General features: G+C 68.7%; 214 protein-coding genes, 6 tRNA genes, 2 rRNA genes and 17 pseudogenes (2 of these 239 cut by a window edge). 149 read left to right on the forward strand and 90 right to left on the reverse strand.

The annotated features are described in order from the left end of the window. The 4 genes from LRS10_RS14385 to LRS10_RS14400 all read left to right on the forward strand — a co-directional run. Positions 1 to 1,979, forward strand: a 23S ribosomal RNA gene (locus LRS10_RS14385); it begins 808 nt to the left of the window's first position. A gap of 71 nt (positions 1,980 to 2,050) precedes the next feature. Then, positions 2,051 to 2,165: ribosomal RNA gene (gene rrf, locus LRS10_RS14390) — 5S ribosomal RNA — on the forward strand. A 60-nt stretch (positions 2,166 to 2,225) separates the two neighbouring features. Beyond that, positions 2,226 to 2,302 (forward strand) — tRNA-Met (locus LRS10_RS14395). A 110-nt stretch (positions 2,303 to 2,412) separates the two neighbouring features. Next, complete coding sequence (locus tag LRS10_RS14400; RefSeq protein ID WP_257837872.1) at positions 2,413 to 3,444, forward strand: amidohydrolase; 1,032 nt, start codon at positions 2,413 to 2,415, stop codon at positions 3,442 to 3,444. 6 nt (positions 3,445 to 3,450) lie between these two features. On the opposite strand, the gene LRS10_RS14405 is transcribed toward LRS10_RS14400, so the two are convergent. Beyond that, complete coding sequence (locus LRS10_RS14405; RefSeq protein ID WP_257837873.1) at positions 3,451 to 3,729, reverse strand: hypothetical protein; 279 nt, start codon at positions 3,727 to 3,729, stop codon at positions 3,451 to 3,453. A gap of 227 nt (positions 3,730 to 3,956) precedes the next feature. On the opposite strand from LRS10_RS14405, the gene LRS10_RS14410 reads away from it, so the two are divergent. The 3 genes from LRS10_RS14410 to LRS10_RS14420 are packed head-to-tail and all read left to right on the forward strand — an operon-like array spanning position 3,957 to position 6,768. Then, positions 3,957 to 5,792: a transglycosylase domain-containing protein gene (locus LRS10_RS14410; protein ID WP_257837874.1), complete on the forward strand. Its 1,836-nt coding sequence runs from the start codon at positions 3,957 to 3,959 to the stop codon at positions 5,790 to 5,792. 17 nt (positions 5,793 to 5,809) lie between these two features. Beyond that, positions 5,810 to 6,232 carry a hypothetical protein gene (locus LRS10_RS14415; protein WP_257837875.1) on the forward strand — a complete coding sequence of 141 codons (423 nt, stop codon included), beginning with the start codon at positions 5,810 to 5,812 and terminating at the stop codon, positions 6,230 to 6,232. A gap of 44 nt (positions 6,233 to 6,276) precedes the next feature. After that, complete coding sequence (locus LRS10_RS14420; protein ID WP_257837876.1) at positions 6,277 to 6,768, forward strand: hypothetical protein; 492 nt, start codon at positions 6,277 to 6,279, stop codon at positions 6,766 to 6,768. Here LRS10_RS14420 and LRS10_RS14425 read toward each other — a convergent pair. Then, positions 6,765 to 7,529, reverse strand: a complete 765-nt coding sequence (locus tag LRS10_RS14425) for an SDR family NAD(P)-dependent oxidoreductase (protein WP_257837877.1) — start codon at positions 7,527 to 7,529, stop codon at positions 6,765 to 6,767. The genes LRS10_RS14420 and LRS10_RS14425 overlap by 4 nt on opposite strands. Beyond that, positions 7,526 to 8,257, reverse strand: a complete 732-nt coding sequence (locus LRS10_RS14430; RefSeq protein ID WP_257837878.1) for an SDR family NAD(P)-dependent oxidoreductase — start codon at positions 8,255 to 8,257, stop codon at positions 7,526 to 7,528. Before LRS10_RS14430 ends, LRS10_RS14425 begins: the two co-directional genes overlap by 4 nt. A 141-nt stretch (positions 8,258 to 8,398) precedes the next feature. Here LRS10_RS14430 and LRS10_RS14435 point away from each other — a divergent pair, with 141 nt between their 5' ends. The 7 genes from LRS10_RS14435 (at position 8,399) to LRS10_RS14465 (ending at position 15,326) form a co-directional block, all read left to right on the forward strand. After that, a complete protein-coding gene (locus tag LRS10_RS14435) occupies positions 8,399 to 9,364 on the forward strand; it encodes an alpha/beta fold hydrolase (RefSeq protein WP_257837879.1) in 966 nt (321 codons plus the stop codon). 5 nt (positions 9,365 to 9,369) lie between these two features. Beyond that, positions 9,370 to 10,179: an enoyl-CoA hydratase/isomerase family protein gene (locus tag LRS10_RS14440; protein ID WP_257837880.1), complete on the forward strand. Its 810-nt coding sequence runs from the start codon at positions 9,370 to 9,372 to the stop codon at positions 10,177 to 10,179. Positions 10,180 to 10,181: 2 nt separating this feature from the next. Further along, complete coding sequence (locus tag LRS10_RS14445; protein WP_257837881.1) at positions 10,182 to 10,829, forward strand: glutathione S-transferase family protein; 648 nt, start codon at positions 10,182 to 10,184, stop codon at positions 10,827 to 10,829. Further along, positions 10,826 to 11,617, forward strand: a complete 792-nt coding sequence (locus LRS10_RS14450; protein WP_257837882.1) for a glutathione S-transferase family protein — start codon at positions 10,826 to 10,828, stop codon at positions 11,615 to 11,617. Before LRS10_RS14445 ends, LRS10_RS14450 begins: the two co-directional genes overlap by 4 nt. Before the next feature lie 101 nt (positions 11,618 to 11,718). Next, on the forward strand, positions 11,719 to 13,566 hold the full coding sequence (locus tag LRS10_RS14455; protein WP_257837883.1) for an AMP-binding protein: 1,848 nt from the start codon (positions 11,719 to 11,721) through the stop codon (positions 13,564 to 13,566). Positions 13,567 to 13,568: 2 nt separating this feature from the next. Continuing rightward, the gene (locus LRS10_RS14460) at positions 13,569 to 14,474 is read left to right on the forward strand and encodes a glutathione S-transferase family protein (protein WP_257837884.1); all 906 of its coding nucleotides are present in this window, start codon (positions 13,569 to 13,571) and stop codon (positions 14,472 to 14,474) included. A 12-nt stretch (positions 14,475 to 14,486) separates the two neighbouring features. Then, on the forward strand, positions 14,487 to 15,326 hold the full coding sequence (locus tag LRS10_RS14465) for a crotonase/enoyl-CoA hydratase family protein (protein WP_257837885.1): 840 nt from the start codon (positions 14,487 to 14,489) through the stop codon (positions 15,324 to 15,326). Positions 15,327 to 15,377: 51 nt separating this feature from the next. On the opposite strand, the gene LRS10_RS14470 is transcribed toward LRS10_RS14465, so the two are convergent. After that, positions 15,378 to 15,653, reverse strand: coding sequence for a hypothetical protein (locus tag LRS10_RS14470; RefSeq protein WP_257837886.1), 276 nt, complete (start codon positions 15,651 to 15,653; stop codon positions 15,378 to 15,380). A gap of 181 nt (positions 15,654 to 15,834) precedes the next feature. Next, entirely contained in the window at positions 15,835 to 16,575 is a 741-nt protein-coding gene (locus LRS10_RS14475) for an SDR family oxidoreductase (RefSeq protein WP_257837887.1), read from the reverse strand. Between the two features lie 69 nt (positions 16,576 to 16,644). Between LRS10_RS14475 and LRS10_RS14480 the strand changes: the two genes are divergently transcribed. Next, positions 16,645 to 18,648 carry a TonB-dependent receptor gene (locus LRS10_RS14480; RefSeq protein WP_257837888.1) on the forward strand — a complete coding sequence of 668 codons (2,004 nt, stop codon included), beginning with the start codon at positions 16,645 to 16,647 and terminating at the stop codon, positions 18,646 to 18,648. Here LRS10_RS14480 and LRS10_RS14485 read toward each other — a convergent pair. After that, a complete protein-coding gene (locus tag LRS10_RS14485) occupies positions 18,645 to 19,856 on the reverse strand; it encodes an LLM class flavin-dependent oxidoreductase (protein ID WP_257837889.1) in 1,212 nt (403 codons plus the stop codon). The genes LRS10_RS14480 and LRS10_RS14485 overlap by 4 nt on opposite strands. 104 nt (positions 19,857 to 19,960) lie before the next feature. Then, on the reverse strand, positions 19,961 to 21,052 hold the full coding sequence (locus LRS10_RS14490) for a DNA topoisomerase IB (RefSeq protein ID WP_308237960.1): 1,092 nt from the start codon (positions 21,050 to 21,052) through the stop codon (positions 19,961 to 19,963). Positions 21,053 to 21,123: 71 nt separating this feature from the next. Between LRS10_RS14490 and rlmJ the strand changes: the two genes are divergently transcribed. The 6 genes from rlmJ to LRS10_RS14520 all read left to right on the forward strand — a co-directional run bounded on the left by rlmJ (position 21,124) and on the right by LRS10_RS14520 (position 26,516). Beyond that, on the forward strand, positions 21,124 to 21,945 hold the full coding sequence (rlmJ, locus tag LRS10_RS14495; RefSeq protein WP_257837890.1) for a 23S rRNA (adenine(2030)-N(6))-methyltransferase RlmJ: 822 nt from the start codon (positions 21,124 to 21,126) through the stop codon (positions 21,943 to 21,945). A gap of 62 nt (positions 21,946 to 22,007) precedes the next feature. After that, on the forward strand, positions 22,008 to 22,460 hold the full coding sequence (locus tag LRS10_RS14500; protein WP_257837891.1) for a hypothetical protein: 453 nt from the start codon (positions 22,008 to 22,010) through the stop codon (positions 22,458 to 22,460). 40 nt (positions 22,461 to 22,500) lie between these two features. Next, positions 22,501 to 23,061, forward strand: a complete 561-nt coding sequence (locus LRS10_RS14505) for a sugar transferase (RefSeq protein ID WP_257839177.1) — start codon at positions 22,501 to 22,503, stop codon at positions 23,059 to 23,061. A 60-nt stretch (positions 23,062 to 23,121) separates the two neighbouring features. After that, positions 23,122 to 25,266: an AsmA family protein gene (locus LRS10_RS14510; RefSeq protein ID WP_257837892.1), complete on the forward strand. Its 2,145-nt coding sequence runs from the start codon at positions 23,122 to 23,124 to the stop codon at positions 25,264 to 25,266. A gap of 66 nt (positions 25,267 to 25,332) precedes the next feature. Continuing rightward, positions 25,333 to 25,842, forward strand: a complete 510-nt coding sequence (locus LRS10_RS14515) for a cytochrome c (protein ID WP_257837893.1) — start codon at positions 25,333 to 25,335, stop codon at positions 25,840 to 25,842. Positions 25,843 to 26,081: 239 nt separating this feature from the next. Then, positions 26,082 to 26,516: a cytochrome b/b6 domain-containing protein gene (locus LRS10_RS14520; protein WP_257837894.1), complete on the forward strand. Its 435-nt coding sequence runs from the start codon at positions 26,082 to 26,084 to the stop codon at positions 26,514 to 26,516. Here the strand turns inward: LRS10_RS14520 and LRS10_RS14525 are convergent. Further along, positions 26,513 to 26,854, reverse strand: a complete 342-nt coding sequence (locus LRS10_RS14525) for a hypothetical protein (protein ID WP_257837895.1) — start codon at positions 26,852 to 26,854, stop codon at positions 26,513 to 26,515. The two genes, LRS10_RS14520 and LRS10_RS14525, sit on opposite strands and share 4 nt — an antisense overlap. A gap of 943 nt (positions 26,855 to 27,797) precedes the next feature. Here LRS10_RS14525 and LRS10_RS14530 point away from each other — a divergent pair. Continuing rightward, positions 27,798 to 28,939, forward strand: a pseudogene (locus LRS10_RS14530) (L-lactate dehydrogenase). On the opposite strand, the gene LRS10_RS14535 reads toward LRS10_RS14530, so the two are convergent. Further along, complete coding sequence (locus LRS10_RS14535) at positions 28,936 to 29,958, reverse strand: acyltransferase (protein ID WP_257837896.1); 1,023 nt, start codon at positions 29,956 to 29,958, stop codon at positions 28,936 to 28,938. The pseudogene LRS10_RS14530 and the gene LRS10_RS14535 overlap by 4 nt on opposite strands. 154 nt (positions 29,959 to 30,112) lie before the next feature. Here LRS10_RS14535 and LRS10_RS14540 point away from each other — a divergent pair, with 154 nt between their 5' ends. The 3 genes from LRS10_RS14540 to LRS10_RS14550 all read left to right on the forward strand — a co-directional run bounded on the left by LRS10_RS14540 (position 30,113) and on the right by LRS10_RS14550 (position 33,621). Further along, positions 30,113 to 31,297, forward strand: a complete 1,185-nt coding sequence (locus LRS10_RS14540) for a glycosyl transferase family 1 (protein ID WP_257837897.1) — start codon at positions 30,113 to 30,115, stop codon at positions 31,295 to 31,297. 177 nt (positions 31,298 to 31,474) lie between these two features. Continuing rightward, positions 31,475 to 32,668 carry a glycosyltransferase family 2 protein gene (locus LRS10_RS14545; protein ID WP_257837898.1) on the forward strand — a complete coding sequence of 398 codons (1,194 nt, stop codon included), beginning with the start codon at positions 31,475 to 31,477 and terminating at the stop codon, positions 32,666 to 32,668. Continuing rightward, positions 32,665 to 33,621 carry a glycosyltransferase family 2 protein gene (locus LRS10_RS14550; protein ID WP_257837899.1) on the forward strand — a complete coding sequence of 319 codons (957 nt, stop codon included), beginning with the start codon at positions 32,665 to 32,667 and terminating at the stop codon, positions 33,619 to 33,621. The genes LRS10_RS14545 and LRS10_RS14550 overlap by 4 nt, the downstream gene beginning before the upstream one ends. 10 nt (positions 33,622 to 33,631) lie before the next feature. Here the strand turns inward: LRS10_RS14550 and LRS10_RS14555 are convergent, their stop codons facing one another. The 7 genes from LRS10_RS14555 to LRS10_RS14585 all read right to left on the reverse strand — a co-directional run bounded on the left by LRS10_RS14555 (position 33,632) and on the right by LRS10_RS14585 (position 41,722). After that, positions 33,632 to 35,125 carry a lipopolysaccharide biosynthesis protein gene (locus LRS10_RS14555; protein WP_257837900.1) on the reverse strand — a complete coding sequence of 498 codons (1,494 nt, stop codon included), beginning with the start codon at positions 35,123 to 35,125 and terminating at the stop codon, positions 33,632 to 33,634. Positions 35,126 to 35,167: 42 nt separating this feature from the next. After that, on the reverse strand, positions 35,168 to 36,064 hold the full coding sequence (locus tag LRS10_RS14560; protein WP_257837901.1) for an O-antigen ligase: 897 nt from the start codon (positions 36,062 to 36,064) through the stop codon (positions 35,168 to 35,170). Further along, positions 36,015 to 36,680 (reverse strand): hypothetical protein, encoded by a 666-nt coding sequence (locus LRS10_RS14565; RefSeq protein WP_257837902.1) that lies wholly within the window; start codon positions 36,678 to 36,680, stop codon positions 36,015 to 36,017. The genes LRS10_RS14560 and LRS10_RS14565 overlap by 50 nt, the downstream gene beginning before the upstream one ends. Beyond that, complete coding sequence (locus LRS10_RS14570) at positions 36,677 to 37,594, reverse strand: glycoside hydrolase family 16 protein (protein ID WP_257837903.1); 918 nt, start codon at positions 37,592 to 37,594, stop codon at positions 36,677 to 36,679. Before LRS10_RS14570 ends, LRS10_RS14565 begins: the two co-directional genes overlap by 4 nt. Before the next feature lie 14 nt (positions 37,595 to 37,608). Continuing rightward, complete coding sequence (locus tag LRS10_RS14575) at positions 37,609 to 39,888, reverse strand: AAA family ATPase (RefSeq protein WP_257837904.1); 2,280 nt, start codon at positions 39,886 to 39,888, stop codon at positions 37,609 to 37,611. Positions 39,889 to 40,019: 131 nt separating this feature from the next. Then, complete coding sequence (locus tag LRS10_RS14580; protein ID WP_257837905.1) at positions 40,020 to 40,694, reverse strand: polysaccharide biosynthesis/export family protein; 675 nt, start codon at positions 40,692 to 40,694, stop codon at positions 40,020 to 40,022. 128 nt (positions 40,695 to 40,822) lie between these two features. Continuing rightward, complete coding sequence (locus tag LRS10_RS14585; RefSeq protein ID WP_257837906.1) at positions 40,823 to 41,722, reverse strand: glycosyltransferase family 2 protein; 900 nt, start codon at positions 41,720 to 41,722, stop codon at positions 40,823 to 40,825. 165 nt (positions 41,723 to 41,887) lie between these two features. On the opposite strand from LRS10_RS14585, the gene LRS10_RS14590 reads away from it, so the two are divergent. Next, positions 41,888 to 42,079, forward strand: a complete 192-nt coding sequence (locus tag LRS10_RS14590) for a hypothetical protein (protein WP_257837907.1) — start codon at positions 41,888 to 41,890, stop codon at positions 42,077 to 42,079. Here LRS10_RS14590 and LRS10_RS14595 read toward each other — a convergent pair. Continuing rightward, positions 42,076 to 42,231, reverse strand: coding sequence for a hypothetical protein (locus tag LRS10_RS14595; protein WP_257837908.1), 156 nt, complete (start codon positions 42,229 to 42,231; stop codon positions 42,076 to 42,078). The two genes, LRS10_RS14590 and LRS10_RS14595, sit on opposite strands and share 4 nt — an antisense overlap. A gap of 213 nt (positions 42,232 to 42,444) precedes the next feature. Here LRS10_RS14595 and LRS10_RS14600 point away from each other — a divergent pair, with 213 nt between their 5' ends. Next, a complete protein-coding gene (locus tag LRS10_RS14600) occupies positions 42,445 to 43,116 on the forward strand; it encodes a sugar transferase (protein ID WP_257837909.1) in 672 nt (223 codons plus the stop codon). Positions 43,117 to 43,125: 9 nt separating this feature from the next. Next, positions 43,126 to 43,839, forward strand: coding sequence for a phosphatase PAP2 family protein (locus LRS10_RS14605; RefSeq protein WP_257837910.1), 714 nt, complete (start codon positions 43,126 to 43,128; stop codon positions 43,837 to 43,839). Here the strand turns inward: LRS10_RS14605 and LRS10_RS14610 are convergent. Both LRS10_RS14610 and LRS10_RS14615 read right to left on the reverse strand, forming a co-directional pair. Continuing rightward, entirely contained in the window at positions 43,836 to 44,060 is a 225-nt protein-coding gene (locus LRS10_RS14610) for an amidase family protein (protein ID WP_257837911.1), read from the reverse strand. The genes LRS10_RS14605 and LRS10_RS14610 overlap by 4 nt on opposite strands. Beyond that, positions 44,036 to 45,124, reverse strand: coding sequence for an amidase (locus LRS10_RS14615; protein ID WP_257837912.1), 1,089 nt, complete (start codon positions 45,122 to 45,124; stop codon positions 44,036 to 44,038). The genes LRS10_RS14610 and LRS10_RS14615 overlap by 25 nt, the downstream gene beginning before the upstream one ends. Positions 45,125 to 45,200: 76 nt before the next feature. On the opposite strand from LRS10_RS14615, the gene ppc reads away from it, so the two are divergent. Together ppc and LRS10_RS14625 are read left to right on the forward strand one after the other, a co-directional pair. Continuing rightward, on the forward strand, positions 45,201 to 47,897 hold the full coding sequence (ppc, locus tag LRS10_RS14620; protein ID WP_257837913.1) for a phosphoenolpyruvate carboxylase: 2,697 nt from the start codon (positions 45,201 to 45,203) through the stop codon (positions 47,895 to 47,897). Further along, positions 47,897 to 49,303: an AMP-binding protein gene (locus LRS10_RS14625; RefSeq protein WP_257837914.1), complete on the forward strand. Its 1,407-nt coding sequence runs from the start codon at positions 47,897 to 47,899 to the stop codon at positions 49,301 to 49,303. Before ppc ends, LRS10_RS14625 begins: the two co-directional genes overlap by 1 nt. On the opposite strand, the gene LRS10_RS14630 is transcribed toward LRS10_RS14625, so the two are convergent. Beyond that, positions 49,279 to 50,040, reverse strand: a complete 762-nt coding sequence (locus LRS10_RS14630) for a Crp/Fnr family transcriptional regulator (RefSeq protein WP_257837915.1) — start codon at positions 50,038 to 50,040, stop codon at positions 49,279 to 49,281. The two genes, LRS10_RS14625 and LRS10_RS14630, sit on opposite strands and share 25 nt — an antisense overlap. Before the next feature lie 340 nt (positions 50,041 to 50,380). Here LRS10_RS14630 and LRS10_RS14635 point away from each other — a divergent pair, with 340 nt between their 5' ends. Together LRS10_RS14635 and LRS10_RS14640 are read left to right on the forward strand one after the other, a co-directional pair. Then, positions 50,381 to 50,584 carry a hypothetical protein gene (locus tag LRS10_RS14635; RefSeq protein WP_257837916.1) on the forward strand — a complete coding sequence of 68 codons (204 nt, stop codon included), beginning with the start codon at positions 50,381 to 50,383 and terminating at the stop codon, positions 50,582 to 50,584. Between the two features lie 58 nt (positions 50,585 to 50,642). Then, the gene (locus LRS10_RS14640; RefSeq protein ID WP_257837917.1) at positions 50,643 to 51,413 is read left to right on the forward strand and encodes an SDR family NAD(P)-dependent oxidoreductase; all 771 of its coding nucleotides are present in this window, start codon (positions 50,643 to 50,645) and stop codon (positions 51,411 to 51,413) included. Here the strand turns inward: LRS10_RS14640 and LRS10_RS14645 are convergent. Then, positions 51,410 to 52,267, reverse strand: coding sequence for a pirin family protein (locus LRS10_RS14645; protein WP_257837918.1), 858 nt, complete (start codon positions 52,265 to 52,267; stop codon positions 51,410 to 51,412). The genes LRS10_RS14640 and LRS10_RS14645 overlap by 4 nt on opposite strands. A gap of 77 nt (positions 52,268 to 52,344) precedes the next feature. Here LRS10_RS14645 and LRS10_RS14650 point away from each other — a divergent pair, with 77 nt between their 5' ends. After that, complete coding sequence (locus tag LRS10_RS14650; RefSeq protein WP_257837919.1) at positions 52,345 to 53,163, forward strand: acyl-CoA thioesterase II; 819 nt, start codon at positions 52,345 to 52,347, stop codon at positions 53,161 to 53,163. Between the two features lie 6 nt (positions 53,164 to 53,169). Here LRS10_RS14650 and LRS10_RS14655 read toward each other — a convergent pair whose 3' ends face one another. Then, entirely contained in the window at positions 53,170 to 53,604 is a 435-nt protein-coding gene (locus LRS10_RS14655; RefSeq protein WP_257837920.1) for a nuclear transport factor 2 family protein, read from the reverse strand. Between the two features lie 152 nt (positions 53,605 to 53,756). On the opposite strand from LRS10_RS14655, the gene LRS10_RS14660 reads away from it, so the two are divergent. The 3 genes from LRS10_RS14660 (at position 53,757) to LRS10_RS14670 (ending at position 59,132) form a co-directional block, all read left to right on the forward strand. Continuing rightward, positions 53,757 to 55,781 (forward strand): M13 family metallopeptidase, encoded by a 2,025-nt coding sequence (locus LRS10_RS14660; RefSeq protein ID WP_257837921.1) that lies wholly within the window; start codon positions 53,757 to 53,759, stop codon positions 55,779 to 55,781. 157 nt (positions 55,782 to 55,938) lie between these two features. After that, a complete protein-coding gene (locus LRS10_RS14665) occupies positions 55,939 to 56,667 on the forward strand; it encodes an RNA methyltransferase (RefSeq protein ID WP_257837922.1) in 729 nt (242 codons plus the stop codon). A 65-nt stretch (positions 56,668 to 56,732) separates the two neighbouring features. Further along, a complete protein-coding gene (locus LRS10_RS14670; protein ID WP_257837923.1) occupies positions 56,733 to 59,132 on the forward strand; it encodes an ATP-binding protein in 2,400 nt (799 codons plus the stop codon). 88 nt (positions 59,133 to 59,220) lie between these two features. Here LRS10_RS14670 and LRS10_RS14675 read toward each other — a convergent pair whose 3' ends face one another. Further along, positions 59,221 to 60,027, reverse strand: coding sequence for a class III extradiol ring-cleavage dioxygenase (locus tag LRS10_RS14675; RefSeq protein ID WP_257837924.1), 807 nt, complete (start codon positions 60,025 to 60,027; stop codon positions 59,221 to 59,223). A 5-nt stretch (positions 60,028 to 60,032) separates the two neighbouring features. Beyond that, entirely contained in the window at positions 60,033 to 60,614 is a 582-nt protein-coding gene (locus LRS10_RS14680) for an NADPH-dependent FMN reductase (protein ID WP_257837925.1), read from the reverse strand. 136 nt (positions 60,615 to 60,750) lie between these two features. Here LRS10_RS14680 and LRS10_RS14685 point away from each other — a divergent pair, with 136 nt between their 5' ends. Next, positions 60,751 to 61,692 (forward strand): LysR family transcriptional regulator, encoded by a 942-nt coding sequence (locus LRS10_RS14685; protein WP_257837926.1) that lies wholly within the window; start codon positions 60,751 to 60,753, stop codon positions 61,690 to 61,692. On the opposite strand, the gene LRS10_RS14690 is transcribed toward LRS10_RS14685, so the two are convergent. The 4 genes from LRS10_RS14690 to LRS10_RS14705 form a co-directional block, all read right to left on the reverse strand. Next, positions 61,689 to 62,519, reverse strand: a complete 831-nt coding sequence (locus tag LRS10_RS14690; protein ID WP_257837927.1) for a DUF6644 family protein — start codon at positions 62,517 to 62,519, stop codon at positions 61,689 to 61,691. The genes LRS10_RS14685 and LRS10_RS14690 overlap by 4 nt on opposite strands. Next, positions 62,516 to 63,166, reverse strand: a complete 651-nt coding sequence (locus tag LRS10_RS14695; RefSeq protein ID WP_257837928.1) for a DUF6644 family protein — start codon at positions 63,164 to 63,166, stop codon at positions 62,516 to 62,518. The genes LRS10_RS14690 and LRS10_RS14695 overlap by 4 nt, the downstream gene beginning before the upstream one ends. A gap of 127 nt (positions 63,167 to 63,293) precedes the next feature. Next, a complete protein-coding gene (locus LRS10_RS14700) occupies positions 63,294 to 63,833 on the reverse strand; it encodes a CinA family protein (protein WP_257837929.1) in 540 nt (179 codons plus the stop codon). A gap of 4 nt (positions 63,834 to 63,837) precedes the next feature. Further along, positions 63,838 to 64,389, reverse strand: coding sequence for a hemerythrin domain-containing protein (locus LRS10_RS14705; protein ID WP_257837930.1), 552 nt, complete (start codon positions 64,387 to 64,389; stop codon positions 63,838 to 63,840). A 114-nt stretch (positions 64,390 to 64,503) separates the two neighbouring features. Between LRS10_RS14705 and LRS10_RS14710 the strand changes: the two genes are divergently transcribed. Together LRS10_RS14710 and LRS10_RS14715 are read left to right on the forward strand one after the other, a co-directional pair. After that, complete coding sequence (locus LRS10_RS14710) at positions 64,504 to 65,499, forward strand: FAD-binding oxidoreductase (RefSeq protein WP_257837931.1); 996 nt, start codon at positions 64,504 to 64,506, stop codon at positions 65,497 to 65,499. Positions 65,500 to 65,518: 19 nt separating this feature from the next. Next, a pseudogene (locus LRS10_RS14715) lies at positions 65,519 to 66,689 on the forward strand (acyl-CoA dehydrogenase family protein). Here LRS10_RS14715 and LRS10_RS14720 read toward each other — a convergent pair. Beyond that, the gene (locus LRS10_RS14720) at positions 66,686 to 67,012 is read right to left on the reverse strand and encodes an energy transducer TonB (protein ID WP_257837933.1); all 327 of its coding nucleotides are present in this window, start codon (positions 67,010 to 67,012) and stop codon (positions 66,686 to 66,688) included. The pseudogene LRS10_RS14715 and the gene LRS10_RS14720 sit on opposite strands and share 4 nt — an antisense overlap. Positions 67,013 to 67,498: 486 nt before the next feature. Between LRS10_RS14720 and LRS10_RS14725 the strand changes: the two genes are divergently transcribed. The 4 genes and pseudogenes from LRS10_RS14725 to LRS10_RS14740 all read left to right on the forward strand — a co-directional run bounded on the left by LRS10_RS14725 (position 67,499) and on the right by LRS10_RS14740 (position 71,450). Then, complete coding sequence (locus LRS10_RS14725) at positions 67,499 to 68,323, forward strand: transglycosylase SLT domain-containing protein (RefSeq protein ID WP_257837934.1); 825 nt, start codon at positions 67,499 to 67,501, stop codon at positions 68,321 to 68,323. Positions 68,324 to 68,393: 70 nt separating this feature from the next. Further along, positions 68,394 to 69,032 (forward strand): annotated as a pseudogene (locus tag LRS10_RS14730) (histidine phosphatase family protein); the annotation flags it as partial. A 121-nt stretch (positions 69,033 to 69,153) separates the two neighbouring features. Then, on the forward strand, positions 69,154 to 70,041 hold the full coding sequence (locus LRS10_RS14735; RefSeq protein ID WP_257837935.1) for an NAD(P)H-hydrate dehydratase: 888 nt from the start codon (positions 69,154 to 69,156) through the stop codon (positions 70,039 to 70,041). A gap of 68 nt (positions 70,042 to 70,109) precedes the next feature. After that, positions 70,110 to 71,450, forward strand: coding sequence for an MFS transporter (locus tag LRS10_RS14740; protein ID WP_257837936.1), 1,341 nt, complete (start codon positions 70,110 to 70,112; stop codon positions 71,448 to 71,450). 4 nt (positions 71,451 to 71,454) lie between these two features. On the opposite strand, the gene LRS10_RS14745 is transcribed toward LRS10_RS14740, so the two are convergent. Together LRS10_RS14745 and LRS10_RS14750 are read right to left on the reverse strand one after the other, a co-directional pair. Beyond that, complete coding sequence (locus LRS10_RS14745) at positions 71,455 to 72,654, reverse strand: CaiB/BaiF CoA-transferase family protein (protein ID WP_257837937.1); 1,200 nt, start codon at positions 72,652 to 72,654, stop codon at positions 71,455 to 71,457. Between the two features lie 48 nt (positions 72,655 to 72,702). Further along, positions 72,703 to 74,451: a hybrid sensor histidine kinase/response regulator gene (locus tag LRS10_RS14750; protein WP_257837938.1), complete on the reverse strand. Its 1,749-nt coding sequence runs from the start codon at positions 74,449 to 74,451 to the stop codon at positions 72,703 to 72,705. 173 nt (positions 74,452 to 74,624) lie between these two features. On the opposite strand from LRS10_RS14750, the gene LRS10_RS14755 reads away from it, so the two are divergent. Further along, a complete protein-coding gene (locus LRS10_RS14755; RefSeq protein ID WP_257837939.1) occupies positions 74,625 to 75,764 on the forward strand; it encodes a DUF2336 domain-containing protein in 1,140 nt (379 codons plus the stop codon). Positions 75,765 to 76,260: 496 nt separating this feature from the next. Then, positions 76,261 to 76,605 carry a hypothetical protein gene (locus LRS10_RS24500; protein ID WP_308237961.1) on the forward strand — a complete coding sequence of 115 codons (345 nt, stop codon included), beginning with the start codon at positions 76,261 to 76,263 and terminating at the stop codon, positions 76,603 to 76,605. On the opposite strand, the gene LRS10_RS14765 is transcribed toward LRS10_RS24500, so the two are convergent. The 3 genes from LRS10_RS14765 to LRS10_RS14775 form a co-directional block, all read right to left on the reverse strand. Then, complete coding sequence (locus LRS10_RS14765) at positions 76,602 to 77,087, reverse strand: Hpt domain-containing protein (protein WP_257837940.1); 486 nt, start codon at positions 77,085 to 77,087, stop codon at positions 76,602 to 76,604. The genes LRS10_RS24500 and LRS10_RS14765 overlap by 4 nt on opposite strands. A gap of 80 nt (positions 77,088 to 77,167) precedes the next feature. Continuing rightward, positions 77,168 to 77,950: an NAD kinase gene (locus LRS10_RS14770; protein WP_257837941.1), complete on the reverse strand. Its 783-nt coding sequence runs from the start codon at positions 77,948 to 77,950 to the stop codon at positions 77,168 to 77,170. Between the two features lie 69 nt (positions 77,951 to 78,019). After that, a complete protein-coding gene (locus tag LRS10_RS14775) occupies positions 78,020 to 79,141 on the reverse strand; it encodes a DUF2336 domain-containing protein (RefSeq protein WP_257837942.1) in 1,122 nt (373 codons plus the stop codon). A gap of 128 nt (positions 79,142 to 79,269) precedes the next feature. Between LRS10_RS14775 and glpK the strand changes: the two are divergent. The 5 genes and pseudogenes from glpK (at position 79,270) to LRS10_RS14805 (ending at position 86,622) form a co-directional block, all read left to right on the forward strand. Then, positions 79,270 to 80,767, forward strand: a pseudogene (gene glpK / locus LRS10_RS25200) (glycerol kinase GlpK). A 65-nt stretch (positions 80,768 to 80,832) separates the two neighbouring features. Next, a pseudogene (locus LRS10_RS14790) lies at positions 80,833 to 81,604 on the forward strand (class II aldolase/adducin family protein). 82 nt (positions 81,605 to 81,686) lie between these two features. Then, entirely contained in the window at positions 81,687 to 82,037 is a 351-nt protein-coding gene (locus LRS10_RS14795) for a hypothetical protein (RefSeq protein WP_257837944.1), read from the forward strand. A 117-nt stretch (positions 82,038 to 82,154) separates the two neighbouring features. Next, the gene (locus tag LRS10_RS14800) at positions 82,155 to 83,384 is read left to right on the forward strand and encodes an efflux RND transporter periplasmic adaptor subunit (RefSeq protein ID WP_257837945.1); all 1,230 of its coding nucleotides are present in this window, start codon (positions 82,155 to 82,157) and stop codon (positions 83,382 to 83,384) included. Continuing rightward, a pseudogene (locus tag LRS10_RS14805) lies at positions 83,384 to 86,622 on the forward strand (efflux RND transporter permease subunit). The gene LRS10_RS14800 and the pseudogene LRS10_RS14805 overlap by 1 nt, the downstream one beginning before the upstream one ends. Before the next feature lie 210 nt (positions 86,623 to 86,832). On the opposite strand, the gene LRS10_RS14810 reads toward LRS10_RS14805, so the two are convergent. Both LRS10_RS14810 and LRS10_RS14815 read right to left on the reverse strand, forming a co-directional pair. Continuing rightward, positions 86,833 to 87,210, reverse strand: coding sequence for a cytochrome c family protein (locus LRS10_RS14810; RefSeq protein WP_308237962.1), 378 nt, complete (start codon positions 87,208 to 87,210; stop codon positions 86,833 to 86,835). A 184-nt stretch (positions 87,211 to 87,394) separates the two neighbouring features. After that, the gene (locus LRS10_RS14815) at positions 87,395 to 87,847 is read right to left on the reverse strand and encodes a YaiI/YqxD family protein (protein ID WP_257837946.1); all 453 of its coding nucleotides are present in this window, start codon (positions 87,845 to 87,847) and stop codon (positions 87,395 to 87,397) included. A gap of 76 nt (positions 87,848 to 87,923) precedes the next feature. On the opposite strand from LRS10_RS14815, the gene LRS10_RS14820 reads away from it, so the two are divergent. The 3 genes from LRS10_RS14820 to LRS10_RS14830 all read left to right on the forward strand — a co-directional run bounded on the left by LRS10_RS14820 (position 87,924) and on the right by LRS10_RS14830 (position 90,023). Further along, on the forward strand, positions 87,924 to 88,223 hold the full coding sequence (locus LRS10_RS14820; RefSeq protein WP_257837947.1) for a hypothetical protein: 300 nt from the start codon (positions 87,924 to 87,926) through the stop codon (positions 88,221 to 88,223). Between the two features lie 70 nt (positions 88,224 to 88,293). Beyond that, a complete protein-coding gene (locus LRS10_RS14825; RefSeq protein ID WP_257837948.1) occupies positions 88,294 to 88,728 on the forward strand; it encodes a DUF2231 domain-containing protein in 435 nt (144 codons plus the stop codon). Continuing rightward, on the forward strand, positions 88,728 to 90,023 hold the full coding sequence (locus LRS10_RS14830) for a sorbosone dehydrogenase family protein (RefSeq protein ID WP_257837949.1): 1,296 nt from the start codon (positions 88,728 to 88,730) through the stop codon (positions 90,021 to 90,023). Before LRS10_RS14825 ends, LRS10_RS14830 begins: the two co-directional genes overlap by 1 nt. On the opposite strand, the gene LRS10_RS14835 is transcribed toward LRS10_RS14830, so the two are convergent. The 6 genes from LRS10_RS14835 to LRS10_RS14860 are packed head-to-tail and all read right to left on the reverse strand — an operon-like array spanning position 90,020 to position 94,186. Continuing rightward, positions 90,020 to 90,325 carry a hypothetical protein gene (locus LRS10_RS14835; protein ID WP_257837950.1) on the reverse strand — a complete coding sequence of 102 codons (306 nt, stop codon included), beginning with the start codon at positions 90,323 to 90,325 and terminating at the stop codon, positions 90,020 to 90,022. The two genes, LRS10_RS14830 and LRS10_RS14835, sit on opposite strands and share 4 nt — an antisense overlap. A gap of 2 nt (positions 90,326 to 90,327) precedes the next feature. Further along, positions 90,328 to 90,633, reverse strand: coding sequence for a hypothetical protein (locus LRS10_RS14840; protein WP_257837951.1), 306 nt, complete (start codon positions 90,631 to 90,633; stop codon positions 90,328 to 90,330). Between the two features lie 19 nt (positions 90,634 to 90,652). Then, on the reverse strand, positions 90,653 to 92,380 hold the full coding sequence (locus tag LRS10_RS14845; protein ID WP_257837952.1) for a cbb3-type cytochrome c oxidase subunit I: 1,728 nt from the start codon (positions 92,378 to 92,380) through the stop codon (positions 90,653 to 90,655). After that, entirely contained in the window at positions 92,365 to 92,865 is a 501-nt protein-coding gene (locus LRS10_RS14850) for a cbb3-type cytochrome c oxidase subunit I (RefSeq protein ID WP_257837953.1), read from the reverse strand. The genes LRS10_RS14845 and LRS10_RS14850 overlap by 16 nt, the downstream gene beginning before the upstream one ends. Beyond that, positions 92,862 to 93,809 carry a cytochrome c oxidase subunit II gene (gene coxB, locus LRS10_RS14855; RefSeq protein WP_257837954.1) on the reverse strand — a complete coding sequence of 316 codons (948 nt, stop codon included), beginning with the start codon at positions 93,807 to 93,809 and terminating at the stop codon, positions 92,862 to 92,864. Before coxB ends, LRS10_RS14850 begins: the two co-directional genes overlap by 4 nt. Further along, positions 93,806 to 94,186: a cytochrome c family protein gene (locus LRS10_RS14860; protein WP_257837955.1), complete on the reverse strand. Its 381-nt coding sequence runs from the start codon at positions 94,184 to 94,186 to the stop codon at positions 93,806 to 93,808. The genes coxB and LRS10_RS14860 overlap by 4 nt, the downstream gene beginning before the upstream one ends. Positions 94,187 to 94,380: 194 nt before the next feature. Between LRS10_RS14860 and LRS10_RS14865 the strand changes: the two genes are divergently transcribed. Further along, positions 94,381 to 94,908: a c-type cytochrome gene (locus LRS10_RS14865; RefSeq protein ID WP_257839178.1), complete on the forward strand. Its 528-nt coding sequence runs from the start codon at positions 94,381 to 94,383 to the stop codon at positions 94,906 to 94,908. Here the strand turns inward: LRS10_RS14865 and LRS10_RS14870 are convergent. Both LRS10_RS14870 and LRS10_RS14875 read right to left on the reverse strand, forming a co-directional pair. Next, complete coding sequence (locus LRS10_RS14870) at positions 94,905 to 95,537, reverse strand: cytochrome b (protein ID WP_257837956.1); 633 nt, start codon at positions 95,535 to 95,537, stop codon at positions 94,905 to 94,907. The genes LRS10_RS14865 and LRS10_RS14870 overlap by 4 nt on opposite strands. After that, positions 95,534 to 96,244: a cytochrome c oxidase assembly protein gene (locus LRS10_RS14875; protein WP_257837957.1), complete on the reverse strand. Its 711-nt coding sequence runs from the start codon at positions 96,242 to 96,244 to the stop codon at positions 95,534 to 95,536. Before LRS10_RS14875 ends, LRS10_RS14870 begins: the two co-directional genes overlap by 4 nt. Before the next feature lie 248 nt (positions 96,245 to 96,492). Between LRS10_RS14875 and LRS10_RS14880 the strand changes: the two genes are divergently transcribed. Both LRS10_RS14880 and LRS10_RS14885 read left to right on the forward strand, forming a co-directional pair. Continuing rightward, positions 96,493 to 96,568, forward strand: a tRNA-Thr gene (locus LRS10_RS14880). 60 nt (positions 96,569 to 96,628) lie between these two features. Beyond that, positions 96,629 to 98,032 (forward strand): amidase, encoded by a 1,404-nt coding sequence (locus LRS10_RS14885; RefSeq protein ID WP_257837958.1) that lies wholly within the window; start codon positions 96,629 to 96,631, stop codon positions 98,030 to 98,032. Here the strand turns inward: LRS10_RS14885 and LRS10_RS14890 are convergent. From LRS10_RS14890 to LRS10_RS14905, 4 genes are read right to left on the reverse strand one after another with little or no spacing between them, the layout of a single operon-like run. Beyond that, the gene (locus LRS10_RS14890; RefSeq protein ID WP_257837959.1) at positions 98,029 to 98,805 is read right to left on the reverse strand and encodes an ABC transporter permease; all 777 of its coding nucleotides are present in this window, start codon (positions 98,803 to 98,805) and stop codon (positions 98,029 to 98,031) included. The two genes, LRS10_RS14885 and LRS10_RS14890, sit on opposite strands and share 4 nt — an antisense overlap. After that, positions 98,802 to 99,674, reverse strand: coding sequence for an ABC transporter permease (locus LRS10_RS14895; protein ID WP_257837960.1), 873 nt, complete (start codon positions 99,672 to 99,674; stop codon positions 98,802 to 98,804). Before LRS10_RS14895 ends, LRS10_RS14890 begins: the two co-directional genes overlap by 4 nt. Further along, positions 99,671 to 100,672 carry an ABC transporter ATP-binding protein gene (locus tag LRS10_RS14900; protein WP_257837961.1) on the reverse strand — a complete coding sequence of 334 codons (1,002 nt, stop codon included), beginning with the start codon at positions 100,670 to 100,672 and terminating at the stop codon, positions 99,671 to 99,673. The genes LRS10_RS14895 and LRS10_RS14900 overlap by 4 nt, the downstream gene beginning before the upstream one ends. Beyond that, the gene (locus LRS10_RS14905; protein ID WP_257837962.1) at positions 100,645 to 101,733 is read right to left on the reverse strand and encodes a polyamine ABC transporter substrate-binding protein; all 1,089 of its coding nucleotides are present in this window, start codon (positions 101,731 to 101,733) and stop codon (positions 100,645 to 100,647) included. Before LRS10_RS14905 ends, LRS10_RS14900 begins: the two co-directional genes overlap by 28 nt. A 79-nt stretch (positions 101,734 to 101,812) precedes the next feature. On the opposite strand from LRS10_RS14905, the gene LRS10_RS14910 reads away from it, so the two are divergent. Continuing rightward, positions 101,813 to 102,172, forward strand: a complete 360-nt coding sequence (locus LRS10_RS14910; protein ID WP_257837963.1) for a DMT family protein — start codon at positions 101,813 to 101,815, stop codon at positions 102,170 to 102,172. On the opposite strand, the gene LRS10_RS14915 is transcribed toward LRS10_RS14910, so the two are convergent. Beyond that, positions 102,169 to 102,639, reverse strand: a complete 471-nt coding sequence (locus LRS10_RS14915; protein WP_257837964.1) for a hypothetical protein — start codon at positions 102,637 to 102,639, stop codon at positions 102,169 to 102,171. The genes LRS10_RS14910 and LRS10_RS14915 overlap by 4 nt on opposite strands. A 213-nt stretch (positions 102,640 to 102,852) precedes the next feature. Between LRS10_RS14915 and metG the strand changes: the two genes are divergently transcribed. Further along, positions 102,853 to 104,562 carry a methionine--tRNA ligase gene (gene metG, locus LRS10_RS14920; RefSeq protein ID WP_257837965.1) on the forward strand — a complete coding sequence of 570 codons (1,710 nt, stop codon included), beginning with the start codon at positions 102,853 to 102,855 and terminating at the stop codon, positions 104,560 to 104,562. A gap of 39 nt (positions 104,563 to 104,601) precedes the next feature. On the opposite strand, the gene LRS10_RS14925 is transcribed toward metG, so the two are convergent. Both LRS10_RS14925 and rlmB read right to left on the reverse strand, forming a co-directional pair. Next, positions 104,602 to 105,315, reverse strand: coding sequence for a TerC family protein (locus LRS10_RS14925; protein WP_257837966.1), 714 nt, complete (start codon positions 105,313 to 105,315; stop codon positions 104,602 to 104,604). 38 nt (positions 105,316 to 105,353) lie between these two features. Continuing rightward, the gene (gene rlmB, locus LRS10_RS14930) at positions 105,354 to 106,175 is read right to left on the reverse strand and encodes a 23S rRNA (guanosine(2251)-2'-O)-methyltransferase RlmB (RefSeq protein WP_257837967.1); all 822 of its coding nucleotides are present in this window, start codon (positions 106,173 to 106,175) and stop codon (positions 105,354 to 105,356) included. Between the two features lie 135 nt (positions 106,176 to 106,310). Between rlmB and LRS10_RS14935 the strand changes: the two genes are divergently transcribed. The 4 genes from LRS10_RS14935 (at position 106,311) to LRS10_RS14950 (ending at position 108,751) form a co-directional block, all read left to right on the forward strand. Further along, positions 106,311 to 106,396: transfer RNA gene (locus tag LRS10_RS14935), tRNA-Tyr, on the forward strand. 54 nt (positions 106,397 to 106,450) lie between these two features. Continuing rightward, positions 106,451 to 106,524, forward strand: a tRNA-Gly gene (locus LRS10_RS14940). 40 nt (positions 106,525 to 106,564) lie between these two features. Further along, complete coding sequence (gene tuf / locus LRS10_RS14945; RefSeq protein ID WP_257837968.1) at positions 106,565 to 107,755, forward strand: elongation factor Tu; 1,191 nt, start codon at positions 106,565 to 106,567, stop codon at positions 107,753 to 107,755. Positions 107,756 to 107,911: 156 nt separating this feature from the next. Continuing rightward, positions 107,912 to 108,751, forward strand: a complete 840-nt coding sequence (locus LRS10_RS14950) for a DUF2807 domain-containing protein (RefSeq protein WP_257837969.1) — start codon at positions 107,912 to 107,914, stop codon at positions 108,749 to 108,751. On the opposite strand, the gene LRS10_RS14955 is transcribed toward LRS10_RS14950, so the two are convergent. Next, positions 108,748 to 108,981, reverse strand: a complete 234-nt coding sequence (locus LRS10_RS14955) for a hypothetical protein (RefSeq protein WP_257837970.1) — start codon at positions 108,979 to 108,981, stop codon at positions 108,748 to 108,750. The two genes, LRS10_RS14950 and LRS10_RS14955, sit on opposite strands and share 4 nt — an antisense overlap. Positions 108,982 to 109,156: 175 nt before the next feature. Here LRS10_RS14955 and LRS10_RS14960 point away from each other — a divergent pair. The 13 genes from LRS10_RS14960 to LRS10_RS15020 all read left to right on the forward strand — a co-directional run bounded on the left by LRS10_RS14960 (position 109,157) and on the right by LRS10_RS15020 (position 124,579). Beyond that, positions 109,157 to 109,232: transfer RNA gene (locus LRS10_RS14960), tRNA-Trp, on the forward strand. Positions 109,233 to 109,299: 67 nt separating this feature from the next. Next, positions 109,300 to 109,602 carry a preprotein translocase subunit SecE gene (gene secE, locus LRS10_RS14965; protein ID WP_257837971.1) on the forward strand — a complete coding sequence of 101 codons (303 nt, stop codon included), beginning with the start codon at positions 109,300 to 109,302 and terminating at the stop codon, positions 109,600 to 109,602. A 7-nt stretch (positions 109,603 to 109,609) separates the two neighbouring features. Then, positions 109,610 to 110,179: a transcription termination/antitermination protein NusG gene (gene nusG, locus LRS10_RS14970; RefSeq protein ID WP_257837972.1), complete on the forward strand. Its 570-nt coding sequence runs from the start codon at positions 109,610 to 109,612 to the stop codon at positions 110,177 to 110,179. A gap of 181 nt (positions 110,180 to 110,360) precedes the next feature. After that, positions 110,361 to 110,792: a 50S ribosomal protein L11 gene (gene rplK, locus LRS10_RS14975; RefSeq protein ID WP_257837973.1), complete on the forward strand. Its 432-nt coding sequence runs from the start codon at positions 110,361 to 110,363 to the stop codon at positions 110,790 to 110,792. Positions 110,793 to 110,796: 4 nt separating this feature from the next. Then, a complete protein-coding gene (gene rplA, locus LRS10_RS14980; protein ID WP_257837974.1) occupies positions 110,797 to 111,486 on the forward strand; it encodes a 50S ribosomal protein L1 in 690 nt (229 codons plus the stop codon). 113 nt (positions 111,487 to 111,599) lie between these two features. Beyond that, positions 111,600 to 112,046: a hypothetical protein gene (locus LRS10_RS14985; protein ID WP_257837975.1), complete on the forward strand. Its 447-nt coding sequence runs from the start codon at positions 111,600 to 111,602 to the stop codon at positions 112,044 to 112,046. A gap of 292 nt (positions 112,047 to 112,338) precedes the next feature. Next, complete coding sequence (rplJ, locus tag LRS10_RS14990; RefSeq protein ID WP_257837976.1) at positions 112,339 to 112,854, forward strand: 50S ribosomal protein L10; 516 nt, start codon at positions 112,339 to 112,341, stop codon at positions 112,852 to 112,854. 46 nt (positions 112,855 to 112,900) lie between these two features. After that, the gene (gene rplL, locus LRS10_RS14995; RefSeq protein ID WP_257837977.1) at positions 112,901 to 113,290 is read left to right on the forward strand and encodes a 50S ribosomal protein L7/L12; all 390 of its coding nucleotides are present in this window, start codon (positions 112,901 to 112,903) and stop codon (positions 113,288 to 113,290) included. A gap of 84 nt (positions 113,291 to 113,374) precedes the next feature. After that, entirely contained in the window at positions 113,375 to 114,454 is a 1,080-nt protein-coding gene (locus LRS10_RS15000; protein ID WP_257837978.1) for an AraC family transcriptional regulator, read from the forward strand. 90 nt (positions 114,455 to 114,544) lie between these two features. Then, on the forward strand, positions 114,545 to 115,345 hold the full coding sequence (locus tag LRS10_RS15005; RefSeq protein WP_257837979.1) for a sterol desaturase family protein: 801 nt from the start codon (positions 114,545 to 114,547) through the stop codon (positions 115,343 to 115,345). A gap of 413 nt (positions 115,346 to 115,758) precedes the next feature. Continuing rightward, positions 115,759 to 119,829 (forward strand): DNA-directed RNA polymerase subunit beta, encoded by a 4,071-nt coding sequence (gene rpoB, locus LRS10_RS15010; RefSeq protein WP_257837980.1) that lies wholly within the window; start codon positions 115,759 to 115,761, stop codon positions 119,827 to 119,829. A 104-nt stretch (positions 119,830 to 119,933) separates the two neighbouring features. Then, positions 119,934 to 124,124: a DNA-directed RNA polymerase subunit beta' gene (gene rpoC / locus LRS10_RS15015; RefSeq protein ID WP_257837981.1), complete on the forward strand. Its 4,191-nt coding sequence runs from the start codon at positions 119,934 to 119,936 to the stop codon at positions 124,122 to 124,124. A gap of 125 nt (positions 124,125 to 124,249) precedes the next feature. Next, complete coding sequence (locus LRS10_RS15020; RefSeq protein ID WP_257837982.1) at positions 124,250 to 124,579, forward strand: zf-TFIIB domain-containing protein; 330 nt, start codon at positions 124,250 to 124,252, stop codon at positions 124,577 to 124,579. Between the two features lie 11 nt (positions 124,580 to 124,590). Here the strand turns inward: LRS10_RS15020 and LRS10_RS15025 are convergent, their stop codons facing one another. After that, on the reverse strand, positions 124,591 to 125,241 hold the full coding sequence (locus LRS10_RS15025) for a hypothetical protein (RefSeq protein ID WP_257837983.1): 651 nt from the start codon (positions 125,239 to 125,241) through the stop codon (positions 124,591 to 124,593). Positions 125,242 to 125,417: 176 nt separating this feature from the next. Between LRS10_RS15025 and LRS10_RS15030 the strand changes: the two genes are divergently transcribed. The 49 genes and pseudogenes from LRS10_RS15030 (at position 125,418) to LRS10_RS15270 (ending at position 160,821) form a co-directional block, all read left to right on the forward strand. Next, complete coding sequence (locus LRS10_RS15030; protein ID WP_257837984.1) at positions 125,418 to 127,397, forward strand: S9 family peptidase; 1,980 nt, start codon at positions 125,418 to 125,420, stop codon at positions 127,395 to 127,397. 229 nt (positions 127,398 to 127,626) lie between these two features. After that, the gene (rpsL, locus tag LRS10_RS15035) at positions 127,627 to 127,998 is read left to right on the forward strand and encodes a 30S ribosomal protein S12 (RefSeq protein WP_257837985.1); all 372 of its coding nucleotides are present in this window, start codon (positions 127,627 to 127,629) and stop codon (positions 127,996 to 127,998) included. An 11-nt stretch (positions 127,999 to 128,009) separates the two neighbouring features. Beyond that, positions 128,010 to 128,483 carry a 30S ribosomal protein S7 gene (rpsG, locus tag LRS10_RS15040; protein WP_257837986.1) on the forward strand — a complete coding sequence of 158 codons (474 nt, stop codon included), beginning with the start codon at positions 128,010 to 128,012 and terminating at the stop codon, positions 128,481 to 128,483. A gap of 101 nt (positions 128,484 to 128,584) precedes the next feature. Continuing rightward, complete coding sequence (gene fusA, locus LRS10_RS15045; protein WP_257837987.1) at positions 128,585 to 130,663, forward strand: elongation factor G; 2,079 nt, start codon at positions 128,585 to 128,587, stop codon at positions 130,661 to 130,663. A 48-nt stretch (positions 130,664 to 130,711) separates the two neighbouring features. Further along, complete coding sequence (tuf, locus tag LRS10_RS15050; protein ID WP_257837968.1) at positions 130,712 to 131,902, forward strand: elongation factor Tu; 1,191 nt, start codon at positions 130,712 to 130,714, stop codon at positions 131,900 to 131,902. A gap of 144 nt (positions 131,903 to 132,046) precedes the next feature. After that, entirely contained in the window at positions 132,047 to 132,877 is an 831-nt protein-coding gene (locus LRS10_RS15055) for a DUF2807 domain-containing protein (RefSeq protein WP_257837988.1), read from the forward strand. A 316-nt stretch (positions 132,878 to 133,193) separates the two neighbouring features. After that, positions 133,194 to 133,502: a 30S ribosomal protein S10 gene (rpsJ, locus tag LRS10_RS15060; RefSeq protein ID WP_012521787.1), complete on the forward strand. Its 309-nt coding sequence runs from the start codon at positions 133,194 to 133,196 to the stop codon at positions 133,500 to 133,502. A gap of 13 nt (positions 133,503 to 133,515) precedes the next feature. Continuing rightward, positions 133,516 to 134,295 (forward strand): 50S ribosomal protein L3, encoded by a 780-nt coding sequence (gene rplC / locus LRS10_RS15065; RefSeq protein WP_257837989.1) that lies wholly within the window; start codon positions 133,516 to 133,518, stop codon positions 134,293 to 134,295. Beyond that, positions 134,295 to 134,933 (forward strand): 50S ribosomal protein L4, encoded by a 639-nt coding sequence (rplD, locus tag LRS10_RS15070; protein WP_257837990.1) that lies wholly within the window; start codon positions 134,295 to 134,297, stop codon positions 134,931 to 134,933. Before rplC ends, rplD begins: the two co-directional genes overlap by 1 nt. Next, positions 134,933 to 135,235, forward strand: a complete 303-nt coding sequence (locus LRS10_RS15075; RefSeq protein WP_257837991.1) for a 50S ribosomal protein L23 — start codon at positions 134,933 to 134,935, stop codon at positions 135,233 to 135,235. Before rplD ends, LRS10_RS15075 begins: the two co-directional genes overlap by 1 nt. Before the next feature lie 4 nt (positions 135,236 to 135,239). Continuing rightward, positions 135,240 to 136,076 (forward strand): 50S ribosomal protein L2, encoded by an 837-nt coding sequence (gene rplB, locus LRS10_RS15080; protein ID WP_257837992.1) that lies wholly within the window; start codon positions 135,240 to 135,242, stop codon positions 136,074 to 136,076. A gap of 3 nt (positions 136,077 to 136,079) precedes the next feature. Continuing rightward, the gene (gene rpsS / locus LRS10_RS15085) at positions 136,080 to 136,358 is read left to right on the forward strand and encodes a 30S ribosomal protein S19 (RefSeq protein WP_257837993.1); all 279 of its coding nucleotides are present in this window, start codon (positions 136,080 to 136,082) and stop codon (positions 136,356 to 136,358) included. Between the two features lies 1 nt (position 136,359). Beyond that, positions 136,360 to 136,740: a 50S ribosomal protein L22 gene (gene rplV / locus LRS10_RS15090; RefSeq protein WP_257837994.1), complete on the forward strand. Its 381-nt coding sequence runs from the start codon at positions 136,360 to 136,362 to the stop codon at positions 136,738 to 136,740. Continuing rightward, positions 136,740 to 137,498 (forward strand): 30S ribosomal protein S3, encoded by a 759-nt coding sequence (rpsC, locus tag LRS10_RS15095; RefSeq protein ID WP_257837995.1) that lies wholly within the window; start codon positions 136,740 to 136,742, stop codon positions 137,496 to 137,498. Before rplV ends, rpsC begins: the two co-directional genes overlap by 1 nt. A gap of 11 nt (positions 137,499 to 137,509) precedes the next feature. Continuing rightward, a complete protein-coding gene (gene rplP, locus LRS10_RS15100; RefSeq protein ID WP_012521795.1) occupies positions 137,510 to 137,938 on the forward strand; it encodes a 50S ribosomal protein L16 in 429 nt (142 codons plus the stop codon). Beyond that, on the forward strand, positions 137,938 to 138,132 hold the full coding sequence (gene rpmC, locus LRS10_RS15105; protein WP_257837996.1) for a 50S ribosomal protein L29: 195 nt from the start codon (positions 137,938 to 137,940) through the stop codon (positions 138,130 to 138,132). Before rplP ends, rpmC begins: the two co-directional genes overlap by 1 nt. A gap of 14 nt (positions 138,133 to 138,146) precedes the next feature. After that, positions 138,147 to 138,395: a 30S ribosomal protein S17 gene (gene rpsQ / locus LRS10_RS15110; RefSeq protein ID WP_012521797.1), complete on the forward strand. Its 249-nt coding sequence runs from the start codon at positions 138,147 to 138,149 to the stop codon at positions 138,393 to 138,395. 12 nt (positions 138,396 to 138,407) lie between these two features. Continuing rightward, entirely contained in the window at positions 138,408 to 138,776 is a 369-nt protein-coding gene (gene rplN, locus LRS10_RS15115; protein WP_257837997.1) for a 50S ribosomal protein L14, read from the forward strand. After that, positions 138,776 to 139,090, forward strand: a complete 315-nt coding sequence (gene rplX, locus LRS10_RS15120; RefSeq protein WP_257837998.1) for a 50S ribosomal protein L24 — start codon at positions 138,776 to 138,778, stop codon at positions 139,088 to 139,090. The genes rplN and rplX overlap by 1 nt, the downstream gene beginning before the upstream one ends. Beyond that, positions 139,083 to 139,652: a 50S ribosomal protein L5 gene (gene rplE, locus LRS10_RS15125; protein ID WP_257837999.1), complete on the forward strand. Its 570-nt coding sequence runs from the start codon at positions 139,083 to 139,085 to the stop codon at positions 139,650 to 139,652. The genes rplX and rplE overlap by 8 nt, the downstream gene beginning before the upstream one ends. Positions 139,653 to 139,656: 4 nt before the next feature. Next, the gene (rpsN, locus tag LRS10_RS15130) at positions 139,657 to 139,962 is read left to right on the forward strand and encodes a 30S ribosomal protein S14 (protein WP_257838000.1); all 306 of its coding nucleotides are present in this window, start codon (positions 139,657 to 139,659) and stop codon (positions 139,960 to 139,962) included. Positions 139,963 to 139,974: 12 nt separating this feature from the next. Beyond that, positions 139,975 to 140,370: a 30S ribosomal protein S8 gene (gene rpsH, locus LRS10_RS15135; protein WP_257838001.1), complete on the forward strand. Its 396-nt coding sequence runs from the start codon at positions 139,975 to 139,977 to the stop codon at positions 140,368 to 140,370. A 1-nt stretch (position 140,371) separates the two neighbouring features. Further along, complete coding sequence (gene rplF / locus LRS10_RS15140; RefSeq protein ID WP_257838002.1) at positions 140,372 to 140,905, forward strand: 50S ribosomal protein L6; 534 nt, start codon at positions 140,372 to 140,374, stop codon at positions 140,903 to 140,905. A 3-nt stretch (positions 140,906 to 140,908) separates the two neighbouring features. Continuing rightward, positions 140,909 to 141,265 carry a 50S ribosomal protein L18 gene (rplR, locus tag LRS10_RS15145; RefSeq protein ID WP_257838003.1) on the forward strand — a complete coding sequence of 119 codons (357 nt, stop codon included), beginning with the start codon at positions 140,909 to 140,911 and terminating at the stop codon, positions 141,263 to 141,265. A gap of 9 nt (positions 141,266 to 141,274) precedes the next feature. Continuing rightward, a complete protein-coding gene (rpsE, locus tag LRS10_RS15150; protein WP_257838004.1) occupies positions 141,275 to 141,865 on the forward strand; it encodes a 30S ribosomal protein S5 in 591 nt (196 codons plus the stop codon). A gap of 3 nt (positions 141,866 to 141,868) precedes the next feature. Then, entirely contained in the window at positions 141,869 to 142,045 is a 177-nt protein-coding gene (rpmD, locus tag LRS10_RS15155) for a 50S ribosomal protein L30 (protein ID WP_257838005.1), read from the forward strand. 132 nt (positions 142,046 to 142,177) lie between these two features. Beyond that, positions 142,178 to 142,673: pseudogene (gene rplO, locus LRS10_RS15160) on the forward strand (50S ribosomal protein L15). 82 nt (positions 142,674 to 142,755) lie between these two features. Beyond that, the gene (gene secY / locus LRS10_RS15165) at positions 142,756 to 144,105 is read left to right on the forward strand and encodes a preprotein translocase subunit SecY (protein ID WP_257838006.1); all 1,350 of its coding nucleotides are present in this window, start codon (positions 142,756 to 142,758) and stop codon (positions 144,103 to 144,105) included. Positions 144,106 to 144,169: 64 nt separating this feature from the next. After that, positions 144,170 to 144,736, forward strand: a complete 567-nt coding sequence (locus LRS10_RS15170) for an adenylate kinase (protein ID WP_257838007.1) — start codon at positions 144,170 to 144,172, stop codon at positions 144,734 to 144,736. Positions 144,737 to 145,055: 319 nt separating this feature from the next. After that, positions 145,056 to 145,424 (forward strand): 30S ribosomal protein S13, encoded by a 369-nt coding sequence (rpsM, locus tag LRS10_RS15175; protein ID WP_257838008.1) that lies wholly within the window; start codon positions 145,056 to 145,058, stop codon positions 145,422 to 145,424. A gap of 15 nt (positions 145,425 to 145,439) precedes the next feature. Continuing rightward, complete coding sequence (gene rpsK / locus LRS10_RS15180) at positions 145,440 to 145,829, forward strand: 30S ribosomal protein S11 (protein ID WP_012521811.1); 390 nt, start codon at positions 145,440 to 145,442, stop codon at positions 145,827 to 145,829. A gap of 73 nt (positions 145,830 to 145,902) precedes the next feature. Further along, complete coding sequence (locus LRS10_RS15185; protein ID WP_257838009.1) at positions 145,903 to 146,919, forward strand: DNA-directed RNA polymerase subunit alpha; 1,017 nt, start codon at positions 145,903 to 145,905, stop codon at positions 146,917 to 146,919. A gap of 167 nt (positions 146,920 to 147,086) precedes the next feature. Then, positions 147,087 to 147,500 (forward strand): 50S ribosomal protein L17, encoded by a 414-nt coding sequence (gene rplQ, locus LRS10_RS15190; RefSeq protein WP_257838010.1) that lies wholly within the window; start codon positions 147,087 to 147,089, stop codon positions 147,498 to 147,500. A gap of 116 nt (positions 147,501 to 147,616) precedes the next feature. Next, positions 147,617 to 148,069, forward strand: coding sequence for a glyoxalase/bleomycin resistance/extradiol dioxygenase family protein (locus tag LRS10_RS15195; RefSeq protein WP_257838011.1), 453 nt, complete (start codon positions 147,617 to 147,619; stop codon positions 148,067 to 148,069). Further along, the gene (locus LRS10_RS15200; RefSeq protein ID WP_257839179.1) at positions 148,066 to 148,392 is read left to right on the forward strand and encodes a helix-turn-helix transcriptional regulator; all 327 of its coding nucleotides are present in this window, start codon (positions 148,066 to 148,068) and stop codon (positions 148,390 to 148,392) included. The genes LRS10_RS15195 and LRS10_RS15200 overlap by 4 nt, the downstream gene beginning before the upstream one ends. Continuing rightward, positions 148,389 to 148,856 (forward strand): SRPBCC domain-containing protein, encoded by a 468-nt coding sequence (locus tag LRS10_RS15205; RefSeq protein ID WP_257838012.1) that lies wholly within the window; start codon positions 148,389 to 148,391, stop codon positions 148,854 to 148,856. Before LRS10_RS15200 ends, LRS10_RS15205 begins: the two co-directional genes overlap by 4 nt. 52 nt (positions 148,857 to 148,908) lie before the next feature. Continuing rightward, the gene (locus tag LRS10_RS15210) at positions 148,909 to 150,150 is read left to right on the forward strand and encodes a TCR/Tet family MFS transporter (RefSeq protein ID WP_257838013.1); all 1,242 of its coding nucleotides are present in this window, start codon (positions 148,909 to 148,911) and stop codon (positions 150,148 to 150,150) included. A gap of 68 nt (positions 150,151 to 150,218) precedes the next feature. Beyond that, positions 150,219 to 151,613, forward strand: a pseudogene (locus LRS10_RS15215) (Do family serine endopeptidase). Between the two features lie 24 nt (positions 151,614 to 151,637). Then, positions 151,638 to 152,951: a replication-associated recombination protein A gene (locus tag LRS10_RS15220; protein ID WP_257838014.1), complete on the forward strand. Its 1,314-nt coding sequence runs from the start codon at positions 151,638 to 151,640 to the stop codon at positions 152,949 to 152,951. Between the two features lie 67 nt (positions 152,952 to 153,018). Further along, the gene (locus LRS10_RS15225; RefSeq protein ID WP_257838015.1) at positions 153,019 to 153,471 is read left to right on the forward strand and encodes a hypothetical protein; all 453 of its coding nucleotides are present in this window, start codon (positions 153,019 to 153,021) and stop codon (positions 153,469 to 153,471) included. A gap of 8 nt (positions 153,472 to 153,479) precedes the next feature. Beyond that, complete coding sequence (locus LRS10_RS15230) at positions 153,480 to 154,211, forward strand: RluA family pseudouridine synthase (RefSeq protein ID WP_257838016.1); 732 nt, start codon at positions 153,480 to 153,482, stop codon at positions 154,209 to 154,211. Positions 154,212 to 154,297: 86 nt separating this feature from the next. Continuing rightward, positions 154,298 to 154,822 carry a hypothetical protein gene (locus LRS10_RS15235; protein ID WP_257838017.1) on the forward strand — a complete coding sequence of 175 codons (525 nt, stop codon included), beginning with the start codon at positions 154,298 to 154,300 and terminating at the stop codon, positions 154,820 to 154,822. 6 nt (positions 154,823 to 154,828) lie between these two features. Then, on the forward strand, positions 154,829 to 155,209 hold the full coding sequence (gene crcB / locus LRS10_RS15240) for a fluoride efflux transporter CrcB (protein ID WP_257838018.1): 381 nt from the start codon (positions 154,829 to 154,831) through the stop codon (positions 155,207 to 155,209). Then, positions 155,206 to 156,183, forward strand: a complete 978-nt coding sequence (locus LRS10_RS15245) for an RluA family pseudouridine synthase (protein ID WP_257838019.1) — start codon at positions 155,206 to 155,208, stop codon at positions 156,181 to 156,183. The genes crcB and LRS10_RS15245 overlap by 4 nt, the downstream gene beginning before the upstream one ends. Positions 156,184 to 156,209: 26 nt before the next feature. After that, entirely contained in the window at positions 156,210 to 156,935 is a 726-nt protein-coding gene (locus tag LRS10_RS15250) for an ATP12 family protein (protein ID WP_308237965.1), read from the forward strand. Positions 156,936 to 157,022: 87 nt separating this feature from the next. Next, on the forward strand, positions 157,023 to 157,754 hold the full coding sequence (locus LRS10_RS15255) for a hypothetical protein (RefSeq protein ID WP_257838020.1): 732 nt from the start codon (positions 157,023 to 157,025) through the stop codon (positions 157,752 to 157,754). Between the two features lie 86 nt (positions 157,755 to 157,840). Next, entirely contained in the window at positions 157,841 to 159,373 is a 1,533-nt protein-coding gene (locus LRS10_RS15260) for an acyl-CoA carboxylase subunit beta (RefSeq protein ID WP_257838021.1), read from the forward strand. A gap of 97 nt (positions 159,374 to 159,470) precedes the next feature. After that, on the forward strand, positions 159,471 to 159,947 hold the full coding sequence (locus LRS10_RS15265) for a hypothetical protein (protein ID WP_257838022.1): 477 nt from the start codon (positions 159,471 to 159,473) through the stop codon (positions 159,945 to 159,947). Further along, the gene (locus LRS10_RS15270; RefSeq protein WP_257838023.1) at positions 159,859 to 160,821 is read left to right on the forward strand and encodes a BON domain-containing protein; all 963 of its coding nucleotides are present in this window, start codon (positions 159,859 to 159,861) and stop codon (positions 160,819 to 160,821) included. Before LRS10_RS15265 ends, LRS10_RS15270 begins: the two co-directional genes overlap by 89 nt. Before the next feature lie 5 nt (positions 160,822 to 160,826). Here the strand turns inward: LRS10_RS15270 and LRS10_RS15275 are convergent, their stop codons facing one another. The 3 genes and pseudogenes from LRS10_RS15275 to msrB form a co-directional block, all read right to left on the reverse strand. Next, on the reverse strand, positions 160,827 to 161,624 hold the full coding sequence (locus LRS10_RS15275) for a phytanoyl-CoA dioxygenase family protein (protein ID WP_257838024.1): 798 nt from the start codon (positions 161,622 to 161,624) through the stop codon (positions 160,827 to 160,829). 91 nt (positions 161,625 to 161,715) lie between these two features. Then, a complete protein-coding gene (locus tag LRS10_RS15280) occupies positions 161,716 to 162,588 on the reverse strand; it encodes an aminoglycoside phosphotransferase family protein (protein WP_257838025.1) in 873 nt (290 codons plus the stop codon). 24 nt (positions 162,589 to 162,612) lie between these two features. Next, positions 162,613 to 163,111: pseudogene (gene msrB, locus LRS10_RS15285) on the reverse strand (peptide-methionine (R)-S-oxide reductase MsrB). Positions 163,112 to 163,209: 98 nt separating this feature from the next. Here msrB and LRS10_RS15290 point away from each other — a divergent pair. Both LRS10_RS15290 and LRS10_RS15295 read left to right on the forward strand, forming a co-directional pair. Next, positions 163,210 to 165,184 (forward strand): annotated as a pseudogene (locus tag LRS10_RS15290) (acetyl-CoA carboxylase biotin carboxylase subunit). Positions 165,185 to 165,207: 23 nt separating this feature from the next. After that, on the forward strand, positions 165,208 to 165,618 hold the full coding sequence (locus LRS10_RS15295) for a DUF805 domain-containing protein (RefSeq protein WP_257838026.1): 411 nt from the start codon (positions 165,208 to 165,210) through the stop codon (positions 165,616 to 165,618). On the opposite strand, the pseudogene lipB reads toward LRS10_RS15295, so the two are convergent. Further along, positions 165,615 to 166,332, reverse strand: a pseudogene (gene lipB, locus LRS10_RS15300) (lipoyl(octanoyl) transferase LipB). The gene LRS10_RS15295 and the pseudogene lipB overlap by 4 nt on opposite strands. 11 nt (positions 166,333 to 166,343) lie before the next feature. On the opposite strand from lipB, the gene LRS10_RS15305 reads away from it, so the two are divergent. The 6 genes and pseudogenes from LRS10_RS15305 (at position 166,344) to LRS10_RS15330 (ending at position 171,333) form a co-directional block, all read left to right on the forward strand. Then, complete coding sequence (locus LRS10_RS15305; RefSeq protein WP_257838027.1) at positions 166,344 to 166,652, forward strand: FliM/FliN family flagellar motor switch protein; 309 nt, start codon at positions 166,344 to 166,346, stop codon at positions 166,650 to 166,652. A gap of 64 nt (positions 166,653 to 166,716) precedes the next feature. After that, positions 166,717 to 166,801 (forward strand) — tRNA-Leu (locus LRS10_RS15310). A 166-nt stretch (positions 166,802 to 166,967) separates the two neighbouring features. Further along, a complete protein-coding gene (gene mgtE, locus LRS10_RS15315) occupies positions 166,968 to 168,398 on the forward strand; it encodes a magnesium transporter (protein WP_257838028.1) in 1,431 nt (476 codons plus the stop codon). 73 nt (positions 168,399 to 168,471) lie between these two features. Next, on the forward strand, positions 168,472 to 169,731 hold the full coding sequence (locus LRS10_RS15320; RefSeq protein WP_257838029.1) for a lysozyme: 1,260 nt from the start codon (positions 168,472 to 168,474) through the stop codon (positions 169,729 to 169,731). 39 nt (positions 169,732 to 169,770) lie between these two features. Continuing rightward, positions 169,771 to 170,938: pseudogene (locus LRS10_RS15325) on the forward strand (isovaleryl-CoA dehydrogenase). Continuing rightward, positions 170,935 to 171,333 (forward strand): DUF3574 domain-containing protein, encoded by a 399-nt coding sequence (locus tag LRS10_RS15330; RefSeq protein ID WP_257838030.1) that lies wholly within the window; start codon positions 170,935 to 170,937, stop codon positions 171,331 to 171,333. The pseudogene LRS10_RS15325 and the gene LRS10_RS15330 overlap by 4 nt, the downstream one beginning before the upstream one ends. On the opposite strand, the gene LRS10_RS15335 is transcribed toward LRS10_RS15330, so the two are convergent. From LRS10_RS15335 to LRS10_RS15350, 4 genes and pseudogenes are all read right to left on the reverse strand, one after another. After that, entirely contained in the window at positions 171,334 to 172,125 is a 792-nt protein-coding gene (locus LRS10_RS15335) for a thioesterase family protein (RefSeq protein WP_257838031.1), read from the reverse strand. After that, positions 172,122 to 172,933, reverse strand: a pseudogene (locus tag LRS10_RS15340) (helix-turn-helix domain-containing protein). The gene LRS10_RS15335 and the pseudogene LRS10_RS15340 overlap by 4 nt, the downstream one beginning before the upstream one ends. Then, positions 172,930 to 173,196, reverse strand: coding sequence for a hypothetical protein (locus tag LRS10_RS15345; protein WP_257838032.1), 267 nt, complete (start codon positions 173,194 to 173,196; stop codon positions 172,930 to 172,932). Before LRS10_RS15345 ends, LRS10_RS15340 begins: the two are co-directional and overlap by 4 nt. Next, entirely contained in the window at positions 173,189 to 173,482 is a 294-nt protein-coding gene (locus LRS10_RS15350; RefSeq protein ID WP_257838033.1) for a hypothetical protein, read from the reverse strand. The genes LRS10_RS15345 and LRS10_RS15350 overlap by 8 nt, the downstream gene beginning before the upstream one ends. Before the next feature lie 327 nt (positions 173,483 to 173,809). Here LRS10_RS15350 and LRS10_RS15355 point away from each other — a divergent pair, with 327 nt between their 5' ends. After that, positions 173,810 to 174,259, forward strand: coding sequence for a glutathione S-transferase N-terminal domain-containing protein (locus LRS10_RS15355; protein WP_257838034.1), 450 nt, complete (start codon positions 173,810 to 173,812; stop codon positions 174,257 to 174,259). After that, on the forward strand, positions 174,231 to 174,533 hold the full coding sequence (locus tag LRS10_RS15360; RefSeq protein WP_257838035.1) for a glutathione binding-like protein: 303 nt from the start codon (positions 174,231 to 174,233) through the stop codon (positions 174,531 to 174,533). The genes LRS10_RS15355 and LRS10_RS15360 overlap by 29 nt, the downstream gene beginning before the upstream one ends. On the opposite strand, the gene LRS10_RS15365 is transcribed toward LRS10_RS15360, so the two are convergent. The 3 genes from LRS10_RS15365 to LRS10_RS15375 all read right to left on the reverse strand — a co-directional run bounded on the left by LRS10_RS15365 (position 174,530) and on the right by LRS10_RS15375 (position 177,705). Then, positions 174,530 to 175,072: a helix-turn-helix domain-containing protein gene (locus tag LRS10_RS15365; RefSeq protein ID WP_257838036.1), complete on the reverse strand. Its 543-nt coding sequence runs from the start codon at positions 175,070 to 175,072 to the stop codon at positions 174,530 to 174,532. The genes LRS10_RS15360 and LRS10_RS15365 overlap by 4 nt on opposite strands. Positions 175,073 to 175,582: 510 nt before the next feature. Further along, a complete protein-coding gene (locus LRS10_RS15370) occupies positions 175,583 to 176,491 on the reverse strand; it encodes an SDR family NAD(P)-dependent oxidoreductase (RefSeq protein ID WP_257838037.1) in 909 nt (302 codons plus the stop codon). Positions 176,492 to 176,529: 38 nt separating this feature from the next. Next, complete coding sequence (locus tag LRS10_RS15375; RefSeq protein WP_257838038.1) at positions 176,530 to 177,705, reverse strand: CaiB/BaiF CoA-transferase family protein; 1,176 nt, start codon at positions 177,703 to 177,705, stop codon at positions 176,530 to 176,532. A gap of 53 nt (positions 177,706 to 177,758) precedes the next feature. On the opposite strand from LRS10_RS15375, the gene LRS10_RS15380 reads away from it, so the two are divergent. From LRS10_RS15380 to LRS10_RS15395, 4 genes are read left to right on the forward strand one after another with little or no spacing between them, the layout of a single operon-like run. After that, on the forward strand, positions 177,759 to 178,910 hold the full coding sequence (locus tag LRS10_RS15380; RefSeq protein WP_257838039.1) for an acyl-CoA dehydrogenase family protein: 1,152 nt from the start codon (positions 177,759 to 177,761) through the stop codon (positions 178,908 to 178,910). Positions 178,911 to 178,914: 4 nt separating this feature from the next. Then, entirely contained in the window at positions 178,915 to 179,589 is a 675-nt protein-coding gene (locus tag LRS10_RS15385; protein ID WP_257838040.1) for an acyl-CoA dehydrogenase family protein, read from the forward strand. 15 nt (positions 179,590 to 179,604) lie between these two features. Continuing rightward, positions 179,605 to 181,077 carry a hydroxymethylglutaryl-CoA synthase family protein gene (locus tag LRS10_RS15390; protein ID WP_257838041.1) on the forward strand — a complete coding sequence of 491 codons (1,473 nt, stop codon included), beginning with the start codon at positions 179,605 to 179,607 and terminating at the stop codon, positions 181,075 to 181,077. An 11-nt stretch (positions 181,078 to 181,088) separates the two neighbouring features. Beyond that, positions 181,089 to 182,294, forward strand: coding sequence for an acetyl-CoA acetyltransferase (locus tag LRS10_RS15395; RefSeq protein ID WP_257838042.1), 1,206 nt, complete (start codon positions 181,089 to 181,091; stop codon positions 182,292 to 182,294). A 4-nt stretch (positions 182,295 to 182,298) separates the two neighbouring features. On the opposite strand, the gene LRS10_RS15400 is transcribed toward LRS10_RS15395, so the two are convergent. The 3 genes from LRS10_RS15400 to LRS10_RS15410 all read right to left on the reverse strand — a co-directional run bounded on the left by LRS10_RS15400 (position 182,299) and on the right by LRS10_RS15410 (position 187,731). Further along, positions 182,299 to 184,479: a DEAD/DEAH box helicase gene (locus tag LRS10_RS15400; protein WP_257838043.1), complete on the reverse strand. Its 2,181-nt coding sequence runs from the start codon at positions 184,477 to 184,479 to the stop codon at positions 182,299 to 182,301. 22 nt (positions 184,480 to 184,501) lie between these two features. Then, positions 184,502 to 185,638, reverse strand: coding sequence for a hypothetical protein (locus tag LRS10_RS15405; RefSeq protein ID WP_257838044.1), 1,137 nt, complete (start codon positions 185,636 to 185,638; stop codon positions 184,502 to 184,504). Positions 185,639 to 185,931: 293 nt separating this feature from the next. Further along, on the reverse strand, positions 185,932 to 187,731 hold the full coding sequence (locus tag LRS10_RS15410; protein ID WP_257838045.1) for a patatin-like phospholipase family protein: 1,800 nt from the start codon (positions 187,729 to 187,731) through the stop codon (positions 185,932 to 185,934). A 117-nt stretch (positions 187,732 to 187,848) separates the two neighbouring features. On the opposite strand from LRS10_RS15410, the gene LRS10_RS15415 reads away from it, so the two are divergent. Then, a complete protein-coding gene (locus LRS10_RS15415; protein ID WP_257838046.1) occupies positions 187,849 to 188,259 on the forward strand; it encodes a DUF1489 family protein in 411 nt (136 codons plus the stop codon). 120 nt (positions 188,260 to 188,379) lie between these two features. Here the strand turns inward: LRS10_RS15415 and LRS10_RS15420 are convergent, their stop codons facing one another. The 4 genes and pseudogenes from LRS10_RS15420 to panC all read right to left on the reverse strand — a co-directional run bounded on the left by LRS10_RS15420 (position 188,380) and on the right by panC (position 194,818). Further along, a complete protein-coding gene (locus tag LRS10_RS15420) occupies positions 188,380 to 191,139 on the reverse strand; it encodes a family 16 glycosylhydrolase (protein ID WP_257838047.1) in 2,760 nt (919 codons plus the stop codon). 540 nt (positions 191,140 to 191,679) lie between these two features. Further along, complete coding sequence (locus LRS10_RS15425; RefSeq protein WP_257838048.1) at positions 191,680 to 192,429, reverse strand: calcium-binding protein; 750 nt, start codon at positions 192,427 to 192,429, stop codon at positions 191,680 to 191,682. A gap of 85 nt (positions 192,430 to 192,514) precedes the next feature. Continuing rightward, a pseudogene (locus LRS10_RS15430) lies at positions 192,515 to 193,831 on the reverse strand (family 16 glycosylhydrolase); the annotation flags it as partial. A gap of 138 nt (positions 193,832 to 193,969) precedes the next feature. Then, the gene (gene panC, locus LRS10_RS15435) at positions 193,970 to 194,818 is read right to left on the reverse strand and encodes a pantoate--beta-alanine ligase (protein WP_257838049.1); all 849 of its coding nucleotides are present in this window, start codon (positions 194,816 to 194,818) and stop codon (positions 193,970 to 193,972) included. Between the two features lie 118 nt (positions 194,819 to 194,936). Between panC and LRS10_RS15440 the strand changes: the two genes are divergently transcribed. Then, positions 194,937 to 195,770: a division plane positioning ATPase MipZ gene (locus tag LRS10_RS15440; protein WP_257838050.1), complete on the forward strand. Its 834-nt coding sequence runs from the start codon at positions 194,937 to 194,939 to the stop codon at positions 195,768 to 195,770. A gap of 21 nt (positions 195,771 to 195,791) precedes the next feature. Beyond that, positions 195,792 to 196,211: a DnaJ domain-containing protein gene (locus LRS10_RS15445; protein WP_257838051.1), complete on the forward strand. Its 420-nt coding sequence runs from the start codon at positions 195,792 to 195,794 to the stop codon at positions 196,209 to 196,211. A gap of 60 nt (positions 196,212 to 196,271) precedes the next feature. Here LRS10_RS15445 and LRS10_RS15450 read toward each other — a convergent pair whose 3' ends face one another. Then, positions 196,272 to 197,330 (reverse strand): D-alanyl-D-alanine carboxypeptidase, encoded by a 1,059-nt coding sequence (locus LRS10_RS15450; protein ID WP_257838052.1) that lies wholly within the window; start codon positions 197,328 to 197,330, stop codon positions 196,272 to 196,274. Continuing rightward, positions 197,275 to 197,550 (reverse strand): hypothetical protein, encoded by a 276-nt coding sequence (locus tag LRS10_RS15455; protein WP_257838053.1) that lies wholly within the window; start codon positions 197,548 to 197,550, stop codon positions 197,275 to 197,277. The genes LRS10_RS15450 and LRS10_RS15455 overlap by 56 nt, the downstream gene beginning before the upstream one ends. 253 nt (positions 197,551 to 197,803) lie before the next feature. Between LRS10_RS15455 and LRS10_RS15460 the strand changes: the two genes are divergently transcribed. From LRS10_RS15460 to LRS10_RS15475, 4 genes are all read left to right on the forward strand, one after another. Beyond that, on the forward strand, positions 197,804 to 198,238 hold the full coding sequence (locus LRS10_RS15460) for a phasin family protein (RefSeq protein WP_257838054.1): 435 nt from the start codon (positions 197,804 to 197,806) through the stop codon (positions 198,236 to 198,238). Positions 198,239 to 198,326: 88 nt separating this feature from the next. Further along, positions 198,327 to 198,788 (forward strand): RidA family protein, encoded by a 462-nt coding sequence (locus LRS10_RS15465; protein WP_257838055.1) that lies wholly within the window; start codon positions 198,327 to 198,329, stop codon positions 198,786 to 198,788. After that, positions 198,785 to 199,531, forward strand: coding sequence for a glycerophosphodiester phosphodiesterase (locus LRS10_RS15470; protein WP_257838056.1), 747 nt, complete (start codon positions 198,785 to 198,787; stop codon positions 199,529 to 199,531). Before LRS10_RS15465 ends, LRS10_RS15470 begins: the two co-directional genes overlap by 4 nt. Then, complete coding sequence (locus LRS10_RS15475) at positions 199,528 to 200,688, forward strand: GNAT family N-acetyltransferase (protein WP_257838057.1); 1,161 nt, start codon at positions 199,528 to 199,530, stop codon at positions 200,686 to 200,688. The genes LRS10_RS15470 and LRS10_RS15475 overlap by 4 nt, the downstream gene beginning before the upstream one ends. Here the strand turns inward: LRS10_RS15475 and LRS10_RS15480 are convergent. Continuing rightward, positions 200,685 to 201,260 (reverse strand): DUF4287 domain-containing protein, encoded by a 576-nt coding sequence (locus tag LRS10_RS15480; protein WP_257838058.1) that lies wholly within the window; start codon positions 201,258 to 201,260, stop codon positions 200,685 to 200,687. The genes LRS10_RS15475 and LRS10_RS15480 overlap by 4 nt on opposite strands. 71 nt (positions 201,261 to 201,331) lie before the next feature. Between LRS10_RS15480 and LRS10_RS15485 the strand changes: the two genes are divergently transcribed. Then, positions 201,332 to 201,769 (forward strand): HIT family protein, encoded by a 438-nt coding sequence (locus LRS10_RS15485; protein WP_257838059.1) that lies wholly within the window; start codon positions 201,332 to 201,334, stop codon positions 201,767 to 201,769. Between the two features lie 57 nt (positions 201,770 to 201,826). Here LRS10_RS15485 and clpA read toward each other — a convergent pair whose 3' ends face one another. From clpA to LRS10_RS15515, 6 genes and pseudogenes are all read right to left on the reverse strand, one after another. Continuing rightward, a complete protein-coding gene (gene clpA, locus LRS10_RS15490) occupies positions 201,827 to 204,142 on the reverse strand; it encodes an ATP-dependent Clp protease ATP-binding subunit ClpA (protein WP_257838060.1) in 2,316 nt (771 codons plus the stop codon). Positions 204,143 to 204,148: 6 nt separating this feature from the next. After that, positions 204,149 to 204,478, reverse strand: a complete 330-nt coding sequence (gene clpS, locus LRS10_RS15495; RefSeq protein ID WP_257838061.1) for an ATP-dependent Clp protease adapter ClpS — start codon at positions 204,476 to 204,478, stop codon at positions 204,149 to 204,151. Positions 204,479 to 204,621: 143 nt separating this feature from the next. Next, positions 204,622 to 205,893, reverse strand: a complete 1,272-nt coding sequence (locus tag LRS10_RS15500; RefSeq protein ID WP_257838062.1) for a DNA polymerase IV — start codon at positions 205,891 to 205,893, stop codon at positions 204,622 to 204,624. Further along, a pseudogene (locus tag LRS10_RS15505) lies at positions 205,890 to 206,748 on the reverse strand (ROK family protein). Before LRS10_RS15505 ends, LRS10_RS15500 begins: the two are co-directional and overlap by 4 nt. Positions 206,749 to 206,773: 25 nt before the next feature. After that, positions 206,774 to 207,232 carry a hypothetical protein gene (locus LRS10_RS15510; RefSeq protein WP_257838063.1) on the reverse strand — a complete coding sequence of 153 codons (459 nt, stop codon included), beginning with the start codon at positions 207,230 to 207,232 and terminating at the stop codon, positions 206,774 to 206,776. Positions 207,233 to 207,236: 4 nt separating this feature from the next. Next, complete coding sequence (locus LRS10_RS15515; protein WP_308237966.1) at positions 207,237 to 207,893, reverse strand: hypothetical protein; 657 nt, start codon at positions 207,891 to 207,893, stop codon at positions 207,237 to 207,239. A 112-nt stretch (positions 207,894 to 208,005) separates the two neighbouring features. Between LRS10_RS15515 and LRS10_RS15520 the strand changes: the two genes are divergently transcribed. Continuing rightward, complete coding sequence (locus LRS10_RS15520; protein WP_257838064.1) at positions 208,006 to 208,371, forward strand: response regulator; 366 nt, start codon at positions 208,006 to 208,008, stop codon at positions 208,369 to 208,371. A gap of 5 nt (positions 208,372 to 208,376) precedes the next feature. Beyond that, a complete protein-coding gene (locus LRS10_RS15525) occupies positions 208,377 to 209,741 on the forward strand; it encodes a PleD family two-component system response regulator (RefSeq protein WP_257838065.1) in 1,365 nt (454 codons plus the stop codon). A 69-nt stretch (positions 209,742 to 209,810) separates the two neighbouring features. On the opposite strand, the gene rpmG is transcribed toward LRS10_RS15525, so the two are convergent. From rpmG to LRS10_RS15575, 10 genes and pseudogenes are all read right to left on the reverse strand, one after another. Then, positions 209,811 to 209,978, reverse strand: coding sequence for a 50S ribosomal protein L33 (rpmG, locus tag LRS10_RS15530; RefSeq protein ID WP_257838066.1), 168 nt, complete (start codon positions 209,976 to 209,978; stop codon positions 209,811 to 209,813). 89 nt (positions 209,979 to 210,067) lie between these two features. Further along, complete coding sequence (locus LRS10_RS15535; RefSeq protein ID WP_257838067.1) at positions 210,068 to 210,496, reverse strand: hypothetical protein; 429 nt, start codon at positions 210,494 to 210,496, stop codon at positions 210,068 to 210,070. 52 nt (positions 210,497 to 210,548) lie between these two features. Next, the gene (locus tag LRS10_RS15540; RefSeq protein ID WP_257838068.1) at positions 210,549 to 210,761 is read right to left on the reverse strand and encodes an NIPSNAP family protein; all 213 of its coding nucleotides are present in this window, start codon (positions 210,759 to 210,761) and stop codon (positions 210,549 to 210,551) included. A 65-nt stretch (positions 210,762 to 210,826) separates the two neighbouring features. Next, the gene (locus LRS10_RS15545) at positions 210,827 to 211,543 is read right to left on the reverse strand and encodes an NUDIX domain-containing protein (protein WP_257838069.1); all 717 of its coding nucleotides are present in this window, start codon (positions 211,541 to 211,543) and stop codon (positions 210,827 to 210,829) included. Between the two features lie 61 nt (positions 211,544 to 211,604). After that, positions 211,605 to 213,947, reverse strand: coding sequence for a ribonuclease R (gene rnr / locus LRS10_RS15550; RefSeq protein WP_257838070.1), 2,343 nt, complete (start codon positions 213,945 to 213,947; stop codon positions 211,605 to 211,607). A gap of 45 nt (positions 213,948 to 213,992) precedes the next feature. Further along, a pseudogene (gene topA, locus LRS10_RS15555) lies at positions 213,993 to 216,567 on the reverse strand (type I DNA topoisomerase). Positions 216,568 to 216,668: 101 nt separating this feature from the next. Then, positions 216,669 to 217,763: a DNA-processing protein DprA gene (gene dprA / locus LRS10_RS15560; RefSeq protein WP_257838071.1), complete on the reverse strand. Its 1,095-nt coding sequence runs from the start codon at positions 217,761 to 217,763 to the stop codon at positions 216,669 to 216,671. Continuing rightward, entirely contained in the window at positions 217,760 to 218,413 is a 654-nt protein-coding gene (plsY, locus tag LRS10_RS15565) for a glycerol-3-phosphate 1-O-acyltransferase PlsY (protein WP_257838072.1), read from the reverse strand. Before plsY ends, dprA begins: the two co-directional genes overlap by 4 nt. A 92-nt stretch (positions 218,414 to 218,505) precedes the next feature. After that, complete coding sequence (gene pyrC / locus LRS10_RS15570) at positions 218,506 to 219,801, reverse strand: dihydroorotase (RefSeq protein ID WP_257838073.1); 1,296 nt, start codon at positions 219,799 to 219,801, stop codon at positions 218,506 to 218,508. Beyond that, positions 219,798 to 220,779 (reverse strand): annotated as a pseudogene (locus LRS10_RS15575) (aspartate carbamoyltransferase catalytic subunit). Before LRS10_RS15575 ends, pyrC begins: the two are co-directional and overlap by 4 nt. A gap of 104 nt (positions 220,780 to 220,883) precedes the next feature. On the opposite strand from LRS10_RS15575, the gene LRS10_RS15580 reads away from it, so the two are divergent. Then, positions 220,884 to 221,159, forward strand: partial view of a DUF1993 domain-containing protein gene (locus LRS10_RS15580; protein WP_257838074.1) — the 5' portion only. Its footprint extends 231 nt past the window's final position; only the first 276 of its 507 coding nucleotides appear in the window; it begins with the start codon at positions 220,884 to 220,886; the stop codon falls past the right edge of the window.

Here is a 221,159-nt window from a genome sequence, read left to right on the forward strand (position 1 = left end):
GGATAGGGGTGAAAGGCCAATCAAACCTGGACATAGCTGGTTCTCCGCGAAATCTATTTAGGTAGAGCGTCAGACGAATTCCTTGGGGGGTAGAGCACTGGATGGATGCGGGCGGCGCGAGCTGTACCAATTCTAACCAAACTCCGAATACCCAAGAGAACTATCTGGCAGACACACGGCGGGTGCTAACGTCCGTCGTGAAAAGGGAAACAACCCTAACCATCATCTAAGGCCCCCAAGTACTGGCTAAGTGGGAAACGATGTGGGATTGCTTTGACAACCAGGATGTTGGCTTAGAAGCAGCCATCATTTAAAGAAAGCGTAACAGCTCACTGGTCAAGCGATCCTGCGCGGAAAATGTAACGGGGCTCAAGCCAGTCGCCGAAGGTATGGGTGTGCGCAAGCACGCGGTAGCGGAGCGTTCCGTAAGCCTGTGAAGGTCGGTCGTGAGGCCGGCTGGAGGTATCGGAAGTGAGAATGCTGACATGAGTAGCGACAAAGAGTGTGAGAGACACTCTCGCCGAAAGTCCAAGGGTTCCTGCGTAAAGTTAATCTGCGCAGGGTTAGCCGGCCCCTAAGGCGAGGCCGAAAGGCGTAGTCGATGGGAACCAGGTAAATATTCCTGGGCCAGTTGGAAGTGACGAATGACGTAAATTGTCAGGGCTTATTGGATTGCTCCTGGCAGTGAAGTTGTTCCTGGAAATAACTCCAACAGAGACCGTACCCGAAACCGACACAGGTGGACAGGTAGAGCATACCAAGGCGCTTGAGAGAACTATGCTGAAGGAACTCGGCAAATTGCACGCGTAACTTCGGGATAAGCGTGACTCACCTTGCGCAAGCAAGACTGAGTGGCACAGGCCAGGGGGTAGCGACTGTTTATCAAAAACACAGGGCTCTGCGAAACCGTAAGGTGACGTATAGGGTCTGACGCCTGCCCGGTGCCGGAAGGTTAAAAGGAGGGGTGCAAGCTCCGAATTGAAGCCCCGGTAAACGGCGGCCGTAACTATAACGGTCCTAAGGTAGCGAAATTCCTTGTCGGGTAAGTTCCGACCTGCACGAATGGCGTAACGACTTCCCCACTGTCTCCAGCATAGGCTCAGCGAAATTGAATTCCCCGTGAAGATGCGGGGTTCCCGCGGTTAGACGGAAAGACCCTATGAACCTTTACTGCAGCTTCGCTTTGGCGTTAGCGGCAACATGTGTAGGATAGGTGGGAGGCTATGAAACCGGGGCGCCAGCTCTGGTGGAGCCAACCTTGAAATACCACCCTTGTTGCCGCTGACGTCTAACCGAGGTCCGTTATCCGGATCCGGGACATAGCGTGGCGGGCAGTTTGACTGGGGCGGTCGCCTCCCAAAGTGTAACGGAGGCGCGCGATGGTGGGCTCAGAGCGGTCGGAAATCGCTCGTCGAGTGCAATGGCATAAGCCCGCCTGACTGCGAGACTGACAAGTCGAGCAGAGACGAAAGTCGGCCATAGTGATCCGGTGGTTCTGTATGGAAGGGCCATCGCTCAACGGATAAAAGGTACTCTAGGGATAACAGGCTGATTTTGCCCAAGCGTCCACAGCGACGGCAAAGTTTGGCACCTCGATGTCGGCTCATCACATCCTGGGGCTGGAGCAGGTCCCAAGGGTTCGGCTGTTCGCCGATTAAAGTGGTACGTGAGCTGGGTTCAGAACGTCGTGAGACAGTTTGGTCCCTATCTGCCGTGGGTGTACGAAGCTTGAGAGGATCTGTCCCTAGTACGAGAGGACCGGGATGGACACACCTCTGGTGGACCTGTCGTGGCGCCAGCCGCGCAGCAGGGTAGCTAAGTGTGGAATAGATAACCGCTGAAAGCATCTAAGCGGGAAACTAACCTCAAAACAAGGCTTCGCCGAGAGCCGTGGTAGACCACCACGTTGATAGGCCAGGTGTGGAAGTGCGGCGACGCATGGAGCTTACTGGTACTAATCGCTCGATCGGCTTGATCGTTCTTATCAAAACTCATGAGAGCTTCGTCTTTGCTCTGCAGATGTCATCTCGAAAAACATCCGTTTCGTTGACCTGGTGGTTATGCCGAGAGGTCCCCACCCGATCCCATTCCGAACTCGGTCGTTAAGCCTCTCTGGGCCAATGGTACTTCGTCTTAAGGCGCGGGAGAGTAGGTCGCCGCCAGGTCTACAAAACGGATGCAGTCCAAGAACCCTTCAATCCACATCCACAAAACGCCCTCTTCGCCGCGGGGTGGAGCAGCCCGGTAGCTCGTCAGGCTCATAACCTGAAGGTCACAGGTTCAAATCCTGTCCCCGCACCCAAGTTTCGAGAACGCCGCCCCCAACCGGGCGGCGTTTTTGTTTGGCGGAACGCCCGTGGTTGACCCGGCGACCCGCCCTCGTAGCCTGTGGGCCACGAGGAGGTGCGACACATGCCCGAAGCGATCCTTGATCCGGCGTTGCCGATCGTCGATCCGCACCATCATCTCTGGGACAGGCGCTCGGCGCCGGCCGCCCCCGGGCCTGAGCACCCCTTCCTGACCGCCATCGCGCGGGCCAGGCGCTACCTGCTGGACGACCTGCTGGCCGACATCGGCGGCGGCCACAACGTCATCGCCACCGTGTTCGTGGAGTGCCGCGCCTTCTATCGCGCCGACGGGCCCGAGCCGCTGAGGCCGGTGGGCGAGACCGAGTTCGTGAACGGCGTCGCCGCGATGAGCGCCAGCGGCGCCTATGGGCCGGTCCGCGCCTGCGCCGGCATCGTCGGCCACGCGGACCTGTTGCTCGGCGATGCGGTGGCGCCTGTCCTCGAAGCGCACATCCTGGCCGGGGGCGGTCGCTTCCGTGGCATCCGCAATTCCGCCTCCCAGGACGATGATCCCGGGGTGCTGGGACCGCTCAACCGCGTCGCGGCCGGCCTCTACCATCGCCCGGACTTCCGGGAGGGCTTCGCCAGGCTCGCGCCGCTCGGCCTGTCGTTCGACGCGTGGCTGCTGGAGCCACAGCTCCCGGACGTCATCGCCCTGGCCCGCGCCTTTCCAGACACCACGATCGTGCTCGACCACGTGGGCACGCCGCTCGGCCGCGGCCGCTACTCAGGGCGCCGCGAGGAGCGCTTCCCAGTGTGGCGCGACAACATCCGCGAACTCGCCAGGTCGCCCAATGTCCACGTGAAGCTGGGCGGCCTGGCCATGGCCTTCTGCAATTTCCCATCGTTCCTGGCCGAGCCGCGGGCCTCCTCCGAGCAGCTGGCGGCGGAATGGCGCCCCTATGTCGAAACCTGCATCGAGGCCTTCGGCGCCGATCGTTGCATGTTCGAGTCCAACTTCCCCGTCGACATGGGCTCGTGCGACTACACGACCCTCTGGAACGCCTTCAAACGGCTGGCGGCCGGCGCATCGGCGGAGGAAAAGGCGGGCCTGTTCGCCGGAGTCGCCAAGCGCGTCTACCGGCTGGAGATCTGAGCGGGCTCAGCCGCGGACGGGATGCTCGGCCTGAAAGCGCGCCTCGGCGCGCAGCAGTTCGAGAACCTCCATCAGCTCCAGCAGCGCAACAGGGTCCGAGGCGAGCGGATGCTCGCTGGCGGCGAGCATCTCCACCACGTCGCCGCACAGATCACGCAGCCGGCGCTCGCGCGCCAGGCGACGGGTGCGGGCGGCGGCGCGGCGGATCTCTTCGGGCGCCGCCGAAATCGAGGCCGGGTCGTTCCGACGCCGCCAAGCCCGCAGGTCCACCACTTCGTCCGTCATCGGGATTCGCGCGCTAGTCGATGAATTCTCAACAGATGTGGCGAGTCGCATCCGGCCGTCCTGCCCGCGGGGCGCGCCAATTACCCATTCCGGGTCAAGCGGCTGTTTGCGGCTGCGGGTCACAGGCCGCCGGATTACGGCGAATTATCTTGGCCGTGGGACGTCGCCGCGACAGAAGGGCGTGGTGCGGCGCTGGGGGGCGTTGCTATCTCGGAGCTTAAGCCCACGTGATCGGCCTTGCCCTTCTGGCTCCCATCGGCGCCGCCAACCTGGTCCTGGCCCAGGCGCCCGAGCTTCCGCGCCTGCCGGAAATCAAGCGAGATCCCCAGGTGACCTACGTCGATCGTTCGGGCGCCGTGATCGGAGTTCGCGGCGGCCGCTACGCCCCGCCGGTGGACCTCGCCAAGGTTCCGGCCTATGTGCCCGCCGCCTTCGTCGCCATCGAAGACCGGCGCTTCTACGAACACAACGGGGTCGACGCCCGCGGCATCGCCCGTGCGGTGGCGGTGGCCATCGACAAGGGCCGCGCGACGCAGGGCGCATCGACCATCACCCAGCAGCTCGCGCGGAACCTGTTCTTGAGTCAGGACCGGACGCTCGAGCGCAAGGCGACCGAGATCGCCTACGCGCTGCAGCTGGAGCGGACCTATTCGAAGAAGCAGATCCTCGCCCTCTACCTGAGCCGGGTCTACTACGGCTCGGGCGCCTACGGCCTCGAGGCCGCTGCGCAACGGTACTTCAACAAGCCTGCGTCGCGCCTCACGCTCCGTGAAGCCGCGATCCTCGCCGGGGTCCTGAAGTCGCCCACGAACTACAATCCGGCCGAGGCGACCGACGCCGCGCTCGCCCGGTCGAAGCTGGTTCTGGACGCCATGGTCGAAACCGGCGCCATCTCTCCGGCGCAGCGCGCCAAGGCTCTCGCCGAGACCCCGCGCATCTGGAAGACCGCGCCGAACGCGGCGGCCCAGTACTTCATCGACTGGATCGACGACCAGGTTGCGCCCGTGGCTGGCAAGGTGCGGCAGGACGTGGTTGTCGAGACCACCCTCGACATGCCGATGGAGCAGGCGGCCTTCGACGCCGCCCGCAGCACGGTCGCGCGCCATAAGGCCGCGCGAGCCGAGCAGGCCGCCGTCGTGGCCGTGGACGGCGCCGGCCGCGTCCGGGTCATGGTGGGCGGCACGGACTACGTCCGCGCGCCCTACAATCGCGCCGCCAGCGCCAAGCGCCAGGCGGGCTCGGCATGGAAACCGTTCGTCTATCTCACGGCCCTGGAGCAGGGGCGCTTGCCGGATTCGCCGGTGATGGACGAGCCGGTGACGATCGCCGGCTGGACCCCTGCCAACTACACGGAGACCTTCCTGGGACCGCTCACGCTGGAGCAGGCGCTGGCCCAGTCGGTCAACACTGTCGCCGCCCGGCTCGCCGACGAGGCAGGACGGCCCAATGTGGCCCTGACGGCGCGGCGCGTCGGCATCGTCTCCACGGTCAACACCGACCCGGCCATGGCGCTCGGCACCACCCTGGTGACGCCGCTGGAGATGACCCAGGCCTACGCCGCCTTCGCCAATGGCGGCAACCGCGTGCAGGCCTACGGGATCGAGCGGATCCGCACCCGCGCCGGCGTGACGCTGTTTCAGAAGACGCCGCCGACGCCGAGCCCGGCGATCGCCAATCCGCCGCTCAGCGACCTCAACCGCATGCTCCGCACCGCCGTCACCGCCGGGACCGGGAAGGGCGCCGCGATCCCGGGGTATGACCTCGCAGGCAAGACCGGCACGACCTCCGACTACAGGGACGCCTGGTTCTGCGGCTACACCGGCGGCTTCGCGTCCTGCGCCTGGATGGGCCGCGACGACAATTCGCCCATGGGGCGGATCGCCGGCGGCGGCGCGCCGGCCGAGCTCTGGCGCACCTTCATGGCCGGCGCCCTCAAGCGCGTGCCCAGGCAGCAAATTCCGCCCGGCCCTCCCGTGACGCCGCCGCCTGCGCCGCCCTGGGAGCCCGACCTGACGCCGGTCGCCGCGCCCGGGGCCTTGCCTGCTGCCTCGGCGCCCGGGTAAGCCTGGGCCCGGGAGGCATGGCCGGCATGCGCATGACGTGGATTGCAGGCGGTATCGTCGCCTTGGCTCTCGCCGGCTCGGTGCAGGCTCAGTCGAGCGTCGCCGACCTCATGAAGCACGAGGTGAACCCCGCGGCCCTGGCGTTCTGGGCGGCTGGGAACGATGCGCCTGAGAAGGAGACGCCGCGCGCCGCCACCGCTCGTTGGCGGGCTGCGGCGGACGCGGTGGCGACGCTGAAAGCGGAGGGCGCACGGATGCAGGCTCCGCCCTATGCGATCTCCCCGGAATGGTCGCGCTTCGCGAAGCTGATGGCCGAAACGGCGGCGTCGGCCGAGCCGGCGATCCGGGCCCGCGACACCGAGGCGGCGTTCGAGGCCGGCGGGCGCCTCTACGAGTCCTGCAACGGCTGCCACAAGGCCTACGCGCCACCCCGCAGCTGAGGCGGCGCCACACGAGCGCCGCGATGGTGCGAGAATCCGGCGGCATGCGTAGCCTGCTCCTCGCCGCCGCCGCGGCTGTCGCCCTCTCTGCCGCGACGCCGGCCTTCGCCTTGGGCGACCCACAGAGCGAAGCCCGTTCGGCCCTCGGCGCCTGCATCTCGGCGATCGCCGATGACGCCCCGGTGCCGGATCAGATCAAGGGCGACTTCGTCGAGATCCGCCGCGAGCGCGAACCCGAAACCTGCACGGTCACGGTCACGGGCGGCGAACCGGCGGCCGTCCGCGCCAGCGTCCTGGACGGACTCGCCAAGCGGAAGGAGCGTTTCGCCCCGGCGAAGACCCGCTGGGACGCCGGCGCCTTCGCCAGCCGCGAAGCCTTCTGCAACATGCCGGCCGGCCGCGCCTTCAACGTCATCGTCTCGACGGCCAAGCCGGGCGAGCCCCTGGTCCTGACCGCGACCGTGCTGGAGACGCAGGAACGCGACACCCGCTGCGACCGCGACGCCGGCCTGCAGAAGCCGGCCCCCGGCAGCTAGGCGTTGCGCGCCATCAGACCGCCGTCGACGGGTATGGTCGCGCCGGTGATGTACGACGCCGCCGGCAGACAGAGGCTGAGCGTCATGTGCGCTACTTCTTCGGGACGGCCGTAGCGGCGCAGCGCCGTTCGCCGCCTGGCGAAGGTCTGCCGGTCATCCTCCGACAACCCCGCGGTCATGCCGGTCAGGATCGGGCCCGGGCAGATGCAGTTCACCGTGACGCCCTCGGGCCCTAGCTCCACCGCCAGCGCGCGGGTGAGGCCGGTGACGCCCGCCTTGGCGGCCGCATAGGGGCTGTCGCGGGACGTCGCCCCCAGGGCCTCCGTGGAGGCGATGTTGACGATCCGGGCGCTCTCGGACCGGCGCAGGTAGGGCAGGGCGGCGCGCACCAGCCGCTGCTGGGCGGTGAGCAGGATCGCCATCGCCCGATGCCACACCTCGTCGTAGTCGTCGGCGGCGATCGGCGAGAAGGCCGAGATGCCTGCGTTGTTCACCAGGATGTCGATCCCGCCGAAGTGCGCCGCCACGGCGTCGGTGACGTGGCGGATCGCTTCGGGATCAGACACATCCAGCGGCCAGGCCCGGGCGCTGCCGCCCGCGGCGCGAAGCGTTTCCGCGACGGCCTCGGCGCCGGGGCCCGAGACGTCGGTGACGGCGACATGCGCCCCCTCGGCGGCGAACACTTCGGCGGTAGCCTTGCCCATGCCTGAGGCCGCGCCGGTGATGAAAGCCACGAGGCCGCTGACGGATCGACTGCTCACAGCGAAAGGCCTCCATCGACGATCAGTGTCTGCCCGACCACATAGCCGGCCAGCGGCGAGGCGAGCAGCAGGGCCGCGCCAGCCATGTCCTGCGGCGTGCCCATCCGGCCGAGCGGGATGGAGCGCAGGGCCCCGGCCAGCCGATCGGGATGTTCGGTTGTGACCTTGGTCAGTTTGGTGTCCACCAGGCCGGGCGCCAGGCCCACGACGCGGATGCCCTCCGGCGCCCACGCCTCGCCGAGCGTCTTGGTCAGGCTGACCGCCCCGGCCTTCGAGGCGGCGTACGCCGGGTTGCCACGGTTGGACGTGAAGCCCGAGACAGAGCTGACGATGATGATCACACCCTTCCGCCTGGCCAGCGTGCTGCGGAATTTCCGGGCGCAGTCCATGAGGCTGTCCAGGTTCACCGCCATCACCCGATCCCAACCCTCAGGCTCGAACTCGCCGCGGCGGTAGACGACCGTTCCCTGGCAAAGCACCAGCACGTCGAGCGGATCGATGGCCGGCGCGGCGTCGATCAGCGCCCGGTCGCCCACATCCGCCCCAGCGTACTCCAGGTCGGCAAGATCAGAGCCTTCCTGGCCCGCGTAGTCCGCCGCGCTGGGCTTCGTGCCCCAGACGTGGACCTTGGCGCCGCGGCCCCGGAAGCCGTGGGCGATCCCGTTGCCGATGCCGCTGGAGCCGCCCACCACCAGCACGGTCTTGCCGCTGAAATCGAGGTCGTTCACCGCCTCGTCCTCCCGTTTTCCGCATGCTTGCACGCGGGGACCGGCGGTCAATGCTGACGCCCCGTCAGTCTTGCCAGCCGCGGATCGGCGGGGAAGCATGGTGTCCGAAGATCCCTTGGAAAGGGACCAGAGGAAACGCCCATGCCCGAGTTCCGCACGGTGGACGCCGGCGAGGTCCGCATCCGCGCCGCCGTGGAGGGTGAGGGGCCGCTCGTCCTGATGGTGCATGGCTTCCCGGAGAGCTGGTTCTCGTGGCGCCACCAGATGGGGCCGATCGCCGAGGCCGGCTTCACAGCCGCCGCCATCGATGTGCGCGGCTACGGCGGGTCGGACAAGCCGCAGGCGGTCGAAGCCTACGCGATGGAACGCCTGACCGCGGACGTGGCAGGTGTCGCCGAGGCGCTGGCGCCCGGCCAGCCAGCCATACTCATCGGACACGACTGGGGCGCCCCGATCGTCTGGAACACGGCGCTGACGCGGCCGAAGGCGGTGCGGGCCGTCGCCGGCCTGTCCGTGCCCTTCCTCGGCGTGCCCACGCGGCCCTTTACGGAGGTCTTCGACGCGCTGTTCACCCGGCGCGGGCGCTTCTTCTACCAGGCCTGGTTCCAGAACGTCGGGCCGCCGGAGGCGGAGGCAGAGGCCGACGTGCGCGGCTTCCTGCGCAAATTCTACTATGCCATCTCGGGCGACGCCCCGCCGGGCGCCTGGCCCATGAAGCCGGCTGGCGCGACGTTGCTGGAGGGCCTGATCGATCCGGACCCGTTCCCGTCCTGGCTGACCGAGAACGAGCTCGACTACTACGTGTCGGAGTTCCGCGAGTCCGGCTTCCGCGGGCCGATCAGCCGCTATCGCAACCATGAACGCGATTTCGAATGGCTGCAGGGCTTCATGGACAGGGTGATCGAGCAGCCGTCGCTGTTCATTGGCGGCACGAAGGACCCGGCCAGCACCGCCTTCGGCGGCGTATCGGACCCGGTCGAGGCGATGCGCCCGTTCGCCCCCAACCTCACCGCCGGCCACATGCTGGAAGGCTGCGGTCACTGGACCCAGCAGGAGCGGCCCGACGAGGTCACCAATATCCTCATCCCCTGGCTGAAAGGGCTCTAAAGACCATGGCCGATCTCGAGCTCCGCCAGGACGGCGACGTCATCTGGGCGACGATGAACCGGCCCGAACGGCTGAACGCGCTGTCGCGCAACCTGGTCACCGAGTTGAGGGACTTCTTCGTCGGCCTCTACTGGCGGCGCGACGTTCGTGTGGTGGTGCTGGAGGGGGCCGGCGACGCCTTCTGCGCCGGCCTCGACCTGAAGGAGCGCAGCGAGCCGACCGAGGGCTCGGACGGGCGCCGCTCCATCGGCGCGGGCCTGACCCGCCAGCGCGAGATCAGCGAGATCGTCATCGCCATGCGCCGCTGTCCCCAGCCGATCATCGCCTGCGTCGACGGCGCGGCGGCCGGCGGCGGCTTTGCGCTGGCGTTGGCCTCCGACGTTCGGATCGTGACGCCGCGGGCACGGATGAACGCGGCCTTCATCCGCATCGGCCTGTCGGCCTGCGACATCGGCGTCAGCTATTTCCTGCCGCGCATGGTCGGCAGTTCGGTCGCTGCGGAATACATGCTGACCGGCCGCTTCATCGACGCCGAGCGCGCCCGCGAACTGGGCCTCGTCAGCCGGATCGTGCCTAAGGACCAGCTGAAGGCCGAGGCCCAGGCCTTCGTCGACGACATGCTGCACGCCACCCCGCTTGGGCTGCGCCTGACGAAGGAGGCTTTGAACCACGCCATCGACGCGGGCGGGCTGGAAGCCGCCATCGCCATGGAGGACCGCAACCAGATCCTGGCCAGCGCCGACGGCGACTTCGGCGAGGGCGTCCAGGCCTTCCTCGAAAAGCGGAAGCCGAACTATACGCGCCGGGAAGGCTGAGCATGATCGAACTGTGGCATTGCCCGGACGCACGGTCCTTCCGCCCGCTCTGGGCGCTGGAAGAGCTGGGCTTGAAGTACGAGCTCCACGTCCTGCCGTTTCCGCCCCGGGTGAGAGCGCCGGAGTATCTGGCGATCAATCCGCTGGGGACCATCCCGGCGCTGAAGGACGGCGAGACCTTCATGAGCGAGTCCGCCGCCATCGTGCAGTACCTGGCGACGCGCTACGGCCCCAAAGAAGGCTTGGGCGACCTAGCCATCGCGGTGGACGATCCCGCCTACGGCGCCTGGCTGAACTGGCTGCACTTCGGAGAGGCGACCCTGACCTTTCCGCAGACGATCGTGCTGCGCTACTCGACCTTCGAGAAGGGGCGCGCCGATACCGCCGCCGAAGACTACGCCAAGTGGTTCCTGAGCCGGCTACGGCACGTGGATCGGGCGCTGGCCAACGCGGACTGGCTCTGCGCGGGCCGCTTCACCGCCGCCGACATCTCGGTGGGCTATGCCCTACTGCTGGCCAACCACCTGAAGCTTTCCGAGCACTTCACGCCGGCCGTCGCGGCGTACTGGGAGCGTCTGAGGTCGCGCCCGGGCTTCCAGGCGGCCAAGCGGGCGCAGAAGATCGAACTCTCCGAGGCGCTGTCGTCATGATCCGGCTCTTCGACCACCCGTTCTCGCCTTACGCCCAGAAGGTGAAGATCAGCCTCCGCGAGAAGGGTCTGGCGTTCGAGGCGGTGCTCCCCGGCGGCCTGGGCGCGGGCGGCGCGGCCGGCGAGTTCGTGGAGGCCAATCCACGCGCCGAGGTGCCGGCCCTGATCGACCGCGACGTCCGGATCTTCGACAGCACGATCATCCTGGAATACCTGGAGGACGCCTATCCGAACCCCACCATGCTGCCCGCCGCGCCCGCCGAACGGGCCCGGGTGCGAATGCTGGAGGAGGTGATGGACACCCATTTCGAGGCGATCAACTGGGGCCTTTCCGAGCTCAAGTGGTTCAAGCGCGCCGAGGGCGAGGCGGGCCTGGCGCTGGAGCGCCGCGCCAAGGCCCAGACCGAAGGCTTCTTCGCCTGGCTGGAGCGCCAGCTGGGCGGTCGCCAGTGGTTCAACGGCGAGACCTTCGGCTGGGGCGACCTTTGCGTGGCGCCTTACGTCAACGGTTCGGTCGGCCACGGCAATCCGCCGCCGGCGGGATCGGATCTCGCCGACTGGCTGGCCCGCGCCAACGCCCGGCCGTCGGTGTCCAAGACCCTGAAGGAGGCCGCCGCCATGGCCCAGGTCGCCGGCATGGCCGAGGTCGCAGAGCTGGTCGCCGAGGGCCTGTTCAAGCGCGAGTACCGCGATCATCGGCTGGAGTGGATGATCAAGTCCGGCGGCGTCGACGTGGTGCTGAACGGCCTGGAGCGGGACAACATCCGCTTCTCACCCGACTTCCACTGAAGACCGAGCCGTTCCCCAACGGAAGCTTACGTGGGGGCGCGCTTGCCCGTCGTCGCAATCGGCCTAGGGTTTCCGCCAAACAGAACACGACGGAGGAAGCCATGAGCCCAGCGGACGACGCGGGTGCGGCCGTGCAGGCGCTGCCGCCCTTCAAGCCGCTGCCGCAGAAGGCGCCGGACATCACGGTCGAGCGTCGCGACGACGGCTCGTACATCATCCGGTCCAACCACCAGCCGGGCGACGGCCCACGCTCGATCGCCCACCTGCTGGCGGAGCGGGCCGCGCAGCATCCCGACCGGCCGTTCATCCTCCAGCGGGCGCCGAACCATGGCCCGTGGGCCGGCGTCACCTATGGCGAGGCCAAGCGTGCGGCGGACGGCATCGCCCAATGGCTGCTGGATCAGGGGCTGACCGGCGCCGACAGCGTCATGGTGCTGTCGTCCAACTCGGTGGAGCACGCCCTCGTCATGCTGGGCTGCTACACGGCCGGCGTCCCCGTCGCGCCGATCAGCCCGGCCTACAGCCTGATGTCGACGGACCATGCCAAGCTCAAGCACTGCGCGGGCGTGGTGAAGCCGAGGGCGGTGTTCGCCCAGTCGAGCGAGATGTTCGCCCGCGCCTTCGAGACCCTGCGCGGGCTCGATCCGGACCTGGTGTTCGTGTCCGTCGACGGCGGCCACGGAACCATCCCGCTCTCCGAACTCACCGCAACGCAGCCGGGCCCCGCTGTGGAGGCCGCCCGCGAGCGGCTGAACCATGCGACCGTGGCGAAGTACCTCTTCACGTCCGGCTCGACCGGCATGCCCAAGGGCGTGCCGCAGACGCACGGCATGTTCGCGGGCGTGATCGCCGGCGGCGAGGGCCTGCGCACCGAGCCGCAGGACGCCGACAATCCGCCCCAGGCGCTGGACTGGATGCCCTGGAGCCACATCTCGGCCGGCAACATCGCCTTCAACGGCAACCTCTGGTCCGGCGGCACCCTGCACCTGGACGAAGGCAAACCGATCCCCGGCCTGTTCGAGACCACCATCAAGAACCTGTACGAGGTCTCGCCCATCGTGTTCGGCTCCGCGCCGGTGGCCTTCGGCATGCTGGCCGAGGCGATGGAGCGCGACCCCGAGTTGCGCCGCAGCTTCTTCAAGAACCTGCGCTACATGGGTTACGGCGGCGCGACGCTGTCGAACGACCTCTACGACCGGCTGCAGAAGCTGGCGATCGCCGAGACCGGCATGCGGATCCCCATCACCACCATGTACGGAGCGACCGAGACGCAGGGGATCACGGTGGTCCACTGGGTGACGGAGCGCGTGGGGCTCATCGGCCTACCGCTGCCGGGCATTACCCTGAAGCTTGCGCCGAACGGCTCCAAGCTCGAGGTTCGGGTGAAGGGCCCCACCGTCACCAGCGGCTACCACAACGATCCCGAAAAGACCGCGGCGGCCTTCGACGAGGAGGGCTTCTACAAGCTCGGCGACGCCTGCCGCTTCGTCGACCCCGACGACCCCGCCAAGGGCCTCGTCTTCGACGGCCGGGTCACCGAGGATTTCAAGCTCGACAGCGGGACCTGGGTGTCGGTCGGCACGCTCCGGCCCGACCTCGTGGCGGCCTGCAGCCCCTATGTTTTCGACATGGTGCTGACGGGACAGGACAAGCCGTTCATCGGCGCGCTGGTGTGGCCGTCGCCGGCTGCGCTTGCCGGCCTGGGCGACGATCCGCTGGCCAAGCTGACGGAGCTGCTGAAGACCCGCTTCGCCGAGTTCAACGCCGCCGCCGGCGGCTCGTCGCGGCGGATCGGCCGCTTCATCCTGCTGACCGAGCCCCCGTCCATCGACGGCGGAGAGATCACCGACAAGGGCTATGTGAACCAGCGCGCCACGCTGGAGCGCCGCCACACCCTGGCCGAGGCCGTCTACGCGAATCCGCCAGGCCCGGGCGTCGTCACGGTCTGACGATGTCCGAGATCATCCTGCACCACTACGACACCTCGCCCTTCTCGGAGAAGGTGCGGGTGATGCTGGGGATCAAAGGCCTGGCCTGGCGCTCGGTGATCCAGCCGGTGATCATGCCCAAGCCCGAGCTGGTCCCGCTGACCGGCGGCTACCGCCGCATCCCGGTGATGCAGATCGGCGCCGACGTCTATTGCGACAGCCAGGTGATCCTGGCCGAGATCGAGGCGCGGCATCCTGATCCGCCGGTGGTGCGCGGCGCCGACTGGGCGGTGAATCTATGGGCCGATCGGCAGTGGTTCCAGGCGACGGTGGCGTGCGTGTTTTCCGAGCTTGGCGACGCCGTGCCCAAGGCGTTCATCGAGGACCGGGAGAAGCTGTCCGGTCGACCGTTCGACATCGCCGGCATGAAGGCTGCGGCTCCGTCTGCGCGCGCCCAGTGGCGGGCTTTCGCCGGCTGGGCCGACGATGGCCTCGCCGGCGGCGACTTCCTGGGCGGAGCCACGCCCTCGCTGGCGGACGTGGCGGCCTATATGAACGTCTGGTGGTTGTCCGGTTCGGCGCCCGTCGTGGCTGCGGCCCTGATGGCGGGCTACGAGCGGGCGAAAGCCTGGCGCGCCCGGATCGCCGCGGTCGGCCATGGGCGGCGAAGCGACATGTCTGCGGAAGAGGCGCTGCTCGTCGCCCGCCACGGCATGACGGATGCGCCCCCCGAGAGCGAGGACGATCCGTCCGGCCTCAAGCCCGGCGACGACGTGATCGTCCACGCCGACGATTATGGCCGCGATCCGATCGCGGGCCGCCTGGTCGCCCTCAATCGCAGCCGCGCCGTGATCGCCCGCGCAGGCGGCGGCTTGGACCAGCTGCACGTGCATTTCCCCCGCGCCGGCTATGTCGTGTCGCGGGCCTGAACGGAGGTTTCGATGAACGATCGTGTGACAGTGGACATCCAGGGCGGCGTCGCCGACGTGCGCCTGGTCCGGACCGACAAGATGAACGCCTTGGATACGGCGATGTTCGCGGCTCTCGTCGAGACGGGGGAGCGGCTGAAGACCGAGCCCGGCGTCCGGGCGGTCGTGCTGTCGGGCGACGGCAAGGCGTTCTGCGCAGGGCTCGACATGGGCAACTTCCAGTCGATGGCCTCGGGCGAGCGCAAGGGCGGGCAGGGGACGGCCGGAGAACTCCTGGCGGCCAAGCGCACGCCGGGCGGCTCGAACAACGCCCAGCACGCCTGCATGGTCTGGCGCGAGATTCCGGTGCCGGTGATCGCCGCGGTGCACGGGGTGGCCTTCGGCGGCGGCTGCCAACTCGCACTGGGGGCCGACATCCGCTACATCGCGCCCGACGCCCGCATGTCCGTCATGGAGATCAAATGGGGCCTGGTCCCCGACATGGCGGGCCTGGTCCTGATGAAGGGCCTGGTGCGGGACGACGTCGCCCGCGAACTCACCTATTCGGGCCGGATTGTCACAGGTCAGGAAGCCGTGGACGTGGGTCTGGCGACCCGTGTGGTCGCCGATCCTCGCGCCGAGGCCCTGGCCTTCGCCCGCGAGGTGGCGGCCAAGAACCCGCACGCGATCCAGGCCGACAAGCGCCTGCTGAACCTGATGGGCGTGGGCGACCAGCACGAGGTGCTGCTGGAAGAAAGCCGCGAACAGACGGCGCTGATCGGCTCGCCGAACCAGGTCGAGGCGGTGATGGCCAACCTGCAGAAGCGCGCCCCGAATTTCACCGATGTGACGCCGGTCAAGGTCGAGGCGTAGAGAGACCGCGGGCGGAGGCTCTGCCGTCCGCCCGCAGCGCCCCTCTAAGGCTTAGCGGGCCGCCAGGCGGGTCGGCAGCGTCGCCAGGGCCGGATCGCCGCTCTGGGCGACCGCGTGCTCGACAGTGGCCTTCATGCAGGAGGCCATCATCTCGCGCGGGAAGCTCGCGCCAACGGTGGCGCGGGCGCAGACCGATTTGGCGGCCTTCACGATGTCCTTCTGGACCTGTTCCGAGCTCTTGCCGGCCGTAGCGACACGCATCGACTGGGCGCTGGCAGGGGCCGCGATGAGGGCTGCAACGGCGGCGACGGTGAGAATGCGGATCATGGGTTCGTTCCGGGATCAGGGTTTGCGACAACCCCTTTCCGGCGTTCCTCGCGAGGCGGGGCCGGCGACTTAAGCCCGGCTCGATCACACCTGCGCTGCTATCGATTCCCCAACTTCCCGGGTGACGCAAGTGCGATGCTGCAATGCAACATGGTTATCTGAGGCGCTGCCCGCACTTGCATCAGCCGCGACCGATATAGGGCATTCTCGTCGCCATGACGGTCATGAACTGGACGTTCGCCTCGAGCGGCAGGCCGGCCATGTACAGCACCGCGTCGGCGACGTGCCTGACGTCGAGGTAGGGCTCAGGGCGCACCGAGCCGTCGGCCTGCAACGCGCCTTGTGCCATCGTCCGCGTCATCGGAGTCTCCGCGTTGCCGATGTCGATCTGGCCGCAGGCGATCCCGTAGGCGCGACCGTCCAGCGACGTGGAGCGGGTAAGCCCGGTCATCGCGCTCTTGGTGGCGCTGTAGGCGATGCTCAACGGTCGCGGCGCATGGGCGGCGATCGAGCCGTTGTTGATGATCCGGCCGCCGCGAGGGTCCTGGTCCTTCATCAGCCGGAACGCCGCCCGGGTGCAGAGGAAGGCGCCGGTCAGGTTCGCGTCGACCACCCGTTTCCAGTCGGACAGCGCGTGATCCTCGATCGGCACGGGACGCGCGCCGGAGCCCGCATTGTTGAAGACGAGGTCCAGCCGCCCGAACCGGTCCTTGGTCGCGGCGAACAGGGCGTCGACCGACCCCTCGTCGGCCACGTCGGTCGGCACGACCAGCGCAGCGGTTTCCGAAAGGCTCGCCGTCTCCTCAAGGGCCTCCCGCCGACGGCCGGCAAGCGCCACCTGCCAGCCGGCTTCCAGTAGCGCCAGGGACACAGCCCGCCCGATACCGCTGCCCGCGCCGGTGACAATCGCGACCTTCGCCATTGCACTCTCCATCTGGTGTCACTAGCCCACATATCAACCGATACCGGCATACCGGAAATACGAGGAAACATGGCTGAGCTGCCGCCCCCCGCGAACCAGGTCGAAGTCGTGGTTGTCCATCCGCCCCGGCTCGCGCCGCTGGGCGGCGACGCCGCCTTCAGCGCCGTCCAGATCGGTCCCGAGACTCTGAAGCTGGAAACGCGGCTGGACGAGGCGCTGAAGACGGCGCCGGGTGTTTCGCTCTTCCGCCGCACCGGCAGCGGCGCGGCCAATCCGACAACACAGGGGCTCTCGCTTCGCGCCATCGCGCCGTCGGGCGCCGGCCGGGCGCTGGTGACCCTCGACGGCGCGCCGCAGAACGATCCGTTCGGCGGCTGGGTGATCTGGAGCGCCTTGCCTCCGGAAGGCTTGGACGGCGCCACGGTGGTGCGCGGCGCCGGCGCGGGCCCGTACGGCGCCGGGGCCCTGACCGGCGTCGTCGCCCTGCAGGAGCGGGGCGCGCAGGACGGCCTCGCCGCGTTCGACCTCTCGGCCGGGCAGCGAGACAGCTATCGGGCGGCGGTCGCGGGCGGCACGGAGAGCCTGCTGCTGACGGCGGCCCACTCCAAGACCGACGGCTACTACGCCGTCCGCGGCCCCCGCCGCGGGGCGGCCGACGAGCGCCTGTCGCTGGAGGACGTGTCCGGCGCAATCCGGGCGCAGCACGACTTCGGCGGCGTCGAGGCCGCGGCGCGGGTCTCCGCCTTCCGCGAGATCCGCGGCGCGGGGCTCGTCGGCGCGCGCTCCGTGGCGTCCGGCCAGTCGGCAAGCCTGACCCTCGCCCGTCCGGCCGACGAAGGCGTCGGCGGATGGCGGCTGCAGGGCTGGGTGCGCGAGAGCGACCTGAAGAACAGCTCGGCGGCGGTCGCCGCAGGCCGCACCGGCACGACGCCCGCCAACGACCAGTACAAGACGCCGGCCACGGGCTACGGCCTCAACGCGGCGGTGCAGGGCCGGATGGAGGCCATCAACTGGGAGCTCGGCGCCGACGCCCGCTGGACCGATGGCAGGGTGCGCGAGCGGTTCCGTTTCATGAACGGAGCCTTCACCCGCGACCGCGAGGCGGGCGGCGAGACCTTCGTGGCCGGCGCCTACCTCGAAGGCGCCTACGACCAGGGGCCATGGATCGTCACCGGCGGCGTCCGTATCGATCGCTCGAAGTCGAGCGACGCCATCCGGCGCGAAACCGACACCGCCACCGGCGCCGTCACGCTCGACGAGCGTCCGGCGGGCTCGTCCGAAACAACCCCGACGGCGCGGTTGGGCGTTCGCTATGGCCTCGCCGACGGCCGCAATCTGCGAGGGGCCGCCTACGCCGCCTTCCGTCCGCCGACGCTCAACGAGCTGCACCGGCCGTTCCGGGTGGGCAACGACATCACCGAGGCCAATCCGGCGCTTCAGCCCGAGACCCTGCAGGGCGTGGAATTCGGCGTCGGCGCCGACGCGGGCGCGGTGGCATGGGGCGCGACCCTGTTCTGGAACCGGATCAGGGACCCGATCGCCAACGTCACCATCGGCATCGGGCCGGGGACCTTCCCGACCGCCGGCTTCGTGCCCGCCGGCGGCGTGCTGCGCCAGCGGCAGAACGCCGGGGAGATCGAGGCCTGGGGCGTCGAGGGCGAAGCGTCCGGCGCCGTTGATCAGACGCTGTTCTGGCGCGCTGCCTTCGCCTTCACGGATGCCGAGGTCGACGGCGGCTCGTCCGCTCCGCAGCTCACAGGGCTCAGGCCCGCCCAGACGCCGAAGTGGACCGTAACGACGGGCGCCAACTGGCGGCCGCTCCAGCCGCTGACGCTCTCGGCCGATCTCCGCTACGAGACCATGCGGTGGGAGGACGACCTCAACACCCGCCGGCTCGCGGCCGGCGTTCAGCTCGACGCGCGTGCGGCATGGCGGGTCGGTTCGAGGACCGAGCTCTACCTCACCGCCGAGAACCTGACGAACGAGCCCCTCGAGGTGGGCGAGACCGCCGACGGCGTCGAAAGCTACGCCGCTCCGCGCACGTTCCGTATCGGCGTGTCGATCCGGCGCTAGTCCTTCGCGCGAGGCTGAGCGCCCGCCAGCATCGCAGCGAACTCGGGCCGGATGTCACCCGTGCCTTTCTCGGCGGCGTGAGCGGCGATGCGGGCGCCGATCGCCGCCATGGTCTGGCCGGTGAACTCGGCCTTGTTGGCGCCGACCCATGACATCGAGGCCTGACGGTTCTCGTTGAGCTGCTGGAAGGCCGGGAAGACGTAGCGCGCGATCAGCTCGTAGGAGCGCTTCTTGGCTTCCCACGGGGCCCAGTTGTGATCCATCAGCAGGAAGGCGCCGAAGCCGCCGCTCTCGTCGACCAGCTGCTGGACGCGCGCCACCGCGTCGTCGGGCGTGCCGATCACCGCCAGCCCGCTGTCGACCATCGCCTTCACCGGGTCGGGCCCTTCCGGGACGATTGGCAGGTTGGCGATCTCCCTGAAGTAGTAGATCCACTTCTCCAGCCCGAACGAAGCCTCGGCCATCGCCTGCTCCCGGGTCGGCGCGATGTGCATGGGACCGACCAGGCGCCACCCGCTGCGGTCCATTGTCTTGCCGTGCTCCTCGGCCTGCTGGCAGGCGATGTTCCAGTTCGAGGCGAGCGCGTTGAAGCCCGCCTGGCTGGTCGCGCCGATCGACAGCAGGCTGAGGCCATGCCGGCCGGCCGCCCGGGCGCCGGTCGGCGAGACCTGGCTGGCGACGGCGATCTCCACGGAAGGCCGCGAGTAGGGCGTCATCTGCAGACGCGCCTGCCACAGCTCGAACCAGTCCGCCTTGTGGCTGACCTCCTCGCCGCGCAGCAGGGGGACAAGCACCTCCAGCGCTTCGTCCATCCGGTCGCGCTGCTTGGCTGGGGGGATGCCCATCATGAAGGCGTCCGAAACCAGCGCTCCCGGACCGACGCCGAACATCACCCGCCCGCGGGTCATGTGGTCCAGCTGGTTGATGCGGTCGGCCAGCATCAGCGGATGGTGGTAGGGCAGGGACGAGACGCCCGTGCCCAGGCGGATGTGCCGGGTCCGCTGAGCCGCGGCGGCGATGAACAGCTCGGGGCTCGCGATCAGCTCGTAGCCCGCGGAGTGGTGCTCGCCGATCCACGCCTCGTCATAGCCCAACCGGTCCATGTGCTCGACGAGCTCGAAATCCCGCTCCAGCGCCAGCGTCGGGTTCTCGTCGACGGGGTGAAACGGGGCGATGAAGGCGCCGAAGCGCAGCCGCGGGCCGAACATTGTGGCTTCCTCCCGATGCCAGCGCGTTTCCCCCGCGCCTTGTGGAAGGAAGATAACGACGGTCTCTGCGGCCGCGCCAGCGTGTCGCCACGTCAGGCTCGAGGTCAGGCCTTCCGGGCCATCTCCTTAGCGGCGGCCGCCTTCTTGCCCTCGTCGTCGTCGCGCGCCGCCTCCAGGAACTTCAGGACCGCGAGCTCGAAGGCGCGCTCGTCGCCCGACGCCTTCACGTCCAGGCCGCCGGCCTCGTAGGCCTGCAGCACGGCGGGGTGAATGTAGGCGCTGCGGGCGACCGCGGCGGTGTTGCCGAGCACGCCCGCCACCGCCTTCACGCAGGTGACGACGTTGCGCTTGGCCTCCGTGGCGCTGGCGCACGCGGGTGTCAGCATCAGCGCCTTGGCCGCCATCACGGTCCCGGCCCAGGTTCGGAAGTCCTTGGCCGAGAAGTCCTCGCCCAGGGCGTCGCGCAGATAGGCGTTCACGTCGGAGCTTTCGACCGCGCACTGTGTCCCGTCATCGTCGACGTACTGGAACAGGCGTTGGCCCGGCAGGTCCTGGCAGGCCTTGATGATGCGCGCCAGGCGGCGATCCGCCAGGCCCGTCTCGTGCATCTTGCCGCTCTTGCCGCGGAACTGGAACTTGGCGCCGCCGCGGCCCACCTTCACGTGCCGGTTGCGCAGCGTCGTCAGGCCGAAGCTCTTGTTGGTCTTGGCGTACTCCTCGTTGCCGACGCGGATCAGCGTGCGCTCCATCACCGCGATGACGGCGGCGAGCACCTTCTCCCGCGGCAGGCCCGGCCGCTTCAGATCCTCCTCCACGCGCCGGCGCAGCTTGGGCAGGGCGCGGCCGAACGCGATGACCCGGTCGTACTTGTGGCTGTCGCGCACCTCGCGCCAGCGCTCGTGATAGCGATACTGCTTGCGGCCCTTCACATCGCGGCCGATCGCCTGGATGTGGCCGTTGGCGCGCGGGCAGATCCAGACGTCAGTCCAGGCCGGCGGGATCGCCAGCTTGCGGATCCGGTCGAGGGCCTTCTCCTCGGTGACGGGCGAGCCGTCCGGCTTGAAGTAATTGAAGCCGCTGGCGCGCGCGGGCTTGCGCGTGATGCCCGGGTCGTCGTCGCTGACGTAGCGAAGTCCGGCCTCCTCCAGCTGTTCGGCGGCCTCGACGGGAATCTCGCTGGGCATGTCCTTGGCCATCCGGCCCCTCCACGGGTGCGGCGGCAACGTGATATGCGCGGTCGAGGTTCCTCTCGCGGAAAGCCCATGTCTTGAACTACCGCCACGCCTTCCATGCCGGGAACTTCGCGGACCTGGTCAAGCACGCCGCGCTGCTGCGCGTGATGGCGGCGCTTGGGTCCGGACCGCTGACGGTGATCGACACCCATGCCGGCCGTGGGCTCTACGACCTGGCCGGTCCGGAGGCGCGCAAGTCGGGGGAGGCCGAGGCCGGGATCGTCCGGCTGATGTCGGCGAAAGACGCGCCCGAGGCGTTCGGCCCCTTGCTGCGCGCGGTCGCGGGGCTGAACGCGAGTGGCCCGGTCCGTCGCTATCCGGGGTCGCCCTGGCTGATCGCCGAGCATCTTCCGCCGGGCTCCCGCTACCTGGCCTGCGAGCTCCGCAAGGAGGAGCACGACGCGCTGCGCAGCGCGCTGAAGAGCCGAACGGGCGTCGAGACCTTGAACGCCGACGGCTATCGCGCCGCCGTCGAGCGTTGCCCGCCGAAGGGCCGGGTGCTGCTGCTGATCGATCCGCCGTTCGAGAAGGCTGACGACTACGTGCGGATCGTGGAAACTCTGGAAGCCGCCCGGGCGCGCAACCGGGATGTTCAGGCCCTGGTCTGGCTGCCTCTGAAGGACCTGGAGACCTTCGACGCCTTCCTCCGCGACCTCGAGGACGCCGTCGACGCGCCGATGCTCGTCGCCGAGACGCGCGTGAAGCCCCTGACGGACCCCATGAAGATGAACGGTTGCGCGCTGGTCCTGTTGAACAGCCCCGACATTTCGGCCGATCTTGCCGCGATCAGCGACTGGGTCGCCCAGGAATTGGGCGAGGAGGGCGCCTCGCGTCTCTATCCGCTGGCGTCATCGTAACTTCGCACCCGTCACGGCGTCCGAGTGCTATGCTGCGCTGCAGCAACGCTTGGAGGCCCGCCATGTCCTCGCTTTCCGATGCCCGAGAACTTCCAAGACCCGTCGGCGCCGAACTGCTGATCGGCGTCGCCTCGCCGCTCTGGGGCTACTTTTCCGGGATCGCCGTCACCGGCGTCGCCTGGTGGTGGATGACCAGGCTCGCCCCCCAGAACCTGGAAGCCCTGTTCGCCAGCGCCACCCCCGCGCTGCCGGCCGTCGGTCAGATGGAAGCCGCCGTCGAAATCGCCGTGGAGGTGGTCGGCGGCGAGGCGGCGCCGGTCTCGCCGGTTCTCGAACTCGCCGACGTGGCGGTCGCAAGCGACGCGCCGGTCCACCATCAGGCGCTGCTCGACGCCTCGGTCGCCGCCGGCGAAGAGGCGCCAGGGACGACGCTGACCGAGCCTCCGCCCGCGGAGCTTCCGCCGTCGGGCCCCAAGGCCCGGAAGATGTCCGCGCCCCCGGTCGCCGACGCCTGACTTGGCGGGACGCCCCGGCGCGCCGTAAGACGGAGCCGTGCTGAAGCGCGCCGTCGACATCGCAGCCTCGCTGACCGGCCTCATCGTGCTCTTGCCGGTGCTGGCGGGGCTGGCGCTCGCCGTTCGGCTGGACAGCCCCGGTCCGGCCATCCACTGGTCGCGCCGCGTCGGACGCCACAACCGCATCTTTCGCATGCCGAAGTTCCGCACCATGCGGACCGACACGCCGGACGTGGCCACCCATCTGCTGTCCGACCCCGAGCGCTGGGTCACGCCCCTGGGGCGCTTCCTCCGCCGCACCAGCCTGGACGAACTACCCCAGCTCTGGAGCGTGCTGACCGGGGAAATGAGCCTGGTGGGGCCGCGCCCGGCGCTGTTCAATCAGGACGACCTCGTGGCGCTGCGCACCGCAGTCGGCGTCGACGCCCTGCGTCCCGGCGTCACCGGATGGGCGCAGATCAACGGCCGCGACGAGTTGCCAATCCCCGAGAAGGTGCGCCTGGATCGCGAGTACCTTGAGCGCAGATCGCTGGCCTTCGACCTGCGGATCCTTTTGGGCACCGCGCGTTCGGCAATCTCGGGGCGCGGCGTAAGCCACTAGGTTTTCTAGGGAACTCGACCGTGCCGGCCGCGCGTTTCGGCAGGTCCGGAGAGTTTCCCCTTGAGCAACGACGCCTTCCAGAATCCGCAGCCCGGCCGGCGCCGCAAGCCGCAGCGCCCGCCGCAGAGCGAGCCGGGCCGCCGCCGGCCGCTCCAGCGCGCCGAGGCCTGGGCCAAGGATCGCTGGGACAGGCTGAGCCACGCAAAGCTGCCCAAGCCGGTCATCAAGAAGCCCAGCAACAAGACGCTGAAGTGGACGGCGGGCATCCTGGCCGTGGTGGCCATCGCCGTCGCGATCCTCATCGCCATCTGGGACTGGAACTGGTTCCGCGGCCCCCTGGCGCGCTTCGCTTCGGCCCGAATGCACCGCGAGGTGACCATCGCCGGCGACCTGAACGTCAACCTGTGGTCATGGCAGCCCAGCGCCACCGTCGACGGGGTGCGGATCGCCAACACGTCCTGGGCCGGGCGCGAGCCCATGGGCGAATTCGACCGCATCACGGTCAAGATCCGCCTGATCCCGCTGCTGTGGGGCGACGTCGACCTGCGCCTGCTGCGCTTCGACCGCCCGAACCTGCGCCTCTACGCCGACGCCCAGGGGCGCAAGAACTGGGACTTCTCGGGCGGCCGCGAGCGCCAGGAGCCCATGCGGCTGCCGCCCATCCGCAGCTTCATCATCAACGACGGCAAGCTCGCCTATTCGGACGTGAAGCGGGAGCTCCGCTTCAACGCCACCATGAACGCGCAGGAGAACCTGGGCGAGGCGAACCGCGGCTTCGAGCTGATCGGGCAGGGGACCATCAACCGCGCGCCGTTCCGCATGGAGATCACGGGCGGCCCATTGCTGAACATCGACCGCAATAAGCCCTATCCGTTCAACGCCGAGATCACCGCCGGCCAGACCTACATCACCGCCGTCGGCAACGTGCCCAAGCCGTTCGACCTCGGCCAATTCACGACCCAGCTGAACGCGCGGGGCCCCGACCTGGCGGACCTCTATCCGCTGACCGGCGTCGCCCTGCCCAATACGCCGCCGTATCGGCTGCGGGGCCGGCTGTCGCGCGACGAACTGATCTGGCGGATCGACAACCTCGGCGGCCGCGTGGGGGACAGCGATCTTTCGGGAGACATCAAGGTCGAGACCGGCCGAGTGCGGCCGATGCTGACCGCCGACCTGCGCTCCAACAGCCTCGACTTCGACGACCTGGGAGCCCTGTTCGGCGGCGCGCCGGCGACGGGCCCTGGCGAGACGGCCTCGGCGCAGCAGGTGGCGGTGGCCCGCACGCTGGTCGCCCAGCAGCGACTGTTCCCGGACTCCACGCTCGACGTCAGCCGCATCCGCGCCCTCGATGCCGATGTGCGTTATCGCGCCGAAGCCATCCGCGACGCGCCGGTCAGCCTGCGCTCGGGCTCGGTGCGGGTGAAGCTCGACAACGGCCTCCTTCGCGCCGATCCGCTGCGCCTCGACCTGCCTCAGGGCCGGGTGACAGGCTTTGTGGCGCTGAACGCCCGCAAGGCCACCCCTGTCACCGAGCTCGACCTTCGGCTGACCAACGCCCGCATAGAGGAGCTCATCCCGGTGACCGTCGGCGGCGGCCAGCCGCTGACCGGCGCGCTCGCCGGCCGTGCGCGGCTGACGGGCGAGGGCGACAGCATCCACAAGGCCTTCGCCACGTCCGACGGCGAGGTGATGGTGGTCGCACCCGGTGGCGAAATCCGCGAGGCCTTCGCCGAACTGATGGGCGTGAACGTCGTGAAGGGCCTGGGCCTGCTGTTCAAGAAGGACATGAGCACGGTGCCGCTGCGCTGCGGCGTGGCGCACTTCCAGACCCGCGACGGCGTCATGACGGCCAACAACATCGTCATCGACACCGGTCCGGTGCTGATCACCGGCCAGGGACAGGTGAACCTCGACACCGAGCGCATGGCCTTCAAGGTGCGCGGCCACAACAAGAAGTTCCGTCTGGTCCGCGTGCTGCTGCCGGTGAAGGCCGAGGGGCCGATCCGCGCGCCAAAGCTGGGGGTCGAGCCCGGCGCGGCCATCGGCCAGGGCGCCGCGGCGATCGGTCTGGGGGCGCTGGTGAACCCGCTCGCCGCCCTGCTGCCGTTCGTGGACCCCGGCCTCGCCAAGGACGCCAACTGCGGCGCGCTGCTCGCCGACGCGGCCCGCGAGGGGGCCCCTGTGGCACAGACCGCCAAGCGCTGAGGCGTTGACGGCTGAGCCAAGGCCCCGGCAATCTCCGCCAACCTCATGGCAGGAAGGCGTGGACGCATGGCGTTGGGCATCAACAAGGGGGCGGTCCTGGCGATCGCCCTCGGTATGGGCGGCGCGACAGCCGCGGCGGGCGTCGCGCTTGCGCACAATGAGCCGATGCCCAAGGGGCCGCTCAGCCCGGCGGCCAAGGCCGCCCACCAGCGCCACGCCAACTTCGAGAAGCTCGGCGCGGCGTTCAAGGCGCTGAACGACGAGCTCCGCAAGTCCGACCCCAATGTCGGCACGGTGCAGGCCCAGACGAAGACCATGGCCACCCTGTCCAACGCTCTTCCGACGTGGTTCCCGCGCGGCAGCGGCGTCGAGGCGCGGCCGAAGAGCGAAGCCAAGGCGAACATCTGGACCGACGCGGCGGGTTTCAGCGCCAAGGCTTCGGCGGCACAGGTCCAGGTCTCGCGCCTGAACCAGGCGGCGCTGAGCGGCAACATGGACGCCGTGAAGGCCCAGGTGCGGCCCACCGGAGCGGCCTGCAAGGCCTGTCACGACGTCTATCGCCAGCAGAAGGACTGACCGGGTGTCAGGGCAGGCCAGTGTGCGCGCCCGGCTCTGGGACGCGCCGGTCCGCTTCGTCCACTGGGCGCTCGTGGTGCTGGTGGCGTTCTCCTGGTGGGCCTCGGAGGATCATCTGAACTGGCACCGCTGGAGCGGCTACGCGATCCTGGGGCTCGTCGCCTTCCGGATCCTGTGGGGGTTCGCGGGCAGCGGCGCCCGCGCGCTTCTCGAGCTTCGTGAAGGGGCCGGGGAAGGTGATGGCCTACGCTCGCAGCCTGCCCGAACGGGCGCCGTCGAACGTCGCGGGTCACAACCCGCTGGGCGGCTGGAGCGTCGTGGCCCTGCTGCTGGTGCTGGCCGCCCAGGTCGCGACGGGCCTGTTCGTCGTGGATGTCGACGGCCTGGACGGCGGACCGCTCAGCCACCTCGTCAGCTTCGAGGCGGGGCGGACGCTCGCCGAGGTCCACGAGCTGATCTTCCGCGTGCTGCAGGCGCTTATCGTCCTGCATGTCGCGGCGGTGCTGTTCTACCTGCTCTACAAGCGCACCAACCTGATCGCGCCGATGATCACGGGGCGCCGCAGCTTCCCCGAGGATCCGGGCCTGGCCGGCGCGCCCGTGTGGCGGCTTCTGGTCTGTATCGCGCTCGCGGCCGCGCTGGCTTTCGCCGTCTCGAAAGCGTTCTGGACCTAACCGCGCGTGGCCGCGTCGCGGAGGCAGCCGAGCCAGGCTTCTTCGCGGGCCTTCTCGGCCTGCCGCAGCTTGTCCTCGGCCTCGCGCACCGCGGCGTCGTGCTTGCGCCATTCGCCGACGGCCTCCTCGCGCGCAGCGCGGGCGGCTTCCATGGTGGGGTAGCGTGCGAGGACGGCGCGGGTGGAATAGCTCACCGGCGGTCCGACGGTCTCGCGGTCGGGATAGAAGCCCGTGATCGAGTCGCCGGTCTCGCTCTCCACATGGAAGACGTCCGCCCAGCCGGCGTGATGGCGCATCAGGGCCCAGGGACGCTCAATGGGACGCTCAATCTCGCTCACCGACTTCTCCTCAAGAATCTGTAGTTCGAGGGACGAGCTTAGCCTTAGCGCCATCCCCTCCAGGCTCCAACGCCGCAGCGCGGAATAGGCTTCCATTCCGCCGCGTCCTCGTGGGAAAGCCACGCCCCTGCATTGCACCATTTCGAACGAGCCCGATTTGTCCAAGATCACGATCGGCCGCCAATTCTGCGGCCCCCCGAACTCCGGCAACGGCGGCTACGTCTGCGGCCTGCTGGCGGAGGGGCTGGACGGCCCCGTCACCGCCGTTCTCCGCGCGCCGATCCCCCTCGACGTGGAACTCGACCTCGAGGACCAGGAGGGTGCGCATGTGTTGCTCGGGGAGGCTGGCCCCATCGGCAGCGCCGGGGCGGCCAAGATGGCGCTGCCCGACCCACCGCCCGCGCCCAGCCTGGAGTCGGCCCGCGCGGCCGCCGCGCGACATGTCGGCCTGACGAACCGCGTCCATCCGATCTGCTTCACCTGCGGCACGGCGCGGGAGGAGGGCGACGGCCTCCGCGTCTTCCCCGGCCAGGTGGAGGGCGCAGAGCCCGGCCTCGTCGCCTGTGTCTGGCGCGCGCACGAAAACTTCGCCCGCGCCGACGGGACCATCGCTCCCGAGGTCGTGTGGGCCGCCATCGACTGTCCGGGCTACTTCGCCTGGGTCGAGAAGGAGGGCCGGCACGGCGCCCTGCTGGGGACCATGACCGGGGGAGGTGGTCCGCGCCCCGAAGGCCGGCGAGGAGTGCATCCTGGTCGCTTGGCCGCTGTCGAAGGAAGGCCGCAAGGAGTTCGCGGGCGTGGCGCTCTATTCCGCCGCCGGCGAACTGCTTGCCCGGGCCCATCAGGTCTGGATCGTCATCGGGCCGCCGCCAGGCGGCTGAGTTTCCCCGCGCTTGCGCCCGCGGGACTGAGCCGCCACCCTCCGCCGCCGGAGGGGACATCCATGCGCGCTGCCTCGGTTTCGGACTTTCGCGAACTGGCGCGCCGGCGCCTGCCGAAGATCTTTTTCGAGTACATCGACGGCGGCAGCTACGCCGAGGTGACGCTCGCCCGGAACGTCCGCGACCTCGAGGAGATCGCTCTCCGCCAGCGGGTCATGGTCGACATGACGCAGCTGTCCATGAAGGTCGAGACGCTGGGCCAGACTCTCGCGATGCCCGTGGGCCTGGCGCCCGTCGGGATGGCAGGCATGTACGGCCGTCGCGGCGAGGCCCAGGCGGCGCGCGCCGCCGCGTCCGCCGGCGTCCCCTTCACGCTGTCCACCGTCGGCGTCTGCTCGGTGGAGGAGGTGGCCCGGACGGGCACGCCGCCCTGGTTCCAGCTCTACATGCTGAAGGACCGCGGATACATGCGCGAGCTGTTGGCCCGCGCCAAGGCGCTGGGTTGCCCGGTCTTGGTGTTCACGGTGGACCTGCCGACGCCGGGGCCCGCTATCGCGACGTGCGATCCGGTTTCACCGGCGCCTCCCGGATGGAGGCGGCCCTGGCCCAGGCCTGGGACGGCGTCACCCACCCCGCCTGGACCTGGGACGTCTTCGTCCACGGCCGGCCCCATACCCTGGGCTCGGTGGCCGCCGCGGTCACCGAAAGCCGGCGTGTCACCGACTTCCTGTCGTGGATCGCCCGCAACTTCGATCGCTCCGTGACCTGGAAGGACCTCGACTGGGTGCGCGAGACCTGGGACGGCCCCATCGTCGTCAAGGGTGTGCTGGATCCCGCCGACGCCCGGGATGCCGTGAAGGCGGGGGGCGCAGGGCCTGGTGGTCTCCAACCACGGGGGCCGACAGCTCGGCGGCGTCCGCTCCTCGATCTCGGCCCTGCCGCCGATCGCCGACGCGGTCGGCGATGATCTGGAGGTCTATATGGACGGCGGCGTCCGGTCGGGCCTCGACGTACTCAAAGCCCTGGCCCTGGGAGCGAAGGCCTGCTTCGTCGGCCGCGCCTGGGCGTATGCGCTGGCGCCGGCGGCGAGGCTGAGGTCCGCAAGATGCTGGACATCCTGCGTTCGGAGCTGGCGGTGGCCATGATCCTCACCGGCTGCACCGACGTGCGCATGGCCGGCCGCGACCTCCTCGACCTCGACTAGGAGCTCGGGGCGGCCGCGACGCCGCTGGGCCGATGGGCGCCCAATCCGGTGCGGAACAGCCTCATCATCGGCTTCTCGGCGAGGTGGTAAACCACGACCCCCGCGACGACGCCGGCGACTAGGCTCGTGGCGAAAACCAGCGCGGGCGACGCGAGGCCCAGGGCTCCGAGCATCCGGACAGTGGCCGAGATCGCCAGGCCGTGGAACAGATAAAGGGAGTAGGAGGCGTCGCCCACCACCCTAAGCGGCCAGAGGTCGGGCACCCGCCCGTGCCGCTCGACCGTCACCGCGCCGGCGACCAGCAACAGCGCCGGCGCCCCCACCAGAGGACCCGGCCGTTCGCGACGTCGATCCCGGCCAGCGTCACCGCGGCGAAACCCGCCAATCCGAGCGCCGCCAGCAGCCATCCGATGCGCGCGCTCGGCAGCCGGTTCTCGGACCACAGCTTGCCCAGCCACACGCCCGCGCCGAATTCCAGGAGGATCGGGTCGGTGTAGGTGGCGATCAGCGGGTTCTCGGCATCCAGCAACGGCCGGATCGCCACCAGCAGCACGAGCGCCGCCGTGACGATCCAGACCCGCAGGCGCGCCGGCGCCAAAGAGCCCGCCCGCGAACAGCAGGTAGAAGAACATCTCGTAGTTCAGCGTCCACCCGGGGACGATCAGCGGAGCGATCAGGCCGCCGGCGTCGTGGTACGGCACGAAGAACAGGGATTTGAGCAGGGCCTCGAAGGAGACCTGCAGGTTCGGGAATGAGCCCGGGATCGCCAGGGCCACGCCCACCACCAGCAGGGTGGCGGCCCAGTAGAGCGGCACGATCCGCTGGACCCGGCGCATCAGGAAGTCGCCGGGGCTCGGCGTCTTGCGGCAGGTCACCACCCACATGATGAAGCCGGAGATGACGAAAAAGACGTCGACCCCCGCCGCACCCACGCCGAAATGGCCGCCGGCCCTCTCGGCGGCGTGGAAGACCAGTACCGCGAAGGCGGCGATCCCCCGCAGATATTGTATCGAGCGCACCTCTCCGGGCGCGCGCGGCGTTTGCGTCTCCGAGATCGCCCCTGCCGTCATATGAACTCGAACCCCTCCGCACGCGTAACTGCGCCATGGTTCCAAACGGCCGCTCGCGCGTTTGGTTCGCGACCTCATGCTTCAGCTTTCAGGGGGCGCGTTCGTGAAGCTGGCCTACTTCGTCCACGACCTGTCGGATCCCGCCGTCGCGCGGCGGTTGCGCATGCTGAAGGCCGGCGGCGCGCAGCCGGTGGTGCTGGGCTTCTGCCGGGCCGAGACGGCGCCTGAGACCCTTGAGGGCTGCGTGACGGTCAACCTGGGCCGCACGTACGACGCCCGCCTCGGCCACCGTGCGAAGCTGACGGCGCTGACGGCGCTCAGGGCGAGGCGCTTCAAGACGCTGATCGCCGACGCCGAGGTGGTGATGGCCCGCCAGCTCGAGATGCTGGCCATCGCCGACGCCGCACGCCTGCTCTGCGGCCTGAGGTCGAGGCTCGTGTACGAGGCGCTCGATATCCACCGGATGATGGTTCAGGACACCGTCAAGGGTCTCGCCATGCGCAGCGTCGAGAAGGCGCTCCTGCGGCGGGCAGACCTCCTGATCGTCAGCTCTCCCGCCTTCGTGGAGTCCTACTTCAAGCCGATCCAGGGCTTGGGCGACGACGTGCATACGCCGCTGATGCTGGTGGAGAACAAGGTGCTGGAACTCGCCGCCGGACCGCCTCCCGCGCCGCCTCCGCCGGCCGGCCCTCCGTGGCGCGTCGGCTGGATGGGGGCCATCCGCTGCCGCAGAAGCCTCGACATCCTGACGGCGCTCGCGACACGGCGGCCGGACCTCGTGGAGGTCCGGATCCACGGCCGCCCGGCCCATGTGGAATTCGACGACTTCGACGCCCAGATCGCGGCCGCGCCGAACGTCGCCTTCCACGGCCCGTACACGGCGGCCGACCTGCCCAGGCTTTATGGCGACGTCCATTTCTGCTGGGCGATCGATTTCATGGAGGAAGGCCTCAACTCGTCCTGGCTGCTGCCCAACCGGCTCTACGAGAGCGGCCGCTACGGCTGCATCCCGGTGGCGCTCCGCGACGTGCAGACCGGGCGCTACCTGGAGCAGCACGGCTTCGGCGTGCGGCTGGCGAAGGCGGAGGATCTGGAGACGTTCCTGGAAGGCCTGACGTCGCAGCGCTACGCGGAACTGCGCGCCGAACTCGCGGGCCAGCCGCGGGACGCCTTCGTGGCCGACGAGGCGGCCTGCCGACATCTGGTCGAAGGGCTGAGAAAGCCCGATGGCGGTCTTGGTTCCTACGGCCAAGGCTCGGAATCGGCCTCGCGGAAAATCGCAGCTTAAGCTTGGAAAACCTCAGGAATCCGTCGGAACGGAATCTTAAACTTACGGTTTAAGGCGGGTCCGTCGCCCAAGCTTCCGTGGCGCGACGGCGCTGGTCGAACCGCTCGGACGCGTGATCCAAGATGCAGTATCCCAAGCCCAATACCGAGCTTAATTCGGAAACGGGCCGCACCCGCCATGGCGATGACGTCAGCCCGCGCTGGGCCGAGCCGCGCTCGTTCGCGCCGCTCCGGGGCCGCGCGAAGGGGGCTGGGCGAGGTCGAGGCCCGCTGGCCGCAGGCCTGGAACGCCATCGCGCCTAAGGACCTGATCCGGACGCCCGCCAACTGGCCGGCCGCCGACGCGGCGACCGAGAACCGCGTGGTCATCGTCATCCCCTGCCTCAACGAAGCCAAGGCGATCGCCACGGTGATCGATCGGATCCTTGACGACCCGGGCCTCGTCGATCCCCTGTTGCTGGTGGCCGACGGCGGCTCCACCGACGGCACGCGCGATATCGTCAGCGAGATCGCGGCCCGGGACCCGCGGGTCCGGCTGGTGCACAATCCCGCGAGGCTGCAGAGCGCCGGCATCAACCTCGCCACGAGCCTGCTCGACGATCGGCGACCCTGGATGGTGCGCGTGGATGCCCATGCCGACTACCCGCCGAACTATGTCTCGACCCTGATCGCCGAGGCGAGGGCCACCGGCGCGACGTCGGTGGTGGTCTCGATGGACACCAAGGGCGAGGGCGTGTTCCAGCGCGCCACCGCTGCGGCCCAGAACTCGGTGCTCGGCACCGGCGGCTCCGCCCACCGCCTCGCCGGCGAGGGCAGGTGGGTCGACCATGGCCACCACGCGCTGTTCCGGCTGGACGCCTTCGAGGCGGTCGGCGGCTACGACGAGAGCTTCAGCCACAACGAGGATGCCGAGCTCGACCTGCGCCTGACCCGCGAGGGCGGCCGCATCTGGCTCACCGACAAGGTTCGCATCGGCTACCATCCGCGCTCCACGCCCCAGGCGCTGTGGAAGCAGTACTTCAGCTACGGCAAGGGCCGCGCGCGCACCGTGCTGAAGCACTTCACGCCGCTGAAGGTGCGCCAGGCGCTGCCGTTGGCGGTCGCCCCCGCCGTCGCGTCGCTGCTCGCAGCGCCCCTGTTCTGGCCGCTGGCGATCCCGGCGCTGACGTGGATGCTGGCGACCCTGACGTTTGGGCTGCTGCTCGCCGTCAAGCACCGCAGTCCGGCGATCGCCCTCTCAGGGCCTGCCGCGATGATCATGCACCTCTCCTGGTCGGCCGGCTTCTGGTGGCAGCTCGTCAGCGACAGGCCGAAACCGGAGCCGCTGGAAATCCACCCGCCGCTGCTGCGCAGTGCGACGGTGACGTCATGACCGAAGGCGCAGCGCCGCTCGTCTCGGTCATCACCGCCAACTACAATGGCGCGAAGCATCTCGCGCCCGCCATCCGCTCGGTCCTGCGCCAGACGCTGGGCGACCTCGAGCTGATCATCGCCGACGATTGCTCCACCGACGACAGCCTGTCGGTGATCGCCGCCGAGGCCGCCGGCGACCCGCGAGTCCGGGTCCTGGAGGCTCGGGCGAACGCCGGGCCCGGCGCGGCCCGCAATCGCGCGCTGAAGGCGGCCCGCGGCCGCTACGTCGCGGTGTTCGATTCCGACGACCTCATGGCGCCCGACCGGCTGGAGAAGCTGGTAGCCCGCGCCCGTGTGGACCACGCCGACATCGTCGTGGACAACCTGCTGGTCTTCCAGGACGACGGCTCAGCGCCGTGGCGAGCCTTCCTGTGTCAGAAGGCCTGGAGCCACCCGCGCTGGATCACGCTCGCCGACTACATCGAAGCCGGCCGCATGTATTCCCGGCAACCGGGGCTTGGCTACCTGAAGCCCCTGTTCTCGGCCGAGGTCCTGAAGAACGACCGCTACAGGGAAGACCTGCGGATCGGCGAGGACTACGACCTCGTCCTGCGGCTGTTGGCGAAGGGCGCGCGCATGCGCTTCCTTCCCGACGCCCTCTATCGCTACCGCAAGCACGGCGCGTCGATCTCGCACGTCATGCGCCGCGAGCACATCGAGCAGATGCTGGCCGCCGACGCCGCGCTGCAGATCGAGAAGCGCGCCGAGTGCGAGGCCGTCCGCCGCGCCCAGGAGCGCCGCCGCCGCTCGCTGGAGACGGCGCTGGTCTATGACCGGGTGATCTGCGCGCTGAAGGCCCGGCAGGTGGGCGAGGCGCTGGGCGCCTGCGCCACGCAGCCTGCGGTGTGGCCGTTGCTCACCATGCCGGTGACCGCCCGGCTGAAGCGGCTCGCGGCCCGCGCCACCGCCTGACCGAGTTCCGCTAGACGGCTTCCGTCGCCGGCGCCTTGCCGTGCGCGCGGGCGAACACCTTGGCGTCCGCCAGCAGCTGCCGACGAGCCAGCGCCAGCATCACCCCGCCATAGACCGTACCGCCCAGAGCGATGGTCGCCGCCAGCCGGCCCAGCGAGGGCAGGGCGGCCAGCATGGGTTGGGCGGCCCAGATCGCGCCGGCCATGGCGGTCACGCCCACGGCGGCGGGCAGAAACGCGGACGCGAGCCGGAGCCGCGGGACCTTCAGGTCGCGGGCCAGCACTTCCAGATAGGCCAGCATCACCAGCAGCACCGCCGTTCCGATGGCGGCCGAAGCGGTCTCGACGCCGAAGCGGGAGAAGACTGCGATGGTGGTGATCGTCGTGGCGCCCGCCAGCATGGTCATGCGCAGCTGAAGGTGCGAGCGGCCGAGGCCCATCAGGATGGCGCCCATCACCAGGCAGTGGGCGAAGCCGAAGCCCGCGGCGGACAGGCGTGTCATGACCGGGGCGGCGGCGTGCCACTTGTCGCCCAGCACCAGGGCGACGGCGACCGGCGCGATGATCGCCAGGCCGACGAAGGTGGGCGCCAGGACGGAGGAGGCCAGCCTCAGGGCCGAGACGGCGAGATCGGCCGCCTGGCCGCGCGCACCGTCATGCGCCGCCCGGGCCACCGCGGTGAAGACATAGAGATAGAGCGGTCCGGAGATGATCAGATCCGGCACCCGGACGATCTGGTAGGCCATGGCGTAGAAGCCCAGCGCGGTCGCGCCCAGCACCCCGCCGACGATCATGTTGTCGGCGTTGCGCGACACGAAGTCCGACAGGTTCGAGCCGATCGAATGCAGGCCGAAGCGGACTAGGTCCTTCACCTCCGAGGGACGGAAGTAGGCGCGTATCTTCGGCCGCGCATTGAGGTTCACCCAGGTGAACTTGCAGGCCCACAGGGTCAGTTGCTGGAACACCAGGCTCCAGGCGCCGGCCCCATTCAGGGCGGCCGTGAGCGCGACCGCCGCCGAGGCGGCCGTGGCGATGAAGTCGCCGCCGGCGAAAACCCCGAAGCGGCCCTCCCGGATCACCCGGGCGTTGGCCACGGCGGTCAGGCCGCTCATCACCAGGATAGGCGACAGGGCCATGATCAGCCACGGCAGGCGCGGCTGATCCAGCACCAGCGCCAGCGGCCAGGCGCCGAGGCAGGCGAAGGCGGAGAGCGCCAGGCCAAGGCCGCCGGCCAGCCAGAAGACCGTCGACTCCAGTTCCGCCGTCACGTCCTGCCGCCGCGCCAAGGCCTGGCTCATGCCCGCGTCGGCCAGCATGTTGCAGAACAGGATGAACGGCACGGCCAGGGCGACGAGGCCGTACTCCGAGGGGCCGACCAGCCGCGCCAGGATCGGCAGCATCGCCAGCTGCACGCCCATCCGCAGGAAGTTGGACCCGCTGAGCGCCAGCGCCCCCAGCGCGGCCGGATCGAACCGGCGCCGCGCGCGCACCCCCGCCAAGGTCATCGGCCGGGGCTGCGCAGCCGGCGGGAGATGGGCTGCGGCCGCTCATGGGCCCAGCCGGCCGCCGAATAGTCGACGCGGGCCAGCCGCACCACATTGCTCGGCACGTAGGCATGGGCCTGCCGCGGGAGCCTCACCCGGCCGAAGCCGGGCGCCGAGGGCGGCGAAGGCCAGCACGGTCGAGAAGTAGAAGGGCGCGACGCCGATGGTCTCGATCGGCGTCCGGGCCAGCATGTAGAGCAGCAGGCTGATCCAGCAGACGAGGGCGATGGAGGGCCGCTCGACGAACCGTTTCACGAGGAAGATGACGCCGATCAGGGCGACGATGGCGAACAGGATGAGGCCGACCCAGCCCACCGTCACGAGCAGCTCGACGGCCGTGTTGTGGAAGGTGAAACCGCCGCGCTCGTCGATGCCGAAGTAGCGCCACAGGCCCTCCGCATCCATGTTCCCCTGCTGCCAGAAGGCGTAGTAGCCACGTCCCAGCGCCGGCTTTTCCTGGATCAGGTCGGCGGCGCGGTACCAGAGGTAGGTCCGGCCCGTCAGCGTCGGGTCCTTGTCGAAGATCTGGGCGCCCATCTGGATCATCGTTTCCGCCAGCCAGCGGGACGAGAGGCCTGCCGCCAGGATGCAGAGCGCAACGGCGCCGGTCAGCCAGCCGCGAACGGCCTTGCCGACCGCCAGCAGGGGCGCCAGCGCCAGCAGGGCGCCCACGCCCATGGCCATGCCCAGCAGAGCGCCCGCAGAGCGCGCAGCGGCGACCACATAGAGGTCCAGCAGCATGGCCACGCCCGCTAAGCCGAGCCAGATGAGGTTGCGCTGCTTGATGGCGAGCAGCGCGACCGCGACCGACACGATCATTCCGGCCGAGGCGATGTCGCCCAGCAGGTTCTTAGAGCCCGAGAGCCCCGAGAACGCGTAGCCGCCGGCGCCTGACGCCAACCGCCACCGAGCCGCCGAAGGCGATCGAGGCCGCGACATAGGTGAAGAAGGCCAGGGCGAGCCCCTTCAGCACGGCGCCTTGGCTGCGCGCCGACGACAGCAGGAGCCCCGCCAGCACCGTCAGGCCCAACATGATCGACAGCTTGAAGGTCTCCTTCGGCGCCTCCGACCAGACGACGGAGAACAGCGCGAAGGCGGGCGCGAGGAACAGGAAGGCCCGCGGCAGCATGGTCCGGAACAGCCGCTCGCGCCGCACCCAGGCATAGGCTGGGATGATCGCCACCAGCATGGCGGCGCCCAGCGTCTGCAGCTGGGCGATGAACAGCAGCGGCAGGAACATGGCGAAGGCGAAGGCGCCGTCGGCGTCGACCGTCAGCGAACCTAGTCGCCAGCCGATCGCCGGCTGCTGCGACGCCTCCATTCGCTGCTCGACGAGCCGCTCGTCCACGAGCCGCAGCACGCGGGCGTCGGCCTGCTCGCGCCGGCTCGGACCGGTCTGCGCCTCGTCGCCGCCGCGCAGCCGGCGCGGCCGGATGGACTCGCTCCCGCCGGCGTCGCGCAGGCGCCCCGTGGGATTGTGCCGGCGGCCGTGGCCGAAGTCCCAGGTGGTGCTCATGGGGCGAACCTGTAGGCGCGGATGTAGTCGATCGTGAGCTTGGCGGGCAGGGGCGTGGATGCGTCGGGCGCGCCCGCCCAGTCGCCGCCGGATGCAATATTGGCCAGCATGTACATGGGCTTGTGCATGTCGCCCGGCGTCTTCTCCCGCCGCACCTGGCGGCCGTCGATGAACCAGGTGACGTGCTCGCGGTCCCAGGCCACCGCATAGGTGTGGAAGTCGTCCGGCGTGACCCGGAACTCCTGGCCTTCGATCTTGGCGGCGTTCGAGTGGTAGGTGGCGTAGACCTTCGAGGGGTCGCCAACGCTCTCCATCACGTCGATCTCGGGCGGCCAGGACAGGTCCTTGGGCAGCAGCCAGAAGGCCGGCCAGACGCCCTTGCCGCGCGGCAGCTTGGCCCGCATCTCGAAGTAGCCGTAGGTCTGCGAGAAGCTGGGCTCGGTGGTGATCAGGCCCGAGACGTATTCGAAGCCGCCCAGCGCGTCGGCGTGTTGCTTAGGCGCGCGGTCGAAGATGATCTCCAGGTGACCTTTCTGGACGCGGAACGGATCGAGCCCCAGCGGGCGGTCCCCACGCCGGCGCTCATGGCCCTCGTCGTCGCCGTGGCGCCCCGGATGGCCGCGCATGTCGGGGTCGACATAGAGCTGCACCTCCTTGTTCCACTTCAGCGTCCGCAGATTGAAGTCGTCGCCGTGGTCGTCCCGCCCATCGCGGAACGTCGTGCGCCAGACGCCCTGGCCGCCGCGCCAGGGACGGAAGCTGTCGAACTCGTCCTGGAAGACCAGCTCGAGGCGGCGCCCGTCGGGCGCCTGCTTCAATGGGCCGGACTCCGCCGCCGCCTGCTGGCAGGCCGCCGTCGCGAGGACGGCGGCCACCAGGGCGGTGAGACGTGCGCCTGCAAGAGTCATCTGCATCGCCCCCGCCAGGCTCACGCCGCGGCGATGTAGTAGTTCTTGAAGTAGCCGTAGTAGTCGCTGGAGTCGCCGTAGCCGTAGCGCGCCTGGCCCTTGACGTTGACCTTGGTCAGCAGGGCGCCGGCGACGTTGGCCCCGCACTCCTGCAGGATGTCGATCGCCGACTGGGCGGCCCGCAGCGGGGTCTTGTTCCACTGCACCAGGTACAGGACCCGGTCGGCCTTCGCGGCCAGGATCCGCGCGTCGGCGACGCCGAGGATCGGCGGGGCGTCGAGGATCACGTAGTCGAACCGTTCCGCCAGATCCTTTAGCACCTCGTCCGTCTTGGGGTTCGAGAACAGGTCGTAGGGGATCGACTTGCCGGCGGCCGGCAGGATGAACATGTTGCTCTTCGGGTCGTGCACCAGGGCCTCCGAGAGAGGCACGTCGTCCTGCACCACCTCGACCAGTCCCACTTCCTTCGGGCCGGCCAGCTTGGTGGCGCCCCGCTGGCGCAGGTCGCAGTCGACCAGCACGACGCTGGAGCCGGACAGCGCCAGGGTGCGGGCCAGGCAGAACGAGGTCAGGCTCTTGCCCTCCCGCGGAACCGCCGAGGTGATGGCGATCAGCTTGGAGTCGTCGCCGCGGCTCGACACCATCAGGAAGGCGCGCAGGTTGCGGAACGCCTCGGCGAAGCCCGAGAACGGGTGGCTGACCAGGTACTCGGCCGGTTGCGCCTGGGGCCCGCGCAGGCCCTTCGGCTTGATCGAGCGGAAGTCGGGCAGCACGCCGGCGAAGGCAACGCCCAGTTCGCGTTCCACGTCGACCCGCGAGCGCAGGTGCTTGTCCCAGAACTCGGCCATCAGCATGGCGGCGGCCGCGGCGATGAGGCCGGCGAGCACGGCGAGCGCCGCACCCAGCTTCATGTTCGGCGACGAGGGCTGGGTCGGGATGGCGGCTGGCGAATTCACCCGCGCATCAGCCTGTTGCAGCGAGCCGGCGGCGGCCACTTCCTTGGCGCGCTGGAGGTAGGCCTCGTAGATCGCCTTGGCGGCGTCGGCGCGCTGCTGCAGCGGCAGCAGGCCAACCATCGCCGAGTTGTTCTGCGCGATGCCGCCTTGGGCTGCGCCACGGCTGCCCGAGAGCGACCCCACCCGGCCGGCGGCGGCCTGGGCGTCGGCGCGCAGGCTCGACATGATGCGGTTGATCTCGGCCTGGATCTGGGCGCGGATGTCCCGCAGCTGGCTCTCGGTGCGCTTCACCTCCGGATACTCGTCGGTGAAGTCGGTGCGGAGCTGGGCCAGCTTGACCGACAGCTCGGCCTCGCGCTTGCGCATCTCCTTGATGGTCTCGGAGCCAAGGGCGGCGCCCACGTCAGAACCCATGTTCCCGTTGCGCAGCTGGGCCTGAGCGGCGGCCACGCGCGCGGCCTTCTCGGCGGCCTCGGCGCGGGCGATCGCCAGCTGCTGGTTGAGCACCGACACTTCCTGCTCGGCCATGGTCTGGCCTTCGGTCGAGAACAGGCCGTTGGCGTTCTTGTACTGCTGGACGCGCGCCTCGGCCTGCTCGGCCTCACGCCGCATCTGCTCCAGGCTCTTGCCCAGTTCGCTGTTGGCGCGGGTCACGGCGGCGATCTTGTCGTCGAGCTGGCGGTCCATGTAGGTCGCCATGATCGCATTGGTGATGCGGGCCGACTTCTGCGGCGAGGTGGAGCTCGAGCCCACCTGGACCACATAGGTCAGGCCGGCGCGGCGAACCCAGGTGCGGTTCTTCAGCGTCTCGGCGACCTGCGAGACCAACTGCGGGCTCGGGTTCGCGATCGGCGGCTTCGCCGGGGTCATGCCGAACATGCCCGGCCCCTGGCGCGGGTTGTACTCGGGATCGTTGTACAGCTTCTCGCGGCGGACGACGTCTTCGTACAGGGCCTGGGAGCGCAGGATTTCGACCTGGGTGTCGACGGCGCTGGTGTCCGGCGGCAAGCCGGCCGACTGGCGCTCGGTGCTGGTCAGCTGTGCGGTCTTGGGGTCGATCACCACCGAGCCTACCGCGGAGTAGGTGGGGGTCTTCAGGGCGAACGCGCCCAGCACGAGCAGGAAGACCAGGCCGGCGACTCCGAGGCCCAGCTTCGCCCGCTGCAGCAGGATGCCGAAGAGCTGGCGGAGGTGCATCCGCTCCGGCTCGATTGGCCGGAAGGCGGGCGCCGGATGCGCCGGCAGCTCGTGCGTGACGGGAATGAGCGTGTTCATGAGGCGACCTGCGTTCGGGCTCTTGTCGGGATGGGTCGCCGGGCCGGGAAAGCTCAGCGGCGGGGCCACGCGCGGCCCATCCGTGTCGGAAAACTAGCGGTGCTGATAACCCCGACTTTCGCAGCCGGTTCCGTGGGTTGCGGCCGCCAGGGCGGGGGTTTCGGCCGGTGTGTCCTGAAGGCTCATCCGGGTGCGCCGGATCACCAGGCCAGCAGGCCCAGGATCGGGAAGACGCCCTGGAAGTTCTGGATGAACTTGCTGCCGCCGGAGGTGTCCACGACGACGATGTCGTTGCCGTAGATCTGCGGATCGTCGGTCTTGCCGGTGCGGATGTCGTTCAGGTTGAACGTGGCCGCGTGGCGCTTGCCGCCCACTTGCCGGAAGACGGCCACCTTCTTCACATTGGCCAGCTTCTGGTCGGGGCCGCCGCCCAGCGAGATCGCCTGCAGCAGCGTGGTCGGACCTGACAGCGGATAGACGCCGGGCTTGTTGACCGCGCCGTCGATCGTGACGCGCTGGCTCTGCGCGTTCTTGACCGTGACGATGACCTGCGGGTCCTTCATGTACTTGGCCTTCAGCGCCTTCTCGACGTCCTCCGAGAATTCGCCCGGGGTGCGGCCGCCGGCGTGCATGGAGCCCACCAGCGGCAGGCTGACGTTGCCGCCGTTGTCGACCTGCACCTCGCGTTTCAGGTCGTCGATGCCGAAGACGTTCACCTCCAGCACGTCCTGGGCGCCGATGCGGTAGTCGGCGGCGGCCGGCGCGATGAGCGCAGCCGAGTCGGGGGCGGGCAGGGTAGCGTTTTTGCCGGCAAGCGCCGGGCTCGCCGCCACGAGGAACGCGGCTGCGGCGATCGAAAGCAGATGCCTGCGCATGGTTTGGCTCCGAGAAAAAGAAATCGCGACCAGACGATTTGGATCGGCGGGCCACGCCTATCCGGGGCCATCAACACCCGGGCCGCCCGGGCCGTTCCCGCGCCGCGGCGCCGATTTGCGGTTGCGCCTCAATAAAGTTCGAGTTCGCGCCAGCCGGCGAGGCGGGCCACCACCCCGGCATGCAGCGCCCCGCGTACGAGCCAGCGGCCGCGACGCGCCGGCGAGAAGGCGGTGACGGCGGCGCCTGCGAGGCAGACCCCGCCCTTGGCCGTCGCCAGAATTGTCTGGGTCAGCCGCCCTGCGCCTCGCGCGGCGCTGGCCTTCAGGCGCGAGCCGTGCGTCTGACCGGTGCGGAAACTGCGCTTCAGAAGCCACCGCAGCGACGCCCGTTGCGGCGGGACGGGCTCGTGGGCCAGGGCCTCGGGGGCGTAGCCGATCGTGCCCCCGGCGTCCGTCAGGCGATAGAAGAAGTCGTCGTCCTCTCCGCCCTGGCGGCCGAGCGCCAGGTCGAACCTGAGACCCAGGCCTTCGATCGTCCGCCGCCGGATCATCACATTGCCGGCGTAGCCCTTGAGGATGCGCCCGCCGACCCGCACCGGGCCGGTCGAATGGAAGTCGCCGGCCGCGATCCAGCCTGGCGTCTCCTGGCCATAGACCGCCTTCACCGGCCCGAGCACCGCGTCCCAGCCGCCGGCCTGAATCTCCGCCAGCAACGCCGCCAGCCATCCGGGCGCGGCCGTCTCGTCGTCGTCCAGGAAGGCGAGGAACTCGCCCCGCGCGGCGTCCAGACAGGCGTTGCGCGCCAGCGAGATGTTGCGAGCGGGCGCGTGAACATAGGTCACGTCCAACAGGTGCGTCTCGGCCGCCGCCAGGACGCGCGTCCGAGCCTCTGGCGTCTCGTCGTTGTCGGCCACCACGACCCGCATCCGAATCCCGTCAGGCAGCGTCTGACGGGCCAGCGAAGCCAGCGTCTCGGCGATCGCCGGGCGGCGGTAGGTGCAGACGCAGACGTCCACATCGATGGTCATGGGGGCCCCGGGCTAAGCTTCGCCGCCGAAATGCCGGGGCGGCGCGAGGGTTCCGTGCTCCGGGCGCAGATCACGTTTTCGCAATCGCGAGATCGAGCGGGGGCATTGCGGCAACCCGAGCGCCGGCTGCGTGTTCTGGACCGGTCAGCCGGAGGAGGACGGGGAATGCACGAGCCGCGATCGTTCGCCTATTCGCTCAGCCAGTGCGAGAGCGGCTGGAACTGGAGCGTCTACGACGAGGATGGCGAGACGGTCGCCCGAGGCGCCGACGCCAGCCGCGCCGCCGCCCAGGCCGCCGTCGACAGCATGCTGAGAGGCGGCGCGTCTTTGGAGATGGCCGCCCGGACGGCCGCCTAGCGCCGTGTCGTCCGCGCTCGGACGCGCACCGCCTGCGCCTGGCGGGCCCGGACCTTCGACCACATCACAATGGAGAGCCCGGCGGCGAGCGGCCAGGCCATGGCGCCAAGCGCCAGGGCGATGTCGACGGTCGTCGCGGCGGTCGTCTGCATGGAAGTTCCGTCCCTTGTCCGCATCGACGGAACCTCAGACCGTCGGCGCGCACAATCGCGCTTTACGCCGCATGCGACGCGACGTGGATACAACAGTCGGTGATCACGGCGCCCGACCGACGATTGATTGGGAACCTCTGGCGACGACGGACGGTTTCTCGGCCTGTTTTTGGCGAGGAGTGGCTTCGCCGAACTGCTTCCGATCTGGGTCACATGTCTGAAGTCCTTTACGCCAGCGCGGCGGCGGCGCGTCCGCGCACACGTTCCCTGAACTGGGATCAATCGATCACCGACGTCATGAACTTCACGATCGCCTTGGCGGCGCTGATCTTCCTCGCCCCGCTGATGATCGTGGTGGCCTTCCTGGTCTACGCCCAGGACGGGGGCCCGGCGCTCTTCGGGCACAAGCGGCTTGGCCGCGACGGCCGGCACTTCAAGTGCCTCAAGTTCCGCTCCATGGCGGTCGACGCCGAGCAGCGTCTGGCCGACCTGCTGGCGCGCGATCCCGCCGCGCGCGCCGAGTGGGAGAAGGATCACAAGCTGCGCAACGACCCCCGCGTGACCAGGCTGGGCGCCTTCCTGCGCAAGTCGAGCATCGACGAGCTGCCGCAGCTGTTCAACGTTCTCCGCGGCGAGATGAGCCTCGTCGGGCCGCGGCCGATCGTCGACGCCGAGGCGCCAAAGTACGGGCGGCGGTTCCGCCAGTACTGCTCCGTCAAGCCCGGCATCACCGGGCTGTGGCAGGTCAGCGGCCGCAACGACACCAGCTATCGCGCCCGGGTCGCCATGGACTGCGTCTACGCCGCGCGTCGCAACGCCGTGATGGACTTCAAGATCATGGTGGCTACGGTTCCGGCGGTGCTTCTCAGCCGCGGTTCGTACTAGAAAGGCCGCATGCCGGTACGCGACGCCAAGGCGGCTGCGGCCGCCTTCTGGCGGCTCCTGAGACGCTTCGAATCCCGCGCGCTGCTCTTCGTCCTCGCGGCGGCGGGCGCGGTCTGGGCCTTCTTCTCCATCGCCGAGGAGGTGGCTGAGGGCGAGACCCACGCGGTCGACGAGCGGATCGTCCTCTTCTTCCGCAACCCCGCCGATCTCAACGATCCCATCGGGCCGGGCGGCTTCGAGGAAGCCGTGCGGGACGTGACCGCCCTCGGGGGCTTCACGCTCGTGACCCTGGCCACCGTGGTCGGCGTTCTCGCCTTCGCCTTTCGCGGCCGCATCCGCCACGCGGCCGTTCTTCTGGGCGCGGTGCTCCTGGCGCTGATTTCCAGCGAAGGGATGAAGGCGCTCTACGGCCGGCCGCGGCCGGACCTCGTGCCCCACGGTTCGAATGTCTATTCGGCCAGCTTCCCCAGCGGCCACTCCACGTTGTCGGCGGCGACCTTCCTCACCCTCGCCATGCTGATCTCCAGCCTGGAGGCGCGGCGTCGGATGAAGGCGCTGGTCTATGCGCTGGCCTTGCTGCTGCTGGCGACCGTCGGCCTCAGTCGCGTGTACCTCGGCGTGCACTGGCCCAGCGACGTCCTGGCAGGTTGGTGCCTGGGCGCTGCCTGGGCGTTCGTGGCCTGGGTCGTGCTGCGCGCCGTCGGCGGCCGCACGCGCGGCTAGCCGAAGGCGGACAGGTCCGGCGTTCGCCCGTTCCAGCCCGAGATCTTCTCGAACGCGGCGCCCAGGCTCACCACAGCCGCCTCGTCGGATGGCCGTCCCAGCACCTGCAGGCCCGCCGGCAGGCCGTGGTGCGTCAGACCGCAGGGTACGCTGATCCCCGGCAGGTCGAGGTAGTTCGCCGCCCGGGTCAGCCGGCTTAGCGGCGAGACGGTCTCGTCCACCGCCTCGATCGGGGGGCGGCGATCGGGCAGGTGGGCGAGAGCAGGCCGTCATAGGGGGCCAGCCAGGCTTGGAAGGCGGCCTGGTCCTCGGCGCGCCGACGGTGCGCCTCCTCCAGCCGTGCGTCGGTGATACCGCGTCCGGCCTCGAAGCGCCGCACGATCCACGGATCCATCACCTCGGCCAGGTGGGTGATGCGCGGGCCCCAGATGCGCCAACCCTCGCCGGCCATCAGCAGCCCATTGGCCAGGAAGGAGTCCTCCAGGATGGGCGGCGGAGCCACCGTCTCGACCACCACCCCGGTGTCCGCGAAGCGCGCGACCGCATCGCGGTAGAGCCGCGCGACCTCCGGATCCACCTCGCCCAGCGCCTCGACCGCAAGGGCGGCCACCCGCCGGCCGCGGACGTCGGCCGCCAGCGCCGCCTCCGGATCGAACGCCTCACGGACTGCAACTGCGCCGTCCGGGCCCGAGATCGCGCCAAGCACCCGCGCCGCCATGGCGACGTCGCGCGCCAGCACGCCCACCGTATCCAGCGCGGGGCTCAGCGGATGCACGCCCCGCAGGCTGACGAGGCCGCGGCCGGGCTTCAGCCCCACGACGCCGCAGACCGCCGCCGGGATCCGCACGGAGCCGCCGGTGTCGGTGCCCAGCGCCGCATCGCAGAAGCCGGCCGCCACCGCCACGGCCGAGCCGGAGGACGAGCCGCCCGGCGCGCGATGCACCTGGGCGTCCCAGGGGTTCCAGGGCGCGCCGACCGCGCGGTTGGTGCCCCAGCCGCCATAGGCCAGTTCCACCGTGTGGGTCTTGCCGACGATGCTCCAGCCCGCCTGCAGCAGCCGCTCGACGACACGAGCATGGCGAGCCGGGGAGGGGTCCAGCGGCACCCGCGCACCGCCGCCGGTCGCGACCCCGGCCACGTCTATCAGGTCCTTGACGCACAGCACTGGCCCGTCGCCGCCGGCCGCCTCGTTCTCGCCGGGCAGCGGCGGATCGAACACCTGAACCAGGGCGCGCAGCCTGGCGTCGTAGCGGCGTATGCGGGCGAGCGCCTCTTGCGGGGTCATGGTTTCCCTTATCGCTGAGCGCGGGCGAGGAAACCAGATGACGCAGGTCGCCGACGGGGCTTTAAAGCGCTCCGTCATGACCCAGTCCCTTCCAGACCAGCTCCGCGCCACCGTCCGCTTTCTGGGCCGGGTGCTGGGGGACGTCATCCGCGCCCAGGACGGCCTGGCGGTGTTCAACCAGATCGAGGACATCCGAAAGGCCTCGGTCGGGTTCCACCGTGACGGCACCCCCGAGGCCGCGCGCCTGATGGCTGAACGGCTCGGCTCCCTCAGCCTTGAGGAGACCGTCCGCTTCGCCCACTCGTTCGCCTGCTTCCTGCAGATCACCAACATCGCCGAGGACCAGATCCAGCGCCGACGGATCCGTGCCGGCGACGCGCGCCATGACACCCTGGCCGGCGCGCTCCGGAGCCTCGCCGCCGACGGCGTCGACCGCGAGGAGGCTCTGGAGCTTCTGGCCGGCGCCCTGATCGCCCCGGTGATCACCGCCCACCCGAGCGAGGTGCGCCGCAAGAGCGTGCTGGACCGCCAGAGCGCCATCGCCCACGGCCTGGAGGCCTTCGACCGCGCCCGCACCGACGCCGAGCGCGCCGCCGTCGAGCGTGAGCTGGTGCGCGAGGTCTCGATCTTCTGGCGGACCCGCCTGTTGCGGCCGGTGAAGATCGCCGTCAGCGACGAGATCGAAAACGCCGTCTCCTACTTCGAGCGCAGCTTCCTTGCGGCCCTGCCCAGGCTCTACGCGCACTGGCGTGAGGTGCTCGGAGAGCCGGACCTGCCGAGCTTCCTCAGCGTTGGGTCCTGGGTCGGCGGCGACCGCGACGGCAACCCCTTCGTCACCGCCGCCGTCATGCGCCAGGCGCTCGCCAAGCAAGCCCGAGCCGCGCTCCGCCTGTACCTCGACCGCATCCACGCCCTGGGCGCCGAGCTTTCGATCTCGGCCGATCTCGCCGAGGTGACGCCGGAGTTGCGGGCGCTCGCCGACGCCGCCCACGATCCGTCGCCCCAGCGGGTGGACGAGCCTTACCGCCGGGCGCTCACCGGCATCTACGCAAGGCTGGCCGCAACCTATCCGCTGCTGACGGGCGAGGCGCCGCCCAGGCCATCCAGCACGCCGGGCGAACCCTACGACGGGCCCGCCAGCCTGAGGGCCGACCTGCAGACCGTCCTGGCCTCACTCCTCTCGGTGCATGGCCCAGCCTTTGCCGAAGGCCCTCTCCCCGACCTGATCCGCGCCGTCGAGGTGTTCGGCTTCCACCTCGCCACGCTGGACATGCGCCAGAACTCGGCGGTCCATGCGCGGGTCGCCGCCGAGCTGCTGAAGTCCGCCGGGGTCACGCCCGACTATGAGGCCCTGGACGAGGCGAAGCGGTGCGAACTTCTACTGCGCGAACTCTCCCACGGGCGGCTGCTCGCCTCGCCATTCGCCACCTACAGCGAGGAGACGGCGCGGGAGCTGGAGATCCTGCAGGCGGCGGCCGAGATCAAACGCCGCTACGGCCCCGAGGCCATCCGCGCCTACATCGTGTCGAACACCCAATCGGTCTCCGACCTGTTGGAGGTCTACCTGCTGCTGAAGGAGGTCGGCCTGTTCACGCCGGGCGCCCCACCGCGCGCGGAGATCTTCGCCGAACCCTTGTTCGAGACCATCGAGGACCTGCGCGCCGCGCCGAAGACCATGGCCCGCTACCTGGCCATGCCGCTGGTCCACGACCTGCTCGCCGGCCACGGCCTGCAGGAGGTGATGATCGGCTACTCCGACAGCAACAAGGACGGCAGCTACCTCACCTCGACCTGGGAGCTGCACAAGACCTCCCGGGCGCTCACCTCAGTGGTCGGCGGCGTCGGCCTTAGGCTCCAGCTGTTCCACGGCCGCGGCGGGGCGGTGGGGCGCGGAGGCGGCTCCAGCTTCGACGCCCTGATCGCCCAGCCGCAGGGCACGATCGGCGGGCGCATCCGCATCACGGAACAGGGCGAGGTCGTCGCCAACAAGTACGCCGATCCCGAGCTCGCCCGGCAGAGCCTGGAGACCCTGACCGCCGGCGTGGTCCTGGCCTCGCTCCGCAAGCAGGGCGCGGAGGAGGACCTCGCCGCCCCCTACACCAAGGCGATGGACGCGCTCGCCCGCAAGGCGATGAGCGCCTACCGGGGCCTCGTCTACGAGACCGAGGGGTTCGCCGACTACTTCTTCGCCGCCACCCCCATCGCAGAGATCGCCGACCTCAACATCGGCAGCCGGCCCACCTCGCGGCAGGCGACGCGGACCATCCAGGGCCTGCGGGCGATCCCCTGGGTGTTCTCCTGGTCGCAGTCCCGCGCGATGCTTCCGGGCTGGTACGGCTTCGGCTCGGCGGTCGCCGAGGGCGGCGTCGCCATGAGCCAGCTTAAGGAGCTGCACGAGGCCTGGCCGTTCTTCGCCACCACCCTCGCCAACATGGAGATGGTGCTGGCCAAGGGCGACCTCGCCATCGCCCGCCGTTACGCCGGACTGGTGGAGGACAGGGCGCTCGCCGATAGCGTCTTCGGCCGGATCCAGGCGGAATGGGAGCGCACCACCCAGGCGCTGCTCGAGATCACCGGCCAGTCGGCGCTGCTCGAGCGCAGCCCGGATCTCGCCGCGGTGATCCGCTCGCGTCTGCCCTACATCGATCCGCTGAACCACCTGCAGATCGAGCTGATCCGCCGCCGACGATCGGGCGACGATCAGGAGGCGGTGCGCCAGGGCATCCACCTGACCATCAACGGCATCGCCGCGGGCCTTCGGAACACCGGCTGATGAACCAGAACCTCTACGACCTGCTCGCGGCCGGCTTTCCCGCCGACCGCACAAAGCCCTGCTTCCTGCTCGCCGACGGCTCGGCGCTGAGCTACGGCGATCTGGAAGCCCGGGTGGCGCAGGCGGCCGGCCGCCTGATCGCCGAGGGCGTGCAGCCGGGCGACCGGGTTGCGCTGCAGGCCGAGAAAACTCCCGAGGTGATCGTCGTCTACCTGGCGGCCCTGAAGACCGGCGCCGTCTTCCTGCCGCTCAACCCCGCCTATACGGCGGCCGAGGTCGACTACTTCCTGGGCGACGCCGAGCCGCGCGTCTTCGTCACCGATCCGCCGGCCTATGTTCGGGACGCCAGGGCTTTCGAGCCGCTGGCGCGGTCGGTTCCCCGCCAGGTCCCAGACCTGGCGTCCCTGATCTACACCTCGGGCACCACCGGCCGCTCCAAGGGCGCGATGCTGAGCCACGGCAACCTGGCCGCCAACGCGGTGGCCCTCCACGAGGCCTGGGGCTTCACGCCGGACGACGTGCTGCTGCACGCCCTACCGGTCTTCCATGTCCATGGCCTGTTCGTGGCCCTGCACTGCGCGCTGCTCAGCGGCTGTTCGATGATCTGGCTCCCGAAGTTCTCCGACGCCGAGGTGCTGGCGGGCCTGACGAAGGCGACGGTGATGATGGGGGTGCCGACCTTCTACACCCGCCTTCTCGCCAACCCGGCCTTCACGCGCGAAACCGCCGAAGGCGTCCGGGTCTTCATCTCGGGCTCCGCGCCGCTGCTGCCGTCCACCTTCGCCGAATTCGAGGATCGCACCGGCCAGCGCATCCTCGAGCGGTACGGCATGAGCGAGGCGGTGATCATCACCACCAATCCCCTAAACGGCGAGCGCCTCGCGGGCTCCGTCGGCTATCCGCTGCCGGGCGTCGAACTGCGGATCGGAGGCGCTGAGGAGACCGGGGTGATCGAGATCCGTGGTCCGAGCGTCTTCGGCGGCTACTGGCGCATGCCGGAAAAGACGGCGCAGGACTTCACCGACGACGGCTTCTTCGTCACCGGCGATGTCGGCCGGCGAGATGCCGACGGCCGCGTCTGGATCTCGGGCCGGGCCAAGGACCTGATCATCTCAGGTGGCTACAACGTCTATCCCAAGGAGGTCGAGCTGGTGCTCGACGAGCTTGCGGGCGTGGTGGAGAGCGCGGTCATCGGCGTGCCGCACGCCGACTTCGGGGAAGCCGTCGTCGCCGTCGTCCAGGGCCAGGGCGACGAGGCGGCCATCATCGCGGCCGCTCGCCGTCAGTTGGCCGCCTACAAGGCGCCGAAGCGTGTGCTGTTCGTCGCCGAGCTGCCGCGAAACGCCATGGGCAAGGTCCAGAAGAACCTGCTGCGCGAGCGCTACGCGGACCTGCTCTCGAGCTGACGCGGCCTGGCCGGCGAGAAGCGGCGCAACGGCGTCTCCGCCTCACAATTCGCGATGTCGCTCAGCGCCTGCGGCTGCAGAAGGATGGCGACGCCCGAGCGCAGTTCGATCAGCCGTTCGCGGCGAAGCTGCTGCAGCGTGCGGTTCACGTGCACGATCGACAGGCCCAGGGCGTCGGCGAGGATCTCCTGGGTCAGCGGCAGCGGGAAGCGCTGACTGTCGCCCAGCCCGGCGATCTGGAGCCGGCGCTGTAGCTCGAGCAGGAAGTGCGCGACGCGCTCGTACGCCGTCTGCTGGCCGAGCCGCACCATGTGATCCAGCAACAGTCGCTCCTCGTCGAGAGCCGCGGCGCTGATGGCGCGGGCCACGCCGGGCGCGCGGCCGTCAAGCGCGGCCTCGAGCGCCGGCTCGGCGTCGACCGTTTCCAGCGCCGTCAGGGCGACGATCGCCCACGGCGCCGGCGGAGCGTTGCGCGACGCGACGCCCAGGCTGTCTCCTGGCAGGATCAGGCTGAAGATCTGTCGCCGGCCATCCGGCAGGACGCGCTGGCGCGCGGCCCAGCCGGCCACCAGGAAGCGTGGAAGCCTTTGGGCGCGTCCTTCACCGATCAGCTCCTCGCCCGGCGCGTAGCGCTCGCGGCGATCCGCGAGGCTTCGGACGAGGGCCTCTTCGCCGTCCGAGACGGTGGCGAGCGAGCGCAGGCGCCGAACTACCGGCTCGATCGGCCAACCGGCCAAACGTGATGCAATGCGTGCTGTCATCCCATCCCCCATGACCTTTGCCGCGGCGAGCCGCGGGTTCAGCTTGGACCGATGGCGCCTGTCCCGTCCGGACGTACCCCTCGGCCAGCTACTTGCGCGCGAAAAGGGGTGTGGTTCCTATGTAACGCGCCCGACTTAGAGTCGCCGCAGGTGTTCGCCGCCTCTGCGGCCAAGGATCCCATACAACGGTGGCCTTGGCTGCAAATCACCAGGAAAAACAGATGCTCGCGGAAGCTCTTTTGCTGCATCTCGGAACGTCCCGAACTCCTCGCCGTTCGATCCGGCCTGTCGGTGAGTATCGAGGAGTCAGGTCACGATGAGAGCGGCGCAGGACGATGGTTACGGTTTCCGCATCGCTAGGACGTCGGCCGGTTGGCAGTGGACCGCATTCGACGTTGCGGGTCGGCCGCTGGAAACCGGCGCCGCGCCGAACCGCGCCACGGCCGCTGCGTGCGTCATCCGGGTGATCGCCCGCGAGCATGCGCCCGGCCTCGACGAGCGCGCACGCGCGGCAAGCTGAGGCTGGCGTCGGCTCTCGGCCTTTGGCAGGGTTCGGGGCGTCGGGATCGGAGACGCGGATGGACCTTAAGCTCAAGGGCAAGGCGGCGGTGGTGACGGGCGGGTCGCGCGGCATCGGCCGGGCTATCGCCGAAGCGCTGGCGGAGGAGGGCGCCAACGTCGCCGTTTGCGCCCGGCGGCCCGAGCAGGTCGCCGAGACCGTCACCTCGCTGGAAGCCAAGGGCGTCCAGGCTTGGGGCCAGCCGGTCGATATCGCCGACAAGCAGGCCTTGCAGCAGTTCATCGGCGCCGCGGCCGACAGGCTGGGCGGCCTGGACATTCTGGTTTCGAACGCGAGCGCGCTGGTCCAGGGCGTGTCCGAAGACGATTGGCGGGCGATGGTCGACATCGACCTGATGGGCGCTGTCCGCAGTTTCGAGGCGGCCCGGCCGCACCTTGAGAAGTCGGCCGCGGCGAACGGCGACGCCGCCTTCATCCTGATCTCCTCGATCTCGGCCGCCGAGGCGACCGGCGCCTCCTCCTACGGCTCGATCAAGGCGGCCCTCATCCACTACGCCAAGGGCGTGGCGCGCGAAGGGGCGCCCAAGGGCCTGCGCTGCAATGTGGTCTCCCCGGGCACCGTCCTGTTCGACGGAGGCGTTTGGGGTCAGGTGCGGGACAACATGCCCGGCTTCTTCGAGCAGATGATCAAACGCAACCCGACCGGCCGGATGGCGACGCCGGAGGAGATCGCCGCCGCGACGGTGTTCCTGGCCAGCCCGCGGTCGTCCTTCACCACCGGCATCAACATGGTCGTCGACGGCGCGATTTCGTCGCGGGTGAACTTCTAGGCGGAGACGTTGTCGAACAAGCCGGCCTGGTAGTCGCGGATCGCGTCCACGATCTCTTCCCGCGTGTTCATCACGAAGGGGCCGTGGGAGACCACGGGCTCGCCAATCGGCTGGGCGTGGCCGAAGACGACCTGGGCCTCGCCCTTCGCCGCGATCTCCACCGTGTCGCCGGCAAGATCGAGTTCGACCAGATGCCAGGGTGCGGCGGCGACGCCGTTCACCGTGACCTCGCCCGCCACCACGTAGAGAAAGACGCTGCGTCCGCCGAGCGACCCGAAGCCGACACGGCCGCCAGGCCGGAAGTCGATTACCGTCATGAAGACGTCGGTCAGCGAGCCGATCGGACCTGTCGCGCCGCCCCAGGCGCCGGAGATCAGCCGGACAGTCGCCGCATCGCCGGCCGCCAGAGCCGGGATCTGATCTGCCTGTACGCCGGTGTACTTGGGCCGCGTCATCTTCAGGCGGCCCGGCAGGTTCACCCACAGCTGCAGGATCTCCAGCGGCCCGCCGCGCTCGAGGAAGCCCTCCGGCGACACCTCTGCGTGGATCAGGCCCGAGCCGGCGGTCATCCACTGCACGCCGCCCTTGCGGATGATGCTCTCGTGGCCGGCGCTGTCGCGGTGCGCCAGCTCGCCCTCGATGATGAAGGTGACCGTCTCGAATCCGCGGTGCGGGTGAGGACCGAACGGAAGGCCGTCATTGTTCGGCGGGTAGACCTGGGGGCCGTGGTGGTTGAGGAACAGGAACGGGTCCACCTGCGCCACGCGCGGCCCCGGCAGCGGCCGCCGCGTGACGAGATCGCCGATGTCGTCGCGATGGGCCGGGTGCTGGGCGAGAACGGTCTTGGCGGCCACTGTGCGGGTCTCCTTCGGCGCCTATAACTGCGCGGCGGGACTTGCAGAGCCCGGCCGGCCGCGCTTTTCAGGGCGCGATGGACAAGCTCTTCTTCGACCTGCGGCCGACGCACAACCCCAACCGCTGGTACATGCCCCTGAGCAGCGCCGTCTGCGTGGGGCCGCCCGGAAACATGTTCATGTTCGGCGGCGTCGGTCTGGCCTCGGCCATCGCCGCCCTCCAGGGGACCACCGGCCGGCCGCTGGTCTGGGCGACGGCCCAGTACCTGTCCTACGCCAAGCCGGACAGCGTGGTCGACCTCGACGTCTGGACGCCGGTGGCGGGCAAGTACAACACCCAGGCGCGCGTCATCGGGCATGTCGGCGATCGAGAGATCTTCACCGTCAACGCCGCGCTCGGCGAGCGCCCCAGCGAGTTGTCCCAGCAGTGGCTGGAGATGCCGCAAGCGCCGAGGCCCGAAGACTGCGACGTGGCCGAGCACTGGCGCGGCACGGGCGAGGGGCTGCACACCCGCATCGAGGTTCGCATGGCCAAGGGGCGCTACGGGAACGACCGTATCGGCAACCCCGAGCCCGACGGACGCTCGCTGCTGTGGATCCGGCCGCGGGAGCCCATCGTCATCGACGCGCCGATGCTCGCCGTCATGGCCGACTTCGTGCCTTCGGGCGTGGGCAACGCCCTGGGCGCCAACGCCGGCGGCAACAGCCTGGACAACACCATCCGTATCCGGCGCGTCGTGCCGACCGAATGGGTGCTGGCCGACATCCGCATCCATGGCGTCCACGGCGGCTTCGCCCACGGGGCCATGTACCTGTTCAGCCAGGAGGGCGAGTTGATGGCCACCGCCAGCCAGTCGCTGATCGTCCGCGTCCGCGGCGGCAAGGACGAGAAATAGGGTGATCTAGAACGGTTCGGCGCTGACCCCCGGCCGCTCGTTGTCCCAGATCATCGACATGATCCGCCAGCCGCCGTCAGGCTGGCGATAGAGCTGGATGGAGTTGATTCCGCGCCGCTCGGGCGTGGCGTCGTCGGGCGCGGTCCGCGCCTCGTACAGGCTCCAGACATGAGCCATGTTCCCCAAGACGTCGATCCGCCGGGCGATCTCCACCTCGAAGAACGGATTGGCTGCGAAAAACGGGGCCACGTCGACCCGGTACGCGTCGGGCGACATGATCCTGATCCAGGGAGTTCCGTCGTCGTCCACGCCGGTCCGCATCTGCCGGGCGTCGGGGTGGAAGATCTCCGGCTGGCGCGACCAGTCCCGCGGCCCCGCCGGCCCCGAGATCATGGCGTACATCTCGTCGATCACCGCACCGATCGCAGCCTTCTGGTCCATGGGCCCTCCGCCTGTCAGGAGCCGAGCGGTTCCATGCGTCGCGGTCCGCGGACAAATGACAAAGCTGTAAGGGTTTTCCGTGCCCCGCCCGGGTGTAAGAAGCCGGCAAACGCGCGCGGGCGATCCCGCCCGCTTGGGAGAAATGTTTCCAGATGACCGTCCGTCCGCTCTGGCTCGCGGCCGCCTCCGCCGCGGCCCTGCTCTCGGCCTGCGCCGCCATGCCTGCCGCTCCGCCGGCCGCCGCCGTTCCGACGCCCGCCCCCGAACCAGTCCGGCCAAAGGCCCAGGTCGGGACCTTCGGTTTCGACGTTAGCGGCATGGACACGTCGGTCTCCGCGGGCGACGACTTCTTCCGCTATGCCAACGGCAAGTGGGCCGACCGCACCGAGATTCCGGCCGACCGCTCGAACGTGACCAGCTTCGCGAGCATCGCTGAGACGGCGGCGGCTCGCACCCGGGCGATCATCGAGGAGTCCGCCGCCGCCAACGCGCCCGAAGGCTCCGAGGCCCGCAAGATCGGCGACTACTTCGCGAGCTTCATGGACGAGGCGCGCATCGAGCAACTGGGCGTCCAGCCCGTGAAGCCCGAGCTGGACCGGATCTACGCCATCCGCACCCGCAAGGACCTGTCGCGGGAGCTCGGCCTGACCCTGCGCGCCGACGTCGACGCCCTGAACGCCACCGACTTCTACACTGACCGCCTGTTTGGCCTCTGGGTCGCCGAGGACCTCACCGACACCACGAAGTACCGGCCCTACATCATGCAGGGCGGGCTCGGCATGCCCGACAGGGAATACTATCTGGGCGACAGCGACCGCTTCCGGGAATTGCGCACCAAGTACCAGGCCCACGTCGCCGCCATGTTCCGGCTGGCCGGCTACGACCAGGCCGACGCCCGCGCCAAGCGCGTCGTCGACCTTGAGACCGCCATCGCCCGCACGCACTGGACCGTCGACGACACGGCCAACATCCAGAAGGCCAACACCGTCTGGACCCGCGCCGAGCTGTCGCGGAAGGCGCCGGGCATCGACTGGGACGCCTTCCTGAGCGCCGCCGGCCTGGCCGACCAGCCGCGCTTCGGCGCCTGGCAGGACAGCGCCATCCGCGGCACGGCTCTCCTGGTTGGGGCGAAGCCGATACAGGCCTGGCGTGATTACCTGGCCTTCCACGCCATCGAACGCGGCGCGCCGTACCTGTCCAAGGCCTTCGTCGACGAGCACTTCGCCTTCAACGGGCAGGCCCTGTCCGGCACGCCCCAGCAGCGCGAGCGCTGGAAGCGCGGCGTCGACAACACCTCGGCGGCGCTCGGCGAGGCGGTCGGCAAGCTCTATGTCCAGAAGCACTTCAGCCCCGAGGCCAAGGCTCAGGTGAAGACCATGGCCGATAACGTTCTGAAGGCGTTCGGCCAGCGCATCGACCGCATCGACTGGATGAGCCCGGAGACCAAGGCCCAGGCCAAGACCAAGCTGGCCAACTTCCGGGTCTATGTCGGCTATCCCGACAAGTGGCGCGACTATTCCGGCCTGCAGGTGGTCCGCGGCGACGCGTACGGCAATCAGGAGCGGGCCGAACTCTTCGAGTACCGCCGCAACCTCGCCAAGCTGGGTCGACCCGTGGACCGCGAGGAGTGGTTCATGACCCCGCACACCGTGAACGCCCTGTTCGCCCCGTCGCAGAACTCGATCATCTTCCCGGCCGGCATCCTGGAGCCGACGTTCTTCGACCCGAACGCAGATCCGGCCGTGAACTACGGCGCGATCGGCGGCGTGATCGGCCACGAAGTCAGCCACGGCTTCGACGACCTGGGCGCCCAGTTCGACGCCGAGGGCAATCTGAAGAACTGGTGGAAGCCCGAGGATCTCGCCCGCTTCCAGGCCGAGGCCAAGAAGCTGGCCGATCAGTACAGCGCCTATGAAGCCCTGCCGGGCCTGAATTTGCGCGGAGAGCAGGTGCTGGGCGAGAACATCGCCGACGTCGCCGGCCTGGCGGCGGCCTACGACGCCTACCGCCTGTCGCTGGGCGGCGCGGAGGGGCCGGTGATCGACGGGTTCACCGCCGATCAGCGCTTCTTCTTCGGCTGGGCCCAGAACTACCGGGCCAAGTATCGCGAGGCCGCGCTGCGCCGGGCGGTGATCACCGGCGTCCACTCGCCGGGCCCTGGCGGGCGCTCACAGTAAGGAACCAGGACCCTTGGTATCCGGCCTTCGCCGTCCAGCCGGGCCAAAAGCTGTACCTGGCGCCCGCCGACCGGGTGAAGATCTGGTAGTCGAGTCGGTCAGCGATCCGGACGACCCCCGCATCGGGGGCTACCGCGCGGTCCGCGAGCGCGATCTCGTGGGCCGCGACGGCCTGTTCGTCGCCGAGGGGCGGGTGGTGCTGGAGAAGGCGGTGCGGGCGATCCCCGACCGCCTCGTCTCCCTGCTGGTGGCCGAGCGCCGGCTGGACGGTCTCGCCGAGCTCACAGCACAGCTGCCGGCCGATACGCCCATCTATGCCGCATCGCAGGCGGTGATGGACGCGATCGTCGGCTTTCCGATCCATCGGGGCGTCCTGGCGCTGGGCCGCCGTCCCGAGCGCGATCCCGCCCAGCTTGTCGCCGGCCTGGGCGAGCGCGCGCTCGTTGTCGGTCTCTCGGCCATCGCCAACCACGACAACATGGGCGGCGTCTTCCGCAACGCCGCCGCGTTCGGCGCCGACGCGGTGGTGCTGGACGCCGACTGCTGCGACCCGCTGTACCGCAAGGCGATCCGGGTCAGCGTGGGGGCGGCGCTCACCGTCCCCTTCGCGCGCCTGCCGCGAGGCGCCGACCTCGTCGGAACCCTGGCCGGAGCCGGTCTCGAGGTCCTGGCCCTGAGCCCGCGTGGCGAGGTGGAGTTGGGAGACCTCGCGCCGCCGAAACGCCTCGCCGCCCTCTTCGGCGCCGAGGGCCCCGGCCTGGCGCCGGCGGTGCTGGGCCGCACCCGCACCGTGCGCATCGCCATGGCCGGCGGCTTCGACAGCCTGAACGTCGCGACCACCAGCGGCGTGGTCCTGCATCACCTTGCCCGAAATCGCGCGATCTAAAGCCCGGCTTAACCGGACCGTGACAGGCTGAACCGTCGCGGGCGCCTTGCCCGTCGGGGGAGCTTATGGGGCGCAACACGCGCAGCGCCGTTGGCATGCCGGCCGGGCTGGAGCAATCCGCCGCGGTGTTCGACCGCGCGACGCGGCTGGCCCGCACCCTGTTCGGCGAGGTGGACTCGCAGGTCACCCTCGTGAGCGACGCCGGGGTCTGGCGCAGCCGCGGCGGGTACCAGGCCGACGGCGAGGCGCCGGGGGTCTGCGAGGTGTTGCGGACGGGCGAACTCCTCTGGGTCGAGGACTGCGCCGCCGATCCCCGCTTCGCCGACGTTCCGGCCGTGGCCGCGGCCCCCTTCGTGCGCTTCTTCGCCGGCGCGCCGATCCGCCTCGAGGACGGCTCCACGCCGGGCGCCATCTGGGTCGCGGGCCTCGAGGCTCGGGCCTACGATCGCGCCCTGGCCGGCCGGTTGCAGGACCTGGCGGATTTCGTCGCCGACGAATGGATCCGCGTGAAGGCCAAGGAGGCGAGGTCCGGCTACGAACGCACGCTGGGCGCCATCATCGACGCCCTGCCGGTCTCCCTCGTTCTCACCGATCGCGACATGCGCGTCGTCTACGCCAGCCCGCCCTGGATCGAGGGTCGCGGCTTGGCCGGGCGCCAGGTGACGGGTGAGACGCTCTACGATCTGCGCCCCGACATCTTCGAACAGTGGCGTGAGGGTCTGACGCGCTCGGTGGCGGCCGGGACGGGCTACAAGGTGCCGCGCCACGGCCTGCCGCGCGCCGATGGCGGCACCAACTGGGTCCGGGTCGAGATCACGCCCTGGCGGGACGCCGAGGGCGACGTCGGCGGCCTGATCATGGCCTCCTACGACATCACCGAGGTGGTCGAGGCGCTGGAGCGCACCCAGCGGTCCGAGGACCGCATGCAGCTGGCCATGGAGATCGCCGAGCTCCACGTCTTCGAGCTGGACTACGCCCGGCGGGAACTGGTCACCGTCGGCGCCGATGACGGCTTCTTCGTCGAAGCCCACACCTACGAGACGCTGTCGCGCGATGTGTGGAGCACCGTCGATCCCCGAGACCGTGCCGGCGTGCAGGAGGCGTGGGAACGCCACCTGGCCGAGGGCGCGCCGTATTACCCCGAGTACCGCGTCGCGCGGCCCGATGGCCGGGAGGTGTGGGTGGCCGGAACGGCCCGCATCATCGCCGACGACCAGGGCCGGCCGCGCCGGCTGATCGGCGCGCTGCAGGACATCACCGGCCGTAAGGCGCAGGAGCAGGCGCTCATCCGCGCCAAGGAGGACGCCGAGGCCGCCAACCGGGCCAAGAGCGCCTTCCTGGCGACCATGAGCCACGAGATCCGCACGCCCCTCAACGGCGTGCTGGGCATGGCCCAGGCCATGGCGGCCGACCACCTTTCGGCCGCGCAGCGCGAGCGCCTAGACGTCATCCGGCATTCCGGCGAGAGCCTGCTGGCGATCCTCAACGACGTTCTGGACCTCTCGAAGATCGAGGCGGGCAAGCTCGAGCTGGAGGAGGCGGAGTTCGACCTGGCGGAGCTGGCCCAGGCGGTCCACGCCACGTTCGGCGCGGTCGCGGCCGAGAAGAGCCTGACCTTCCAGCTCGCCATCGACCGGGCCGCCCGCGGCGTCTATCGCGGCGATCCGGTGCGCGTGCGCCAGGTGCTCTGGAACCTGGTCTCCAACGCCTTGAAGTTCACCGACCGCGGGGGCGTGAAGGTGCAGGTCTCCCGCAAGGCGGGCGAGCTCGTCTTCGAGGTGGCCGACAGCGGCATCGGCATCGCCCCCGACCAGATCGCCCACCTGTTCGGCAAGTTCGAGCAGGCCGACGCCTCCACGACCCGCCGGTTCGGCGGCACGGGCCTTGGCCTCGCTATCTGCCGCGAACTGACCGAGCTGATGGGCGGTGGGATCACGGTCGCCAGCGCTCGTGGCCACGGCGCCACCTTCACTGTCCGCCTGCCGCTGGAGAAGCTGGCCCGCCGCAAGGCGCCGTCGAAGTCGAAGGCCGCCCCGGCGCCCCAGGACGCTGCGCCCGATCGGCCGCTGCGCATCCTCGCCGCCGAGGACAACGGCATGAACCAGCTCGTCCTGAAGACCCTCCTGGCGCAGGTCGGCGTCGAGCCCGTGATCGTGCCAGATGGCCGCGAAGCTGTGGCCGCCTGGGAGCGCGAGCCCTGGGACGTGATCCTCATGGACATCCAGATGCCGGTGATGGACGGCCCGACGGCCACGGCCCTGATCCGCACCCGCGAGGTGGCGACCCGCCGCGCGCGCACGCCGATCGTGGCGCTCACCGCCAACGCCATGAGCCACCAGGTGGCCGAATACCTGGAGGCGGGGATGGACGGCTACGTCGCCAAGCCCATCGAAGCCGCCCGTCTTTATGAAGCTCTGCAGGCCGCCCTGGCGACCTCGGAAGCAGCGAAGTCCGCCGCCGCCTGACGCGTCCTGGACGCAAGTCCGGAGGCCCTCCGAGGCGGGTATGCGTCGCCTGGGGGAGGAGAGGGCCTCCGGGTCCCTCGCTGGGGAACTAGGCGGCGCGGGCCGCAAGCTGCGGCGCGCCGAACTGGTGGGCCGAGACCACCACGTCCATGACGGTGTCGCGGAACACGACCTCCGCCGGTTCGCCCTCGGCGGCGCCGGCGGCGACGAAGATCGGCGCCAGGTGTTCTTCGCGGGGGTGGGCGAGCCGCCCGTTCGGCGCCTCGGCCCAGCGCGCGAGCTTGCCGGGATCCTGCACGGCCTCGGCCAGCCAGGCGTCGAAATCCGCCGAGGCCTGGGTATAGGCCGGCGAGAAGCCTCGCATGTTGTGCCAGCTCATCCCCGAACCCACGATCAGCACGCCCTCGTCGCGAAGCGGCGCCAGCGCACGGCCTGCGGCTAGGTGCTCGGCCGGGTCCAGCGACGCCTTCAACGAGAGCTGGACGACGGGGATGTCGGCGTCCGGCGTCACCAGCTTCAAGGGCACGAAGACGCCGTGATCCCACCCGCGCGCCGGGTCCGCCGCCGAGGCGATGCCGGCCCCCTTCAGCAGCGCCTGCACCCGCGTCGCCAGCTCCGGCGAGCCCGGTGCGGGGAAGGTCAGCTCATAGGCGTGCTCGGGAAAGCCGTAGTAGTCGAAGATCAGTTGCGGCGCCTCGCCCGAGCCCACGGTGAAGACCGGCTCCTCCCAGTGGCTCGAGACCACCAGGATGGCGCGCGGCCGTTCCGGAAGCCCGGCCACGAGGCCGCGGAGGAAGGCCTCCGTCCGCGCCCAGGTGTCGGCCGGCCCGCGGGTCCACTCCATGAAGAAGCACGGACCCGCGCCGTGGGGGATGAACACCGCCGGCTGGCGCATGGCCGTTACGCCGCCGCCCTGGTGGCCGGCGCATCGGCCAGGATCTTCTCGATCCAGCCGGTGAAGGCCGCGCCGAAGCTCTTGAGGAACTCGGCCGTGCTCTCGTTGATCAGCTCGCCCGCCTCGTCGAACAGCGCGAACGCGTTGCCGATATAAGCCTCCTGGCTGAGCAGCGGCACGTTCAGGAACACCAGGGCCTGGCGCAGGTGGTGGTTGGCGCCGAAGCCACCGATGGCGCCGGGGCTGACGCTGATCACGGCGCCGGGCTTGCCGTCCCAGGCGCTGGCGCCGTAGGGCCGCGAGCCCACGTCGATGGCGTTCTTCAGCACGCCCGGAACCGAGCGGTTGTACTCCGGAGTCACGAACAGAACGGCGTCGGCGCCGGCGACTTCGTTGCGGAAGCGGGTCCAGGCGGCGGGGGGCGCGTCGGTCTCGATGTCCTGGTCGTAGTGCGGCAGGTCGCCGATCTCGACGAACCGGAACTTGAGGTTCGGGGTCTGGGCGGCCAGCGCCTTGGCGACCTTGCGGCTCACCGAGTCCTTGCGGAGGGAGCCTACGACGACGGCGACGGTGCGGACTTGGGACATGGGAGGGCCTTTCGAGAGCGGGTTCCGAGGGTTCATTCCCTGAACGCCCCGGATCGAGTGAAAGGTGGTCCTTATCCGTCTTGTTGATAATTGCCCGGAATTGGAGGACTGTCTTGCCGGAAAGGAAACAATCTCCATGGACCGCCTGGACGAGATCGCCGCCTTCGTAGCCGTGGCCGACGCCCGCAGCTTCACCCAGGGCGCCCGCAAGCTGGACGTGTCGTCGGCCCAGGTCTCCAAGCTGGTGGCCCGGCTCGAGAACCGCCTGAAGGCCCGGCTGCTCAACCGCACCACGCGCGACGTCTCGCTGACCGACGTGGGCCGCGCGTACCTGGAGCGCGCCCGCGAGTTGCTGGAGGAGTTCGAGACCCTGGAGACCACCGTCCGCGATCAGAGCGGACCATCAGGGCTCCTGAAGATCTCGGCGCCGATGTCGTTCGGCGCGACTCAGCTGACCCCGGCGCTCCTCGAGTTCGCCGCGGTCTGCAACGCCGTCGCGCTGGACGTGGTGTTCAGCGACCGCATGGTCAATCTGGTGGAGGAGGGTTTCGACGTGGCCATCCGCATCGGCCACCTGTCGGACTCATCGCTGGTGGCGCGCAAGCTTGCCGCCGTTCGGATGGTGACCTGCGCCTCGCCCGACTACTTGGCCCGTGTAGGCGCTCCCGGGGACCTCGCGGACCTCTCGGGCATGGAGGCGATCCTCGACACCAACATGCGCGATCCGACGGTCTGGCGTTTCCTGCGGGCCGGAGAGCCGCACGACGTCCGCGTCCGCGGCCGGCTCCGCTTCGCCGGCGCCGACGCCTGCGTGGCGGCGGCCAGGGCCGGCTTCGGGATCGTCCGGACGCCGGCGTTCGCGGCGGCCGAGGATCTCCGGTCCGGCCGCCTCGTCCCGGTGCTCTGCCACTACGAGCCCGAGCTGATCCACATCCACGCGGTCTATCCGCACGCTCGCCACTTGGCGGCCAAGGTGCGTGGCTTCGTGGATTTCCTGGCCGAGCGCTACGCGGGGGGAGCCGGACTGGCACAAGGGCTGGGGCAGCAAGCACCCAGCCCCTGCGCTCTGAACCCCTAAGCGAACGCGATCCAGCGACCGGCGGCGGCCGTCGTGATCCAGACGAGGATCGCGGCGTAGGCCATCGCCTTGGTGAAGGCCCCGCCGTGCTCGCCCCGGCCCGCGGAGAGCGTCTGCACCGCCGCCGCGCCGAGGATCCACACGAGGAAGACCCAGAAGAACGCCTTGTTGGCAGGGTCGAGCCGCGTGAAGTCATCCGGCTTGATGACGATATGGGTGGTCACGAACTGGATGAGGATCAGGCCGATGAGGCCGGCCAGATAGACGATCCGCGTCAGGCCCCGGCTGACGAACAGCACGATCAGGGCCGCCGCCGTCAGGACATGCCACAGGCCGGGGTTCACCAGCTTGGCCGAGGCGAAGACGTAGAGCGACAGGGCCCAGATCACTAGGCCCATCAGCCCCAGCAGGCGCGTGACCGATCCCGCGCGGCCATCGGCCCGCGCCAGCGGCAGGCTGACGCCGTAGGTCAGGATCAGCGCCGCGGCCAGGCCCAGCATCTTCGCCGTGAAGGCTTCCGACGTGTAGAGGCGGTCCGGGTTCGACGCGCCGATCAGCAGGCCGGTGAACAGGATGCCGAAGACCCCGGCGTGCAGCCAGGGGGCGACGTCGCGGCGAACCTCCGACGGCGTTTGATCGGACAGGCCGAAGCCGATCAGGCGCAGATTGAGCAGGATGCTGGCGCCGCCGAGCATCAGCATGGCCACGAGGTGGCCGACTTCCCAGTGGGCGAAGTACGGCTTCACGGCCGCGCCGGGCCAAACGTCGTCCAGGGTGGAGACCCACGGCCCGATGGCGGGGAGGAAATCCTGAGGCACGAGGCTCATTGTCCGGACTCCGAAGAGGTGGGCTCCGAAGCGAAGACGGTGACGTTGTCCAGGTTGGTCGCCCCCGCCTCGGACGTGGCGCAGGATTGGGCCGCGTTCGCCCAGTCGGGCAGGGCCTTGCCGCACTCGTACCAGTCGTAGGCGATGAAGCGGCCCGTGGTGATGACCGCGAGCCAGGCCAGCAGCGAGACCGCCGCCGAGAGCCGCGCCTTACCGGGCGGCTTGGCCAGCGTATCCCAGTCATGCCGGTTCTTCTGCACGCGCCAGTGGAAGATCATGATGTTGATCAACGCGATGGCGAGGAAGATCAGTTTCAGCCGGAACCAAAGATTGTGGTAGTAAACCAATGGCTTGGCGTAGAAGAGCGCCACCCCGGTCAGCACCATCAGCGCGAAGCCGACCACCGTGAGCGGTAGCACCTTGTCGCTGATCACGGAGACCGGCGTCCGCTTGAACGCCACGCCCAGAAGCCGCAGGTCCACCAGGAAGATGGTGCCGGCGAACAGCATCAGCGTGAGGACGTGGGTGCCTTCCAGAAGGCCCCAGAAATTCAGAGACGAAGCCAGCGCCTCGCTCCAGGACAGGTCGTATTCGCCCTTGCCCTTACCCAGCTCGGTCGCGAGCCAGACCAGGAAGTCTCGCAGCACCTAGGCCCCCCTAAAACATACCGGTCCTTCTACCGAGGACTTAGGCTCCCTCCATTGCGGAATTGCTGCGGCTTGGCAACACGCAAACACGGGAGCGGCCGAGGGTAGGGGGATTCGTGAACGCTGTTCAGGCAGCGTTCGGCGAGACGGTTGCGGACCGCCGTGGCGCGATCTGCTCGCGCAGCAGTTCGAGCGCCGTCTTCAGAGCCTTCAGGCGCACTTCCGCGCGGCCCACGTCGCCGAAGGTCTCCTTCCTGTGGAGCGTGGGGCTGCCGTGCCGGGCGCAGGCGAAGTGGACAAGCCCCGCCGGCTGTCCGGGGCCGCCCTCCGCGAAGCCGGTGATCGAGACGGCGACCTCCGCCTTTGAATGGGCGATGGCGCCTTCGGCCATGGCGCGGGCGCAGCGCTCGCTCACCACCCCGTCGTTGTCGATGACCGTGGTCGGAACGCCCAGCATCTCGTGCTTGGCCTCCGGCGTGTATACCACGAAGCCGCGCTCGAAGGCGTGGGAGACGCCCGGCAGGTCGGTGAGCAGCGAGGCCAACAAGCCGCCCGTGCAGCTTTCGGCCGTGGCCAGGCTCAGCCGCCGGTCGCACGCCTCGCGCAGAACTTCCTGCGCGAGGCGGTCGATCTCGGGCGAAACCGCGGGATCGAGGGCTTCGGCCATGCCGTCAGTTCGGCCGGGCGCCCATCTCGCCCATCAGCGACTCCCGCAGGGACGCCATCTGCTCGCCGACGGCCTTCAGGTCCATCTCCGAGCGACGCACCTCGGGGAAGTATTCTTCTTCCTCCTCGCCAACGTGGTGCTCGATCATCTCCTGCAGCACCTTGACCTTGGCGTCGTAGAACTCGTCGGACGGCTTCATGCCGGCCAGCTCGGCCATCAGGTCCTTGGCGGACTGATGCTCGACGATCGCCTCGTTGACGGTGTCCTGCTCGTCCACGAAATCGCGCGAGGCGGGGTAGAAGACCTCCTCCTCGAGCTGCATGTGGATCTTCAGCTCCAGGCTGATCTGGGCGACCAGCTTCTCCTTGCCGCCGTCGTCCTCGGTAGCTTCGTACTGCTTGAACAGTTCCTCGACCTTGCGATGGTCCCGCATCAGATCGGACACGCCGTCGTCGGGCTGCATCGAGGCCTTGCCGGTCTTGGTGATGCCGGGGTTGGACTTGGACTTGCTCGACGCTTTGCGCTTGCTGGACTGGCTCTGGGTCCCGGCAGCCATGGGGGGTCTCCGTGGGCTTGTGATGGGGGCGTTCGTCTGAACCCCTCTCGGCAAGCCGGGTTCCGTCACAGCGCGGCCTTGATTTTCGCTGGCGGTACGGGTCGTTAGGGCGTGATGGACCGGCAGGCGAAGGTGACGATCGCGGGGGCGGGGGCGCTGGGCCTCGCCTGCGCCGTGGCGCTGGCCGACGCGGGTTGCACGGTCACGGTCTGCGACCCGGCTGAACCGGCCGATAACGCCTCGGGCGTGGCCGCGGGCATGATCGCGCCGTCCTTCGAGGCCGTCCTCGACGCCTCGGCCCGGCCGCACTTCGACCTGCTGCTGGGCGCCCGCGACCTCTGGCCGGGCCTGGCCGAGCGGACCGGCGTGGCCCTGCGCCGCGACGGCGCCATGGCGGTGGGCGACGAGACCTGGCTCGAAGACGTGGCCGCAGGGTTCGTCCGCCTCGGCCTGCACGCCGCCGAGCTGCCGGCGGCCACCGCCCGGGCGCTGGCGCCCGGACTTGCCGCGGCTTGGCCCCGCGCGCTGCTGACCCGAGAGGATTGGCGGATCGACCCGGTTCAGGCGCTGTCCGCCCTACGGAACGCTGCGGCGGAGGCCGGCGTGACCTTCCGGCGCGAGGCCGTCGGCGGGCGCGGCGACGCCGATCTCCTGGTCGTCGCCACGGGCTCCGGGGCGGAGCGGCTGGCCCCGGAGCTCTCGGCCCTTTCGCCGATCAAGGGCCACATCCTGCGCGCCCGCGCGCCGTGGGCGGCCGGTGTCACCGTCCGCGGCCAGGGAGCCTACGCCGCACCCGGTGACGGCGTGATGACCATCGGCGCCACGATGGAGGCCGGCGTCGCCGACGCCGCCGTCGATCCCGCCAAGGCCGAGCCGCTGCGAGCCGCCGCCGCCCGCCTGTTCCCGGACCTCGCCGGCGCGCCGTTCGAGCTCTCGGCGGGCGTTCGCGCCGCCACGCCGGACGGCCTGCCGCTGGTCGGCTACGGCGCCGAGCCCCGCGTGATCCTGGCCGCCGGCGCGCGCCGCAACGGCTGGCTGCTGGCCCCGCTCGTCGGCCGCATGGTGGCCGCGTTCGCAACCGGCGCGGATCCGGGCGCCGACGCCCCCTGATGGACCCGAGGCGCTTCCGATGACCGGCTTCTGGCTGACCGACGAGCAGCAGGCGATCCGCGGACGGCGTGCTGAAGCTATGCGCCCGGTTCGACGCCGACTACTGGCGCCGCTGCGACGAGACCGGCGACTTTCCCGAGGCCTTCGTCGCCGACATGGCGGCCGCCGGCTGGCTGGGCGCGGCCATGCCCGTCGAGCTGGGCGGCTCCGGCCTCGGCCTGACCGAGGCCGCCATCGCCATGCAGGCGGTAGCCGAGAGCGGCGCGGGCTTCTCGGGCGCCAGCGCCCTGCACCTCAACATCTTCGGCCCCATGCCGCTCGCCAGGTTCGGCACACCTGCGCAGAAGCAGAAGCTGATCCCGCGCCTGATCTCCGGCGAGGACCGCATGTGCTTCGGCGTCACCGAGCCGGACGCCGGCCTCGACACCACGCGCGTCGCCACCCGCGCGATCCGCACCAACGACGGCTATGTCATCTCCGGCCGCAAGATGTGGACGACGATGGCGCAGCGGGCGACCAAGATGCTGATCGTCGCCCGCACCACGCCGCGGGAAGAGGCCAGGAAGCCCACCGAAGGCATCAGCCTGTTCTACGTCGACTTCGACCGCTCGAAGATTCAGGCGACGCCGATCCCCAAGATGGGCCGCAAGGCCGTCGAGTCGAACGCCGTCTTCATCGACGACCTGCATGTCCCCGCCGACGCGCTGGTCGGCGAGGAAGGGCAGGGCTTCCGCTACCTGCTGGAGGGGCTGAACCCTGAGCGCGTGCTGATCGCGGCGGAAGCCGTGGGGCTCGGCCGCGCCGCGCTGAGGAAGGCCGCCGCCTACGCAAGGGAGCGGGTCGTCTTCGGCCGCCCCATCGGTCAGAACCAGGGCGTGGCCCATCCGCTGGCAAGGTCGTGGGCCGAGCTGGAGGCCGCCAATCTGATGGCCTTCAAGGCGGCCGCCCTCCACGACGCCGGCCGCGAGTGCGGCGCCGAGGCCAACGCCGCCAAGTACCTGGCCGGCGAGGCCGGCTTCAACGCCTGCGAGGCCGCCGTCCTCACCCACGGCGGCATGGGCTACGCCAGGGAATACGATGTCGAGCGCTGGTTCCGGGAGGCGATGATCCCGCGCATCGCCCCCGTCAGCCGTGAGATGATCTTCAACTACATCGCCGAGCGCGTGCTCGGCCTTCCGAAGAGCTACTAGCCGTTCGGGAGCTGGAAGCGGATCGGGATCCGGACGATCCCGCCCTCGACGGCTCGCCCGTCGACGGTCTTCGGGTTCATCCGGAAGTAGCGGGACAGCTTCACCGCCGCCTGGCCGAAGCCCACGCCGGCCGGGGTCTCCGACACCACCTCGCAGCCGCCGATCGCGCCCTTCGCCGTGACCGTGCAGGAAATGGTGGCGGAGCCTTCCAGGCCGCGCCGGATCGCGCCGTCCGGATAGTGGCGCGCCAGGTCTTCGGCGTCCGGCAGCCGCAGCCAGCTGGGATTGCCGATGACGGGATCGGGTTGGGGGCGCGTCTGCACCGGCGGCGGGTCCAGCTTGGCGATCGGGCCGATCGGCGGCGGAGCCGGCTCGTCCGGCGGATCGAGGGGCAGGGGGCGACCACGGTCGAGGTGGTGTTGAGCGGGGTGTTGGGCGTGATGCGCTCCGGGGGGCGCTCCTTTGGCGGGGGCGGCGGCGTCTTCTTGGGCAACACGTCGACGAAGCCGCGGAACGGCGGCGCCTCGTAGTCGGTCACCGGCGGCGGCGCGAACTGCATCATCGCCAGGTAGGCCGCGACACCGGCGTGGGCTGCGACCGACAGTCCCACGATGAGCGTGGTCTGCGGCTTCAGCCGCTTGCCGTTCCAGGTAAGCGCGAAGGGGTGAAACGCCTGGGCAGCCATGTTCGAACTCCAAGCTTACAAATGTAAGACAAGTAGATTTGAGCTCAAAGATTACATCTGTCAACTGCCGCCGGGCGGATATGGTTAGCGCCGCGTTAACCACGTCCGCCGCATCCGTAAGCCCATGGCCGTCCAGGGGATTCGCGGGATCGTCGAGGCTGCGATCGATCGCGCCTCCAAGGCGACCGGCGTCGATTTCAGCTTCCTGATGAAGACCGCTCATCGCGAGAGCGGCTTCAATCCGACGGCGCGCGCCTCCTCGTCCTCGGCGGCCGGCCTCTTCCAGTTCGTCGAGCAGACCTGGCTGCAGACGCTGAAGACCCACGGCTCCAAGTACGGCTACGCCCGCTACGCCGACCTGATCACCCAGGGCGCCGACGGCCGCTACCGCGTCCAGGGGGCCGAAGCCCGTCGCGCGGTCATGGACCTGCGCCTGGATCCGCACGCCGCCTCGCTGATGGCCGGCGAACTGGCCTCCGACCACGCCGCCTATCTGAAGGGCCGCACAGGGCGCACGCCGACGGCTGGCGAGCTCTATGCCGCCCACTTCCTCGGCCCCCAGGGCTCGGCGAAGCTGATCGAGGCGGTGCAGAGCCGCCCCGGCGTGTCCGCCGCCGCGCTCTTCCCCGAGGCGGCGCAGGCCAACCGCGCCATCTTCTACCGCGACGGCCGAGCCGCGACGGTGCAGGAGGTCTACGCGAACCTCACGCGCACCGGCGGCGCCGGGGCGGCCACGGCCGGTGAGCGCGCCTCCGACGACGACGGCGGCTTCCTCGAATACGCCTCGGCCCGGAAGCTCTCGCGGCAGAGGGAGGAAGAGGCGCTGATCCAGCTCATCCTCAAGGGCTCGCAGCCGAACGACCAACTGGGCGTGGGCTCGCGCCTGACCGGCTCGCTGTTCACCTCCGAGATGCTGAAGGTGCTCTCCGACAGCCGCGACGCCTCCTAGGGAGCGGGAGCACAAACCGCCCGCACCGCGTTGGGTTCGCCGTTGGTCCTTTCGGCGAAGGTTTGAAGAGATGGCGCAGCGCTGGCCCGAACGGTTGTGGATCGTCCGCCACGGCCAGAGCGCCGGAAACGTCGCCCGCGACCTCGCCGAGGCCGACAAGCTGCCGCGCATCGACATCGCCGAGCGCGACGTCGACGTGCCGCTGTCGCCGCTGGGCCATGAGCAGGCCTGCGCCCTTGGCCACTGGTTCTCGCGCCAGGCCCCCGACGAGCGGCCGGAGGTGGTCCTGACCTCGCCCTATCTGCGGGCGCTCCAGACCGCGGACATCATGCGCGACTGCGGCGGCTTCTCGCCCGAGGCCAAGCGGCCGACGCCCGACGAGCGGTTGCGCGAGAAGGAGTTCGGCGTCCTCGACCGCCTCACGCGCGCCGGCATCGAGGCCGACTTTCCCGATCAGGCCGAGTTCCGCCGGTTGCTGGGCAAGTTCTACCATCGCCCGCCGGGCGGGGAGAGCTGGTGCGACGTGATCCTGCGGCTGCGCAGCGCTCTGGACACGCTGTCGCTGCACCATGCCGGCCAGCGCGTGCTGATCGTCACCCACCAGGTCGTCGTGCTCTGCCTGCGCTATCTGCTGGAGGAGATGACCGAGACCGAGATCCTCGCCATCGACCGCCAGGCGGACGTGGCCAACTGCTCGGTGACCGAGTACCGCTTCCACCCGGCCGAAGGCCCCAACGGCTGCCTGAAGCTGCATCGGTACAACTTCGTCGCCCCCTGGAGCGCGAGGGCGCGCCGGTCACCCGAGAGCCGGACGCGGCGGTCGCCGCCCGATGAGCCTGACCGAACTTACGCCGACCAGCCTGCGCGCCTGGCCGTTGCCCACGGTCCAGACCGAGACCGACAAGGAGTCGCGTGGCCGGGTCCTAGTCGCGGGCGGCGCGACGCCGGTCGCCGGGGCGGTGCTCCTCGCCGCGGTGGCCGCGCTGCGGGCCGGCGCCGGCAAGCTGCAGGTCGCCGCGCCGGCGTCCTTCGCCACCCATCTGGCGCTGTCGCTTCCGGAGGCGCGGGTTTTCGGTCTGCCCGAGACGCCTGAAGGCGAGCTCGCGCCCGAGGCCGCCGACCCTCTGGAGGCGGCGGTCGACCGCGCCGACGCCGTGGTGATCGGGCCCGGCCTGCTCGACAGCGAAGCGGCGGGCGAGCTCGCGCTCCGGCTTATGCAGCCCGACGGGCCGCCGATGGTCGTCGACGCCGCCGCCATGCCGCGGCTCGCGCAGGAGCCCGGCCGCGCCCGACGCCACGGCGGACGCCTCGTGCTCACCCCCCACGCCGGCGAGATGGCCGGCCTCCTGGGGCGCGACAGGGCCGACGTCGAGGCCGATCCGCTGGACGCCGCGCGCACGCTGGCCGCCGACCTCCACGCCGTCGTCGCGCTAAAGGGCGCGCAGACCTTCATCGTCTCGCCCGATGGCCGGGCCTGGCGAAACGTCGGCGGCTGTCCGGGCCTGGCCACCTCCGGATCGGGCGATGTGTTGTCGGGCGTGATCGGCGGCCTTCTGGCGCGTGGCGCGCCGCCGGCCCAGGCCGCGGCCTGGGGCTCCTATGTCCACGGCGCGGCGGGACGCCGCCTCGCCGCCCGCATCGCCCCTGTGGGCTTTCTGGCGCGCGAACTGCTCGACGAGATCGCGCCGGCGCTGGGGGAACTGGACGCGCCGGCCTAGCCGCGTCCGGCGAAACGCCCATATCTGATGCAAGCGGGGCCAGGCGGTCCCTGAGCCGGGCCGCGCGCATGAGACCGTTCTATCACCTTCTGGCCAACAACCTCGTGGCCAACGTGACCAACTACACGGTCTGGTTCGCACTCACGTTCTGGATCTTCCTCGAGACGCGATCGGTCTTCGCCACCGGCATGATCGCCGGCATCTACGTGGTCTTCACCGCAGCCTTCGCCATGTGGTTCGGCAGCCTCGTCGACCATCATCGCAAGAAGCGGGTGATGTTGGCCTCCAGCATCGTCTCGCTGATCTTCTACGGGGCCGCGCTCGCCTTCCACCAGGCCGTCGGCGAGCCGGCCATGCGCGATGTGGCTGGTTTCGAGCTCTGGCTGTTCGTCCTGCTGGTCATGCTGGGGATGATCGCCGGCAATATCCGGAGCATCGCCCTGCCGACCCTGGTGACGGCGCTTATCCCGGAGGGCCGTCGCGACCGGGCCAACGGGCTCGTCGGCATGGTGACGGGCGTGGGCTTCCTCACCACCTCGGTGATCAGCGGCTTCCTGGTCGCCTGGGGCGGCATGTCGGCGACCCTGGCCCTGGCGATGGTCTGCAGCGTCGGCGTCTTCCTGCACCTGCTGTTCGTCCGCATAGACGAGCCCGCGCCGCGCTCCGAGGCGCATCCTGACGAAGCCAAGCGGCTGGACCTGCGCGGCACGCTGAAGGTGATCGCGGCCGTGCCGGGGCTGTTCGCCCTGATCTTCTTCGCCACGATCAACAACTTCCTGGGCGGCATCTTCATGGCGCTGATGGACGCCTACGGCCTGTCGCTCGTGTCGGTCCAGGTCTGGGGACTGCTCTGGGGCGTGATCTCCACGGCGTTCATCATCTCCGGCGTCCTCATCTCGCGGACCGGGCTCGGCTCCAATCCGCTGCGCACGCTGATGCTGGCGAACCTCATCGCCTGGGCGGTCTGCTGCGTCTTCACGCTGCAACCGTGGATCCTGCTGCTCGCCGCCGGTTGCTTCGTCTGGATGTTCCTGGGCCCCTATGCTGAGGCGGCCGAGCACACCACGCTGCAGAAGGTCGTGCCGTTCGAGCGCCAGGGCCGGGTCTTCGGCTTCGCCCAGTCTGTGGAGCAGGCGGCCTCGCCGGTCACCGCCTTTCTGATGGGCCCGCTCACCCAGTTCTATTTCATCCCCCTGATGACCGACGGCGCGGGCGCCGACGCCATCGGCGACTGGTTCGGCCGCGGGCCCGACCGGGGAATCGCGCTGGTCTTCACGCTGGCGGGCGTCGTGGGGGTCATCGTGACCCTGCTCGCCTTCAACTCCCGCTACTACCGTCAGCTCAGCGCCGCCTACGCCGGCGCTCCCGACCCGGAACCGGCGGGCGACAAGCTCGAGCGCCCGGCCTAGGACCTCACGCGGCCGCCGCGCCCCCTGCGATCATCGCCTCGATTTCGGGCTCCCTGTAGCCAAGCTCGCGCAGGACCTCGCGGGTATGTTCGCCAAGCTTCGGCGAGGGCGGCCGGCGGGTCTGGTCCACACCGGGGAACCGGGCCGGTGCGGCGATCGAGCGGGTGGTTCCGCCCTGGCCATCGTCGATTTCGATGAACGCCCCGGCCGCCTCGGCCTGGGGATCTGCGGCGACGTCGGCCGGCGTCTGCACCGGCGCCCAGACCAGGTCGGCCGCGTCCAGCCGGCGGGCGATCTCTTCGAAGGGCAGGGCGGCGAAGCCCTTGTCGAACTCTTCGGTCAGCGCCTTGGCGTTCTCGCGCCGCGCCTTGCCGGTGGCGAACCGTGCGTCGGTGATCAGGTCCGGACGCTCGATCACCTGGCAGAATGCTTCCCAGCCGCCGCCCGAGCCGCGCGGATTGTGCACGAACCAGCGGCCGTCCGAACTGCGGTAGAAGTTGGCCAGCGCATTGATCGGATTGTCCCGGGTCCGCGCCGAGGCGACGCGGCCGAACTTCAGCTGCACTGCCAGGTCCGAGCTCATCACATAGACGCCGGTGGCCAGCAGTGATGTCTGCACCAGTCGGCCTTCGCCCGTCCGCTCGCGCTCGTACAGCGCCGCCAGGATGGCCGAGACCGTCGCCAGGGAGGTGGTGTGGTCGCCGACGCCCGAGCGCAGCAGGAACGGGTCCATGCCCTTGGGCGCGGTCATGGCCGCGACACCGGCCCGGGCCCAGAAGGCCGTGACGTCGAAGCCCGGCTTGTGCGCGTCCGGGCCTTCCAGCCCAAAGCCGGTGATCACCGCATAGACCAGCCTTGGATTGGCGGCCCGCAGGGTGTCCGCGTCCAGGCCGTATTTCTTCAGCGAGGCCGGTCGAACGTTCGTCAGGAACACGTCGGCCTCGGCGGCCAGCCTGGCCAGCGCCTCTCGGCCCTCTGGTTTGCCGATGTCCAGCACGATGCCGCGTTTGCCGCGGTTGTCGACGTCGAAGGTCGGGTTGGCGCCCAGGTCCGTCTTCAGGTCGCCGAAGATGTGGCGCATGGCGTCGCCCTCGGGACGCTCCACCTTGATGACGTCGGCGCCCCAGTCGCCTAGGATGGCGGCCGCTCCGGGACCGGCGATGTAGGCGGTGAAGTCGACGACTCTCAGGCCCTGCAGCAGCACGCGTTCTCTCCCCGGTTTCGGGGATTTAAACAGGCGTTGGAGCGCTTGTCAGGCTACCGCACGGTCATTGGCGGGCGTTCTGGCCGACAGCGCCTCGGCGATGGCGCGTGCGGCGGCGGGCGCGGCCACCGGCTTGCGCAGCAGGGCGTCGGCCCCCGCCGCGCGGCAGGCGTCGGCTTCGTCGGCCCCGCCGCCCTCGATCAGGGCGATGACCGGCGTCTTCCCCGCGTCGGCGGCCAGACCGCGCAGCGCCGCCACCGCGGCCGGCCGCTCGACGAAGGCCATGTCGAGGTTGCAGACCCTCGCCAGTTCCACCGCCCGGTCGGCGTCGGCGGCCTGCACCACCTGGTGGCCCAGCTGTTCAAGCGTGGCGCGCAGCATGGCCGCGTTCAGCGCCTGCTCGCAGGCGATCAGCACGCGCAGGCGCCGGGGCTCGGCCTCGGCGGCCGAGACGGCGTCCCGGGCCGGCGGCGCGGCCGCTGCGTCATAGGGCAGCTCGACGACGAAGCACGAGCCCACGCCGGGCGCGCTCTGCGCCCGCACCTCGCCGCCCATCAGGCCGGCGAGCCGGCAGGCCAGCGGCAGGCCAAGACCCGCGCCGGGTGCGCCGGCGCTGGTGCGCGCCACGCGTCGGAACGGCTGCATGGCGATCGCCAGTTCCTCCTCGTTCAGGCCGGGGCCGGTGTCGGCGACGGCCACGGCGATACGGCCGCCTTCGGCCGAGATCCGCGCCTCGACCCGCCCGCGGACGGTGAACTTCACGGCATTGCCGATCAGGGCGGCCAGCACCTGCCGGATCCGGGCGGGATCGGCGATCGCGGCGCCCGGCGCTTCGCCGTCGATGTGCAGGCCGATCTCCAGACCCTTGGCGGCGGCGGCCGGGCGATGCTGCAGCACCAGGTCACGGGCGATGGCGATCAGGTCAACGGGACGTGGCTCGACCGACAATGCGCCGGCCTCAGCGGTCTCGGCGTCGACGGTGGTCTCCAGAACCGACAGCAGGTCCTCGACCGCGTCGCGGGCGGCGGCGAGCTGCTGGCGCGAGGGTGCGGCGCGGCCGCCGGGCCCGGCGGCGGAGGCCAGCATGTGGGCGACGCCGTTCAGGCCGTTGCGGATCTCGTCGGACAGCGTCGCGACCAGGTCGGTCTTCGCGCGGGCCAGCCGTCGGGCCGCCTCGGCCTGCTCGGCCCGCTCGGCGATCAGTTGCTCGCGCTCGGCCGCGAGGCCGTACTGGCTGCGGAGGATGCGATTGACGAGCAGCGCCAGCGCCAGGGCCAGCGCGGTGGCCGCCAGGCCCAGCTTGGCCAGCGCCGCGTCCTGCGAGCGGCTGAAGAGGACGACCAGGGGACCGGCCAGCGCCGCCGGGGCCACGATCAGCAGGCTGGGCAGCCACGGCGCGGCGAAGAACACCGAGATCAGCGCCGCCGCGAGGGACATCAGGACCAGCGCCTCGCGGGCCGGCCCAGCGCCGTCGGCGAAGATGGCGAGCTGGGCGATGGCCCCCGCCCAGATCAGGCCGCCCAGGACCTGTACGCGGGCCCGGCGGCGGAGGTCGTGGGAGGCTTGGGTCTTCAGCCAGTTCACCACGCCGTAGAAGGCGCCCCAGCCCATCGCGAAGAGGGCGAAGGTCGCGCTCATCCAGGCGGCGTTGGCCGCATGGCTGCCGGCCCACACGAAGACCGGCAGGCACACGCCGAACGCCGCCAGGGCGTAGGGCAGCAGGGCCGCCTGCGCCTTCATGCCCTGTTCGTTGACGCTGAGGCCGCCGACGTCTTCGGCGATGCGCGCTCTGGACATCGGCGGTTCCTTCCCGAAGCTTCCGGGAAGGCTAGTCGCCGTGGGGTTGGCGCGGGGTTACGCGACAACCTTAATCCACAGATTCGCCCGGCAACCACTCATTAAGCTTAACGGTCGATAACTCGACTCGTGGGACTCCGGAGCTACCGGAGTAGGGGTCTTGGGCGGGGTTTATGGCGACGACGCGTTCAGCGTTGACGGAGAGCGACATCCGTACGCTGGTCAAAGGCGCGACGGCTGACGAACGGGCTCTCGCCGCCCGCAAGCTCTGCATCGGCATCGAGCGCGCGGTCCTTACCGACGAGGAGCGCACCATAGCCGCGGAGATCCTGCGGGTTATGGCCGCGGACGCCGCCGTGCTGGTGCGCCGCGCCCTGGTCGAGACGCTGAAGGCCTCGCCGGTCGTGCCGCGCGACGTCGCCATGAAGCTGGCCCGCGACGTGGAGGCCATCTGCCTGCCGATGCTGGCCGTCTCGCCGGTCTTCACCGACGACGACCTGGCCGAGATCGTGCGCCTGGGCGGGCCGGTCCGCCAGCTCGCGATCGCCAAGCGCCCCGAGATCGGCCGCAAGGTCGCCGACGCCATCGCCGAGCACGGCAGCGAGCGGGCGGTCGCGGTCGCCTGCGGCAACGACAAGGCCGACTTCGGCGAGGACGCCCTGCAAAGGGCGATGGGCCGCTTCGCCGAGTCCGAGCGGGTGCTGGCGGCGATCGCCTATCGCAACGTCCTGCCGCTGTCGGTCACCGAACGCCTCATCACCCTGGTCGGCGACAGTCTGCGGGACCATCTCGTCAGCCGGCACGCCGTCTCGCCCGAAGCCGCGCTTGAGGTGGCGGTCGGCGTCGCTGAGCGGGCCACCGTCGACCTCGTGGACCAGGCCGGCCGTGCGGCCGACGTGAAGGGGTTCGTCGCCCATCTGCACGCCGAGCAGCGTCTCACCGCCTCCTTGCTGCTCCGCGCGCTCGCCCACGGTCACATGACCTTCTTCGAGTGGAGCGTGGCCGAACTCGCCGGCGTGCCGCACCACCGCACCTGGCTGATGATCCACGACGCCGGTCCCCTGGGCCTTCGCGCCATCTACGAGCGCGCGGGCCTGCCGGCGCGGCTGTTCCCCGCCTTCAGGGCCGCGGTCGACACCTTTCACGCCATGGAGTTCGACGGCGGTCCGCGAGATCGCGAGCGCTTCCAGGAGCGGATGCTGCAGCGGTTCCTCACCCAGCCGCAGGCCGCGGCCCGCGAGGACGTCGACTATCTGCTGGACCGCATGGACCGCGCCGCCTCCGCCGTGCGCGAGACGGTCGAGAGCGCCTGACCGCCGGCGACAGCCTTCCCTCGCGGCGCCCTTGCCCGCGCCCCTTCCCAGTCCCAAGCTGGCGGCATGACCGCCTCCGAGACGAAGCCCGCCGCCACCCTTCTGCTCCTGCGCGACGACCCCGCCTTCGAGGTGCTGATGGTCAAGCGCCACCATCAGATCGACTTCGCCTCCGGGGCCCTGGTGTTCCCGGGCGGCAAGACCCACGCCGGCGACCACGACCCTGCGTGGGTCCAGCACGCGACCGGCTGGGAGGCGTTCGACACCGAGCAGCGGGCGCTGCGCATCGCCGCCGTGCGGGAATGTTTCGAGGAGGCGGGCATCCTGCTCGCCCGGCGCACGGACGGCGGGCTGTTCGAAGAGGCCTGCGATCCGGCCGTTCGCGAGGCCGTGGACCGGGGCGAGGTCCCATTCCTCGAGGTGGTGCGCGAGCTGGGCGTTCGCCTCAGCCTCGATGCGCTGACCGTCTTCGCCCGCTGGATCACCCCCCACCATGATGCCGAAGCGGTTCGACACCTGGTTCTACGCCGTCCGCGCGCCCGAGAACCAGCTGGCAGCCTGCGACGGCCGCGAAACGGTCGACGCCGAGTGGATCGCGCCGCGGGAAGCACTGGATCTGGCCGAAGCCGGCCAGCGCACCGTCATCTTCCCGACGCGGATGAACCTCCAGCTCCTGGGCGAGGCGAAGAGCGCCGCCGACGCGGTAGCCCGCGCCGCAGCGCGCAGGCTCGTTCCCGTGCTGCCGCAGGTGGAGACGCGGCCCGAGGGGCGCGTGCTGGTGCTGCCGCCCGACGCCGGCTACGGCGCGGTCGCGGAGCCTATGGAGCGGATCGGCGGCTAGGCGCCCAGTTCGCGGACGCGGGTCTCCAGCTCCTGGACCAGCGCCTTGCCGATCGGATGCTCCACGTCCTTGATGCCGTCGCGGACGGCGGCCTTGATCGCGTCGATATGGGCGTCGATCAGCGGCATCGGCGCTTCGGTGCGCTTGGCCTTGTCGTCGATCAGTCGGCACAGCAGGCCGGCGATGCGGGTGATCAGCGGGAAGCCGTAGGTGGCGCCCAGGCCCTTCAGGTCGTGGGCGCGCAGGTACAGCGTCTCCATGGTGTCGGCGGTCACGCCTTCGGCCCGCACCATCTGGCGCGCGGCCTCCAGCTTGGCGACCTCGTCGTTCAGCCACTGGGCGAAGTTGCCGGACAGGCTGGCGAGGGCGGCCTCCGCCTTCGCGATCGCCGAGGCGTCGATCATGCCGAGGCGTCCGCCGCCGACCTTCAGACGGAGGGCGTTCGACGGCTGGATCAGGTGACCGGACTTCTGCTCGCTCACGGTGGGGCTCCTGGGAGGATCGCTCCGCGAGCCTAGGGCCAACCTGTTAATAACACCTGATGGCCGCCCAGCCCGGTTACTCAGACTGCGAACTGCTCGGCCAGGACCCGCTCCTCCAGGCTGCGGCCGGCGTCGAACAGCATGGTGATCGAGACGTGCCGGTCCTCGGCGACGCGCACCTCGGCCACGTCGCGGACCTCGAAATTGTCGGCCACGGCGCTGACCGGCCGCTTGTCCGCCTCGAGGATCTGGAAATCGACCTTGGCGGTATGCGCCAGCAGCGCCCCGCGCCACCGCCTCGGCCGAAACGCGCTGATCGGCGTCAGCGCCAGGATCTTGGCGTCCAGCGGGATGATCGGGCCATGGGCCGAGAGATTGTAGGCCGTCGAGCCCGCAGGCGTCGCGACCAGCGCCCCGTCACAGGAGAGCTCGCCCAGCCGCACCTTGCCGTCCACCGAGATGCGCAGCTTCGCCGTCTGGCGCGTCTGCCGCAGGAGCGAGACCTCGTTGAACGCCAGCGCCTCGTGGGGCTGGCCGTGGATGTCCTTCGCCTTCATCCGCAGAGGGTGAATGACCGCCTGTTCGGCGGCGTTGATCCGCTCCAGCAGGCCGTCCTCGCTGTACTCGTTCATCAGAAAGCCGACCGAGCCCCGGTTCATCCCGTAGATCGGCTTGCCCGTCGCCATGCAACGGTGGACCGTCTCCAGCATGAAGCCGTCGCCACCCAGGGCCACGACCACCTGCGCCCGCTCGTCGCCGGCGTCGCCGTAGCGCTCGGCCAGGCGCTCGCGCGCCTCCAGGGCCTCGGGCCGGTCGCTGGCGACGAAGGTCAGGCGGGTGACGAAGGGCTCGGGCTTGAACATGCGGCGGCCAACACGCCGCAAGCCGGCGGATCTGTCCAGAGGCGACGCGGCGTCCGTCCCGGGGATCGCTCAGAGCGACTGCGCGGCCTGGCGGAAGGCGGCGCTGGCCACGCTCGGGCTGACGGGGGCGAAGGCGCCAACGGCGCGCCGGGCGGCCTCATGGCCGCCGCCCGGCCGGCCCTCGTTCAGGTCCCGCACGAGCTGCAGGATGGTCGGGAAGACGCTGCGATCGATGCCGACCGCGGCGCAGGCGAGCCCCAGCAGCTCGGGCCGGTCGCTGTCGATGGCCCGTCGCACATGCTGCCCGTCGAAGCGGCCCAGCATCGCCAGGGCGGTGACGAACAGAGTGAGGCGGCCCTCCCGCAGGGCGCGGACAAGGTAGCCGGGCCGCAACTGTCCCGCTCCATGCAGCTTCTCGATCAGCCGCCGCTCCATCTCCTCGCGCTCGCCGTCGCGGGCCATGACAAGGCGGCCGCCTGCGCCGCGCGGCGCGCCGCCGTGGGCTTCGACGACCGATTGCGCCAGGGCGCGATCCAGGGCCTCGCTGTCGAGGCGGAAGCGGTCGGCCAGCGACTTCTTCAGCGCCTGTCCCACCCACAGGTAGAGCCGCTCGGCCAGGTCGGTGGTCAGGCGCGGATGTCGCGCGAGCGGTTGGCGAAGGGCCGCGATCTGCCGCGATCGCTCGACCAGCTCGGCCATGTCGCGCGGCGACAGTTCGGCGGTGTCGTTGGCCGCCAGGGCCGTCAGCACGGCCGGCTCGCCCTGGTGCAGGATGGCCGAGACGATGTTCTGGGAGATCCGCGGCCGTCGCGCGATCTCGATCTGATGCTCGATCGTGGCCTCGACCAGCAGGCGCACCAGGTCCAGGTCGCGGAGGAGGGGGCTCTTCTCGATCACCGGCCGGGCGATCTCGATCTCGTCCAGCGCCAGCACATTGATCAGCGCCGCGGGCGCCCAATCGGCGCCGGCCAGTTTCTCCGACAGGCGCTGCCGGATGTCGCGCTCGGCCTCGACGACCAGGCTCATGAAGATGGACGACAGCAGGCCCTGGATCTGCGGGGCCTTCATCGCCTCGCCGGCGTGGGGCGTGTCGCACAGGTCCGCGATCGCCAGGAGCAGGCGCTCCCGATCGGCGGGCGCGCGGCTCTTGGCGAGGTCGAGCAGGCTTTCGCTGCTGAGCGCGGCGCTCAAACCCCAATCCCCCATTGCCCAAACCGATGACGGCTGTAAGCCATCCTGTCGGGCGCGGATGAAGACATGCTTAAGGCCGGCGCGCGCCCCGACACGCCGGTCCCAAGTCAGGGAAAGACGCACTCAAGATGGCCGATCCGCTGATCCTTTCGCTGGACCAGGGCACCACCAGCACCCGCGCCATCGTCTTCACGCCTGCTGGCCAGGCCCTGGCGGAGGCGGGCCGGCCGCTGAAGCAGGTCTATCCCCGCGACGGCTGGGTCGAGCACGACGCCGACGAGATCTTCCAGGCCTCGGTCGACGTGCTGCGCGAGGCGGTGGAGCGCGCCGGGCGCGACATCTCGGCGGTGGCGGCGATCGGCATCACCAACCAGCGGGAGACGGCGGTCATCTGGGATCGCCGCACCGGCAAGCCGATCCACAACGCCATCGTCTGGCAGGACCGCCGCACCGAGCCCACGTGCCTGCGCCTGCGCGACAAGGGCTGCGAGCCGCGGGTGACCGAGCTCACCGGCCTGCTGCTCGATCCCTATTTCTCGGGGACCAAGTTCGCCTGGCTGCTGGATCATGTGTCGGGGGCGCGGGCCGCCGCCGAGCGCGGAGAGCTGATGGCCGGCACCATCGACGCCTGGCTGATCTGGAAGCTGACCGGCGGCCGGGTCCACGCCACCGACGCGACCAACGCCAGCCGCACGCTGCTGTTCGACATCGGCGCCGGCGAATGGTCGCCCGAGCTTTCCGAGCTGCTGGACGTGCCCCTGTCGCTGCTGCCGGAGGTGCGCGACTGCGCCGGCGACTTCGGCGAGACCGAGGCCGGCCTGCTCGGCCGCGCGATCCCCATCCGCGGCGTGGCCGGCGACCAGCAGGCCGCGCTGATGGGGCAGGGGTGCATCCGCCCGGGTGAGATGAAGGCCACCTACGGCACCGGCTGCTTCCTGCTGATCAACACCGGCGAGACCCGCGCGCCGTCGCGCTCGCGCCTGCTGACGACGGTCGCCGCCCGCCTCGGTGGCCGCACCACCTATGCCCTCGAGGGCGCGATCTTCATCGCCGGCGCCCGCGATCCAGTGGATCGAGGAGGGGCTTGGCGTCGAAGGCGGCCCGCAGGCCGTGGAGGCGCTCGCCGCCAGCGCCCGCGAGGGTCACGGCGTCACCCTGGTGCCCGCCTTCACGGGCCTCGGCGCGCCGTGGTGGGACGCCAACGCCCGCGGCGCGATCTTCGGCCTGACCCGCGACGCCGGCCGCGCGGAGATCGCCCAGGCGGCCTTCGACGCCTGCGCCTTGCAGACCCGCGACCTGGTCGAGGCGATGCGCGCCGACGCCCCTGAGGCCTTCGCCGGCTCCGTGGAGCTGCGCATCGACGGCGGCATGTCCAAGAGCCCCTGGTTCAGCCAGCGGCTCGCCGACCTCACCGGCGTCCAGGTGTGTCGGGCGATCTATCGGGAGACCACGGCCCTCGGGGCGGCGCTGTTCGCCGGCGTCGGCGCCGGCGTCTACCGCGACGTCGCCCAGGCCGCCGCGTCGCGCCCGCAGACCGAGGGCTACGCGCCCAAGGCCGACGGCCAGTTCCGGGAGGGCGCCTACGCGCGGTGGTTGGACGCGGTCGCCCGCGTGCGGACCGCTTGACGCGTCACGCGCGTGGCGCGACCCTGAACGGCGATAAGCAACGACGGATCTAAGGGAGAAGCCCCATGGCGGACGGATCGGCGGCAGGCGTGGTCTCGCTGAAGGGCAAGGTCAGCGCGGAAGAGTGGCAGGCCCGCGTCGAACTCGCCGCGCTCTATCGCCTGGTGGCGCTGCACGGGTGGGACGACCTGATCTACACCCACATCTCGGCCCGTATCCCGGGGCCCGAGCACCACTTCCTGATCAACCCCTACGGCATGCTGTTCGACGAGATTACGGCCTCGTCGCTGGTGAAGATCGACCTCGAGGGCAACATCCTTCAGGAAACCCCCTACTTCATCAATCCGGCGGGCTTCACCATCCACTCAGCCGTCCACGAGGCGCGCGAAGACGCCAAGTTCGTGATGCATCTGCACACCGACCAGGGCGTCGCCGTCTCGGCCCAGCGGGAAGGCCTGTTGCCGCTGACCCAGCATGCGCTGATCGTGCTGCCGAGGCTCGCCTACCACGACTATGAGGGCATCGCCCTGAACCTGGACGAGCGCGAGCGTCTGGTCGCCGATATCGGCGACAAGAACCTGATGCTGCTGCGCAACCACGGCACGCTCTCGGTCGGCGCCACCGCCGGCGACTGCTGGGTCGGGATGTTCTTCCTGGAACGGGCCTGCAAGCAGCAGATCATGGCGCTCTCCGGCGGCCGCGAGAACGTCCTGTTCGCCCCCCGAGGCGTCCGTGGCCGAGGTGAAGATGCAGACGTCGCGCGGCATCGGCGGCGGCCTCGCCTGGCCGGGCTGCCTCCGGCGTCTCGACCGGCATCTCCCAGGCTACGACGCGTAGAGCAGCCCTCTCAAACCTTTCTGTCATCCCGGCGGCAGCGAAGCCCCCAGGGGCCGGGTCGAGCGGCGCTGACATTCTGGAGGTGCAGGACGCGGGTCTCGCGCGTCCCGCCGAACTGCAGCGCGCGTTCGCCACGGCGCTCGAACGCACCAGCCGCACCGTCCGCCTCGCCTATGCGCTGCAGGCCAACCTCCGCCGCGCCGCCAATCGCGCCGAGCGCGAGGACGCCGACGCGCAGGCCAGGCGCGACCGCGAAGAGGTGCGCTTCAAGAAGCAGCGCCTCCGCACGGGCGTCGAGGCGCTGATCTGGCGCGACACCGACGCCATGGACCAGGAAACGCCCGCTCCGCCGGGGAGGCAAAAGGCGTGCTTCCGCCGCCCGATTGGAGCGCCCCGCGCCGATGGCGCACATGACAGGGATTTAATCGCGTAAGTTTCAGCAACGAAACGCTAAGCCATCCTGCTGTCACTGGATCGCGCAACAGAGGCGCCGTAAGAGCGCATCCTCCCCGAACGTCAGCCCGTATCTCGGGCGCGGAGTACCTACGTCTTGATTCGACGCCATTTCTTCCTCGCTGCAGCTATCGTCGTGCTGGCGGTCATGGTCGTCGTGGGCGGCATCAAGGTCTTTGCGCTGAAGAACGGCGGCGGCCAAGGCGGCGGCCCTGGGGGCCCGCCCGGCGCGATGGCGGCCGGCAAGGCGGGTCCGGGCGGCCCGGGCGGCCCGGCCGCGAAGGGCGGCGGCCGCGGCGGTTTCGGCCCGACCCAGGTCTCGGTCGCGGTGGTCCAGCCGCGGGCCTTCAAGGACACCATCGAGGTGCTCGGCGTCGCCAAGGGCCGTCAGTCGGTGACCCTCACGGCCGGCACGACGCAACTCGTCGAGCGCGTTCGGTTCCGCGACGGCCAGCAGGTCGCCCGCGGGGCCGTCCTCGTCGAACTCCGCGCCACGGAGCAGGACGCCGCCGTCGCCCAGGCCCAGGCGCGCCTGGTCCAGGCGCAGCGCAGCTACGAACGCTATCGCACGCTCGGCCAGCAGGGCTGGGCCTCCAAGGCCCAGGTCGATGAAGTCGAGGCCTCCTATCGCGCCGCTCAGGCCGACGTCGCGGCCGCCCGCGCCCGTGAAGCCGACCGTGTGATCCGCGCGCCGTTCGCCGGCGTCGTGGGCCTGTCGGACGTGGCCCCGGGGGCTCTCGTCAATCCCGGCGCCCCGATCGTGACCCTCGACGATATCTCCGCGATGCGCGTCGATTTCCAGGTGCCCGAGCGCTACCTGGCCCAGCTGCGCCAGGGCCAGACGATCCTGGCCAACGTCGACGCCTATCCCGGCGAGACGATCACCGGCCGGATCGCCCAGCTGGACACCCGCATCGACGAGCGCACCCGCGCCATCACCGCCCGGGCGGAGTTCCCGAACCCCGGCGGCCGATTGAAGCCCGGCATGCTCGTGCGCGTCGGCGTCTCGCGTGGGGAACGCCAGAGCCTCAGCGCGCCGGAGTCGGCGGTCTCGGTGCAGGGCGACAACGCCTTCGTCTATGTGATCCGCCAGAACGGCGAGCGCACCGTGGCCGAGCAGCGGCCGATCCTCACCGGCATCCGGCAGCAGGGCCTGGTCGAGATCCGCGACGGCGTTCAGCCGGGCGAGCGGATCGTCGCCGACGGCCTCAACAAGATCCAGCCCGGCCAGCCGATCCGCGTGGGCGGCCCCCGGCCGCCCGGCGCCGGTCCTGGCGCCCGGCCCGCCGGCCAAGCCGCCCCGGGCAAGGCGGGGACCCCCGCATGATGCTTTCGGACATCTCGGTCCGGCGGCCCGTCTTCGCGGCGGTCGCCGCGATCATCCTCTGCGTGGTCGGCTTCGCGGCCTTCCAGTCGCTGACCGTCCGCGAACTGCCCAGCGTCGACCCGCCCGTGGTCTCGGTCGGCACCACCTACCGCGGCGCCTCCGCGGAGGTCATCGAGGAGCGGATCACCGAGGTCATCGAGCGGCAGATCGCCGGCATCGAGGGCATCGACCGCATCAACTCGGCGTCGCGCGACGGCTCCTCGCGGATCAACATCTCCTTCACCCTCGACCGCGATCTCGACGCTGCGGCCAACGATGTGCGCGACGCCGTCAGCCGGACCCTGGCCGCGCTGCCCCAGCAGGCCGATCCGCCGACCATCCAGAAGGCGAACGCCGACGCCTCGCCGATCATGTTCCTGAGCTTCACGTCGACGACGCTGAACCGGCTGCAGCTCACCGACTACGCGCAGCGCTACCTCGTGGAGCGGTTCTCCACGGTGCCGGGCGTGGCCAATGTCGGTGTCGGCGGCGCCCAGAACTATTCGATGCGCGTCTGGCTCGATCCCGACGCCATGGCCGCCCGCGGCGTCACCGTGGAAGACGTCGAGAGCGCGCTGAACAGCCAGAACCTCGAGCTGCCCGCGGGGTCGCTCGAGGCGCCCTCCAAGGACTTCACCATCCGCGTCGCCCGCGGCTACGCGACGCCGGAACAGTTCGCGCGCCTGCCGGTGACGCCCTCGCGAGCCGCGGCTTCGACCCAGGCGTCCGCCGCGCTGGGCGGCAGCGCGGCGGGCGCCGGCTCGGCCCAGGGGGCGACGCGCGACATCACGGCGGCCACTCAGGGCCAGGCCTACATCACCCGGCTGGGTGACATCGCCCGCGTCGAGGAGGCGGCGGACGAGCATCGCCGCAGCTTCCGCTCGAACGGCAAGGACCAGGTCGGCATCGCCATCTTCCGCCAGAGCCTGGCCAACGACCTGGAAATCTCCGACGGCGTCCGGGAGACGATCGAGGAGATCCGGTCCGGCCTGCCCAAGGGGACCGATCTCCAGGTGGCGGTCGACTACACCGAGTTCACTCGCCACGCGATCGAGGAGGTGTGGATCACCATGGCCATCGCGCTGGGCTGCGTGGCGCTGGTGAACTTCCTGTTCCTGGGGACCTGGCGGGCGGCGATGATCCCCTCGATCATTGCGCCGATCTGCATCCTGTCGACCTTCATCGTGATGGCCCCGCTGGGCTTCTCGATCAATCTTCTGACCCTGCTCGCCCTGGTGCTGGCGATCGGTCTCGTCGTCGACGACGCCATCGTGGTGGTCGAGAACATCCAGCGCCGCATCGACGACGGCGAGCCGCCGATCGTGGCCGCCGAGCGCGGGCGCCCGGCAGGTGTTCTTCGCCGTGGTCGCGACGACCATCGTGCTGATCTCGGTCTTCGCGCCGCTGATGTTCATGCCCGGCTTCACCGGCCGGCTGTTCGTCGAACTGGCCGTCGCTGTGGCCGCCGCCGTAGGTTTCTCGGCCCTGATGGCGCTCTCGCTGTCGCCGATGCTGGCGTCCAAGCTTCTGCGCCCGGCCAAGGGCGAAGGCTGGCTCGCCCGTCGCATCGACACCGGGATGGAGAAGCTCAGGAACTCCTACCACAACTCCCTCGAGGGCCTGCTGGGCAAGCGCGTGGTCAGCGTCTCGGCGTCGGGGATCGTGCTCCTGCTGGCCGGCCTCGCGGTCGTGGTCTTCACCACGCTTCCCAAGGAACTGACGCCGGAAGAGGACCGCCGCCGCGCCCAGGTGATGATCACCGGTCCCGAAGGTGCGGGCTTCGACTACACCAAGGCCGCCGCCGCCCAGCTCGAGCGCATCCTGATGGGCTATGTGAACGACGGCACGCTCGACCGCTACGTGCTTTCGATGCCGCGGTTCGGCGGCGCCCAGCAGCTTCAACAGCGCCGGCGGCAACACCATGCTGTCGCCCAAGGCCGACATGACCACCCAGGAGTTCGCGGCCCAGCTGAACCGCCAGCTGAGCGGCATCACCTCCGTCCGCGCCATCGTCTCGCCGGAGGGCGGCCTGCAGCGGGGCGGCCCCGGCGGCGGCGGCGGCGGGTCCAGCCTCCAGCTTATCCTGACCGGCAACGACTATCCCGAGATCGAGCGCCGCATCCGGCCGATCCTCGCCGCTGCCGAGCAGAACCCGGGCCTCGCCCGTCCGCGCCTCGACTACGAGCCCACCAGCCCGCGCGTCGTCGTCGACATCGATCGCGACAAGGCCGCCACCCTTGGCGTCTCGGCTCAGGCGGTCGGCCGCGCCCTGGAGACCATGTTCGGCAATCGGCGGGTGACGACCTACATCAAGAACGGCCAGGAATACGACGTCCTCCTGCAGACCGACCGGGCGAACCGCCAGACCGAGCAGGATCTCGGCAAGCTCTACGTGCGCGCCGCCTCGGGCGAGACCGTGCCGTTGTCGTCCCTCGTGACCACGCGCGTCAGGGGCGACACGCCTGATCGGTCGCGGGTCGATCGCCTCCGGTCGATCACCCTGACCGCGCAGCTCAGTCCCGGCTACTCCATGGGCGAGGCCATCGACTTCCTGCGGGGTCAGGCGTCGGAGCAGGGCGTGGCCAGCAGCGTGAAATGGGGCGGCGGCGCCCGGGACTACCTCGAGTCCTCCAGCGCCGTCGGCGTCGCCTTCGGCCTGGCCCTGCTGCTCGTCTTCCTGGTGCTGGCGGCTCAGTTCGAGAGCTGGATCCACCCCGCGGTGATCATGCTGACCGTGCCTGTGGCGACGCTGGGCGGCCTGTTCGGCCTCCTCGTCGCCGACAGTTCGATCAACACCTACAGCCAGATCGGGCTGATCATCCTGGTGGGCATCGCCGCCAAGAACGGCATCCTGATCGTCGAGTTCGCGAACCAGCTTCGGGACGAGGGGCTGTCGGTGCGCGAGGCGGTGATCGAGAGCGCCTCGCTGCGCCTCCGGCCGATCATCATGACCTCCATCTCCGCCGCGGCCGGCGCCATCCCGCTGATCGTCTGGGGCGGCATGGGCGGGGAGGCGCGCAAGACCATCGGCGTGACCATCTTCTTCGGGGCGATCTTCGCCACCCTCGTCACGCTGTTCATCGTCCCGGTCTTCTACAACATGCTGGCCCGCTACACGAAGTCGCCCATGGCGACGGCGCGCCGGATCGAGGCCTTCGAGGAGGCCGAGAAGGCCCGCGTCGCCAACGCGGCGGAGTAGCTCCGAAAGAAAGCGGCCTCCCACGCGGGGAGGCCGAGAGAAGGGTCCTCGCCGGCAAGGGGGGAAGCCGGGCGGAGGCGGATCCGGTCCTGGTCGAAGGCCGGCCGAAGGGTGTCGTCGACAGATGCATGATCGACGAACGCCAGCATGCGCCGGGCCGGGATGCGCGTCAAGGTTGTCTGGGTGGCGATTCTACGCGCCTGGCGTGAACTACTGCGGCTTGTGGCCGGTCTCGACCATCAGATAGGCGATCAGGTCGGTGCGGTCCTTAGCGTCCTTCACGCCGGCGAACGACATCTTGGTGCCGGGCAGGTAGGTCATCGGCTTGGCCAGCCATTCGTCGAGGTGGTTCGCGTCCCACACGATGCCGGAGTTCTTGAGGGCGTCGGAGTACCGGAACTTTGCGTTCTGCGCCGCCTTCTGACCGAACACCCCGTGCAGATTGGGGCCGGTCATGTTCGCGCCGTCGGGCGTGATGGTGTGGCACGAGCGGCAGAGGCCGAACTTGGCCTCGCCATTGGCCAGGTCCGCGGTGTTGTAGGGGGCTGGGAACGACGCAAGCAGGGCCTGCTTCTCGGCGTCGGACATCTCGGGCGCCGCGGCCGGGGGGCGCTCGCCTCGGTCGTCGCGCTCGTGTCGCCGCCGGATTGCGACTGGCCGCAGGCGGCCACGGTGGAGGCGAGGAGGGCGGTGGCGAGGATGCGGCGCATGAAGGTCTCCCTGAAACGGCGGGCCGGAAGCTAGCGCGACCGCGGCGGTAAGCAAGGGCGCCCTAGCGGCGCCGGCGGCGTTCCCGGTTCACCGCCTCGTCCAGCGCCTGGAGGAAGCGCGAGCGGTCGGCCTGGGCGAACGCTTTCGGCCCGCCGGTGATCTCGCCGGTCGAGCGGATGTGCTCCATGATCGACCGTTGGGCCAGCGCGCTGCCGATGCTGTCGACGGTGAACGCCCGCCCGTTCGGCGCGATGGCGGCCGCGCCCGCCTTCAGCACCCGGTCGGCCAGGGGAATGTCGTTGGTGACCACGATGTCGCCGGGCGCGGCCCGCTCGGCGATCCAGTCGTCGGCCACGTCGGGGCCGGCGTCGACGACCACCTGCTCGATGGCCGGGCTCTGCGGCGTGCGGATCCAGCTGTTGGACACCACGAACGTCTTCAGGCCGTAGCGGGCGGCGACCTTGTAGGCCTCGTCCTTCACCGGACAGGCGTCGGCGTCGATGAAGATGCGCATGCCGAAGCCCTACCGTCGGAACCGGGTCCCGCAAAGACCGTTCGCTTGCCGGGTCATTGTGCAAGGGGATCGTGTCTTGTTCCGGAAAGCCGTCATTGCGGGCGCCGAGGCGTCTGCCGCGCCGAAGCCGTCGCTCGTGGACGCCGCCGTCCTGCGTCTGCACGCGCTCGCCGTCCGTCTCGACCGGGTGCCCTCCGAGTTCGGCGACGTCGCTCCGGTCGACGAGACCGATCCACGGGCCGTCCGCGCCGAATGGCTGCGGCAGTACCGGATCTGGGCGGATTCCAACCCCGAGCGACTGTTCGCCATCAAGGTCGGCGGCCTCCTGCTCGGCGTTCCGCTCCTCGTACTGCTGGCGGTGATCGCCGCGATGTAGCCGCGGGTCGGAACCCAATCACCACCGGTGAATTCGTCAAGGCGGAGCTGTGCCGAGAGAGGGACCCCGCATGCGACGACAGATCGGTCCGGTAGGCCGCGCGACACGCGCCGCCTACGGCGTGCTGCTGGCCTTCCCGGTCGCGCTGTTCAGCTTCGCCGTCGCGACGGACATCGCCTATCTGCGCACCGCCGAGATGCAGTGGAGCAACTTCTCCGCCTGGTCGATCACGGTGGGCCTCGTGTTCGGCGGCGTGGCGCTGGTCTGCGCGCTTCTCGCTCTTCTGGCCGGCCTCCGGTCCGGCCGGCGCGCGCCTCGGCTGCTGCACGCCGCGGCCCTGGCGCTGATGTGCCTGCTGGGGCTGATCAACGCCTTCAAACATAGCCAGGACGCCTGGAGCTCGGTGGGGGCGTTCGGCCTGATCCTCTCGATCCTCACCGCCGTTGCGGCCCTGGTCGCCGCTCTCGTCGCCTACTCGGGTGCGATGAACGAGGAGGCCGCGTGATGCGGATCGGAACCCTGACCTGCGTCGCCGCTCTCCTGGCGCTGGGCGCCTGCGGTCGCAGCGACCCCAACCTTAACCAGACAGGCGCCAACCCGGACCTGCCGGGCGTTCGCGAAACCCTGGTGCCGCCCATGCGGATCGCCAAGCCGGTCGGCTGGGGCGACGCGGTTCCCACCGCGCCTTCCGGCTTCACCGTAACAGCGCTGGCCACCGACCTGCAGATCCCCCGCCAGATGCTGGTCCTGCCCAACGGCGACATCCTGGTCGCCGAAGGTCGCGGCGGCGGCGCGCCGCGCCTGCGGCCGAAGGACGTGATCGCCGGCGTGATCAAGAAGCAGGGCAACACCAAGGTCGAAAGCGGCGACCGGATCACCCTGCTGCGCGACGCCGACAACGATGGCCGGGCGGAGGTGCGCACCGTCTTCGTCGACGGGCTGGATGCGCCCTACGGCCTCGCGTTCGTCAACGGCTACCTCTACGTCGCCAACCAGGATGCGCTCGTCCGCTTCCCCTATCAGGAAGGGCAGACGCGGATCACGGCTTCACCTGAGGAGGTGACCAAGCTGCCCGCGGCGCTCAACCACCACTGGACCAAGGCGATGACCGCGAGCGCCGACGGCCAGACGCTGTATGTGGGCATCGGCTCGAACAGCAACGTCGGCGAACGCGGCATGGCGGTGGAGGAGGAACGGGCGGTCATCTGGGCCATCGATCCGACGACCGGAGCCCGGCGCACGGTGGCCCGCGGGATCCGCAATCCGACGGCGCTCGCCATCGAGCCGGCGACCAGCGCCCTCTGGGCCGTGGTCAACGAGCGCGACGAGATCGGCCCCCAACTTGCGCCCGACTACCTGACGTCGGTGCGGGAAGGCGGCTTCTACGGTTGGCCCTACAGCTACTGGGGCAAGAACCTGGACCCGCGCGTGAAGCCCCAGAAGCCGGAACTGGTCGCCACGGCGATCACGCCCGACTACGCGCTCGGCTCTCACGTCGCCGCCCTCGGCCTGTCGTTCGCGACGCAAGGCGGGTTCGGCGGGACCTACGCCGAGGGCGCCTTCATCGGGCAGCACGGCAGCTGGAACCGCCAGGACCTGGCGGGCTACAAGGTGGTCTGGACGCCATTCTCTGCCGGTCGACCCAGTGGGCCTCCGGTAGATTTCGTCACCGGCTTCCTCACCGAGGAGGGCCGCGCGCGGGGGCGGCCAGTTGGCGTCACGTTCGATCCGGCCAAGCGCATCCTGCTGGTGGCAGACGACCTGTCGAACACGGTCTGGCGGGTGGCCCCGCAGCGCTAGGCGATGAGGACGGCCAGGGTCTGCCACGCGATGGCGATCACGGCGACGGCCGCGCCCAGCAGCGCGAGCTGGTTCAGGAGCGTGACGGCGGCGTCGCCACGGCGCTGGAGGCGACGAGCCGCGACCACGGCGACGCCTACGCATGCGCCAGCGCAGGCGAGCGACAGGGCGACGGACGCGGCGCGCCAAAGACCGCTGTCCGCGACGGGCGTCTGCGCGTCGAGGCTGGCGAAGGCGTAGACGCCGGTGAAGTGAACCGTCCATGCTATCAGGCCGCCCAGGGCATAGCTCCAACGGGGCATGGTCAGCTCCCGGGGAATAGCCGCGGCAGGGCGGCGGCGAAAGCGCCCTGGGCGGCGCCGTAGGCGATGAACAGGCCGATGACTTCGAAGGTGGCCGGCTGCCCGGCGCGGACATAGCCCCGCGCGAGGCGCGCCAGAGCGTAGAGGCCCATGATCGCGGAGACGAGTACGAACAGGCCCTGCCAGGACAGCAGCGCGGCCACCGTCGCGCCCTGAGGCGACTGGGATGGACGCAGGCCCATGTCCGCCCAGCCCTGCAGATCCAGAGCCCAGGCCACGCCCAGGAGCGTGGCCGCCGCTGCCAGCATCATGGAGGAGACAACGGGGCTATGCGGCCCATCGTGGACGAGGGCCTTGACGCCCCCCCAGGCCAGCGAGGCGGCGACCGCCAGCAGCCCGAGGATCAGGGCTAGCGAGTCCCCCGGGCGGCGGAACCCACAGGTCCGGACGGCTGCTCCAAAGGAAGACGTACGAGAACCCCATCAGCAGGGCGACCATCCCGCCGACGATCAGGGTGATGACCATCGCCCACCAGCCGTGGCTGCCGGTCCCGCTGGCGTAGCTGGGGGCCATGATCCCGCCGCCGATGTCGACCGCGGGCTGATCCATGGGTTTGTCGAGCAGCCAGCACCACTGGACGAGGGTGTAGACCGCCAGCACGCCGCAGAGTGCGGAGGCGGCGTAGGCCTGGATGGTCAGCAGCAGGAAGAAGCCTGCCGTGAAGATCGCCGCCCACACGTGCCAGCCGGATGGCTTGGGCATCCGCAGGAGGAACTGTGGCTCGGCGTTCATCGTGCTCGTCACGATGGTCTCGCGTCCGCCCGTGGGATTGTCGGGCAGGAAGTAGCGGCCGGCATCGACGTCGCGGGCGAGATCCGGCTGATCCCAAAGCGGATAGAGGCTCTTCACCACAGGAATGGAGCGTACGGAGTAGAGATCGTTCGGGAGCCACTCCAGCCCGGGACCGTCGTAGACATTGCCGGCGTTCCGCTCGCCGAAGGGGCGGAAGTTCCGGGCCATGTCTAGGATCCAGAGCAGCACCGCGAGCCCAAACAGGAAGGCCCCGGCGGTGGACATCTGGTTGGTCGTCTGCCAGCCCCAGTCGGGAAGGTAGGTGTAGACCCGCCTCGGCATCCCCATCAGGCCCGTGAGATGCATCGGCAGGAAGGTGAGATGCATGCCGGCGAACATGAGCCAGAAGATCCATCGGCCGAGCCGTTCGCTCAGCGGCCGCCGGCTGACCAGCGGCGTCCAGTAGTAGATCGCCGCAAACAGCGGGAAGACCATCCCGCCGATCAGGACATAGTGAAGATGGGCGACGATGAAGTAGGTGTCATGCGCCTGCCAGTCGAAGGGGACCATGGCGACCATCACCCCGCTCAGCCCCCCCGCCACGAAGATCACGAGGCCGCCGACGGCGAAGAGGCCCGGCGTGTTGAATCGCATCCGGCCGGCCGCCAGGGTGGCGATCCAGGCGAACACCTGCACGCCCGCCGGGACGCTGACGGCCATCGACGCAGCCGAGAAGACGTTCACCGACATGGTCGGCATGCCCACGGTGAACATGTGGTGCGCCCAGACGCCGAACGAGATGAAGCCGGTGGCCAGCATGGCGAGCACCACCAGGCGGTAACCCACCAGCGGGGTCCGGGCGATCGCCGGGATGATGGTCGACATCGCGCCCGCCGCGGGCAGGAAGATGATGTAGACTTCCGGGTGGCCGAAGAACCAGAACAGGTGCTGCCACAGGAGGGGGTCGCCGCCCTTGACGCTGTCGAAGAACGGCCACCCGAGCGCCCGTTCGAGTTCCAGCAACAGGGTGGCCAGGATCACCGACGGGAAGGCGATGATGATCATCGCGGCGAAGATCAGCATCGCCCACGCAAAGATCGGCAGCTTGTCGAGCGTCATGCCCGGCGCACGGGTGCGCAGGACGCCGACGATGATCTCGATGGCGCCGGCGATGGCCGAGATCTCGATGAAGCCGATGCCGAGCAGCCAGAAGTCGGCGTTGATGCCCGGCGAATAGGTGGCGCCCGTCAGCGGCGGATACATGAACCAGCCGCCGTTGGGGGGCCAGGCCGAAGAACAGCGAACAGAAGAAGGCCAGGCCGCCAATCAGATAGGACCAGAACGCGTAGGCCGACAGCCGGGGGGAAGGGCAGGTCGCGGGCGCCCAGCATCTGCGGCAGCAGGAGGACCCCGAGGGCCTCCACCGCCGGCACCGCGAACAGGAACATCATCATGGTCCCGTGCATGGTGAAGAGCTGGTTGTAGGTCTCCTGCGGCAGGAAACCGTTCAGCGGCAGGGCGAGCTGGGTCCGCATCAGGAGCGCAAGCGATCCTGCCAGGACGAAGAACAGCATCGCCGCGCCCAGGTAGTAGACGCCGACGAAGTTGTTGTTGATCGCCCAGACCCACTGCCAGCCGCGTGGCCGGCACCAGGCGTCCTTCAGGGCCTCCAGCTCGCCGGCGGGACGCGGCTCGCGTGTGGGGAAGCGGTCGTAGAGGCGCCGGTCAAAGCCGGTCTCCGACGTCATTCCAGGGTCTCGAGCCAGGCGGCGATGAGGCGAACCTCGCTGCCGGAGAGCACCGGATAGGACGGCATGCGGTTGCCCGGCTTGATGGCCTGGCTGTCGGCGATCCAGGCGGCGAGCGTGCCCTGGCGGTTCGGAAGGATGCCGGCGCCGAGCGTCCGCCTGGAGCCGATATGGGTGAGATCGGGTCCGGCCGTGCCATTCGCGGGCGTGCCCCGCACGGTGTGACAGGCTCCGCAGCCGGCGGCCAGGAACGTCGCCGCACCCGGGGTAGAAGCTTGCGGAGGCGGTTGCAGCCGCCGGCTCCTCCATGCCTCGAACGCCGCGGGTTCGTGGGCCACGACCACCAGACCCATAAGGGCGTGCGGTCCGCCGCAGAACTCCGCGCATTGCGCCGGATACACCCCGGGCCGCGCGGCCTCGATGCGCATCAGATTGCGGCGGCCAGGGATCATGTCCACCTTGCCCGACAGGCGCGGGATCCAAAGGCTGTGGATCACGTCGGCGGCTTCGAGCTCGAGCGTCACCGGTTGGCCGGCAGGCAGGTGGATCTCGTTCGCGTCCTGGATCGCTTCGCGGCCTTCGCTGTCGAGATAGGCCACGCGCCACCACCACATCTCGCCGGTCACGCGGATGCGCACCTCGCCCGGTTGCGGCGGCGCCGACAGGTCGCGGGTCAGCGTCAGACCCCAGATCAGGAGCGCACTCAGTACGACGACCGGGAAGGCCAGGCCGCCGATCCACACGAGGCGCTCATGCCCCAGGCGCGCCCGCCATCGGCGCGGACCGAAGATGGCGATCGCGGTCGCACCGATCACCAGCGCCAGCACGCCCGCGCCCATCGCGAACAGCGCCCACGCCAGCACCGTGACCGGCGCAGCGAAAGGACCGGCCGGGTCGAGCACCGGCGGCGGCCAGCCCGACAGGATGTCGCCGAGGCCGCTCATTCGAGGGTGTACAGGAAGGCCGCGACATCGCGAGCCTCGGCCGGCGAAAGGTCCTGCGGCGGCATGCCGGTGCCGGGGATCAGAGACGGGGCATCGCGCACCCACCGAACCAGGATGTCGGGCTGGTTCGGGAGCCGGCCGGCGATCAGCGGGCGGCCGCCGAAGCCCGCCAGGCTTCCCCCCATCCGTCCCCTCGGCCAGGCGATGCCGGGGATCTCATGGCAGGCGGCGCAAACCACCCGCTCGGCGGCGTCCCGTCCGCGCGCGGGATCGGCTCCGGCCAGCTGGCGGGGCCGGACGGACGTCTCCGCGCAGGCGCCAAGCGTGATCGCCGCCAGGCTCATGGCCACGAACCGTCTGCGTTCGCGAATGTACACCGCTGCATCCCACCTCCGGCCCGGCTAGGGAACCCGCCGACAGCTTGGCAGTTCCCGGAACCCTGCACGGAGATGCGGGTTGCAGGCCTGTGCGCGCGATCCCCGCCCTTCTGCTTGGCCTGTTGCTCGCTGGCTGCAGCGGAGGTGCCACCGTCACGGACGCTGCGTTCAGCCAGACGGGCCGCGTGGTGGCCATGAGCGGCGGAGATGGTGGAGCCGCGCACGCCTGTTTCACCTGTCACGGCCTGGATGGCGCAGGCGACGGCGACGCCGTTCCACGGCTTGCGGGCCTGGAGGCCGGCTACCTGCACAAGCAGCTGGAAGACTATGCGTCCGGCTTGAGGGAAGACGCCACGATGGCGGGCGTCGCCCGACGGTTGAACCCGCACGCTCGACAGGCTGTGGCGGCGTACTACGCAGGGCTGCCAGCGCCGGCGACGACGGGGAATGCGGCGCTCGCGCCGATCGCTTACGGGGCCTGTGTCGCGTGCCACGGGCCGGTCGGCGAGGGGGCCGGGACAGCCGGGCCCGCCATCTCCGGCCAGCCGGCGGCCTATGTGGCCGACCAGCTGAGCAGGTGGCGGGAGGCGAAGCGACGGAACGATCCGCGCGGCGTCATGCGGATGGCGACCGCCGGGCTGTCGGACGCCGAGATCGACGCACTAGCCGCCTGGCTAGCCGCACAGTCCGCCGTTCCAGCGCCAGCCAGCGGCGGCGCCTAAAGGGTTGAGCGCCGACGCGGCTTGGGAAGCACCGGCAGCATCCCGTGCATCACGTCGTCCTGATCCACCAGCTGATGCTTCAGCGCCCCGCCCACATGGATCGGGATCAGCAGCAGCAGGGTGACGATGAGGCCCCAATGGGTCCACTCCGCCACCGCCTCGAGCGCCCACAGGCGGCTGTTCGAGAGATCCTGCAGCGGCAACAGCGGCCAGGAGACCAGCCCCAGCAGCGTCAGGTCTATTTCCCGTCCGGACGCGGAGATCATCAGCCAGCCGGACAGCGGCAGGCCGAACAAGCAGGCGTAGAAGAGGTAATGGGTGACGTGCGCCGCGACGCTTTCCCAGCCTGGCTTGTCGGCGTCGTTGATAGGTTGGGGAGCGAACGCGCGCCAGGCGCTGCGGGCCAGGATCAGGGCCAGCATGAGGACGCCGACCGCATAGTGCAATTCGTACGCTCCGGCCTTCGCGCCGCCTGGCGGCAGGCGGCCCATCCACCAGCCCCAGCCGAGCTGGAAGAAGACGAGGGCCGCCATCGTCCAGTGAAAGATGATGCCGACCGGCGAGTAGCGACCTTCGTCGGCGTGACCCGCCGCCCACTCGAGGACATTGAGCAGCAGGCGATCGATCACCGGACAACCGGCTCCGGCTCGAGCCGGCGCGCGAGCAGGACGATCGCCACCGCAAGATAGACGGCCGCGGCCGGCGCCCACATCAGCAGACCGGCCATCTGCTGGTCCTGCAGCGGCGTCAGGCCCCAGGCCAGGGTCGTTGCGGCGTGGGGGGCGTACAACGCCCGGTCGGCGAGGGTGAGCAGCGCGCCCAGCAGGCCCATCTGCACCGTGGCGATCAGCAGCGCGCCGACGGCCGCGAGCGTGCCGGCCGCGCGGACGTTCCGCCAGAACCAGGTCGCCGAGGCCGCCAGGCTGGCCTGCATGAGCCAATAGGCCATGTCGTGGCTCATGGCCCACGCGTAGGCATCGGGCGCGTGCCAGGCCCAGAACACGGCCGTTGAAGCGGCGGTGGAAGCCCCCAGGCTTCGGCCGGCCTTGGGAAGAGCCCAGGCTGTCAGCGGCGCCAGCGCCGCCATGAGGAGAACGTGGTGGATCGTGCGGGCGGCGAACAGGGCCGAGGACAATGCGCAGAGCGGCGAGAGGAACAGCAGGGCCGCTACGGCCAGGCCCGCCCAGCCGACCGGCCGAGCCCGCGCTCGCCACATGAGCGCCGCCGCCACTGCCATCACGGCCAGCAGCACGGGGTCGGCGTTCCACCGCAGAAGCAGATCCGACGGCGTCGCCCCCGGGCCGCAGTAGGGCGTCCAAATCGGCAGTTCGCGCATCAGCCTGGCCGCCCTCTCACTCCCGCAGCTCCACCGTTCGAACCAATGAGCGATGGGCGGGTTCCCCCGGCCCAGTGCATCGGCGGTCGGCAGCGCTCAGCATCAGGCGCGATCGTCGGCCTCGGCTTGCCTGCCGCAAGTCGATGTGCAATCGGTCGCGCCTGGAGCGCCCGGTGTGCTCCAGGCATGCCCAGTCGCGCGATCTGCGGGATGGCGGTGGCCCCGAGCCATTGTTGTCACGCGGTCATGCCGGATTAGCTCAGCTGGTAGAGCAGCGGTTTTGTAAACCGAAGGTCGCGGGTTCGAGTCCTGCATCCGGCACCATTGGTCTTGCGGCCTCCCTGTGCTTCGCTGTCTTCAACGAGAAGACCGGAAGGGGACGCCATGCGGTTCGAGGAATACCGGAAGCACGACGCCATCGGCCTGGCCGATCTGGTCCGTCGCAGAGAGGTTTCCCCTGGCGATCTGCTGGAGGCGGCGATCGCCCGCCGGGCCGAGGTCGACCCTCAGATCAACGCCGTCACGAGCGACCTTGCGGAGGTCGCGCGTGGCGCGACGCCCGCCGACGGACCGTTCGCGGGCGTGCCGTTCCTGCTGAAGGACCTGGGGGCGCAGCTTGAAGGCGCGGTCACGTCGGGCGGCTCCAAGCTGTTCGCCGATGCCGTTGCGCCGGCCGACAGCGCGATCACCCGCCTCTACAAGGCTGCAGGCCTGAGCATCTTCGGAAAGACGAACACGCCCGAGTTCGGGCTGTGGCCTGTCACCGAGGGCGCGCATCTGGGCGTGTGCCGTAATCCCTGGGACCTGGGCCGAACGCCGGGCGGATCGTCGGGAGGCGCAGCGGCGGCGGTCGCGGCAGGCATCGTGCCTGCCGCGCACGCCAGCGATGGGGGCGGCTCCATCCGCACGCCCGCCGCCTGCTGCGGCTTGTTCGGCATGAAGCCGTCGAGAGGGCGGGTCAGCTTCGCGCCCGCCGGCGAGGGGTGGGCCGGCGCCTCGATCCAGCACGCCGTGACCCGTTCCGTCCGTGACAGCGCCGCACTGCTCGACGCGGTCTGCCTGCCGCAGCCGGGAGACCCCTATTTCCTGCCGCCACCAGAGCGGCCGTTCCTCGAGGAGGTGAGGCGCGAGCCGGGCCGTCTCCGGATCGGCTTCACCGCCGCGGCCCTGCAGTCGCAGGCTCTGGACCCCGAGTGCGCAGCGGCCGTCCTCGACGCCGCCAGGCTCTGCGCCGAACTTGGTCATGAGGTCGAGGAGGTGAAGGTTCCGGGCGACCTGGCGGCCATGCAGGCGGCCGCCGGCCTGGTCATCGCGGCCAGCGTGGCCGCGACGCTGGACGCCGAGGCCGATCGCCGTGGCCGCCCGATCGAGCGCGGCGAAGTGGAGGGGCTGACGATAGCCACCTACCGGCGCGGGCAGGGCGTGAGCGGCGGTGACTACGTCCGCGCGCTGGCAACGCTGCATGCCTTCGGGCGCGACATGGCCACGCTGTTCGAGACCTACGACGTTCTCCTGCTTTCGACGCTCGGCCGTCCTGCGGTCCCTATCGGCTGGATCTTCGAGGAGCAGGGGGAGATCCCGGAACGGCTCTTCAGCTTCATGCCCAACACGCAGCCGTTCAACAACACGGGTCAGCCGGCGATGACCGTGCCGCTCGCCTGGAGCGCCTCGGGGCTGCCGATCGGCCTTCAGTTCGTCGGCCGGGTGGGTGAGGAGGCCGGGCTCTTCCGACTGGCGGGGCAACTGGAACGAGCCAGGCCCTGGTTCGACCGCGTGCCGCCGCTCTAGGCGCGCCGACGCCGCTGGACGAGCCAGGCGGCGATCACGCCAGTCGTCACGAGTCCGATCAGCAGGGTCGAGATGGCGTTGATCTCCGGGTTCACGCCCAGGCGGACCTGGCTGTAGAGGCGCATCGGCAGGGTGGTGGCGCCCGGGCCGGAGGTGAAGCTTGCGATCACCAAGTCGTCCAGTGAGAGCGTGAAGGCCAGAATCCAGGCTGCCGCGACCGCAGGCGCGATGTTCGGCAGGGTCACCGTCAGGAACGCACGCCACGGCGGCGCGCCGAGATCCTGGGCCGCCTCCTCGAGGCTACGATCGAAGCCGGACAGCCGCGCCTGCACCACGACCGTCGCGTAGGCCAGGGTCAGCGTCGTGTGGGCCAAGGTCACCGTCCAGAAGCCCCGGGCGACGTCCACGGCCACGAAAAGCAGCAGCAGGGATAGGCCCAGGATCACCTCGGGCATGACGAGCGTGGCGTAGATCATCCCGGCGAGGCCTGTGCGGCCCCGAAAACGGCCCGCCCGCACCAGCGCCACGGCGGCCAGAGTGCCCAGAATGGTCGAGAGGGTCGCCGACAGCACGCCGACGCGGGCCGTGGTCCACACGGCATCGAGCATCTGGCGATCCTGCAGAAGCGCACGGTACCAGCGCAGCGAGAAGCCCGACCATACCGTCACCAGCCGACTGTCGTTGAAGGAGTACAGGATCAGCAGAACGATCGGCCCGTAGAGGAAGGCCAAGCCGAGGCTCACCGCCGAGAGGCTGAAGACGGATGGCCTCATCGCAGCACCTTCGCCTGCTGCCGCTCGAACAGCAGGATCGGCGCAAGAAGGGTGGCGAGCAGCGCGACGGCGACGGCCGACGCCGCCGGCCAGTCGCGGTTGGCGAAGAACTCGGTCCAGATCACGCGCCCCAGCATCAGGGTCTCGGAGCCGCCCAGCAGATCGGGAACCACGAACTCACCGGCCATCGGGATGAAGCAGAGCAGGGCGCCCGCGGCGACACCAGGCAGCGACAGGGGAAACGTCACCGTCCAGAACGCCCGAAAGGGAGGAGACCCCAGATCTCGCGCGGCCTCCACCAGCCGTCCATCCTGCCGCTCCAAGACGGCGTAGAGTGGCAGGACCATGAAGGGCAGGTAGGCGTAGACAAGGCCCAGGATGACCGCCGCCTCGGTGTTGAGGAGGTTCACCGCCGGCAGGCCCAACTTTGCGAGGGCGGCGTTCAGGAGGCCGGCCGGCTTGAGGATGGCGATCCAGGCGTAGATGCGGATCAGGAAGCTGGTCCAGAACGGCAGGACGACGGCCATGACCAGGGCGTGCCGTGCGGGTGGAGCGCAGCGGGCGATGCCGTAGGCCATCGGGTAGCCGATGAGCAGGAGCAGCAAGGTCGCCGTCCCGGCGATCCGGAGACTGGAGACCCAGGCGTCGAGATACAGGCGATCGGCCACGAGCCGTGCGTAGGTTTCCACGTCGAGCCCGGCGATGAAGGCGTTCAGCCGGCTCCAGTCGATCTGCGGTGTGTAGGGCGGGACCGACAGCGCGGTGTCGGATAGCGACAACTTCAGAACCAGCACGAACGGGAAGGCAAAGAACGCCGCCAGCCACAGGCCCGGCAGGATCGCCGCCAGACGGGAGCGGTCGCGCCTCATTCGGCAAGTGGAGTGGCCGCGCCCGGCGGCCAGCTCACGGCGACCTCGGCGCCCACCGCCAACGGCGTCTCGCCGGCGACATTGGCCCGGCTGGCCCGGATCCGCCCCTGAGCGGTTTCGACCACATATCGGGTTCGATCGCCGAAGTAGGCGGTTTCCCCGATGCGGCCCGGGAGACCCGCCGCCCCCAGAACCACCGTTTCCGGGCGCACGGCGATCCAGCCGTCGCCATCGGGAAGCACGTTGACCTCGCCCAGGAACTCGGCGACGGCCCGGGTGGCAGGGCGCTCATAGACCTCGCGGGGGGTGGCGACCTGGGCGATGCGGCCGGCCTGCATGACGGCCAGACGATCGGCCATCGCCAGCGCCTCGTCCTGGTCATGGGTGACCACGACGAACGTGAGGCCGAGCCTCCGCTGCAGCGCCACGAGCTCGGCCTGAGTCTCCTCGCGGAGCTTGCGGTCCAGCGCCGCCAACGGCTCGTCCAGCAACAGGATCCGCGGCCGCGGCGCGAGCGCCCGGGCCAGGGCCACCCGCTGCTGCTGACCGCCGGAGAGCTGGTGAGGTTTGCGATCGCCCATGCCGTCCAGCTTGACCAGAGCGAGCATCTCGTCGACGCGGGCGGCCGCCTCCTGCCTTGGCAGCGCACGCAGGCCATAGGCGATGTTCTTCGCCACCGTCAGGTGAGGGAACAGCGCGTAGCTCTGGAACATCATGGTCACCGGCCGACGGTGCGGCGGCAGGCCGGCGATGTCCTGACCGTCCAACAGGATCCGGCCGGCGTCAGGCGTCTCGAAGCCCGCGAGCAGACGCATCAGCGTGGTCTTGCCGCAGCCGGAGGGGCCCAACAGGGCGAAGAACTCGCCTTCGCGAACGGCCAGGTCGACCTGCTCGACGGCGTAATGGTCGCCGAACCGTTTGCTGACGCCCTCGAAGCGGACGATGTCGCGGCGCGGGGTCACCGGTATGTTCACCGAGCCGTCAGAACCCGCGTCCACTGCCGGTTGACGTCCCGGAGCAGCCCTTGGTCCTTGGTGGTCGTGACGAACAACCGCGCGGCCATCGCCGGGGTCGGATAGACGTTGGGGTCATTGCGCACGGCTTCGTCCACCAGCGGAGTCGCCGCTGCGTTGGCGTTCGCGTACTGGACGTAGTCTGAGGCCTTTGCGATCACATCGGGCCGCAGCATGAAGGCCAGGAACCTGTGCGCCGCGTCCGGGTTCGGAGCGTCCTTCGGGATGGTGAAGACGTCGAACCAGATCTGGCTGCCCTCCTTGGGCACGACATAGGCCAGCTCCACGCCGTTCTTCGCCTCCGCAGCCCGGGCCTTGGCCTGAAGCACGTCGCCCGAATAGCCGATCGCGACACAGGCGTCGCCGTTCGCGAGGGCCTCGATGTATTCCGACGAGTGGAACTTCCGCACATAGGGTCGGGCCTTCAGCAACAGATCCGTCGCCTGGCCGTAATCGGCTGCGGCGGTCGAATTCGGATCCTTGCCCAAGTAGTTGAGGGCGACCGCGTACATGTCCTCGGAAGCGTCCAGGAAATAGACGCCGCAGTCCTTCAGCTTCGCCAGGGTTTTAGGATCGAACACCACGTCCCAGCTGTCGATCGCCACGCCTGGCAGACGTTTGGCGATCTGGGCGGTGTTGTAGCCGATGCCGATGGTGCCCTGCATGTAGGGGACCGCGTAGGTCCCGCTCGGGTCGAAGACGGCCAGCTTCGCCATCAGATCAGGCGAGAGGTTAGACAGGCCGGGCAGTTTCGCCTTCTCCAACGGCTGAATGGCGCCGGCGGTGATGTAACGGGGCAGGTTGTGGTTCGAGGGGACGACAAGGTCGTACCCCGTGCCGCCCTGCAGCACCTTCGTCTCGAGGATCTCGTTGGAATCGAAGGTGTCGTAGGTGACCTCGATCCCCGTCTCCTGGGTGAACTGCTCGAGCAGCGCCGGGTCGATGTAGTCCGACCAGTTGTAGATGCGCACCTGCTCGGCGGGCTTGCCGCACGCCGCCAGGAACAGAGCCAACGCAACCCCGATCGCCAATCGCCAATGCGCCATGCAGTCCCCCCATCGCTTGCGGCGCAGGTTATAGGGGCTCACTTCCGCCCGTTAAGCCCGAAAAGCCGAGCCGCTCCCGATGCCCGCGATCTGGACCTTCGTGACGCCTGTCCTGCTGCTTGTCGCGTCGAACGTCTTCATGACCTTCGCATGGTACGGCCACCTCAAGGTCGAGCACCGGCCGCTCTGGATCATCGTGATGGTGAGCTGGGGGATCGCCTTCTTCGAGTACTGGCTGGCGGTTCCCGCCAACAGGATCGGCCGGCTCGTCTACGAACCGGCCGAACTCAAGGCGATGCAGGAGGTGATCACCTTGGCGGTCTTCGCCGTCTTCTCCGTCACCTACCTGGGCGAGCGGCTGACCCTGAACCATGCCATCGGCTTCGTTCTCATCGCCGCCGGCGCGTGGTTCGTCTTCAAGGCCCCGATCTCGGTCTAGCCGCCGCCTGCCGGCGACGCCGGCACCATCACGGTGACCTCGTTCGTCTTGGACATGAATCGGATGCCTTTCACCCGGCCGTCCGTGTAGCGGTTCCAATGGCCGCTGACGTCGATCGGGGTGGCGGCCTGTGCGCCCGGGGTGGCCGGAGCGGTCGCGATGACGTCCACCTCGTAGATGCCGTCTGGCGGTTGAGCAGCATAGATCCGCGGCAGGAAGGCGGGATCGCTCCACCCGGCGCTGGACGCGGTGGCCTTGGCGCTGAGGTTGAGGCCGCCTGTGCGGCCGACCTCGACGGCGCCGGACTGGACCGAAAGCACCTGGTCCTGGCCGGCGTACATCGGCGCCGGTCTGGCCAGGGACTTCTTCGGCGGCGGCGCCGTGGCTTCCGCCTCGCTGACCTGGCCTTCGCATGCGGTGAGAGAGAGGCAGGCGAGGGCGCCTGCCAGAAGAATGAACCTGCGCATGGTTCGCGTTTCCTCCGATACCGGCGGCGTGTTCTTCGTTGGCCGGGCCGAGGTCCCGGTGGGACTCGACTCGTGGGGCCGCCGCCTGGCCCTGAGGGGAGTTTGCGCCGATAACGCCGATTGGCGAGCGTTTCTTGCGGGCGCGGCTTTGGCGATCCACCTGAGGCGGCCTATAAGCCGCGGTTTCCCCCTCTCCCGACGTTCCGGAGCTCCATGTCCCGCATCCTGATCACCTCGGCGCTGCCCTACATCAACGGCATCAAGCACCTGGGGAACCTCGCGGGCTCCATGCTGCCGGCCGACGTCTATGCGCGCTTCAAGCGGGCCCAGGGGCATGAGGTGCTCTACGTCTGCGCCACCGACGAGCACGGCACCCCCGCCGAGCTCGCCGCCGCCGCGGCGGGGCAAGACGTGCGTGGCTATTGCGACGAGCAGCACCAGATCCAGAAGGACATCGGCGGCCAGTTCGGCCTCTCGTTCGACTGGTTCGGCCGCTCGTCGAATCCGCCGAACCACCGCCTGACCCAGCACTTCTGCGAGGTGCTGGAGGAGAAGGGGCTCATCGAAGAGCGGACGGATCGCATGATCTATTCGCTCGATGACCGGCGCTTCCTGCCGGACCGTTACGTGGAGGGGACCTGCCCGCACTGCGACTATCCGAAGGCCCGGGGCGACCAGTGCGACAACTGCGGCCGTCTGCTGGATCCCATGGATCTGAAGGATCCGTACTCGGCCGTCTCCGGCTCGCGGAACCTCGAGGTGCGCGAGACGCGCCACCTCTACCTGCTGCAGTCGAAGCTTGAGGGTAAGATCCGCGCCTGGGTGGATTCGAAAACCGAGTTCCCGCCGCTGACCCGGTCAATCGCCTACAAGCATCTCGATGAGGGGCTGATCGACCGCGGCATCACCCGCGACCTCGCCTGGGGCATCCCGGTGACGAAGGGCGGTTTCCCCCGGCCCGGGTTCGAGGACAAGGTCTTCTACGTCTGGTTCGACGCGCCGATCGAGTATATCGGCGCCACCGTGGAATGGGCCGAGGCGACCGGCGGCGACTGGGAGCGCTGGTGGCGTACCGACAAGGGGGCCGACGAGGTCCGCTACATCCAGTTCATGGGCAAGGACAATGTCGCCTTCCACACCGTCAGCTTCCCCGCCACGATCCTGGGCTCCGAAGAGCCGTGGAAGACCGTCGACCTGCTGAAGAGTTTCAACTGGCTGAACTGGTACGGCGGCAAGTTCTCCACGAGCCAGAAGCGCGGCGTCTTCATGGACGCGGCGCTCGAGCTGCTGCCGGCCGACTACTGGCGCTGGTACCTCACCGCCAACGCGCCCGAGAGCGCCGACAGCCCGTTCACCTGGGAGCAGTTCCAGAACACCGTGAACAGCGACCTGGCCAACGTGCTGGGCAACTTCGTCAACCGCATCTGCAAGTTCGCGGAGAGCCGCTTCGACGGCGTCGTACCCGCCGGCGGCGAACCTGGACTCCTGGAGGCGAAGCTCTATGCCGACGTCTCGGCGGGTCTCTCGGCGCTGACCGCCTCGCTCGAAGGGATCAATATGCGCCGGGCCGCGCAGGACGTTCGCGAACTGTGGGTGACCGGCAACGCCTACCTGACCGAGGCGGCGCCCTGGACGGCGATCAAGACAGATCCGGAGCGCGCCGCGGCTGTGGTGCGCACCGGGCTGAACCTGGCGGCCCTGTTCGGGCGCGTCTCGCAACCGTTCGTCCCGTTCGCGGCGAACACGATTCGATCCGCCTTTGAGGGTGCGCCGAGCGACTGGCCGTCGGCGGATGGGCAGGCCGAGCTGTCCCGGCTGACCGAAGGCTCGAAGATCGCCGCGCCGCCGGTGCTGTTCGCGAAGGTCGAGGACGGCCAGGTTGCCGAGTGGGCCGAGCGCTTCGGCGGAGCCGACGAAGGCTGAGCCGGCGCTCCCTTTCCGGGAGCCCGCCGCCGACGCCGGCTAGTGGGCCGGCGCGGGCGCCTTCGGATGCGCCTCCATGAAGGTGGGGACGGCGGCGTTGAACGCCTCCGCATTCCCCGTGCGCAGGATCACGTCGTGGGCGCCTTCCCACATCATGTGCAGGGCCACGTAGAGCACGATGACCAGGCCGATGTAGCCGATCCAGCGGTACTTGTGCAGCAGCCGCGCGATGCCGTGGGCGGCAATGCCCATCAGGGCGATCGAGAGCACAAGGCCGAACACCAGGATAGTCGGATGCTCGCGGGCGGCGCCCGCGACGGCGAGGACATTGTCCAACGACATCGAGACGTCGGCGATAAGGATCTGGACCAGCGCCTGGCGGAAGGTCTTTGGCTTGACCTTCGGCTCGGTGCGCGGGTCGTCGTCCATCGCGGCCTCGGCCGCTTCCTCTTCGTGAACCGCCTGGTCGCGCAGCTCCCGCCACATCTTCCAGCAGACCCACAGCAGCAGCAGCCCGCCCGCGAACAGCAGTCCGACGATGCCGAGCAGCTGGGTGGTGATAAGCGCGAAGCCAATGCGGGTGGCGACCGCGGCCACAAGTCCCCAGAAGATCGCCTTGCGCCGCTGTTCCGCCGGCAAGCCGCCGGCCGCCAGGCCCACGGCCACGGCGTTGTCGCCGGCGAGGACCAGGTCGATCATCAGGACCTGGAGAAGGGCGGAAAAGGCGCCGGGGCTGAGCAGCTCTTCGAACATCGCGCCTCAATGCGTCAGAGCGGAGAGCGCTGCAACTGTCACGCTCGCGGGCGGGCCGCTTCATAGAGCGCGATGGCCGCCGCGTTCGAGACATTCAGGCTCTCGAAGCCGCCAGGCATGGCGATCCGGGCCAGTTCGTCGCAGTGCTCGGCCACCAGTCGCCGGATCCCCTCACCTTCGGAGCCCATGACCAGGACGGTCGGGCCGCCGTCGAGCGCCTCGGCCAGCGTCCGGTCGGCCTCGCCGGCCAGGCCAACGGCGCGCCAGCCCGCGTCCGTCAGTTCGTCGAGGGCGCGGGAGAGATTGACGACCCGTGCGACGGGGGTGCGCTCCACGGCGCCGGCGGCTGCCTTGGCGAGGGCGCCGGTCAGTTTCGGGGCATGACGGTCCTGGAGCACCACGCCGACGGCGCCGAAGGCCGCGGCCGAGCGGAGGATCGCTCCCACGTTCTGCGGATCGGTCACCTGGTCGAGCATCAGGATCACGGCGCCCGGCCGCGGTTCGAAGTCCGAGAGGTCGACGTCGGGCAGGGGGGCCGGCTTCAGCGCCACCCCCTGATGAACAGCGCCTTGCGGCAGAGCCAGGCCAATCGTGTGGTTGTCGGCCGTCTCAATCACCTTCGGCCGGCCGAATCTCCCTTCCAGCTGTTTGGCCCTCTCAGGGGTCGCCAGTAGCCGGAGCGGCGCGGCGCGGCGGGGGTTGTCGAGGGCGGCCTCCACGGCATGCCAACCCCATATCCACTCGTCTGATGCGGGGTCACGCCCCTTGCCGCCGCCTGGGCCAACAGGCTTTCGAAAGCCCGTTTGGGGGCGGAATTTTTTCCCCTTCCGGGCGTCGTTGCGTTCGGGATGCGAGGCCACTATAAGACGCGCTCCAAATTGGGGCCCCCGGATGGGACGCCGCTTTTTCGGACAGTGTTGCCGGGCTCAATGGCCCCTCGCGTCCTGAAGCGGAAGTCTTATTTCCGAGGACCTCGACGAGGCTCCGAGCGCGCTGGGGGAATGTCCCGAGTGGCAAAGGGGGGGGACTGTAAATCCCCTGGCGTCAGCCTTCGTAGGTTCGAGTCCTACTTCCCCCACCACGCGCCGGAGTGACACGAAACGTGAGGAGTTGCGGCGGCCCCGCACCGGTTTTGGCGGGTATAGCACAATGGTAGTGCAGCAGCCTTCCAAGCTGAGGATGCGGGTTCGATTCCCGCTACCCGCTCCAACTCCTTTGGAACCCTAGATTTAAAAGCCGGCAGGATCCGATGGCCAAAGAGAAGTTCGAACGTAACAAGCCGCACTGCAACATCGGCACGATTGGTCACGTTGACCACGGCAAGACGACGCTGACGGCGGCGATCACGATCACGCTGGCGAAGTCGGGTGGTGCGACGGCGAAGAACTACGCCGACATCGACGCGGCGCCGGAAGAGAAGGCGCGCGGGATCACGATCAACACGGCGCACGTGGAATATGAGACGGCGAACCGTCACTACGCGCACGTCGACTGCCCTGGCCACGCCGACTACGTGAAGAACATGATCACGGGTGCGGCGCAGATGGACGGCGCGATCCTGGTCGTGTCGGCGGCGGACGGCCCGATGCCGCAGACGCGTGAGCACATCCTGCTGGCCCGTCAGGTGGGCGTGCCGGCGCTGGTGGTGTTCATGAACAAGGTCGACATGGTCGACGACGCCGAGCTGCTGGACCTCGTCGAAATGGAAGTGCGCGAGCTGCTGAGCAGCTACCAGTTCCCGGGCGATGACATTCCGATCGTGAAGGGTTCGGCGCTGGCGGCGGTCGAAGGCCGTGACGCCAACATCGGCGAAGAGAAGATCCTGGAGCTGATGGCGGCGGTCGACGCCTACATCCCGCAGCCGGAGCGTCCGATCGACCAGCCGTTCCTGATGCCGGTGGAAGACGTGTTCTCGATCTCGGGCCGCGGCACGGTGGTGACGGGCCGTATCGAGAAGGGCGTGGTGAAGGTCGGCGAGGAAGTCGAGATCGTCGGCATCCGCGAAGTCCAGAAGACGACCTGCACGGGCGTCGAGATGTTCCGCAAGCTGCTGGACCAGGGTCAGGCGGGCGACAACGTGGGCGTGCTGCTGCGCGGCACCAAGCGTGAAGACGTCGAGCGGGGCCAGGTGCTCTGCAAGCCGGGCTCGATCACGCCGCACACCGAGTTCATGGCCGAGGCCTACATCCTGACGAAGGAAGAGGGCGGCCGTCACACCCCGTTCTTCACGAACTACCGTCCGCAGTTCTACTTCCGGACGACGGACGTGACGGGGATCATCAAGCTGAAGGAAGGCGTGGAGATGATCATGCCCGGCGACAACGCCGAGCTGCTCGTCGAGCTGATCACGCCGATCGCCATGGACCAGGGCCTGCGCTTCGCGATCCGCGAAGGCGGCCGGACCGTCGGCGCCGGCGTCGTGGCCAAGATCATCAAGTAAGATCGGCCACAGCCAAGCACTCTGAAGAGGCCGCCGGGGAAACCCGGCGGCCTTTTTCATCCATCCATGACTTCTCTGTAATGACTTGGAATTAAAGTGCTTTCCGGCTGGGTCGCCCCTAGCCTTCTGCTCACGCTGTTCAGAAGGAGAGGGCCGATGGGCCTCAGGATCGCGCTTCTTGTCGCCGCGGCGCTGACCGCAGCCGCCTCTTCGGCCGCTCAGGCCGCCATCGTTCAGTTCGACGACGCAGTGGCCCGCGTCACCGTCATCCCCGAAATGCGGTCGGACGTCCGCGTGGAGATCGTCCGGCCGACCGCCGAGCTTCCGCTGCGGATCGCCCAGTCCGGCGACCGCACGGTGATCTCTGGCGATCTCGGCTCGCGGCTGCGCGACTGCAACGGCAGGGAAGACAGCCGCAAGGTCCGCATCCGCGGGGTCGGCTCCATCTCTTGGAGCGAGATGCCTCAGGTGGTGATCCGCACGCCGCGTGACGTCCGCATCGAGGCCGATGGGGCCGTCTTCGGCTCGATCGGGCGTTCCGGCAGCGTCGAGCTGCAGACTTCGGGGTGCAGCGGCTGGACCGTCGCCGACACCACCGGCGAGGCCAAGGTTCGCGCCTCCGGCGCGGGGTCGGTAATGATGGGCGCCGCCGAGCGTCTGGACGTGCGCATATCCGGCGCGGGCAATGTACACGCGACCCGCATCCGTCGCGGCATGGACGCCCGGCTCTCGGGCGCCGGCGGCGTCAAGGTCGTGGAACTGAACGGGCCGGTCCAGGCCGATGTCTCCGGCGTTGGCCGCATCCAGGTGTCCGACGGGCGTGCGACCACCCTGAAGGCCTCGGTCTCCGGCATCGGCGGCGTCGACTTCGACGGCGTGGCCGACAGCCTCGACGCCTCGATCTCGGGCCTTGGCTCCATCCGGGTTGAGGAGGTCCGCGGCGCGGTGCGTAGATCCGTGTCGGGCGCGGGCCGTGTTGTGGTCGGGGGGACCTAGCCGTCTTGCGCGGACGGCGGCGCGCGGCGACGGACGCCGTCCGTCTGGTCAGCCTCGGCCTGGTTCGGCGCGTGCGCGCCGCCTTGGCTTTCCCCGGAGGCGGGATCAGTCAAGGTCTTCGGTGTGGCGGCCTGTCCCTCCGAGCCTTCCGGCTCATAGGCGCTGCGCTGCGGCCGGCCCGGCTTCTGCTCGTCGTCGCGATTGTACGCGGGGTCATGGCGTTCAGGCATGGCTTTGAAACGGCCCGCCTGCACATTCGATCCGCCGACGCGGTCCCTTGCAGGGGCAGGCGCTCGCTGCTAGATCACCCGGCTCCGGCGATGAGCCGCGCGCGCCGAGGCCCAAGCCGGCTTCCGGCGCGCTGTTTCATTGTCCGGAAGGTGGGCTCGCAAAGCTTCGCGCTTTAGGAGTGTAGCTCAGCTGGTAGAGCATCGGTCTCCAAAACCGAGGGCCGGGGGTTCGAGTCCCTCCACTCCTGCCACCCACCTATATGTGCTGAACCGGGGCGGCGGCTGTCGTCGCTCCAAAGACGAGTTTGAAGACGCCGCATGGCCAGGAAACCGGGTTCGACTCCGCAAGCGATGAGGAACCGCGCCGCCAAGACGGCCGCGGTCATGGCCTCGCCCGCTGCGGTCGCTCAGGCTCCGAAGAAGAAGGTGAGCCCGGCGCAGTTCGCCCGCGAGGTCCGCGCCGAGGTGCGCAAGATCACCTGGACGAGCCGCAAGGAGACCTGGATCACCTCGGTCATGGTGGCGATCATGGTCCTGCTGGCCGCCATCTTCTTCTGGGTCGTCGACCTGGTGCTTCAACTGGGCGTCGGCCAGGTCCTCAAACTGGCGAATGCCGGGTGATTTGAAGATGTCCGAAGCCGCTGAAACCACCACGAAGAGCAACCCGCGCCACAGGTGGTACATCGTCCACGCCTACTCGAACTTCGAGAAGAAGGTGGCCGAGAGCATCCGCGAGCAGGCGCGCACCCAAGGCCTGGAGGAGAACTTCTCCGAGATCCTGGTGCCCACCGAGGACGTGGTTGAGATCCGCCGCGGCCGGAAGGTCAACTCCGAGCGCAAGTTCTTCCCCGGCTACGTGCTGGTGAAGATGGAGCTCACCGACGAGGCCTACCACCTCATCAAGAACACTCCGAAGGTCACGGGCTTCCTGGGCTCGGGGTCGAAGCCGATCCCGGTTTCCGAGAAGGAAGTCGAGCGGATCGTCGGCGCCATCGAAGAGGGCGTCGAGCGTCCGAAGCCGACCATCACCTTCGAGATCGGCGAGCAGGTGCGGGTCACCGACGGTCCCTTCGCCAGCTTCAACGGCTCGGTGGAGCAGGTCGACGAGGAGCGCGCCCGCCTGCGCGTCACCGTGTCGATCTTCGGCCGCGCCACTCCGGTCGAGCTGGAATACGGCCAGGTCGAGAAGATCGCTTAGGCTCGCCGAGATTCCGGGCCGCGGTTGCCGCCGCGGTCCATTCCTGTTACGAGCGCGCCCTTCGCAGACCGGCGCGTTTTCGCTGTCCGGTCTGCGATTTCAAATCCGTGGGAGGGGGCGGCCAACGTAACCCCGCACCACGGCTCAAACCGGCCGGGTATTCCGGCCTTTGGAGGCAAAGATGGCCAAGAAGATCTTGGGCTACATCAAGCTGCAGGTGCCTGCGGGCTCCGCCACCCCGTCGCCGCCGATCGGCCCGGCGCTGGGTCAGCGCGGCGTCAACATCATGGGCTTCTGCAAGGAGTTCAACGCCCGGACCGAGAAGGAACCGAAGGGCACGCCCCTTCCGACCATCATCACGGTCTATCAGGACAAGTCGTTCACCTTCGTCACGAAGACCCCGCCGGCCACGCACTTCATCAAGGAAGCGCTGGGCCTGAAGTCGGGCTCGCAGAAGCCTGGCCGCGACAGCGCCGGCAAGATCACGCGCAGCCAACTGCGTGACATCGCCGAGAAGAAGATGAAGGACCTCAACGCCAACGACGTCGAGGCCGCCGCCCGCATCATCGAGGGCTCCGCCCGCTCGATGGGCCTTCAGATCGTGGAGGCCTAAGCACATGGCCAAGCAACCGAAGCGCATGCAGAAGTGGACCGGCGACGTCGCCGCCACCCACGGTCTGGAAGACGCCGTGAAGCTGGTGAAGGCCAACGCCAACGCCAAGTTCGACGAGACGGTCGAGATCGCCGTGAACCTGGGCGTCGACCCGCGCCACGCCGACCAGCAGGTCCGGGGGGTGGTCTCGCTGCCGTCGGGCACCGGCCGTGACGTGCGGGTCGCGGTCATCGCCAAGGACGCCAAGGCCGAGGAAGCCAAGGCGGCCGGCGCCGAGGTCGTCGGAGCCGAAGATCTCGTGGAGCGCATCCAAGGCGGTTTCATGGACTTCGACCGCGTGATCGCCACGCCGGACATGATGGCCCTGGTGGGCCGTCTGGGTAAGGTGCTGGGCCCGCGCGGCCTGATGCCCAACCCGCGCGTCGGCACGGTGACGCCGAACGTCGGCCAGGCCGTGAAGGACGCCAAGGGCGGCTCGATCGAGTTCCGCGTCGAAAAGGCGGGCATCGTCCACGCCGGCATCGGCAAGGCCTCCTTCACCGAGGAACAACTCCAGGCCAACGTGAAGGCGCTGGTCGATGCGCTGAACAAGGCCAAGCCCTCGGGCGCCAAGGGCACCTATGTGAAGAAGGTCAGCCTGTCGTCGACGATGGGGCCGGGCTTCAAGATCGACGTGGCCTCGCTGGGCGTCTAAGCCCGACGACACGTTCGAACGAGATCAGGGGAGCGGCGGAAACGCCGCTCCCTTTTTCTTTGGCGGGAGGGCGAGTATCTGCGGCCATGACGCCGAGCGATCTTGAAGCGCTGGTGCGCCGCGTCGCCCCCGACCTCGCGGCGCTGCCGGCGCCTTGGACGATCATCGGCAGCGGCGCGCTCATGATCCTGGGGCTGCCGCTGGACGACTGCCCGGACCTCGATGTGCTGACCACCGCCGGCGGCGCCGAGCGGCTGGAGTTGCTTTGGCAGGCCTGGCGCGAGCGGGGCTACACGCCCGAGCCCGAGGCGGCCTTCCGCTCGCGCTTCTCGCGATATAGCGCCCCCGAAGGCGCCATCGAGGTGATGGGCGATCTGCAGCTCCGCACGGGCGCCGGTTGGACGCCGGTGGAAATCCGGGTCACCGAGAGGCGGCGGTTCGCGGGCGTCGATCTGCCGCTGCCGACCGCGGCCGAACAGCTGCGCATCCTGCGGGAGTTCGGGCGACCTAAGGATCTCGCGAAGGCGGCTCGGCTCGAGGCCTGGCTGGCGGCGGGTTGAGTTCGGCGGGCGCATCGTGTAAAGGCCCGCGCTTCGTCGATCCTCTCCGGAGGAACGGCGAGGACGGGCACGCCTTCGGGCATGTCCATCCTGTCCAAGAACTGCGCAGCCGCCGGGGCCACCGGAGCCGTAACGCGGGGAAGAGCCCTTCCTCGGACGCAGGGAGACGGGAAGATGAAGTTTCGCCGTCGTCCGATCCGGACGGGCGCGAAGCTGCGGCTTCTCTCACAGGACAGGTTGCTTACCGGCGTGCGCACTCGCGCGTACGTCGAACCTGAGTATGGAGACCGCAATGGACCGCGCTCAAAAGCAGGAAGCCATCGAGGCGCTCAAGGGCGTCTTCGACACTTCCGGCGCCGTGGTCGTGACCCACTACATGGGTCTGACCGTTGCGGAAATGACCGATCTGCGGGGCAAGCTGCGTGAGCAGGGCGCCCAGCTCAAGGTGGTGAAGAACACCCTGGCTCAGAAGGCGCTGGAAGGCGCGGCCGGCGAAGCGGGCGACGCCCTCTTCAAGGGCCCCGTCGCCATCGCGTTCGCGCCGGACCCCGTCTCGGCCGCCAAGGTCGCGACCCAGTACGCCAAGGAGAACGACAAGTTCTCCGTCGTCGGCGGTCTGATGGGTCTGCAGGTTCTTGACCAGAAGGGTGTGAGCGCGCTCGCGACCCTCCCGTCGCTGGACCAGCTTCGCGCCAAGATCATCGGCCTCCTCCAGGCGCCCGCGACCAAGGTCGCCGGTGTTCTGCAGGCTCCGGCTGGTCAACTGGCTCGCGTCATGGGCGCCTATGCCGCCAAAGACGCCGCCTAAGATCGTCATCTTCCCGACAAACCTCTGCAATTAAGGATCGAACGAAATGGCTAATCTCGAAAAGCTGGTCGAAGACCTGTCCGCCCTGACCGTCCTGGAAGCCGCTGAGCTGTCCAAGCTGCTGGAAGAAAAGTGGGGCGTTTCGGCCGCCGCTCCGGTGGCCGTGGCCGCCGCTCCGGCTGCTGGCGGCGGTGACGCCGGCGGCGCTGCTGCTGAAGAGCAAACCGAGTTCACCGTTGTTCTCACCGCCGGCGGCGACAAGAAGATCAACGTGATCAAGGAAGTCCGCGGCGTCCGTCCGGACCTCGGTCTGAAGGAAGCCAAGGACCTCGTCGAAGGCGCTCCGCAGAACGTGAAGGAAAACGTTTCCAAGCAGGAAGCGGAAGAGATCAAGAAGAAGCTGGAAGAAGCCGGCGCCTCCGTCCAGATCAAGTAGTCTGGCTGGCGCGGGTCACCCGCTTCAGAAGATCGAGGGCCGGGAGCGATCCCGGCCCTTTTTCTTTGCTGCTAAGCTCGGCCGATGACCGAGTCCGAGATCCTGCTGACCGCACTCGTCAGCGGCGGCGCCTGCGGTGCGCTTGCGGCCGTGTCCCTGGTCGTGTGGCGCGGCGGGGCGCCGGCCAACGTGCGCTACGCGACCCTCGCCTTCGGCCTGTCCGCGATCGCCTGGGTGATCACCGAGTCGGCGGAACTCTGCCGTGCGCTCGGACCGGCACACCTCCTCCTGCTGCCGCTCGCCTATCCTGTCGGCGGACTGTTCTGGCTGTTCGTGCTGACGCTCTTCGACGACCGGAAGATCGGACCGCCGGGCTTGCTTCCGGCCGCGCTTCTGGTGGTCACCGGTCCGTGGATGCGCCTCGCCCAGCCGCCGCTGTTCGACTGGCTCTGGTACGGACGCAACGCCTTCGGGGCGCTGCTGGCGGCCCATGCCCTTTTCGTGGTGGTGCGCGGATGGCGGGACGATCTCGTGGAGGGACGTCGCCGGTTCCGCGCCATGGTTCTGGCCGCGGCCTGCTTCTACACCGTGATCCTGGTGGCGGCCGGTTTCCTCTACCGCGCCGATCCTTCCGGCCCCTGGCTCGCCATCGCCCCAGGCCGCGCAGGCGGCGGCGCCATCGTCGCGGCGCTGGCCATCTGGATGGCGCTGCTCACCCTGCAAACGCGACCCTCGATGTTCGGCGCTTCGCGCCGCTCCGACACTGGGGGCGAGGGTCGCGCCGAGGTTCTGGAGCGGCAGCTGCTCTCGCGCCTGACCGCCTTGATGGCCGGGGAGGGCTGGCGTCGGGAAGGCCTCACCATCGGTGACCTGGCGCGGGAGCTGGGCGCGCCCGAGCACCGGCTGCGCCGCCTCATCAATCAACGTCTGGGGCATCGCAACTTCGCCGACTTCGTGAACAGCCACAGGATCGACGCCGCCAAGCGGCGGCTGGCGGACCCGGAGGAAGCACGGACCACCGTGGCTGCGATCGCCTTCGATCTCGGCTACGGCTCGCTGGGTCCCTTCAACCGCGCATTCCGCGCCGCGACCGGCGCAACGCCCACGGAGTGGCGTCGCCAGGCCCTGAACGACGGCTCGCCGAAACCGAACGAAACGGCCTGATTTCGAAATCGGCGAAGGTTTTCCAGTCGCGGCGAGACGAGGTGAGGCGCCGGCGTCCTTGATCCACCCCATCGAAAAAGGGGATGGCCCATGGAAGCATTCTTCACCGAAGCCGTATCCGTCTGGCTGCGCGAGCTGCAGCCGACGCTCGAGCGCTATCTGGTCTTCACCGTCGGGGTCTGGCTGGCGCTGTGGGTGGTGCTCCGGCCGTTGCTTGCCGCCCGCAAGATCCGCGACGAGAGCCCGCCCGCCCGACAATTGTTGACCGAGGCGTTCTTCTCTGTCCGCAGCATGGTGATCTTCGCGACTGCCGGCGTGGCGACGTATTACCTGTACCGCGCCGGGCTCTATCCGCTCACGCCGCTGGCGGCGAGTTGGGGAGCGCCGTGGCTGGCGGTCTCGATCGTCATGGGCGTGATCGGGCTGGATGCCTGGTTCTACTGGACCCACCGGCTGATGCACGATCCGCGGCTTTTCCGGCGTTTCCATCGCCGCCACCACCGCAGCAACAATCCCTCGCCCTTCACCGCCTACAGCTTCGACATCGGCGAGGCGCTGACGCTCTTCGGCTTTGTCATGGTGTGGCCCGCGATCTTCCCGATGCACCCGAGCGCCATGCAGTGGGTGATGCTGTACCAGATCGTCACCAACACCCTTCTGCACTCCGGCTACGAGTTGATGCCGGCGCGGCGGGATGGTCGTCCGATGCTCGACTTCATCGTCACCACCACCCATCACGACATGCACCACGCCCAGGCCGGCTGGAACTACGCCGCCTGGTTCACCTGGTGGGATCGGGCGCTGGGCACAGAGCATCCCGAGTATCACGCCCGGTACGCCGAGAAGGCGTGGCGTCCCTTCGGCGGCCGGGTCCTGCAACCTGCCGAATAGATGGGAACCGCGGGCCGGTCTTGCCGGTTTGGGGGATGCGCGACCAGCGCAAGATCGGAAGCTAGCACATCCCGGGATCTGCCCGGGTTGACCCCCCCGAGCGGCGTCGGACGCCCAGTCCGGCGCCGCTCACTTCATGTCCGCATTTTCTTGCGTGAGGGGCTTCCCAAGTCGGGCGAAAGAGCTTATTTCCGCCCGTTCGCGAACAATCCCGATTCCGCCCTCCTGCGAAGCGGCCTTTTTCGCGCGTGATGTCCCGAGGCATGGTCCGCCGCCCTCCGACCATGCGAAGGGGCGCCCCTGACGACACAGGGGCATTCCAGCGTCCGGCTCCGTCTCGGAGCTCGAGGGTGGACGCAGGATGAAAAGCTCGACGGCAGGACTCCGTTCCGCGCCGTTCTCAAGGGATCAAAATGGCGCAGTCCTTCACCGGTAAGAAGCGGATCCGGAAGTCGTTCGGCCGCATCCCCGAAGCCGTGCAGATGCCGAACCTGATCGAGGTTCAGCGCTCGTCCTACGAACAGTTCCTGCAGCGCGAGGTTCGCGCGGGGGACCGTCGCGACGAGGGCATCGAGGCGGTCTTCAAGTCGGTCTTCCCGATCAAGGACTTCAACGAGCGCGCCGTGCTCGAGTACGTCTCCTACGAGTTTGAGGAGCCGAAGTACGACGTCGAGGAATGCGTTCAGCGCGACATGACCTATGCCGCGCCGCTGAAGGTCAAGCTGCGGCTCATCGTCTTCGAAACCGACGAAGAGACCGGCGCCCGTTCCGTGAAGGACATCAAGGAGCAGGACGTCTACATGGGCGACATCCCGCTCATGACGGAGAAGGGCACCTTCATCGTCAACGGGACCCAGCGCGTCATCGTCTCCCAGATGCACCGTTCGCCGGGCGTCTTCTTCGACCACGACAAGGGCAAGACCCACGCTTCGGGCAAGCTCCTGTTCGCCGCGCGCGTGATCCCCTACCGCGGCTCGTGGCTGGATTTCGAGTTCGACGCGAAGGACATCGTCTACGTCCGCATCGACCGCCGCCGTAAGCTTCCGGCGACGACGTTCCTGATGGCGCTGGGCATGGACGGGGAGGAGATCCTCTCCACGTTCTACGAGACCGTGCCGTATGAGAAGAAGGGCGACGGCTGGGCCACGCCCTACAAGGCCGAGCGCTGGCGCGGCGTGAAGCCGGAATTCCCGCTGGTCGACGCCGACACGGGCGAGGAGATCGCTCCCGCGGGCACCAAGATCTCCGCGCGGAACGCGAAGAAGTTCGCCGACGCGGGGCTCAAGACCCTGCTGCTGGCGCCGGAGGCGCTGGCCGGCCGCTACCTGGCCAAGGACCTCGTCAACTACGAGACCGGCGAGATTTACGCTGAAGCCGGCGACGAGCTGGAGCCCACCCTGCTGGCGTCGCTGGAAGAGCAGGGCTTCACCACGCTCGACGTCCTCGACATCGACGAGGTCACCGTCGGCGCCTACATGCGCAACACCCTGCGCGTGGACAAGAACACCGCGCGTGAGGACGCGCTCTTCGACATCTATCGCGTCATGCGCCCGGGCGAGCCGCCGACGGTGGAAGCCGCCGAGGCGATGTTCAAGAGCCTGTTCTTCGACAGCGAGCGCTACGACCTGTCCTCGGTCGGCCGCGTGAAGATGAACATGCGCCTGGAGCTGGACTGCCCGGACGACGTCCGCATCCTGCGCAAGGAAGACGTGATGGCGGTCCTGCAGACCCTGGTGGGTCTGCGCGACGGCCGCGGCGAGATCGACGACATCGACAACCTCGGCAATCGCCGGGTCCGCTCGGTCGGCGAACTGCTGGAGAACCAGTACCGCGTCGGCCTGCTGCGCATGGAGCGCGCGATCAAGGAGCGCATGAGCTCGGTCGATATCGACACGGTCATGCCGCACGACCTGATCAACGCGAAGCCTGCGGCCGCCGCCGTGCGGGAGTTCTTCGGCTCCTCGCAGCTGTCGCAGTTCATGGACCAGACGAACCCGCTGTCGGAAATCACCCACAAGCGCCGCCTGTCGGCCCTTGGGCCGGGTGGTCTGACCCGCGAACGGGCCGGCTTCGAAGTCCGCGACGTGCACCCGACCCACTACGGCCGGATCTGCCCGATCGAGACGCCGGAAGGTCCGAACATCGGCCTGATCAACTCGCTGGCCACCCACGCCGTGGTCAACAAGTACGGCTTCATCGAGAGCCCGTACCGGCGGATCCGCGACGGCAAGATCACCGAAGAGGTGGTCTACATGTCGGCCATGGAAGAGGCGAAGCACGTCATCGCCCAGGCCAACATCAAGCTGGACGGCGGCGAGATCGTCGAAGACCTCGTCCCGGGCCGGATCAACGGCGAGCCGTCGCTGCTGCCCAAGGCCGACGTCGACCTGATGGACGTGTCGCCGAAGCAGGTCGTCTCGGTCGCCGCCTCGCTGATCCCGTTCCTCGAGAACGACGACGCCAACCGCGCCCTCATGGGCTCGAACATGCAGAAGCAGGCCGTGCCGCTCATCCAGTCGGATGCGCCGCTGGTCGGCACCGGCATGGAGAGCGTCGTGGCCGTGGACTCGGGCGCCGTCGTGGTGGCCCGCCGTACGGGCGTCGTCGAGCAGATCGACGGCACGCGTATCGTCATCCGCGCCACGGAAGAGACCGACCCGTCGAAGCCGGGCGTCGACATCTACCGTCTGCAGAAGTTCCAGCGCTCGAACACCTCGACCTGCATCAACCAGCGTCCGCTGGTGCGCGTGGGCGACTCGGTGAAGGCCGGCGACGTGATCGCCGACGGCCCGTCGACCGAGCTTGGCGAACTGGCCCTGGGCCGCAACGCCCTCGTCGCGTTCATGCCCTGGAACGGCTACAACTTCGAAGACTCGATCCTCATCTCCGAGCGGATCGTGCGCGATGACGTCTTCACCTCGATCCACATCGAGGAGTTCGAGGTCATGGCCCGCGACACCAAGCTGGGTCCGGAAGAGATCACGCGCGACATCCCCAACGTCGGCGAGGAAGCGCTCCGCAACCTCGACGAAGCCGGCATCGTGGCGATCGGCGCCGAGGTCCAGCCGGGCGACATCCTCGTCGGCAAGGTCACGCCGAAGGGCGAAAGCCCGATGACGCCGGAAGAGAAGCTCCTGCGCGCCATCTTCGGTGAGAAGGCTTCGGACGTCCGCGACACCTCCCTGCGTCTGCCCCCGGGCGTCGCCGGCACCATCGTCGAAGTCCGCGTCTTCAACCGTCATGGCGTCGACAAGGACGAGCGCGCGCTCGCCATCGAACGCGCCGAGATCGACCGCCTGGGCAAGGACCGCGACGACGAATTCGCGATCCTGAACCGCAACTTCCAGGGCCGTCTGCGGCAACTGCTGGTCGGCAAGAACGCCGTCTCGGGTCCGAAGGGCCTGGGTCGCGGCGAGATCACCGCCGAGAAGCTGGAAGAGATCGCGCCGGGCCTGTGGTCGCAGATCGCCCTCGATGACGAGAAGGCGATGGGCGAGCTGGAAGCCCTCCGGAAGCAATTCGACGACGCCCGCAAGCGTCTGGACCGCCGCTTCGAGGACAAGGTCGACAAGCTGCAGCGCGGCGACGAGCTGCCGCCCGGCGTGATGAAGATGGTCAAGGTGTTCGTGGCGGTGAAGCGCAAGCTGCAGCCGGGCGACAAGATGGCCGGCCGTCACGGCAACAAGGGCGTCATCTCCAAGATCCTGCCGATCGAAGACATGCCGTACCTTGAAGACGGCACCTCGGTGGACATCGTGCTGAACCCGCTGGGCGTGCCTTCGCGCATGAACGTCGGCCAGATCTTCGAAACCCACCTGGGTTGGGCCGCGGCCGGCCTCGGCAAGCAGGTCCAGCGCCTGCTCGAGGATTGGCAGCACGGCGGTCAGAAGCAGGCGCTCATCGAGCACCTGTCCGACGTCTACGGCCCGGAAGAGGAGCTGCCGGAGACCGAGGAGGAGCTGGTCGAGCTGGCCCGGAACCTGTCGAAGGGCATCCCCTTCGCCACCCCGGTGTTCGACGGCGCCCACATCGACGACATCGAGAACCTGCTGGAGAAGGCGGGCCTCGACCGGTCGGGGCAGTCATATCTGTACGACGGTCAGTCCGGCGAGCGGTTCAAGCGTCCGGTCACGGTCGGCTACATCTACATGCTGAAGCTGCACCACCTGGTCGACGACAAGATCCACGCCCGTTCGATCGGCCCGTACTCGCTCGTCACCCAGCAGCCGCTGGGCGGTAAGGCGCAGTTCGGCGGTCAGCGCTTCGGGGAAATGGAAGTGTGGGCCCTGGAAGCCTACGGCGCCGCCTACACCCTGCAGGAAATGCTGACGGTGAAGTCGGACGACGTGGCCGGCCGGACGAAGGTCTACGAGTCCATCGTCCGCGGCGACGACACCTTCGAGGCCGGGATCCCAGAAAGCTTCAACGTTCTGGTCAAGGAGATGCGCTCCCTGGGCCTCAACGTGGAGCTGGAGAACAGCTGACGGGAGCCTACATGCCCTCCTTCGCAGCGATGCGGAGGAGGGCGGTCCGCCACCCCGTCCTGCTTTGAAATTTTCGCGGGTTCAGACCCGCAGAAGGAACCGAGATGAACCAGGAAGTCCTGAACATCTTCAATCCGGTCCAGGCCGCTCCGACCTTCGACCAGATCCGTATCGCGCTCGCCTCGCCGGAAAAGATCCGCTCGTGGTCGTTCGGCGAGATCAAGAAGCCCGAAACCATCAACTACCGCACGTTCAAGCCGGAACGTGACGGCCTGTTCTGCGCCCGCATCTTCGGCCCGACGAAGGACTACGAGTGCCTTTGCGGCAAGTACAAGCGGATGAAGTACAAGGGCATCATCTGCGAGAAGTGCGGGGTCGAAGTGACTCTGGCGCGCGTCCGCCGCGAGCGGATGGGCCACATCGAACTGGCCTCGCCGGTCGCCCACATCTGGTTCCTGAAGTCGCTGCCGAGCCGCATCGCCCTGATGCTGGACATGGCGCTGAAGGACGTCGAGCGGGTCCTCTATTTCGAGAACTACATCGTCACCGAGCCGGGCCTGACGCCCCTGAAGCTGCACCAGCTTCTGTCGGAAGACGACTACCTGCGCTTCCAGGAAGAGTTCGGCGACGACAGCTTCACCGCCGAGATCGGCGCCGAGGCGGTGCAGGGGTTGCTGCGCGGCATCGACCTCGAGAAGGAGGCCGAGAAGCTTCGCGAGGAGCTGCAGACGACGACGTCTGAGATGAAGCTGAAGAAGGCGTCCAAGCGCCTGAAGCTCATCGAGAACTTCACCGAGAGCAACAACAAGCCCGAGTGGATGGTCCTGTCGGTGATCCCCGTGATCCCGCCGGAACTGCGTCCGCTGGTGCCGCTGGACGGCGGCCGCTTCGCGACCTCGGACCTGAACGACCTCTATCGCCGGGTCATCAACCGTAACAACCGCCTGAAGCGCCTCATCGAGCTGCGCGCGCCGGACATTATCATCCGCAACGAAAAGCGGATGCTGCAGGAAGCCGTCGACGCGCTGTTCGACAACGGTCGCCGCGGCCGCGTGATCACGGGCGCCAACAAGCGTCCGCTGAAGTCGCTGGCCGACATGCTGAAGGGCAAGCAGGGCCGGTTCCGCCAGAACCTGCTCGGCAAGCGCGTGGACTACTCGGGCCGTTCGGTCATCGTGGTGGGTCCCGAGCTGAAGCTGCACGAGTGCGGCCTGCCCAAGAAGATGGCGCTCGAGCTGTTCAAGCCGTTCATCTACGCGCGCCTGGACGCCAAGGGCCTGTCGGGCACCGTGAAGCAGTCCAAGCGCATGGTGGAGCGTGAGCAGCCGGCCGTCTGGGACATCCTGGACGAGGTGATCCGCGAGCACCCGGTCCTCCTGAACCGCGCGCCGACCCTGCACCGTCTGGGCATCCAAGCGTTCGAGCCCAAGCTGATCGAGGGCAAGGCCATCCAGCTGCACCCGCTGGTCTGCGCCGCGTTCAACGCCGACTTCGACGGCGACCAGATGGCCGTCCACGTGCCGCTCTCGCTGGAAGCCCAGCTGGAAGCGCGCGTGCTGATGATGAGCACGAACAACATCCTGTCGCCCGCCAACGGGCGGCCGATCATCGTGCCCTCGCAGGATATCGTGCTCGGTCTCTACTACCTGTCGCTGGTCAAGGACGGCGAGCCCGGCGAGGGCAAGGCGTTCGCGAGCCTGGGCGAGATCGAGGCCGCGCTCGACGCCGGCGTCGTGTCGCTGCACTCGAAGATCCGCTGCCGCTACACCGAGATGGACGCCGACGGGAACCTCGTGACGAAGGTCATCGAGACCAGCCCCGGCCGGATGAAGATCGCCGCGCTGTTCCCGCAGCACCCGGCGGTCGGCCATCGCCTTCTGGAGAAGAACCTCACCAAGAAGGAGATCGGCAACCTGATCGACACCGTCTATCGGCACTGCGGTCAGAAGGCGACGGTCATCTTCGCCGACCAGATGATGGGTCTGGGCTTCCGCGAGGCGGCCAAGGCGGGCATCTCGTTCGGCAAGGACGACATCGTCATCCCGGCGCGCAAGGCGCCGATCGTCGAAGAGACGCGCAAGCTCGTGGAAGAGTACGAGCAGCAGTACGCCGACGGTCTCATCACCAAGGGCGAGAAGTACAACAAGGTGGTCGACGCCTGGGCGAAGGCCACCGATCGCGTCGCCGACGAGATGATGGCCGAGGTGAGCTCTGCGCCGGTGGGGGCCGACGGCCGCCAGGGCGAGATCAACTCGATCTTCATGATGAGCAACTCGGGCGCCCGCGGTTCGCAGGCCCAGATGAAGCAGCTCGGCGGGATGCGCGGCCTCATGGCCAAGCCGTCGGGCGAGATCATCGAGACGCCGATCATCTCGAACTTCAAGGAAGGCCTGACCGTTCAGGAGTACTTCAACTCCACCCACGGCGCCCGTAAGGGCCTGGCCGATACGGCGCTGAAGACGGCTAACTCCGGCTACCTGACCCGCCGTCTCGTCGACGTCGCGCAGGATTGCATCATCACCGAGGAAGACTGCGGCACCACTCGCGGCATCACGCTGCGCGCCGTGGTCGAGGGTGGTGACGTGCTGGTGTCGCTCGGACAGCGCATCCTGGGTCGCTTCGCGGCCGAGGATGTGAAGGATCCGGGCACCAACGACGTCATCGTTCCCGCCGACACCTACCTCGACGAGAACATGATCGACCTGGTCGAAAGCGCCGGCGTCCAGTCGGTGAAGGTCCGCTCGGTCCTGACCTGCGAGACCAAGACCGGCGTCTGCGGCGCCTGCTACGGTCGCGACCTCGCCCGCGGCACGCCGGTGAACATCGGTGAAGCCGTCGGCGTCATCGCGGCCCAGTCGATCGGCGAGCCCGGCACCCAGCTGACGATGCGGACCTTCCACATCGGCGGCACCGCCCAGGTCGCCGAGCAGTCGTTCTACGAAAGCGCGAACGACGGCGTGGCCCGCATCGCCGGCAACACCGTGACGGCTCCGGACGGCGCGCTCATCTCGATGAGCCGCAACCTGCAGCTGACGGTCCAGGTCGATGGCAAGGACCGGGAAGCCTACAAGGTCCCGTACGGCGCCCGCCTGCGGGTGAAGGAAGGCGACAAGGTCAAGCGCGGTCAGCGCCTGGCCGAGTGGGACCCCTACACCACGCCGATCATCACGGAAGTGGGCGGCCGGGTCCGCTTCGAAGACCTGGTCGAGAACTTCTCGTTCCGCGAAGAAGCGGACGAAGCGACCGGCATCTCGAACCGCGTGGTCATCGACTGGCGCGCCAGTTCCAAGGGCTCGGACCTGCGTCCGGCCATGGCGGTGCTGGGCGAAGATGGCGCCTACAAGCGGATCTCGAACGGTGGTGAGGCCCGTTACCTGCTGCCCGTGGGCGCCATTCTCTCCGTCGGCGACGGCGACGAGGTGAAGCCCGGCGAGGTCATGGCCCGTATCCCGACGGAAAGCGCCAAGACGCGCGACATCACCGGCGGTCTGCCGCGGGTGGCGGAGCTCTTCGAAGCGCGTCGTCCGAAGGACTGCGCGGTCATCGCCGAGATGGACGGCCGGGTCGAATTCGGCCGGGACTACAAGAACAAGCGCCGTATCAAGATCACCCCGGAAGACGGTGGCGACGCGGTCGAGTTCCTGATCCCGAAGGGCAAGCACATCGCCGTCCACGACGGGGACGTGATCCGCAAGGGCGAGTACCTCATCGACGGCAACCCGGATCCGCACGACATCCTGCGCATCCAGGGCATCGAGGCGCTGGCCGACTTCCTGGTCAATGAGATCCAGGAGGTCTACCGACTGCAGGGCGTGCCGATCAACGACAAGCACATCGAGACGATCGTCCGTCAGATGCTGCAGAAGGTCGAGATCCTCGAGCCCGGCGACACCGGCCTGCTCAAGGGCGATCACCTCGACAAGCTCGAGGTGGAGGAAGAGAGCGCCAAGGCGGAAGCCCGCGGCGGTCGTCCGGCCCTGACGCAACCGGTGCTGCTCGGCATCACCAAGGCCTCGCTGCAGACCCGCAGCTTCATCTCCGCGGCGTCCTTCCAGGAGACGACGCGGGTGCTCACCGAGGCGGCGGTCCAGGGCAAGATCGATACCCTGGAAGGCCTGAAGGAGAACGTGATCGTGGGCCGCCTCATCCCGGCGGGCACGGGCTCGTACCTGCGCAACCTGCAACGCATCGCCGCCAAGCGCGACGAGGCGCTCACCCAGAGCCGCGAAGAAGCGATGGAGCCGCTGCCGGCGGAAATCGCCGAAGCCGCGGTGGGCGAGCAGGTCGAGTCGTAAGGCTCTCCAGCAGCTCAAGCTAACGACGGCCCGGGAGCGATCCCGGGCCGTTTCGCTTTCCACCCTTGGGCTTGGCCGTGTCAGTCCCTAGATCGTAGGGGTAACGACAACGAGGAGCTCGCCCGGTGCCGCTGCTGCTTTGCCCCAACGACAATACGTCCATGCAGAACGTGAACCGCGGAGGCGTGGAGATCGACATCTGCCCCACCTGCCGGGGCGTCTGGTTGGACCGCGGCGAGCTCGAGAAGCTGCTGGAAGGCACGCGGCAGGAGCAGACTCACCAGAGCCAGGACCGCCAGCGGTTCGAGCGCGAGGTGCAGGACTTCCACCGCAATCCGGACGACTGGAAGAAGAAGCACCCCTACGACAGCCAGCACGGCAGGTACCGCTACGACGACGACTACCACTACAGGAAGAAAAAGAAGCGGTTCGACATCTTCGACATCTTCGACTGAGGCTGATCCGGTCAGCGTGGTCGGCCGGCGGAGCCGCTGATGTCGTGGGGCGAGCTCCCCATGCCCTTCATGTTCGAGACGCCGCCCGGCGGGCTGCGGCGGACGTCCCAGTCAAGTTGCGAGCCCGCCTCCCGAGCTCGCGATTCCTCGCCGCGACTGTAACGATAGTCCGCCTCACGTCGGGCGGCCGCCCGCCCGAATTCCGAACTGTCGTCGCGATCGAGGCCAAGGCCGTTAAACGGAGCGTCGCGGGCGCCGCGCGCGAGACGCTGCTCGCATTTCTCCCGTTCCTCGCGGCTCAGGTTCGCCGGATTTGCGCAGCCGACCAGGCCGCGCAGCGTCTGGCGCGCGTTGTCGGCCGCAGGGTCCGGAGCCAGAGCCCGCGCGGCAGCGCTGGGCGCCTCTCGCCGTGTGTCCGCCTTGGCCTCCGGCGCAATCAACGGAGGCATCGGCAAGTCGCTCGGTGCATGACGCAGGGCGCGGCGGTGCAGGCGGATGGGGGTGGGCGGGCCGCCGGCGTGCGGCGGCGGCACGCGGGGCAGGATCAGCACCGGGATGATGGGCTCCGGCGGCCCCGACTGCATCGGCGGCGTCATCAGCTTGGGCACATGCAGCGCCAGCGCCGCCAGCACGACGACGTGTGCGGCGAGGGAGACCGCCACAGCGAACGTTCGGCGTCTCGATGGGCCCCGGCCAGCCGCCAATGGCGCTCCCCGCTAAGGTCAAGCTTCGCCGTACAGCGTATCGCAGTGGGCGAGGCGATTTCATGGCGGCGGCTTGCAGCGACCTGAGGCTCTGCCTTAAGTTGCAAGCGGGGCGTCCGCTCGCTGGGGGTAGTATGTATCGTAAGCTTCTCGGCGTCGCTCTCGCGGCGGGCGTAAACACGGCTGCCCAGGCGCAGGCGCCCTCGGCGCCGCCCCTGGAGGCTTTCGCCCGGCTGCCGGCCGTGACCGAGGCGAAGATCGCACCGGGCGGTCAGAGGATCGCAATCCTCGGCGGCGCACCAACCGACAGAACGATCGCCTTCACCGCCATTGACCAGCCGGGGATGAACATCCTGAAGCTGGGCGCCGTCGAAACGCTGGGCGTCTCATGGGCCGGCGACGACTACGCGCTCGCCAGGGTGGCTTTCTGGGAGAAGGTCGGGGCACGGGCCGACTACCGGCTGGTGCGGACGGCGTCCGTGACGCCGCAGGCGAAGTTCATGGGCTACCTCCTGGGCGGCGATGCGCTGTCTTCTCAGCTGACCAACCAGGGCGTGGTGGGGATCGTGAAGGGCCCGCCTCCGCGAGTTATGGTGCGCGGTCTCGCGCTAGCCGCGGGTCCCGACCGTGACATGAACACGCGGCTCGGCCGGAAGGGGGAAAACGGCGACCTGCGCGTCCCGGCGCTCTTCTCCGTCGATCCCGCGACCGGTCGCGGCACGCAGGTCGAACGGGGCGACTTCGATATCGAAGGTTGGGAGGTCGATCTCTCGGGGCAGGCCCGCGTGATGTACAAGGTCGACGAGAATACCCGAAAGCGAACCCTGTACGCCCGCCCGAAAGGGCAGGGGACCTGGAGGATGATCCAGGATGGCGACGATGGGCGCACTTTCCTGGGCTATTCGGACGCCGACCAGTCCTTCTACTTCGCCAGCACGGGTCCCGGCGGGACGCAGGTCACCCGGCAGCGGCTCCCCGACGGGCCGGTCGAGACGGTCGGGAAGCCGGTACAAGGCGCAGGCGTCCATCTCGTCTGGGACGGTCACCGGAATGCCGTGGTTGGGGTTGCGGCGTCCGGGGCGGAGCGTGGGATCGAATGGCTGGATCCGGTCTTTGCTGGCGCGCAGGCTACGGTCAGCCGCGCTTTCAAAGGTCGATCCGCGCGGCTCACGTCCTGGTCGGAGGATCTCACCCGCTTCATCGTCGTCGCCGAAGGTCCCGACAATCCGGCCCAGTGGTTCCTCTATGACCGCGCCCGGAAGGAAGTCTCGCCTATCGGCGACGGGTATCCGGAGCTTGCTGAGGTCACCCTTGGGACCACCTCTTTCATGCGCTACCGGGCGCGGGATGGCCTGGAGATTCCGGCCTACCTGACCTTGCCGCCGGGGCTGAAGGCGGGCGAGAAGCCGCCGCTGATCGTTCTGCCGCATGGCGGCCCGTCGGCCCATGACGACCCCGGCTTCGACTACCTGACCCACTTCCTCGCCAGCCGCGGCTACGCGGTGCTGCGGCCGCAGTATCGCGGCTCGACGGGCTTCGGGCCGGAGTTCCAGAAGGCAGGGAAGGGGGAGTGGGGCGGCAAGATGCAGACCGACCTGCTCGATGGCGTGGCCGCGGTCGCCGATCGCGCGGACCCGGCCCGGGCCTGCATCGTCGGCGCAAGCTTCGGCGGCTACGCGGCCCTGTACGGCGCGGTCTTCCAGCCAGGCGCCTATCGCTGCGCGGCGTCCATCAACGGCGTCTCGGACCTCGGCGCCCTGATCGGCGACTACGCCACCGACTTTGGGCGCGATAACAAGGGCTTCGAGTTGCTCCGGGAGGAAGTTCGTCAAGCTTCGCCCCAGGGTCTCGACGGTGTCTCGCCGCTGAAGAACGCCGCGCGGGCCAGCATGCCCGTTCTGCTGGTGCATGGCGACAAGGACACCACGGTCGCCCCCAACCATTCGCAGCGCATGGCCGTCGCCCTGAAGAACGCGGGCAAGCCTGTCGAGCACGTGGTGCTCGCCGGCGAGAACCACTATCTGGGAACGACGGCGGCGCGCACCCAGATGCTTTCCGCCCTCGACGCCTTCCTGGCAAAGAACCTGCCTGTCAACGCGCCGCAGCGTCCCTGAGGCCGCGCCCTCTCGGACTCGCGTTGACGGGACAGCCGCTTACGACTATGTAGCGCGCTCTTTCGAGACCGGGATCCTCTCCCAGTCCGATGAGCGCACCCCGCCGGAACGCACGACACGGGCGTCCCGGCGAGTTTTTGCGTTCAGCGGGCGGGCCTCGAACACACGAAAACACGACCCCAACCGAGGCGCCCCGGCCAAACGGCACACGCCTCCCAAGCGAGATTAGATGCCGACAGTCAACCAGCTCATCCGCAAGCCTCGCCAGTCGAAGCCCGCGCGGAACAAGGTCCCCGCCCTGAAGGGCTGCCCGCAGCGCCGCGGCGTTTGCACCCGGGTGTACACCACGACCCCGAAGAAGCCGAACTCGGCTCTGCGTAAGGTCGCCAAGGTGCGCCTGACCACCGGCATCGAAGCGGTGTGCTACATCCCCGGCGAAGGCCACAACCTGCAGGAGCACTCGGTGGTCCTGATCCGTGGCGGCCGCGTGAAGGACCTTCCGGGCGTGCGCTACCACATCCTGCGCGGCGTGCTCGACACCCAAGGGGTCAAGGACCGCAAGCAGCGCCGTTCGCTCTACGGCGCCAAGCGTCCGAAGTAAGGATTTAAGAGATGTCCCGTCGCCGTCGCGCAGACAAACGTGAAGTGCTCCCGGATCCGAAGTTCGGGGACCTCGTCGTCACCAAGTTCATGAACTACGTGATGTATGAAGGTAAGAAGGCCGTGGCCGAGAACATCGTCTACGGCGCCTTCGACATCCTGGAGGCCCGCCGCAAGGACCAGGGTCCGCTGGAAACCTTCCATGCCGCCCTGGACAACGTGGCTCCCGCCATCGAAGTCCGCTCCCGCCGGGTCGGCGGCGCCACCTACCAGGTGCCCGTCGAAGTCCGCCCTGAGCGTCGTCGCGCCCTGGCCATCCGCTGGCTGGTGAACGCCGCCCGCTCGCGTGGCGAGAACACCATGACGGAAAAGCTGGCCGGCGAGCTGCTGGACGCCTCTTCGAACCGCGGTTCGGCGGTGAAGAAGCGCGAAGACACCCACAAGATGGCGGAAGCCAACCGGGCGTTCTCGCACTACCGCTGGTAAGCGCCCTTCATAGTGAGCTTTCCGGCGCGGGCGGTTTGAGATAAACCGCCCGCGCCGTTCGTTCAGCCTCCCCCGAAATACCTTTTTGCAGAGCTTCCGCTATGCCCCGCACCCACAAGATCGAAGATTACCGCAACTTCGGGATCATGGCCCACATCGACGCGGGCAAGACCACCACGACCGAGCGGATCCTCTACTACACCGGCAAGAGCCATAAGATCGGCGAAGTCCATGACGGCGCGGCCACCATGGACTGGATGGAACAGGAGCAGGAGCGCGGCATCACGATCACGTCGGCCGCGACGACCGCGTTCTGGAACAACAAGCGCCTGAACATCATCGACACTCCCGGCCACGTGGACTTCACCATCGAGGTGGAGCGCAGCCTGCGCGTCCTCGACGGCGCCGTGACCGTGCTGGACGGCAACGCCGGCGTCGAACCGCAGACCGAAACCGTGTGGCGTCAGGCCGACAAGTACAAGGTCCCGCGGATCGTCTTCGTCAACAAGATGGACAAGCTGGGCGCCGACTTCGATAAGTCGGTCGAGAGCATCCGCGACCGCCTCGGCGCGAAGGCCGTTCCGATCCAGCTGCCGATCGGCTCGGAGTCGGCCCTGAAGGGCATCGTCGATCTCGTCCGCATGAAGGCGGTGGTCTGGGACAATGACGGCCTGGGCGCGAGCTTCCGCGACGAAGAGATCCCCGCGGACCTGAAGGCCAAGGCCGAGGAAGCCCGCAACTACATGATCGAGAGCGCCGTCGAGATGGACGACGAGGCCATGGAGGCCTACCTCTCGGGCGAGGAACCCTCGGAAGAAGTGATCAAGAAGTGCATCCGCAAGGCTGTGCTGACCGGCGCCTTCTATCCGATCCTCTGCGGCTCGGCCTTCAAGAACAAGGGCGTCCAGCCGCTCCTCGACGCCGTCGTCGACTACCTGCCGTCGCCGGTGGACATCCCGCCGACGAAGGGCATCGACTTCCGCACGGAAGAAGAAGTTGAGCGTCGGGCCTCGGACGACGAGCCGCTGTCGGTCCTCGCGTTCAAGATCATGGACGACCCCTTCGTGGGCTCGCTGACCTTCTGCCGGATCTACTCGGGCAAGCTCGAGACTGGCATGGGGCTGATGAACTCCACGCGCGACAAGAAGGAGCGCGTCGGCCGCATGCTGCTGATGCACTCGAACAACCGCGAGGACATCAAGGAAGCCTACGCCGGCGACATCGTCGCCCTGGCCGGCCTGAAGGAAACCCGCACGGGCGACACCCTGTGCGACCCGAACAAGTCGCCGGTGATCCTGGAGCGCATGGAGTTCCCGGCGCCCGTGATCGAGATCGCCGTCGAGCCCAAGTCGAAGGCCGACCAGGAAAAGCTGGGCGTCGCCCTGGCGAAGCTGGCGGCCGAGGATCCCTCCTTCACCGTCTCGACCGACCACGAGTCGGGCCAGACGATCCTGAAGGGCATGGGCGAGCTGCACCTCGACATCAAGATCGACATCCTGAAGCGCACCTACAAGGTGGAAGCCAACATCGGTGCGCCGCAGGTGGCCTACCGCGAGAGCATCTCGCGCCGGGCCGAGATCGACTACACGCACAAGAAGCAGACCGGCGGTACGGGCCAGTTCGCCCGCGTGAAGCTGGTGTTCGAGCCTGGTGAGCCGGGGTCGGGCTTCGTCTTCGAGAGCGCGATCGTCGGTGGCGCGGTGCCGAAGGAATACGTGCCGGGCGTCCAGAAGGGCCTGGAGTCGGCGAAGGAGAACGGCCTGCTCGCCGGCTTCCCGCTGATCGACTTCAAGGCGACGCTCGTCGACGGCGCGTTCCACGACGTCGACTCGTCGGTGCTGGCGTTCGAAATCGCCTCGCGCGCGGCCTTCAAGGAGCTGCGTGAGAAGGCGGCTCCGAAGCTGCTCGAGCCGATCATGTCGGTGGAAGTGGTGACGCCGGAGGAATATCTGGGCTCGGTCATCGGCGACCTGAACGGCCGTCGTGGTCAGATCCAGGGGCAGGACATGCGCGGCAACGCGACGGTCATCAACGCCTACGTTCCGCTGGCCAACATGTTCGGCTACGTGAACAACCTGCGCGGCATGTCGCAAGGCCGCGCCCAGTTCACCATGCAGTTCAGCCACTACGACACGGTGCCGCAAGTCGTCGCCGAAGAAGTCATCAAGAAGTACGCCTAATTCCAACCCTAGCTGAGAGGACAAGCCCGGACAGGGCTGGAGCTTGAAATGGCCAAAGAGAAGTTCGAACGTAACAAGCCGCACTGCAACATCGGCACGATTGGTCACGTTGACCACGGCAAGACGACGCTGACGGCGGCGATCACGATCACGCTGGCGAAGTCGGGTGGTGCGACGGCGAAGAACTACGCCGACATCGACGCGGCGCCGGAAGAGAAGGCGCGCGGGATCACGATCAACACGGCGCACGTGGAATATGAGACGGCGAACCGTCACTACGCGCACGTCGACTGCCCTGGCCACGCCGACTACGTGAAGAACATGATCACGGGTGCGGCGCAGATGGACGGCGCGATCCTGGTCGTGTCGGCGGCGGACGGCCCGATGCCGCAGACGCGTGAGCACATCCTGCTGGCCCGTCAGGTGGGCGTGCCGGCGCTGGTGGTGTTCATGAACAAGGTCGACATGGTCGACGACGCCGAGCTGCTGGACCTCGTCGAAATGGAAGTGCGCGAGCTGCTGAGCAGCTACCAGTTCCCGGGCGATGACATTCCGATCGTGAAGGGTTCGGCGCTGGCGGCGGTCGAAGGCCGTGACGCCAACATCGGCGAAGAGAAGATCCTGGAGCTGATGGCGGCGGTCGACGCCTACATCCCGCAGCCGGAGCGTCCGATCGACCAGCCGTTCCTGATGCCGGTGGAAGACGTGTTCTCGATCTCGGGCCGCGGCACGGTGGTGACGGGCCGTATCGAGAAGGGCGTGGTGAAGGTCGGCGAGGAAGTCGAGATCGTCGGCATCCGCGAAGTCCAGAAGACGACCTGCACGGGCGTCGAGATGTTCCGCAAGCTGCTGGACCAGGGTCAGGCGGGCGACAACGTGGGCGTGCTGCTGCGCGGCACCAAGCGTGAAGACGTCGAGCGGGGCCAGGTGCTCTGCAAGCCGGGCTCGATCACGCCGCACACCGAGTTCATGGCCGAGGCCTACATCCTGACGAAGGAAGAGGGCGGCCGTCACACCCCGTTCTTCACGAACTACCGTCCGCAGTTCTACTTCCGGACGACGGACGTGACGGGGATCATCAAGCTGAAGGAAGGCGTGGAGATGATCATGCCCGGCGACAACGCCGAGCTGCTCGTCGAGCTGATCACGCCGATCGCCATGGACCAGGGCCTGCGCTTCGCGATCCGCGAAGGCGGCCGGACCGTCGGCGCCGGCGTCGTGGCCAAGATCATCAAGTAAGATCGGCCACAGCCAAGCACTCTGAAGAGGCCGCCGGGGAAACCCGGCGGCCTTTTCTCTTACTTCGACGTCATGACCTCGATTTAAGCTGATCCTGCGGCGCCGCCGGACTAGCTTCCCGTCACAAGGTTACGGGAGACGGCAATGCGCTTTTCGATTGCTCTGCTGACGGCGGCGGCCGCGATCTCGCTGGCCAGCGCGGCGAGCGCGGCTTCGGTCGAGGTCAAGGACGCGGTGGCCCGGGTGACGGTGATCCCGGAGAACCGCAGCGACATCAAGGTCGAGATCATCCAGCCCAACGCTCGAGCGCCCCTGCAGGTGCGCTCGCGAGGCGACCGCGTCATCGTGGACGGCGACCTTGACCGGAAGATCCGCAACTGCCGCGGCTCGGGCGAGAACCGCAGCGTCGAGGTGCGGGGCGTCGGGGTTATCGCCTGGCGGGAGATGCCGCAGGTGGTGATCCGCACGCCGCGCGACGTGCGCCTGGAGGCCGGTGGGGCGGTCTACGGATCCGTAGGCCGCTCGGCCAGCCTCACCCTTTCCAACGCCGGATGCGGCGACTGGACCGTCGCCAATGTGGATGGCCCGATGAGGCTGCGCCAGGCCGGCTCGGGCGACACCCGCACCGGTCAGGCCGGATCGGCGGAGATCAAGATCGCCGGCTCGGGAGACGTGGCCACCGCCGAGATCCGCGGTGGCGTGGACATCGACATCGCAGGCTCGGGCGGAGTAGCGGTCCGCAGCGTGCAGGGGCCGCTCAGCGTCAGCATCGCGGGCTCTGGCGACGTGACGGTGGCGGGCGGCCGCGCCACGACCATGACCGCCTCCATCGCCGGCTCGGGCGATGTCGACTTCCGGGGCGTCGCCGACAGCCTGAAGGCCCGCGTCGCCGGCTCGGGCGATGTCCGCGCCCGCGAGGTGAAGGGCGAGGTGTCGAAGTCCATCATGGGCTCGGGGGCCGTCACGATCGGCTAACCCGTCGCACCGGAAAGGGCGCGCCGGGACGCCCGGCGGCCCTTGACGGGGGCGAGTCGCATAGGTATTACCGCGCCTCCTGTTGGACCGGCTGTGTGCTTCGAAGGGATTTGAAGCGCAGACGCGGTTCGCGGAACGACCTGGGACAGTGCTTTTTCGAGCTTGCGTTTCGGGATGGGGCCCTCGCTTCCGCGTGGGCTCAAATCGTTTGTGCGGACTTTCGCGTACGGGCTCTCATCTGAGGGTTCGGGCTGGTCTTTGAAATGGTCGAGATCACGCGGGCGGGCCGCCGTCTGTAGGGAATGATAAGAGCGATATGGATCGTCAGAACATCCGCATTCGGCTCAAAGCCTTCGATCACCGCGTGCTGGATCATTCCACCCGCGAGATCGTGAACACCGCGAAGCGGACCGGCGCCACCGTGCGCGGCCCGATTCCGCTGCCGACGCGCATTGAGAAATTCACCGTCAACCGCTCGCCGCACATCGACAAGAAGTCGCGCGAGCAGTTCGAAATCCGCACGCACAAGCGCGTGCTCGACATCGTCGACCCCACCCCGCAGACCGTGGACGCGCTGATGAAGCTCGACCTGTCCGCCGGCGTGGACGTCGAGATCAAGCTCTAAGGGGATCGGTCCGATGCGTACCGGCGTGATCGCCAAGAAGCTGGGCATGGCGCGCTTCTTCGATGAAGCGGGCGTCCATGTGCCCGTCACCGTCCTGAGCCTCGAGGGCTGCCAGGTCGTCGGTCAGCGCACCGCTGACAAGGACGGCTATGTCGCCCTGCAGCTCGGCGCGGGCTCCAAGAAGCCGAAGAACACCTCCAAGGCGCTGCGCGGCCACTTCGCGAAGGGCCAGGTGGAGCCGAAGGCCAAGGTCGTCGAGTTCCGGGTGTCGGAAGACAACCTGATCGACGTGGGCGCGGAGCTGACCGCCGACCACTTCGTTCCGGGTCAGAAGATCGACATCACCGGCACCACGGTCGGTAAGGGCTTCGCCGGCGCGATGAAGCGCTGGAACTTCGGTGGCCTGCGCGCCACCCACGGCGTGTCCGTGTCGCACCGTTCGCACGGTTCGACCGGTAACCGCCAGGATCCGGGTCGTACGTTCCCGGGCAAGAAGATGGCCGGTCACTATGGCCAGGAAACCGTCACCACCCTCAACCTCACCGTCTGGCGCGTCGACGCCGAGCGCGGCCTCATCCTGGTCAAGGGCGCCGTCCCGGGCTCGGAAGGCTCGTTCGTGAAGATCCGCGACGCGGTGAAGAGCCCGCTGCCGGCCGACGCGCCGAAGCCGGGCGCGTTCCGCAGCGCGGGCGCTCCGACCCCGGTCGAAGCCGCCGCCGAGGAAGCGCCGGCCGAGGACGTCGCGACCGAAGCGCCGGCCGCCGAGGCGACTGAAGCTGGGGATCAAGCGTAATGAAACTCGACGTCATCAAGCTGGACGGCGGGAAGGGCGGCTCGATCGAGCTGGCCGACGATATCTTCGGCATCGAAGAGATCCGCGGCGACATCCTGCAGCGCGTCGTCACCTGGCAACTCGCCAAGCGTCGCGCCGGGACCCACAAGATCCAGGTCCGCAACGAGGTCTCCCGCACCTCGAAGAAGATGTACAAGCAGAAGGGCACCGGCGGCGCCCGTCACGGTTCGCGCCGTGCGGCCCAGTTCGTCGGCGGCGCCAAGGCCCACGGTCCCGTGGTCCGCAGCCACGCCTTCGACCTGCCCAAAAAGGTCCGCGCCCTGGCCCTGCGCCATGCGCTGTCCTCGAAGGCGAAGGAAGGTTCGCTGATCGTCCTGGACTCGGCTGTGCTGCCGGAAGCCAAGACCGCCGCGCTGCGCGAGCAGCTTGGCAAGATCGGCGTGACCAATGCGCTGGTGATCGCCGGCGCCGAGGTCGACAACAACCTGAAGCTCGCCGCCCGGAACATCCCGAACGTGGACGTGCTGCCGAATGCCGGCCTCAACGTCTACGACGTGCTGCGTCGCCGTACCCTGGTCCTGACCAAGGACGCGGTCGAAGCGATCCAGGCGCGTTTCCAGCCTGAGGAGGCCGCGTGATGGCCGTCGAGCCCACCGCCCGCCACTACGACACGATCCTGTCGCCGATCATCACGGAAAAGGCCACGCTGCTCTCGGAGCAGAACAAGGTGGTCTTCCGGGTCGCCGGCGATGCGTCGAAGGACGAGATCGCCGCTGCGGTCGAAGCGCTGTTCAAGGTCAACGTGACCAAGGTCAACACCCTCAACGTGAAGGGCAAGACCAAGCGGTTCCGCGGCATCGTCGGGCGTCGTACCGACGTCAAGAAAGCGATCGTGACCCTGGCCGAAGGCCAGTCGATCGACATCACCACGGGGCTTTGATCCGATGGCTCTGAAGCAATTCAATCCGACCTCGCCGGGTCGTCGCCAGCTGGTGCTGGTCGACAAGTCCGAGCTCCACAAGGGCCGGCCGGAAAAGTCGCTCGTGGAAGGCCTGACGAAGTCGGGCGGCCGCGGCGGCAACGGCCGTGTCGCCGTCCGCTTCCGCGGCGGCGGCGCCAAGCGCCTGTACCGCATCATCGACTTCAAGCGCCGCAAGTTCGACGTGCCCGCCACGGTCGAGCGTCTCGAGTACGACCCGAACCGTTCGGCCTTCATCGCTCTGGTGAAGTACGAGGACGGCGAGCTGGCGTACATCCTGGCTCCGCAGCGCCTGAAGGTCGGCGACCAGGTCGTGGCCTCGGAAAAGGCGGATGTGAAGCCCGGCAACGCCATGCCGCTGCGCGGCATGCCGATCGGCACCATCATCCACAACGTCGAGCTGAAGCCGATGAAGGGCGGGCAGGTCGCCCGTTCGGCCGGCGCCTACGCCCAGCTGGTCGGCCGTGACGCCGGCTACGCCCAGATCCGCCTGAACTCGGGCGAGCTGCGCATGGTGCAGGACAGCTGCATGGCCACCGTCGGCGCCGTGTCGAACCCGGACCATATGAACGAGAGCCTCGGCAAGGCCGGCCGCTCGCGTCACAAGGGCCGTCGTCCGCACGTCCGCGGCGTCGCCATGAACCCGATCGACCACCCGCACGGCGGCGGCGAAGGCCGCACCTCGGGCGGCCGTCACCCGGTCACCCCGTGGGGCCAGCCCACCAAGGGCCGGAAGACCCGCAAGAACAAGGCGACGGACAAGTTCATCATCCGCTCGCGCCACGCTCGGAAGGCTCGCTAACCGATGACCCGCTCCGTCTGGAAAGGCCCGTTCGTCGACGGGTACCTGCTCAAGAAGGCCGAGGCCGCGCAGTCCTCGGGCCGCAAGGACGTGATCAAGACCTGGTCGCGCCGCTCGACCATCATGCCCCAGTTCGTGGGTCTGACGTTCGGCGTGCACAACGGTCAGAAGCACGTTCCGGTGCTGGTTTCGGAAGACATGGTCGGGATGAAGTTCGGCGAGTTCGCGCCGACCCGCTTCTTCCCCGGCCACGCCGCCGACAAGAAGGCCAAGAGGAAGTAAGATGGCCAAGCAAGCAAAAGCCCGCCGTCTTACCGGCGCAGAGGCGATGGCCAAGGTGCGGACCCTCCGCACCAGCCCGCGCAAGCTCAACCTGGTGGCCCAGTCGATCCGCGGCCTCAAGGTTCAGCGCGCCCTCAACGAGCTGGAGTTCAGCCCCAAGCGCATCGCCAACGATGTGCGCAAGGCGCTCTACTCGGCCATCTCGAACGCCGAGAACAACCACAACCTCGACATCGACAACCTGGTCGTGGCCGAGGCCTTCGTGGGCAAGAACCTGATCATGAAGCGCTTCCACGCCCGTGCGCGGGGTCGCGCCTCGCGTATCGAGAAGCCGTTCAGCGAGATCACCATCGTGGTCCGCGAGCAAGGTGAGGCCGCCTAATGGGTCAGAAGATCAATCCCGTCGGGCTGCGCCTCGGCATCAACCGCACCTGGGACAGCCGCTGGTTCGCGGATGGCCCGGAGTACGGCCGGCTGCTGCACGAAGACATCAAGGTCCGTCGCGCGCTGAAGAAGCGCCTGTATCAGGCTGGCGTGTCGCGGATCATCATCGAGCGTCCGCACAAGAAGTGCCGCATCACCATCTATGCCGCGCGCCCCGGCGTGATCATCGGCAAGAAGGGCGCGGACATCGAGAAGCTGCGCAAGGACGTGGCGGCGATGACGGACGGCGAGGTTCACCTGAACATCGTCGAGATCCGCAAGCCGGAAACCGACGCCCAGCTGGTGGCCGAGAACATCGCCCAGCAGCTCGAACGCCGCGTGGCCTTCCGCCGCGCGATGAAGCGCTCGATGCAGTCGGCGATGCGCCTGGGCGCCAAGGGCGTCCGGATCAACGTCTCGGGCCGCCTCGGCGGCGCCGAAATCGCCCGCATGGAGTGGTATCGCGAAGGCCGCGTGCCGCTGCACACCCTGCGCGCCGACGTGGACTACGGCTTCACCGAGGCCAAGACCACCTACGGCGTGATCGGCGTGAAGGTGTGGGTGTTCAAGGGCGAGGTGCTCGAGCACGACCCGATGGCTCTCGACAAGCGCCTGGCTGGCGAAAGCGGCCCGGCCGGCGAGGGTGGCGGCCGTGAACGTGGCGACCGTCCGGATCGTGGCCCCCGTCGCGATCGCCGTGAATCGGCGAACGCCTAAGGACCTGAACCATGCTGTCTCCGAAGAAGACCAAGTATCGTAAGCAGTTCAAGGGCCGCATCCACGGCACGGCCAAGGGCGGGTTCACGCTGAACTTCGGCTCCTACGGCCTGAAGTCGATGGAGCCCGAGCGCATCACGGCGCGTCAGATCGAAGCGGCCCGCCGCGCGATCACCCGCCAGATGAAGCGCCAAGGCCGAGTGTGGATCCGGGTGTTCCCCGACGTGCCGGTGACCGGCAAGCCGGCGGAAGTCCGGATGGGCTCGGGCAAGGGTTCGGTCGAGTACTGGGCCGCCCGCGTCCACCCTGGCCGGATCATGTTCGAAATCGACGGCGTGCCGGATGACGTCGCCCGCGAAGCTCTGCGCCTCGGCGCGGCCAAGCTTCCGGTCAAGACGCGCATCGTCACCCGCATCGACGCCGCCGTGGAGCACGCGTGATGAAGATCGACGAAGTTCGCGGCCTGACGGCCGACCAGCTGAACGAGCAGCTCGTGTCCCTGAAGAAGGAGCAGTTCAACCTGCGCTTCCAGAAGGCGACGGGTCAGCTCGAGAAGACCCACCGCGTGAACGAGCTGCGCAAGGACATTGCGCGGATCCAGACCGTTCTGCGCGCCAAGCAGGCTCAGGCCTGAGGAGACTGACGTAAATGCCGAAACGAATTCTCGAAGGCGTCGTCGTCTCGGACAAGGGCGACAAGACGGTCGTGGTGAAGGTCGAGCGGACCTTCCTGCACCCGGTGCTGAAGAAGACCGTTCGCCGGTCGAAGAAGTACCACGCCCACGACGAGGCGAACACCTACAAGGTCGGCGAGGTCGCCCGCATCATCGAATGCGCGCCCAAGTCGAAGCTCAAAACCTGGGAAGTGCTGCCTAAGGGCGGCGCGGCCCAAGCGTAAGGATCGAGACCTATGATCCAGATGCAAACTAACCTGGACGTCGCCGACAATTCCGGCGCCCGCCGGGTCATGTGCATCAAGGTGCTGGGCGGCGCGAAGCGCCGTTATGCCGGCGTCGGTGACAAGATCGTCGTCTCCGTGAAGGAGGCGATTCCGCGCGGCCGCGTGAAGAAGGGCGATGTGCTGCAGGCCATCGTCGTGCGCACCAGCCAGGGCATCAAGCGTAAAGACGGCTCGATGATCCGCTTCGACAAGAACGCGGCCGTGATCGTCAACAAGCAATCCGAGCCGATCGGCACGCGGATCTTTGGCCCGGTTCCCCGTGAACTGCGCGCGAAGAACCACATGAAGATCATCTCGCTCGCGCCTGAGGTGCTGTAATGGCCGCGAAGATCAAGAAGGGGGACCGGGTCGTGGTCCTCGCCGGCAAGGACAAGGGCCGCCAGGGTGCGGTCACCAAGGTGTTCCCGCAGGAGCAACGCGTCCTGGTCGAGGGTATCAACATCGTCCAGCGGCACACGCGCCCCTCGCAGACGGATCCCCAGGGCGGGATCAAGAACAAGGAAGCGCCGATCCACCTGTCGAACGTGGCTCTGGTCGACTCCAAGGGCAAGCCGACCCGCGTCGGCTTCCGCGTGGACGGCGACAAGAAGGTGCGTATCGCCAAGACGACCGGCGAGGTGATCAATGGCTGATCAAGCTTACGAACCGCGGCTCAAGACCGAGTACCGCGAGCGCATCCGCAAGTCGCTGAAGGAACGCTTCGGCTACACGAACGAGATGCAGATCCCGAAGCTCGAGAAGATCGTGATCAACATGGGTGTGGGCGAAGCTGTCGCCGACTCCAAGAAGATCAACTCGGCCATGGCGGACCTGGCGAAGATCGCCGGTCAGAAGCCGGTGCCGACCAAGGCCCGGACTTCGATCGCCGGCTTCAAGCTGCGCGAAGGCATGACGGTCGGCTGCAAGGTCACGCTGCGCAAGGACCAGATGTACGAGTTCCTCGACCGTCTGATCACCATCGCGCTGCCGCGCGTGAAGGACTTCCGGGGCCTGAAGCCCACGTCGTTCGACGGTCGCGGCAACTACGCCATGGGTCTGAAGGAGCACATCGTGTTCCCGGAGATCAACTACGACCAGATCGACCAGATCTGGGGCATGGACATCATCGTCACCACCACCGCGAAGACCGACGACGAGGCTCGCGAGCTTCTCCGGGAATTCCAGTTCCCGTTCGTTCAAGCGGGGCAGGGGTAATCACATGGCCAAGAAAAGCGCCGTCAACCGCAACGAACGGGTCAAGAAGCTCGTCAAGCAATACTCCGCCAAGCGCCAGGCGCTGAAGGAGATCGCGAACAACGAGAGCCTCCCGCTCGAAGAACGTTTCGAAGCCCGCCTGAAGCTTGCCGAACTGCCGCGCAACTCGGCGAAAGTCCGCATCCGCAACCGCTGCGAAGTGACGGGCCGCCCGCGCGCCTATTACCGCAAGCTGAAGATGAGCCGGATCTCGCTGCGGGAGCTCGGCTCCCACGGTCTGATCCCCGGCCTCGTCAAGTCGAGCTGGTAGGAGGGTCCTCAGATGGTCAACGACCCCATCGGCGATCTGATCGCCCGCATCAAGAACGCCGCCTCGCGCGGCCGGTCCAAGCTCTCGACGCCGGCGTCGAAGATGCGCGCGCGCGTCCTCGATGTCCTGACCGAGGAAGGCTACATCCGCGGCTACCACCTGGTGGAAAAGCCCGGCGCCTTCCCGGAGTTCGAGATCGAGCTGAAGTACTTCGACGGCCAGCCGGTCATCGTGGAGATCAGCCGCGTCTCGAAGCCCGGCCGTCGCGTCTATTCGTCGATCAAGGACCTGAAGCCCGTGAAGAACGGCCTCGGGATCTCGATCCTGTCGACGCCGAAGGGCGTCATGTCGGACAACGCGGCCCGCGAGGCCAACGTTGGCGGCGAAGTCCTCTGCCGGGTCTACTAAGATGTCTCGTATCGGTAAGAAGGCGGTCGCGGTCCCCAGCGGGGTGACAGTGACCATCGACGGCCAGACGGTGACGGTGAAGGGGCCCAAGGGCCAACTCGCCTGGACCGTGGCCGAAGAGATCGAAGTCCGCCAGGAAGGCTCCGAGCTCCTGCTGACAAAGCGTCAGGACACCACGCGCGCGCAAGCGATGTGGGGCCTTTCGCGCACGCTGGTGAGCAACATGGTCACGGGTGTCACCCAAGGCTATGAGGAGACCCTCGAGCTCGTGGGCGTGGGCTACCGCGCTGCGATGAAGGGCCAGGCCCTTTCGATGCAGCTCGGCTTCTCCCACGACGTGGACATTCCGGCTCCGCAAGGCATCAGCTTCGCGACCCCGAAGCAGACCGAGATCAAGATCTCGGGCATCGACAAGCAGCTGGTCGGCGAAACCGCCGCCCGGATCCGCCGCATCCGTCCGCCGGAACCCTACAAGGGCAAGGGCGTGCGGTATGCGGGCGAGAAGGTCCGGCGCAAGGAAGGCAAGAAGAAGTAAGCCATGGCGCTCTCTCCCCGCGATTCCACCAAGCGCCGCGCCCAGCGCGTCCGCACGCACCTCAAGAAGGTGGCGAACGGCCGTCCGCGCCTGTCCGTCTTCCGGTCGTCCAAGAACATCTACGCCCAGGTCATCGATGATGAGAACGGCGTGACGCTCGCGGCCGCCTCCTCGCTGGAAGGCGAGAAGAAGGAAAAGGGCGCCGACAAGGACGCCGCAGCCCGCGTAGGCGCCCTCGTGGCGCAGCGCGCCATCGAGAAGGGCGTCAAGGACGTCGTTTTCGACCGTGGCGGCTATCTGTACCACGGCCGGGTGAAGGCCCTGGCCGACGCCGCGCGCGAAGCCGGCCTGAATTTCTAAGGAACGATCATGGCTCGCAGAGACGAACAGCGCGGCGATCGTCGCAATCGGAACGAGGAAGAGCGCGACAGCGAACTCGTCGAGAAGCTGGTCCACATCAACCGCGTCGCCGCCACCGTGAAAGGTGGTCGTCGCTTCTCGTTCGCCGCCCTGATGGTGGTCGGTGATCAGAAGGGCCGCGTGGGCTTCGGTCACGGCAAGGCGCGCGAAGTGCCGGAAGCCATCCGTAAGGCGACCGAAGAGGCCAAGAAGTCGATGATCCGCGTGCCGCTCCGCGAGAGCCGCACCCTGCACCACGACGGCGACGGCCGTTGGGGCGCGGGCAAGGTGATGGTCCGCGCGGCGCCTCCCGGCACCGGCGTCATCGCCGGCGGTCCGATGCGTGCGGTGCTCGAAACCCTTGGCGTCCAGGACGTCGTGGGCAAGTCGACCGGCTCGTCGAACCCCTACAACATGGTGCGCGCGACCTTCGAGGCGCTGAAGGCCCAGTCCTCGCCCCGCCAGGTCGCCGCCAAGCGCGGCAAGAAGGTCTCCGACGTGATCGGCCGCCGCGCCGATGGCGCGTCGGCGGCTCAACCCGCCGCGGATGCGGAAGGTTAAGTCATGGCCCAGATCAAAGTTCGTCAGACCGGCAGCCCGATCCGCCGGACCAAGGACCAGCGCGCCACGCTCATCGGCCTCGGCCTGAACCGCGTGGGCCGCGTTTCCACCCTGGAAGACACCCCGGCCGTCCGCGGCATGGTCGCCAAGGTGGCCCACCTCGTCGAGGTGGTGGAATAGCCATCGGTTTCGTGCCATAGGCACGGACCTCAAGGGCGAGGCGAGAGCCTCGCCCGTCGGCGTTTTGGCCGACCTGTTTTCATCAGCCGAGTCGGGGCACGGCCCCGGCGTCAGATCTCCAAGGAGAGGCATATGACCAAGCTCAACGAACTCGCCCCGCGTGAAGGCTCCACCAAGAACCGCATGCGCGTCGGCCGTGGCCCGGGCTCGGGCAAGGGGCAAGACCGCCGGTCGCGGCGTGAAGGGTCAGAAGGCGCGCACCGGTGTGTCGATCGCGGGCTTCGAAGGCGGTCAGATGCCGCTGCACATGCGCATGCCCAAGCGCGGCTTCAACAGCCTCAACCGCAAGGACTTCGCCGAGGTGAACCTGTGGCGGATCGAGCAGGCGATCGCCGCCGGCAAGCTCGACGCCAAGGGCGCGATCGACGCCGAGGCGCTCGTGAAGGCCGGCGTGATCCGCCGCGCGAAGGACGGCGTGAAGCTGCTTGGCAAGGGCGAGCTGAAGTCGAAGCTCGACCTGACCGTCTATTCGGCCACGGCCTCGGCCCGCGCGGCCGTCGAGAAGGCCGGCGGCAAGCTCACCACCACCAAGGTGGAAGCCCCCGCTGACGCTTCGGCGGAAGCCTAAGACTCATCGTGACGTCGCCGGCCTCGCTATCGCGGCCGGCGCGTCCTATGTGAGCGTGACTACGAGTCAGGGGATACGCTGAATGGCTTCGGCCGCCGAACAGCTCGCCGCCAACATGAACTTCGGGGCCTTCGCGAAGGCCACCGAACTTCACAAGCGCATCTGGTTCACTCTTCTGGCGATGATCGTCTACAGGGCGGGCTGTTACATCCCGATCCCCGGGATCGACGCCGCCGCCCTGCAGCAGGCGTTCCAGGGCCAGGCCCAGGGCATCCTGGGCATGTTCAACATGTTCTCGGGCGGCGCCGTGGAGCGGATGGCGCTCTTCGCCCTGAACGTGATGCCGTACATCTCGGCCTCGATCATCGTTCAGCTCCTGGGCTCAGTTTACCCGCCGTGGGAGAAGCTGCGGAAGGAAGGCGGCGAGGCGGGCCGAAAGCAGCTCAACCAGTACACGCGCTACCTGACGGTCGTGCTGGCGCTGTTCCAGTCGTTCGGGATCGCCATGGGCCTGTCCCAGAGCCCGGGTCTGGTCGAGAATCCGGGTCTGTTCTTCGTGGTCTCAACGGTCGTGACCCTGACCGGCGGCACCATGTTCCTGATGTGGCTGGGCGAGCAGATCACCAGCCGCGGCGTAGGCAACGGCATCAGCCTGATCATTTTCGCGGGCATCGTCGCGGTCCTGCCGCGCTATATCGCCCAGGCGTTCGAGATGGCGCGCACCGGCGCCATGAGCGGCGGCGCGCTCCTTATGATCGCCGTCCTGGTGATCGGCGTGACCGTGGCGATCGTCTTCATGGAGCGCTCGCAGCGCCGCCTGCTGGTGCAGTATCCCAAGCGCCAGATGGGTAACCGCATGTTCGGCGGCGACACCTCGTTCCTGCCGCTGAAGATCAACACCGCCGGCGTCATCCCGCCCATCTTCGCCTCGTCGCTGCTGCTGCTGCCCACGACGGTGATGGGCTTCGCGGCCCAGGCCAACCTGCCGGACTACATGCAGTGGCTGCCTGGCCTTACGGGCCAGCTCCAGCACGGCCGTCCGCTGTTCATGGTGCTCTATGGCGCCCTGATCATCTTCTTCTGCTTCTTCTACACGTCGATCGTCTTCAATCCCGAGGACACCGCGGAGAACCTGCGGAAGTATGGCGGCTTCCTGCCGGGCATCCGTCCCGGCAAGCGTACAGCCGAGTACCTCGACTTCGTGTTGACCCGACTGACGGTGATCGGCGCCGCCTACATCACTCTCGTCTGCCTGCTGCCGGAGGCCATGATCGGCTTCTACAACGTGCAGTTCTACATGGGCGGCACGAGCCTGCTGATCGTGGTCAGCGTCACCATGGACACGGTGGCTCAGATCCAGTCGCACCTGCTGGCGCACCAGTATGAGGGGCTGATCAAGAAGTCGAAGCTGCGCGGCGGCCGGCAGCGCTAGATCTAGAGTTCGGGGAGAGCCGTCGGCGCCGCCAAGAGCGCCGGCGAGGGGAGGGCAGCAGCCGATGAACCTGATCCTGTTCGGACCGCCGGCGGCGGGCAAGGGCACCCAGGCCAAGCGCCTGGTCGAAGAGCGGAACATGGTCCAGCTCTCGACGGGCGACATGCTGCGCGCCGCGATCGCGTCGGGCTCGGACCTCGGCAAGCGCGTCGAGGGCATCATGCAGCGCGGCGAGCTGGTGTCGGACGAGATCGTCATCGAGCTGATCGAAAGCCGGCTGCCCGAGGCCGAGGCCGCTGGCGGCGCGATCTTCGACGGCTTCCCGCGCACGCTGGCGCAGGCCCAGGCGCTCGACGTGATGCTTGAGGGGCGAGGCCGTCAGATCGACCTCGTCGTGCGCCTGAAGGTCGACGACGAAGTGCTGACCCAGCGCATCGCCGGCCGCTACGCCGAATCGGGCCGGCCGGACGACAATCCCGAGAGCTTCAAGGTGCGCCTCGGCGCATATAACGCCCAGACCGCGCCGCTGCTGCCGTACTACGAGGGCCAGGGCAAGCTGGTGGAAGTGGACGGGATGGGCTCGATCGCGAGCGTCGCCGCGGCCATCGACGCAGCGCTGGCGCGGGCGTGATTTTGCGCCGTCGCCTCCCGGCGGCCGTTTACGCCGCAGGCATGGCCAAGTTGCCAGCCTGCGCGACGCATGCTTTCCTTAACCATCCCGGGGTTAATTCCTCGGGGACGACGCTATCCAGCGCGGGAAGGGGCGAACCCCTTGCGTGCGCAGGAAATCGTTCACTTTTGGGCGTTTCCGCCATTGACGGAGACGCGCCGATCCCTATAACGAAGCGCTTCCGCGAAAGAGCGCGAAGGACGCGCCGGCCTATGCCTATGGCAGCAAGGGGCCGGGGCGCCGTTCGCGCTTCTCTTGCGTGATCAGGAGATCTTCCCACGTGGCCCGTATCGCTGGCGTCAACATTCCCACCAACAAGCGCGTCATCATCGCGCTGCAGTACATCCATGGCATCGGCGCGGCGAAGGCCCGCGAGATCGTCAGCAAGGTCGGCATCGAAGACGCCCGGCGCGTCAATCAGCTGACCGACCAGGAGGTGCTGCAGATCCGCGAGACGATCGACCGCGACTACATGGTCGAAGGCGACCTGCGTCGCGAGACTGCGGTCAACATCAAGCGCCTGATGGACCTGGCCTGCTACCGCGGCCTGCGTCACCGCAAGGGCCTGCCGGTCCGCGGTCAGCGCACGCACACCAACGCCCGGACCCGCAAGGGCCCGGCCAAGCCGATCGCCGGCAAGAAGAAGTAAGAGAGTCTAGCTCCGATGGCCAAGGAACCGGCGCGCGTCAAACGCCGCGAGCGCAAGAACATCACGTCGGGCGTCGCCCACGTGAATGCTTCGTTCAACAACACGATGGTGACGATCACCGACGCCCAGGGGAACACCATCTCCTGGTCGAGCGCCGGGCTGATGGGCTTCAAAGGCTCGCGGAAGTCGACGCCCTACGCCGCCCAGATGGCGGCCGAGGACGCGGGCCGCAAGGCCGCCGAACACGGCGTGCGCACCCTGGAAGTGAACGTCTCGGGTCCGGGTTCGGGCCGCGAGTCGGCGCTGCGGGCCCTGCAGGCGGTCGGCATGACGATCACCACCATCCGCGATGTGACCCCGATTCCGCACAACGGCTGCCGTCCGCCGAAGCGCCGTCGGGTCTGAGTAACATCGTACTGCAATTCAAGGCGCCGGACCGCGTTTGCGGCCGGCGATCCTGCGTTCCGAGGGACACCCTGTGATCGAAAGAAACTGGAACGAGCTTATCCGTCCCGAGAAGCCGCAGATCGAGACCGGCGCCGACGCGAGCCGCAAGGCGCGTCTGGTGGCCGAGCCCCTCGAGCGCGGCTTTGGGGTGACGCTCGGCAACAGCCTGCGCCGAGTCCTGCTGTCGTCTTTGCAAGGCGCGGCCGTGACCGCCGTCCAGATTGACGGCGTGGTCCACGAGTTCTCCTCGCTGGAAGGCGTGCGTGAGGACGTCGTCGACATCGTCCTGAACATCAAGCAACTGGCGCTGCGGATGCATGCCGAGGGGCCGAAGCGCATGACGCTCCGCGCCACCGGCCCCGGCGCCGTGACCGCCAGCCAGATCGAGGCTCCGGCCGACATCGAGATCCTGAACGGCGACCATGTGCTCTGCACGCTGGACGACGGCGCCCAGGTCCGTATGGAATTCACTGTCCAGACCGGTAAGGGCTACGTCCCGGCCGAAATGAATCGTCCGGAAGATGCTCCCATCGGCCTGATCGCCGTCGACAGCCTGTTCTCGCCGGTGAAGCGCGTCGCCTATCGCGTCGAGCCGACCCGCCAGGGCCAGAGCCTCGACTACGACAAGCTGATCATGGAAGTGGAGACCAACGGCGCGGTCAGCCCCGTCGACGCCGTGGCGTACGCCGCGCGCATCCTCCAGGACCAGCTGCAGATCTTCATCACCTTCGAAGAGCCGAAGAAGAAGGTCGAGGGCGAGGCCAAGCCGGAACTGCCGTTCAACCCGGCGCTCCTGAAGAAGGTCGACGAGCTCGAACTGTCGGTCCGTTCGGCCAACTGCCTGAAGAACGACAACATCGTCTACATCGGCGATCTGATCCAGAAGACGGAAGCCGAGATGCTCCGGACGCCGAACTTCGGCCGGAAGTCTCTGAACGAGATCAAGGAAGTGCTGGCGGGCATGGGGCTGCACCTCGGCATGGACGTGCCGAACTGGCCGCCGGAGAACATCGAAGAGCTGGCGAAGAAGTTCGAAGACCAGATGTAATCGACTACCGCGCTCGCTCGGGACCGCCCAGCTCCCTTCTGGGAGGGCGGTCCGGGCCCCGCGAAGCCGCAACAGCGGTGGAGGGCCCCGGCGCTTCGTGATGACCCAGGCGGGAGCCAGGCTGGGATTGGTCAGGTAAGCGGGCAGGGAAGCCCAGGAGATACGAAATGCGTCACGGTAAAGCCCACCGCAAACTGGGTCGTACGACCGCCCACCGCACCGCCATGTTCGCGAACATGTCGGCCAGCCTGATCAAGCACGAGCAGATCGTGACCACCCTGCCGAAGGCGAAGGAACTGCGTCCCTTCGTCGAGAAGCTTGTGACGCTCGCCAAGCGCGGCGACCTGCACGCCCGCCGTCAGGCCATCAGCCACGTCCGCGACGTCGAGCAGGTCGGCAAGCTGTTCTCGGTCCTCGGCCCGCGCTACGCGGAACGCAATGGCGGCTACATCCGCGTCCTGAAGGCCGGTTACCGTCATGGCGACAACGCCCCGATGGCGGTCATCGAGTTCGTGGACCGTGATCCTGCCGAGAAGGGCAAGGATTCTGGCCCGGTGGCCGAGGCCGGCTTCGAGGCCTAAGCCACAGCGACGCATTTATCAGCAGGGCCCCGGACAGCGATGTCCGGGGCCCTTTGCTATTGGCAGATAATTGCATAATCTGATAACTATTACAAAAATGCGGAAGGAGATGGCCGATGGCCGATCGCAGCACCCTGACATCCGCCCTCTGCTATCGCGATCCCAAGGCGGCGCTGGAGTTCCTGGAAGCAGCCTTCGGCTTCGAGCTCGTGATGCTCATCGAGGATGGCGAAGGCAACCTGGCGCACTCCGAGATGCGCAGCGGGGACAGCCTGATCATGATCGGGACTGAATGGACCGACGACCATAAGAGCCCCGCGTCCCTAGGCGGCAAGAACACCCAGACCGTCCATATCCATGTGGCCGAAGACATCGACGCCCACTGTGAGCGCGCCAGGGCCGCAGGGTTCGAGATCCTGATGGAGCCCGCCGACCAGTTCTATGGCGACCGCACCTACCGCTGCCGCGATCCGGAAGGCCACTTCTGGACCGTGGGCCAGACGGTTCGGCCCGTCAGCCGCGAGGAGGCGGAGGCCGCCAGCGGGCTGAAGATCGACGGATGGCTGTGAGCGCCGGCGTGGATCGGACGCTCGCGGCGCTGGCCGATCCGCATCGTCGGCGCGTCATCGATCTGCTGACGGAGCGGCCGCGGGCGGCGGGTGAACTGGCGCGTGAGCTCGGCGTCACCGCGCCCGCCATGAGCCGGCACCTGAAGGCGCTACGCGCGGGCGGATTGGTGGAGGAATCCCACCCGGACTTCGACGCCCGGGTCCGGATCTATGCGTTGAGGCCCGAGCCCATGGTCCATCTGCTGCGCTGGCTGGAAGAGAGCGAGCGGCTCTGGAGCAGCCAACTGGCGGCGTTCAAGGCCCACGTGGAGAAGGAGGCATGAGCTCGCGGGTCTTCGTCGCGCTGCGCGTGAAGGCGACGCCCGAACGCGCCTTCGCGGCCTTCGTGGAGGAGATCGGCGAGTGGTGGCGGCCGAACGGCCTCTTCCAGACGACGCCCAGAGCCCCGGGACGCCTGGCCTTCGAGCCGGGGGAGGGCGGTCGGCTTATCGAGACCTTGGAGACCGGAAAGGTCTTCGAGGTCGGGCGCATTCGACTTTGGGAGCCGCCGCGCCGGTTGGTCTTCTCCTGGCGCCAGGCCAGCTTCCCACCTGACCTCGTAACCGAGGTGGAGGTCAGCTTCGAGGCGGCGGGAGCCGAGACCCGGGTCAGTATCGAGCATCGTGGCTTCACGCAGGTGCCGGCCGGGCATGTGGCCCGTCACGGCTTCCCGGATCAGGCCCTGCAGATGCGGCTGGCCGAGTGGTGGCGCGATCAGTTGCAGGCGGTCGTGGATCGGCTGTCGTAACGCCGTTGCGCGGCCGCGTGGCGCATTTCATCCTGGGGGGCTGGGGAGAACTATGATCACAGCGTCGGCGAGCGGCCGCAGAGCCAGCTTCGGCTTCATCTTCGCGCTGGCGCTGATGAACTCGGTCTCGTTCGGGATCATGATCCCCATCCTGCCCAACCTGATCAAGGAGTTCACCGGCGGCGACACCGCCGCGGCGTCGGAGTGGAACCTCGTGTTCGGCGCCACCTGGGGTCTGTTGCAGTTCGTCTGCGGTCCGATCCTGGGGTTGATGGCGGATCGGTGGGGGCGCCGCCCGGTGCTGCTGATCTCGCTGTTCGGCTTGGCGGTGGATTTCCTTTTCATGGCCTTCGCGCCCAGTCTCTGGTGGCTGTTCCTGGGGCGCATCCTGAACGGGATGACGGCGGCAAGCTTCTCGACCGCCAACGCCTACCTGGCCGACGTCACACCACCCACAGAGCGGGCCAAGGTCTTCGGGTGGATGAGTTCTGCCTTCAGCTTCGGCTTCATCTTCGGCCCCTTCATCGGCGGATGGCTGGGCGAGGTGGACCTGCGCCTGCCGTTCATCGCCGCGGCCGCCCTGACCTTCGTGAACTGGCTATATGGCTTCCTCATCCTGCCGGAGAGCCTGCCTGTGGAGCGGCGTGCAACGCGATCTGAGTGGCGAAAGGCCAATCCACTCGGCTCGCTCGCCCTGTTGCGGTCCCAGCGGGGGCTGTTGCCGCTGGCCGGCGTGGGTTTCCTATTCCAGCTCGCCCACGTGGTCCTGCCCACGATCTTCGTCCTCTACCTCGGCTATCGTTACGGCTGGACGCCCAAGGTCCTGGGCTCGATCTTCCTGGCGACGGGCGTTTCCGGGGTCATTGTACAGACCTTCCTGGTCGGCCCCGTCGTGAAAGCCGTGGGTGAGCGCAACGCCGTGCTGATCGGCACCCTCGCCGGGGCCGTCGCCTTCGCGTGGTATGGCGGCGCGCCGACCGGCAGCCTCTATCTCGTCGGCATTCCGGTCTTCGCCTTCACCGGTTTGATCATGCCTGGCCTGCAAGGGCTCATGACGCAGCGGGTTGCGCCACAGCAGCAGGGTCAGCTCCAGGGCGCCAATCAGAGCCTGATGGGCTTGGCGTCGATCTTTGGACCAGTAATTTTCGGCGAAACCTTCGCGTGGTCGCTGCGGCACCAGGGCTTCCACGTTCCGGGCCTGGCGATCTACGTCGCTTCCGCGCTCATGGCGGCGGCGTTCCTGCTGGCGCTGGCCACCGCCCGGAGGCGCGAGCCCGCCGTCCAGGCGGCTTGAGCCTTCGCCATTTTTGCGCCTGAAATCTCGGGCGATTTCCGCTGGTTGACCGTCTTTCCGGAGACCCTATGCGCGCTGTCCGCGTTCTTGCCTCTTCGGCCGTCCTGGCGGCCTTTCTTGCTCAATCCGCCGCCGCTCAAGGGCTGGCCCCGCCGAACCGAGCGCCGCCCGCCAATGTCGTGGCGATGAAGAGCTCGTTCGCGCCGGTCGTCAGCCGCGCCGCGCCGGCGGTCGTCAACATCTCCGCAAAACGGCTGGTGCGTCAGCAGACCGATCCCTTCTGGCAGCTCTTTGGCCTTGGCGCGCCTCGCGCCCGCATTCAAGGCTCCCTGGGCTCCGGCGTCATCGTCCGCGCCGATGGGGTGATCGTAACCAACAACCACGTGGTCGAAGGCGGGCAGGAGATCACGGTGGCGCTCGCCGATCGTCGGGAGTTCCCCGCCCGCATCCTGCTTGCCGACCCGCGTACCGACCTCGCCGTGCTGAAGATCGAGGTTCCGGCCGGCGAGCGGCTGCCAGTCTTGCCGATCGACGACTCCGGGGACATCCAGGTCGGCGATCTGGTGTTGGCGATCGGGGACCCCTTCGGCGTCGGCCAGACCGTGACCAACGGCATCGTCTCGGCGCTGAACCGCACCACGGATTCCGGCGAGGGCGCGGGGGCCTATATTCAGACCGATGCGGCCATCAATCCCGGTAATTCCGGCGGGGCGCTCGTGGACATGGATGGCGACTTGATCGGCGTGAACAGCTTCATCCTGTCGCGCTCCGGCACGTCGTCGGGCGTTGGCTTTGCCGTGCCCGCCGCCGTGGTGCGGCGAGTGGTCGACACAGCCGTGGGCGGGGGCCGCGCTGTGGTCCGCCCCTGGCTCGGCGCGCGGACCCAGAGCGTCACCTCCGAGATCGCGCGATCCCTGGGCCTGCCGCTGCCACAAGGCGCCTTGGTGGCCGACATCTGGCCGAACAGTCCCGCCGCGCGTGCAGGCCTGCGCCAGGGCGACGTGATCAGCGCCGCCGACGGGCCCGGTCGTGGACGCCGCCAGCCTGAACTATGTGTTCGCCACCAAGCGGCCAGGCGAAACCGTCCAGCTTGCAGTCCGGCGTGAGGCTGGCCGGGAGCAGACACTGAACGTCCGCGCCGAGGCGCCCCCGCCACTCCGGCCCGCGACCAGCGGACCATCGAGGGGCAGAACCCGCTGAACGGCGCGACCGTGATCAATCTTTCGCCGGCCGTCGCCGACGAGCTGGGCCTGGACCCGTTCCTCGGGCCGGGCGCGCTGATCTCGGCCGTCGGCCGGGGCTTCGCGGTCAGCGCGGGCTTTCGGCCAGGTGATCTGATCCGCTCGGTGAACGGCCGCCGCATCGAAAGCGTCCGTGATCTGAATGCGGCGCTGGAGACGCCGGGCCGGGGTTGGCAGATCGTGCTCGAGCGCAACGGCCAGACGATCACCGCCAACTTCTGAGCCCGCTGTGCTAAGCCGGTCGTCATGGCTGATCTCTTCGAAGCCGCGGGCCTGACGCCTCAGCAGCCGTCGCCGCTGGCCGACCGACTGCGCCCCCAACGGCTGGACGAGGTGGTTGGCCAGGACCACCTCCTCGGTCGGGAGGGGCCGATCGGGCGCATGGCCGATGCCCGGCGGCTGTCGTCGATGATCCTTTGGGGGCCGCCGGGCACCGGCAAGACGACGATCGCCCGCCTGCTGGCCAAGGAAGCGGGCTACGAGTTCATGCAGTTGTCGGCCGTCTTCTCGGGCGTCGCTGACCTGAAGAAGGCGTTCGAACAGGCGCGGCAGCGGCGCCTCGCTGGCCAGGCGACCTTGCTGTTCGTGGACGAGATTCACCGTTTCAACCGGGCCCAGCAGGACGGCTTCCTCCCGTTCGTTGAGGAGGGGATCGTCACCCTCGTCGGGGCCACTACAGAGAACCCTTCGTTCGAACTGAACGGCGCGCTCCTGTCCCGTTGTCAGGTCTACGTCCTGAAGCGTCTGGACGAGGAGGCGCTGGAAGCCCTCCTGGCCAAGGCGGAGGAGCATGAAAAGCGGCCGCTACCGCTAGAGCCCGAAGCCCGCTTGGCGCTCGTCGCCCTGGCTGACGGCGACGGCCGTTATCTGCTGACGCTGTCGGAGACGCTGTTCAACATCGCGTCAGCCAAGCCCCTGTCGACCAAGGAACTCGGCCAGATCCTGCAGAAGCGCAGCCCGGCCTACGACAAGGATCGCGAGGAGCACTACAACCTCATATCGGCGCTGCATAAGTCGATCCGGGGCTCCGACCCCGACGCGGCGCTCTATTGGCTGGCGCGGATGATCCAGGGGGGCGAAGACCCGCTGTTCATCGCCCGCCGCCTCGTCCGCGCCGCCGCAGAGGATATCGGCGAGGCCGATCCCATGTCGTTGGTCCTGGCGAACGCCGCCAAGGACACTTACGACTTCCTCGGGTCGCCGGAGGGCGAACTCGCACTGGCCCAGCTGGTGGTGCACCTGGCGGCCGCACCGAAGTCGAACGCGGTCTATGTCGCCTACAAGGAAGCGATGCGGGCGGCCAAGGAGACTGGCTCGTTGACGCCGCCCAGTCATATCCTCAACGCGCCCACGCGGTTGATGAAGGATCTCGGCTACGGCAAGGGGTATGCCTACGACCACGACACGGCCGAAGGCTTCTCAGGTCAGGACTACTTCCCGGAGGGCATGGAACGACGACAGTTCTATCGGCCGCGCGGGGAGGGCTCCGAGGCGCGCGTCAAGGAGCGACTGGAACGTTGGGCCACGCTTCGACGCGGCCGGGACCAGCGCGGCGGGTAATCGCCGATCATTGTTATTCCGAATGGCCGGGCATAGGCTTCCTGCACACTCTTGGGAGGGAGCGACAATGACGGCCACTATGGATACCCCTGCAACTCGGACGCCCTGGCACCTTTGGCTGGTGGGTCTCGTCGGCCTGCTCTGGAATGGGTTCGCGGCCTTCGACTATCTCAGCACCAACATCCAGGGCGAGGCCTACATGCGCCAGATGGGCATGACGGACGCTCAGATCTCCCACTTCAACGCCATGCCGAGCTGGATGATGGCGGTATGGGCGATCGGCGTCTGGGGCGGGGTGCTCGGCGCGATCCTGCTGCTTCTGCGGCGCAAATGGGCGCTGCATGTGTTCGTGGCCTCGTTGGCCGCATTCCTCGTCAGCCTCGTCTACACCTACGTCCTGACCGACGGCGTCCAGATCATGGGGCAGACCGTGATGATCATGAACGGGGTGATCCTCGTCGGCTGTCTGTTCTTCGCCTGGTACGCGTGGACGATGACGAAGCGGGGCGTCCTCCGCTAGATGGCGGGGTGAAGCCGCAGAAGCCTGTAAATCTGACCCCGGGCGAGGTCGCCCTCGTCCGGAGTCTCATCCTCTACGAAGACGCCGAAATCCTGGCGCTGAACAAGCCGCCAGGCCTGTCCAGCCAGGGCGGGCGCGGCCAGGTGAACACCCTGGACGAGCTCTTGTGGGCCTTCGCCAAGCCGGGCAAGGCGCGGCCGCGGCTCATCCACCGGCTGGACCGCGACACTTCCGGCGTGATCCTCACCGCCAAGACAAAGCCGGCCGCAGGTTTCCTCGGCAAGGCCTTGATGAAACGCTCGTTCTCGAAGGCCTACCAGGCCATTGTCACGCCCGGAGCTCCGGAACCCCCGAAAGGCGTGATCGACCTGCCTCTCCGCCGCGACGAGCAAGGCCGAGAGGCCTTCATGCGGGTCTGCGCGCCCGACCATCCGGACGCGGAGCCGGCGACGTCGCGCTATCGGACGCTGAAGGCGGCGGACGGCGCCGCGCTGCTGGAGCTTCAGCCTGAAACCGGTCGCATGCATCAGCTCCGCGTACACCTGGCCGCCATCGCCCGGCCGATCGCTGGTGACGCCCGCTATGGCGGCGCCCTCATGGTGCAAGGCCAGGCCGTCCCGCGCCTGATGCTGCATGCCCGGGCGTTGGTGTTCCCGCATCCCGGAGGCGGGATGAAGCGGCTCGAGGCCGAGCCGCCCGCAGACATGATCGCCCTGATCCGCGCGCTGGAGCTCGGCTGAGCCGGTACGGAACGTCGGCCGCCGTTCATCTGTTTGGCCTTACAAGCAGCTGAACCGCCAAGCTTTTCGCCCCTAGAGGCCCGAAGATGAAACGCCTGATCCTTCCCGCGCTGGCCAGCCTCTCGCTCGCCGCCTGCGCCACTCAACCGACCCTCTATCAGCCGGCTGCGACGCCGAGCGCCGTCGGCTACTCCGACTACAGGATCGAGAACGACCGGTTCCGGGTCACCTTCCAGGGAGGGCCTGGCGCCTCGCCGCAGTACGTTAGCGATCTGGCCCTGCTGCGGGCGGCGGACCTTGCCCTTGCGAACGGCTATGACTGGTTCCGGGTCACCGCCCGCTTCATGCAGGGCCGCGGCGACAGCGGGCCCCGGCTTGGGGTCGGCGTCGGCGGCGCGGACTTCGGCCGACGCTCCAGTGTCGGCGTCGGCCTCGGCACCAGTTTCAATCTCGGCGGTGGCCCTTCGGCGCAGGTCACGCTGGAGGTGATGATGGGCCGCGGCGAGCGACCGCGAGACCGAGACACCTACGACGCGCGGTCGCTGCGCCAGAACCTCGGCGCCGCGGGCTTAGGAGCAGAGTCTTCCGTCGCGCCCGCGCCCGTCGCATAAGGGCGCATGCAAGCTCTCCTGCTCGTCGGGGCCGGCGGCGCGGCCGGCGCCGTGGCGCGCTATCTTCTGGGCGCCCAGACCCTCCGATTGTTCGGGTCGGCGTGGCCTGCCGGCACCCTCGCGGCAAATGTCCTCGGCGGTTTCCTGATGGGCATGCTGGCAGGCGTCCTGGCTTATCGGGGGCCGGGTGGCGAGACCTGGCGGCTGCTACTCGGCGTGGGCGTCCTCGGCGGATTCACGACCTTCTCCGCCTACTCGCTTGAGGTCGCGCTGATGATTGAACGCCGGGCCTTCGGCCAGGCCTTCGCTTACGGCCTGGGATCGTGCGTGCTCTCGGTCGCGGCGCTCTTCGCCGGCCTGATGCTCGCCCGCCGGGTGTTCGCATGAAGGAGGTGAAGACGCTCTGGGTGGACAAGGCCGAGGACGGGGTGCGACTGGATCGCTGGTTCAAGCGGCGCTGGCCGCATTTGAACCACATCCAGCTCCAGAAGCTGACGCGATCAGGTCAGATCCGCGTTGACGGCGCCCGCGCCAAGCCCGACACCCGTCTCACCGCCGGATCGCAGGTGCGTGTGCCGCCGCTGCCCGACGCGCCCGCACCCCGCGCCAAGGGTGAGCTCGACCCGCGGGACATCGCCTACGCCAAGAGCCTGGTGATCTACGAGGATGAAGACGTGCTCGCCCTCAACAAGCCCTCGGGGCTGGCCGTGCAGGGCGGCACCAAGACCACCCGCCACATCGACGGCCTGCTCTCGGCCTGGGGCGAGGGGATGGAGCGGCCGCGGCTGGTCCACCGTCTCGACCGCGACACCTCGGGTGTCCTGGTGCTGGGGAAGTCGCCGGCGGCCGCCGCGAAGCTTGCGGGCGCCTTCGCCAAGCGGAAGACGCAGAAGATCTACTGGGCCCTGGTCGCCGGCCTGCCGAAGCCGGGCGACGGCGTTCTGGATCTGCCGCTGGCCAAGAAAGGCGTCGGCGATCGCGAGATGATGGCGCCGGCCGATCCCAAGGATCCGCGCGCTGAGAGCGCCGAGACCGAGTTCGTCACGCTCGCCCGCGCCGCCGACAAGGTGGCCTGGATGGCGCTGTGGCCGCACACCGGCCGCACGCACCAGCTGCGGGCCCACATGCTGGCCATGGGGCACCCGATCCTGGGCGACCCGAAGTACAAGACCGAGGCGTCCGGCGAACTCTCGGGCGAGCTGAAGCTGCAGCTCCACGCGCGGCGGCTCGTGCTGCCGCATCCCTCGCGCGGGATGCTGCTGCTGGAGGCTCCTCTCGGCAAGGAGATGAAGGCCGGCTTCGAGCGTTTCGGCTTCGACGAGCATGAGGCCGACCCCGAGCCGTTTGGCCGGCGGCGTTAGGCGAGATCCAGGAGCGCAACGTGGTGGTGAAGGGTTTCGTTGAGCCGGGCGAGAAGCCCAGGCGGTTCTACAAGGATGTCGCCGTGGCGCCGACGGAGGGCGGCTTCGGCATCCAGTTGGACAGCCGCAACCTGCGCACGCCGAAGGGGCGGGTGTTCCTCGCTCCCGCCCGGGCGATCGCGGAGCAGGTGGCGGAGGAATGGGCGGCTCAGGGCGAGCACCTGGAGTTGGCCAAGATGCACGCGAACCGGCTGGCCAACACGGCTCTGGAAGCGATTCCGGGCAACCGGGACGCCGTCGCCGACCAGATGGCCCAGTACGCGGGCGCGGACCTGGTCTGCTATTTCGCCGAAGCACCCGCGGCGCTCGTCGACCGACAGACCGCGGCGTGGGGCCCGCTGCTGGAGCGGGCTGAGGCGGAGGAGGGGCTCATCTTCGTCCGAGCCGAAGGGATCGTGCACCGCGATCAGCCGCCGGAAACGCTTGCCCGCATGCGGGCGCTGGCGCTGGAGCTCGATGATTTCACGTTGGCGGGGTTCGCATTCGGCGCCGCTCTCTTCGGTTCCACGGTCCTAGCGACGGCCCTCCTCCGCGGCTGGGTCAGCGGGGCGGAAGCGTTCGAGTTGTCCCGAGTCGACGAGGCCTTCCAGGAGGAGAAGTGGGGCATCGACGCCGAGGCCGCGGAGCGCGCCGACCGGCTCCGCGGGGAGGCGACCGTCCTGGATCGCTGGTTTCGCGGTCTGAGGGCGTAACCTTAACCGCTCCGCGCTGGCGCCTGGCTTGCGCCGAAACGCTCGTCCGGATGGCGATTGTGCCGCTCCGGCACGGAGTTTGGCGTGGTGTCCAGCGTCACGAGCCCGAAGCATCTCTCCGCCGGCCGGTGGCTGGTCGCTTCCGTGCGCCCAACGCCCGCGTCCAACTCCGAGACGACCCAGAAGAAGGCGGAAGGGGCGCGGGAAGGCCGGGGGACCGAGAACCGCGTCGAGAACGCCTCCGGGCGTGTCGTGGGCGACAAGGCCGAACTCTCGTCGGCCGCCATGGCGGCTCTGCTCCGCGTTCAGGAGCGGCGCGCGACCAGCGACATCATCGACCGGCTGGAGGACGTTCTGGGGGGCGTTCTCGAACGGCTGGCCGAGCGCTGGGAGAGCAGGAAGCCCAAGCCGCCGGAGCCCCACGACCCGCCCCCTTCGCCGCCGGTCGTTCAGCCGCCCGTCGTCCAGCCGCCGCCCGTCGTGCAGCCGCCCCCTGTCGTGCAGCCGTCGCCCGTGGCGGTGGTCGATGATCCGGCGCCCGTGCGCTATCTCGAGGGCGTGCTCGAGCGCCTGCGCGCGCCGTCGCCGAGCGAACGGTCGGAGCTGCCGTTCTCGCAGCGCGCGGAGAACCGGCGGAAGCCCGCGGCGCCGGTCGCGCCGGTCGGCTTTGGGGCGTTCTACACTCCGGGCGTCTTCACCCTGGCTCAAGCCGGCGCCATGCGCACCGTGAGCCAGGGCCAGGCTGGGCTCGCCCTGCTGCAGGCCGCCGCCTACGCGCGCGCTCCAGCGAACCTCTTCCGCATCAACACCTTCGCCTGACCAGCTTCCGCGCGGCTCACCCCGCGTGAGCTTGCGTGGGCGGATGGTCCCGACTACGCCTTGGCCGGCGTAGATAGGGGTCGTTCGTGAAGCACATCCTGGAAGAGCTCGAGAAGCGCCGCGAGGAAGCCCGCCAGGGCGGCGGCGAGAAGCGAATCGCCGCCCAGCACGCCAAGGGCAAGCTGACGGCCCGCGAACGCATCGATCTCCTGCTCGACGAGGGCTCGTTCGAAGAGTTCGACATGTTCGTCGAGCACCGCGTGACCGAGTTCGGGATGGACAAGAACCGCATACCTGGCGATGGCGTCGTCACTGGCTGGGGCACGATCAACGGCCGCGTGGTCTACGTCTTCTCGAAGGATTTCACAGTCTTCGGCGGGTCGCTGTCGAGCGCGCACGCCGAGAAGATCCTCAAGGTCCAACGTCAGGCGCTTAAGGTCGGCGCGCCGATCATCGGCCTGTTCGACGCCGGCGGCGCCCGCATCCAGGAGGGCGTCGCGGCGCTGGGCGGCTACGCCGACATCTTCCTCGAGAACACCCTGGCTTCGGGCGTCATCCCGCAGATCAGCGTAATCATGGGCCCGTGCGCCGGCGGCGACGTCTATTCCCCCGCGATCACCGACTTCATCTTCATGGTGAAGGACACGTCCTACATGTACGTGACGGGACCCGACGTGGTGAAGACCGTCACCCACGAGGAGGTCAGCCACGAGGAGCTGGGCGGCTACCGCGTCCACGCGCTGAAGTCTGGAGTCGCCGACGGAGCGTTCGAGAATGATCTCGAGGCCCTGACCCAGGTCCGCCGGCTGATTGACTTCCTGCCGCTGTCCAACCGTGAGAAGCCGCCGGTGCGGCAGAGCTTCGACGATCCGGAGCGGGCAGAGGCTTCGCTGGACACCCTGGTGCCCGCAAACCCGAACAAGCCCTACGACATGAAGGAGCTGATCCTGAAGGTCGTGGACGAGGCCGACTTCTTCGAAATCTCGCCCGACTTCGCGAAGAACATCGTGGTGGGATTCGGCCGCATGGACGGCCAGACCGTGGGCATCGTGGCCAACCAGCCGCAGACGCTCGCGGGCGTTCTGGACATCGACAGCTCACGCAAGGGCGCTCGCTTCGTCCGCTTTTGCGACGCCTTCGAGATCCCGATCGTCACCTTCGTCGACGTGCCGGGCTTCATGCCGGGCACCAAGCAGGAGCAGGGCGGGCTGATCCGCCACGGCGCGAAGCTGCTGTTCGCCTACGCCGAGGCCACCGTCCCGAAGATCACCGTCATCACCCGCAAGGCCTATGGCGGCGCCTATGACGTGATGAGCTCCAAGCACATCCGCGGCGACGTGAACTACGCCTGGCCGACGGCCGAGATCGCGGTGATGGGCTCGAAGGGCGCCGTGGAGATCATCTTCCGCGCCGAAATCGGCGATCCCGACGCCATCGCGGCGCGGGAGGCGGAGTACAAGGCGCGCTTCGCCAACCCATTCGTCGCCGCCTCACGCGGCTATATCGACGACGTGATCATGCCGCACGGCACGCGCCGCCGGATCGTGCGGGCGCTGAAGAGCCTGAAGGGCAAGCAGCTCCAGAACCCCTGGAAGAAGCACGACAACATCCCGCTGTAGGCCGTTCCGTCGGGTCCCCGCGTCGTTTCCCGGAACAACCCTCGCTGTCCCTTGTTCTGCCAGGAAGCCCAATGCCTGCAGAACAGGAGGATTCCCCATGCCCGACCGGTGGAACGAGGATCGCGAACGGCGTGAGCGCAACTGGCGCAACGAGGCCTATGGCCGGGGCGGCGACGAGCAGCGGTCCGACCCGCGCCAGGGCCGCCTATGGCAGGAAGACCGCAGCTTCGGCGACGAGCGCGGCGGCCCGACGGGCGGCTATGGCGCGGAGGCTGGCTTCAGCGGCCGCGACGGGTACGAAAGCAGCTACCGCTCGAGCCGCGACCGTTATGCCGCGCGATTCGAGGGCCGCGACCGAGATCGAGTGTTCGGCGAGCGGGACACCGGCGCGGAGTACAACCGGTCGAACGTGCGGTCCGGCGGTGGAGCCTACGGGGCCGGCGGGTCCTATCGCGGCGGCCAGAGCTACGGCCGCGGCGCCGGCGGTGGCCGAGACCACCGCGGCGGCGAGGGGGCGGCCCGAGTGGCAGGACCGCGACTACCAGGGCGTGAGCCCCGCCTACGAGAACGGTGAGTACGACCTCGAGCGCCGCCGCGGCATGCGCTTCGAAAGCCAGGACTACACGCACGGCGGCCGGTTCTACGGCGACGATCAACGACAGCCGATCTATCGTCACGAGTACGGCCAGGGCGGTCGCGAATACGGCGACGTTCCGCACGGCTACGACGCAGACCGCGACTTGGAGCGTCGCTACGCGCGCGAGATGCAGCGGCCGGCTTCCGGCGGAACCGGCGGCTACGACTTCGAGCGCGGCTATGGCGACGGCGGCCGTGGCGACGAGCGGCAGGGTGTCCGTGACTGGCAGCGGGGCGACGACCGTAGCGACCGTGGCCGCGGGACGGGCGGCGGGTTCCTGCAGCGGGCCAAGAGTTGGCTCGGGGAGGCGGTCGACGAGGTCCGTCGCGACCTATCCGGCGAGCGCGGCCAAGACGATCGCGGCGGCCAGCGCTACAGCTCGGACTACAGTCGCGAGGCGCGATGGAGCGACGACCGCGGCCACCGCGGGCGGGGCCCGAAGGATTACAAGCGGTCGGACGAGCGGATCAGCGATGATGCCCACCAGCGTCTGACGGACGATTCCTGGCTCGACGCCTCCAACATCAACGTCTCGGTCTCGGGCGGTGAGGTGACGCTTTCCGGGACCGTGGAGAACCGCGAGGCCAAGCACCGCGCGGAACGCTGCGTCGAGGACATCCCGGGTGTGCGCCACGTGCAGAACAACTTGCGCATCGACCAGGGCTCTTTCTTCACCAGCCCGGCCAGCGGCTACGGCGACAGCGTGCTCGAGGCCCAGATGCGCAAGGACGCCGGGGACGCGAACGCCAACGGCGGGACCAAGCCGGCTGACGATGCCGCGGCGACCCGGTCGACCACGCGCCGAACCTAAGCCGCCTAGTAGGCGAAGGCCCGATAGGTCTCTTCCGGCTGCGCCGCCTCGGCCTTCGTCTCGAAGACCGGGTTGTGGCGCAGCCACCGCCGGGCGCGCTCCGGCAGCGCCACCAACACCTCGGCCGGGACGCGGATGCTGACCTCCGGCCGGTGGAGCCAACGGCGGGAATAGCCGATCACCACCATCGGCCGCGGCGCGCCCGTGCGGTTGGGCGTGCCGCGGTGGATGTGGCGCACGTCGCGGATCATGACATCGCCCCGGTCCATGTAGGCCTTTACCAACGGGGTTTCGCCGCTGGCGACCTTGGCCATGCCCTCCTCCTTCGAGAGCATGTGGGTGCCCGGTGCGTATTCCATCGGCCCGTTGGCGTCGGTGACGTCCACCAGCGGGAAGTTCACCGCCAGCTGGTAAGGCGGGGTCTCGGCGCCGCTCTCCGGGAACAGCAGCTGGGTGTCGCGGTGCAGGTCCTGGTGCTCGGAGCCAAGCAGCGGCGTGTCGCTGGCCAGCTGGCACATGACGCCGTCGGCGCCGACCAGCGCCTCGACCACGGCCATGATCGCGTCGTTGTCGACGATGGCTGGATCAGCCCACAGATCCTGGAACGGCAGGGTGACGTAGTAGCGGTGCGCGCCGCGGTTGGGATTGTCGCCCTCACGGCGCACAGCAGCTGCCAGCAACGGCCCGAAGGCGGCGTTCCAGGCGTCGATGGTCTCAACGGGGATCAGCCCTTTGAGGATGGTGGCGCTCGTCTCGCGCACCTCGTCGGCATGGGCGCGGGCTTGGTCGACGGTGAGCTTCATGGCGGTGTCCGGCTGCAGTTCCGGAACGATAACGCCACGCGAACTGCCAAGCTTGCAGCGCGGATCGTCGCAGGCGCAGCACCATCCACAGCTACCGATCGGCCAGAGCCTCTCTCAGCGTTCGCCGCGACAGCTGGGCGATTTCGGGATGACTGGCGCGATAGAACGGGATCTGCACCAGACTGATCGAGAGCGCCCAGGCGCGTGCGCGGGTCCAGACGGCGTCGTCCGCGCACGCTGCGCGCCGGAAGCGCTCGCGCGTGCGCGCGTCGAAGATCATCCAGGCGACAGCTAGGTCGCAGGCGGGATCCCCGAGGCCAAGCCCGCCGAAGTCGATGACGGCGGAGAGCCGCCCGTCGAGAGCCAGGATGTTGCCTTCGTGCAGATCGCCGTGCAGCCACACCGGCGGCCCTTCATGCTCCGGCGCGCTCGCCAGTTCGGCCCAAGCCGCCGTGACGATCTCGACGTCGAGTTCATCCGCCGCCTCGGCGATGGATTCGCGCGTGACCCTGTCCCGCTGCCGAAGCGGGACACCGCGATAGAAGTTGTGCGGACCGGGCTCCGGGCCACCGGCCGTATCGATCCCCTGCAGGGCAGCGATGAACGCCGCCAAGTCGTTGGCGACGACCGCGTCGTCCAGCAGCACGGGCGGCAAGGGCTCGCCGTCGATCCAGCGAGAGACCGTCCACCGCCACGGATAGCCCTCGGCCGGCTGACCGAGCCCCAGCGGTGTGGGGACCGGGAGGGGCAGGTGGGGCGCGAGCCGCGGCAGCCAGGCGTGCTCCTTCTCGGCCTGCCCGGCCGCCCACCCGACGCGCGGGAGGCGCGCGGCCAAGTGATCCCCAAGCCGGAAGATCGCGTTGTCCGTTCCGCCGTGGCGGATCGGCGTCAACGGCAGGTCGGCCCAGGCGGGGAACTGCGCTTGCAGCAGTTGGCGGACCAGGCCGACGTCGACCCTGCGCACTTGGCGGTCCAGCCTCCGCTCCGGCTAGTCGCCGAGCGTGGCCAGCAGGGCGGCATTGTCGCCGCGATGCATCGGGTCGCGCAGCGGCTGACCGGTGGCCACGAACTCGAGCGAGACGGAGTTGATGCAGTAGCGCAGGCTGGTCGGGGGGCGGGCCGTCGGGGAAGACGTGGCCCTGGTGGCTGCCGCAGCGGGCGCACAGGGTCTCGATGCGGACCATGCCGTAGGAGGTGTCGCGGACGCCCCGCACGTGGGTCTCGTCGAACGGCGCCCAGAACGAGGGCCAACCGGTGCCGCTCTCGAACTTGGTCTGGTGCCGGAACAGCGGCAGGGCGCACAGGCGGCAGCAATAGACGCCGTCGTCCTTCTGATCGAGCAGGCCGCCGCAGAATGGGGCCTCCGTGCCGTGGTGCAGGAGGACCTCAGCCTCTTCCCGGGTGAGCCCGGCTTCGAGTCGCTTGCGTTCCTCTGCGTCAGGCGGCGAGAGGTCGAAACCGGAAGGGGAGACCGCTGGCGTGCTCATGGACGCCAATCTAAGGTCGCCGCTTCGCAAGTGAAAGACGCGAAGGCGGGAATGCGCCGCGCGGGTCGCCTTTAAGGACTGTGGGCGTAAGGGACGGAATGTTTTCGAAGATCCTGATCGCGAACCGGGGCGAGATCGCCGTCCGGATCATCAAGACCTGCCGCCGACTCGGCATCAAGACGGTGGTCGTCTACTCCGAGGCCGACGCCGACTCGATGGCCGTGGAAATGGCGGACGAGGCGGTCTTCATCGGTCCCCCGCCGGCAGCCCAGAGCTATCTCCTGCAGGACAAGATCGTCGAGGCCGTGCGCCGGACCGGCGCCGAGGCGGTGCACCCCGGCTTTGGCTTCCTGTCCGAGAACGCCAGTTTCGCCCGCCGGCTCGCCTCCGAGAGCATCGTCTTCATCGGCCCGAACCCCAAGGCGATCGAGGCCATGGGCGACAAGATCGAGTCGAAGAAGTTCGCCGCCAAGGCCGGCGTCTCGACCGTCCCTGGTCATGTCGGCGAGATCGACGACACCGCCCATGCCATCAAGATCTCGGAGGAGATCGGCTACCCGGTGATGATCAAGGCCTCCGCCGGCGGCGGGGGCAAGGGCATCCGCGTCGCCTGGAACCGCAAGGACGTCGAGGAGGGCTTCCCGGCTGTCCGTGCAGAGGCCAAGGCCAGCTTCGGCGACGACCGGATCTTCATCGAGAAGTTCATCGAGAGCCCGCGCCACGTTGAGATCCAGGTGCTGGGCGACAAGCATGGCAATGTCGTCCACCTGTTCGAGCGCGAGTGCTCGATCCAGCGCCGCAACCAGAAGGTCATCGAGGAAGCGCCCAGCCCGCTGCTCGACGAAAAAGACCCGCAGGGCCATGGGCGACCAAGCCGTCGCGCTCGCCAGGGCCGTTGATTACGACAGCGCGGGCACGGTCGAGTTCGTCGCCGGCCAGGACCGCAGCTTCTTCTTCCTGGAGATGAACACCCGCCTTCAGGTGGAGCATCCGGTGACGGAGATGATCACCGGGGTCGACCTGGTCGAACAGATGATCCGCTCGGCGGCCGGCGAGAAGCTGGCCTTCGCGCAGAAGGACCTGAAGATCGACGGCTGGGCCATCGAGAGTCGCATCTACGCCGAGGACCCGTACCGCGGCTTCCTGCCGTCCATCGGCCGCCTCGTGCGCTACGAGCCGCCTGTGGAAGGCGACGCTGGCCAAGCCAGGGTCCGCAACGACGCCGGCGTCCGTGAGGGCGACGAGATCTCGATGTTCTACGACCCGATGATCTCCAAGCTGTCGACCTGGGCGAAGACGCGCGAGGCGGCAATCGACGCCATGGGCCGGGCGCTGGAGGACTTCCATATCGAGGGGCTGGGCCAGAACATACCGTTCCTGGCCGCCGTCATGGACCAGCCCCGGTTCCAGTCCGGCAAGCTCAGCACCAACTACATCAAGGACGAGTTCCCCGACGGCTTCCAAGGCCTGCCGCCGACCGACCTGCAGCGAGACATCATGGGCGCCGTGGCGCTCTCCATGCACCGCACCCTGCTGGCGCGCTCAGCGCCCGACCAACTGCGCAACGAGTGGATCGAGGTCATCGGCCACGAGAAGCGCGCGGTTCGCGTGTCCGTCGAGGGTGAGGTTCTGGTGGTCGAAGGCGAGGGACGTTCGCACAAGCTCACCGACGTCCAGTGGCGCCCGGGCCAGGCGCTCTTCCGGGCCAGACTGGACGGCAAGCCTTTCACCGTGACGGTCAGGCCGGCGGCGGAGGGCTTCGTCATCCGACACCGGGCCGCGCAGGCCCACGTTCTGGTGCTGACCCCGCGCTCGGCCGAGCTGCACGAGAAGCTGCCGCCCAAGAAGGCCGCCGATACCTCCAAGATGGTGCTGTCCCCGATGCCGGGCTTGGTCGTCTCGATCGACGTTGCTGCTGGACAGGAGGTCAAGACCGGCGAGGTCGTGGCCGTGCTCGAGGCGATGAAGATGCAGAACATCATCCGCGCCGAGCGCGATGGCACGGTCAAAGCCGTGAACGCCAAATCCGGGGACAGCGTCGCGGCCGACGAGGTTCTGGTAGAGTTCGCCTGATCTCAGAATCGGGCGGGGGCGCCATGGACGGCCAGCTGGGCTTTTCGGAGCTCTTCCTTTCGGCGAACGGCCGGGCCTCGCGGCTGCCTTCGGTGGTCGCGGCCGTGGTCCTCCTCGGTCTCGCCGCGCTCTACGAGGCGCTGGTCGAGGACATGCTGCCCCGGCTGCTGACGGGCTGGCTGATCTATCCGGCGCTGATCTATTGCGGCGCCTGTGTGCTGTCGAAGCGGCTGCATGACCGTGGACGCTCCGGTTGGTGGGCGGCGCTGATCCTGCTGTCCATCGCGGCGTGCTGGCCGCACCCAGCGAACTTCCTCGACTTCGCGTTCTTCCTGGTCCTGCTTTGGGCGGTGGTCGAGCTGGCGGTGATGCCAGGGGAGCCAGGCGCCAACCGGTACGGCGCCAATCCGCTCCGCCCGCTTGCGCCGGTCTAGATCGGAGCCGCCCCGTCGACGACCTCGCCGAAGATGGCGCGGAAGCTCGCCTTCAGCGCCGCATCGGCCTCATCCATCGTGACCGGAAGCCCCAGGTCGACGAGACTGGTCACGCCGTAAGCCGTCTGACCGCATGGGACGATGCCCGAGAAGTGGTCGAGGTCCGGCTCGACGTTCAGCGATACGCCGTGGAAGGACACCCAGCGGCGCAGCTTCACGCCGATCGCTGCGATCTTGTCCTCCCTGGTCGGCCCCTGGCTGCTTGCGCTCCACCCAGACGCCCACGCGCCCCTCGCGCACCGCGCCGGCGACGTTAAAGGCGTCCAGGGCCCCGATTATCCAGCTCTCAAGGGCTGCGACGAAGGCGCGCACGTCACGGCCGCGCTTGGTCAGATCCAGCATCACGTAAGCCACCCGTTGACCGGGGCCATGATAGGTGAACTGGCCTCCACGCCCGCTTTCGAACACGGGGAACCGGTCGGGGTGCAGGAGGTCGGCGGCCCTGGCGGAGACGCCGGCGGTGTAGAGGGGCGGATGCTCGAGGAGCCAGACCAGCTCGGCGGCGGAGCCGTCGGCGATCGCCGCCGCACGTGACTCCATCGCCGCTACGGCCAGCGGATAATCCACGTAGCCCCTGGACACCGCCCAGTCCGCAGGCAAGCCGTCGGTTCGGTCAAAGCGCGGCGCAGTCGTGTTTAACGCGTGGTCAAGCATGTTCCCGCAATGTGGGGGGCCGGCCCGCCTCTCGCAAAGCCTCAGTTCGTTTTCGGAGAGTCCCTCTCGTGTCTCAGGTCAACGCCGTCAACGTCGAGATCCAGGTCGTACTGGGACGGGCCACGCTGCCGATGGCCCAATTGCTGCGCATGGGCCGTGGTGCGGTGATTCCCCTCGACGCGACGGTGAACGAGGAAGTCTGGATCCTCGCCAACAACCATCCGGTCGCGCGCGGCGAGATCCAGATCGCGGAGGACAAGATCGCGATCGCCGTCACGCGCGAGGCCAACGTCTACGACTACATGGCGGGCGGCGTCTAAGCGGCGCACAAGGCAGGCCTTCACAAAGCATCCAGCGTTTGCTACCTGCCGCGCCTCACCACGAGCGGTCGTGGCGGAATTGGTAGACGCGCAGCGTTGAGGTCGCTGTGGGGCAACCCGTGGAAGTTCGAGTCTTCTCGACCGCACCATCCTGCTTCGCCTTTCGGGGCTCCGCAGGACTAGACGTGATGTTTGACTGCTAAGAAGGATGTCCTGCGAAGCCTTGGCCTAGCGGGGCCCTCGACCGCACCCCCTGAATCAGGGTTTTCAACGAGGCACGAGCCAGTCCGTCCGCATCACAGCCAGGAGGTCCGCATGAGCCGTGAAACGGACGACCTCACCGAGCTGGACCGGAAGCTGCCGATCGAGGCTGAGGAAGATCTCGAAGACCTGGCCCTAGGCGAGGACTACGCCCTCAATCCCGAGTTCGTCTCAGACGTGGTGGACGCACTGGACCGCGGCGACGCGGAGCGCCTGCGCGAGTTGCTGGGCGCGCTGCATCCGGCGGACGTCGCCGATCTGATGGGGTTCCTGTCCGCGGACGCCCGGGAGGAACTGGTCCCGCACCTCGATCCCGAAACGCTGGCCGAGATCCTCTCCGAGCTGGACACGGAGATCCGGGAGGAGGTGCTGGAGCACGTTCCTTCGGCGACCCTCGCCAAGGCGATCGGCGAGATGGAGTCGGACGATGCCGCCGACGTCGTCGACGACCTGGAGGCGGATAAGCGCGCCCAGGTGCTGGCCGCGATGCCGGAGATCGAGCGGGCGACCATCGAGGCGACGCTCGCGTACGAGGATGAGACGGCCGGCCGCCTGATGCAGCGGGAGGTGGTGGCGGCGCCGCAGTTCTGGACCGTCGGCCAGGCGATCGACCATTTCCGCAAAGAGGTCGACGATCTGCCCGAGCTGTTCTTCGACGTTTATGTGGTCGACCCGAGCTACAAGCCCGTAGGCGCCGTCCCCGTGAGCCAGCTTCTGCGCTCGGCGCGCGGCGTCCCTCTGGCGCAGATCATGGAGCCCGTGACGGAAATCCCGGTCGACATGGACCAGGAGGAGGTCGCCTACATCTTCGACAAGTACCACCTCATCTCTGCGCCGGTGGTCGAGCCAGGCGGGCGTCTGGTGGGCCAGATCACCGTCGACGACATCGTAGGGGTCATCCAGGAGGAGGGCGAAGAGGATATCCTGGCCCTCGCGGGCGTGTCCGACGCCGGCCGGGACGCCGGCGTCTGGGGCATCGTCCGCTCACGCTTGCCGTGGCTGCTGGTGAACACCGTGACCGCCGCTCTGGCGGCCAGTGTGATCGGGGCCTTCGAAGCACAGATCCAGAAGCTGGCGATATTGGCTGCCCTGACGCCCATCGTATCAGCCCTGGGCGGGAACGCCGGCACCCAGACCCTTGCCGTCGCCGTCCGGGCGCTCGCCAGCCGCGAGCTGTCGGCATTCAACGCGATCCGGACCGTCGGGCGGGAAATGGCCGTCGGACTTGCGAACGGGACGGTTCTCGCCGTGCTCACGGGCGCGGCCACCTACCTGATGTTCCACGACCTGCGGCTCAGCGTAGCGTTCGGGCTTTCGATGATCATCACGCTCTTCGTCGCCGGATTGGCCGGGGCCGTCGTGCCTCTCGCCCTGGAGCGCATGGGCCGGGACCCGGCCGTTTCTTCTTCGGTCTTCGTCACCTTCGTAACGGATTTCACAGGCTTCTTCGCCTTCCTGGGACTCGCCGCCCTCATTTTGCTGTAACTGGCGTGACAGTTGCGGCGGGTGGCCACGGGCTCCCTCTGTCCGTGCTATTTTGGGTCAATTTCGCCAGGTCATGCGCCCGCGCTACCGCGTTTCCCGGAACGCCATCGAACTGATCAAGCGGTTCGAAGGCTGTCGCCGCAAGGCCGCCCGGCTGCCCGACGGGCGCTGGACGATCGGCTATGGCCACACCCTGACGGCCCGTGAGGGCGCCGAGGTGTCGGTGGACGACGCTGAGGCCCTGCTGATCTACGACCTGATCGCGGTCGCCCACCTGGTGAACGAGAACGTCTTCGCGCCGCTCACCCAGAACCAGTTCGATGCCCTGGTCAGCTTCGCCTTCAATCTGGGGACGGATGCCTTCCGTACCTCGCAGGTCCTGGCGCGCCTCAACGCCGGCGAAACCCTGCAGGCGGCTTGCGCCATGGAACTATGGCGCAAGGTGGAGTTCGAGGGCCGCCGCATCGTGCTGGATGCGCTCGTTCGCCGGCGCGCGGCCGAGAAGGCTCTCTTTCTGACGCCGGAAGGCGATCTTTGGGTTCCCGCGCCGTCGCCACTGCTCCACCCGCTCGTAGACCTCGACGTTCGCGAGATCGTCCCGGCCGAACGTCCGACCGAGCTCGTCACCTCGCTGAAGGGCGACACGATTGAGGTCAGCCGCGACGGTGACCCTCAACCCGTGCCCCCGCCGGTCGAAGACGAGGCGCCGGGCGAAACGCTGCGCGCGGCGGCCGAAGCGGTCGCCAACCGTCTGCAGGCCATCTTCCCGGAAGGCGATCCCGAGCCCGCGACGCCTCGCGAGCCGACGTCGCAACAGCAGGTCCAACCTGAGCCCTCGGCCGAGGTCCCGCTCTCGCCGGAAGCTGAGCCCGAAACGGAGCCGGCGGCTGAACTTCGCCCCCAGGCCGACTTTGCGCCACCGATCACCCCGGAAAGCGCGCTGGAGCCGCCGGAAGAGCCGTCCGAGGCGTTCGAGGCCCCGGAACCCGCCAATGACGCCCAGCTCGTCGTCGAGCCGGTCGAAGCGGCGCAGCCGCGCATCCTCATCGACGACACCGCGGTTCATGAGTTCATCCCGGCCCGGGTGACGCCCCTGCCGCGCCGCAAAGCCGATGGCGGTCTTACCACCGACCTGGTGCTGGCGTTGCTGGGCTTGGCATTCTTTGGCTTCGGCCTGTTCTGGGGGCTGAACGCTCGCGCCGGCGCGGCTGTGGGCGGCGTGGCGGCCCCGTTGCTGGTCGCCTGGGCCGCAGGCGTGGCCGGCGTCGGCTTCTTCGTGGTCGCAGTCTTCCGACTCCTCGAGCGGCTCGGCCGCATGTCCGAGCGCGACTAGACGCTGACGCGCCTCGGCGACGCGTGCTAACGCATCGCCATGATCCCGAACCACGGACCCAACCTCGAATTCGGCCTCGGCGAGTCCGCGGACATGATCCGCGAGACTACGGCCCGGTTCTCCGCCGATAAGATCGCGCCGCTCGCCGCCGAGATCGACCAGACCAATGAATTCCCCCGCCAGCTGTGGCCCCAGATGGGCGAGCTCGGCCTGCATGGCATCACCGTCGAGGAGGAGTTCGGCGGCCTCGGCCTCGGCTACCTCGAGCACGTGGTGGCTATGGAGGAAGTCTCCCGCGCCTCAGCCTCGGTCGGTCTGAGCTACGGCGCCCACTCCAACCTCTGCGTGAACCAGCTCCGCCGCTGGGGCTCGGACGAGCAGAAGCGCCGGTACCTGCCAAGGCTGATCTCAGGCGAACATGTGGGCTCACTGGCCATGAGCGAGGCGGGCTCGGGGTCGGATGTGGTCTCCATGAAGCTGAAGGCCGAGAAGAAGGGCGACCGATACGTCCTGAACGGCACGAAATTCTGGATTACCAATGCGCCGCACGCCGACACACTGATCGTCTACGCCAAGACCGATCCGGGCGCCGACAGCCGCGGCATCACCGCCTTCATCATCGAGAAGGGCTTCAAGGGATTCCGCGTCTCCCAGAAGCTCGACAAGATGGGCATGCGTGGCTCCGACACCGGCGAACTGGTGTTCGAGGACTGCGAGGTGCCGGAAGAGAACGTCATGGGACCGCTGAACGGCGGCGTCGGCGTACTGATGAGCGGCCTCGACTACGAACGCGCGGTGCTCTCGGCCGGTCCGCTGGGCATCATGCAAGCGTGCATGGACGTCGTCCTGCCCTACGTCCGGGAGCGCAAGCAGTTCGGCAAGCCGATCGGTTCGTTCCAGCTGATGCAGGGGGAAAATCGCCGACATGTATGTCGCTCTGAACTCGGCGCGGGCTTACGTCTATGCGGTGGCGAGGGCCTGCGACGCGGGGATGACGACACGCTTCGACGCCGCCGGCGCCATCCTGATGGCCAGCGAGAACGCCGTTAAGGTCTCGCTGGAGGCGATCCAGGCCCTGGGCGGCGCAGGCTATACGAAGGAGTATCCGGTCGAGCGATTCCTTCGGGACGCGAAGCTGTACGACATTGGCGCCGGCACGAACGAGATCCGGCGCTTCCTGATCGGACGGGAGCTGCTGGGCGGATGAGGGGCCTCGGGGGCATGATCGCGGTGCTGGCGGTGGCGGGTTGCGCCACGGTCGAGGCCCCGTCGTGCCCCGCCGGTCAGGAGCACATGCGAACGGCGCAGCTGTTCCTGGGCGGACCGTTTGGCGCGGCGGCGGTGGGCGAGGCCGACATCCGCAGGTTCGTGGACCAGGAGGTGACCCCGCGCTTCCCGGACGGCGTCACCATCCTTGAGGGCGGGGGACAGTGGCGCGGCGCGGAGAACCGGCTGATCCGAGAAGCGCGAAAGGTGGTGCTGATTGTGCTCCCGGCGAAACGCGACGGACAGGAACGGCTCGCAGCTGTTCGCGCGGCCCACAGGGCCCGGTTCCACCAGGAGGCCGTCGTGGTCACGCAAGAAGCCTGCGTCGCACTCTAGCTACCGCCGCTCCACCACCAGGCTCTGCTGGGCGATGCCGAAATAGCCGTGAACGTCGGCCAGCCTAGTCATCGCCAGACCCGCGCCATCCGGCGACAACCAACTCTCAGCCTTCGACAGGATCCACTCGCCGCGCGGCAGGCGGGCGAAGCTGACGGTCAGGTCGCCGTTGATAAAGGTCCAGTCATCGAAGGGCACGACCGACGAGATGCCGTTCGAGAAGTCGGCCACCGAGGCCGCCCGCATGGCCGGCGAGATGGTCTGGCCCAGGATGGTCGGCCGGTGCTGACGGAACCAGCAGGCGGCGGGGCCGTGCCGGCCGAAGCCGCCGTGGACGGTGGCGATGTGGAAGTTGCCGCCGAAGTTGTTCTCACGGTCGGTGAGCCGACCCTCCGCCAGCGGCGCGGCCTCGGGCAGCGGCTCGTCCAACGGGGGAAGGTGGACGCCGCCAAGGCCCAGGGGCTGCGTGCGGATCTTCAAGACCGTGCCGCGCGTGACCTCAACGCCGCCGGCGCTCAGCCGGACCTCCACCAACTGGATCTTGCGACCCTGACGCAGCACCTGGGTCTCCACCGCAAGCTCCGCCACCGGAACCGGCCGCAGCAGGTCGATGGTAAGGCGCGAGACCTGCATCGGGACCGGCGTCTCCACCTGTTCCGCGGCCCAGGCGATCAGCGCCGACGGCGCCCCACCATGCTGCAGCTGCGGATGCCAGGGCCCGGCGGACCATTTGGTGGCGCGCGCGATCGCCTTCGGCGGCGCGCCGGTGACTTCGAAGACGGCGTCGGTCATGCGGCGGCTGCGCGCGACCGGGCGGCATGCGCCTGGGCCAGGATCTCGGCGGTCGCCGAATCGGCTGGGAAGAAGGTCTCGAGGGTCAACTCGGAAAGGGTGATGTCCACGGCCGTGCCGAATACCGTGGTGGTGGCGTAGAAGGAAAGCCAGCTTTCGCCCTGCAGCAACTGGTAGGGGACTGCGACCTGGCCGTAGTCCTCCGGACGGCGGTCGGCGGCGGGCGGGACCGGATAGCCCTTAACCTCCTCTATGAGAGCAATGAGGCCGGGATCGGCCGTGAGGTCGGCCTGTCGCCGCAAGCGCTCCAGCATGTGGTCGCGCCACTCGGCCAAGTTCGCGGTGCGAGCGGCCAAACCTCTCGGGTGCAGCGCCAGCCGCACGACGTTCACCGGTCCGGACAGCAACTCGGGATCCACGCCCTCCAATAGGGCGCCACCGCGGCATTCGCCGCCACCAGGTTCCAGCGCAGATCCACCACCAGGGCCGGATATGGCTCGTGACCCTTCAGGATCAGGTCCACCGCCTTTCTGGCGGCGGCGAATTCGGGATCATCCAGGCCGCGCTCTGCGAACACCGGGGCAAAGCCCGCCGCCACCAGAATGACGTTGCGCTCGCGCAGTGGGATCTCCAAGTGGTCGGCGAGGTGCAACACCATCTCCCGGCTTGGCATCGCGCGGCCAGTCTCCATGAAGCTGAGGTGTCGGGTCGAGATGTCGGCTTCGAGCGCCAGGTCGAGCTGGCTCATACGCCGGCGCTGCCGCCAGTCGCGGATGTGCTCGCCCACCGGCTTTGTCGCCCTCGTCATGATGCAACCTTATCCAGCGCTTCGGCGGCCGGTCCATGACCCGGGAGGTAATGGAGCCCGTTCACACAGGGCAGGGCGCGCAGCCGCTCGGCCAGGAGGTCGGCGAACTCGGGCGTGAGCCCGCACATTTCTAGCCGGGTGGAGGCCGCTACATGCGCGAGACTGAGCACCCCGCCGGGCAGCCGCGCCACCACTGTCAGGGCCCGCACAAGGGCGTCGGGCTCAGGCGCGAGCTGCAGGACGTAGATGTCGACCCTACGCATCGCCGGCCGCCATCTCGAAGACCTCCTCGGCAAGGAGAGCGTTGTCATCGCCATAGGCGCGAAGCTGGAGGCGGTCGCCGCGGGCCTCCGGCGTGCGGGTCAGCCAGACCAACTCCTTGGCGGTGCCGGCCGGCAGCAGGCGGGCGAAGACGCCTTCGACGGCGCAGAGGGCAGGCATGCCGTGGCGGCTGTCCAGGCGCGCCTCGATGCGGTTGGCTGCGGCGCCGGGCAGGCGAGCGGCGAAGCGTTCGGCGGCTTCGGCGAGGCGCTGGAGCGGTTCGGTCACGGGTCGGGTCCTTCTTACTGGAAGACCCCGGCCGGGCGCGAAAGCCATTGAAAAACCCCGCGTCCTGGCCGGAGCGGGGTTGCTGAAACTGCGATCTTGGGCGGTTCGTCAGGCCGCGCGGGATCGCCCCCGTCCGTTATGGGCGGTGGTAATCATCATCGTCGCGGTCAGGCGCAGGCTGCGCATGGCGTGGGTGAGTCCTACGAACAGGGCGGCGTCAGCCATAGCGCATCGAAGCGCGGCTGGAAACCGGCGCCATTCGAAGCTCCGTTCCTGACGCTGGGGAAGCGCAACTAAGTTGACGGTTCGAGAGATCGAGGAGCCTCCATGATCGACCTCCACTTCGTGGCGACCCCCAACGGCCAGAAGATCAGCATCGCGCTGGAAGAGGTCGGACTCCCGTACCGGATCATCAGCTACGACATCTTCGAGGGCGACCAGCACACGCCCGAGTTCGGACGGATCAACCCCAACCATAAGCTGCCGGCGATCGTGGACCACGATCCGCCCTTTGGCGGCGGGCCGCACGCGGTCTTCGAGTCCGGCGCCATCCTCCAGTACCTCGCCGAGAAGACCGGCCAACTGCTGCCGAAGGATCCGCGCCAGCGCAGCGTCGCCATCCAGTGGCTGACCTGGCAGGTGGCGGGTCTGGGTCCAATGGGGGGGACAGGCGGCGCACTTCGTCCGCTACGCGCCCGAGAAGATCCCCTACGCCATCGAGCGCTACACAAAGGAGCTCGACCGGCTGATGCAGGTGCTGGAGCGCCGGCTCGGTGAGGTGGAGTACCTGGCGGGTGACGAATACTCGATCGCCGACATCGCTGTGTGGCCGGGCCGTTCGGCCGCCGGCACGCTCAGCATCGACATCCAGCAGCAGTATCCGAACGTCCATCGTTGGTTCGCCAAGATCGCCGAACGGCCGGCGGTGATCCGCGGCCGCGACGCGGAGAAAGCTGTCCCTGAAAAGTACCTGCAGAAGTCCGCAAAGCTGACGCCCGAACAATGGTCCAACATGTTCGGCGAACGGATGCATCAGGCCGTACGTCTCTAGCTTCGCAGGCCGTTCCAGATCGCGAGAACGCCCAATTGGGAGAGGGCGGCGAACATGCGGCGGAGGTGCATTCCGTTCCCATGGGTGAACCGGATCACGCGCGGCGCGCGAAGCTGCTCGGCCTTCGCCACGACGCCCCAGCCAACGCGCTCGACCCAGCCGTGGTCCCGCAGCGCCTGAAGGTGTCGGCGGACGGTCTCGCGCGGCAGGCCCACACGGTCAGCTAGGTGGCTGACCCGGACGGGCTGGCGGTGCGCGTCGAGGACGAAGCCGTGCTCATCCTGCATCTCGGGTGGCTCAACGCCGTCGCCGAGATGCTCGGTGTTGCTGCGGACGACCTCCAGGAGCAGCAGGGCCGAGATCAGGTCGCCGAACTCGGCCTCGGCCACGTCCATGGCGCGCAGCACGTAGTCCGTTGCAAGCCGCGCCACGGCGCGCAGCGGCACGAAGTCGACGCGGTGCTCCGCAGTAGGCGCTGGCAGGTCGTTCAGGGGCGCCGAGGGCGTCGAGCGTGGCGTGGAAGGCGCGGAGTCGCTCATAGGCAAGGAAGGCCTGCCGCAGGTAGCGTTCGGAGACAAAGATCTCAGTGGGCACGGTCACGCCCGCCGCCACGATGCGGCACAGTCCCTCGCGTTTCAGACCGTGGATGCGCCGGCGAAGAGTCTCGAAGGGTAGGCGCAGTGAGGTCGCCAGCGCATTGATGCTCACGGGCCGGCGCATCTCGTCCGTCGGAGCGGCGTCCGCGGTCGCGAGTTCGACCTGCAGGTCGGCGCGCGCACTGATCTGGGCGACATTGGCCTGAGTGATCGTGCTGACCAGCAGGGCGTCCAGAGGGTGGCGCCCATCGCGGGCGATTATCACGACGTCGAGCAGGTAGGCGACGCTGGCCCGGTTGATCAGCCGACGCCGCGTCGCCTCGTCCACCGCCGGCGGTGGGCTGGCGAGCGGACGTGGGTCGCGCGCAATCATGGCTTGGCCGTAACAGGAGTCGACCCGCCATGCGCCGCGGCGAACTACCCGCTCTGGGGTCGCCGCCGCAGGCGGAGGCCTCAGACAGGGTCGTAGGGAAAGACCGATGCGGTGGCGCCAAGGTCGGTGAAGCTCGCCTGCATCGCCGGGAAGCCCTGGGCGATCAGGTCGGCCGGCGACCAGCCCTCGACCTTGGTGACCGATTTCACCGGACGCGGCTGGTTGAACAGCACCACCTCGTTGCCGCGGGCGGCGAAGATCTGGCCGTTCACGTTCGAAGCCGCCAGGGCGACCGCCAGCTGGGCGACCTGGTCCGCGCGCATGAAGTTCTTCATCCGCTCGACCCGTTGGGCCGAGGCCTCGTCCTTCACCGGAATGGTGGCGATCATCCGCGTCCAAGCGAACGGCGCGATGATGTTGGACCGCACGTTCTTGGCCGCCCCTTCCATGGCGACGATGCGCGAGAGGCCCATCACGCCCAGCTTGGCGGCGGCGTAGTTGGCCTGGCCGATGTTGCCGATCAGGCCCGAAGTCGAGGTGAAGTGGACGTACGAGCCGTCCTCCTGGTTGCGGAAGTGCTCCACGGTTGCCCGGGTGACGTTGAACGCGCCGCGCAGGTGGACCTGGATCACCGCGTCCCAGTCGGCCTCGTCCATCTTGTGGAACATCTTGTCCCGCAGGATGCCGGCCGGGTTCACCACGGCATGCAGGCCGCCGAAGCTGTCCATCGCCTGTTCGAACATGCGCCGCGCGCCGGCCATGTCCGCCACGCTGTCCGAGTTGGAGACGGCCTCGCCGCCCGCGGCGCGGATCTCCTGGGCCGTCTGCTCGGCCGGGCCCGCGTCGCCCAGGTCGCCACCCGAGACGCCGCCGCCGAGGTCGTTGACCACGACCTTCGCGCCCTCCTTGGCGGCGAGCAGGGCGCACTCCTTGCCGATGCCGCCCGCGCCGCCGGTGACCAGCACCACCTTTCCGCTCAGAACGCCCACGTCTCGTCTCCCGATCTCTGTCTGCGACCGCCCGGCGGTCAGGTTAGGGCTTCGACCTGCTGCGGGGAGAGCCCCGCGGCAAGCAGGATTTCTCGCGTGTGCTCGCCCAGCCGGGGCGGCATCCGCACAGGCGGTCGCTCGCCGTCGATCAGCACGGGCACCCCAGTCATCCTCAGCGTCGTGCCGTCCGGCTGCTCGCGCGTGTCGAACAACCCCACGGCCTGCAGGTGCGGGTCTACGATGAGGTCGTCGAGGCTCTTCACCGGCGCGTTCGGCACCTCCAGCCGCTCCAGGATGTCGGTCCATTCGGCGGTGGTCCTGGTGACGAGGATCTCGCCGACGATGGCGTACAGCGCGCCGATGTTGTCGGTGCGCGCCGCGATGCCGTCGAACCGCGGATCGGCCGCCAGTTCGGGCCGGCCGCCCGCCTCGAAGAAGCTCTTCCAGTGCTGGTCGGTGTAGGGCAGGGCGCAGATGTAGCCATCCGCCGTGGCGAACGGACGCCGCTCGGGCGTCATCACGCGCGGATAGCTGGCCGGGCCCTTCGGCGGATCGAAGTGGCGCCCGTAGAGGTGCTCGACGGCGGTGTAGGCCACCAGGCTCTCGAACATCGGCACTTCGAGGTAGCAGCCTTCGCCGGTCCGCTGCTGCTTCACCACGGCCGAGAGGATGGCGATCGCGCCGACCATGCCCGCCGTCTTGTCGGCCGCGGCGGTGGGCAGGTAGGCCGGCGCGCCCGTCCGCTGGCCCTGCAGGTCGGCCAGGCCCGACATGCCCTGGATGATGTCGTCATAGGCGGGCCGCCCCCCGTAGGGGCCGCTTTCGCCGAAGCCGTGCAGGGTGGCGTAGATCAGGCGTGGATTGCGCACCCGTAGCGTCTCAGGATCGAGACCCAACGCCCGCATCTTCTGCGGACGGTTGTTGTGCATCAGCACGTCGACGGTGTTGGCCAGGGCCAGCAACGCCTCGCGGCCAGCCTGCGTCTTGAGGTCGAGGACGACGCTCTTCTTGTTGCGGTTGGCGGCGAGGAACACCGAGGCCATGTTGGGCTCGGCGCGCGGGCCTATGCGGCGCGTCGTGTCACCGGCGGGCGGCTCCACCTTGATCACCTCGGCCCCGAAGTCGGCGAGCCACTGGGCGGCGTAGGGCGCCATCAGCACGGCGCCCAGGTCCAGCACTCTCACGCCGTCGAGCGGCAGCGTCGGAAGACTCATGCCCGAGACCTTAGTTGGTTGACGCAGCGGCGGCCCAACTAGGATCGCTCGGCATGCTCGAGACTCTCAACTTGGCCGCCATACCGCCCGAGGACGAGGCCCTGCGGGAGCCCGTGCGCGCATTTCTGGCCGAGCGGCTGGCCGCCGTGTCAGCCGCGAGGCGCGCCCGCACCTGGATGGGCTACGACGCCGACTTCACCAAGGCCTTGGCCGAGAAGGGCTGGGTCGGCCTGACTCTGCCGCAGGACTACGGCGGCCAGGCGCGCAGCCCCTTCGCGCGCTTCGTGCTGATCGAGGAACTGCTGGCGGCCGGAGCTCCGGTGGCCGCGCACTGGATCGCCGAGCGCCAGAGCGCGCCGCTGATCCTGCGCTACGGCACGGAGGAGCAGAAGCGGCGGATCGTTCCCGCGGTTTGCCGGGGCGAGGCGTTCTTCTGCATCGGCATGAGCGAGCCGAATTCAGGCTCGGACCTCGCCAGCGTGCGGAGTCGCGCTGACAGGGTCGATGGCGGCTGGAAGCTGTCGGGCACGAAGATCTGGACGACCTACGGCCACAAGGCCCACTTCATGATCGCCCTGGTGCGCACAAGCGGCGCGCCCGAGGATCGCAACAACGGCCTGTCGCAGTTCCTGATCGACCTGAAGGCGCCGGGCGTCACGGCGCGGCCGATCCGCGACCTCGCCGGCGATGAGCACTTCTCGGAGGTCCACTTCGACGACGCGATCCTGCCGGAGGATGCGCTGCTGGGTCAGGAAGGCGCGGGCTGGGAGCAGGTGAACGCCGAACTGGCCTTCGAGCGCTCGGGGCCGGAGCGGATCTATTCCTCGACCGTGCTGGTCGACGCTTGGCTCGACTATCTCCGCGGCCGCGGGAACCTCACCGACGCGGAGCGCGTGCTGGCCGGCCGGCTGTTGGCAGAGCTCTCGGCGCTCAGGAACATGTCGCTGTCGGTCACCGCCATGCTGGCGGCCGGCAAGAGTCCGGTGGTGGAGGCCTCGGTCGTTAAGGACCTGGGCACCGGCTTCGAACAATCAATCCCGACGCTGATCGCCGATCATCTGGCTGGCGAGGCCGACGGGGTGGTCCCAGCCGAGCTTCTGGCGACCGTCGAGTACCTCGGCGGCATGTGCCCGACCTTCTCCTTGCGCGGCGGCACCCGCGAGATCTTGCGCGGCATCATCGCCCGCGGCTTGGGCCTGAGGTGAGGCGATGAGCGATGACCTGATCTCCGAACAGTTCGCCCGCCTGCTGGACGGTCTGCCGCCCGACGATCCTTGGCCGACGCTCCAGGAATCCGGCTTCCTCGACCTGCTGGCGGAGGCGTCGCTGGAGGAGGTCTTTCCGCTGGCGCTGGTCGTCGGTGCGAGGGCCCGGGCGCCCAACGTGCTGGACGCCATGGCAAAGCGCCTGGCCGATCCCGTCCCGCGCGCGCTGGCCGCGACCCTGGCGGCCGGCGAGATGGCCGGGGCGCTGGAGGCCGTTCAGGCGCTCACCGTAGATTATGCGTTGACCCGAAGGCAGTTCGGCCGCGAGATCGGCAAGTTCCAGGCGATCCAGCACCAGATCGCGGTGCTGGCCCAGGAGGTCATCGCCGCTCGCATCGCCGCCCAGGCCGCCTTCGTCGGTGCGCCCGCCGAGGTGTCCGAACACCGCGCCGCCGCCGCCAAGATCCGCTGTAATCAGGCGGCCGTCAGGGGCTCGGCCATTGCACACGCCGTACACGGCGCGATCGGCGTGTCGGACGAGTTCGTGCTGCACCACTACACGCGACGCCTGCGGGCGCTGTCCCTCAGCCACGGCGGCGAAGCCTGGTGGGCGGCGAAGCTGGGTGACTGGGCGCTGAGCGAAGCGCAGGATTTCACCTCTCTGGCGCGCGCACTTTAAGGAGGAGACGAAAGCATGGTCGGCATCATCGCGGCGGGCGCCTACGTCCCCCGTCTTCGCCTCCAGCGGCAGGCGATCGCCGACGCCCACGCCTGGTTCGCGCCGGGCCTCAAGGGGCTGGCCAAGGGCGAGCGGGCGATCGCCAGCTGGGACGAGGACGCGATCACCATGTCCGTGGAGGCGGCTCGTGACTGTCTGACCGGCGTCGATCGGGCGCGCGTGGCGAGGGTCGTTTTGGCCTCGACCAGCCATCCCAATGCCGACCGCCAGAACGCAGGCATCGCCAAGGAAGCCCTCAACCTCGCCGACGAGGTCGCGGCCATGGACGTTGGCGGCAGCCAGCGCGCTGCGACCTCGGCCCTGCTGGATGCGCTCTACGCCGCGAGGGGCGGGGCGGGCGACGTGCTGTGCCTGGCGGCCGAGAAGCGTCCTGCGCAGCCGGCTTCGGAGCTCGAACTCACTACGGGCGATGCGGCAGCCGCGTTCCTAGTGGGCGAGGGCGCGGTCGCCGCCGAGTTCCTGGGCGGTCACAGCATTTCCATCGACTTCGTGGACCACTTCAGGGCCTCCGACAGCGCGTTCGACTACAACTGGGAAGCCCGCTGGGTCCGCGAGGAGGGCTACGCGAAGATCGCGCCCAAGGCCGTGAACGGCGCGCTCGCGAAGACGGGTCTGAGCGCCGCCGACGTCGACCGGTTCCTGATGGGAGCGCCCATGAAGGGCGTGAACGAGGCGGTGGCGAAGGCCTCTGGGATCGCGCCGGAGAAGGTGGCCGATCCGTTGCAGGCCCAGCTGGGCGACGCCGGCACGGCTGCGCCGCTGGTGCTGCTGGCCCACGCGCTGGAGACGGCCAAGGCGGGGGAAATTCTGGTGGTGGCCGGCTTCGGCCAAGGCTGCGACGTGCTGGTGTTCCGCGCCACAGGTGAGCCGGCCGTCCGCGGCCTCGGCGTCTTGGGGTGGCTGGCCCGCAGGAAGTCGGACGCCAACTATGTGAAGTACCTAACGCTGGCCGGCCACCTGAACGTCGAGCGCGGCATGCGCGCCGAGTTCGACCAGAAGACGGCGCTCACTGCGCTGAACCGCAGCCGCAAGGCGGTGATGGCTTTGGTCGGCGGCCGCTGCACCAGGACCGGGACCATCCAGTTCCCGAGGAGTCCCATCAGCGTGGCCCAGAACGACCGGGCGCAGAACACCCAGGAAGACTATCCCTTGGCCGAGCGGCGGGCGCGGATCGTGACCTACACCGCAGACAGCCTGACCTATTCGCCCGATCCGCCGTGCTGGTACGGCGCCATCGAGTTTGAGGAGGGCGGCCGGATGACGGTCGAGTTCGTGGACGTCGAGGCGGGCTACGTGGAGGTTGGCGCGCCAATGCGGATGATGTTCCGCATCAAGGCGCAGGACGAACGGCGGGGCTTCACCAAGTACTTCTGGAAGGCGGTGCCCGACTATCTGGCGGGCGAGAACGCCAAGCTGGCGGCGGAATAGGAGCGGGGACGATGGCGAGCGGTATCAAGGACCGGGTGGCGATCCTCGGCATGGGCTGCGCCCGCTTCGGCGAGCGCTGGAGTGACGACGCCGAGACGCTGATGGTGGAGGCGTTCGACGAGGCGCTTGCCGACGCCGGCATCGACGTCAGCCAGATCGATGCAGCCTGGCTGTCGGTCGGCTTTGACGCCCAGAACATCGGCCCCAGCGGGATCCCACTGGCCATGGCGCTCAGGCTGCCCAACATCGGCGTGACCAAGGTCGAGAACTACTGCGCTTCCGGCACCGACGGCTTTCGCGGGGCCGTCTACGCTGTGGCCTCCGGCGCCTGCGACATCGCGCTCGCCATGGGCGTCGAGAAGCTGAAGGATACCGGCTACGGCGGGTTGCCGGTGCGCACGCGCGGCACGACCTACGACATGGTCAATGTCACAGGCTCTGCCCCGGGCTTCTTCGCCCAGTTGGCCGGCGCCTACCGCGCCAAGCACGGCGTCGGCTACGACGACCTGAAGCGGGCCATGGCGCACGTCTCCGTCAAGAGCCACCAGAACGGCGCCAAGAACCCCAAGGCGCACCTGCGGAAGCAGATCACCGAGGAGCAGGCGCTGAACGCGCCGATGATCGCGGCGCCGCTGGGGCTATTTGATTGCTGTGGCGTCTCGGACGGCGCGGCGTGCGCAATCGTGACGACGCCCGAGATCGCGAGGGCCTTAGGAAAAACCAACCTTGTGCTGGTCAAGGCGCTGCAAATCTCCACCTCCAACGGGTGGGAGCTGCAGGGCGGCGGCTGGGATGGCAGCTACTTCCACACCACCCGCATCGCGGCCCAGAAGGCGTATGCCGAGGCCGGCATCTCCGACCCGCGGCGACAGCTCAGCCTCACCGAGGTCCACGACTGCTTCTCGGTGACCGAGCTGGTGACGATGGAGGACCTGGGGCTCTCGGCCGAGGGCCAGGCCTGGAAGGACGTACTGGACGGCACGTTCGACGCCGAGGGCGAGATTCCCTGTCAGATCGACGGCGGGCTGAAGTGCTTCGGCCACCCGATCGGCGCTTCCGGGCTGCGGATGATCTACGAGAACTACCTGCAGCTGCTGGGCCGCGCGGGCGAGCGCCAGCGTCAGGATCCGCCGTCGCTGGCGCTGTCGCACAACCTCGGCGGCATGCCGAACCAGAACGTCAGCGCCGTCGCCATCGTAGGCTTGGAGAAGGCCTAAGTCCCTAGGCGAGCGTTTCCAGCAGCTCGATGATGGCCTGAGCGCGATCGCGCCCGTCGGGGACCTCGCCCCGCCACAGCAGTCGATCGCCGGAGGTCTCAAGCTCGGCCTTCGCAAAGTCCTTGGCGGCGACGCCGGGCGCGGGGGTGAGCGCGATGGCCTTCGGACCAGCGTCGACCTTGGCGACGCGCGCCGCGACCGCCAGGGCCTGGATACGGGCAAGGTCGAGGAAGGCTTGGGTCTCGTCCGGCAGGGCGCCGAACCGGTCCTCCAACTCCTCGGCGAAAGCGTCCACCTCTTCGGTGGAGGTCAGCCGCGCCAGCCGGGCATAGAGGTTGATGCGCACCGTCGGATCCGGAACGTAGGTTTCCGATATCGCGCCCGAGACGCCGACGTTCAGCTGCGGCGTCCACTCCGGCCCCTCGATCTCGCCCTTGGCGACGCGGACGGCGCGGGACAGCAGCCGTTGATAGAGCGCCGTACCGATCAGCTTCACGTGGCCGGCCTGTTCATCGCCCAGCAGGTCGCCCGCGCCGCGCAGCTCCAGGTCGCGGGCGCTGATCGCCAGACCGGACCCCAGACGGTCGAAGGCTTCCAAGGTGGATAGGCGGGCGCGGGTCACGTCCGGCAGCTCTGCGTCGGCGTCGTGGAACAGGTAGGCGACGCCTTGGGCCCGGCCACGGCCGACACGGCCCCGCAGCTGGTGCAGCTGCGCCAGGCCGAACAGGTCGGCGCGAGCGACGAGCATGGTGTTGGCCCGCGGAACGTCCAGCCCGCTCTCGATGATGTTCGTCGCCAGCAGGACGTCGCCGTCGCCGGCGGCGAAGCGCACCATCACGTCGTCCGCCTCCTCGGGCGGCAACTCTCCATGCACCACATGGGTCTTCAGCTCAGGGACGAGGCGCTGCAGTTCGTCGGCCAGCGGTCCCAGGTCGTCGATGCGGGGAGCAACCACGAAGCTCTGGCCGCCCCGGCGCCGCTCGCGGAGCAGGGCGGTGCGGACGGTGGCGGCGTCAAAGGGGGCCAGGAAGGTGCGGATCGGCCGTCGCCGGGCCGGCGGGGTGGCGATGACGCTGACGTCCTCGATGCCGACCATGGCCAGCTGCAGGGTGCGGGGGATCGGCGTCGCCGTCATGGTCAGCAGGTGCGCCTCGGGCGCGAGGTCGCGGAGCCGCTGCTTCAGGGCCGCACCGAACCGCTGTTCTTCATCGATGATCAGCAGGCCGAGGTTCTGGAAGGCGACATCCTTGCCTGCGATGGCGTGGGTGCCGACCACAATTTGGATCGAACCATCCGCCAGGCGGGCCTTCACCTCGGCGGCCTCTTTGGTCGAGGCCAGCCGCGAGAGGCGGGCCACCTTGATGTCCGTCCCGGCGAAACGGCGTCGGACGCTGTCGTAGTGCTGGCGGGCGAGCACGGTGGTGGGCGCGACCAGGGCGACTTGGAAGCCGCACAAGGCCGCGGCCGTCGCGGCGCGCAGGGCGACTTCGGTCTTTCCGAAGCCGACGTCGCCGCAGACGAGGCGGTTCATCATTCGCCCGGACGCCAGATCCTCCAGCACGGCCTCGATGGCCGCGGCCTGGTCGCGCGTTTCGGGATAAGGGAAGCGAGCTGCGAGGCGGGCGTAGGCAGGCTTGGGTGGCCGGATCACGACGCCCGGCGTTTCTCGCCGACGGCGCGCCAGCTCGACGAGGTGTTCGGCTGTTCGGTCGATGTCGGCGCTGAGTTCGGCGCGGCGTTTCGTCCACGCGTCCGTGTGCAGCCGGTCCAGCGTGACGGCCTCGCGCTCTGCGCCGTAGCGCCATATCCGCCCGAACTCCTCCACCGGAGCCAGGATGCTGGCGCCGCCGTGGTACTCCAGGCGCAGCGCGTCGCGCTCGACTCCGTCGACCTCGACGCGCTCCAGCGCGGTCATCACCCCCACGCCATGGTCTTCGTGGATAACGACGTCCTCGACTCGAAGATCGGGATCGGCCAGCAGGTCGGCGCCGGGCGCCGCGTCGCCGCGCATCGCGACACGTCCGCCCAGCACGTCGGGCGCAGAGATCACGACGAGACGCTGTCTCGGGTCCCGGAAACCGGCGTCAATGTCCGCCGGCATCGTGAGAAGGGCGCCGTCAGGCGCCGCGTTCACGCCGGCCCAGTCGGGCGCCGGCTCAGGCGAGCGGTCCAGGCCGCGCTTCATGGCGCGACCGAGCGGCCGCAACTCATGCGGCAGGCCCGTAAGGAGGACCTTGGCGCCGGCGTCCAGCGCCGCCTTGACATAGTCCGAGAACGCGCGGCCCGGATTGCGCTCGACGGCAAAGCGCGGGATCGACTCGAGGCCCTCGGGGGGACGCCTCCACCATGGCGTGCTTGGCGATGGCAGTCCGATAGGCTTTGAGCGTCAGGTACAGGCTGTCCGGGGCGAGGATCTCTCCGGGTTCGTCTTTGGCCAGTTGCCGGCGCGCCTCCTGGGCCTCGGCCACCTGATCCAGGAAGTCGGCGGCGCGCTGGTCGGCCCGGCCGTCGAAGACGAGGCGGGCGGCGGGCAGGGCCTCCAGAACCGTGGCCATCTTGCCGTAGGTCAACGGCGCACGATGCTCAGCGCCGGATGGCCGCTCTTCCGAAGGCGCCTCCAGGACCAGCTCAGAAGCGGGCCCCAGCAGGGCGCAGTCGATCGGCTCCTCGGTGCGCTGGCTGAGCGGATCGAAGCGCTTGATCTCCTGGATGCCATCGTCCTCGTCGAGGGTCAGCCGGATCGGAGCCTCGGCCGCGGCGGGGTAAACGTCCACCACGGCGCCCAGGATCGCGATCTCGCCCGGCTCGTCGACGCGGTCGTCGAAGACGTAGCCGGTGCGGGCGGCGTAGGCCTGCAGCGCTTCCCGGTCGAGGCGCTCTCCCTGCCGGAGTCGCAGGAAGGCCGACTTCAGAACCCTGGTCGGCGGTACGCGCTGGAGCAGTGCCTCCACTGGAGTCACCAGCACACGCGGGGCTTCGGCCGGGTCGAGGAGGCGCGCCAGGACGGCCATCCGGCGGCCCATTACGTCGCGCGACGGTGAGGCCCGGTCGTAGGGCAGGCAGTCCCAAGCCGGCAGGACAAGGACCTCGAGCTCAGGGGCGAAGCGCCGAAGCGCCCGGCCGATCTCTTCAGCGCGTCGGTCGCTGGACGCGACGTAGACCAGGCCGTCCGGTCCTGCCTCACGGGCCGGCGCGATGAGCGCCTGAGCACACCAAGCAGCGGGCGGCTGCCGGGGTACAGGCGACGGGTCCAATGTCTCCGGCGCCGCGGCAGGCGCTGGCGTTAGCGCCGCATCCACGTGGGCCGCTTCTACGCGCTCCTCGTAATCCGGATTCCTGTCCATCACCCGCCTCCGTGGGCGGTTGAACCCCTCGCGACGAGGGCTGTTCCCCAGGTCCCTGCAGGCGGGAATCGAAAGGGCGGCCCAGTCGCCTGAGCCGCCCCCACCGATCTCGGAAAACACTGTCCGTGAAACGGCGTAGATACGAATGCTACCGCGCGAAGGCGGAGGTCATCGATCCAGCAGTGGTTTCCGTTTGATAGCGGTGAGACACTGGATCACCTCCTTTCAGCTGTTGAACAGGACCCTCCGAATATGGGTGCGGTTGAGCCAATGCGCAAACGGCGCCGTGGGGTTCATGGCGCCGCAGTCGACGAGGTTTCGGCGAAGGGGGCCGCACTGCTCCGCATGGCGGCCCGCTCGGCGCGGCTGGCGCGACGTCTCAGGTCGGTGACCGGGCGCGACAGCCTGTCCAGCGCCTCCAGGGTGGCCCGGTAACCGGCCTCTACCGCAACCTCGTAGGCGCCCCAGTCGCGGATTTCGATCCTGGCCACGTCCGGCAGCACCAGCACGTCCGTCGCCTCACGCGCGGCGGCGAGGTCACGTCCTGTGGACACCGTGGCGGCGCGCATCAGCAACGACACGATCGGCGGGCCGTTGCGCCATTGTCCGGAGCGCAGCCATCGCCACACCGATTCCGGCCGCGCGACATCGTCGGCCGTGATGCTCCGGGCGGCCGTGACGTCGACCCCAACGATAGGACCTAGCTGCTGAGCGCGCATGATGTCGGCGGGATAGTTCTTCATCACGGCGCCATCGACGAGCACGTTGGCCCCGTCCGTCGCGGGCGGCAGGACGCCTGGCAAGGAGATGCTCGCTCTGAGGGCCTTTCGCAGCATTCCGCGACGATGGAGCTGATATGCGCCGGTGGTGAGGTTCGACGAGACGCAGAAGAACGGCAGCCAGAGGTCGGCGATCTGGGCTTCGCCGAAATGCTGGGCCAGCCGCTCGCCCACCTTTACGCCCTGGGTCATGGCCAGCAGAGGCAGGGCGATGTCGTCAAGCGGGCTGGTGCGCACGAAGGCGTCGCAGATCCGACGCTCCATCTCGGCGTCGTCCCAGCCCATCGCGCAGCCAGCCGCGACGATGGCGCCCATCGAGACCCCGCCCACGAAGTCGATCGGCACGCCGCGCTCGCGCAGCGCCTTGATCGCGCCGACATGGGCGTAGGCCCGCGCCCCGCCGCCTGATAGCACGAGGCCCACCGACTGCCCGGTGAGCACGCGGGCGAGGCGGCGCACATCCTCGTCCTCGGTTCGCCGCAAGTGGAAGAGCCGCGCCGCGTCCGTTGCGTCCAGCCAAGCCTCCGAGCCGGACGGTCGCGCGATGCCGGCGGGCTGCAGCAGGATAAGGTCGACCAGCTGCTGGGCCTGTAGCGGCGAGAGGGTCCGAAGCGGCGCGCGTGGCGGCCCCCGGTCGCCGCGGCCGACCCGGAACAGCCTGTCCACCTGACGCGCGACGACCTGACGCCAGCCGCCGTCGTCAGCCTCGGCGACGTACAGGACGAAGTCGTGCGTCCGCTCGACGTCGGAGAACCACTCGGTCGGAGCGCCCGCCGCCTCGCTGCCCACAGTCGTGACGAGGTAGCCCAGGAAGGCGATCTCGCGCTCGAGCCGCTCGACGGTCGGCCGGATTAGCCCGGGCTGCCCTACGGTCATGAAGCCGAAGACCGAAGGCTCGCCCATCGGGCCGCGAGTGGCGGCCTGGCGCGTCCGCAGGATCATCAGCCGGGCCAGCTCGGTCATCACCGAGGCATCGGCCTGACAGGCTTCCAGGAAGGCTTCACGCGAGAGGGCGATCACTTCGGAGTCGCGGAGGGCGACAACGTCTGCGGAGTGCGGCAGACCGGCGACCAGGGCCATCTCGCCGGCTGGCTCTCCCGGTCGGATGACTCCCAGGAACAGTGGCTCCTGGCCTTCCTCGTGGCGGAAGGCGCCCAGCCGGCCGGTCCGCAGGATGAATAGCTCGTCGGCGGCATCTCCCGCGGCATAGAGCTTTTGGCCGCCGGGCAGGGAGAACCACCTCGCGGCGTCCCGCGCCTTGGCTTGGCGGAACAGTCGCGCCAGCGTCGAATCGACGGGAAGCTCGGGCAGCATGGCGAAGCCTAGCGCCACCGCGCGGCGGCGGCCATCTGCGTCGCCGCCCGAAGGGCTGCGACCTGAGGTCCCGCGCCGCACTTTGCAACAGCCGAGCGGCGGCCTATCCGAAGGATCATGGCGCTCCACATGATCAAGCTGGTGGTTGGCTGCGACACCATCGAGGACCTGCTCGACTGGCGGAGGGCGTCCGCCACGCCGGGCGAGCCTTGGCTCCTGCGGACGCGGCAGACGCCGAAACGCGCGGCCGAGATGCTGGATGGCGGCTCGGTATACCGCGTATTCAGGGGGAATATCCTCTGCCGCCAGCGCATCCTCGCGGTGGATACGGTGGGCGAGGGCGTCAACGCCCGCTGCCTGGTGACGCTGGACGAGGCGGTGGTCCGCGTCGCGCCGACCCCCCGTCGCGCCTTCCAGGGCTGGCGCTATCTCGAAGCGTCGGATGCGCCCCCGGACCTCGATGAAGAAGCGTTCGGAGAGCTCCCACCCGAACTTGCCAGACAGCTCCGCGAGGTCGGCGCCTGGTAGCAGGCGAAAAGGGCTCCCTCTGGCCGGAGGAAGCCCTTCGCATCGCCGCCCGTCAGCATCGGCGACGACGCTCGCGTCGGTACGGCCCACGGACGGGCGGACCGCACCTGCGCATCCTGATCAGAAGATCCAGTCGATCGCCTTGAGGCTCGTCGGGCTGACGTTGTCGAGGGTGGTGACGAACGTGCCCCACTTGTCCTTGGCGCCCGCCGCGCCGTCGGTGTCGAAGTAGACCCAGGCGCCGCCCTGGCCGTTGTCGAGCACCTTCACGAAGCCGTCCCCAAGCGGATCTGAGCCCTTGTAGCCAACCGAGCTCAGCAGGCCGCTCACATCCAGCTTGTCCTCGCCGGGCGTGAAGTCGGTGACCCGGCTGGCTTTCCAGGGCAGCTCGTCGAACACGAAGCGGTCGGCTCCGCCGGCGCCCGTCAGGACGTCGGCCCCGCGGCCGGCGTTCAGGGTGTCGGCGCCGTCGCCCCCGGTCAGGGTCTGACTCTTGTTTGTCGACGTCGACACCAGATTGACGCCCGGAACCACCGGCGGCGCAGCCGGGGCGGCCGGCGCGGCGGCCGGAGCGGTCGCGACGCCCAGCAGGGTCGCGGCGGTCAGCCCGGCGACCGGCACACCCTGGAGGTGGGCGATGTAGTCGGGCCACGCCCCGCCGAACCCGTCCGGATCGACGCAAACCTTCGTCCCGCCCGCGCCGTCGTCGAACAGATAAAGCCGGCCATCGGCGATCGGATCGGCGCCCTGGTAGCCGTTGAAGAGGGCCGAGAGGTCGAGCCGGTCGACGCCGACCTCGAAGTCCTTGATCTCGGCCGGGCTCCACGGAACCGTCTTGAAGACGAACATGTCGCCGCCGGCTCCGCCCGTCATCTGTTCACCGCCGTTGCCGCCGATGATGGTGTCCGCGCCGGCGCCGCCGGCGAGGGTCGAGCCGAAACCGCTCGACGTCAGGGACGCTCCGGCGACGCCGCTGGTGGGCGGCGTCGGCGCCGGGGGCGTCGTGCCGGCGGCGCTGCGCAGCAGGCTTTCGACCGTGACGCTCGACAGCGGCACGCCCTGGAGATGGGCGATGTAGTCTGGCCAGGCGCCGCCGGGCCCATCGGGATCCACGCAGACCTTGGTGCCGCCGGCGCCGTCGTCCAGCAGCAGAACGCGTTCGGCAGCCGCTGCGCCGTTGAGCAGCGCGCTGATGTCCAGACGATCGACGCCCACTTGGAAGTCCTTGATCTCGGTGGGCGACCACGGAACCCGGGCGAAGACGAAGACGTCGCCGCCTGCGCCGCCCGTCATCTGTTCGCCGCCGTTGCCGGCCGTGAGGGTGTCAGCCCCGGCGCCGCCGGTCAGGACGTCGCCAAACGCCTGCGAGGTGAGGGCCATGCCTTCGCCCGCCACCGGCGGCGGGGCCGGCGTGGGCGGTGGGTCGCCGGCCGGGGGCGGATTGCCCGACGGCGGCGGGTTTGAGGGCGCGGCGGAGGCATCGCCGAGCGACCATGCGCGGATGTAGTCGATCTTGAACTCGGCCGGCAGCGCCGCGCCGTCGATCGCGCCGCCCCAGCCGCCAAGGGCCAGGTTGGCGATCATGAACATCGGCTTGTTCATGTCGGCCGGCGTGGCCGTGCGGAACACCTCGACGTTGTCGACGTACCAGACGATCTCGGTGGGCGACCACATGGCGCCGTAGGTGTGGAAGCCGTCCGCCGTATTGGGGACGTAGGAGAGTTGGCCGTTGGCGGTGTGGCCGCCGAGGCTCGAATGCTGAGTCGTCCACAGGCCGTTGGGATCGGACGTGAGGCTTTCCATCACGTCAAGCTCCGGGGGCCATGAGCCGTCGGTGGGGATCAGCCAGAACGCCGGCCACGCGCCCGCGGCCTCCGGGATGTCGGCGCGCATCTCGAAATAGCCATAGGTCTGGCTGTGGCTCTCCTTCGTGGTGATCATCCCCGAGGTGTAGCCGTAGCCGAAGATCTCGCTGTTGGTGCTGGGTCGCGCCCAGATCGACAACGTGCCGTCTGCATTCGTGACGAAGGGGTTCTCCGAGAAGGTCCCGTTGTGACCCCGGAAGTAGGGCGAGGTGTAGATCTGCTTCTCGTCGTTGCTCATGAGGGTGTAAGAGCCCGTGCCCTGTTCACCCTGGTAGCCGAAGTCCGGACGCCAGGTGCCGGTCGGATTGCTCTGGGCGTCCCAGATCGACAGCGGACCCGAGAACTCGTCGGCGAAGGTCTGTTGGCCTAGCGTGTTGTGGTTCAGCTCCAGCTGGAAGTTCGACGCCGTAAACTTGTCGATGGTGATGTTCCGGAACATCAGGGCGTCGCCGTTGCCGAGGTCGAGGTTCACGTCCGACCCGACCTGCGTCATCCGGGCCTTGACCTGCTCGAAGCTGGAAAGGCCCGCCTTCAGGCGGACCTTGTCCTCGGCCGCCGAGAAGTCTTGGATGACGTCGTTGCCCTCGCCCTTGATCACGATGAAGACGTCCTTGCCGGCCCCGCCGATCAAGATGTCTTGGCCCTTGCCGCCGTAGATCTGCTGGGCGCCCGCCTGGCCCTCGACGATGTTGTCGCCGTCGTTGCCGGCTGCATAGGTCCCGTCGTTCCCAACGGTCACGTTCTCGATGTTCTGGTACTTCGAGAGGTCCACGCTGGACCAGGCCACGATCTTGTCGACGCCGCCCCCGGCCGCCTCGATGATCTTGGTGTTGTGGCCCTGCAGGTAGTAGGTGTCGTCGCCCGCGCCGCCGATCGCCGTGTCGCCTTTTCCGAGCCAGAAGGACTCGTGCGCGGCCGTGCCGGTGAAGGTCTCGACAGCGTCGGTGCCGAACTTGTCCGAGACAGGCGCAGCCGTCTGCGCGGCGGCCGAGCCGTCGTACTTCCGATAAAACATAGGTTCTTCCCGTCCGAAGATGCTTGGCGGCCCCGACGCCGCCGTTTTTTCTTTCGCTGCGGAGCCCGTCCGCGCCGCAGCGATGGGAAGGTAGCCTCGGGTTTTCTTTCCGGCGTCTTACGAGATGTCGCAGTTTTACCTGCTTGAAATGCCAATTTCGCCGCAGGCGCCGCAGTTCTATTCACATGTCCGAAATATGGCGAATAGTAGAGCTTGTTCGCTAAACAGCTAGAGAAGCTGCGTTTTTGGCCGAGCAAGCTTCAGCATAGCATGGCGAAATCATGGTTGACGCCAGAGTCATCTTGATGCGCAAGTCTTTCGCATTCGAGCGTAGCTGTGGCGCCTTGTCACAGCCTAGCTGTGGCGGGCCGCCACATGCGACAGGTGCGGCGCCTGCGACAGGTGGTCTCGAAAGTTGAGTGGGGGAGATGTAATGCGCGCGTTGCGTGCATTTTGGCCGCGTAACGGACGGTGGAAACGAAAGCGGCCCCCTCCATGGTGGAGGGGGCCGCGTTGGCTTGAGGATTCGGTTCCAGGAGATCAGGCGACGAAGAGCCAGCCGGCGCCAAGGCTAGAGGCCTGCACGCCGACGAGCACCACTTGGTCCTGGCCGGTCGAGCCGAGGCTGATGATGGTGTCCGCGCCCACCTGATTGACGGTCCAGGTCGTTCCCGCCAGCAGCTGGATGCGGTCGCCTTCGGCGAAGTTGAAGTCCAAGATCCGGTCCAGCCCGGCGCCTTCGAAGCTGTGGAATATATCAGCGCCGGCCCCCCCGGTGAGGGTGTCAGAACCTCGATCGCCCGACAGGAAGTCGTCGCCGTCGCCGCCGAACAGGACGTCATCGGCCTGGCCGCCGCGTATGACGTCGTTGCCAGCGCCGCCGTAGAGCACGTCGCTACCGAGGTTACCCAGGACGACGTCGTCGCCGTCGTCTCCGAACAGATGGTCGTCGCCTTGGCCGCCCACGACCCAGTCGTCGCCGCCGCCGCCGGACACCGTGTCGTTGCCGATGTTGCCGTGAAGGTCGTCGAAGCCGTCGCCGCCACTCAGCCGGTCCGCACCGCCCCCGCCGCGGATGTAGTCGCGACCTGAGCCGCCCTGCAGGGTGTCGTCTCCGGCCCCGCCGATGAGGCTCGAACCTTCGGCGGTCGCGACCAGCAGCTTGCCGGGCTCCGACGTGGCGGGAGGCGGTGAGGGTGCGGGAACTGGAGCTGGCGCGGGGCTGGGCGTGGGTGCGGGTGCGGGGGGCGGGTGTGGGTGTGGGTGTGGGTGTGGGTGTGGGCGCCGCACCGCCGGTGGGCAGGGCGTAGGCGCGGATGTAGTCGATCCTGAACGCCGCTGGCAGGTCCGCGGCGTCGATGGGGCCGCCCCAGCCGCCGAGGGCCAGGTTGGCCAGCATGAACATCGGCTTGTTCATGTCGGCGGGCGTGGCGGTGCGGAACACCTCGACGTTGTCCACGTACCAAACGATCTCGCTGGGCCCCCACAGCGCGCCGTAGGTATGGAACCCGTCGGTTGTGTGAGGGACATAGGAGAGCTGGCCGTTGGAAACGTGCGAGCCGGAAGCCTTGGAGTGCTGCGTCGCCCACGCGCCGTGCGGATCGTAGGTGAGGGCCTCCATGACATCGAGTTCGGGCGGCCATGAGCCGTCGGCCGGCAGCAGCCAGAACGCCGGCCAGGCGCCGGCGGCTTCCGGAATGTCGGCCCGCATCTCGAAGTAGCCGTATGTCTGAGCAAAGCTCGGCTTGGTGGTGATCAGGCCGGAGGTGTAGCCGTAGCCGAAGATCTCGGGGTTGCTGCTGGCGCGCGCGGTGATGGTCAGCACGCCGCCCGAAACCGAGAACGGGCTCTCGGCGAAGTCGCCGGAATGGTCGCGGAAGTAGGGCGAGGTGTAGATCTGCTTCTCGTCGTTGCTGACGAGGGTGTAGCTGCCGACGCCCTGAGAGCCTTGGTAGCCGTAGTCGGTGCGCCATGTGCCGCCCGGCGCGCTTTCGGCATCCCACAGCGACAGGCTGTTGAACTCGTCGGCGAAGGTCAGGGCTCCCAGGTTCGCCGGCTTCAGTTCTAGTTGGAAGTTGCTGGCGGTGAGCTGACCCACGGTGACGTTGCGGAAGATCAGGCCGTCGCCGCCGCCGAGGTCGAGCTTCACATCCGCACCGATCTGGCTCAGCCGAGCCTGCACCTCGGAGAAGCTGGTGAGGCCGGCTTTCAGGCGGACCTTGTCCTCCGCGGCCGAGAAGTCCTGGATGACGTCGTTGCCCTCGCCCTTGTAGACGATGAAGACATCCGCGCCGGGACCCCCGATCAGGACGTCCTGGCCTAATCCGCCATAGATCTGCTGTGCGCCCGCGCCGCCCTCGACGATGTTATCCAGGGCGTTGCCGGCCACGTACAGGCGATCGCCGGCCACACTGACGTTCTCGACGTGCGGATGATCGGCGAGGCTGACGCTGTGCCAGGCGGTGATCTTGTCGACGCCGCCGCCAGGAAGTTCGATCACCTTGTCCTGGCGCGTTTTCAGCCAGTACAGATCGTCACCTGCGCCGCCCGCCATGACGTCGGCCGGACCGCCCCAGAAACCTTCCGCAGCCGCCGTACCTGTGTAGGTGTCGACGCCGTCGGTGCCGAAGAACTGCGTGACAGGCTGCGCGGTCTCCGCCGCAACGGAGCCGTCGTACTTGAAAAGCGGCATGGAACTCGCCCTGGACCCCCGACGGAACCGCCGCCGGCCGACGCGCGGTCGCCAGCTGCACCGCACGCCGGGCAAGACTAGACAGCTGAAATCCTGCGGAAACTTTGACGGATTGTCCGTGCGGCGACCGGCCGCGCTTCAGACCGCCATGTTGTCGATGAGGCGTGTCCGGCCGAGGACGGCCGCGGCGAGGATGCGGGAACTCCGGTCCACCGGACCGGGTCCGAGGCGCGAGAGGTCCGCGGCGTCGCGGACTTCGACATAGTCGATCCGCGCGAACCCCGCCGTCCGCAGCGCTTCGATCGCCTTCGCCTCGGCGGCGTCTACCCGAGCGCCTGCGTTCAGCTCGGCGATGGCTTCTCGCAGAACTTGGTTGAGGCGCGCCGCGACGGGCCGTTCTGCCTCTGTGAGGTAGGCGTTGCGCGAGGACAGCGCGAGGCCGTCGTCGGCTCGAGCGGTTGGCGCACCGAGAACCTCGACGGGCAGGTTCAGATCGATCACGAGCCGGCGGATAACCTGGAGCTGCTGGTAGTCCTTCTCGCCGAAGACGGCGACATCCGCCTGGACTTGGTTCAGCAGCTTGGTGACCACCGTGGCGACGCCGGCGAAGTGCCCGGGGCGGGCCTGGCCGTCCAGCGGCTCCGAGACACCCGAGACAGTGACGGTCGTTGCGGCGCCCTGCGGGTACATCTCTGCGACGGTCGGCGCAAACAGCAGGTCGCAACCGGCGCTCGCCAGCAGCGCGGCGTCGCGGGCTTCGTCGCGCGGATAGGCGTCGAAATCCTCATTCGGGCCGAACTGGGTGGGATTGACGAAGACGCTGGCCACCACGCGCCTAGCCCTGGTCCGCGCCAGCCGCACCAGGGACAGGTGGCCCTCGTGCAACGCACCCATGGTCGGAACGAAGCCGACGCGTTCGCCCGTGTCCTTCCAGGCGGCCACCTGGGCGCGGAGGTCGGCGACGGTGCGGACGGTCTTCAGGCTCATGCGGAGCGCTTACGCCAGCCCGCGCCGCGAAGTCCATCCACAGGCGCGTCCATCGGCGCGTTGACGGGCGGTCACACAAAGGGCTCACGTTAAGGACTTGAGTCGGAGCTGAGGGACCATGGGCCAGGCCAGCGTCATCGTCGTGGGCAACGAAAAGGGCGGGGCGGGCAAGTCCACCATCGCCATTCACATCGCCACGGCCCTGCTGCATGGCGGCGCGAACGTCGCAGTCCTCGACCTCGACTTGCGCCAGCAGACGTTGGGTCGCTTCTTCGCCAACCGGAAGGCCTGGCTGGCCGCCAACGGGGCCGAGGCGCCCATGCCGCTGGAACATGCGATCAGTTCGGCTGGCGACGCCTTGGCCAAGGCGCCTGACGCCGAACAGCTTGCTCGCTTCGAGGAAGCCTTCGCCGAGATGAGCGGGAAGGCCGACTTCGTGCTGATCGACACTCCGGGGAGCGACACGGCGATCAGCCGCGCAGCCCACGGCAAGGCCGACCTCATCGTCACGCCGATGAACGACAGCTTCGTCGACTTCGACATGCTGGGCCAAGTGGACCCGGTGACGCTCGAGCTGAAGCGCCACAGCCTCTACTCCGAGACCGTCTGGGGCTGCCGCAAATCACGGGCGCTCGCCACCGGTCGCCAGACCGACTGGGTGGTGCTTCGCAATCGCCTCGCGCCGACCGAGGCCCGCAACCGAAAGCGTCTGGACGAGCGGGTCGAGGCTCTGTCGCGCAAGGTTGGCTTCCGCGTCGGTCCGGGCCTCCGGGACCGGGTGATCTACAGGGAGCTGTTCCCGTTCGGTCTCACGGTCGCCGACCTGTCCCCCAGCATCCGTCCCGTCGCCATGTCGCTGCAGCATGTCGCCGCGCGCCAGGAACTGAGGGCGCTCATGGGTGCGCTCGGGTTCACCGGCCTGGACGACAGCGAGAAGATCGCGGCGGAGTAGCCGCATGATACATCCAGCCGCATGATCTATCTGGCTCTGGGCTTCGCAGCCCTGGCGCTCTTCCTGATGGGCTCGCGGGGCAGACCGGTGCTGAAGCGGCGGGAGTGGCGCTTCCTGTCCGGCGCCTTGGCCATCGCCGCCTTCACCGGGGCGGCCTGGGTCGGCGTGCGCGGAGGCTGGGGCGCGGCGATCGTGCTGGTGGTGCTGGGACTGGCCTTCGCCGTGTCGACGCGCCGCCCAGGCATTCCGATCTCGTCGGCCACTTCGCGGATGAGCGTGGCCGAGGCCCGCCGAATCCTGGGCGTGGAGGAGGGCGCGAGCCGCTCTGAGATCCAGGCGGCCTACACCCGCCTCATGCGGCTCGCGCACCCCGACAAGGGCGGCACCGCCGGCCTGGCTGCGCAACTGAACGCGGCCCGAGATCGGCTGCTCGGCAAGTAGCGGATACGAAAAAGCCCCGGGCATCTCGCCGGGGCTTTCCGAATGTTCCACCTGCGGCGATCAAGCGTTGGGCGAGATCACCATGCAGGGCTGCTTCTTGGCCTTCAGCGCCTGGCAAGCGGCCTTGGCCGACTTCTCGCTGAAGCCGGAGAAGCGGCTGCGGTACTTGCCGCCGTCCTTCTCGGCCACGCCCTTGGCGTTGTCGAAATGCTGGCCGAACTTCTTCTCGACGATCGAGAGCTGCTCCTTGGCGTCCGAACGGTTGTTGAACGAGCCGACCTGGACCGTCCATTTGCCCTTCGCGGACGAGGGCTTCTCGACGATCTCGATCTTGGAGGCGCGCATCGGCGGCGCCGTCGACGCCAGGACGATCTTCATGCTGTCTTCATCGCGGTCGCCCTGAGCGGTCTGCGGGGTCTGCCGGCCCGTCATCGGCGCGCCGGCCTCAAAGAAGCTCTGCGCGAGCTGGATGTTCTCGCCACGGGCCCGACGGGTCATGACGTCGAAGCCGGTCAGCAGCAGGTTTTCCGCCGTGGCGTCGCGCGCCTTTGTCGTTGGGCCGCCGAGCACCACGGCGATCAGCCGGCGATTGTCGCGCACGGCGGACACCGCCAGGTTGAAGCCGGACGCGTTGGTGAAGCCGGTCTTCAGGCCGTCGACGCCCGACATACGGTGCAGCAGGCCGTTGTGGTTGCGAAGGCTCTGGCCGCGGAAATCGAAATAGGTGGTGCTGAACAGCTTGTAGTACTGCGGGTAGTCCCGCATCACCGCCCGCGACAGGATCGCGATGTCGCGCGCCGTCGAGACCTGACGGCTGTCCGGCAGGCCCGACGCGTTCGCGAAGTGAGTGTTCTTCATACCCAGTTCCTGGGCGCGAAGGGTCATGAGGGCGGCGAAGCGCTGCTCAGTTCCGCCCAGCTTTTCGGCGAGGGCCACGGCGGCGTCGTTGGCGGACTTTGTGGCCAATGCCTTCATCGCCTCGTCGACGCTGATGGAGTCACCGGCGGACACGCCGAGCTTGGTCGGCGCCTGCGCGGCCGCGCGCGGCGAGAAGACGACCCGGTCATCCAGCTCCAGCTTGCCGGACGCGAGCGCCTCGAAGGTGAGGTAGAGCGTCATCACCTTTGTGATCGAGGCCGGGTAGCGGGGGGCTGTCCGCTCGGTTCTCGTACAGGACCTCGCCGGTCTTGGCGTCGACGACGATGGCCGCGGCCTTCGACGAGGTCTGCGAGAGCATCGCGTAGGGCACTTGCGCCTGGGCTTGCGGGGCGACCGAGCCCAGCGCCGCGGCGGCGGCGATACCGATGGAGAGCACAAGGCGGCGGGCGTGCTGGAACATGCTTCGTCCGTCGAATCAAAGTGTTGGGGCGGCCACAGCGCCGCCGGGAACGACTAACATGACAGCCGCAGCCTTTCGGTAGAGTAAACAGCTGTTGAACGGGCGAATTGCCGCGCCTGCGTGATCGGTCAGCGACATCTCGTTGTGCAGTGCACAATTTTGTTGACTGCTGCAGTGCAACATGAGATATGGGGCGGGCGTTTCCTAGGGGACCTGCGCCCCCCTCAGTCCCCACTCACCAGGAGTTCACGTCATGGCCGCCGCCGAAGCCGCGAAGACCACCGTCGAACAGTTCACCGCCGCCTCCAACGTCGCCTTCAAGGACGGCGTCGAGAAGACCCTGGCCGCGCTGAACGAGATGAATACCCACTCGAAGAAGAACCTGGAGGCCGTCGTCGCCTCGGTGACGGCCGCCACCAAGGGCGCTGAAGCCCTCGGCGCCCAGGCAATGGCCTTCTCGAAGAACGCCTTCGAAACCCAGGTGAACGCCGCCCGCTCGTTGGCCGGCGCCAAGAGCGTCCAGGAAGTCATGGAACTGCAGACGGCGTTCGCGAAGTCGGCGCTCGAGACCTACATGGCCGAGGTTGGCAAGATGAGCGAGACCGTGTCGGCCTCGGTGAAGGATTCGGTGAAGCCCCTCAACGAGCGCGTCACCGCCGTCGTCGAGAAGCTGCAGGCCGTGCGCTGACGCTTCACGAGTTCAGTACCGCGTATCGAGGGCCGGCCCGAGAGGGTCGGCCCTTTTTCTTTGCCGCGTCGGGCGCTAGACCTGACGCATGTCCAAAGTCGAAGATCGCCTGGCAGAGCTGGGCCTGACGCTGCCGCAGCCGAATGCGCCGGTGGCGAACTATGTGCCCTTCGTCCGCGCGGGCGACCTGCTGCATATCTCCGGCCAAGTTTCGGTTGACCACTCGGGCGGCGTCAAAGGGACCGTGGGCCTTGAGGTTGACGCCGAGACGGCCAAGCGCGCTGCACGCCTCTGCGGCATCAACCTGATCGCGCAGATGAAGGCGGCCTGCGATGGCGACCTCGACCGCGTTGTCCGTGTTGTGAAACTGGGCGGTTTCGTTCAGGCCGGGCCCGACTTCTTCGACATCCCCCAGGTGGTGAACGGCTGTTCGGATTTGATGGTCGAGGTGTTCGGCGACGCAGGCCGTCACGCACGCTCGGCGGTCGGGGTCTATCGCCTGCCGCTGAATTTCGCCGTCGAGGTCGACGCGGTGGTTCAGGTCCGGTGAAGAACCGCTTCGGCGAGGCCTGGGACCTTCTCTTCCACCCGCCGATCGCGCACCGCGGGCTCTGGAGCCCTGACGGCCCGCCGGAGAACTCGATCGGAGCCTTCCAAGCGGCCTCCGCCGCCGGCTACGGCATCGAATTGGACGTCCGGCTGAGCGCCGATGGCGAGGCAGTCGTGTTCCACGACGACACCTTGGGGCGCATGACCGGGCAGGCTGGCCGGGTCGAGGACCGTTCGGCCGCAGATCTGGCGGAGCTGCGTCTCAACGGGACAGACGAGAAGATCCCTAGCCTACTCGAGACACTCGCCGTGATCGGCCATCGGGCGATGGTGCACGTCGAGCTGAAAACTCGGCCTGGCGAGGTGGGCCCGCTGGAGCGCCGCGTCCACGAAGTGATCGCAGACCATAACGGTCCGCTGGCGGTGATCGGCTTCAATGCCTACAGCCATGCCTGGTTCGCGGAGCGCTACCCCGGCGTGCTGCGCGGCCTCGACAGCTACTCCTACGCCGACAAGCCGACGCTCTCGCCCCAACAGCGGCGGAGCTATGCCGCCCTGGAACACGTCGAGATCGCCCGGCCGCATTTCCTAGCGCTCGGATTAGACATGCTGCCGAGCCAGTCGGCTGCGAAGTTCAGAGCCGACGGGATGCCCGTGATCGCCTGGACCGTCCGTCAGCCCGAACAGTGGGACGCGCTGAAGGCGCACTGCGACAATCTCATATTCGAGGGCTTCCGCGCGTGAGCCTGAAACCGGCGGTGAGCGTCTCCCGCCGTATCGCCGAGATCGGTCGCGACGCCTGGGACGCCTGCGCGGCGAATCCTGCCTACTCAGGCAATCCCTTCGTTCTCTATGATTTCCTCGACGCCTTGGAGGAGGCCAACTGCGCTGTCGAGCGGCAAGGCTGGGGGCCGCAGCACCTGTCGGTGCATGACGGCGAGGGCCGAGTCGCCGCCGTGATGCCGCTGTATCTGAAGTCGCACAGCCAGGGCGAATACGTCTTCGACCACGCCTGGGCGGAGGCCTACGAACGGGCCGGCGGGCGATACTATCCGAAGCTGCTCTCCGCCGCGCCCTTCACGCCCGCGACAGGGCCGCGCCTTCTGATCCGACCTGGCATCGATGTGGAACAGGCGAGGGCGCTGCTGCTCGGCGGCGCGCTGGCGCTGTGTGAGCGCTATGGCGCTTCTTCGCTGCACGTGAACTTCCCAACCGAGCCCGAATGGCGCGCTATGGGCGACTTCGGCTTCGGCCTGCGCGAGGGGCAGCAATACCACTGGCAAAACGCGGCCTATCGTGACTTCGAGGACTTCCTGGACGCACTGTCGTCGGGCCGAAGAAAGACCATCCGCCGCGAGCGCCGCGACGCCCAGGCGCTGGTGGAGATCGTCCGGCTGACAGGGGCCGACCTTACCGAAGATCACTGGGACGCCTTCTTCGGCTTCTACATGGACACCGGCTCGCGGAAGTGGGGCCGGCCGTATCTCACGCGGGCGTTCTTCTCGCTGCTGGGCGAGCGGATGGCCAACCGCGTCCTACTGGTGATGGCGCGGCGCGAGGGCCGCTGGATCGCTGGTGCGCTGAACCTGATCGGCGACGACTGCCTCTATGGCCGCCACTGGGGCTGCGTGGAGGATGTGCCCTTCCTCCACTTCGAGCTCTGCTACTACCAGGCCATCGAGTGGGCGATCGAGCAGGGCCTTGCCCGCGTCGAGGCGGGCGCGCAGGGGCAGCACAAGATCGCCCGCGGCTACCTTCCGAAGCCAGTCTATTCCGCTCACTACATCGCCGACCCCGCCCTGCGCGGTCCGGTCGAACGCTTTCTGGAAGAGGAGCGCGCCGCCGTCGACCAGGAGATCGAGTGGCTGACCGAGGAATACTCCCCGTTCCGCGAGAGCTAGGAGCGGTCCCAGGCCTGTCTGAGCAGTGCGACGGCGGTGGCGTCGACGTCGGCCGGAGAGGCGAGGGGAAGCACGGCCTTGAGCCGCTCGCTCCAGCCTTCGTTCTTCGGCGCCAGCAGGCGCGGGTCCGCCGGCGGATCCACCGCCAGGCCGAGACGGGCGCCGCCCTTGACCGGACGCGCCGAGGCGAACTGGAACGCCCTGGAAAAGGCCGTGAACCCCTTGCGCTGCGTCGTCACCAGCTCTGGCAAGCCGCCAACGGCCGCTTCGATCGCTTCGAGGATGGCTCTCGAGCCTGGATCGGCCCAGAGCTTCTGGCGCAGGCCGTCAGGATCGGACCAGTGCGCGCTTTCGGGGAAGGCTCGGCCAAGGATGACGCTGGCGCGGTTCGTGCCCAGCCCGTGATGGCTCTTCAGCCAAGCCTTGCGGGCCGTGGGCCGCGTCTCCGGACATGATCTGGCGATCGCGATCCATTCGTCGATCGTCTTGCCCGTCTCCCGCTCCATGCTTTCGAGGATCGAGGCGAACCACTTCTCCTGGCGCGCTGTCATCGACGCCGGCTTGTCGGTCATCTTCCTCCTCCCGCATTTCCCCATTCCAGGCGATTTGCTAGGCCTGCCCCTCAAACTCAGGAGCGTGTGCGATGAGCTTGGACGGGACCTACGAGCAGGACAACATCTTCGCCAAGATCCTGCGCGGCGAGATGCCCGCCGTGCGGGTCCATGAAGACGACCACGTCTTCGCCTTCATGGACGTTTTCCCGCAGGCCAAGGGCCACGTGCTGGTGATCCCGAAGCACTCCTCGGCGCGCAATATCCTGGAGGAAGAGCCTGAGAAGCTGTCCCATCTGATCCTTGGCGTGCAGCGAGTGGCGAAGGCGGTGCGGGCGGCGCTCAGCCCTGACGGCGTTGTCGTCACCCAGTTCAACGGGGCGCCGGCCGGTCAGACGGTCTACCACCTGCATTTCCACATCATCCCCCGCTGGGAGGGCGTAGCGCTCGGGCGGCACGCGTCGGGCGGCATGGCCGACATGGCCGAGCTGAAGGATCTCGCCCAGCAGATTTCGGCCAAGATCAGCTGACCTCACGAAAAAGCCCCGGGCGTCGCCCGGGGCTCCTCGAATGCCATTCGGCGGGCGTCAGTCGACGGGTTCGGCCTCGTCGGCGGGGGTCTCCACGATCGGCGCGCCCGGCTCGCGGGTCTGCCCTTCGATCTCGAACGCCAGCTTGCCGTCCTTGAGCACCACCTTGACGTGGCCGCCCTTGGCCAGTCGGCCGAACAGGATCTCGTCCGCCAGCGGCTTCTTGATGTTCTCCTGGATGACCCGGGCCAAAGGCCGGGCGCCGTAGAGTTCGTCGAAGCCGTTCTTGGCCAGCCAGTCGGTGGCGTCCTCGTCCGTCTCGATCGTGACGTGCCGGTCCGCGAGCTGAGCTTCCAGCTGCATGACGAACTTCTGCACGACCTGGCGGATGATGTCCTGGGTCAGGGCGTGGAAGTGCACGATGGCGTCCAGGCGGTTGCGGAATTCCGGGGTGAACTGGCGCTTCAGCGCTTCCTCCACCTCGTCGTCCTGCTTGCCGCGGCCGAAGCCGATGGCGTTCCGCTGGGCGTCGGCCGCGCCGGCGTTGGTGGTCATGATCAGGACCACGTTCCGGAAGTCGATCTTCTTGCCGTTGGAGTCGGTCAGCTGACCGTGGTCCATGACCTGCAGGAGGATGTTGTAGACGTCCGGGTGGGCCTTCTCGATCTCGTCCAGCAGCACAACCGCGTGCGGGTGCTGGTCAACGGCGTCGGTCAGCAGTCCGCCCTGGTCGAAGCCGACATAGCCCGGAGGCGCGCCGATCAGGCGGCTCACCGTGTGGCGCTCCATGTACTCCGACATGTCGAACCGCAGCAGCTCGATGCCGAGGGTGCCGGCCAGCTGGCGGGCGGTCTCGGTCTTGCCGGTGCCGGTCGGGCCTGTGAACAGGTAGCAGCCGATGGGCTTGTTGGCGTCGCGCAGGCCGGCGCGGGCCATCTTCATGGCGGCCGACAGCTGCTCGATGGCGTCGTCCTGGCCGTAGACCGCGCGCTTCAGGTCGCTTTCCAGCTGCTTCAGCGCCTCGGTGTCCGACTTGGAGACGGACTTCGGCGGGATGCGGGCGATCTTGGCGACGACCGCTTCGATCTCCTTCACGCCGAGCGTCTTCTTCCGCTTGCCTTCGGTCAGCAGCATCTGCGAGGCGCCGGCCTCGTCGATGATGTCGATCGCCTTGTCCGGCAGCTTGCGGTCGGTGATGTACTTCGCCGACAGCTCCACCGCCGCCTTGATGGCGTCGTTGGTGTACCGGAGCTTGTGGAAGTCCTCGTAGTAGGTCTTCAGGCCCTTCAGGATCTTGATGGTGTCTTCGACTGTGGGCTCGTTCACGTCGATCTTCTGGAAGCGCCGGACGAGGGCCCGGTCCTTCTCGAAGTGCTGGCGGAACTCCTTGTAGGTCGTCGAGCCCATGCAGCGCAGCGTGCCGGAAGCCAGGGCCGGCTTCAGCAGGTTGGAGGCGTCCATCGCCCCGCCCGACGTCGCGCCGGCGCCGATCACCGTGTGGATCTCGTCGATGAAGAGCACCGCATTCGGGTGGTTCTCCAGCTCCTTGACCACCTGCTTCACGCGCTCTTCGAAGTCGCCGCGATAGCGGGTGCCGGCCAGCAGGGCGCCCATGTCGAGCGAGAAGATCGTGGCTTCCGCCAGGACTTCCGGGACCTGCTTGTTGACGATCTTGCGCGCCAGGCCTTCGGCTATGGCGGTCTTGCCGACGCCGGGGTCGCCCACCAGCAGCGGGTTGTTCTTCGTCCGCCGGCAGAGGATCTGGATGCAGCGCTCCACCTCGGCCATCCGCCCGATCAGCGGATCGACCTTGCCCTGCTTGGCCTTCTCGTTGAGGTTCACGCAGTAGGCTTCGAGCGCCTCGCCGCCGGTCTTCACCTGAGGCTTCTCGTCGTCCTCCGCGCCCTTCACGGGCTTGGCCTCGGACGCGCCGGCCTTCTTGGCGATGCCATGGGCGATGTAGTTCACCGCGTCGTACCGCGTCATGTCCTGCTCCTGCAGGAAGTAGGCGGCATGGCTTTCACGCTCGGAGAAGATGGCCACCAGCACATTGGCGCCGGTGACTTCCTCGCGGCCCGACGACTGGACGTGGATCACCGCGCGCTGGATCACGCGCTGGAAGCCCGCCGTGGGCTTGGCGTCCTCGCCGTCGTCCACCACGAGCGAGCGGAGCTCGTTGTCGACGTAATTGGTTAGGGTTGTGCGCAGGGCGCCAAGGTCCACGTCGCAGGCGCGCATCACGCTGGCGGCGTCCTCGTCATCGACGAGCGAGAGCAGGAGATGCTCCAGGGTGGCGTATTCATGCTTACGCTGGTTGGCGTAGGCGACCGCGCGATGCAGGGACTCTTCGAGCTGGCGCGAAAATGAAGGCAAAGGGCCTTAATCCTTTTCCATGGTGCACTGCAGCGGGTGTTGATGCCGCCGCGCCGTATCAACGACCTGGGCCACTTTTGTTTCCGCCACTTCGTATGTGTAGACCCCGCACACGCCCACGCCATGTTGATGGACATGGAGCATTATGCGAGTCGCGTCTTCGCGCGACTTGTTGAAGAACTGCTCAAGTACGTAGACTACGAATTCCATGGGCGTGTAGTCGTCGTTCAGGATCAGAACCCGGTACATCGCCGGCTTCTGCGTCTTCGGCTTGGTCTGGGTGATCACGTTCGAACGAACGCCGGCGCCCACGTCACCTTCCTTGCGCTCGCTCATCGACCGTATCTCCCCGAGCGCAAAGACGCGCGCCCGTTTCGATTAGATATGGAAGATGCGGCCATTTGGAAGGGTCGAATTGTCTCGGTCCCAGGGAAAAGGGACCTGAGCAGCCGCTCCACGGCGATCGCGCCGCCGCGGGATCACTCTTCGTTGACCGCCTTGGACTTGAGCATCCTGCCCGAGGTGACGGTGCCCTGACCGAACTTCGCCCGGATGACATCCAGCGTCTTCTCACCGGCTAGAGCCTTGCGCTCCTCCTCGGCGAAGAAGTCCGAGGTGGCGGCATCAGCGTCGACGAAGTCGGACAGGCCGATGCCGATCAGCCGCCACGGCTTGCCGGTCGCCTCTTTCGCCAGCAACTCCCGGCCAACGCCGAACAGGGTCTTGGCCGTTTGGGTGGCGACGGGGATCGTGCGCCGGCGGGTCACGATCCTGAAGTCGGTCGCCCGGAGCTTCAGGGTCACGACGCGGCCGGCGACGCCGTCGGCTCGCGCCTTACGGCCCACCTTTTCGCAGAGCGGCGCCAGCATGTCCTCGAGCTCGCCGAGGTTCGAGAGGTCCTCGTTGAAGGTGGTCTCGGCGCTGATCCCCTTGCGCTCCTCGTTGGGGTTCACGGCGCGCGCGTCCCGGCCGTGGGCCAGGCGTGAGAGCCGAAGGCCGTGGGAGCCCCATCGCTCGGCGAGCAGCTTGATGTCAGCGCGGGCGAGGTCGCCCACGGTCCGGAAGCCGGCCTTCTCGAGCGAGGCGACCATAGCCGGGCCGACGCCGGGCAGAATCCCGACCGGCTTCGGCGCAAGGAACGTCTGCGCCGTCCGCGCGCCGATCACCGAGAAGCCGCGGGGCTTGTCGAGGTCCGAGGCCACCTTGGCCAGGAACTTGTTCGGCGCGAGGCCGATCGAGACCGTCAGCCCCGTCTCGGCCTCGATCCGGGCCTGCAGCTTCGCCAGCGTCACGGCCGGCGGCGCGCCGTGCAGGCGCTCCGTGCCGGACAGGTCCATCCACGCCTCGTCGAGGCTGAGGTTCTGGATCAGCGGCGTCAGCTCGCCGGCCAGCCCCAGGATGCGCTGGCTCTCGAACCTGTACTTGCTGAAGTCGGGCTTGATCACCACGGCCTCGGGACAGGCCTTCAGCGCCTTGAACATCGGCATGGCCGAGCGCACGCCCTTGATGCGGGCGATGTAGCAGCAGGTGGTGACCACGCCGCGCTTGCCGCCTCCGACGATCACCGCCTGGTCGCGCAGCTCTGGGCGATCGCGCTTCTCGACGCTGGCGTAAAAGGCGTCGCAATCCATGTGGGCGATCGAAAGCTCGCCCAGCTCTTCATGGAAGATCACGCGCGGCGAGCCGCAGAACGGGCAGCGGCGAACCTCGTCTTCGCCGGTCCAGAAGCAATCGCGGCAGAGGGCCTTCATGTCGGCCACAGCCAGGCGGCGCCGCGCACGCCCGAGCTGTCGCCGTGGGCGGCCCGGCGGATCGGCGTCTGGAAGACGTCGGAGAAGACGTGCGGCGCGATGGCCCCGGGCAGCCGGCCGTACAGCGCCTCGACATTCGACATCCCGCCGCCGAGGACGATCACATCCGGGTCCAGCAGGTCGACGACGATCGCGAGGCCGCGGCCCAGCCGGTCGGCATAGGCCGCCAGGGCGTCGTCGTCGGCCGCAGCCTGCTCGGCGGGCATCCCGGCGGCGCGCGCCAGCCCGGAGCCGCTGATCCAGAGCTCGAGGCAGCCGCGCCGGCCGCACCAGCATTCGGGCGCCGGCAGCTCGTCGGGTCTCGGCCAGGGCAGGGGGGGTATGGCCCCACTCGCCGGCGACGGCGTTGCGGCCCAGCAGCGGCCGCCCGCCGATCGCCACCCCGCCGCCGCAGCCGGTGCCCAGGATGGCGGCGAACACCACCTCGGCATCCGCGCCCGCGCCGTCGGCCGCCTCGGACAGGGCCAGGCAGTTGGCGTCGTTCGCATAGCGGACGGGCCGCTCGAGGACCCGCGCCAGGTCCTCGGCGAACGGTCGGCCGTTGAGCTGGGTGGAGTTGGCGTTTCGGACGAGACCGTCCCTCGGCGATGTCGAGCCGGGGCCGCCGACGCCGACCCGCGTGGCCGAGACGCCGGCCTGCCGTTCGGCCTCGGCCAGCAGGGCCCGCACCGCCTCCAGGCCCATGTCGTAGTCGCGCGGCGTCGGGGCGCGGACCCGGGCCAAGAAGCGGCCTTCCGCATCGAGGGCCGCCGCCTCGATCTTGGTGCCGCCGAAGTCCACGCCGAAGCGGATCATCCGCCCCTTCTACCTGATTTGTTCCTCAGACGCCCGCCTTGGCGAGGTTCGGCTTGGGGATGGCGAAGGCGAAGGGGCCGTTCTTCGCCCGCTCGCGCGCCTGCTCGGCCCAGGCGTTCGTGAAGGCGACGGGGCCGCCGGGCGACGGCGCCTGACGGACGATGCGGATGGTCCGCGCCTTGAAGGCGGCCGCCACCTGCGCCCAGAGGTCCAGATCCTCCGTCGGCGCCTCGTCGCCGGTCGAGGAAAGCCGCTCCGGGACGGCCGCGAGCAGCGCATCGGCGGTGGTGAGGACCACGTCGCCTGGGGCGTCCTTCAGCGCCGCCATCAGGGCCACCAGCGTCAGGCGCTGTCGGCCGATCCGCCGGTCGCCGCCGGCCTGGCCGGTGGCCGCCCCGCCGACGCTGCGGACATGGGCCCAGCCGCCGGTGCGGAAGGGCTCGGCGTAGGAGACGGCGAGCCAGATTCGGGTGGTGTCGGTCATGGGATCAGCGGCGTAGCGAAGCCTCGATGGCCTCGGCAAGCTCGGCCCAGTCGTCGATACGTGGATGCCGCACCGATGTCGGCGCAAACGGCCGCAGGCGCTCGTCGGCCACGTGCTGGAAGGTCGCCGTGTCGGGCGAGTGATCGGCCACCGAATCGAGGTTCGGCAGCAGGTCGTCCACGAAGGCCGCCGGATGGACGGTCTGGCGGGTGAGGGCGGACGCGATAGGCCCCTTTGGACCTGTGTTGAGGATCAGCGGGTGTTCCAGCCCATGGCTCCTCAGCCACTGGGCCCGCAGCCGCTCCGCCTCGGCCGGCGCGTTGGACAGGATCAGGATTTCCGCGCGCTTCGCCAACCTGTTCAGCGCCGCGATTGATCCCGGCGCGGGTTCGATCCGATGGCAATGGGTGGCGAAGAAGTCGTCGAACAGCGCCTTGCCTTCGGTGAGCGCCAGATGCTGGTCCTCACCGGGGCGATAGATGTTCTGGAACAGGGCGAAGCGCTCGATTCGCATCTCGAGGCCGCGGCCGGCCAGGAAGTCGCCGAAGCCCTGCATGAACAGGCCCAGCACCTCGTCCACGTCCACCAGCACCAGCGGGCGGTCCCGGGAAAGTCCAAGCGATTCAAGCATGGGGGCGGTGACGGCGGAAGGTTCAGGCAAGTGTTGGTCCAGACGCGGCTAACGAAGTTTAAGGATATCCGTGGGATCAAACCCGGACAGTTGGGGAAGGACGCCTGCGCGGCCCGACCTCGAAGAAGGCGCCGGGTCCCGAATGGCCAAGAAGGTCCTCATCGTCGAGGATAACGAGCTGAACATGAAGCTCTTTCATGATCTGCTCGAAGCCCAGGGCTACGAAACGATCGAGACCCGCGAGGGTCTCGCGGCGCTGTCGCTCGCCCGCGAGCACCGGCCTGACCTCATCCTGATGGACATCCAGCTCCCGGAGATCTCCGGCCTCGAAGTCACCAAGTGGCTCAAGGAAGACGACGAGCTGGCGAAGATCCCGGTGGTGGCCGTGACGGCTTTCGCCATGAAGGGTGACGAGGAGAGGATCCGCGAGGGCGGCTGCGAGGCCTACATCTCGAAGCCGATCTCGGTCTCGCACTTCCTCGACACCATCCGCCGCCTGCTGGCCTGACGCCGATGTCCGCCCGCATCCTGGTGGTGGACGACATCGAGGCGAACGTCCGCCTGCTCGAGGCCAAGCTGACGGCCGAGTACTACGAGGTGCTGACGGCCTCCGACGGGCCCACGGCGCTGGCCATGGCCGCCGCCGAACGGCCGGACATCGTGCTGCTGGATGTGATGATGCCCGGCATGGACGGCTTCCAGGTGTGCCGCCGGCTCAAGGACGATCCCGAAACCCGGCACGTGCCGGTCGTGCTGGTCACTGCGCTGGACGGCCGCGCCGACCGGGTGGCGGGGTTGGAGGCCGGCGCGGACGACTTCCTGACGAAGCCGATCGACGACGTGATGCTGTTCGCCCGCGTCCGCTCGCTAACGCGGCTGAAGGCCGTCATCGACGAGCTGCGTGAGCGCGAAGCCTCGGGCCGACGCATGGGGGTGATCGCCGGCGCCGCGTCACGCCTGGGCGGCTCGGGCGGCCGCATCCTGATCGTCGACGACAACGCCCGACAGGCGCAGCGCGTCTGCTCCGAGCTCGCCATCGAGCACCGGCCGGTAATCGAGAGCGATCCCGAGAAGGCCATGCTGACGGCTAAAGGGCCGGTCGACCTGGTGCTGGTCAACGCCTGCGCCAAGGCCTTCGACGGGCTTCGCTTCGCCGCCCATGTCCGCTCCGACGAGACGACCCGTGGCCTGCCGATCCTCGCGGTGGTCGATCCCGACGAACGGCAGCGGATCGTCAAGGCGCTGGAGATCGGCGTGAACGACATCCTGGCCCGCCCGATCGATCCCGGCGAACTCGCCGCCCGCGCCAGGACGCAGATTCGCCGCAAGCGATACACTGACTACCTGCGCACCAACCTCGATCACTCGCTGGAGCTTGCGGTCACCGACCAGCTCACCGGGCTGCACAACCGCCGTTACATGCAGGGCCAGCTCGAGGCGCTGATGCTTCGGGCGGGAGTCGGCGGCGAGCCGGTGGCGACGCTCGTCATCGACATCGACCACTTCAAGCGCATCAACGACAGCTTCGGCCACGATGTGGGCGACGAGGTGCTGCGTGAGTTCGCCGTGCGCCTAGCCTCCAACGTCCGCGCCGTCGATCTGCCGGTCCGCCACGGCGGCGAGGAGTTCGTCGTCGTGATGCCGGACACCAGCCTGGATGATGCCCGCCGCATCGCCGAGCGCATCCGTCTGCACGTCGCCGGCTCTCCGTTCCGGGTGATGGGCGGCGACGAGCTTCTGAGCGTCACCATATCCATTGGAGTCGCCGCCAGCTTCGGGCCGGAGGACAGCGCTCAGGCACTGCTGAAGCGGGCCGACGAGGCGGTCTATGAGGCCAAATCCCGCGGCCGCAACCGGGTCATCGCCCGGGCGGCATAGGCGGCGGAAACGAGAACGCCCGGCGGTGAGGCCGGGCGTCTTTCACCACAATCAAAGGCTTCGTCAGCCCTACTTGATCTTGCCTTCCTTGAACTCGACGTGCTTGCGCGCGATCGGGTCGTACTTCTTCAGCACCATCTTGTCGGTCTTGGTGCGGGCGTTCTTCTTGGTCACGTAGAAGAAGCCGGTGTCCGCCGTGGAATTCAGGCGGATCTTGATAGAGGCGGGCTTCGCCATGTCAGGTCCTTAAAACGCGGGGCCAAACGGGGTCGCACCGCCGGCGGGTGTTCGAAGAGGCGGGGAAAATACGAATCCGCGCGCGGAAGTCAATGCGCGGCGAGCCGTGCCTTCAATCCGCCGTGCGCTAGGGTGGCGAAGGCGCCTGCCAGCAGTCCAGCCCAGAGCACCATGGCCATCTCCGCGAAGCCCGGCGCATAGACCTTGAAGTCCTGCGGGCCGGGGTAGGCGTAGATGGCGACCATGAAATTCATCGCCAGATAGGCGATGCCTGACAGCGCGAGGAGGGGCCCACCGGCGCGCCAGGCCGCGAGGAAGCCGAGGCTGCGGGGCGCCTGCCCGCCGCGCGACAAGGTCCGTGCGCCGCGAATCCACAACACGACGGCGGCGAGCGCTACGGCGAAGAGGACCAGCGTCAGAAGCTGAATCTCGATGGCGGCATCGGCGAAGGTGTTGGTGATCTTGGCTCCGCAGCAGGCGGCGGCGGCTTCGGGGGCGGCCGGATCGGTGGTCTGCATGTCGTTCCTCCCAGTTGGCCGGGAGCATGGCGGAGCGAACTACAATTGTAAACTAGTCTGATGTACGGCCGTAATCCGTGGCGATGAGGACTCGGTCCTCGATCTCGCCCACCAGCTTCCCATGTTCGGCCGCCGTCATGCCCTTGATCTCGGCCCATTGAGGGTCGGCCATGAACGCAGTCCAGGCCGCCTTCATCTCCGCCTCGTCGCGCCAGCGCAGTAGGTAGACGAACTCGGTCCGGTTCTCGGCCTTCGCCTCCCACATCGAGGACGGCTAGGGCGGCGAGCAGGCCACGGAGCATACGCTGAACCTTGGCTGTGGGGTCGACCCTACAGATAGGCAGGCCGTCCGGCGCTGCGATCCTTGTAACGCAAGAAAGGTTTTGGTCGGGCGGGATCGGCCATCCGCAGCTCGGCTTCCTTGATCATCAGCCGGGTGACGGTCGGCAGCTGCAGCTCCAGCGCCTCGCCGAACTCGACCCAGGCGATGTGTTCGAGCTCGCCGCAATCCGGCTGGCGCTCCAGGCTCATCAGCCGTTCGGCGTCGGCGATGAGGAACCAGGTGTCGAACCGCTTGCCGACGCTGGGCGGGGTCACGGCGCGGGCGATGACCTCCAGCGCCTCTAGGTCGGCGAGGGCGCCTTGCTCGACGAAAGGCCTCCAGGGGCCAGCCGACGGCCGCACGGGCGCTTCGCGCGCCAGCAGCAGGCCGGCTTCCTCCCAGGTCTCGCGAACGGCGGCGAGCGCCAGGGCGCGGCCCTTTCCGGGCTTCAGGTAGGCGTCGAAGAGGGCGGCGGTGTCCGGCTTCAGGTCGGTGGCGAACGGTGCGCGGTAATCGGCCCGGTCGATCCGGCCGCCGGGGAAAACCCAGCGATCGGGCATGAAGCTGTGACCGCCGTGGCGTCGCCCCATCAGCACCCGCGGCTTGGGGCCGTCGCGGCGGATGATCATCACCGTCGCGGCGCTCTTCGGCCGGACGGCGCGCTGGCCGGCGGTGCGGGGCGGGCCTTCAGGCTTCAGCGGCAGGACGGGGGCGTCGTCGGACATCGGATGGACTGTGGAGACGGAAGGAGGGTCTGGGAAGCGTGACCCAGCGTCACTCGCGAGCCTATCGCCGCGTCTTCTTCTTGCCCTTGGACTTCGGCGTCTGGCCGGCGCCGCCGCCCCGGACCTTCCCCCCAGGCTTGCCTCCGGCGCTGCTGCGAGGCGGACCCCGGAACTCCGTCCCGGGTCTGCGATCGCCCCGCGCCCGAGCGCCCAGTCGCGGCCGGGGGGCCGACCGGTCGGGCGGGGCTGGCTCGCTCAGCATGTCGAAGAGGAGCCCGCCAGTGATGGGGGTCGCCTCCCGCAGCCGCACCTGCACGCGCATGCCCAGCGGCCAGCGGGCGCCGGTCCGCTCGCCGACGAGGGCGTGGGCCCGGTCGTCGTGGACGAAGTATTCGCCGCCGAGGCTGGAGACCGGCACGAGACCGTCCGCGCCCGTCTCGGTCAGCCGCACGAAGAGGCCGAAGCGGGTGACGCCGGTGATGCGGCCGCCGAACTCCGCGCCGACGCGGTCAGACAGGAACGCCGCGACATAACGGTCGGTGGCGTCGCGTTCGGCAGCCATGGCGCGCCGCTCGGCGCCGGTGATCAGCTCGGCCGTGCCCTTCATCTTGGCGATGTCGCCTTCCGACAGGCCGTCCTTGCCGAGGCCCAGGGCCGTGATCAGCGCCCGGTGGACGATGAGGTCGGCGTAGCGGCGGATCGGTGAGGTGAAGTGGGCGTATTTCGCCAGGTTCAGCCCGTAGTGGCCGATGTTCTCGGTGTTGTAGTGGGCCTGCATCTGGGTGCGCAGGACCACCTCGTTGACGATCTCGGCGTGCGGCGTGTCGCGCGTTTCGTCCAGCAGGCGGTTGAAGCGCTCGGTGCGCGGCGCCTCGCCCTTGGTCCAGGGCATCCCCAGCGTCCCCAGGAAGTCCACGAGGGCGAAGATCTTCTCCTGGCTGGGCGCGTCGTGGACCCGGTAGATCAGCGGGATCTTCTTCTGCTCCAGGGTCTCGGCCGCGGACACGTTCGCCTGGATCATGAATTCCTCGATCAGCCGGTGGGCCTCGAGGCTGCTGCGGGGCGTGATCGAGACCACCTGGCCCTGCGCGTCGATGACGATCTTGCGCTCCAGGCTCTCGATGGCGAGCGGCGAGCGCGCGTCGCGGCCCTTCTTCAGCACCGCGTAGGCGGCCCAAAGCGGCTTCAGCACCGGCTCCAGCAGGGGGCCGGCCTTGTCGTCGGGCTTGCCGTCGATGGCGGCCTGGGCCTGTTCGTAGGACAGCTTGGCGGCCGAGCGCATTAGGCCGCGGACGAACCGGTGCGAGCGCTTCTTGCCGTCGGCGCCGAACACCATCCGCACGGCCATGGTCGCGCGGTTCTCGCCCTCGCGCAGTGAGCACAGGCCGTTCGACAGCCGTTCGGGCAGCATCGGCTCCACGCGGTCGGGGAAGTAGACACTGTTGCCCTTGTCACGCGCCTCACGGTCGAGGGCGGAGCCCGGCGTCACGTAGGCCGCGACGTCGGCGATGGCGACCCAGACGATCCAGCCGCCGGGGTTCTTCTCGTCGGTGTCGGGCTCGGCATAGACGGCATCGTCGTGGTCGCGGGCGTCGGCCGGGTCGATGGTGATCAGCGGGACCTCGCGCAGGTCCTCGCGGCCGGCAAGGGTCGGCGGCTGGGCCTCCTCGGCTTCCGCCTCGGCGGCCTGGCTGAAGCCCGTCGGGATGCCGTGGGCGTGGATGGCGATCAGCGAAGCGGCGCGCGGCTCGTCCTCGCGGCCGACCACCTCCAGGACCTTGCCGCGCTTGGGCCCGTAGCGCCCGACGGAGCCCTCCAGCTGCGCCACCACGAGGTCGCCGTCGCGCAGGTCGCCTGGATCGGACAGCACCAGGGTGTCCTTCGAGCGGCGGTCCACCGGCTCGACCCGCACCTCGCGGCGCTGCTTGCGGACGACGCCCAGCACCCGGTGGGCGCTCTGGCCCAGGCGCTTGATCAGGCGGGCCTCGAACTCGCCGTTCTCCAGCCGCACGAAGCGGACGAGCAGCTTGTCGCCGAGGCCCGGAGCGGGGCCCGTGACGTCACCGCCCGGAGCGAGCGGCACCAGCGGCGCGTCCTCGCCCTTGGCCAGCCTCACCAGCAGGTCGCCGTCAGGATCGCGCTCGGCGACGTTGACCACGCCGACCTCGGGCAGGGCGCCCGTCTCGGCGAAGCCGCGGCGGCTGCGGCGCGACAGGCTGCCTTCACCCTCGAGCTCGGTCATCATCATCCGGAGCGCCCGGCGGTCGCCGCCCTTCAGGCCGAACGCGCGGGCGATCGCGGCCTTGTCCACCTCGCCGTGCTCGCGGATGTAGTTGAGGAGCGTCTCCCGGTCGGGAAGGCCCTGGGGGATGCGGAGGGGCTTGGGCTTGTGCGGTCGGGCCATGGTGCGGTGCTTAGCACAACGTCACGGCCCGGGTCCGGCTCCCGATCAGGCGTCGGCCTTGGCCTTGCCCTTCTTCGCGGCCGGCTTCTTCGCGGACGCGGCCTTTCGGGCAGGCTTCTTCTTGCCGCCGCCCTTGGCCTCACGTTCGGCGAGCAGCTTCACAGCCTCCTCCAGGGTCAGCGCCGCAGGATCGGCCGCCTTCGGCACGGTGGCGTTGGTGGCGCCGTGCTTCACATAGGGGCCGTAGCGCCCGGCCAGCACGCGCACTGGCTGGCCGTCCGTCGGGTGGGGCCCCAGGTCCTTGAGCGGCGCCTGTTCCGCCCCGCCGCCGCGTTTCCCGCCGGCGCGCTTCGTGGCGATGAGGTCGACGGCGCGGTTGAGGCCGACGTCGAACACCTCGTCGACGTTCGGCAGGTTGGCGTAGGTGCCGTTGTGCTGCACGAACGGGCCATAGCGGCCGATCCCGGCGAGGATCGGCTGGCCGTCTTCCGGGTGCAGCCCCACCTCGCGGGGCAGGCGCAGGAGGCGCAGCGCCTTCTCCAGGTCCATATCGCCGGCGCTCCAGCCCTTCGGCAGGCTGGATCGCTTGGGCTTCTCGCCTTCCCCAAGCTGGACGTAGGGCCCGAAACGGCCGGCCTTCAGCCACACCGTCTCTCCGGTGACGGGGTCCGTGCCCAGGTCGCGGTCGCCGTTGCCGTCGGCGCCTTCCGCGTCGGGCGGACCGAACGGGCGCGTGAAGCGGCATTCCGGATAGTTCGAGCAACCGACGAAGGCGCCGGTGCGGCTGGGCTTCAGGCTCAGCCGGCCGCTGCCGCATCGTGGGCAGGTGCGCGGGTCCGAGCCGTCGGGCATCGGCGGGAACAAGGTGGACGACAGGCTTTCGTCGAGCGCGTCAATCACCTCGCGCGTGCCGATCTGGCCGAGCTCGCCGACCTTGGCGTTGAAGTCGGCCCAGAAGTTCTTGAGCAGCACCTTCCAGTCGAGGTCGCCAGCCGATACCTGGTCCAGCTGGTTCTCCAGGTCGGCGGTGAAGTCGTACTCGACGTACTTCTTGAAGAACTCCTCCAGGAAGATCGTGACGATCCGGCCCTGATCCTCGGGGATGAAGCGCTGCTTCTCCATGCGGACGTAGCTGCGATCGCGCAGTCGCTCGAGAATCGAGGCGTAGGTCGAGGGCCGGCCGATGCCGAGCTCTTCCATCTTCTTGACGAGGCTGGCTTCGGAATAGCGCGGCGGCGGCTCGGTGAAGTGCTGATCGGCCTTGGCTTGGCGAACGGTCGCTTGGGCGCCTTCGGCGACCTGCGGCAGACGGCCGCCTTCCTCGTCCTCAGGATCATCGCGGCCTTCCTCGTAGACGGCGAGGTAGCCGGGGAAGGTCACCACCTGGCCGGTGGCGCGCAGGCCGGTCTGCCCGTCGACGCTGTCGAGGTCGATGGTCGTCTTCTCGACGCGCGCTGACTCCATCTGCGAGGCGATCATCCGCTTCCAGATCAGCTCGTAGAGCCGGCCGAGGTCGCCCTCGAGACGCATCTTGCCGGGGTTGCGGCCAAGGCTGGTCGGGCGGATCGCCTCGTGGGCCTCCTGGGCGTTCTTAGCCTTCGTCGAATAGATCCGCGGCTTCTCCGGCACATAGTCCTTGCCGTAGAGCCCGCCGATAACGGCGCGCGCCTCGTCTAGCGCCTCGGGCGCGGTCTGCACGCCGTCGGTCCGCATGTAGGTGATGAGGCCGACCGTCTCGCCGCCGACGTCGACGCCTTCGTAGAGCTTCTGGGCGGCCTGCATGGTGCGCTGAGCCGAGAAGCCGAGCTTGCGGGCGGCTTCCTGCTGCAACGTCGAGGTCGTGAAGGGGGGGCGGCGGCGACCGGCGGCCGGGCTTGCGCTCGACGGCCGAGATCTTGAAGGTCGCGGCCTTCACGGCGTCACGCGCGGCGAAGGCCGAGGTTTCGTTATTGAGGTCGAACTTCGAGAGCCGCTTGCCCTCGTGCTTCACGAGGCGCGCGGTGAAGGGGTCGCTGCCAGCGGCGACCTCGGCCTCGACGGTCCAGTACTCCTGTGTCTTGAAGCGCTCGATCTCGAGCTCGCGGTCAACGATCAGGCGCAGAGCCACCGATTGCACGCGGCCAGCGGACTTCGCGCCCGGCAGCTTGCGCCACAGCACAGGCGACAGCGTGAAGCCCACGAGGTAGTCGAGTGCGCGCCGGGCGAGGTAGGCCTCGACCAGCTCCATGTCGAGTTCGCGGGGATTGGCCATCGCCTCGGTCACGGCCGACTTGGTGATGGCGTTGAACACCACCCGCTGGACCTTGGCGTCCTTCAGCGCGCGCTTCTTCTGCAGCACTTCCAGCACGTGCCACGAGATGGCCTCGCCCTCGCGATCCGGGTCGGTGGCCAGGATCACGCGCTCGGCCCCCTTGGCCGCCTCGGCGATCTCGGACAGCCGCTTCGCCGCCTTGGCGTCGACATCCCAGGACATGGCGAAGTCCTCGTCCGGGCGCACCGAACCGTCCTTCGCGGGGAGGTCGCGGACGTGGCCGTAGCTGGCCAGCACCTTGAAGTCGGAACCCAGGTACTTGTTGATGGTCTTGGCCTTGGCCGGGCTCTCGACGATGACGACGTTCATAAAGGTGGTTCTGGTCCCCTGAGAGGCGCGGAAGGTGGGGGCGGCCTCTACCCCCTGTCAACGGCCAGGACGACGCGGTTTCCGCGAGCCCCTTAAGGGGCTCATCCGCTGGACACCATCCCGCCGGGCAGCAGTTCGGCCCGTCCGGCCAGCGACAGCTCCACCAGCGCGGCGAAGACGGCGGGGGCGGGCGCACCGGTCGAACGGACGAGCTCGTCGCGGCTGACCGGCGTGGGCGACAGCAGATCGGCGACGTTGCGGATGAGCGCAGGATCAGGCTCGGGCGGCGGCGCTGGGCGGAAGCCGTGCCGCTCGGGTTCCCGCAGGTCGCGCAGACCCTCCAGCGCGCGCAGCACGTCGTCGACGCCCTCGCAGAGCGCTGCGCCCTGGCGGATCAGGTCGTTGGTCCCCTTGGCGCGGGGATCGAGCGGAGAGCCGGGAACGGCCAGCACTTCGCGGCCCTGCTCGGCGGCCAGTCGGGCGGTGATCAGAGAGCCCGAGCGCGGTTCGGCTTCCACCACGACGACGGCGCGGGAGAGTCCCGCAATTAACCGGTTGCGGCGGGGAAAGTCGCGGGCGACCGCGGTGCGGCCCGGCTCGCTTTCGGAGACGACGCAGCCGTCGGCGACGAGGCGCTCGTAGAGCGGGCGGTGTTCGGGCGGATAGACGTCGTCGACGCCGCCGCCCAGGACGGCGACCGTCCCCGTCGGCAGTGCGCCTTCGTGGGCCGCGCCGTCGATGCCGCGGGCCATGCCGGAGACGACGACGTGTCCGGTGCGGCCGAGGTCGGCGGCGAGGCCGCGGGCGAAGCGCTGGCCGGCGGCGGAGGCCACGCGGGCGCCGACGATGGCGACGGCGGGTCGGTCCAGCAACTCGGTTCGGCCGCGGGCCCAGATCAGCGGCGGCGGCGGGTCCAGTGCGGCCAGAGGCAGGGGGAAGTCGCGCTCGCAACTGGCGATCAGGCGCGCGCCGAGCGCGGCCCCGGCTTCGAGCTCGGCCTGGGCCTGGGTTTCGCTGGGGATCGAGAGCGGCTTCATCCGCCCGCCGCGGCGAGCGAGGTCGGGCAGGGCGGCGAGCGCCAGGGCGGGCTCTCCGAAGCGGCCGATCAACTGGTCGAAGGTGACGGGCCCGACGTTCTCGGTGCGGGCCAGTCGCAGCCAGTCGCGCCGTTGGGCGTCGGAGAGCTCCCGAATCAAGCCTGGTCCTTCTCCGGCGCGGTCTTCGATCCGCCGATCCGCGGCTCCTCGCCCTTCAGCAGGCGGCGGATGTTCGGCGCGTGGCGGACGTAGATGAGGATGGCCATGAAGAGCGCCATGAGCGCGACCGGCTCGGGCCGCCCGACCAGGAAGACGAAGGCGGGCGCCAGGGCGGCGGCCACCAGGGCCGCCAACGACGAAATGCGGAAGACAAAGGCGGTCACCAGCCAGGCGGCGCCTGCCAGGACACCGACCGGCCAGGCGGCGGCGAGCAGGGTGCCGAAAAAGGTCGCCACGCCCTTGCCGCCCTTGAAGCCCAGCCACACCGGGAACAGGTGGCCGAGGAAGGCCGAGGCGCCGGCGAGCGCGGTGAGCGTCGCCTGAGTCTCGACGGGGGCGGTCCGCGTCGCGAGCCAGGCCAGCAAGACCGCCACCGCGCCCTTGCCGCCGTCGCCGAGAAGCGTGATCGCCGCCAGGTCCTTGCGGCCGGTGCGGAGCACATTGGTCGCGCCGATGTTGCCCGATCCGATCGCGCGCACGTCGCCCGCGCGGCCCAGTCGGGTGGCGATGACCCCGAACGGGATCGAGCCCAGCAGGTAGCCGCCGATGACGGCGCCCGCGATCAGGACAGGATTCAGAGACTCGAACATCGGCGCTCCCCCAGTGCAGGACGCGAGTCCTAGCGGCCGGGCGCGCGAAGTCTAGGACAGCAAGCGTCGCAATGAAAACAAAAAAGAGAACGTCAGGCCCGGTGAACGGTCCGGCCGTCCACGACGGTGCGCAGGACCTTGCCCTGCAGCATCCGCCCGTCGAAGGGCGAGTTCTTGGACTTCGACATCAGCTTGTCGGCGTCGATGACGACCGGGGCGTTCGGATCGCACAGGACGAGGTCGGCCGGCGCGCCCTTGGCGATGCGGCCGGCCGGCAGGCCCAGCAGCTCGGCCGGGGCGCTGGTCACCGTGCGGATCAGGTCGATCAGCGGGATGCGGCCCTCGTGGTGGAAGGCGAGCAGGGCGGCGAGCAGCGTCTCCAGACCGACCGCGCCCGGCGCGGCCTCGTCGTAGGGCAGGCGCTTTTCCTCGGCCGGGGCCGGCGTGTGCGCCGAAACGATCACCTTGATCAGGCCCGAGGCGACGGCGTCGATGACCGCCTGGCGATCGTCCTCGCTGCGCAGCGGCGGATCCACCTTGCAGAAGGTGCGGTAGTCGCCGATGTCGAGTTCGTTGAACGACAGGTGGTTGATCGAGGTGGTGGCGGTGGCGTTTACGCCGCGCTTCACCGCCCGCTCGAAGGTCTCCAGGGCGGCGGCGGTGGTCAGCTGATCGACGATCAGCTTGGCGCCGGTGACTTCGGCCAGGGCGAGATCCCGCTCAAGCATGATCTTCTCGGCGATCGCCGGCACGTTGGGCAGGCCCATGCGGGCGGCGAACTCGCCCGACGTGGCCGCGGCGCCGGCCGACAGCCACGGATCGGACGGCCGGTGGGCGACCGGCGTGTCGAACGCCTTGGCGTAGCTCAGCACCCGCTGGAAGACCTTGGAGTTGACGATCGGCCGGTCGGCGTCGGTCACATAGAGGCAGCCGGCCTCGTGCATGAGGCCGATCTCGGCCATCCGCTCGCCCTGGGCCCCCTTGGTGGCGGCGCCGGCCGGATAGACGTTGACCAGCTCGATGTCGCGGGCCCGGCGCAGGACGAAATCCACCACCGACGGCTCGTCCATCACCGGCGAGGTATCGGGCTGGACGACGATGGTGGTCACGCCGCCCGCCGCCGCGGCCCGGCCGGCCGACTTCAGCGTCTCGCGGGGCTCGAAGCCGGGCTCGCCCGTCTTCACGCGAATATCGATCAGGCCCGGGATCAGCAGCTTGCCGGCGCCGTCCACCACCTCGACGTCCTTCGACAGGCCGCCAAGGTCGCCGCCCTGGACCACGTCGGCGATCACGCCCTCGGTGACGACGACGGCGCCGGGGCCGTCGAAGCCGGAGGCCGGGTCGACGATCCGGACGTTCGTGAAGGCGAGGGGACGGCCGGCGCTCATCGATCGTTGTCCAAGCGCGCGGCCAGCGAGGCCAGGACGGCCATGCGCGCAGCTACGCCCATCTCCACCTGATCCTGGATGAGGCTCACCGACAGGTCATCGGCCACGTCGGAGTCGATCTCGACGCCACGGTTCATTGGGCCGGGGTGCATCACGCGCACGCCCGGCGCGGCCAGGGCCAGCTTCTCGCGGTCGAGGCCGTAGAAGCGGAAATACTCGCGCTGCGAGGGGGGCCATCACCCCATCCATGCGCTCGAGCTGCAGGCGCAGCATCATGACGACGTCGCAGCCGGCGACGCCCTTGCGCATGTCGTGGAAGACCTCGACGTTCCAGCGGTGGGCGGCGGCCGGGATCAGGGTGGGCGGACCCACGAGCCGCACATGCGCCCCCAGCATCTGCAGCAGGGCGATGTTCGAGCGCGCCACGCGGGAGTGCAGGACGTCGCCGCAGATGGCGACCTTCAGGCCGGCGATACGGCCGAAGGCGCGCCGCATCGACAGCGCGTCGAGCAGCGCCTGGGTCGGGTGTTCGTGCTGGCCGTCGCCGGCGTTGATCACCGAGCAGCCGACCTTCTGCGAGAGCAGGGACGCCGCGCCCGACGAGGCGTGCCGGATCACCAGCAGGTCGGGCTGCATGGCGTTCAGGGTGACGGCCGTGTCGATCAGCGTCTCGCCCTTGGAGATCGACGACGAGCGCGGGCTCATGTTGACGACGTCGGCGCCCAGCCGCTTGCCGGCCAGCTCGAACGAGCTCTGCGTCCGCGTCGAGTTCTCGAAGAACAGGTTCATGAGCGTTCGACCCTTGAGCAGGTCGAGCTTCTTCGAGGTCTGGCGATTCAGGCTGACGAAACCGTCGGCGAGGTCGAGGAGGTTCGCCACCTCGATCTCGTTCAAGTCGGTCGCGGACAGGAAATGGCGCTTGGGGAAGGCGAAGGTCCGCTGCAGGACCTCGTTCAATCCGGTGGGGGCGCCGCTCATCAAAGCGGGGTCTTAGAGCGGCGCGCGGCGCAAGCCAAGCAGGCCTTTGCGAAGCCGCGTCGCGGGGGGCATACCTGGGCTCAAATCCTGGGAGGGAATCCGGCTTGAAAGTCGATCTGCACACGTTCTCCGGCGTCTATGTCCGCGGCCTGGACACCCTGGCCCACCTGCTGACGAAGGGGGCCGAGTTCGCCAAGGCCAAGGGCGCGTCCGAGGCGGAATTCCTCGACTGGCGCCTGGCGCCCGACATGTTCAACATGCGCCAGCAGGCCCAGACGGTCATCCGCTTCGCCGAGCAATGGACGGCCCGCGCCGCCGGCGACGAGGTTCCCCCGGACCAGGCCGCCGAACAGTCGCTGGAGGAGCTGCTCGCCGACATC

The organism is Phenylobacterium sp. J426 (genome assembly GCF_024699945.1).
Taxonomy (GTDB): domain Bacteria; phylum Pseudomonadota; class Alphaproteobacteria; order Caulobacterales; family Caulobacteraceae; genus Phenylobacterium.

What these genes read in the sequence shown, in the direction of transcription:
- LRS10_RS14400 (WP_257837872.1), top strand. Translation starts at nt 2,413, where the DNA reads ATGCCCGAAGCGATCCTTGATCCGGCGTTGCCGATCGTCGATCCGCAC.
- LRS10_RS14405 (WP_257837873.1), bottom strand. Translation starts at nt 3,729, where the DNA reads ATGACGGACGAAGTGGTGGACCTGCGGGCTTGGCGGCGTCGGAACGAC.
- LRS10_RS14415 (WP_257837875.1), top strand. Translation starts at nt 5,810, where the DNA reads ATGGCCGGCATGCGCATGACGTGGATTGCAGGCGGTATCGTCGCCTTG.
- LRS10_RS14420 (WP_257837876.1), top strand. Translation starts at nt 6,277, where the DNA reads ATGCGTAGCCTGCTCCTCGCCGCCGCCGCGGCTGTCGCCCTCTCTGCC.
- LRS10_RS14435 (WP_257837879.1), top strand. Translation starts at nt 8,399, where the DNA reads ATGCCCGAGTTCCGCACGGTGGACGCCGGCGAGGTCCGCATCCGCGCC.
- LRS10_RS14440 (WP_257837880.1), top strand. Translation starts at nt 9,370, where the DNA reads ATGGCCGATCTCGAGCTCCGCCAGGACGGCGACGTCATCTGGGCGACG.
- LRS10_RS14445 (WP_257837881.1), top strand. Translation starts at nt 10,182, where the DNA reads ATGATCGAACTGTGGCATTGCCCGGACGCACGGTCCTTCCGCCCGCTC.
- LRS10_RS14450 (WP_257837882.1), top strand. Translation starts at nt 10,826, where the DNA reads ATGATCCGGCTCTTCGACCACCCGTTCTCGCCTTACGCCCAGAAGGTG.
- LRS10_RS14455 (WP_257837883.1), top strand. Translation starts at nt 11,719, where the DNA reads ATGAGCCCAGCGGACGACGCGGGTGCGGCCGTGCAGGCGCTGCCGCCC.
- LRS10_RS14460 (WP_257837884.1), top strand. Translation starts at nt 13,569, where the DNA reads ATGTCCGAGATCATCCTGCACCACTACGACACCTCGCCCTTCTCGGAG.
- LRS10_RS14465 (WP_257837885.1), top strand. Translation starts at nt 14,487, where the DNA reads ATGAACGATCGTGTGACAGTGGACATCCAGGGCGGCGTCGCCGACGTG.
- LRS10_RS14470 (WP_257837886.1), bottom strand. Translation starts at nt 15,653, where the DNA reads ATGATCCGCATTCTCACCGTCGCCGCCGTTGCAGCCCTCATCGCGGCC.
- LRS10_RS14475 (WP_257837887.1), bottom strand. Translation starts at nt 16,575, where the DNA reads ATGGCGAAGGTCGCGATTGTCACCGGCGCGGGCAGCGGTATCGGGCGG.
- LRS10_RS14480 (WP_257837888.1), top strand. Translation starts at nt 16,645, where the DNA reads ATGGCTGAGCTGCCGCCCCCCGCGAACCAGGTCGAAGTCGTGGTTGTC.
- LRS10_RS14485 (WP_257837889.1), bottom strand. Translation starts at nt 19,856, where the DNA reads ATGTTCGGCCCGCGGCTGCGCTTCGGCGCCTTCATCGCCCCGTTTCAC.
- LRS10_RS14490 (WP_308237960.1), bottom strand. Translation starts at nt 21,052, where the DNA reads ATGGCCAAGGACATGCCCAGCGAGATTCCCGTCGAGGCCGCCGAACAG.
- LRS10_RS14500 (WP_257837891.1), top strand. Translation starts at nt 22,008, where the DNA reads ATGTCCTCGCTTTCCGATGCCCGAGAACTTCCAAGACCCGTCGGCGCC.
- LRS10_RS14515 (WP_257837893.1), top strand. Translation starts at nt 25,333, where the DNA reads ATGGCGTTGGGCATCAACAAGGGGGCGGTCCTGGCGATCGCCCTCGGT.
- LRS10_RS14520 (WP_257837894.1), top strand. Translation starts at nt 26,082, where the DNA reads ATGGCCTACGCTCGCAGCCTGCCCGAACGGGCGCCGTCGAACGTCGCG.
- LRS10_RS14545 (WP_257837898.1), top strand. Translation starts at nt 31,475, where the DNA reads ATGGCGATGACGTCAGCCCGCGCTGGGCCGAGCCGCGCTCGTTCGCGC.
- LRS10_RS14550 (WP_257837899.1), top strand. Translation starts at nt 32,665, where the DNA reads ATGACCGAAGGCGCAGCGCCGCTCGTCTCGGTCATCACCGCCAACTAC.
- LRS10_RS14555 (WP_257837900.1), bottom strand. Translation starts at nt 35,125, where the DNA reads ATGACCTTGGCGGGGGTGCGCGCGCGGCGCCGGTTCGATCCGGCCGCG.
- LRS10_RS14565 (WP_257837902.1), bottom strand. Translation starts at nt 36,680, where the DNA reads ATGAGCACCACCTGGGACTTCGGCCACGGCCGCCGGCACAATCCCACG.
- LRS10_RS14570 (WP_257837903.1), bottom strand. Translation starts at nt 37,594, where the DNA reads ATGCAGATGACTCTTGCAGGCGCACGTCTCACCGCCCTGGTGGCCGCC.
- LRS10_RS14580 (WP_257837905.1), bottom strand. Translation starts at nt 40,694, where the DNA reads ATGCGCAGGCATCTGCTTTCGATCGCCGCAGCCGCGTTCCTCGTGGCG.
- LRS10_RS14585 (WP_257837906.1), bottom strand. Translation starts at nt 41,722, where the DNA reads ATGACCATCGATGTGGACGTCTGCGTCTGCACCTACCGCCGCCCGGCG.
- LRS10_RS14590 (WP_257837907.1), top strand. Translation starts at nt 41,888, where the DNA reads ATGCACGAGCCGCGATCGTTCGCCTATTCGCTCAGCCAGTGCGAGAGC.
- LRS10_RS14595 (WP_257837908.1), bottom strand. Translation starts at nt 42,231, where the DNA reads ATGCAGACGACCGCCGCGACGACCGTCGACATCGCCCTGGCGCTTGGC.
- LRS10_RS14600 (WP_257837909.1), top strand. Translation starts at nt 42,445, where the DNA reads ATGTCTGAAGTCCTTTACGCCAGCGCGGCGGCGGCGCGTCCGCGCACA.
- LRS10_RS14605 (WP_257837910.1), top strand. Translation starts at nt 43,126, where the DNA reads ATGCCGGTACGCGACGCCAAGGCGGCTGCGGCCGCCTTCTGGCGGCTC.
- LRS10_RS14615 (WP_257837912.1), bottom strand. Translation starts at nt 45,124, where the DNA reads ATGACCCCGCAAGAGGCGCTCGCCCGCATACGCCGCTACGACGCCAGG.
- ppc (WP_257837913.1), top strand. Translation starts at nt 45,201, where the DNA reads ATGACCCAGTCCCTTCCAGACCAGCTCCGCGCCACCGTCCGCTTTCTG.
- LRS10_RS14625 (WP_257837914.1), top strand. Translation starts at nt 47,897, where the DNA reads ATGAACCAGAACCTCTACGACCTGCTCGCGGCCGGCTTTCCCGCCGAC.
- LRS10_RS14635 (WP_257837916.1), top strand. Translation starts at nt 50,381, where the DNA reads ATGAGAGCGGCGCAGGACGATGGTTACGGTTTCCGCATCGCTAGGACG.
- LRS10_RS14640 (WP_257837917.1), top strand. Translation starts at nt 50,643, where the DNA reads ATGGACCTTAAGCTCAAGGGCAAGGCGGCGGTGGTGACGGGCGGGTCG.
- LRS10_RS14650 (WP_257837919.1), top strand. Translation starts at nt 52,345, where the DNA reads ATGGACAAGCTCTTCTTCGACCTGCGGCCGACGCACAACCCCAACCGC.
- LRS10_RS14655 (WP_257837920.1), bottom strand. Translation starts at nt 53,604, where the DNA reads ATGGACCAGAAGGCTGCGATCGGTGCGGTGATCGACGAGATGTACGCC.
- LRS10_RS14660 (WP_257837921.1), top strand. Translation starts at nt 53,757, where the DNA reads ATGACCGTCCGTCCGCTCTGGCTCGCGGCCGCCTCCGCCGCGGCCCTG.
- LRS10_RS14670 (WP_257837923.1), top strand. Translation starts at nt 56,733, where the DNA reads ATGGGGCGCAACACGCGCAGCGCCGTTGGCATGCCGGCCGGGCTGGAG.
- LRS10_RS14675 (WP_257837924.1), bottom strand. Translation starts at nt 60,027, where the DNA reads ATGCGCCAGCCGGCGGTGTTCATCCCCCACGGCGCGGGTCCGTGCTTC.
- LRS10_RS14680 (WP_257837925.1), bottom strand. Translation starts at nt 60,614, where the DNA reads ATGTCCCAAGTCCGCACCGTCGCCGTCGTCGTAGGCTCCCTCCGCAAG.
- LRS10_RS14685 (WP_257837926.1), top strand. Translation starts at nt 60,751, where the DNA reads ATGGACCGCCTGGACGAGATCGCCGCCTTCGTAGCCGTGGCCGACGCC.
- LRS10_RS14690 (WP_257837927.1), bottom strand. Translation starts at nt 62,519, where the DNA reads ATGAGCCTCGTGCCTCAGGATTTCCTCCCCGCCATCGGGCCGTGGGTC.
- LRS10_RS14700 (WP_257837929.1), bottom strand. Translation starts at nt 63,833, where the DNA reads ATGGCCGAAGCCCTCGATCCCGCGGTTTCGCCCGAGATCGACCGCCTC.
- LRS10_RS14705 (WP_257837930.1), bottom strand. Translation starts at nt 64,389, where the DNA reads ATGGCTGCCGGGACCCAGAGCCAGTCCAGCAAGCGCAAAGCGTCGAGC.
- LRS10_RS14710 (WP_257837931.1), top strand. Translation starts at nt 64,504, where the DNA reads ATGGACCGGCAGGCGAAGGTGACGATCGCGGGGGCGGGGGCGCTGGGC.
- LRS10_RS14725 (WP_257837934.1), top strand. Translation starts at nt 67,499, where the DNA reads ATGGCCGTCCAGGGGATTCGCGGGATCGTCGAGGCTGCGATCGATCGC.
- LRS10_RS14735 (WP_257837935.1), top strand. Translation starts at nt 69,154, where the DNA reads ATGAGCCTGACCGAACTTACGCCGACCAGCCTGCGCGCCTGGCCGTTG.
- LRS10_RS14740 (WP_257837936.1), top strand. Translation starts at nt 70,110, where the DNA reads ATGAGACCGTTCTATCACCTTCTGGCCAACAACCTCGTGGCCAACGTG.
- LRS10_RS14750 (WP_257837938.1), bottom strand. Translation starts at nt 74,451, where the DNA reads ATGTCCAGAGCGCGCATCGCCGAAGACGTCGGCGGCCTCAGCGTCAAC.
- LRS10_RS14755 (WP_257837939.1), top strand. Translation starts at nt 74,625, where the DNA reads ATGGCGACGACGCGTTCAGCGTTGACGGAGAGCGACATCCGTACGCTG.
- LRS10_RS24500 (WP_308237961.1), top strand. Translation starts at nt 76,261, where the DNA reads ATGCCGAAGCGGTTCGACACCTGGTTCTACGCCGTCCGCGCGCCCGAG.
- LRS10_RS14770 (WP_257837941.1), bottom strand. Translation starts at nt 77,950, where the DNA reads ATGTTCAAGCCCGAGCCCTTCGTCACCCGCCTGACCTTCGTCGCCAGC.
- LRS10_RS14810 (WP_308237962.1), bottom strand. Translation starts at nt 87,210, where the DNA reads ATGTCCGACGCCGAGAAGCAGGCCCTGCTTGCGTCGTTCCCAGCCCCC.
- LRS10_RS14815 (WP_257837946.1), bottom strand. Translation starts at nt 87,847, where the DNA reads ATGCGCATCTTCATCGACGCCGACGCCTGTCCGGTGAAGGACGAGGCC.
- LRS10_RS14825 (WP_257837948.1), top strand. Translation starts at nt 88,294, where the DNA reads ATGCGACGACAGATCGGTCCGGTAGGCCGCGCGACACGCGCCGCCTAC.
- LRS10_RS14830 (WP_257837949.1), top strand. Translation starts at nt 88,728, where the DNA reads ATGCGGATCGGAACCCTGACCTGCGTCGCCGCTCTCCTGGCGCTGGGC.
- LRS10_RS14835 (WP_257837950.1), bottom strand. Translation starts at nt 90,325, where the DNA reads ATGCCCCGTTGGAGCTATGCCCTGGGCGGCCTGATAGCATGGACGGTT.
- LRS10_RS14840 (WP_257837951.1), bottom strand. Translation starts at nt 90,633, where the DNA reads ATGCTGGCAGCGGCGGCCACGCTCCTGGGCGTGGCCTGGGCTCTGGAT.
- LRS10_RS14845 (WP_257837952.1), bottom strand. Translation starts at nt 92,380, where the DNA reads ATGTATCCGCCGCTGACGGGCGCCACCTATTCGCCGGGCATCAACGCC.
- LRS10_RS14850 (WP_257837953.1), bottom strand. Translation starts at nt 92,865, where the DNA reads ATGACGTCGGAGACCGGCTTTGACCGGCGCCTCTACGACCGCTTCCCC.
- coxB (WP_257837954.1), bottom strand. Translation starts at nt 93,809, where the DNA reads ATGAGCGGCCTCGGCGACATCCTGTCGGGCTGGCCGCCGCCGGTGCTC.
- LRS10_RS14865 (WP_257839178.1), top strand. Translation starts at nt 94,381, where the DNA reads ATGAGCGGCGGAGATGGTGGAGCCGCGCACGCCTGTTTCACCTGTCAC.
- LRS10_RS14875 (WP_257837957.1), bottom strand. Translation starts at nt 96,244, where the DNA reads ATGCGCGAACTGCCGATTTGGACGCCCTACTGCGGCCCGGGGGCGACG.
- LRS10_RS14885 (WP_257837958.1), top strand. Translation starts at nt 96,629, where the DNA reads ATGCGGTTCGAGGAATACCGGAAGCACGACGCCATCGGCCTGGCCGAT.
- LRS10_RS14890 (WP_257837959.1), bottom strand. Translation starts at nt 98,805, where the DNA reads ATGAGGCCATCCGTCTTCAGCCTCTCGGCGGTGAGCCTCGGCTTGGCC.
- LRS10_RS14895 (WP_257837960.1), bottom strand. Translation starts at nt 99,674, where the DNA reads ATGAGGCGCGACCGCTCCCGTCTGGCGGCGATCCTGCCGGGCCTGTGG.
- LRS10_RS14905 (WP_257837962.1), bottom strand. Translation starts at nt 101,733, where the DNA reads ATGGCGCATTGGCGATTGGCGATCGGGGTTGCGTTGGCTCTGTTCCTG.
- LRS10_RS14910 (WP_257837963.1), top strand. Translation starts at nt 101,813, where the DNA reads ATGCCCGCGATCTGGACCTTCGTGACGCCTGTCCTGCTGCTTGTCGCG.
- LRS10_RS14915 (WP_257837964.1), bottom strand. Translation starts at nt 102,639, where the DNA reads ATGCGCAGGTTCATTCTTCTGGCAGGCGCCCTCGCCTGCCTCTCTCTC.
- metG (WP_257837965.1), top strand. Translation starts at nt 102,853, where the DNA reads ATGTCCCGCATCCTGATCACCTCGGCGCTGCCCTACATCAACGGCATC.
- LRS10_RS14925 (WP_257837966.1), bottom strand. Translation starts at nt 105,315, where the DNA reads ATGTTCGAAGAGCTGCTCAGCCCCGGCGCCTTTTCCGCCCTTCTCCAG.
- tuf (WP_257837968.1), top strand. Translation starts at nt 106,565, where the DNA reads ATGGCCAAAGAGAAGTTCGAACGTAACAAGCCGCACTGCAACATCGGC.
- LRS10_RS14950 (WP_257837969.1), top strand. Translation starts at nt 107,912, where the DNA reads ATGGGCCTCAGGATCGCGCTTCTTGTCGCCGCGGCGCTGACCGCAGCC.
- LRS10_RS14955 (WP_257837970.1), bottom strand. Translation starts at nt 108,981, where the DNA reads ATGCCTGAACGCCATGACCCCGCGTACAATCGCGACGACGAGCAGAAG.
- secE (WP_257837971.1), top strand. Translation starts at nt 109,300, where the DNA reads ATGGCCAGGAAACCGGGTTCGACTCCGCAAGCGATGAGGAACCGCGCC.
- nusG (WP_257837972.1), top strand. Translation starts at nt 109,610, where the DNA reads ATGTCCGAAGCCGCTGAAACCACCACGAAGAGCAACCCGCGCCACAGG.
- rplK (WP_257837973.1), top strand. Translation starts at nt 110,361, where the DNA reads ATGGCCAAGAAGATCTTGGGCTACATCAAGCTGCAGGTGCCTGCGGGC.
- rplA (WP_257837974.1), top strand. Translation starts at nt 110,797, where the DNA reads ATGGCCAAGCAACCGAAGCGCATGCAGAAGTGGACCGGCGACGTCGCC.
- rplJ (WP_257837976.1), top strand. Translation starts at nt 112,339, where the DNA reads ATGGACCGCGCTCAAAAGCAGGAAGCCATCGAGGCGCTCAAGGGCGTC.
- rplL (WP_257837977.1), top strand. Translation starts at nt 112,901, where the DNA reads ATGGCTAATCTCGAAAAGCTGGTCGAAGACCTGTCCGCCCTGACCGTC.
- LRS10_RS15000 (WP_257837978.1), top strand. Translation starts at nt 113,375, where the DNA reads ATGACCGAGTCCGAGATCCTGCTGACCGCACTCGTCAGCGGCGGCGCC.
- LRS10_RS15005 (WP_257837979.1), top strand. Translation starts at nt 114,545, where the DNA reads ATGGAAGCATTCTTCACCGAAGCCGTATCCGTCTGGCTGCGCGAGCTG.
- rpoB (WP_257837980.1), top strand. Translation starts at nt 115,759, where the DNA reads ATGGCGCAGTCCTTCACCGGTAAGAAGCGGATCCGGAAGTCGTTCGGC.
- rpoC (WP_257837981.1), top strand. Translation starts at nt 119,934, where the DNA reads ATGAACCAGGAAGTCCTGAACATCTTCAATCCGGTCCAGGCCGCTCCG.
- LRS10_RS15030 (WP_257837984.1), top strand. Translation starts at nt 125,418, where the DNA reads ATGTATCGTAAGCTTCTCGGCGTCGCTCTCGCGGCGGGCGTAAACACG.
- rpsL (WP_257837985.1), top strand. Translation starts at nt 127,627, where the DNA reads ATGCCGACAGTCAACCAGCTCATCCGCAAGCCTCGCCAGTCGAAGCCC.
- rpsG (WP_257837986.1), top strand. Translation starts at nt 128,010, where the DNA reads ATGTCCCGTCGCCGTCGCGCAGACAAACGTGAAGTGCTCCCGGATCCG.
- fusA (WP_257837987.1), top strand. Translation starts at nt 128,585, where the DNA reads ATGCCCCGCACCCACAAGATCGAAGATTACCGCAACTTCGGGATCATG.
- tuf (WP_257837968.1), top strand. Translation starts at nt 130,712, where the DNA reads ATGGCCAAAGAGAAGTTCGAACGTAACAAGCCGCACTGCAACATCGGC.
- LRS10_RS15055 (WP_257837988.1), top strand. Translation starts at nt 132,047, where the DNA reads ATGCGCTTTTCGATTGCTCTGCTGACGGCGGCGGCCGCGATCTCGCTG.
- rpsJ (WP_012521787.1), top strand. Translation starts at nt 133,194, where the DNA reads ATGGATCGTCAGAACATCCGCATTCGGCTCAAAGCCTTCGATCACCGC.
- rplC (WP_257837989.1), top strand. Translation starts at nt 133,516, where the DNA reads ATGCGTACCGGCGTGATCGCCAAGAAGCTGGGCATGGCGCGCTTCTTC.
- rplD (WP_257837990.1), top strand. Translation starts at nt 134,295, where the DNA reads ATGAAACTCGACGTCATCAAGCTGGACGGCGGGAAGGGCGGCTCGATC.
- LRS10_RS15075 (WP_257837991.1), top strand. Translation starts at nt 134,933, where the DNA reads ATGGCCGTCGAGCCCACCGCCCGCCACTACGACACGATCCTGTCGCCG.
- rplB (WP_257837992.1), top strand. Translation starts at nt 135,240, where the DNA reads ATGGCTCTGAAGCAATTCAATCCGACCTCGCCGGGTCGTCGCCAGCTG.
- rpsS (WP_257837993.1), top strand. Translation starts at nt 136,080, where the DNA reads ATGACCCGCTCCGTCTGGAAAGGCCCGTTCGTCGACGGGTACCTGCTC.
- rplV (WP_257837994.1), top strand. Translation starts at nt 136,360, where the DNA reads ATGGCCAAGCAAGCAAAAGCCCGCCGTCTTACCGGCGCAGAGGCGATG.
- rpsC (WP_257837995.1), top strand. Translation starts at nt 136,740, where the DNA reads ATGGGTCAGAAGATCAATCCCGTCGGGCTGCGCCTCGGCATCAACCGC.
- rplP (WP_012521795.1), top strand. Translation starts at nt 137,510, where the DNA reads ATGCTGTCTCCGAAGAAGACCAAGTATCGTAAGCAGTTCAAGGGCCGC.
- rpmC (WP_257837996.1), top strand. Translation starts at nt 137,938, where the DNA reads ATGAAGATCGACGAAGTTCGCGGCCTGACGGCCGACCAGCTGAACGAG.
- rpsQ (WP_012521797.1), top strand. Translation starts at nt 138,147, where the DNA reads ATGCCGAAACGAATTCTCGAAGGCGTCGTCGTCTCGGACAAGGGCGAC.
- rplN (WP_257837997.1), top strand. Translation starts at nt 138,408, where the DNA reads ATGATCCAGATGCAAACTAACCTGGACGTCGCCGACAATTCCGGCGCC.
- rplX (WP_257837998.1), top strand. Translation starts at nt 138,776, where the DNA reads ATGGCCGCGAAGATCAAGAAGGGGGACCGGGTCGTGGTCCTCGCCGGC.
- rplE (WP_257837999.1), top strand. Translation starts at nt 139,083, where the DNA reads ATGGCTGATCAAGCTTACGAACCGCGGCTCAAGACCGAGTACCGCGAG.
- rpsN (WP_257838000.1), top strand. Translation starts at nt 139,657, where the DNA reads ATGGCCAAGAAAAGCGCCGTCAACCGCAACGAACGGGTCAAGAAGCTC.
- rpsH (WP_257838001.1), top strand. Translation starts at nt 139,975, where the DNA reads ATGGTCAACGACCCCATCGGCGATCTGATCGCCCGCATCAAGAACGCC.
- rplF (WP_257838002.1), top strand. Translation starts at nt 140,372, where the DNA reads ATGTCTCGTATCGGTAAGAAGGCGGTCGCGGTCCCCAGCGGGGTGACA.
- rplR (WP_257838003.1), top strand. Translation starts at nt 140,909, where the DNA reads ATGGCGCTCTCTCCCCGCGATTCCACCAAGCGCCGCGCCCAGCGCGTC.
- rpsE (WP_257838004.1), top strand. Translation starts at nt 141,275, where the DNA reads ATGGCTCGCAGAGACGAACAGCGCGGCGATCGTCGCAATCGGAACGAG.
- rpmD (WP_257838005.1), top strand. Translation starts at nt 141,869, where the DNA reads ATGGCCCAGATCAAAGTTCGTCAGACCGGCAGCCCGATCCGCCGGACC.
- secY (WP_257838006.1), top strand. Translation starts at nt 142,756, where the DNA reads ATGGCTTCGGCCGCCGAACAGCTCGCCGCCAACATGAACTTCGGGGCC.
- LRS10_RS15170 (WP_257838007.1), top strand. Translation starts at nt 144,170, where the DNA reads ATGAACCTGATCCTGTTCGGACCGCCGGCGGCGGGCAAGGGCACCCAG.
- rpsK (WP_012521811.1), top strand. Translation starts at nt 145,440, where the DNA reads ATGGCCAAGGAACCGGCGCGCGTCAAACGCCGCGAGCGCAAGAACATC.
- rplQ (WP_257838010.1), top strand. Translation starts at nt 147,087, where the DNA reads ATGCGTCACGGTAAAGCCCACCGCAAACTGGGTCGTACGACCGCCCAC.
- LRS10_RS15195 (WP_257838011.1), top strand. Translation starts at nt 147,617, where the DNA reads ATGGCCGATCGCAGCACCCTGACATCCGCCCTCTGCTATCGCGATCCC.
- LRS10_RS15205 (WP_257838012.1), top strand. Translation starts at nt 148,389, where the DNA reads ATGAGCTCGCGGGTCTTCGTCGCGCTGCGCGTGAAGGCGACGCCCGAA.
- LRS10_RS15210 (WP_257838013.1), top strand. Translation starts at nt 148,909, where the DNA reads ATGATCACAGCGTCGGCGAGCGGCCGCAGAGCCAGCTTCGGCTTCATC.
- LRS10_RS15220 (WP_257838014.1), top strand. Translation starts at nt 151,638, where the DNA reads ATGGCTGATCTCTTCGAAGCCGCGGGCCTGACGCCTCAGCAGCCGTCG.
- LRS10_RS15225 (WP_257838015.1), top strand. Translation starts at nt 153,019, where the DNA reads ATGACGGCCACTATGGATACCCCTGCAACTCGGACGCCCTGGCACCTT.
- LRS10_RS15235 (WP_257838017.1), top strand. Translation starts at nt 154,298, where the DNA reads ATGAAACGCCTGATCCTTCCCGCGCTGGCCAGCCTCTCGCTCGCCGCC.
- crcB (WP_257838018.1), top strand. Translation starts at nt 154,829, where the DNA reads ATGCAAGCTCTCCTGCTCGTCGGGGCCGGCGGCGCGGCCGGCGCCGTG.
- LRS10_RS15245 (WP_257838019.1), top strand. Translation starts at nt 155,206, where the DNA reads ATGAAGGAGGTGAAGACGCTCTGGGTGGACAAGGCCGAGGACGGGGTG.
- LRS10_RS15265 (WP_257838022.1), top strand. Translation starts at nt 159,471, where the DNA reads ATGCCCGACCGGTGGAACGAGGATCGCGAACGGCGTGAGCGCAACTGG.
- LRS10_RS15275 (WP_257838024.1), bottom strand. Translation starts at nt 161,624, where the DNA reads ATGAAGCTCACCGTCGACCAAGCCCGCGCCCATGCCGACGAGGTGCGC.
- LRS10_RS15295 (WP_257838026.1), top strand. Translation starts at nt 165,208, where the DNA reads ATGGACGGCCAGCTGGGCTTTTCGGAGCTCTTCCTTTCGGCGAACGGC.
- mgtE (WP_257838028.1), top strand. Translation starts at nt 166,968, where the DNA reads ATGAGCCGTGAAACGGACGACCTCACCGAGCTGGACCGGAAGCTGCCG.
- LRS10_RS15320 (WP_257838029.1), top strand. Translation starts at nt 168,472, where the DNA reads ATGCGCCCGCGCTACCGCGTTTCCCGGAACGCCATCGAACTGATCAAG.
- LRS10_RS15330 (WP_257838030.1), top strand. Translation starts at nt 170,935, where the DNA reads ATGAGGGGCCTCGGGGGCATGATCGCGGTGCTGGCGGTGGCGGGTTGC.
- LRS10_RS15335 (WP_257838031.1), bottom strand. Translation starts at nt 172,125, where the DNA reads ATGACCGACGCCGTCTTCGAAGTCACCGGCGCGCCGCCGAAGGCGATC.
- LRS10_RS15345 (WP_257838032.1), bottom strand. Translation starts at nt 173,196, where the DNA reads ATGCGTAGGGTCGACATCTACGTCCTGCAGCTCGCGCCTGAGCCCGAC.
- LRS10_RS15355 (WP_257838034.1), top strand. Translation starts at nt 173,810, where the DNA reads ATGATCGACCTCCACTTCGTGGCGACCCCCAACGGCCAGAAGATCAGC.
- LRS10_RS15360 (WP_257838035.1), top strand. Translation starts at nt 174,231, where the DNA reads ATGCAGGTGCTGGAGCGCCGGCTCGGTGAGGTGGAGTACCTGGCGGGT.
- LRS10_RS15365 (WP_257838036.1), bottom strand. Translation starts at nt 175,072, where the DNA reads ATGAGCGACTCCGCGCCTTCCACGCCACGCTCGACGCCCTCGGCGCCC.
- LRS10_RS15375 (WP_257838038.1), bottom strand. Translation starts at nt 177,705, where the DNA reads ATGAGTCTTCCGACGCTGCCGCTCGACGGCGTGAGAGTGCTGGACCTG.
- LRS10_RS15380 (WP_257838039.1), top strand. Translation starts at nt 177,759, where the DNA reads ATGCTCGAGACTCTCAACTTGGCCGCCATACCGCCCGAGGACGAGGCC.
- LRS10_RS15385 (WP_257838040.1), top strand. Translation starts at nt 178,915, where the DNA reads ATGAGCGATGACCTGATCTCCGAACAGTTCGCCCGCCTGCTGGACGGT.
- LRS10_RS15390 (WP_257838041.1), top strand. Translation starts at nt 179,605, where the DNA reads ATGGTCGGCATCATCGCGGCGGGCGCCTACGTCCCCCGTCTTCGCCTC.
- LRS10_RS15395 (WP_257838042.1), top strand. Translation starts at nt 181,089, where the DNA reads ATGGCGAGCGGTATCAAGGACCGGGTGGCGATCCTCGGCATGGGCTGC.
- LRS10_RS15400 (WP_257838043.1), bottom strand. Translation starts at nt 184,479, where the DNA reads ATGAAGCGCGGCCTGGACCGCTCGCCTGAGCCGGCGCCCGACTGGGCC.
- LRS10_RS15405 (WP_257838044.1), bottom strand. Translation starts at nt 185,638, where the DNA reads ATGGACAGGAATCCGGATTACGAGGAGCGCGTAGAAGCGGCCCACGTG.
- LRS10_RS15410 (WP_257838045.1), bottom strand. Translation starts at nt 187,731, where the DNA reads ATGCTGCCCGAGCTTCCCGTCGATTCGACGCTGGCGCGACTGTTCCGC.
- LRS10_RS15415 (WP_257838046.1), top strand. Translation starts at nt 187,849, where the DNA reads ATGGCGCTCCACATGATCAAGCTGGTGGTTGGCTGCGACACCATCGAG.
- LRS10_RS15420 (WP_257838047.1), bottom strand. Translation starts at nt 191,139, where the DNA reads ATGTTTTATCGGAAGTACGACGGCTCGGCCGCCGCGCAGACGGCTGCG.
- panC (WP_257838049.1), bottom strand. Translation starts at nt 194,818, where the DNA reads ATGAGCCTGAAGACCGTCCGCACCGTCGCCGACCTCCGCGCCCAGGTG.
- LRS10_RS15440 (WP_257838050.1), top strand. Translation starts at nt 194,937, where the DNA reads ATGGGCCAGGCCAGCGTCATCGTCGTGGGCAACGAAAAGGGCGGGGCG.
- LRS10_RS15445 (WP_257838051.1), top strand. Translation starts at nt 195,792, where the DNA reads ATGATCTATCTGGCTCTGGGCTTCGCAGCCCTGGCGCTCTTCCTGATG.
- LRS10_RS15450 (WP_257838052.1), bottom strand. Translation starts at nt 197,330, where the DNA reads ATGACGCTCTACCTCACCTTCGAGGCGCTCGCGTCCGGCAAGCTGGAG.
- LRS10_RS15455 (WP_257838053.1), bottom strand. Translation starts at nt 197,550, where the DNA reads ATGTTCCAGCACGCCCGCCGCCTTGTGCTCTCCATCGGTATCGCCGCC.
- LRS10_RS15460 (WP_257838054.1), top strand. Translation starts at nt 197,804, where the DNA reads ATGGCCGCCGCCGAAGCCGCGAAGACCACCGTCGAACAGTTCACCGCC.
- LRS10_RS15465 (WP_257838055.1), top strand. Translation starts at nt 198,327, where the DNA reads ATGTCCAAAGTCGAAGATCGCCTGGCAGAGCTGGGCCTGACGCTGCCG.
- LRS10_RS15480 (WP_257838058.1), bottom strand. Translation starts at nt 201,260, where the DNA reads ATGACCGACAAGCCGGCGTCGATGACAGCGCGCCAGGAGAAGTGGTTC.
- LRS10_RS15485 (WP_257838059.1), top strand. Translation starts at nt 201,332, where the DNA reads ATGAGCTTGGACGGGACCTACGAGCAGGACAACATCTTCGCCAAGATC.
- clpS (WP_257838061.1), bottom strand. Translation starts at nt 204,478, where the DNA reads ATGAGCGAGCGCAAGGAAGGTGACGTGGGCGCCGGCGTTCGTTCGAAC.
- LRS10_RS15500 (WP_257838062.1), bottom strand. Translation starts at nt 205,893, where the DNA reads ATGAAGGCCCTCTGCCGCGATTGCTTCTGGACCGGCGAAGACGAGGTT.
- LRS10_RS15510 (WP_257838063.1), bottom strand. Translation starts at nt 207,232, where the DNA reads ATGACCGACACCACCCGAATCTGGCTCGCCGTCTCCTACGCCGAGCCC.
- LRS10_RS15520 (WP_257838064.1), top strand. Translation starts at nt 208,006, where the DNA reads ATGGCCAAGAAGGTCCTCATCGTCGAGGATAACGAGCTGAACATGAAG.
- LRS10_RS15525 (WP_257838065.1), top strand. Translation starts at nt 208,377, where the DNA reads ATGTCCGCCCGCATCCTGGTGGTGGACGACATCGAGGCGAACGTCCGC.
- rpmG (WP_257838066.1), bottom strand. Translation starts at nt 209,978, where the DNA reads ATGGCGAAGCCCGCCTCTATCAAGATCCGCCTGAATTCCACGGCGGAC.
- LRS10_RS15535 (WP_257838067.1), bottom strand. Translation starts at nt 210,496, where the DNA reads ATGCAGACCACCGATCCGGCCGCCCCCGAAGCCGCCGCCGCCTGCTGC.
- LRS10_RS15540 (WP_257838068.1), bottom strand. Translation starts at nt 210,761, where the DNA reads ATGTGGGAGGCGAAGGCCGAGAACCGGACCGAGTTCGTCTACCTACTG.
- LRS10_RS15545 (WP_257838069.1), bottom strand. Translation starts at nt 211,543, where the DNA reads ATGTCCGACGACGCCCCCGTCCTGCCGCTGAAGCCTGAAGGCCCGCCC.
- rnr (WP_257838070.1), bottom strand. Translation starts at nt 213,947, where the DNA reads ATGGCCCGACCGCACAAGCCCAAGCCCCTCCGCATCCCCCAGGGCCTT.
- plsY (WP_257838072.1), bottom strand. Translation starts at nt 218,413, where the DNA reads ATGTTCGAGTCTCTGAATCCTGTCCTGATCGCGGGCGCCGTCATCGGC.
- pyrC (WP_257838073.1), bottom strand. Translation starts at nt 219,801, where the DNA reads ATGAGCGCCGGCCGTCCCCTCGCCTTCACGAACGTCCGGATCGTCGAC.